The organism is Neobacillus sp. Fa239, assembly GCF_055395235.1.
Genome location: NZ_AP041611.1, coordinates 3,989,045 through 4,219,730, shown reverse-complemented (window position 1 = coordinate 4,219,730; position 230,686 = coordinate 3,989,045). Strand labels below are relative to the sequence as shown.

242 protein-coding genes, 1 other RNA gene, 8 pseudogenes, 1 riboswitch and 2 other annotated features (2 of these 254 cut by a window edge) are annotated in these 230,686 nt (G+C 37.5%); of the genes and pseudogenes, 201 read left to right on the top strand and 50 right to left on the bottom strand.

Annotated features, from left to right (window positions below; genetic code table 11):
• The 10 genes from secDF to ACZ5XR_RS20860 form a co-directional block, all read left to right on the top strand.
• Positions 1–373, top strand: the 3' end of a protein-coding gene (gene secDF, locus ACZ5XR_RS20905) for a protein translocase subunit SecDF (protein ID WP_464498366.1). 1,886 nt of this gene lie to the left of the window's left edge; only the last 373 of its 2,259 coding nucleotides appear in the window; the start codon falls outside the window, past its left edge; the stop codon is at positions 371–373.
• A 92-nt stretch (positions 374–465) separates the two neighbouring features.
• On the top strand, positions 466–2,829 hold the full coding sequence (gene recJ / locus ACZ5XR_RS20900; RefSeq protein WP_464498365.1) for a single-stranded-DNA-specific exonuclease RecJ: 2,364 nt from the start codon (positions 466–468) through the stop codon (positions 2,827–2,829).
• Entirely contained in the window at positions 2,820–3,332 is a 513-nt protein-coding gene (locus ACZ5XR_RS20895; RefSeq protein ID WP_464498364.1) for an adenine phosphoribosyltransferase, read from the top strand. The genes recJ and ACZ5XR_RS20895 overlap by 10 nt, the downstream gene beginning before the upstream one ends.
• A gap of 387 nt (positions 3,333–3,719) precedes the next feature.
• The gene (locus tag ACZ5XR_RS20890) at positions 3,720–5,915 is read left to right on the top strand and encodes a RelA/SpoT family protein (RefSeq protein WP_464498363.1); all 2,196 of its coding nucleotides are present in this window, start codon (positions 3,720–3,722) and stop codon (positions 5,913–5,915) included.
• Positions 5,916–5,926: 11 nt separating this feature from the next.
• Positions 5,927–6,370: a D-aminoacyl-tRNA deacylase gene (dtd, locus tag ACZ5XR_RS20885; RefSeq protein WP_464498362.1), complete on the top strand. Its 444-nt coding sequence runs from the start codon at positions 5,927–5,929 to the stop codon at positions 6,368–6,370.
• 164 nt (positions 6,371–6,534) lie between these two features.
• Entirely contained in the window at positions 6,535–6,711 is a 177-nt protein-coding gene (locus ACZ5XR_RS20880) for a hypothetical protein (protein WP_464498361.1), read from the top strand.
• 62 nt (positions 6,712–6,773) lie between these two features.
• Positions 6,774–7,014, top strand: a binding site (T-box leader).
• Positions 7,015–7,079: 65 nt separating this feature from the next.
• The gene (gene hisS, locus ACZ5XR_RS20875; RefSeq protein ID WP_464498360.1) at positions 7,080–8,351 is read left to right on the top strand and encodes a histidine--tRNA ligase; all 1,272 of its coding nucleotides are present in this window, start codon (positions 7,080–7,082) and stop codon (positions 8,349–8,351) included.
• Between the two features lie 15 nt (positions 8,352–8,366).
• Positions 8,367–10,142: an aspartate--tRNA ligase gene (gene aspS, locus ACZ5XR_RS20870; protein WP_464498359.1), complete on the top strand. Its 1,776-nt coding sequence runs from the start codon at positions 8,367–8,369 to the stop codon at positions 10,140–10,142.
• A 61-nt stretch (positions 10,143–10,203) separates the two neighbouring features.
• Positions 10,204–10,401: non-coding RNA, 6S RNA (gene ssrS, locus ACZ5XR_RS20865), on the top strand.
• Positions 10,402–10,562: 161 nt separating this feature from the next.
• Positions 10,563–11,330 (top strand): tRNA threonylcarbamoyladenosine dehydratase, encoded by a 768-nt coding sequence (locus ACZ5XR_RS20860; protein WP_464498357.1) that lies wholly within the window; start codon positions 10,563–10,565, stop codon positions 11,328–11,330.
• Positions 11,331–12,074: 744 nt separating this feature from the next.
• Here ACZ5XR_RS20860 and ACZ5XR_RS20855 read toward each other — a convergent pair.
• The 3 genes and pseudogenes from ACZ5XR_RS20855 to ACZ5XR_RS20845 all read right to left on the bottom strand — a co-directional run bounded on the left by ACZ5XR_RS20855 (position 12,075) and on the right by ACZ5XR_RS20845 (position 13,616).
• Positions 12,075–12,476: a hypothetical protein gene (locus ACZ5XR_RS20855; RefSeq protein WP_464498356.1), complete on the bottom strand. Its 402-nt coding sequence runs from the start codon at positions 12,474–12,476 to the stop codon at positions 12,075–12,077.
• 132 nt (positions 12,477–12,608) lie between these two features.
• Positions 12,609–12,680: pseudogene (locus tag ACZ5XR_RS20850) on the bottom strand (hypothetical protein); the annotation flags it as partial.
• A gap of 435 nt (positions 12,681–13,115) precedes the next feature.
• Positions 13,116–13,616: a Gmad2 immunoglobulin-like domain-containing protein gene (locus tag ACZ5XR_RS20845; RefSeq protein ID WP_464498355.1), complete on the bottom strand. Its 501-nt coding sequence runs from the start codon at positions 13,614–13,616 to the stop codon at positions 13,116–13,118.
• Positions 13,617–13,792: 176 nt separating this feature from the next.
• On the opposite strand from ACZ5XR_RS20845, the gene ACZ5XR_RS20840 reads away from it, so the two are divergent.
• Positions 13,793–14,716 carry an ABC transporter ATP-binding protein gene (locus ACZ5XR_RS20840; RefSeq protein WP_464498354.1) on the top strand — a complete coding sequence of 308 codons (924 nt, stop codon included), beginning with the start codon at positions 13,793–13,795 and terminating at the stop codon, positions 14,714–14,716.
• Positions 14,713–15,663 (top strand): ABC transporter permease, encoded by a 951-nt coding sequence (locus ACZ5XR_RS20835; RefSeq protein WP_464498353.1) that lies wholly within the window; start codon positions 14,713–14,715, stop codon positions 15,661–15,663. Before ACZ5XR_RS20840 ends, ACZ5XR_RS20835 begins: the two co-directional genes overlap by 4 nt.
• Positions 15,664–15,774: 111 nt before the next feature.
• Here ACZ5XR_RS20835 and ACZ5XR_RS20830 read toward each other — a convergent pair whose 3' ends face one another.
• Positions 15,775–17,049 (bottom strand): replication-associated recombination protein A, encoded by a 1,275-nt coding sequence (locus ACZ5XR_RS20830; RefSeq protein ID WP_464498352.1) that lies wholly within the window; start codon positions 17,047–17,049, stop codon positions 15,775–15,777.
• Positions 17,050–17,195: 146 nt separating this feature from the next.
• On the opposite strand from ACZ5XR_RS20830, the gene cymR reads away from it, so the two are divergent.
• The 29 genes from cymR (at position 17,196) to sigK (ending at position 43,680) form a co-directional block, all read left to right on the top strand.
• The gene (gene cymR, locus ACZ5XR_RS20825) at positions 17,196–17,615 is read left to right on the top strand and encodes a cysteine metabolism transcriptional regulator CymR (RefSeq protein WP_464498351.1); all 420 of its coding nucleotides are present in this window, start codon (positions 17,196–17,198) and stop codon (positions 17,613–17,615) included.
• A gap of 48 nt (positions 17,616–17,663) precedes the next feature.
• On the top strand, positions 17,664–18,806 hold the full coding sequence (locus ACZ5XR_RS20820; RefSeq protein WP_464498350.1) for a cysteine desulfurase family protein: 1,143 nt from the start codon (positions 17,664–17,666) through the stop codon (positions 18,804–18,806).
• Between the two features lie 36 nt (positions 18,807–18,842).
• Positions 18,843–19,961, top strand: a complete 1,119-nt coding sequence (gene mnmA, locus ACZ5XR_RS20815; RefSeq protein ID WP_464498349.1) for a tRNA 2-thiouridine(34) synthase MnmA — start codon at positions 18,843–18,845, stop codon at positions 19,959–19,961.
• A gap of 81 nt (positions 19,962–20,042) precedes the next feature.
• Positions 20,043–20,696, top strand: coding sequence for a tetratricopeptide repeat protein (locus ACZ5XR_RS20810; RefSeq protein WP_464498348.1), 654 nt, complete (start codon positions 20,043–20,045; stop codon positions 20,694–20,696).
• 39 nt (positions 20,697–20,735) lie between these two features.
• Positions 20,736–23,147: an SF1B family DNA helicase RecD2 gene (gene recD2 / locus ACZ5XR_RS20805; protein ID WP_464498347.1), complete on the top strand. Its 2,412-nt coding sequence runs from the start codon at positions 20,736–20,738 to the stop codon at positions 23,145–23,147.
• Between the two features lie 37 nt (positions 23,148–23,184).
• Entirely contained in the window at positions 23,185–23,661 is a 477-nt protein-coding gene (locus ACZ5XR_RS20800) for a PRC-barrel domain-containing protein (RefSeq protein WP_464498346.1), read from the top strand.
• An 11-nt stretch (positions 23,662–23,672) separates the two neighbouring features.
• Positions 23,673–23,864: a hypothetical protein gene (locus ACZ5XR_RS20795; RefSeq protein ID WP_464498345.1), complete on the top strand. Its 192-nt coding sequence runs from the start codon at positions 23,673–23,675 to the stop codon at positions 23,862–23,864.
• 32 nt (positions 23,865–23,896) lie between these two features.
• Positions 23,897–24,022, top strand: a complete 126-nt coding sequence (locus ACZ5XR_RS20790; RefSeq protein ID WP_464502394.1) for a YrzQ family protein — start codon at positions 23,897–23,899, stop codon at positions 24,020–24,022.
• Positions 24,023–24,106: 84 nt separating this feature from the next.
• Positions 24,107–25,186, top strand: a complete 1,080-nt coding sequence (locus ACZ5XR_RS20785) for an AI-2E family transporter (protein WP_464498344.1) — start codon at positions 24,107–24,109, stop codon at positions 25,184–25,186.
• Between the two features lie 341 nt (positions 25,187–25,527).
• Complete coding sequence (gene alaS / locus ACZ5XR_RS20780) at positions 25,528–28,161, top strand: alanine--tRNA ligase (RefSeq protein ID WP_464498343.1); 2,634 nt, start codon at positions 25,528–25,530, stop codon at positions 28,159–28,161.
• Between the two features lie 199 nt (positions 28,162–28,360).
• Entirely contained in the window at positions 28,361–28,621 is a 261-nt protein-coding gene (locus tag ACZ5XR_RS20775; RefSeq protein WP_464498341.1) for an IreB family regulatory phosphoprotein, read from the top strand.
• A gap of 10 nt (positions 28,622–28,631) precedes the next feature.
• Positions 28,632–29,048, top strand: coding sequence for a Holliday junction resolvase RuvX (gene ruvX, locus ACZ5XR_RS20770; RefSeq protein WP_464498340.1), 417 nt, complete (start codon positions 28,632–28,634; stop codon positions 29,046–29,048).
• 12 nt (positions 29,049–29,060) lie between these two features.
• Positions 29,061–29,351 (top strand): DUF1292 domain-containing protein, encoded by a 291-nt coding sequence (locus ACZ5XR_RS20765; RefSeq protein WP_464498339.1) that lies wholly within the window; start codon positions 29,061–29,063, stop codon positions 29,349–29,351.
• A 180-nt stretch (positions 29,352–29,531) separates the two neighbouring features.
• Positions 29,532–30,668, top strand: a complete 1,137-nt coding sequence (mltG, locus tag ACZ5XR_RS20760; RefSeq protein WP_464498338.1) for an endolytic transglycosylase MltG — start codon at positions 29,532–29,534, stop codon at positions 30,666–30,668.
• Positions 30,669–30,891: 223 nt separating this feature from the next.
• Positions 30,892–31,542 (top strand): O-methyltransferase, encoded by a 651-nt coding sequence (locus ACZ5XR_RS20755; protein ID WP_464498337.1) that lies wholly within the window; start codon positions 30,892–30,894, stop codon positions 31,540–31,542.
• Positions 31,539–32,468, top strand: coding sequence for a peptidase U32 family protein (locus ACZ5XR_RS20750; protein ID WP_464498336.1), 930 nt, complete (start codon positions 31,539–31,541; stop codon positions 32,466–32,468). The genes ACZ5XR_RS20755 and ACZ5XR_RS20750 overlap by 4 nt, the downstream gene beginning before the upstream one ends.
• Positions 32,469–32,485: 17 nt before the next feature.
• On the top strand, positions 32,486–33,757 hold the full coding sequence (locus ACZ5XR_RS20745; protein ID WP_464498335.1) for a peptidase U32 family protein: 1,272 nt from the start codon (positions 32,486–32,488) through the stop codon (positions 33,755–33,757).
• Position 33,758: 1 nt separating this feature from the next.
• On the top strand, positions 33,759–34,391 hold the full coding sequence (udk, locus tag ACZ5XR_RS20740) for a uridine kinase (protein ID WP_464498334.1): 633 nt from the start codon (positions 33,759–33,761) through the stop codon (positions 34,389–34,391).
• Between the two features lie 178 nt (positions 34,392–34,569).
• The gene (gene greA, locus ACZ5XR_RS20735; RefSeq protein WP_464498332.1) at positions 34,570–35,046 is read left to right on the top strand and encodes a transcription elongation factor GreA; all 477 of its coding nucleotides are present in this window, start codon (positions 34,570–34,572) and stop codon (positions 35,044–35,046) included.
• Between the two features lie 48 nt (positions 35,047–35,094).
• A complete protein-coding gene (locus tag ACZ5XR_RS20730) occupies positions 35,095–36,855 on the top strand; it encodes a peptidoglycan D,D-transpeptidase FtsI family protein (protein WP_464498331.1) in 1,761 nt (586 codons plus the stop codon).
• Positions 36,856–36,929: 74 nt separating this feature from the next.
• Positions 36,930–37,607 (top strand): YrrS family protein, encoded by a 678-nt coding sequence (locus ACZ5XR_RS20725; RefSeq protein ID WP_464498330.1) that lies wholly within the window; start codon positions 36,930–36,932, stop codon positions 37,605–37,607.
• A 129-nt stretch (positions 37,608–37,736) separates the two neighbouring features.
• Entirely contained in the window at positions 37,737–38,375 is a 639-nt protein-coding gene (locus ACZ5XR_RS20720) for a class I SAM-dependent DNA methyltransferase (protein WP_464498329.1), read from the top strand.
• Positions 38,376–38,431: 56 nt separating this feature from the next.
• Entirely contained in the window at positions 38,432–39,127 is a 696-nt protein-coding gene (gene mtnN / locus ACZ5XR_RS20715; protein WP_464502393.1) for a 5'-methylthioadenosine/S-adenosylhomocysteine nucleosidase, read from the top strand.
• 20 nt (positions 39,128–39,147) lie between these two features.
• Positions 39,148–40,071, top strand: a complete 924-nt coding sequence (locus tag ACZ5XR_RS20710) for a PLP-dependent cysteine synthase family protein (protein ID WP_464498328.1) — start codon at positions 39,148–39,150, stop codon at positions 40,069–40,071.
• A gap of 1 nt (position 40,072) precedes the next feature.
• Complete coding sequence (locus ACZ5XR_RS20705) at positions 40,073–41,206, top strand: bifunctional cystathionine gamma-lyase/homocysteine desulfhydrase (RefSeq protein ID WP_464498326.1); 1,134 nt, start codon at positions 40,073–40,075, stop codon at positions 41,204–41,206.
• Between the two features lie 249 nt (positions 41,207–41,455).
• Positions 41,456–41,707 (top strand): YrhC family protein, encoded by a 252-nt coding sequence (locus ACZ5XR_RS20700; RefSeq protein WP_464498325.1) that lies wholly within the window; start codon positions 41,456–41,458, stop codon positions 41,705–41,707.
• A gap of 398 nt (positions 41,708–42,105) precedes the next feature.
• Positions 42,106–42,249, top strand: a complete 144-nt coding sequence (locus tag ACZ5XR_RS20695; RefSeq protein WP_464498324.1) for a YrzI family small protein — start codon at positions 42,106–42,108, stop codon at positions 42,247–42,249.
• Positions 42,250–42,285: 36 nt separating this feature from the next.
• A complete protein-coding gene (locus ACZ5XR_RS20690) occupies positions 42,286–42,426 on the top strand; it encodes a YrzI family small protein (RefSeq protein ID WP_464498323.1) in 141 nt (46 codons plus the stop codon).
• A gap of 537 nt (positions 42,427–42,963) precedes the next feature.
• A complete protein-coding gene (gene sigK, locus ACZ5XR_RS20685) occupies positions 42,964–43,680 on the top strand; it encodes an RNA polymerase sporulation sigma factor SigK (protein WP_464498322.1) in 717 nt (238 codons plus the stop codon).
• A gap of 18 nt (positions 43,681–43,698) precedes the next feature.
• Here sigK and ACZ5XR_RS20680 read toward each other — a convergent pair whose 3' ends face one another.
• Together ACZ5XR_RS20680 and ACZ5XR_RS20675 are read right to left on the bottom strand one after the other, a co-directional pair.
• A complete protein-coding gene (locus tag ACZ5XR_RS20680) occupies positions 43,699–44,664 on the bottom strand; it encodes a F510_1955 family glycosylhydrolase (protein WP_464498320.1) in 966 nt (321 codons plus the stop codon).
• Between the two features lie 26 nt (positions 44,665–44,690).
• Positions 44,691–45,374 carry a response regulator transcription factor gene (locus tag ACZ5XR_RS20675; RefSeq protein ID WP_464498319.1) on the bottom strand — a complete coding sequence of 228 codons (684 nt, stop codon included), beginning with the start codon at positions 45,372–45,374 and terminating at the stop codon, positions 44,691–44,693.
• A gap of 162 nt (positions 45,375–45,536) precedes the next feature.
• Between ACZ5XR_RS20675 and ACZ5XR_RS20670 the strand changes: the two genes are divergently transcribed.
• Positions 45,537–47,336, top strand: coding sequence for a M3 family oligoendopeptidase (locus ACZ5XR_RS20670; protein WP_464498318.1), 1,800 nt, complete (start codon positions 45,537–45,539; stop codon positions 47,334–47,336).
• A 38-nt stretch (positions 47,337–47,374) separates the two neighbouring features.
• On the opposite strand, the gene pssA is transcribed toward ACZ5XR_RS20670, so the two are convergent.
• Positions 47,375–47,914 carry a CDP-diacylglycerol--serine O-phosphatidyltransferase gene (gene pssA / locus ACZ5XR_RS20665; protein ID WP_464498317.1) on the bottom strand — a complete coding sequence of 180 codons (540 nt, stop codon included), beginning with the start codon at positions 47,912–47,914 and terminating at the stop codon, positions 47,375–47,377.
• Between the two features lie 132 nt (positions 47,915–48,046).
• On the opposite strand from pssA, the gene ACZ5XR_RS20660 reads away from it, so the two are divergent.
• Positions 48,047–48,829 carry a phosphatidylserine decarboxylase gene (locus ACZ5XR_RS20660; protein WP_464498315.1) on the top strand — a complete coding sequence of 261 codons (783 nt, stop codon included), beginning with the start codon at positions 48,047–48,049 and terminating at the stop codon, positions 48,827–48,829.
• A gap of 69 nt (positions 48,830–48,898) precedes the next feature.
• Here ACZ5XR_RS20660 and ACZ5XR_RS20655 read toward each other — a convergent pair whose 3' ends face one another.
• Positions 48,899–49,039, bottom strand: coding sequence for a sporulation histidine kinase inhibitor Sda (locus ACZ5XR_RS20655; protein ID WP_464498314.1), 141 nt, complete (start codon positions 49,037–49,039; stop codon positions 48,899–48,901).
• A 371-nt stretch (positions 49,040–49,410) separates the two neighbouring features.
• Between ACZ5XR_RS20655 and ACZ5XR_RS20650 the strand changes: the two genes are divergently transcribed.
• From ACZ5XR_RS20650 to ACZ5XR_RS20615, 8 genes are read left to right on the top strand one after another with little or no spacing between them, the layout of a single operon-like run.
• Positions 49,411–49,926, top strand: coding sequence for a YqeG family HAD IIIA-type phosphatase (locus ACZ5XR_RS20650; RefSeq protein ID WP_464498312.1), 516 nt, complete (start codon positions 49,411–49,413; stop codon positions 49,924–49,926).
• Between the two features lie 3 nt (positions 49,927–49,929).
• Entirely contained in the window at positions 49,930–51,036 is a 1,107-nt protein-coding gene (gene yqeH, locus ACZ5XR_RS20645) for a ribosome biogenesis GTPase YqeH (protein WP_464498311.1), read from the top strand.
• A 17-nt stretch (positions 51,037–51,053) separates the two neighbouring features.
• Positions 51,054–51,893: a shikimate dehydrogenase gene (gene aroE, locus ACZ5XR_RS20640; RefSeq protein ID WP_464498310.1), complete on the top strand. Its 840-nt coding sequence runs from the start codon at positions 51,054–51,056 to the stop codon at positions 51,891–51,893.
• The gene (gene yhbY / locus ACZ5XR_RS20635) at positions 51,887–52,177 is read left to right on the top strand and encodes a ribosome assembly RNA-binding protein YhbY (RefSeq protein WP_464498309.1); all 291 of its coding nucleotides are present in this window, start codon (positions 51,887–51,889) and stop codon (positions 52,175–52,177) included. The genes aroE and yhbY overlap by 7 nt, the downstream gene beginning before the upstream one ends.
• Before the next feature lie 14 nt (positions 52,178–52,191).
• The gene (locus ACZ5XR_RS20630; protein WP_464498308.1) at positions 52,192–52,761 is read left to right on the top strand and encodes a nicotinate-nucleotide adenylyltransferase; all 570 of its coding nucleotides are present in this window, start codon (positions 52,192–52,194) and stop codon (positions 52,759–52,761) included.
• The gene (gene yqeK, locus ACZ5XR_RS20625) at positions 52,751–53,323 is read left to right on the top strand and encodes a bis(5'-nucleosyl)-tetraphosphatase (symmetrical) YqeK (protein WP_464498306.1); all 573 of its coding nucleotides are present in this window, start codon (positions 52,751–52,753) and stop codon (positions 53,321–53,323) included. Before ACZ5XR_RS20630 ends, yqeK begins: the two co-directional genes overlap by 11 nt.
• Complete coding sequence (gene rsfS / locus ACZ5XR_RS20620; RefSeq protein ID WP_464498305.1) at positions 53,320–53,676, top strand: ribosome silencing factor; 357 nt, start codon at positions 53,320–53,322, stop codon at positions 53,674–53,676. The genes yqeK and rsfS overlap by 4 nt, the downstream gene beginning before the upstream one ends.
• Positions 53,673–54,434 (top strand): class I SAM-dependent DNA methyltransferase, encoded by a 762-nt coding sequence (locus tag ACZ5XR_RS20615; RefSeq protein ID WP_464498304.1) that lies wholly within the window; start codon positions 53,673–53,675, stop codon positions 54,432–54,434. Before rsfS ends, ACZ5XR_RS20615 begins: the two co-directional genes overlap by 4 nt.
• A 43-nt stretch (positions 54,435–54,477) precedes the next feature.
• Here the strand turns inward: ACZ5XR_RS20615 and comER are convergent, their stop codons facing one another.
• Positions 54,478–55,302 carry a late competence protein ComER gene (gene comER / locus ACZ5XR_RS20610; protein WP_464498302.1) on the bottom strand — a complete coding sequence of 275 codons (825 nt, stop codon included), beginning with the start codon at positions 55,300–55,302 and terminating at the stop codon, positions 54,478–54,480.
• Positions 55,303–55,388: 86 nt separating this feature from the next.
• On the opposite strand from comER, the gene ACZ5XR_RS20605 reads away from it, so the two are divergent.
• The 3 genes and pseudogenes from ACZ5XR_RS20605 to ACZ5XR_RS20595 all read left to right on the top strand — a co-directional run bounded on the left by ACZ5XR_RS20605 (position 55,389) and on the right by ACZ5XR_RS20595 (position 58,956).
• Entirely contained in the window at positions 55,389–56,030 is a 642-nt protein-coding gene (locus ACZ5XR_RS20605; protein WP_464498301.1) for a helix-hairpin-helix domain-containing protein, read from the top strand.
• A 77-nt stretch (positions 56,031–56,107) separates the two neighbouring features.
• A pseudogene (locus ACZ5XR_RS20600) lies at positions 56,108–56,554 on the top strand (ComE operon protein 2); the annotation flags it as partial.
• A 74-nt stretch (positions 56,555–56,628) separates the two neighbouring features.
• Positions 56,629–58,956, top strand: a complete 2,328-nt coding sequence (locus tag ACZ5XR_RS20595) for a DNA internalization-related competence protein ComEC/Rec2 (RefSeq protein ID WP_464498300.1) — start codon at positions 56,629–56,631, stop codon at positions 58,954–58,956.
• A gap of 85 nt (positions 58,957–59,041) precedes the next feature.
• Here ACZ5XR_RS20595 and ACZ5XR_RS20590 read toward each other — a convergent pair whose 3' ends face one another.
• Positions 59,042–59,176, bottom strand: coding sequence for a YqzM family protein (locus ACZ5XR_RS20590; protein WP_464498299.1), 135 nt, complete (start codon positions 59,174–59,176; stop codon positions 59,042–59,044).
• 310 nt (positions 59,177–59,486) lie between these two features.
• Here ACZ5XR_RS20590 and holA point away from each other — a divergent pair, with 310 nt between their 5' ends.
• Positions 59,487–60,506: a DNA polymerase III subunit delta gene (gene holA / locus ACZ5XR_RS20585; protein WP_464498297.1), complete on the top strand. Its 1,020-nt coding sequence runs from the start codon at positions 59,487–59,489 to the stop codon at positions 60,504–60,506.
• Between the two features lie 45 nt (positions 60,507–60,551).
• Here the strand turns inward: holA and rpsT are convergent, their stop codons facing one another.
• A complete protein-coding gene (gene rpsT, locus ACZ5XR_RS20580) occupies positions 60,552–60,812 on the bottom strand; it encodes a 30S ribosomal protein S20 (RefSeq protein ID WP_464498296.1) in 261 nt (86 codons plus the stop codon).
• A gap of 201 nt (positions 60,813–61,013) precedes the next feature.
• Between rpsT and gpr the strand changes: the two genes are divergently transcribed.
• The 12 genes from gpr to deoC all read left to right on the top strand — a co-directional run bounded on the left by gpr (position 61,014) and on the right by deoC (position 74,766).
• Positions 61,014–62,129, top strand: coding sequence for a GPR endopeptidase (gene gpr, locus ACZ5XR_RS20575; RefSeq protein ID WP_464498295.1), 1,116 nt, complete (start codon positions 61,014–61,016; stop codon positions 62,127–62,129).
• Between the two features lie 71 nt (positions 62,130–62,200).
• Entirely contained in the window at positions 62,201–62,506 is a 306-nt protein-coding gene (locus ACZ5XR_RS20570; RefSeq protein WP_464498294.1) for a DUF3679 domain-containing protein, read from the top strand.
• A gap of 119 nt (positions 62,507–62,625) precedes the next feature.
• Entirely contained in the window at positions 62,626–64,464 is a 1,839-nt protein-coding gene (gene lepA, locus ACZ5XR_RS20565) for a translation elongation factor 4 (RefSeq protein WP_464498293.1), read from the top strand.
• A 60-nt stretch (positions 64,465–64,524) separates the two neighbouring features.
• Complete coding sequence (gene hemW, locus ACZ5XR_RS20560) at positions 64,525–65,664, top strand: radical SAM family heme chaperone HemW (protein WP_464498292.1); 1,140 nt, start codon at positions 64,525–64,527, stop codon at positions 65,662–65,664.
• A 125-nt stretch (positions 65,665–65,789) separates the two neighbouring features.
• On the top strand, positions 65,790–66,821 hold the full coding sequence (gene hrcA / locus ACZ5XR_RS20555; RefSeq protein WP_464498291.1) for a heat-inducible transcriptional repressor HrcA: 1,032 nt from the start codon (positions 65,790–65,792) through the stop codon (positions 66,819–66,821).
• Positions 66,822–66,918: 97 nt separating this feature from the next.
• Positions 66,919–67,515 (top strand): nucleotide exchange factor GrpE, encoded by a 597-nt coding sequence (grpE, locus tag ACZ5XR_RS20550; protein ID WP_464498290.1) that lies wholly within the window; start codon positions 66,919–66,921, stop codon positions 67,513–67,515.
• Between the two features lie 33 nt (positions 67,516–67,548).
• Positions 67,549–69,381, top strand: coding sequence for a molecular chaperone DnaK (dnaK, locus tag ACZ5XR_RS20545; protein WP_464498289.1), 1,833 nt, complete (start codon positions 67,549–67,551; stop codon positions 69,379–69,381).
• Between the two features lie 286 nt (positions 69,382–69,667).
• Positions 69,668–70,801: a molecular chaperone DnaJ gene (gene dnaJ / locus ACZ5XR_RS20540; protein ID WP_464498288.1), complete on the top strand. Its 1,134-nt coding sequence runs from the start codon at positions 69,668–69,670 to the stop codon at positions 70,799–70,801.
• Positions 70,802–70,819: 18 nt separating this feature from the next.
• The gene (gene prmA, locus ACZ5XR_RS20535) at positions 70,820–71,761 is read left to right on the top strand and encodes a 50S ribosomal protein L11 methyltransferase (RefSeq protein ID WP_464498287.1); all 942 of its coding nucleotides are present in this window, start codon (positions 70,820–70,822) and stop codon (positions 71,759–71,761) included.
• 103 nt (positions 71,762–71,864) lie between these two features.
• Positions 71,865–72,614, top strand: coding sequence for a 16S rRNA (uracil(1498)-N(3))-methyltransferase (locus ACZ5XR_RS20530; RefSeq protein ID WP_464498285.1), 750 nt, complete (start codon positions 71,865–71,867; stop codon positions 72,612–72,614).
• Between the two features lie 5 nt (positions 72,615–72,619).
• A complete protein-coding gene (gene mtaB, locus ACZ5XR_RS20525) occupies positions 72,620–73,993 on the top strand; it encodes a tRNA (N(6)-L-threonylcarbamoyladenosine(37)-C(2))-methylthiotransferase MtaB (protein WP_464498284.1) in 1,374 nt (457 codons plus the stop codon).
• Between the two features lie 104 nt (positions 73,994–74,097).
• Positions 74,098–74,766 carry a deoxyribose-phosphate aldolase gene (gene deoC / locus ACZ5XR_RS20520; protein WP_464502392.1) on the top strand — a complete coding sequence of 223 codons (669 nt, stop codon included), beginning with the start codon at positions 74,098–74,100 and terminating at the stop codon, positions 74,764–74,766.
• 559 nt (positions 74,767–75,325) lie between these two features.
• Here deoC and ACZ5XR_RS20515 read toward each other — a convergent pair.
• Positions 75,326–76,258 (bottom strand): Na/Pi symporter, encoded by a 933-nt coding sequence (locus ACZ5XR_RS20515; RefSeq protein WP_464498282.1) that lies wholly within the window; start codon positions 76,256–76,258, stop codon positions 75,326–75,328.
• A 225-nt stretch (positions 76,259–76,483) separates the two neighbouring features.
• On the opposite strand from ACZ5XR_RS20515, the gene rpsU reads away from it, so the two are divergent.
• The 25 genes from rpsU to ACZ5XR_RS20390 all read left to right on the top strand — a co-directional run bounded on the left by rpsU (position 76,484) and on the right by ACZ5XR_RS20390 (position 98,483).
• Complete coding sequence (rpsU, locus tag ACZ5XR_RS20510; protein WP_007087607.1) at positions 76,484–76,657, top strand: 30S ribosomal protein S21; 174 nt, start codon at positions 76,484–76,486, stop codon at positions 76,655–76,657.
• A gap of 15 nt (positions 76,658–76,672) precedes the next feature.
• Positions 76,673–77,116 (top strand): GatB/YqeY domain-containing protein, encoded by a 444-nt coding sequence (locus ACZ5XR_RS20505; RefSeq protein WP_464498281.1) that lies wholly within the window; start codon positions 76,673–76,675, stop codon positions 77,114–77,116.
• A 134-nt stretch (positions 77,117–77,250) separates the two neighbouring features.
• A complete protein-coding gene (locus ACZ5XR_RS20500; protein ID WP_464498280.1) occupies positions 77,251–77,889 on the top strand; it encodes an NfeD family protein in 639 nt (212 codons plus the stop codon).
• A 21-nt stretch (positions 77,890–77,910) separates the two neighbouring features.
• Positions 77,911–78,900: a flotillin-like protein FloA gene (gene floA, locus ACZ5XR_RS20495; RefSeq protein WP_464498278.1), complete on the top strand. Its 990-nt coding sequence runs from the start codon at positions 77,911–77,913 to the stop codon at positions 78,898–78,900.
• A gap of 30 nt (positions 78,901–78,930) precedes the next feature.
• Complete coding sequence (locus ACZ5XR_RS20490; protein WP_464498277.1) at positions 78,931–79,347, top strand: hypothetical protein; 417 nt, start codon at positions 78,931–78,933, stop codon at positions 79,345–79,347.
• Between the two features lie 84 nt (positions 79,348–79,431).
• Positions 79,432–79,734 (top strand): sporulation protein YqfC, encoded by a 303-nt coding sequence (yqfC, locus tag ACZ5XR_RS20485; protein ID WP_464498276.1) that lies wholly within the window; start codon positions 79,432–79,434, stop codon positions 79,732–79,734.
• Complete coding sequence (gene yqfD / locus ACZ5XR_RS20480; protein ID WP_464498275.1) at positions 79,731–80,924, top strand: sporulation protein YqfD; 1,194 nt, start codon at positions 79,731–79,733, stop codon at positions 80,922–80,924. The genes yqfC and yqfD overlap by 4 nt, the downstream gene beginning before the upstream one ends.
• Complete coding sequence (locus tag ACZ5XR_RS20475) at positions 80,921–81,889, top strand: PhoH family protein (RefSeq protein ID WP_464498274.1); 969 nt, start codon at positions 80,921–80,923, stop codon at positions 81,887–81,889. Before yqfD ends, ACZ5XR_RS20475 begins: the two co-directional genes overlap by 4 nt.
• A gap of 223 nt (positions 81,890–82,112) precedes the next feature.
• Positions 82,113–84,281 (top strand): HD family phosphohydrolase, encoded by a 2,169-nt coding sequence (locus ACZ5XR_RS20470; RefSeq protein ID WP_464498273.1) that lies wholly within the window; start codon positions 82,113–82,115, stop codon positions 84,279–84,281.
• Complete coding sequence (gene ybeY / locus ACZ5XR_RS20465; RefSeq protein WP_464498272.1) at positions 84,278–84,748, top strand: rRNA maturation RNase YbeY; 471 nt, start codon at positions 84,278–84,280, stop codon at positions 84,746–84,748. The genes ACZ5XR_RS20470 and ybeY overlap by 4 nt, the downstream gene beginning before the upstream one ends.
• Positions 84,732–85,112 (top strand): diacylglycerol kinase family protein, encoded by a 381-nt coding sequence (locus ACZ5XR_RS20460; RefSeq protein ID WP_464498271.1) that lies wholly within the window; start codon positions 84,732–84,734, stop codon positions 85,110–85,112. The genes ybeY and ACZ5XR_RS20460 overlap by 17 nt, the downstream gene beginning before the upstream one ends.
• Positions 85,113–85,300: 188 nt before the next feature.
• Positions 85,301–85,702, top strand: a complete 402-nt coding sequence (locus tag ACZ5XR_RS20455; RefSeq protein WP_464498270.1) for a cytidine deaminase — start codon at positions 85,301–85,303, stop codon at positions 85,700–85,702.
• On the top strand, positions 85,692–86,615 hold the full coding sequence (gene era, locus ACZ5XR_RS20450; protein ID WP_464498268.1) for a GTPase Era: 924 nt from the start codon (positions 85,692–85,694) through the stop codon (positions 86,613–86,615). The genes ACZ5XR_RS20455 and era overlap by 11 nt, the downstream gene beginning before the upstream one ends.
• Before the next feature lie 160 nt (positions 86,616–86,775).
• A complete protein-coding gene (locus ACZ5XR_RS20445; protein ID WP_307404032.1) occupies positions 86,776–86,919 on the top strand; it encodes a YqzL family protein in 144 nt (47 codons plus the stop codon).
• Positions 86,920–86,954: 35 nt separating this feature from the next.
• Complete coding sequence (recO, locus tag ACZ5XR_RS20440) at positions 86,955–87,707, top strand: DNA repair protein RecO (RefSeq protein ID WP_464498266.1); 753 nt, start codon at positions 86,955–86,957, stop codon at positions 87,705–87,707.
• 51 nt (positions 87,708–87,758) lie between these two features.
• Positions 87,759–87,929 (top strand) — a binding site (T-box leader).
• Positions 87,930–87,980: 51 nt separating this feature from the next.
• On the top strand, positions 87,981–89,363 hold the full coding sequence (locus ACZ5XR_RS20435; RefSeq protein ID WP_464498265.1) for a glycine--tRNA ligase: 1,383 nt from the start codon (positions 87,981–87,983) through the stop codon (positions 89,361–89,363).
• Between the two features lie 117 nt (positions 89,364–89,480).
• Positions 89,481–90,113 (top strand): helix-turn-helix transcriptional regulator, encoded by a 633-nt coding sequence (locus ACZ5XR_RS20430; RefSeq protein ID WP_464498264.1) that lies wholly within the window; start codon positions 89,481–89,483, stop codon positions 90,111–90,113.
• A gap of 31 nt (positions 90,114–90,144) precedes the next feature.
• Complete coding sequence (locus ACZ5XR_RS20425; protein WP_464498263.1) at positions 90,145–90,954, top strand: pyruvate, water dikinase regulatory protein; 810 nt, start codon at positions 90,145–90,147, stop codon at positions 90,952–90,954.
• A 236-nt stretch (positions 90,955–91,190) separates the two neighbouring features.
• The gene (locus tag ACZ5XR_RS20420) at positions 91,191–91,358 is read left to right on the top strand and encodes a hypothetical protein (protein ID WP_464498262.1); all 168 of its coding nucleotides are present in this window, start codon (positions 91,191–91,193) and stop codon (positions 91,356–91,358) included.
• A gap of 196 nt (positions 91,359–91,554) precedes the next feature.
• Positions 91,555–93,369 carry a DNA primase gene (dnaG, locus tag ACZ5XR_RS20415; protein WP_464498260.1) on the top strand — a complete coding sequence of 605 codons (1,815 nt, stop codon included), beginning with the start codon at positions 91,555–91,557 and terminating at the stop codon, positions 93,367–93,369.
• Between the two features lie 35 nt (positions 93,370–93,404).
• Positions 93,405–94,532: an RNA polymerase sigma factor RpoD gene (rpoD, locus tag ACZ5XR_RS20410; protein WP_464498259.1), complete on the top strand. Its 1,128-nt coding sequence runs from the start codon at positions 93,405–93,407 to the stop codon at positions 94,530–94,532.
• A 340-nt stretch (positions 94,533–94,872) separates the two neighbouring features.
• A complete protein-coding gene (locus ACZ5XR_RS20405; RefSeq protein WP_464498257.1) occupies positions 94,873–96,012 on the top strand; it encodes an acyl-CoA dehydrogenase family protein in 1,140 nt (379 codons plus the stop codon).
• Positions 96,013–96,197: 185 nt separating this feature from the next.
• Entirely contained in the window at positions 96,198–96,569 is a 372-nt protein-coding gene (cccA, locus tag ACZ5XR_RS20400) for a cytochrome c550 (protein ID WP_464498256.1), read from the top strand.
• Between the two features lie 89 nt (positions 96,570–96,658).
• Positions 96,659–97,381 (top strand): tRNA (adenine(22)-N(1))-methyltransferase, encoded by a 723-nt coding sequence (locus tag ACZ5XR_RS20395; RefSeq protein WP_464498254.1) that lies wholly within the window; start codon positions 96,659–96,661, stop codon positions 97,379–97,381.
• Positions 97,368–98,483, top strand: a complete 1,116-nt coding sequence (locus ACZ5XR_RS20390; protein ID WP_464498252.1) for a Nif3-like dinuclear metal center hexameric protein — start codon at positions 97,368–97,370, stop codon at positions 98,481–98,483. Before ACZ5XR_RS20395 ends, ACZ5XR_RS20390 begins: the two co-directional genes overlap by 14 nt.
• A gap of 116 nt (positions 98,484–98,599) precedes the next feature.
• On the opposite strand, the gene ACZ5XR_RS20385 is transcribed toward ACZ5XR_RS20390, so the two are convergent.
• Both ACZ5XR_RS20385 and vrrA read right to left on the bottom strand, forming a co-directional pair.
• Complete coding sequence (locus tag ACZ5XR_RS20385; protein ID WP_464498251.1) at positions 98,600–99,538, bottom strand: 4-hydroxy-3-methylbut-2-enyl diphosphate reductase; 939 nt, start codon at positions 99,536–99,538, stop codon at positions 98,600–98,602.
• A gap of 128 nt (positions 99,539–99,666) precedes the next feature.
• Entirely contained in the window at positions 99,667–100,365 is a 699-nt protein-coding gene (gene vrrA, locus ACZ5XR_RS20380) for a VrrA/YqfQ family protein (RefSeq protein WP_464498249.1), read from the bottom strand.
• Between the two features lie 256 nt (positions 100,366–100,621).
• Here vrrA and ACZ5XR_RS20375 point away from each other — a divergent pair, with 256 nt between their 5' ends.
• Both ACZ5XR_RS20375 and ACZ5XR_RS20370 read left to right on the top strand, forming a co-directional pair.
• Positions 100,622–101,938 (top strand): DEAD/DEAH box helicase, encoded by a 1,317-nt coding sequence (locus ACZ5XR_RS20375; RefSeq protein WP_464498248.1) that lies wholly within the window; start codon positions 100,622–100,624, stop codon positions 101,936–101,938.
• A 23-nt stretch (positions 101,939–101,961) separates the two neighbouring features.
• A complete protein-coding gene (locus ACZ5XR_RS20370) occupies positions 101,962–102,855 on the top strand; it encodes a deoxyribonuclease IV (RefSeq protein WP_464498246.1) in 894 nt (297 codons plus the stop codon).
• Positions 102,856–102,890: 35 nt separating this feature from the next.
• Here ACZ5XR_RS20370 and ACZ5XR_RS20365 read toward each other — a convergent pair whose 3' ends face one another.
• Complete coding sequence (locus tag ACZ5XR_RS20365) at positions 102,891–103,151, bottom strand: DUF2624 domain-containing protein (RefSeq protein WP_464498244.1); 261 nt, start codon at positions 103,149–103,151, stop codon at positions 102,891–102,893.
• Positions 103,152–103,302: 151 nt separating this feature from the next.
• Here ACZ5XR_RS20365 and ACZ5XR_RS20360 point away from each other — a divergent pair, with 151 nt between their 5' ends.
• From ACZ5XR_RS20360 to ACZ5XR_RS20350, 3 genes are read left to right on the top strand one after another with little or no spacing between them, the layout of a single operon-like run.
• A complete protein-coding gene (locus tag ACZ5XR_RS20360) occupies positions 103,303–104,082 on the top strand; it encodes a metal ABC transporter ATP-binding protein (protein ID WP_464498242.1) in 780 nt (259 codons plus the stop codon).
• Positions 104,079–104,939 carry a metal ABC transporter permease gene (locus tag ACZ5XR_RS20355; protein ID WP_464498241.1) on the top strand — a complete coding sequence of 287 codons (861 nt, stop codon included), beginning with the start codon at positions 104,079–104,081 and terminating at the stop codon, positions 104,937–104,939. The genes ACZ5XR_RS20360 and ACZ5XR_RS20355 overlap by 4 nt, the downstream gene beginning before the upstream one ends.
• Positions 104,936–105,349: a Fur family transcriptional regulator gene (locus ACZ5XR_RS20350; protein WP_464498240.1), complete on the top strand. Its 414-nt coding sequence runs from the start codon at positions 104,936–104,938 to the stop codon at positions 105,347–105,349. The genes ACZ5XR_RS20355 and ACZ5XR_RS20350 overlap by 4 nt, the downstream gene beginning before the upstream one ends.
• Before the next feature lie 28 nt (positions 105,350–105,377).
• Here ACZ5XR_RS20350 and ACZ5XR_RS20345 read toward each other — a convergent pair whose 3' ends face one another.
• Positions 105,378–105,983 (bottom strand): hypothetical protein, encoded by a 606-nt coding sequence (locus tag ACZ5XR_RS20345; RefSeq protein ID WP_464498239.1) that lies wholly within the window; start codon positions 105,981–105,983, stop codon positions 105,378–105,380.
• Between the two features lie 192 nt (positions 105,984–106,175).
• On the opposite strand from ACZ5XR_RS20345, the gene ACZ5XR_RS20340 reads away from it, so the two are divergent.
• Positions 106,176–106,547: a hypothetical protein gene (locus tag ACZ5XR_RS20340; RefSeq protein WP_464498238.1), complete on the top strand. Its 372-nt coding sequence runs from the start codon at positions 106,176–106,178 to the stop codon at positions 106,545–106,547.
• A gap of 59 nt (positions 106,548–106,606) precedes the next feature.
• Here ACZ5XR_RS20340 and ispG read toward each other — a convergent pair whose 3' ends face one another.
• The 4 genes from ispG to ACZ5XR_RS20320 all read right to left on the bottom strand — a co-directional run bounded on the left by ispG (position 106,607) and on the right by ACZ5XR_RS20320 (position 109,805).
• Complete coding sequence (gene ispG, locus ACZ5XR_RS20335; RefSeq protein WP_464502391.1) at positions 106,607–107,707, bottom strand: flavodoxin-dependent (E)-4-hydroxy-3-methylbut-2-enyl-diphosphate synthase; 1,101 nt, start codon at positions 107,705–107,707, stop codon at positions 106,607–106,609.
• A gap of 121 nt (positions 107,708–107,828) precedes the next feature.
• On the bottom strand, positions 107,829–108,158 hold the full coding sequence (locus ACZ5XR_RS20330; RefSeq protein ID WP_464498236.1) for a hypothetical protein: 330 nt from the start codon (positions 108,156–108,158) through the stop codon (positions 107,829–107,831).
• Between the two features lie 97 nt (positions 108,159–108,255).
• Positions 108,256–109,029: a DUF1189 domain-containing protein gene (locus tag ACZ5XR_RS20325; protein WP_464498235.1), complete on the bottom strand. Its 774-nt coding sequence runs from the start codon at positions 109,027–109,029 to the stop codon at positions 108,256–108,258.
• 80 nt (positions 109,030–109,109) lie between these two features.
• Positions 109,110–109,805 carry a Crp/Fnr family transcriptional regulator gene (locus ACZ5XR_RS20320; protein ID WP_464498234.1) on the bottom strand — a complete coding sequence of 232 codons (696 nt, stop codon included), beginning with the start codon at positions 109,803–109,805 and terminating at the stop codon, positions 109,110–109,112.
• A 361-nt stretch (positions 109,806–110,166) separates the two neighbouring features.
• On the opposite strand from ACZ5XR_RS20320, the gene ACZ5XR_RS20315 reads away from it, so the two are divergent.
• The 16 genes from ACZ5XR_RS20315 to ACZ5XR_RS20240 all read left to right on the top strand — a co-directional run bounded on the left by ACZ5XR_RS20315 (position 110,167) and on the right by ACZ5XR_RS20240 (position 125,318).
• A complete protein-coding gene (locus ACZ5XR_RS20315; RefSeq protein ID WP_464498233.1) occupies positions 110,167–110,775 on the top strand; it encodes a superoxide dismutase in 609 nt (202 codons plus the stop codon).
• 100 nt (positions 110,776–110,875) lie between these two features.
• On the top strand, positions 110,876–112,093 hold the full coding sequence (locus tag ACZ5XR_RS20310; protein ID WP_464498231.1) for an MFS transporter: 1,218 nt from the start codon (positions 110,876–110,878) through the stop codon (positions 112,091–112,093).
• A 143-nt stretch (positions 112,094–112,236) separates the two neighbouring features.
• Positions 112,237–114,360, top strand: coding sequence for a penicillin-binding transpeptidase domain-containing protein (locus ACZ5XR_RS20305; RefSeq protein WP_464498230.1), 2,124 nt, complete (start codon positions 112,237–112,239; stop codon positions 114,358–114,360).
• Positions 114,361–114,583: 223 nt separating this feature from the next.
• Positions 114,584–115,489: a phosphate ABC transporter substrate-binding protein gene (locus ACZ5XR_RS20300; protein WP_464498229.1), complete on the top strand. Its 906-nt coding sequence runs from the start codon at positions 114,584–114,586 to the stop codon at positions 115,487–115,489.
• An 83-nt stretch (positions 115,490–115,572) separates the two neighbouring features.
• The gene (pstC, locus tag ACZ5XR_RS20295) at positions 115,573–116,493 is read left to right on the top strand and encodes a phosphate ABC transporter permease subunit PstC (protein WP_464498228.1); all 921 of its coding nucleotides are present in this window, start codon (positions 115,573–115,575) and stop codon (positions 116,491–116,493) included.
• Positions 116,493–117,380 carry a phosphate ABC transporter permease PstA gene (gene pstA, locus ACZ5XR_RS20290; RefSeq protein ID WP_464498227.1) on the top strand — a complete coding sequence of 296 codons (888 nt, stop codon included), beginning with the start codon at positions 116,493–116,495 and terminating at the stop codon, positions 117,378–117,380. Before pstC ends, pstA begins: the two co-directional genes overlap by 1 nt.
• Positions 117,381–117,458: 78 nt before the next feature.
• Positions 117,459–118,220 (top strand): phosphate ABC transporter ATP-binding protein PstB, encoded by a 762-nt coding sequence (gene pstB / locus ACZ5XR_RS20285; RefSeq protein ID WP_464502390.1) that lies wholly within the window; start codon positions 117,459–117,461, stop codon positions 118,218–118,220.
• Positions 118,221–118,234: 14 nt separating this feature from the next.
• Positions 118,235–119,008: a phosphate ABC transporter ATP-binding protein PstB gene (pstB, locus tag ACZ5XR_RS20280; RefSeq protein ID WP_464498225.1), complete on the top strand. Its 774-nt coding sequence runs from the start codon at positions 118,235–118,237 to the stop codon at positions 119,006–119,008.
• Positions 119,009–119,017: 9 nt separating this feature from the next.
• Complete coding sequence (gene phoU / locus ACZ5XR_RS20275; protein WP_464498223.1) at positions 119,018–119,677, top strand: phosphate signaling complex protein PhoU; 660 nt, start codon at positions 119,018–119,020, stop codon at positions 119,675–119,677.
• Positions 119,678–120,065: 388 nt separating this feature from the next.
• A complete protein-coding gene (locus ACZ5XR_RS20270) occupies positions 120,066–120,689 on the top strand; it encodes a hypothetical protein (protein WP_464498222.1) in 624 nt (207 codons plus the stop codon).
• Between the two features lie 54 nt (positions 120,690–120,743).
• Positions 120,744–120,893, top strand: a complete 150-nt coding sequence (rpmG, locus tag ACZ5XR_RS20265) for a 50S ribosomal protein L33 (protein ID WP_071395755.1) — start codon at positions 120,744–120,746, stop codon at positions 120,891–120,893.
• A 57-nt stretch (positions 120,894–120,950) separates the two neighbouring features.
• A complete protein-coding gene (locus ACZ5XR_RS20260; RefSeq protein WP_464498220.1) occupies positions 120,951–121,517 on the top strand; it encodes a 5-formyltetrahydrofolate cyclo-ligase in 567 nt (188 codons plus the stop codon).
• Complete coding sequence (locus ACZ5XR_RS20255) at positions 121,514–122,302, top strand: DUF92 domain-containing protein (RefSeq protein ID WP_464498219.1); 789 nt, start codon at positions 121,514–121,516, stop codon at positions 122,300–122,302. Before ACZ5XR_RS20260 ends, ACZ5XR_RS20255 begins: the two co-directional genes overlap by 4 nt.
• 219 nt (positions 122,303–122,521) lie before the next feature.
• On the top strand, positions 122,522–123,475 hold the full coding sequence (locus ACZ5XR_RS20250; RefSeq protein WP_464498217.1) for an L-lactate dehydrogenase: 954 nt from the start codon (positions 122,522–122,524) through the stop codon (positions 123,473–123,475).
• A gap of 62 nt (positions 123,476–123,537) precedes the next feature.
• Positions 123,538–123,732, top strand: coding sequence for a hypothetical protein (locus tag ACZ5XR_RS20245; protein WP_464498216.1), 195 nt, complete (start codon positions 123,538–123,540; stop codon positions 123,730–123,732).
• A 146-nt stretch (positions 123,733–123,878) separates the two neighbouring features.
• A complete protein-coding gene (locus tag ACZ5XR_RS20240; protein ID WP_464498215.1) occupies positions 123,879–125,318 on the top strand; it encodes a rhomboid family intramembrane serine protease in 1,440 nt (479 codons plus the stop codon).
• Here ACZ5XR_RS20240 and ACZ5XR_RS20235 read toward each other — a convergent pair.
• Positions 125,281–126,144: a hypothetical protein gene (locus ACZ5XR_RS20235; RefSeq protein WP_464498214.1), complete on the bottom strand. Its 864-nt coding sequence runs from the start codon at positions 126,142–126,144 to the stop codon at positions 125,281–125,283. The genes ACZ5XR_RS20240 and ACZ5XR_RS20235 overlap by 38 nt on opposite strands.
• Before the next feature lie 167 nt (positions 126,145–126,311).
• Between ACZ5XR_RS20235 and ACZ5XR_RS20230 the strand changes: the two genes are divergently transcribed.
• The 5 genes from ACZ5XR_RS20230 (at position 126,312) to ACZ5XR_RS20210 (ending at position 130,462) form a co-directional block, all read left to right on the top strand.
• Positions 126,312–126,524: a YqgQ family protein gene (locus tag ACZ5XR_RS20230; RefSeq protein ID WP_464498213.1), complete on the top strand. Its 213-nt coding sequence runs from the start codon at positions 126,312–126,314 to the stop codon at positions 126,522–126,524.
• 14 nt (positions 126,525–126,538) lie between these two features.
• Entirely contained in the window at positions 126,539–127,525 is a 987-nt protein-coding gene (locus tag ACZ5XR_RS20225; RefSeq protein WP_464498212.1) for an ROK family glucokinase, read from the top strand.
• Between the two features lie 69 nt (positions 127,526–127,594).
• Positions 127,595–128,782, top strand: a complete 1,188-nt coding sequence (locus tag ACZ5XR_RS20220; RefSeq protein ID WP_464498210.1) for a M14 family metallopeptidase — start codon at positions 127,595–127,597, stop codon at positions 128,780–128,782.
• Positions 128,783–128,919: 137 nt separating this feature from the next.
• Entirely contained in the window at positions 128,920–130,047 is a 1,128-nt protein-coding gene (locus ACZ5XR_RS20215) for a YqgU-like beta propeller domain-containing protein (RefSeq protein ID WP_464502389.1), read from the top strand.
• 88 nt (positions 130,048–130,135) lie between these two features.
• Positions 130,136–130,462 (top strand): MTH1187 family thiamine-binding protein, encoded by a 327-nt coding sequence (locus ACZ5XR_RS20210; RefSeq protein ID WP_464498209.1) that lies wholly within the window; start codon positions 130,136–130,138, stop codon positions 130,460–130,462.
• 45 nt (positions 130,463–130,507) lie between these two features.
• On the opposite strand, the gene ACZ5XR_RS20205 is transcribed toward ACZ5XR_RS20210, so the two are convergent.
• Positions 130,508–130,687 carry a DUF2759 domain-containing protein gene (locus ACZ5XR_RS20205; protein ID WP_464498207.1) on the bottom strand — a complete coding sequence of 60 codons (180 nt, stop codon included), beginning with the start codon at positions 130,685–130,687 and terminating at the stop codon, positions 130,508–130,510.
• A 208-nt stretch (positions 130,688–130,895) separates the two neighbouring features.
• Between ACZ5XR_RS20205 and ACZ5XR_RS20200 the strand changes: the two genes are divergently transcribed.
• Together ACZ5XR_RS20200 and ACZ5XR_RS20195 are read left to right on the top strand one after the other, a co-directional pair.
• Positions 130,896–131,531 (top strand): MBL fold metallo-hydrolase, encoded by a 636-nt coding sequence (locus ACZ5XR_RS20200; protein ID WP_464498206.1) that lies wholly within the window; start codon positions 130,896–130,898, stop codon positions 131,529–131,531.
• A 150-nt stretch (positions 131,532–131,681) separates the two neighbouring features.
• Entirely contained in the window at positions 131,682–132,773 is a 1,092-nt protein-coding gene (locus ACZ5XR_RS20195) for a class I SAM-dependent methyltransferase (RefSeq protein ID WP_464498205.1), read from the top strand.
• 58 nt (positions 132,774–132,831) lie between these two features.
• Here ACZ5XR_RS20195 and ACZ5XR_RS20190 read toward each other — a convergent pair whose 3' ends face one another.
• Both ACZ5XR_RS20190 and ACZ5XR_RS20185 read right to left on the bottom strand, forming a co-directional pair.
• A complete protein-coding gene (locus tag ACZ5XR_RS20190; protein WP_464498204.1) occupies positions 132,832–133,074 on the bottom strand; it encodes a DUF2626 domain-containing protein in 243 nt (80 codons plus the stop codon).
• 84 nt (positions 133,075–133,158) lie between these two features.
• A complete protein-coding gene (locus ACZ5XR_RS20185; RefSeq protein WP_464498203.1) occupies positions 133,159–133,854 on the bottom strand; it encodes a helix-turn-helix transcriptional regulator in 696 nt (231 codons plus the stop codon).
• Between the two features lie 297 nt (positions 133,855–134,151).
• Between ACZ5XR_RS20185 and ACZ5XR_RS20180 the strand changes: the two genes are divergently transcribed.
• Together ACZ5XR_RS20180 and ACZ5XR_RS20175 are read left to right on the top strand one after the other, a co-directional pair.
• Positions 134,152–134,658: an ATPase, T2SS/T4P/T4SS family gene (locus ACZ5XR_RS20180; RefSeq protein WP_464498202.1), complete on the top strand. Its 507-nt coding sequence runs from the start codon at positions 134,152–134,154 to the stop codon at positions 134,656–134,658.
• Between the two features lie 148 nt (positions 134,659–134,806).
• Entirely contained in the window at positions 134,807–135,232 is a 426-nt protein-coding gene (locus ACZ5XR_RS20175) for a DUF7878 domain-containing protein (RefSeq protein ID WP_464498200.1), read from the top strand.
• 366 nt (positions 135,233–135,598) lie between these two features.
• Here the strand turns inward: ACZ5XR_RS20175 and ACZ5XR_RS20170 are convergent, their stop codons facing one another.
• Entirely contained in the window at positions 135,599–135,982 is a 384-nt protein-coding gene (locus ACZ5XR_RS20170) for a CotD family spore coat protein (RefSeq protein WP_464498198.1), read from the bottom strand.
• Between the two features lie 573 nt (positions 135,983–136,555).
• Here ACZ5XR_RS20170 and ACZ5XR_RS20165 point away from each other — a divergent pair.
• From ACZ5XR_RS20165 to ACZ5XR_RS20150, 4 genes and pseudogenes are all read left to right on the top strand, one after another.
• On the top strand, positions 136,556–136,831 hold the full coding sequence (locus tag ACZ5XR_RS20165; protein WP_464498197.1) for a hypothetical protein: 276 nt from the start codon (positions 136,556–136,558) through the stop codon (positions 136,829–136,831).
• An 87-nt stretch (positions 136,832–136,918) separates the two neighbouring features.
• On the top strand, positions 136,919–137,194 hold the full coding sequence (locus tag ACZ5XR_RS20160) for a hypothetical protein (RefSeq protein ID WP_464498195.1): 276 nt from the start codon (positions 136,919–136,921) through the stop codon (positions 137,192–137,194).
• Between the two features lie 432 nt (positions 137,195–137,626).
• Complete coding sequence (locus ACZ5XR_RS20155) at positions 137,627–138,940, top strand: glycosyltransferase family 2 protein (protein WP_464498193.1); 1,314 nt, start codon at positions 137,627–137,629, stop codon at positions 138,938–138,940.
• A gap of 345 nt (positions 138,941–139,285) precedes the next feature.
• A pseudogene (locus tag ACZ5XR_RS20150) lies at positions 139,286–140,154 on the top strand (metallophosphoesterase).
• A 187-nt stretch (positions 140,155–140,341) separates the two neighbouring features.
• Here ACZ5XR_RS20150 and ACZ5XR_RS20145 read toward each other — a convergent pair.
• Entirely contained in the window at positions 140,342–141,346 is a 1,005-nt protein-coding gene (locus ACZ5XR_RS20145; protein ID WP_464498191.1) for a DUF3231 family protein, read from the bottom strand.
• A 599-nt stretch (positions 141,347–141,945) separates the two neighbouring features.
• Here ACZ5XR_RS20145 and ACZ5XR_RS20140 point away from each other — a divergent pair.
• The 9 genes from ACZ5XR_RS20140 to ACZ5XR_RS20100 all read left to right on the top strand — a co-directional run bounded on the left by ACZ5XR_RS20140 (position 141,946) and on the right by ACZ5XR_RS20100 (position 155,832).
• A complete protein-coding gene (locus ACZ5XR_RS20140) occupies positions 141,946–142,641 on the top strand; it encodes a hypothetical protein (RefSeq protein WP_464498189.1) in 696 nt (231 codons plus the stop codon).
• A 764-nt stretch (positions 142,642–143,405) separates the two neighbouring features.
• Complete coding sequence (locus tag ACZ5XR_RS20135) at positions 143,406–144,767, top strand: Ig-like domain-containing protein (RefSeq protein WP_464498188.1); 1,362 nt, start codon at positions 143,406–143,408, stop codon at positions 144,765–144,767.
• A gap of 1,057 nt (positions 144,768–145,824) precedes the next feature.
• Positions 145,825–146,295, top strand: coding sequence for a hypothetical protein (locus ACZ5XR_RS20130; RefSeq protein WP_464498186.1), 471 nt, complete (start codon positions 145,825–145,827; stop codon positions 146,293–146,295).
• A gap of 1,079 nt (positions 146,296–147,374) precedes the next feature.
• Positions 147,375–147,509 carry a BA3454 family stress response protein gene (locus ACZ5XR_RS20125; protein ID WP_464498185.1) on the top strand — a complete coding sequence of 45 codons (135 nt, stop codon included), beginning with the start codon at positions 147,375–147,377 and terminating at the stop codon, positions 147,507–147,509.
• Between the two features lie 104 nt (positions 147,510–147,613).
• Positions 147,614–148,045, top strand: a complete 432-nt coding sequence (locus ACZ5XR_RS20120) for a hypothetical protein (protein ID WP_464498183.1) — start codon at positions 147,614–147,616, stop codon at positions 148,043–148,045.
• A 431-nt stretch (positions 148,046–148,476) separates the two neighbouring features.
• A complete protein-coding gene (locus tag ACZ5XR_RS20115) occupies positions 148,477–149,754 on the top strand; it encodes a LysM peptidoglycan-binding domain-containing protein (RefSeq protein WP_464498182.1) in 1,278 nt (425 codons plus the stop codon).
• Positions 149,755–150,048: 294 nt separating this feature from the next.
• Entirely contained in the window at positions 150,049–151,053 is a 1,005-nt protein-coding gene (locus ACZ5XR_RS20110) for a DUF3231 family protein (protein ID WP_464498181.1), read from the top strand.
• Positions 151,054–152,735: 1,682 nt separating this feature from the next.
• Positions 152,736–154,502, top strand: coding sequence for a group II intron reverse transcriptase/maturase (gene ltrA, locus ACZ5XR_RS20105; protein WP_464498142.1), 1,767 nt, complete (start codon positions 152,736–152,738; stop codon positions 154,500–154,502).
• A gap of 322 nt (positions 154,503–154,824) precedes the next feature.
• Positions 154,825–155,832 (top strand): DUF3231 family protein, encoded by a 1,008-nt coding sequence (locus ACZ5XR_RS20100; RefSeq protein WP_464498179.1) that lies wholly within the window; start codon positions 154,825–154,827, stop codon positions 155,830–155,832.
• A 210-nt stretch (positions 155,833–156,042) separates the two neighbouring features.
• Here the strand turns inward: ACZ5XR_RS20100 and ACZ5XR_RS20095 are convergent, their stop codons facing one another.
• The 3 genes from ACZ5XR_RS20095 to ACZ5XR_RS20085 all read right to left on the bottom strand — a co-directional run bounded on the left by ACZ5XR_RS20095 (position 156,043) and on the right by ACZ5XR_RS20085 (position 158,226).
• Positions 156,043–156,354: a hypothetical protein gene (locus ACZ5XR_RS20095; RefSeq protein WP_464498178.1), complete on the bottom strand. Its 312-nt coding sequence runs from the start codon at positions 156,352–156,354 to the stop codon at positions 156,043–156,045.
• A gap of 1,288 nt (positions 156,355–157,642) precedes the next feature.
• Complete coding sequence (locus tag ACZ5XR_RS20090; protein ID WP_464498176.1) at positions 157,643–157,843, bottom strand: hypothetical protein; 201 nt, start codon at positions 157,841–157,843, stop codon at positions 157,643–157,645.
• 194 nt (positions 157,844–158,037) lie between these two features.
• Complete coding sequence (locus ACZ5XR_RS20085) at positions 158,038–158,226, bottom strand: hypothetical protein (protein ID WP_464498175.1); 189 nt, start codon at positions 158,224–158,226, stop codon at positions 158,038–158,040.
• A gap of 273 nt (positions 158,227–158,499) precedes the next feature.
• Here ACZ5XR_RS20085 and ACZ5XR_RS20080 point away from each other — a divergent pair, with 273 nt between their 5' ends.
• The 3 genes from ACZ5XR_RS20080 to ACZ5XR_RS20070 all read left to right on the top strand — a co-directional run bounded on the left by ACZ5XR_RS20080 (position 158,500) and on the right by ACZ5XR_RS20070 (position 161,456).
• Entirely contained in the window at positions 158,500–160,698 is a 2,199-nt protein-coding gene (locus ACZ5XR_RS20080; RefSeq protein ID WP_464498174.1) for an MMPL family transporter, read from the top strand.
• 215 nt (positions 160,699–160,913) lie between these two features.
• Positions 160,914–161,084, top strand: a complete 171-nt coding sequence (locus ACZ5XR_RS20075) for a sporulation protein Cse60 (RefSeq protein WP_464502388.1) — start codon at positions 160,914–160,916, stop codon at positions 161,082–161,084.
• A gap of 168 nt (positions 161,085–161,252) precedes the next feature.
• Positions 161,253–161,456 (top strand): cold-shock protein, encoded by a 204-nt coding sequence (locus tag ACZ5XR_RS20070; protein ID WP_464498172.1) that lies wholly within the window; start codon positions 161,253–161,255, stop codon positions 161,454–161,456.
• 169 nt (positions 161,457–161,625) lie between these two features.
• On the opposite strand, the gene ACZ5XR_RS20065 is transcribed toward ACZ5XR_RS20070, so the two are convergent.
• Together ACZ5XR_RS20065 and sda are read right to left on the bottom strand one after the other, a co-directional pair.
• Positions 161,626–161,898: an HU family DNA-binding protein gene (locus ACZ5XR_RS20065; protein ID WP_289990047.1), complete on the bottom strand. Its 273-nt coding sequence runs from the start codon at positions 161,896–161,898 to the stop codon at positions 161,626–161,628.
• A gap of 320 nt (positions 161,899–162,218) precedes the next feature.
• Positions 162,219–162,353 carry a sporulation histidine kinase inhibitor Sda gene (gene sda / locus ACZ5XR_RS20060; RefSeq protein ID WP_464498171.1) on the bottom strand — a complete coding sequence of 45 codons (135 nt, stop codon included), beginning with the start codon at positions 162,351–162,353 and terminating at the stop codon, positions 162,219–162,221.
• Between the two features lie 302 nt (positions 162,354–162,655).
• Here sda and ACZ5XR_RS20055 point away from each other — a divergent pair, with 302 nt between their 5' ends.
• The 5 genes from ACZ5XR_RS20055 to ACZ5XR_RS20035 all read left to right on the top strand — a co-directional run bounded on the left by ACZ5XR_RS20055 (position 162,656) and on the right by ACZ5XR_RS20035 (position 165,749).
• Positions 162,656–162,829, top strand: a complete 174-nt coding sequence (locus ACZ5XR_RS20055; RefSeq protein WP_464498169.1) for a hypothetical protein — start codon at positions 162,656–162,658, stop codon at positions 162,827–162,829.
• A gap of 592 nt (positions 162,830–163,421) precedes the next feature.
• The gene (locus ACZ5XR_RS20050; protein WP_464498168.1) at positions 163,422–163,823 is read left to right on the top strand and encodes a hypothetical protein; all 402 of its coding nucleotides are present in this window, start codon (positions 163,422–163,424) and stop codon (positions 163,821–163,823) included.
• A 257-nt stretch (positions 163,824–164,080) separates the two neighbouring features.
• Positions 164,081–164,713 carry a hypothetical protein gene (locus tag ACZ5XR_RS20045; RefSeq protein WP_464498167.1) on the top strand — a complete coding sequence of 211 codons (633 nt, stop codon included), beginning with the start codon at positions 164,081–164,083 and terminating at the stop codon, positions 164,711–164,713.
• 287 nt (positions 164,714–165,000) lie between these two features.
• Positions 165,001–165,231, top strand: a complete 231-nt coding sequence (locus ACZ5XR_RS20040; protein WP_464498166.1) for a hypothetical protein — start codon at positions 165,001–165,003, stop codon at positions 165,229–165,231.
• Between the two features lie 62 nt (positions 165,232–165,293).
• Positions 165,294–165,749: a GNAT family N-acetyltransferase gene (locus ACZ5XR_RS20035; protein ID WP_464498164.1), complete on the top strand. Its 456-nt coding sequence runs from the start codon at positions 165,294–165,296 to the stop codon at positions 165,747–165,749.
• A gap of 146 nt (positions 165,750–165,895) precedes the next feature.
• Here the strand turns inward: ACZ5XR_RS20035 and ACZ5XR_RS20030 are convergent, their stop codons facing one another.
• Positions 165,896–166,900 (bottom strand): DUF3231 family protein, encoded by a 1,005-nt coding sequence (locus ACZ5XR_RS20030; protein ID WP_464502290.1) that lies wholly within the window; start codon positions 166,898–166,900, stop codon positions 165,896–165,898.
• Positions 166,901–167,732: 832 nt separating this feature from the next.
• On the opposite strand from ACZ5XR_RS20030, the gene ACZ5XR_RS20025 reads away from it, so the two are divergent.
• The 21 genes and pseudogenes from ACZ5XR_RS20025 to ACZ5XR_RS19925 all read left to right on the top strand — a co-directional run bounded on the left by ACZ5XR_RS20025 (position 167,733) and on the right by ACZ5XR_RS19925 (position 185,302).
• Positions 167,733–168,221 carry a DinB family protein gene (locus ACZ5XR_RS20025; protein WP_327833070.1) on the top strand — a complete coding sequence of 163 codons (489 nt, stop codon included), beginning with the start codon at positions 167,733–167,735 and terminating at the stop codon, positions 168,219–168,221.
• Between the two features lie 970 nt (positions 168,222–169,191).
• Entirely contained in the window at positions 169,192–169,653 is a 462-nt protein-coding gene (locus ACZ5XR_RS20020) for a hypothetical protein (protein ID WP_464498162.1), read from the top strand.
• Between the two features lie 529 nt (positions 169,654–170,182).
• Positions 170,183–170,710, top strand: coding sequence for an exosporium protein C (locus ACZ5XR_RS20015; protein WP_464498160.1), 528 nt, complete (start codon positions 170,183–170,185; stop codon positions 170,708–170,710).
• A 270-nt stretch (positions 170,711–170,980) separates the two neighbouring features.
• Positions 170,981–171,352, top strand: coding sequence for a DUF2185 domain-containing protein (locus ACZ5XR_RS20010; RefSeq protein ID WP_464498159.1), 372 nt, complete (start codon positions 170,981–170,983; stop codon positions 171,350–171,352).
• A gap of 183 nt (positions 171,353–171,535) precedes the next feature.
• On the top strand, positions 171,536–172,177 hold the full coding sequence (locus ACZ5XR_RS20005) for a hypothetical protein (protein WP_464498158.1): 642 nt from the start codon (positions 171,536–171,538) through the stop codon (positions 172,175–172,177).
• A 138-nt stretch (positions 172,178–172,315) separates the two neighbouring features.
• Positions 172,316–172,549, top strand: coding sequence for a cyclase (locus ACZ5XR_RS20000; protein WP_464498157.1), 234 nt, complete (start codon positions 172,316–172,318; stop codon positions 172,547–172,549).
• A 207-nt stretch (positions 172,550–172,756) separates the two neighbouring features.
• Entirely contained in the window at positions 172,757–173,545 is a 789-nt protein-coding gene (locus ACZ5XR_RS19995) for a hypothetical protein (RefSeq protein ID WP_464498156.1), read from the top strand.
• A 6-nt stretch (positions 173,546–173,551) separates the two neighbouring features.
• On the top strand, positions 173,552–174,010 hold the full coding sequence (locus ACZ5XR_RS19990) for a hypothetical protein (RefSeq protein WP_464498155.1): 459 nt from the start codon (positions 173,552–173,554) through the stop codon (positions 174,008–174,010).
• Between the two features lie 272 nt (positions 174,011–174,282).
• Positions 174,283–174,936, top strand: a pseudogene (locus ACZ5XR_RS19985) (ATPase, T2SS/T4P/T4SS family); the annotation flags it as partial.
• Entirely contained in the window at positions 174,923–175,954 is a 1,032-nt protein-coding gene (comGB, locus tag ACZ5XR_RS19980) for a competence type IV pilus assembly protein ComGB (protein ID WP_464498154.1), read from the top strand. The pseudogene ACZ5XR_RS19985 and the gene comGB, both read left to right, overlap by 14 nt.
• A 34-nt stretch (positions 175,955–175,988) precedes the next feature.
• Positions 175,989–176,141, top strand: a pseudogene (gene comGC / locus ACZ5XR_RS19975) (competence type IV pilus major pilin ComGC); the annotation flags it as partial.
• Positions 176,142–176,397: 256 nt separating this feature from the next.
• A complete protein-coding gene (locus tag ACZ5XR_RS19970; RefSeq protein WP_464498152.1) occupies positions 176,398–176,568 on the top strand; it encodes a hypothetical protein in 171 nt (56 codons plus the stop codon).
• Between the two features lie 447 nt (positions 176,569–177,015).
• Positions 177,016–177,222, top strand: coding sequence for a DUF5659 domain-containing protein (locus ACZ5XR_RS19965; RefSeq protein ID WP_464498151.1), 207 nt, complete (start codon positions 177,016–177,018; stop codon positions 177,220–177,222).
• Positions 177,209–178,714, top strand: coding sequence for a DEAD/DEAH box helicase family protein (locus ACZ5XR_RS19960; protein WP_464498150.1), 1,506 nt, complete (start codon positions 177,209–177,211; stop codon positions 178,712–178,714). The genes ACZ5XR_RS19965 and ACZ5XR_RS19960 overlap by 14 nt, the downstream gene beginning before the upstream one ends.
• A 325-nt stretch (positions 178,715–179,039) precedes the next feature.
• Complete coding sequence (locus tag ACZ5XR_RS19955; RefSeq protein ID WP_464498149.1) at positions 179,040–179,882, top strand: hypothetical protein; 843 nt, start codon at positions 179,040–179,042, stop codon at positions 179,880–179,882.
• A 241-nt stretch (positions 179,883–180,123) separates the two neighbouring features.
• The gene (locus ACZ5XR_RS19950) at positions 180,124–180,501 is read left to right on the top strand and encodes a hypothetical protein (RefSeq protein ID WP_464498148.1); all 378 of its coding nucleotides are present in this window, start codon (positions 180,124–180,126) and stop codon (positions 180,499–180,501) included.
• A gap of 218 nt (positions 180,502–180,719) precedes the next feature.
• The gene (locus ACZ5XR_RS19945) at positions 180,720–181,304 is read left to right on the top strand and encodes a transporter substrate-binding domain-containing protein (RefSeq protein WP_464498147.1); all 585 of its coding nucleotides are present in this window, start codon (positions 180,720–180,722) and stop codon (positions 181,302–181,304) included.
• Between the two features lie 770 nt (positions 181,305–182,074).
• Positions 182,075–182,560 (top strand): MarR family winged helix-turn-helix transcriptional regulator, encoded by a 486-nt coding sequence (locus tag ACZ5XR_RS19940; protein ID WP_464498146.1) that lies wholly within the window; start codon positions 182,075–182,077, stop codon positions 182,558–182,560.
• A 53-nt stretch (positions 182,561–182,613) separates the two neighbouring features.
• The gene (locus ACZ5XR_RS19935) at positions 182,614–183,618 is read left to right on the top strand and encodes a DUF3231 family protein (protein ID WP_464498145.1); all 1,005 of its coding nucleotides are present in this window, start codon (positions 182,614–182,616) and stop codon (positions 183,616–183,618) included.
• Positions 183,619–183,912: 294 nt separating this feature from the next.
• Positions 183,913–184,467: a recombinase family protein gene (locus ACZ5XR_RS19930; RefSeq protein ID WP_464498144.1), complete on the top strand. Its 555-nt coding sequence runs from the start codon at positions 183,913–183,915 to the stop codon at positions 184,465–184,467.
• Between the two features lie 130 nt (positions 184,468–184,597).
• Positions 184,598–185,302 carry a hypothetical protein gene (locus ACZ5XR_RS19925; protein WP_464498143.1) on the top strand — a complete coding sequence of 235 codons (705 nt, stop codon included), beginning with the start codon at positions 184,598–184,600 and terminating at the stop codon, positions 185,300–185,302.
• A gap of 699 nt (positions 185,303–186,001) precedes the next feature.
• On the opposite strand, the gene ltrA (ACZ5XR_RS19920) is transcribed toward ACZ5XR_RS19925, so the two are convergent.
• The 10 genes from ltrA (ACZ5XR_RS19920) to ACZ5XR_RS19875 form a co-directional block, all read right to left on the bottom strand.
• Entirely contained in the window at positions 186,002–187,768 is a 1,767-nt protein-coding gene (gene ltrA / locus ACZ5XR_RS19920; RefSeq protein WP_464498142.1) for a group II intron reverse transcriptase/maturase, read from the bottom strand.
• 1,668 nt (positions 187,769–189,436) lie between these two features.
• A complete protein-coding gene (locus tag ACZ5XR_RS19915) occupies positions 189,437–190,069 on the bottom strand; it encodes a hypothetical protein (RefSeq protein WP_464498141.1) in 633 nt (210 codons plus the stop codon).
• Positions 190,070–190,317: 248 nt separating this feature from the next.
• Entirely contained in the window at positions 190,318–190,623 is a 306-nt protein-coding gene (locus ACZ5XR_RS19910; RefSeq protein WP_464498140.1) for a hypothetical protein, read from the bottom strand.
• A gap of 20 nt (positions 190,624–190,643) precedes the next feature.
• Positions 190,644–190,808 carry a hypothetical protein gene (locus ACZ5XR_RS19905; RefSeq protein WP_464498139.1) on the bottom strand — a complete coding sequence of 55 codons (165 nt, stop codon included), beginning with the start codon at positions 190,806–190,808 and terminating at the stop codon, positions 190,644–190,646.
• A gap of 220 nt (positions 190,809–191,028) precedes the next feature.
• A complete protein-coding gene (locus ACZ5XR_RS19900; protein WP_464498138.1) occupies positions 191,029–191,505 on the bottom strand; it encodes a hypothetical protein in 477 nt (158 codons plus the stop codon).
• A 209-nt stretch (positions 191,506–191,714) separates the two neighbouring features.
• Positions 191,715–192,185 carry a CBO0543 family protein gene (locus ACZ5XR_RS19895; RefSeq protein ID WP_464498137.1) on the bottom strand — a complete coding sequence of 157 codons (471 nt, stop codon included), beginning with the start codon at positions 192,183–192,185 and terminating at the stop codon, positions 191,715–191,717.
• 130 nt (positions 192,186–192,315) lie between these two features.
• On the bottom strand, positions 192,316–192,777 hold the full coding sequence (locus tag ACZ5XR_RS19890) for a CBO0543 family protein (RefSeq protein WP_464498136.1): 462 nt from the start codon (positions 192,775–192,777) through the stop codon (positions 192,316–192,318).
• Positions 192,778–192,913: 136 nt separating this feature from the next.
• The gene (locus ACZ5XR_RS19885) at positions 192,914–193,378 is read right to left on the bottom strand and encodes a hypothetical protein (RefSeq protein ID WP_464498135.1); all 465 of its coding nucleotides are present in this window, start codon (positions 193,376–193,378) and stop codon (positions 192,914–192,916) included.
• 136 nt (positions 193,379–193,514) lie between these two features.
• Positions 193,515–193,661 carry a Spo0E family sporulation regulatory protein-aspartic acid phosphatase gene (locus tag ACZ5XR_RS19880; RefSeq protein ID WP_464498134.1) on the bottom strand — a complete coding sequence of 49 codons (147 nt, stop codon included), beginning with the start codon at positions 193,659–193,661 and terminating at the stop codon, positions 193,515–193,517.
• 327 nt (positions 193,662–193,988) lie between these two features.
• A complete protein-coding gene (locus tag ACZ5XR_RS19875; protein WP_464498133.1) occupies positions 193,989–194,249 on the bottom strand; it encodes a hypothetical protein in 261 nt (86 codons plus the stop codon).
• Between the two features lie 186 nt (positions 194,250–194,435).
• Here ACZ5XR_RS19875 and ACZ5XR_RS19870 point away from each other — a divergent pair, with 186 nt between their 5' ends.
• The gene (locus ACZ5XR_RS19870; protein ID WP_464498131.1) at positions 194,436–195,044 is read left to right on the top strand and encodes a restriction endonuclease; all 609 of its coding nucleotides are present in this window, start codon (positions 194,436–194,438) and stop codon (positions 195,042–195,044) included.
• A gap of 38 nt (positions 195,045–195,082) precedes the next feature.
• Here ACZ5XR_RS19870 and ACZ5XR_RS19865 read toward each other — a convergent pair whose 3' ends face one another.
• The 3 genes from ACZ5XR_RS19865 to ACZ5XR_RS19855 form a co-directional block, all read right to left on the bottom strand.
• Positions 195,083–195,310 carry a hypothetical protein gene (locus ACZ5XR_RS19865; RefSeq protein WP_464498129.1) on the bottom strand — a complete coding sequence of 76 codons (228 nt, stop codon included), beginning with the start codon at positions 195,308–195,310 and terminating at the stop codon, positions 195,083–195,085.
• 21 nt (positions 195,311–195,331) lie between these two features.
• Positions 195,332–195,748 (bottom strand): hypothetical protein, encoded by a 417-nt coding sequence (locus tag ACZ5XR_RS19860; RefSeq protein WP_464498128.1) that lies wholly within the window; start codon positions 195,746–195,748, stop codon positions 195,332–195,334.
• Between the two features lie 178 nt (positions 195,749–195,926).
• The gene (locus tag ACZ5XR_RS19855; RefSeq protein WP_464498127.1) at positions 195,927–196,142 is read right to left on the bottom strand and encodes a helix-turn-helix transcriptional regulator; all 216 of its coding nucleotides are present in this window, start codon (positions 196,140–196,142) and stop codon (positions 195,927–195,929) included.
• Positions 196,143–196,286: 144 nt separating this feature from the next.
• Between ACZ5XR_RS19855 and ACZ5XR_RS19850 the strand changes: the two genes are divergently transcribed.
• The 13 genes from ACZ5XR_RS19850 to ACZ5XR_RS19790 all read left to right on the top strand — a co-directional run bounded on the left by ACZ5XR_RS19850 (position 196,287) and on the right by ACZ5XR_RS19790 (position 205,020).
• Positions 196,287–196,544 carry a hypothetical protein gene (locus tag ACZ5XR_RS19850; protein WP_464498126.1) on the top strand — a complete coding sequence of 86 codons (258 nt, stop codon included), beginning with the start codon at positions 196,287–196,289 and terminating at the stop codon, positions 196,542–196,544.
• Between the two features lie 135 nt (positions 196,545–196,679).
• Positions 196,680–197,051 carry a glycosyltransferase gene (locus ACZ5XR_RS19845; protein WP_464498125.1) on the top strand — a complete coding sequence of 124 codons (372 nt, stop codon included), beginning with the start codon at positions 196,680–196,682 and terminating at the stop codon, positions 197,049–197,051.
• A 13-nt stretch (positions 197,052–197,064) separates the two neighbouring features.
• Positions 197,065–197,196 (top strand): hypothetical protein, encoded by a 132-nt coding sequence (locus tag ACZ5XR_RS19840; protein ID WP_464498124.1) that lies wholly within the window; start codon positions 197,065–197,067, stop codon positions 197,194–197,196.
• 104 nt (positions 197,197–197,300) lie between these two features.
• On the top strand, positions 197,301–197,972 hold the full coding sequence (locus ACZ5XR_RS19835; RefSeq protein WP_464498123.1) for a M23 family metallopeptidase: 672 nt from the start codon (positions 197,301–197,303) through the stop codon (positions 197,970–197,972).
• The gene (locus ACZ5XR_RS19830) at positions 197,951–200,635 is read left to right on the top strand and encodes a type IV secretory system conjugative DNA transfer family protein (RefSeq protein WP_464498122.1); all 2,685 of its coding nucleotides are present in this window, start codon (positions 197,951–197,953) and stop codon (positions 200,633–200,635) included. Before ACZ5XR_RS19835 ends, ACZ5XR_RS19830 begins: the two co-directional genes overlap by 22 nt.
• 107 nt (positions 200,636–200,742) lie before the next feature.
• Positions 200,743–201,159 (top strand): hypothetical protein, encoded by a 417-nt coding sequence (locus ACZ5XR_RS19825; protein ID WP_464498121.1) that lies wholly within the window; start codon positions 200,743–200,745, stop codon positions 201,157–201,159.
• 145 nt (positions 201,160–201,304) lie between these two features.
• A complete protein-coding gene (locus tag ACZ5XR_RS19820; protein ID WP_464498120.1) occupies positions 201,305–202,984 on the top strand; it encodes a recombinase family protein in 1,680 nt (559 codons plus the stop codon).
• 33 nt (positions 202,985–203,017) lie between these two features.
• Positions 203,018–203,203 carry a competence type IV pilus major pilin ComGC gene (locus ACZ5XR_RS19815; protein WP_464498118.1) on the top strand — a complete coding sequence of 62 codons (186 nt, stop codon included), beginning with the start codon at positions 203,018–203,020 and terminating at the stop codon, positions 203,201–203,203.
• Positions 203,193–203,642: a competence type IV pilus minor pilin ComGD gene (comGD, locus tag ACZ5XR_RS19810; protein WP_464498117.1), complete on the top strand. Its 450-nt coding sequence runs from the start codon at positions 203,193–203,195 to the stop codon at positions 203,640–203,642. The genes ACZ5XR_RS19815 and comGD overlap by 11 nt, the downstream gene beginning before the upstream one ends.
• Positions 203,626–203,964, top strand: a complete 339-nt coding sequence (gene comGE / locus ACZ5XR_RS19805; protein ID WP_464498115.1) for a competence type IV pilus minor pilin ComGE — start codon at positions 203,626–203,628, stop codon at positions 203,962–203,964. The genes comGD and comGE overlap by 17 nt, the downstream gene beginning before the upstream one ends.
• A complete protein-coding gene (gene comGF, locus ACZ5XR_RS19800) occupies positions 203,912–204,388 on the top strand; it encodes a competence type IV pilus minor pilin ComGF (RefSeq protein ID WP_464498114.1) in 477 nt (158 codons plus the stop codon). The genes comGE and comGF overlap by 53 nt, the downstream gene beginning before the upstream one ends.
• Positions 204,385–204,768, top strand: a complete 384-nt coding sequence (gene comGG, locus ACZ5XR_RS19795; RefSeq protein ID WP_464498113.1) for a competence type IV pilus minor pilin ComGG — start codon at positions 204,385–204,387, stop codon at positions 204,766–204,768. Before comGF ends, comGG begins: the two co-directional genes overlap by 4 nt.
• 66 nt (positions 204,769–204,834) lie before the next feature.
• The gene (locus tag ACZ5XR_RS19790; protein ID WP_464502387.1) at positions 204,835–205,020 is read left to right on the top strand and encodes a YqzE family protein; all 186 of its coding nucleotides are present in this window, start codon (positions 204,835–204,837) and stop codon (positions 205,018–205,020) included.
• 32 nt (positions 205,021–205,052) lie between these two features.
• On the opposite strand, the gene ACZ5XR_RS19785 is transcribed toward ACZ5XR_RS19790, so the two are convergent.
• Together ACZ5XR_RS19785 and ACZ5XR_RS19780 are read right to left on the bottom strand one after the other, a co-directional pair.
• The gene (locus ACZ5XR_RS19785; protein WP_464498112.1) at positions 205,053–205,844 is read right to left on the bottom strand and encodes a YqhG family protein; all 792 of its coding nucleotides are present in this window, start codon (positions 205,842–205,844) and stop codon (positions 205,053–205,055) included.
• The gene (locus ACZ5XR_RS19780; protein WP_464498111.1) at positions 205,822–207,510 is read right to left on the bottom strand and encodes a DEAD/DEAH box helicase; all 1,689 of its coding nucleotides are present in this window, start codon (positions 207,508–207,510) and stop codon (positions 205,822–205,824) included. The genes ACZ5XR_RS19785 and ACZ5XR_RS19780 overlap by 23 nt, the downstream gene beginning before the upstream one ends.
• A 192-nt stretch (positions 207,511–207,702) precedes the next feature.
• Positions 207,703–207,790, top strand: a riboswitch (glycine riboswitch).
• A 317-nt stretch (positions 207,791–208,107) separates the two neighbouring features.
• On the opposite strand from ACZ5XR_RS19780, the gene gcvT reads away from it, so the two are divergent.
• The 4 genes from gcvT to ACZ5XR_RS19760 are packed head-to-tail and all read left to right on the top strand — an operon-like array spanning position 208,108 to position 212,247.
• Positions 208,108–209,211 (top strand): glycine cleavage system aminomethyltransferase GcvT, encoded by a 1,104-nt coding sequence (gene gcvT, locus ACZ5XR_RS19775; protein WP_464502386.1) that lies wholly within the window; start codon positions 208,108–208,110, stop codon positions 209,209–209,211.
• 18 nt (positions 209,212–209,229) lie between these two features.
• Positions 209,230–210,576, top strand: coding sequence for an aminomethyl-transferring glycine dehydrogenase subunit GcvPA (gene gcvPA / locus ACZ5XR_RS19770; RefSeq protein WP_464498110.1), 1,347 nt, complete (start codon positions 209,230–209,232; stop codon positions 210,574–210,576).
• Positions 210,569–212,029: an aminomethyl-transferring glycine dehydrogenase subunit GcvPB gene (gene gcvPB, locus ACZ5XR_RS19765; protein ID WP_464498108.1), complete on the top strand. Its 1,461-nt coding sequence runs from the start codon at positions 210,569–210,571 to the stop codon at positions 212,027–212,029. Before gcvPA ends, gcvPB begins: the two co-directional genes overlap by 8 nt.
• 23 nt (positions 212,030–212,052) lie before the next feature.
• The gene (locus ACZ5XR_RS19760; RefSeq protein ID WP_464498107.1) at positions 212,053–212,247 is read left to right on the top strand and encodes a hypothetical protein; all 195 of its coding nucleotides are present in this window, start codon (positions 212,053–212,055) and stop codon (positions 212,245–212,247) included.
• Between the two features lie 401 nt (positions 212,248–212,648).
• On the opposite strand, the gene ACZ5XR_RS19755 is transcribed toward ACZ5XR_RS19760, so the two are convergent.
• On the bottom strand, positions 212,649–213,032 hold the full coding sequence (locus ACZ5XR_RS19755) for a rhodanese-like domain-containing protein (protein WP_464498105.1): 384 nt from the start codon (positions 213,030–213,032) through the stop codon (positions 212,649–212,651).
• A gap of 197 nt (positions 213,033–213,229) precedes the next feature.
• On the opposite strand from ACZ5XR_RS19755, the gene ACZ5XR_RS19750 reads away from it, so the two are divergent.
• From ACZ5XR_RS19750 to ACZ5XR_RS19730, 5 genes and pseudogenes are all read left to right on the top strand, one after another.
• Entirely contained in the window at positions 213,230–214,066 is an 837-nt protein-coding gene (locus ACZ5XR_RS19750; RefSeq protein WP_464498104.1) for a lipoate--protein ligase family protein, read from the top strand.
• A 340-nt stretch (positions 214,067–214,406) separates the two neighbouring features.
• A pseudogene (locus ACZ5XR_RS19745) lies at positions 214,407–215,189 on the top strand (ribonucleotide reductase N-terminal alpha domain-containing protein); the annotation flags it as partial.
• A gap of 327 nt (positions 215,190–215,516) precedes the next feature.
• Positions 215,517–217,310 (top strand): annotated as a pseudogene (locus ACZ5XR_RS19740) (vitamin B12-dependent ribonucleotide reductase); the annotation flags it as partial.
• A 313-nt stretch (positions 217,311–217,623) separates the two neighbouring features.
• Positions 217,624–218,073, top strand: coding sequence for a C40 family peptidase (locus ACZ5XR_RS19735; RefSeq protein ID WP_464498103.1), 450 nt, complete (start codon positions 217,624–217,626; stop codon positions 218,071–218,073).
• 136 nt (positions 218,074–218,209) lie between these two features.
• Entirely contained in the window at positions 218,210–219,094 is an 885-nt protein-coding gene (locus tag ACZ5XR_RS19730) for a patatin-like phospholipase family protein (protein ID WP_464502385.1), read from the top strand.
• A gap of 16 nt (positions 219,095–219,110) precedes the next feature.
• Here ACZ5XR_RS19730 and ACZ5XR_RS19725 read toward each other — a convergent pair whose 3' ends face one another.
• A complete protein-coding gene (locus ACZ5XR_RS19725; protein ID WP_464498102.1) occupies positions 219,111–219,500 on the bottom strand; it encodes an SA1362 family protein in 390 nt (129 codons plus the stop codon).
• Between the two features lie 57 nt (positions 219,501–219,557).
• The gene (locus ACZ5XR_RS19720; protein WP_464498101.1) at positions 219,558–220,502 is read right to left on the bottom strand and encodes a DUF1385 domain-containing protein; all 945 of its coding nucleotides are present in this window, start codon (positions 220,500–220,502) and stop codon (positions 219,558–219,560) included.
• Positions 220,503–220,737: 235 nt separating this feature from the next.
• Between ACZ5XR_RS19720 and ACZ5XR_RS19715 the strand changes: the two genes are divergently transcribed.
• The 13 genes and pseudogenes from ACZ5XR_RS19715 to ACZ5XR_RS19655 all read left to right on the top strand — a co-directional run.
• On the top strand, positions 220,738–221,235 hold the full coding sequence (locus ACZ5XR_RS19715; protein ID WP_464498100.1) for a YqhR family membrane protein: 498 nt from the start codon (positions 220,738–220,740) through the stop codon (positions 221,233–221,235).
• 96 nt (positions 221,236–221,331) lie between these two features.
• A pseudogene (locus ACZ5XR_RS19710) lies at positions 221,332–222,392 on the top strand (M24 family metallopeptidase).
• A gap of 22 nt (positions 222,393–222,414) precedes the next feature.
• Positions 222,415–222,972, top strand: a complete 558-nt coding sequence (gene efp, locus ACZ5XR_RS19705) for an elongation factor P (protein WP_464498099.1) — start codon at positions 222,415–222,417, stop codon at positions 222,970–222,972.
• Between the two features lie 181 nt (positions 222,973–223,153).
• Positions 223,154–223,603: a PCYCGC motif-containing (lipo)protein gene (locus ACZ5XR_RS19700; protein ID WP_464498097.1), complete on the top strand. Its 450-nt coding sequence runs from the start codon at positions 223,154–223,156 to the stop codon at positions 223,601–223,603.
• A 10-nt stretch (positions 223,604–223,613) separates the two neighbouring features.
• Complete coding sequence (locus ACZ5XR_RS19695; RefSeq protein ID WP_464498096.1) at positions 223,614–224,006, top strand: c-type cytochrome; 393 nt, start codon at positions 223,614–223,616, stop codon at positions 224,004–224,006.
• Between the two features lie 246 nt (positions 224,007–224,252).
• Positions 224,253–225,299 (top strand): hypothetical protein, encoded by a 1,047-nt coding sequence (locus ACZ5XR_RS19690; protein ID WP_464498094.1) that lies wholly within the window; start codon positions 224,253–224,255, stop codon positions 225,297–225,299.
• Between the two features lie 13 nt (positions 225,300–225,312).
• The gene (locus tag ACZ5XR_RS19685) at positions 225,313–225,777 is read left to right on the top strand and encodes a cytochrome c maturation protein CcmE (protein WP_464498092.1); all 465 of its coding nucleotides are present in this window, start codon (positions 225,313–225,315) and stop codon (positions 225,775–225,777) included.
• 27 nt (positions 225,778–225,804) lie between these two features.
• Complete coding sequence (locus ACZ5XR_RS19680; protein WP_464498091.1) at positions 225,805–227,790, top strand: heme lyase CcmF/NrfE family subunit; 1,986 nt, start codon at positions 225,805–225,807, stop codon at positions 227,788–227,790.
• 1 nt (position 227,791) lies between these two features.
• Positions 227,792–228,295: a cytochrome c-type biogenesis protein gene (locus ACZ5XR_RS19675; protein ID WP_464498089.1), complete on the top strand. Its 504-nt coding sequence runs from the start codon at positions 227,792–227,794 to the stop codon at positions 228,293–228,295.
• A gap of 10 nt (positions 228,296–228,305) precedes the next feature.
• Positions 228,306–228,680: a hypothetical protein gene (locus ACZ5XR_RS19670; RefSeq protein ID WP_464498088.1), complete on the top strand. Its 375-nt coding sequence runs from the start codon at positions 228,306–228,308 to the stop codon at positions 228,678–228,680.
• Complete coding sequence (locus ACZ5XR_RS19665) at positions 228,677–229,672, top strand: hypothetical protein (RefSeq protein ID WP_464498087.1); 996 nt, start codon at positions 228,677–228,679, stop codon at positions 229,670–229,672. The genes ACZ5XR_RS19670 and ACZ5XR_RS19665 overlap by 4 nt, the downstream gene beginning before the upstream one ends.
• 24 nt (positions 229,673–229,696) lie before the next feature.
• Positions 229,697–230,401 carry an ABC transporter ATP-binding protein gene (locus tag ACZ5XR_RS19660; protein ID WP_464498086.1) on the top strand — a complete coding sequence of 235 codons (705 nt, stop codon included), beginning with the start codon at positions 229,697–229,699 and terminating at the stop codon, positions 230,399–230,401.
• Positions 230,398–230,686, top strand: the 5' end (the start) of a protein-coding gene (locus ACZ5XR_RS19655; RefSeq protein WP_464498085.1) for a heme exporter protein CcmB. The gene runs 392 nt beyond the window's last position; 289 of the gene's 681 nt are visible here — the first part of the coding sequence; the start codon lies at positions 230,398–230,400; its stop codon lies off the right edge, out of view. The genes ACZ5XR_RS19660 and ACZ5XR_RS19655 overlap by 4 nt, the downstream gene beginning before the upstream one ends.

Genomic DNA, 230,686 nt, shown 5'->3' with positions numbered 1-230,686 from the left:
TGTTGGTTATTCGATTCATGATACGATTGTTACCTTTGATCGTATGCGTGAAAACATGCATAAGAAAAAACGTCTTAAAACCTTTAAAGATATCGCTGATGTTGTTAATGTAAGTATTCACCAAACATTAACTCGTTCTTTAAACACCGTTTTAATGGTATTGATTACTGTTGTGGCATTATTAGTATTGGGAAGCCCATCGATTCGTAACTTCTCGATTGCCTTGTTTGTTGGGCTTTTAGTGGGTGTATATTCATCCATCTTCATAGCATCCTCTCTATGGGTTGTCTTTAAATCCAGAGAGCTTAAAAAGAAAGGTGTTATTAGAACGGTAAAAGAAAAGAAAAGATACTCCGATCAGCCACAAGTATAAAAAAATCGCAGGCTTGCCCTGCGGTTTTTTCTTTTATTGAAAGCTTGTTACCGCTCCTGTATAATAAGTAGGTCTGAGGGGTGAAAACACCAGTGTTAAAATCAAAAACGAGATGGATTGTCAAGAAATCCAATGACCAATTAATCGAAACATTCGTAAATGAATTGAAAATTACACCTCTTGTTGCAGCATTGCTTGTCAACCGCGGAATAAACACCGTCGATTCGGCACGGTTTTTTTTATTTGGCAAGGAACAATTCCATGACCCCTTTCTTTTAAAAGGGATGGATTCAGCTGTTAACAGAATTCATAAAGCCATTGAAAATCAAGAACCAATTCTGATATTTGGTGATTATGATGCGGATGGGGTCAGCAGCACCTCAGTGTTAATGATGACACTCCGTGACTTAGGAGCCAACGTTCAATTCTATATTCCAAACCGTTTTACTGAAGGGTATGGACCAAATGAAACTGCCTTCCGTCATGCGGCGGATAATGGAATAAAATTAATTATTACTGTAGATACAGGAATTTCTGCGATCCATGAAGCCAACATTGCGAAAGAGCTGGGTCTTGACTTAATCATTACGGATCACCATGAGCCTGGCCCCATTTTGCCGGAGGCGCTTGCCATTATTCATCCCAAGCTTCCTGACAGCATTTATCCTTTCCGGGAGCTTGCGGGTGTTGGTGTAGCTTTTAAACTTTCCCATGCGCTTTATGGTAAAGTTCCGGAGCATCTTTTTGAAATTGCTGTCATTGGAACGATTGCCGACCTCGTGTCATTAAAGGATGAAAATCGCCTTATTGTTAAAAAAGGACTTGAAAAACTGAAGACAACTCAAAATATTGGTCTCAAAGCTATTTTTAAGTTAGCCGGAGTCGAGCCGATGTCAATTAATGAGGAAACTATTGGCTTTTCACTTGCTCCACGGATTAATGCGGTGGGCCGTCTGGAAAATGCCGATCTTGCCGTACAGCTTTTGCTAACGAATGATCAGCATGAAGCTAAAGTTTTAGCTGAAGAAATGGACTCCTTAAATAAAACGAGACAGGCCATCGTAAATTCAATTACGCTTGAAGCAATTGAAGAGGTAGAAAAAAATTTTCCAATCGATTCCAATAAAGTTCTTGTCGTAGGTAAAGAAGGATGGAATGCAGGTGTGATTGGCATCGTTGCATCCAAACTCGTGGAAAAATATTACCGCCCTACGATTGTTCTTAGCTATGACCAAAACAAAGGAATTGCCAAGGGGTCTGCACGCAGCATTACCGGCTTTGACTTATTTAAAAATTTATCAACATGCCGGGATATTTTGCCGCATTTTGGCGGTCATCCAATGGCAGCCGGAATGACTTTGAGCCTTGAGGATGTGGCTGACCTTCGTTCCAGATTGAACACTTTAGCGGAGGAACAGCTTTCGACTGAGGATTTTATTCCAGTTACCCAGCTTGATCATGAGTTAAGCTTAGCTGAGATTAGTTTATCAGCACTTGATGAATTAAACCTGCTGTCCCCCTATGGCATGGACAACCCAAAACCTAAGGTCCTCATTCATGATGTACAGATTGCCACAATGAGGAAAATAGGCAGTGAACAAAATCATTTGAAGGTTTTAGTAACTGAAAACGGGGCCAATCTGGATGGAGTAGGCTTTGGCCTTGGGTTCTTGGCTGATCATATTTCGCCGGCATCAAAACTTTCACTTATTGGGGAATTAGCCATAAATGAATGGAATAATATACGTAAACCACAAATTTTCATCCAAGATATGGCCGTCAACTGTTGGCAATTATTTGACCATCGCGGTTTAAAACGATTGACTAATCTGGCGGAGACCATTCCGCAAGAGAACAGAAAGTTTATTATTTTTAACAAATCGACAATCGAAAAATTAACTCCTGCGCTGCAAAATGAAATATCTCTTATTGAAAATCTGGAAGATGCTAGAGCAATCGATATTTCCATGGGCAATATCGTGTTAGTGGATTTTCCGCCATCAAAGGAAATCATTAGTGCTTTATTAAGAGGTAAACAACCGGCCAGGATTTATAGTTATTTTTATAAAGAATCGAGCGACTTTTTTAGTACGCTCCCAACGAGGGACCATTTCAAATGGTATTATGGATTACTTCTAAAAAAAGGCCCGTTTGACATTGGACGTTATGGTGATGAAATCGCGAAACACCGCGGTTGGTCAAAAGAAACGATTTACTTTATGTCAAAGGTGTTTTCTGAACTGGATTTTGTTACAATAAACAATGGATTTATAACTTTGAACAAACTTGCGCAAAAGCGTGATTTAACTGACTCCGTCACCTATCAGACAAAAGAGAGGCAATATGCTCTTGAGAGGGATTTATTGTTTTCCTCCTTCCCGCAATTAAAAGGATGGTTTGATCAAGTCATTCAAGAGTCAGTTGACATTGAGGAGGCAATAACAGAATGGACTTAAAACAATTTATTACCATCGTACCGGATTACCCAAAACCAGGAATTAAATTTAAAGACATTACTCCATTAATGGATAATGGTGAAGCATACAAGTATGCAACAGATCAAATTGTTGCCTATGCAAAAGAAAGAGAAATCGATTTAATCGTAGGACCTGAAGCTCGCGGCTTCATCATCGGTTGTCCTGTAGCGTATTCACTTGGAATTGGTTTTGCCCCTGTCCGGAAGGAAGGTAAGCTGCCACGGGAAACCGTTAAAGTAAGCTATGGATTGGAATATGGAAAAGATGTCCTTACGATTCATAAAGACGCCATTAAACCGGGACAACGTGTTTTAATTACCGATGATTTGTTAGCGACAGGCGGTACGATTGAAGCTACGATTCAATTAGTAGAGCAGCTTGGCGGTATTGTTGCTGGAATAGCATTTTTGATTGAACTTTCTTATTTAGATGGAAGAAAAAAGCTAAATGGTTATGATGTTTTAACATTAATGGAGTACTAATAGCGCAAGAGGCTGTCTCCAAGGGTCTGACCCCCTCGCTCAACACTTAATATATAGCAGCTTTTTAGAAAAGTTCAGCTATATATTGACGTTGTGGGGTCAGACCCTTATGTTTGAGACAGCCTCTTATTATAGAAAAAAATCCATAAAAAGGATTTGTCGGAAAATATTTCGACATTTTTTACGAATTTTGCAGAAAAATGCGTACAATCCCTTTACATCTAAGCTTTTTTTCTCGATAATAGTAACAATCATTCTAATTTTAGTAACAAGGTAATAAAGAATGACATTTTATAAATGAAGCGGAAGTCTCTAGTTGATAGGTTCTGAAGCTGACAATACAGAGTCCAAAGGGAAAAATTCTTATATAAAAAAAGGTGATTTTTCATGGCGAATGATCAAGTGTTAACCGCCGAACAAGTCATCGACAAGACAAGGGCTTATTTGAATGATGAGAATGTCGACTTAGTAAAAAGGGCGTATGAATTTGCTAAACATGCTCATCGTGACCAATATCGGAAATCAGGTGAACCGTACATTATTCATCCCATTCAGGTTGCAGGAATTTTAGCTGACCTTGAGATGGATCCGGCAACGGTTGCTGCTGGTTTTCTCCACGACGTTGTTGAAGACACCAATGTTTCTTTAAAGGACATTGAGATTGAATTCAATGCTGAAGTGGCCATGCTTGTTGATGGCGTTACGAAGCTGGGGAAAATTAAATATAAATCACACGAAGAGCAGCAGGCGGAAAATCATCGGAAAATGTTCGTTGCAATGGCGCAGGACATAAGGGTTATTCTGATTAAGCTTGCCGACCGTTTGCATAATATGCGAACGCTTAAGCATCTTCCTGTTGAAAAGCAGCGTAGAATCTCTAATGAAACGCTTGAAATTTTTGCACCTTTGGCACATCGTCTTGGAATTTCCAAGATAAAGTGGGAGTTGGAAGATACAGCATTAAGGTACTTAAATCCGCAGCAGTATTACCGGATTGTCAACCTTATGAAAAAGAAGCGTGCGGAGCGGGAGCAGTACTTAGATGATGTGATTGATGAAGTAAAAGGGCGATTGAATGAGGTCTCTATTAAAGCAGATCTGTCAGGACGTCCAAAGCACATATATAGCATCTATCGAAAAATGGCGCTGCAAAATAAGCAATTTAGTGAAATCTATGATTTGTTAGCTGTCAGAATTGTTGTGAACAGCATTAAGGATTGCTATGCCGTGTTGGGGATTATTCATACCTGCTGGAAGCCTATGCCCGGCAGATTCAAGGATTATATTGCAATGCCCAAGACTAACATGTATCAATCCTTGCACACGACTGTTATTGGGCCAAAGGGCGACCCTCTGGAAGTGCAAATTCGAACATCAGAGATGCATCGAATTGCTGAATTCGGGATTGCCGCCCATTGGGCTTATAAAGAAGGAAAAGGATTAAATGATACCTCTTCATTCGAGCAAAAGTTGACCTGGTTCCGAGAAATTCTTGAGTTTCAAAATGATACGCAAAATGCAGAAGAATTCATGGAATCTCTTAAAATTGATTTGTTCTCTGATATGGTGTTCATTTTTACACCAAAAGGTGATGTAATAGAGCTGCCGTCTGGTTCTGTTCCTATTGATTTCGCCTATCGAATCCATTCCGAAATTGGAAATAGGACAATAGGTGCAAAAGTGAACGGCAAAATGGTGACATTGGATTATACCCTAAAGACAGGGGATATTGTCGAAATCCTTACCTCTAAACATTCTTATGGACCAAGTCAGGACTGGTTAAAGCTTGCGCAGACCTCCCAGGCCAAGAACAAAATTCGTGCTTTCTTTAAAAAGCAGCGACGGGATGAGAATGTTATTAAGGGCAGGGAACTTGTTGAAAAAGAAATCCGTGCTATGGAGTTTGATATTAAGGGAATTTTAACGACTGATAATCTTAAAAAAGTCGCTGAAAAATTTAATTTCTCTAATGAAGATGATATGTATGCAGCGGTTGGCTATAATGGCGTAACGGCCCTGCAAGTCGCTAACCGCCTAACTGAAAAATGGCGGAAAAAGCGGGATATTGAACAATCTTCAAGCATTACGAATGCCATTACCGATTTAAAATCGTTCCCATCCTCTAAAAAGCGGGAATCCGGTGTTCGAGTTTCAGGGATTGATAATTTGTTAATTCGTTTATCGAGATGCTGTAACCCGGTACCAGGAGATGAGATTGTCGGCTTTATTACCAAGGGACGAGGTGTTTCGGTCCATCGTGCAGATTGTACAAACATCGACTCTGGAGATGTCAAGTCGCGATTAATTCCGGTTGAGTGGGAATCATCGCTAAATGACCGGAAGGAATACAATGTTGATATCGAAATTAACGGCTATGATCGCAGAGGTCTTCTAAATGAGGTTTTGCAGGCCGTGAATGAAACAAAAACGAATATTTCGGCAGTATCGGGAAGATCTGATCGCAATAAAATGGCAACCATCAGCATGTCCATTGCGATTCATAATGTCAGCCATTTGCGTAAAGTTGTCGATCGAATCAAGCAAATACCTGATATTTATTCTGTACGCCGAATGATGAATTAAGGGGTACAAACATGCGAGTTGTAGTACAGCGCAGTAAACGTGCGAAGGTTACCGTCAGCGGAGAAATCACAGGCCAAATTACAAGTGGCCTTGTTCTCCTTGTAGGCGTGACCCATGATGATAAGGAAGAAGATGCTGCTTTTCTGGCAGACAAGATTGCGAATCTTCGAATTTTTGAGGATGAAGCTGAAAAAATGAATCTCTCACTATTGGATGTCGGCGGCCAAATCCTCTCTGTCTCCCAGTTTACCTTATATGGTGATTGCCGCAAGGGGAGAAGACCGAGCTTCATTGATGCGGCTCGTCCGGAGCAGGCATTACCGATTTATAATGCATTTAACGGATTCTTGCGTGAAAAAGGAATTCATGTGGAAACTGGCCGATTTGGAGCGATGATGGAAGTCGAGTTAATCAATGACGGCCCGGTAACCTTAATTGTAGAAAGTAAAGCATAAAAAATCTTGGCCGCTGCGCCAAGATTTTTTTATTCATCATTTTATCGTAATTAAATGCTAATTTTGCCAAAGTATTTCTATTTATCTCTCCCATTCACTGCAAGTTTTACACCCGAAGTGGAAATAATAAGAACAAAATAGAATGGGACAGAGGTGATTTTTTGATGAGAGCTAGCGATAAGACAATGAACGCACAATCCATGGAAGGAAGACTATTTGGTGCTGATTTTCATGATTTTAGTCAAAATGATCCACAAAATCATTCCTTTGAAATCGCTTCGGAATTTGGTTTATCCGGGAGGGATGTCAGAAAGTTAAAAAAACATTTAGAAAGGTCGTAAATCCTTCTTGACAATCGCTACGATGCTCCGTAATATTATATAAATAAAATGAAATTATTTGGATATAACCATTGATGGAGCATAGTAATTAAGAGGTCCGCATGGAAAGAGAGGAAATGCCCTGGGCTGAAAGCATTTCGAACATGTTTCTTAATGAATGAACACTCCGTAGGTTTCTCTCTGAAATAGCATTGCTTTAGTAGGAGATGAACGTTAACAGGCGTTAACTGTAAAAGCGGGAATGCATTTTTTCGAGCATTCCAACTAGGGTGGCACCACGGGACTACAACTCTCGTCCCTTGTATTTTATATACAAGGGACGGGAGTTTTTTATTTTTATTAAACGTTACATAAAGGAGGATGCCGCTATGTCTATTAATATCCCAAGAGGCACGCAGGATATCTTGCCAGGTGAAGTAGAAAAATGGCAACTGATTGAAAATAAAGCGAGAGAGCTTTGTCAGAAATATCAATATCATGAAATTCGTACACCAATCTTTGAACATACCGATCTCTTCTCAAGAGGTGTTGGCGATTCGACCGATATCGTTCAAAAAGAAATGTACACATTTGAAGACAGGGGCGGCAGAAGTATTACTCTCAGACCAGAGGGAACGGCTGCTGTTGTAAGGTCCTTCGTCGAGAAGAAAATGTTCGGCAATGCCAACCAGCCCGTTAAGCTTTATTATATGGGGCCGATGTTCCGCTATGAACGGCCGCAGGCAGGGCGCTTCCGCCAATTTGTTCAATTTGGTATCGAAGCACTAGGAAGTAATGACCCTGCTATTGATGCAGAGGTAATCTCCCTAGCAATGAACTTATACAAAGAAATGGGCTTGAAAAAACTGAAGTTAATTGTTAACAGCCTTGGAGATAAAGAAAGCAGGAATGCACACCGAAACGCTTTAGTCAATCATTTCCAGCCGCGTATCGGCGAGTTTTGTCGTGACTGTCAAAATCGCCTGGAAAAGAATCCATTAAGAATCCTGGATTGCAAACAAGACCGAGATCACGAATTAATGAAAACTGCTCCATCCATTATCGATTACTTAAATGCGGAATCGAAAGCTTATTTTGAAAAATTACAATCCTATTTAACACAATTGGATATCCCTTTTGAAGTAGATCCCAACCTGGTTAGAGGATTGGATTACTACAATCATACCGCGTTTGAAATCATGAGTGATGCCGAAGGATTTGGCGCCATTACCACTCTTTGTGGAGGCGGCCGCTATAATGGCTTGGCTGAAGAAATTGGCGGACCGGAAACACCTGGAATCGGCTTTGCCTTAAGTATTGAACGATTTATTGCAGCCTTAAATGCTGAAGGAGTCGAACTTGAAATCAATCAAGGAATCGACTGCTATCTGGCAGCTCTCGGGCAGGAAGCAAAGGATTATACGGTTGGACTGCTGCAGCAGCTTAGAATGGCCGGATTTTCAGCTGAAAGAGATTACCTAGACCGAAAAATCAAAGCTCAATTTAAAGCAGCAGACCGTTTAAAGGCCAAATTTGTGGCCATTCTCGGCGATGAGGAATTACAAAATCAAAAGATAAATGTGAAAAACATGCTTACCGGAGAACAGGTAGAAGTAGACCTGAATTCATTTGTTCCATATTTACAAGGATTGAATCAATAAAGGGGGAAAAACAAAATGTTTGGTAGATCTTATTTTTGCGGTGATGTGCCGGAATCAGCAATTGGGGAAAAAGTTACATTAAAAGGCTGGGTGCAAAAACGCCGTGACCTTGGAGGATTAATCTTTTTAGACCTCCGTGACCGTTCGGGAGTTGTTCAAATCGTATTTAATCCTGATTTATCTAAAGAAGCACTTCAAACAGCAGAAAAAATCCGCAACGAATTTGTCCTTGATATTGTTGGTACTGTTGTTGCACGTGAGGCTTCAACTATAAATGAGAACCTGAAAACGGGGACAATTGAAGTACAGGCTGAAAAAGTGACCATTATCAATGAGGCGAAAACACCACCATTTGTTATTGCCGATAAAACAGATGTGTCCGAGGACGTTCGCTTAAAGTATCGTTATTTAGATTTTCGCCGGCCGGTGATTTTTGAAACATTAAAAATGCGCCATCAGGTAACAAAACAAATTAGGGATTTCCTTGATGGAGAAGGCTTTTTAGATATTGAAACACCGATTTTAACCAAAAGCACTCCTGAAGGAGCTCGCGATTACCTAGTTCCAAGCCGCGTACATCCTGGTGAGTTTTATGCCCTGCCACAATCACCGCAGTTATTTAAACAAATGTTAATGGTAGGCGGGGTGGAGCGCTATTATCAAATCGCCCGCTGTTTCCGAGATGAGGACCTGCGTGCGGACCGTCAGCCTGAATTTACGCAAATTGATATTGAAACAAGCTTCCTCAGCCAAGAGGATATCATGAGCTTAATGGAAAATATGATGCAGAAGGTAATGAAAGAGGTAAAAGGACTTACGATTCCAGAAACCTTCCCGCACATGACTTATGATGAAGCGATGAGCCGCTTTGGTTCCGATAAGCCGGATACTCGCTTTGGATTGGAATTGGTCGACTTATCAGAAATTGTTAAGGATTCAGGATTTAAAGTTTTTGCGGCGGCGGTTGCCAACGGCGGTCAGGTTAAAGCCATTAATGTAAAAGGCGCAGCTGAAAACTATTCCCGCAAAGATATTGATGCATTAACAGAGTTTGTTGCCCGTTACGGTGCAAAAGGTCTTGCATGGCTCAAGGTTGATGCAGAAGGCTTGAAAGGCCCAATCGCTAAATTCTTTACTGAGGATGACGCAAATGGACTTAAAGCAACTCTTGGTGCTGCTGAAGGAGATTTACTGCTCTTTGTAGCAGATAAAAAGAGTGTAGTTGCAGACGCCCTTGGCGCACTCCGGATTAAGCTGGGGAAAGAATTAGATTTAATCGACCAAAGCGTATTTAATTTCCTATGGATTACCGATTGGCCATTGCTTGAATACGATGAGGAAGAAGGCCGTTACTATGCCGCTCACCATCCGTTTACAATGCCGTTTAGGGAAGACCTTGAACACCTGGATACAGATCCAGGGAGAGTCCGCGCCCAGGCCTATGATCTAGTTTTGAACGGATATGAGCTTGGCGGCGGTTCTTTGAGAATTTTTGAACGCCCAATTCAGGAAAAAATGTTTAAAGTCCTTGGATTTTCTCTTGAGGAAGCAAAAGAACAATTCGGCTTCCTGTTAAATGCTTTTGAATATGGCACACCGCCACATGGAGGCATTGCGCTAGGTCTGGACCGTCTGGTTATGATTCTCGCTGGCAGCTCCAATTTAAGAGATACGATTGCTTTCCCTAAAACTGCAAGTGCCAGCTGCTTACTAACCGATGCACCAGGTGAAGTTTCCGAGGCCCAATTGAAGGATTTGCATTTGAAATTAGACGTAAATAAAAGTGAATAAAACGCTTTCATGAAACCTTGATAGTGAAATTGTTTTATGCTATTATAATAACAATTAAAGAAGAGTCCTGAAGTGTACGTTGTCCTACCTGAAATTTTGACCGAACATTATTTCTTCGGGAGTCCAGAGTTTTCTCGTTGCGTAAATGCCTCAACCTTTTACGGTTAAGGGGACTTGCAAAACCAGAAACAGGACACCCACCTGCTAAGTGCGGGATCAAAATGAAGGAACCAAAAACGACGGCACGATTGGGACTCTTTCCTTGTTTTTTAAATGTAAAGGCTGGCATTGGTCAGTCTTTTTATTATGGTGGTTTTTGGCACTATTCCTATCAAGATACTTGTTTTTATTACGAGGTATGATATATTTTTATTCGGGAAAAAGATAAGTTAAGGAAATTTACATATTGGAGTGAAAATAATGCTACATCAATTTTCTCGTAATGAATTGGCCATTGGAAAAGAAGGCCTTGAAATCATGAAAAACAGCACTGTGGCAGTGCTTGGAATCGGCGGTGTCGGCTCTTTTGCCGCAGAAGCACTTGCCCGTTCCGGTGTGGGCCGCTTAGTTCTAATTGACAAAGATGATGTCGACATCACCAATGTCAATCGTCAGCTTGTGGCATTGTTATCAACGATAGGCAAACCAAAAGTAGACATTATGGAGGAACGAATTAAAGATATCAATCCCGATTGTGAAGTTATTTCTCTCAAAATGTTTTATACAGAAGAAACATATGAAGAGATTTTCAGCCACAAACTGGATTTTGTTGTGGATGCTTCAGATACGATCATTTATAAAATCCATTTGATGAAGGAATGTTTAAAAAGGGACATTCCGATTATTTCCAGTATGGGTGCAGCAAATAAAATGGACCCAACCCGTTTTAAAATTGCTGATATTTCCAAGACTCATACGGATCCTATTGCTAAAGTGATCCGCACTAAGCTGCGCAAGGAAAGAATTCATAAAGGCATCCCGGTTGTTTTTTCTGACGAAAGTCCAATTGTGATTCGTGAGGATGTACGAAAGGTAGTCGGTAAGGAAAATGCCCCCATCCGGAAGGCACAAATGCCGCCAGCCTCCAATGCGTTCGTACCATCTGCAGCAGGCCTTATCATGGCGAGTTATGTTGTAAGAGAATTACTAAAGGATATAAAAATTTATCGGGTTTCGGATGAAAAATAGAAAAGTTACAAAGCCGGTCATTAAGAGAGGGTCAAGATGACCGGGACCGAGTAACTAGAGCTTGAACGGTCATCAAGAGAGGTCCTAGATGCCCGAAACTGGGTAACTAAAGCTTGAACGGTCATCAAGAGAGGGTCAAGATGCCCTAGACTGAGTAACAAGAGCTTGAGCGGTAATCAAGAGAGGGGCAAGATGCCCGAAACTAAGGAACAAGAGCTTGAACGGTCATCAAGAGATTCTCAAGATGCCCGAAACTAAGGAACAAGAGCCTGAACGGTCATCAAGAGAGTGTCAAAATGCCCGAGACTGAGTAACAAGAGCTTAATCGGTCATCAAGAGAGGGCCAAGATGCCCGAAACTGGGTAACTAAAGCTTGAACGGTCATCAAGAGATGCTCAAGATGCCCGAAACTGGGTAACTAAAGCTTGAACGGTCATCAAGAGAGTGTCAAAATGCCCGAGACTGAGTAACAAGAGCTTGAGCGGTAATCAAGAGAGGGTCAAGATGCCCGAGACTGAGTAACAAGAGCTTGAGCGGTCATCAAGAGATGCTCAAGATGCCCGAAACTGGGTAATAAGAGCTAAACAGGTCATCAAGGGAGCCCCTTGATGACCTAAAACCATTAAAGAACATTACATTGGTCATTAATGTATCTTCAAGGAAGGCTGATACCAAGGTAACGGAAGAAATGATGAATTTCTATTATTATTTAAATTTAAAACCAACCCCATTTTAATTTCCTTTTTATTCAAAATATAACCATCTTCCACCCCCATGACTTTTCAGATTATCCTTTAATACCCTTCTAATAATCTTTTTCGATTCAATCACCGCACACCACTCATGAACAACATTCGTAGTTATTTTCATCTCAGGAAAAAGTAATTTTAATTCGCCCACACTCCTTAATATTGCAGAATCAACCTCCTCAACGTACCCGCATTTACCACACACACATTTATCACCGTTAAAAGTTACTGATAATGAATGGCACGAAACGCAAGATACCCCTTTTCTCTGCTGCTCATATGTATATGGAGGTATTTTTGCATAACGCGATTCATTTTGATGTAAGGAAATTAAAAGGTCTGCTAGCTTTTTGTGCCGCCCATTTAGTTTTGAAGGAATTTGATCTAATTTTTTCATAAAGCGACTTAACTGAGTGGGTAAAACGATTGGTTTGTTTTGTGGGGCTTTATACAATGTAAATTCGGGGTTAACAAAGATTACATTGCTTTCGATAGGGATATGGTATCCATGATTTTGGAGCAGCTTTCGAAGTAGTGTCTTTGTACGATTTATTTGATCCAAAGGATTTAATATTTCATTATTTGCTACAGTTTTAAAGCTTTCCGTTTCGGGATCGTAAACATAATCCCACTCAAAATTTTTTACTTCGCAAAGGAAAAAGGGTTTCTTGAAAAATGATTAAGGTATCAATTTGGAATTCTGAGTTGTTAACTTCGAGGCACAAATTTCTTAAAACATACATGTCGTTTTCGAGCTTATCTGTAAGCTGATCAAACATCACCTCTCCTTGATAGCCCTTTTCAAGCCTTAAATAATGATTCAAATCATTTGGGGATAAATCCATTCGTATGTTTAAACATCTCAAAGTTAATAGTTCTTTTGACTCAGAACGCGGCCTTAAAATTTGCATAAATCGCATCCTCTCTAAAGATATCAAATTAATTTTACAAGAGAAGAGTTCAGTAAACCAATGAACAAAATGTTAACTTTTTCCACGAAAGAAAAGAGAGTGCCGCAAAAATTGGGCACTCACTCTCATTTATTTAACGGTATTGCTAAATTATCAATTTCAGAACCATCTTTGGCTGAATACACAAATAGCTCGAATGTTGCTCCCGTTTTATCTGCCAGCGATTGATTAATGGAGATTTCAAAGTCTCCCCATGCAGGAGCGCCTGCAGTTTGATAACGATCTTGAAGGACGGTTTCATTGCCTGCTTTTAACCTGTATTGAAAAACACCCTCAAATACTCTTGCCTGCCCTTTAACAATAATTTTCCCGGCTTTTTCTGAAACGACCACGTTTCTGAAAGAATTGTTATGATATTTTTTCGGTTCTGTCACTTTCGGAGGATTTTTAGTACCTTGGTCCGTTTCATTTGAGGAAGTTTTAGTTCCTTTTGGAGGTTTATTGGTCCCATGTTCCACGACAGTCGGCTTCTGCTTTACATCCACATGTACCCGAACCCCTAAACTATAAGCGATTAATCCTAAAAGAAGAATTATGCATAGCATTAATAATGTTGATATTTTCATTGACTCACCTCCTTATTACATTATATTCAAATGCATTTTACTCAGCCCCTGGTCTTAGAAGAAACTCATACGGGAGCCGTTTTTTAACAAAATGAGTATAGCCTATAATAAAAAACAGGAAAATTTTCCAAAAATAAGGTAAACTGGTGTAATGAGAGAGAGGGGGATTCGACGATTTGGAAACGATTGTTGAATTAAAAGATGTAACCAAGGTGATAAAAGGGAGAACAATAATCGATAAAATCAGCTTTCAGGTGAACAAAGGAGAGGTTTTTGGGTTCTTAGGACCAAATGGAGCTGGAAAAACGACAACGATTCGAATGATTGTCGGCTTGATGGGAATTACTTCGGGTGATATCACCATTGGCGGATCGAGTATTACTAGTCATTTTGAAGATGCCGTACGCCATGTGGGCGCGATTGTAGAAAATCCGGAAATGTATAAATTCTTAAGTGGGTACCAAAACCTTGTACATTATGCACGGATGACTAAAGTAGTTACAAAAGAAAAAATAGCAGAGGTTGTGGAGCTTGTCGGTTTAACGGCCCGGATAAATGATAAAGTCAAAACTTATTCTTTAGGGATGAGACAAAGGTTGGGATTAGCCCAATGTCTGCTGCATGACCCGGAGGTGCTGATCCTCGATGAGCCGACGAACGGACTGGACCCTGCTGGCATTAGGGAAATTCGCGATTATATCAGGCTCCTGGCAAGAGAAAAAAACATGGCGGTCATCGTTTCAAGCCATTTGCTATCGGAAATGGAAATGATGTGCGACCGAATTGGAATTATTCAAAATGGCCGGTTAGTTGATGTTCAGCTTGTGCAGGATTTTGTTCACGGGCAAGAATTGGCGTTTGAACTGGAGGTAATTCCGAGTGAAAAGGCCCAAGACATCATCAAGACCCAGTTTCCCAATGTTCCGCTTACCAGGTCGCGAAATGGCCTTTCAGCCCAGCTGGCGAAAGAGGAAATTCCGAAATTGGTTAAATTGCTAGTCGAAGCAGACGTTCAAGTTTTTGGCATAAAAGAAGTGTCAAAAACGTTAGAGGATCGCTTCCTTGAAGTGACGGCTGAAAAGGAGGCTGTTCAATCATGATAAACTTAATAAAAAATGAATGGATGAAGATTTTTAAACGACCGGGAACATATGTAATGATTGCTATTTTAATTGTCGCTGCATCCATTGCTGCGGGTATTTTCAAATATCAAGATGTCGGAAAGAATGCAGCCATAGATAAAAATTGGGTGCAAAACTTAAAGCAGGAAAACTCGTCTCTTAAGAAACAGGTTGAAAATAGTGGCACGAAAGTAGAGAAACAGTACTATCAAAAAACCATTGCGATCAACGAATACCGCATTAAACATAATTATCCGCCGCAAAATAGCTATGATGTGTGGACATTTGTTCAGGATGCATCCCAGCTTATTTCTTTGGCCGGATTGTTTACGATCATCGTTTCTGCGGGAATTGTTGCGAGCGAATTTAATTGGGGTACAATCAAGCTGCTATTAATTCGCCCAATTAACAGAAGTAAAATATTACTATCAAAGTATCTTACTTTATTATTGTTTGCGCTATTCCTGCTGGTGATATTATTTGTCTATTCCACAGCTATCGGAGCGATTTTCTTTGGAATGCCGGACAAAGCCGTCCCATACTTAGCATATGATAACGGGGCTGTAACGGAGCAGAATATCGTTGTTCATTTAATGATTTATTATGGATTAAACTCCATTACAATGATCATGCTGGCCACGATGGCATTTATGATCTCATCTGTATTCAGAAACAGCTCGCTTGCAATAGGGTTATCAATCTTTTTAATGTTTACAGGGAGTAGTTTAACCCAGTTACTCGCCTTGAAATTTTCATGGGCAAAGTATATTTTGTTTGCCAATACCGATTTAATGCAATATTTCGACGGAACTCCAATGGTGAATGGGATGACCATTGCTTTTTCTGTGACGATGTTAATCATTTACTTTGTTATTTTCCAACTTCTCGCCTTTTTTATTTTCAAAAAGAGAGACGTTGCCGCTTAGTGTAACAATATCTCAAAAAGGGTCTGACCCCCTCGCTCAACACCTAATATATTGCCGCTTTTAAGCAATATATTAACGTTGTGGGGTCTGACCCTTTTTTTTAAGACAGCCTTATTTTTTGCTGCTATGAAGTTTTTCATAGACACCAGCAAGAGCTTGTTCAAACTTACCGGTCTTTTTCGGCTGATAATATTGTTTGTTTTTCAAACGGTTCGGCAAGTATTGCTGTGGTACCCAGCCTGATTCATAATTGTGCGGATATAAATAGTCAATTCCTCTTCCGAGCTCTTTTGCTCCTTTATAATGGGCGTCCTTTAAATGGTCAGGAACTTCGCCAATATTTCCTTTTTGGATATCATCCAGTGCTGCCTGGATGGCTAAAACAGCCGAATTGGATTTTGGTGAAAGGCACAATTCAATTACGGCGTTAGCGAGGGGAATTCTTGCCTCAGGAAAGCCGATTCGTTCAGCCGTTTCAATGGCGGCAAGTGTCCTAGCTCCAGCTTGGGGACTGGCAAGACCGATATCCTCATAGGCGATAACTAGCAATCTTCTGCTGATACTCGGAAGGTCGCCCGCCTCAATTAACCGCCCAAGATAGTGAAGGGCGGCATCTACATCACTGCCGCGAATTGATTTTTGGAAAGCGGACACCACATCATAATGCCCATCCCCATCTTTATCTGCAGCAAAGCTTTTCTTTTGTAAACATTCTTCTGCTGTTGCTAAATCGATACGGATAGACCCATCTGCTTCGTTATCGCTCGAAAGAACCGCAAGTTCAAGAGCGTTTAAAGCACTTCGTACATCCCCGTTGGAACCACTCGCAAAATGGTTCATGGCATCGCCCGATACCACTATGTCAATATTTCCAAAACCGCGCTCTTCATCCTTCAAAGCACGGTCTAATGCTGTTTTCACCTCATCCGGTTCCGGCGGTTTCAGCTCGAAAATCTGGCACCTGCTCCGTATGGCTGGATTGATGGCATGATAGGGGTTACTGGTCGTGGCCCCTATTAAGGTAATTAATCCGTTTTCTAAGTATGGAAGCAGAAAATCCTGCTTCGCTTTATCAAGTCGATGGACCTCATCCAGCAATAATATGACTTTCCCGGACATCTTGGCCTCTGCGGCCACAATTTCCATATCCTTTTTATTATTGGTTACGGCATTCAGTGTGCGAAAGGCGTATTTTGTACTGCCTGCAATGGCACTGGCAATTGAGGTTTTTCCAATTCCTGGAGGACCATATAAAATCATCGATGTTAACTGTTTGGCTTTGACCATTCTGGCGATAATCTTGCCGTCAGCAACAAGATGCTGCTGACCTACGACCTCTTCAATCGTTCTTGGACGCATTCGAAATGCTAGCGGTTTTTGCTGCATACTACATCTCTCCAATAATTGTTTATCGACAACATTTTCTCATATTAATGGACATTGTGCTATAATATCTAATGCCTATCATATTACTGTGAATTTTAAATTAAAATAAATGAATACTAGCATAAATCAAATAGGAGTGTAAATAAATGAAAATATCAACAAAGGGAAGATACGGTCTCACGATTATGATTGAGCTTGCAAAAAAATACGGTGATGGACCAATATCACTGAAAACCATTGCCCAGGCAAATGAATTATCTGAGCATTATTTGGAGCAATTGATTTCACCATTACGGAATGCCGGATTGGTAAAAAGTATCCGCGGCGCATATGGCGGTTATATTTTAGCGGACGTTCCGACAAACATTACAGCAGGTGATGTTATTCGCGTTCTTGAAGGTCCAATTACACCGGTAGAAGGAATTGAAGACGAGGAGCCAGCGAAACGAGAGCTTTGGATTCGTATTCGTGATGCTATTAAGGATGTACTCGATAATACCACTTTGGAAGATTTAGCGAGCCATAGTGAAGATGGCGAATCAGATGCTTATATGTTTTATATTTAATGTCAAAAGTAACAATGGAGAATTATTTTGATAGAAGGTGTTTAAATAATGGAACGAATTTATCTTGATCATGCCGCAACATCCCCTATGCACCCAAGGGTCATTGAAAAAATGATGAAGGTAATGAATGAATCATTCGGAAATCCTTCGAGCATTCATTCTTATGGCAGAGAGGCCCGGCATCTAATTGATGTTGCACGTGAAACCTTAGCTCGGAGTATCGGCGCAAAAGAGAATGAAATTATTTTTACCAGCGGCGGAACGGAAGCAGATAATTTGGCCTTATTAGGGGTGGCTGAAAGCTATCAGCAGAAGGGAAAGCATATTATCAGCACACAAATTGAACATCATGCTGTCCTTCACACATGTAATAAACTTGAAAGAATGGGCTATGAGGTTACTTATCTGCCTGTTGATGATTCAGGGAGAATTTCAATTGCTGATCTTCAGGAGGCATTGAGAGAAGATACTATTCTAGTTTCCATTATGTACGGTAATAATGAAGTTGGTTCCATTCAGCCGATAATGGAAATTGGCCAGCTTTTAAAAGAACATCAGGCCATTTTTCACACCGATGCGGTTCAGGCCTATGGAATTGAAAAAATAAATGTTAATGAAAGCTTTATCGATTTATTATCGGTTTCAGCCCATAAAATTAATGGTCCAAAAGGAATCGGATTTTTGTATGCACGGGAAAATGTGAAACTAGCTCCGCGCATTTTTGGTGGTGAGCAAGAAAGAAAACGGCGTGCTGGTACCGAAAATGTTGCCTCCATTTGCGGGTTCCGTGAGGCTGTTATCATTGCCAATGAGGAGCGGGCTTTAAAAAGGGAAACGTATAACAGTTTTAAGGGCCTTTTTCTTCAAAGGCTGCAGGAACAAAATGTAGAGTTTACCATAAACGGATTACTTGAACATTCCTTGCCGCATGTATTAAACTTAAGTTTTCCTGGCACAAATGTCGAGTCCATGCTCGTCAATCTTGATTTGGCCGGGATTGCTGTCTCAAGCGGATCAGCCTGTACAGCAGGTTCCATTGAACCATCACATGTGCTTGTCGCCATGTTTGGCAAAGAATCAGAGCGATTAACCAATTCCATCCGCTTTAGCTTCGGCTTAGAAACCACTTCCGAACAGGTTGCCAAAGCCGCTGATGAAACGGCCAGAATCGTTTTACGCTTAAAAAAATAAATCCATCATCGTAAATGTAAAGTGAGGTGAAATTTGATGGAAAAGAAAGACCCTGGCAAAACAAGAGTAGTTGTCGGCATGTCCGGCGGTGTAGACTCTTCTGTTGCTGCTTATATGTTAAAGCAGCAAGGGTATGATGTAATCGGCATATTCATGAAAAACTGGGATGATACGGACGAATTTGGCGTTTGTACCGCGACAGAAGATTATAATGATGTCATCCGTGTCTGTAACCAAATTGGCATTCCTTATTATGCGGTCAATTTTGAAAAACAATATTGGGACAAGGTTTTTACTTATTTTCTTGATGAGTATCGGGCAGGAAGGACGCCGAATCCTGATGTTATGTGCAATAAAGAAATTAAATTTAAGGCATTTTTAGAGCATGCACTAAATTTAGGAGCAGATTATCTGGCTACAGGCCATTATGCTCAGGTAGAATATAGGGACGGCGAATACAAAATGCTTCGCGGTCGCGATGAAAACAAAGATCAGACCTATTTCTTAAACCAATTGACCCAGGAACAGCTTAGCAAAGTTATGTTTCCAATTGGAAATCTTGAGAAATCGAAAGTAAGGGAAATTGCAAAGGAAGCGAATTTAGCAACAGCAACGAAAAAGGACAGTACGGGAATCTGTTTCATTGGCGAACGGAATTTTAAAGAATTTTTAGGTCACTATCTCCCTGCACAGCCAGGCAGAATGGAAACGCTTGAAGGCAAGGTAATGGGAAAACATGACGGGCTCATGTATCATACAATTGGACAGCGCCATGGCTTGGGTATTGGCGGTTCAGGTGAGCCTTGGTTTGCAATTGGCAAAGATTTAAAGCGAAATATTCTTTATGTAGGTCAAGGCTTTCATAATGAAAAATTATATTCGGACTCGATTATTGCTGACGGAATCAGCTGGGTATCCAATAAAGAAAAACCGGAAGCGTTTGAATGCACCGCTAAATTCCGCTATCGTCAAGAAGACCATAAAGTCACGGTTAACCTGCTTGATGGCAATAAGGCGAAAATTATTTTCCATGAACCAATCAGAGCCATCACACCAGGACAAGCGGTTGTTTTTTACAATGGTGACGAATGCCTTGGCGGCGGTACGATTGATGAAGTATATAAAAACGATGAACGTCTGACATATGTTGGATAAAAGGATAAGAGGCTTTCCCAATGGGCAGCCTCTTTTCTGTTTGGATTATGATATACTTTCATTAGATTGGAGCTGAGAATTGTGGACAAAAACCAATTAGGAGTACAATACATGCAAGAAGGCAATTGGGAAGAGGCTGCGAAGGCTTTTAATGAAGCAATCGAAGAGAACCCCAAGGACCCGGTCGCATACATAAATTTTGGAAATGTTCTTTCCGCTATTGGAGACGATGAAAAAGCCTTAAAATTTTATCAAAAGGCCATTGATATAGATGAAAATACCGCAGCTGCCTATTACAGTGCAGGTAATATCTATTTTAGTCAAGAAATTTTCGACGAAGCCAAAAATATGTTTGAAATGGCAATGAAAAAAGGACTTGAAACAAGTGATAATTTTTTCATGCTGGGTATGGCATTGATGCAATTAGAGCAAGGAAAGTATGCTCTACCTTATTTACAAAGAAGCGTTGAATTGAATGCAAATGATTCGGAAGCCCGGTTTCAATATGGACTATGTCTTGCCCAATTGGAATTGCTTGACGAGACAATCGTTCAATTAGAAAAATGTGTCCAGCTGGATCCGACGCATTCCGATGCCTTTTATAACTTAGGGGTTGCCTACGGCTTTAAAGAAGATCCTGCACAAGCAATCAAGATGTTTAACAAAGCGCTGGAAATTCAACCTGATCACGTTCTTGCCGGCTATGGCAAAAAATTAATGGAGAACGAAAATTAAATAACTTTAACTAAATTGCCTTGGGAGGAGGGAGCAAACATGGACAAGCAGGACTCACTGGATTTATTTGCGGAACAAGGGAAGTTTGTCAAAGGCAAGCACCTGGTCACCATTTTTCATAATGAGCAAAATCTTTATACGGTCCTTAGGATTCGGGTGGAAGAAACAAACGATCAATATGATGACAAGGAAGCCGTAATAACCGGTTATTTTCCAAAAATCCACGAACAGGAAACCTATATTTTCTTCGGGGAATTCAAGGACCATCCCAAATTTGGCCTGCAGTTCCAGACCAAACATTTCCGAAAGGACATCCCCCAAACCAAACAGGGGGTCGTCAGTTATTTATCAAGTGAAATGTTTAAAGGGATTGGAAAGAAAACGGCCGAAAAAATTGTTGAAATATTAGGTGAAAATGCGATCTCCAAAATTCTAAACGAGCCTTCATTGCTTGACACCATTCCAAAGCTTCCTCCTGATAAGGCCAAAATGCTTTATGATACGTTAATGGAGCATCAGGGGCTTGAACAGGTAATGGTTGCTTTAAATCAATACGGCTTTGGACCGCAAATATCTATGCGGATTTATCAAGCCTATAAGGACGATACACTCGATATTATTCAAAAGAATCCCTATCAGCTTGTAGAGGACATTGAAGGTATTGGATTTGGACGGGCGGATGAGCTCGGCTATCAACTCGGTATTTCCGGGAATCATCCGGACCGCCTTAAAGCAGCATGCCTGTATACACTTGAAACAGAAAGTGTTCAAACCGGCCATGTCTATTTGCAGGTTAAGGATTTACTGATTAGAGCTAAAAGTCTTCTTGAAGAGAATAAGCGTGATCAAATTGAATTTATCGATATTTCTAATGAAATCATTAAGCTTGAAGAAGAGGGAAAAATAATTGGCGAAGACAAGCGAGTTTATTTGCCGTCGTTATTTTATGCGGAAAAAGGGCTTGTGACGAGCATTAATCGGATATTGGAGCAAACGGAGTATCAGGAGCAATTTCCCGAATCAGAGTTTTTACTTGCATTGGGAAGCTTGGAGGAAAGGCTTCAGGTTCAGTATGCCCCGACCCAAAGGGAAGCCATTCAGACGGCTTTAATGTCACCGATGTTAATCTTAACCGGTGGTCCAGGGACAGGGAAAACCACCGTTATTAAGGGGATTGTTGAGCTATATGGTGAACTGCATGGCTGTTCATTAGACCCAAAGGATTATTATAAAAAAGATGAAGCTTTTCCCTTTTTGTTGGCTGCACCGACAGGAAGGGCGGCTAAACGGATGAGTGAATCGACCGGACTCCCAGCCGTTACGATTCACCGTTTGCTTGGTTTTACCGGTTCAGAAGGGTTTGACCGCGATGAGGCAAGCACGCTTGAGGGAAAAATAATCATCGTGGATGAAACGTCCATGCTTGATATATGGCTTGCCAATCAATTATTTAAGTCTCTTCCGGAAAATATTCAAGTCATTCTTGTCGGTGATGAGGATCAATTGCCATCTGTTGGTCCGGGACAGGTGCTGAAGGATTTATTAAGATCTGAACGAATTCCAACAGTCAGGCTAACGGATATTTATCGGCAGGCAGAAGGATCTTCGATCATTGACCTGGCCCATGATATTAAAAAAGGGTACTTACCTGCAGACATCTCGGTTCAACAGCCTGACCGTTCCTTTATTAAATGTAACTCCGCGCAAGTGGCAAATGTAGTGGAAAAAGTAGCCCTCAATGCGAAGAATAAAGGCTTCGCTGCTAAGGATATTCAAGTATTAGCCCCGATGTACCGGGGGCCGGCAGGAATTGACCGTTTAAATGTATTACTGCAAGAAATCTTTAATCCTAATCCTGATGGGACGAGGAAAGAGATTGCCTTTGGCGATGTAAAATATCGTATAGGCGATAAAGTGCTGCAGCTTGTAAATAAGCCGGAAGATAATGTGTTTAACGGCGATATCGGAGAAATTATTTCCGTTTTTTATGCAAAAGAAAATACGGAAAAACAAGACATGATCCTTATTTCATTTGAAGGCAATGAAGTGTCCTATACTCGTCAAGATTTAAATCAAATTACCCATGCCTACTGCTGCTCTGTTCACAAATCGCAAGGTAGTGAATTTCCAATTGTCATTCTGCCGGTAACAAGAAGCTATTACCGGATGCTGCGGAGAAATTTAATCTATACTGCGATTACACGAAGCAAGCAATTCTTAATCCTTTGCGGGGAAGAGGATGCACTTCGCATGGGGGTAGAAAAAGCGGATGAACAAAATCGCCAAACTACATTATGTCAAAAACTCCAGGAATCGATCCCGGTCAAAACCGGGGATGTGCTGTTAGAGAGCTCTACGGAAAATTTATCTCTCGAAGAAATGCTAATGAGCGTAGATCCGATGATCGGAATGGAAAACGTTTCTCCTTATGATTTTGCTGTAAATGACTGAAACTATAAATGTTCCTAAGGAGGTGGGGGCTACTCTTTTGAGAACATATTCTTTATTGAAAAATCAACCCATTTTTGAAGCGAAAACCGGGACAAAGATAGGTGAGGTTTGTGACCTGTGTATTACAGGTGAAGGATTCGTCTCAGGTCTCTTAATTAAAAAAGGCGTTTTCCTCAAACAAACCTTATTTTTAAGCATTGAGGATGTCACTTCCTTCGGCTATGACGGGGTGATGATTGATGATACCAGTTGCTTGGAAAAGCTTAAGGCAATTCCTGATTATACTCTTTCCCATCAACATTCCCTTGAAGGAAAGCTGCTGCTCTCGAAGAGTGGAGAATCGCTTGGAATGTTAAAAGATGTATATTTTCATGAAGAATTGGGCACAATCGTAGGGTACGAAATTACGGATGGCTTCTTTTCGGATATCACGGAAGGGAAACAAGTCATTCCATCCGGGAGACCCCCAGCGATTGGAAAGGATGCCATCGTCGTAGATGTTGATCAAACGTGAGGTGTCTTTTCATGTTAAAGTGTCCCAATTGTCAAAGCAAGGATATTGGTAAAATCGGCATCAATCAATATTATTGCTGGAATTGTTTTATAGAGCTGTCACTTGCTAAAGGAATCATTAATACCCATCAGGTTGAGGAAGATGGAACACTCAGTTCGTTGGATGATTTGTTTGAAGAAGAACAACGTCGTTACACTCTTTAAAATTGATGAAGAGGTGAAACGTATTGAATAAGATGATGACCACTGTTGTTGCTTTTGGTGCAGGGATGGCAGCGTACAATATTGCTCAACGTAATAACCTGATGTCCTCCCGCAATATGAAACGAATTCAAAAGAAAGTAAAGCGTGCAATCTTTTAATGGAAGAGGATGACACTGTCATCCTCTTTTGTATGAATATTTCCATGTCTCGTCTCTAACACTAACAAAAAGGAGGCAGGTGCATTGGATATTCGGTTGAAATGGTTTTATCGGATTGGTTTTATACTCCTTTTATTAATTGCCATTTATGTTTTCTTGAAAATCCGTTTTGTTTGGCTGCCAATATTAAAGGTTGCATTCTATATTATTTTACCTTTTTTGATTTCCGGCTTTATCACCTATTTACTGCACCCGATTGTGGAGAAAATCCATGAAAAAGGGATGCATCGCGGACTGGCTATTTTTCTCATTTATTTTCTTTTTTTTGGGGGACTTAGTTTTGGCCTCTATAAAGGGATTCCTGCTTTTATTGCCCAATTAAGGGATCTTTCTGAAAGTGCCCCTGTTTTTGCAGAGCAATACCGGAAGTGGATCGAAATGCTTCAATCCCATACCAAGGCATGGCCGGATGGTCTGCAAGGGAAAATGAATGATGGAATTGACGCATTTGAGGCAAAATTAGATTCGCTGCTAACCATTATGGTTGGCATCTTACTAAAGTTTCTCAACTCAGCATTAGTCATTATGATCATTCCATTTCTCGCTTTTTATATGTTGAAGGATTTCCACCTCATCAAACGCTTTGTCTGGTATATGACCCCAAAGAAATGGCGGCAGCAAGGTGCCCGTTTCTTAAAGGATGTGGATGAGTCGCTTGGAAGCTATATTAGAGGGCAGCTTCTTGTATGTGTGGTAATAGGCGGCGCCGCAACCTTGTTTTTTTGGATATTTCATTTAAGATATCCATTGCTTTTGGGGTTTTTAGTAGGGATTACCGATGTGATCCCCTATTTTGGTCCCATTATTGGAGCACTACCAGCAGTTGTTATTGCGGCAACCGTCTCGGTAAAATTAGTCATCATCACCGTCGGAATTATCATCGTCCTCCAATTTCTTGAGGGGAATATATTATCTCCTTATATTTTCGGCAAAAGCCTGCATATGCATCCGCTCTTGATTATGTTAGCCATTACCGCGGGCGGGGAGATTGGCGGAGTGATTGGGCTAATTGTGGCCGTACCTTGCCTGGTTGTCCTTAAAGTGGGTGTCATCCATGCGAAAAATCACTTTATTCACAAAAATTCCGGAGGAACAGCTCCATGATTAATTGACAAACAATTTAACGATAGCTATAATTCGTGTTATAGAATACCAGTTTAAAATGTTGAAGGATCAAGTATGTTATAGTCCATCTATAACGCATATTGCGTAAAAGAGAGGAGCTTCCACAGGCTGAAAGAAGCTCTAGATGAAGGATAACAGAAAGCTAGTCCAGAGTGCAGCTAATCACTGTCGTTATTGCCGCGTTAAGGCAGCTTTGAGAGATGAGTACGGATATAAGTATTCATAATCAGGGTGGTACCGCGAGGATAGCTCTCGTCCCTGTTTTTAGGGATGAGGGCTTTTTTGTATTCTTTTTTAAATATATAAGGAGGTTTAAACAAATGAAGAATTTAAAAGGTTCAGAAATTCGCAAAATGTTCCTCGACTTTTTTAAAGAAAAAGGGCATTCGGTAGAGCCAAGTGCATCACTTGTCCCGCATGAAGACCCATCATTGCTATGGATCAACAGCGGTGTGGCAACATTAAAAAAATACTTTGACGGACGTGTAATACCTGAAAACCCAAGGATTACCAATGCCCAAAAATCAATTCGGACAAATGATATCGAAAATGTCGGAAAAACAGCTCGCCATCATACTTTTTTCGAAATGCTCGGCAACTTTTCCATCGGTGAATATTTTAAAGTGGAAGCGATTGAATGGGCATGGGAGTTTTTAACGGATAAAAACTGGATTGGCTTTGACCCGGAGCTTCTTTCTGTGACCATCCATCCAGAAGATGATGAAGCCTATGAAATTTGGAATAAAAAGATTGGAGTTCCTGAGGAACGTATTATCCGGCTTGAAGGAAACTTCTGGGATATTGGGGAAGGCCCAAGTGGACCAAACTCGGAAATTTTCTACGACCGTGGACCGGAATATGGCGACGATCCAACTGACCCGGAACTCTATCCAGGCGGTGAAAATGAACGTTATCTTGAAGTTTGGAATCTCGTATTTTCACAATTTAATCATAATCCTGACGGAACTTATACACCGCTTCCGAAGAAAAACATTGATACCGGAATGGGTCTCGAACGAATGGCATCTGTTGTTCAAAATGTACCCACCAATTTTGATACGGATTTATTTATGCCGATCATTCGTGCAACAGAGGAAATTTCAGGTGTGAAATATGGTGAGGATAAAGAACGGGATGTTGCCTTTAAGGTAATTGCTGACCATATTCGAACGGTTGCTTTTGCTGTTGGGGATGGTGCCCTGCCATCGAATGAAGGCCGCGGTTATGTTTTACGCCGCTTGCTCCGCCGCGCTGTCCGCTATGCGAAGCAAATCAATATCCATCGTCCATTTATGTATGAACTTGTTCCCGTTGTTGGGGAAATCATGCATGACTTCTATCCGGAAGTAAAAGACAAAACTGATTTTATTCAAAAAGTCATTAAGAATGAAGAAGAACGCTTCCACGAAACTCTTCACGAAGGCTTGGCCATTTTGTCCAGTGTCATTAAAAAAGAGAAGGAAAAAGGCAGTACGACCATTCCAGGTACAGATGTTTTCCGCCTTTATGACACATACGGGTTCCCGGTTGAGTTAACGGAAGAGTATGCCGAAGAGGATGGCATGAAGGTGGACCATGAAGGCTTTGAAGTTGAAATGGAGCAGCAGCGTGAACGGGCAAGAGCAGCTCGTCAGGATGTTGACTCGATGCAGGTTCAAGGAACAGTGCTTGGGGAACTGAAGGTAGAAAGTCAATTTGTCGGATACAACAATCTTGAAACCAACTCTACTGTCTTAGCCATTATCCAAAACGGCCAGTTAGTCGAAGCGGCAGAAAGCGGCGAGGAGGTTCAGTTGATTCTCGATCAAACACCTTTTTATGCTGAAAGCGGCGGCCAAATTGCAGACAGAGGATTATTGTCTGGTGAGGGCGTCATGGTTAAAGTAAGGGATGTCCAAAAAGCACCAAATGGTCAAAACCTTCATAAAGCAATTGTCGAATCTGGAACATTAAAAGTTAATCAAGAAATCAAGGCAACAATTGACAGGGAAAATCGCGTAAAAATCATTAAAAATCACACCGCAACCCATTTACTTCATCAAGCATTGAAGGATGTGTTAGGACCTCATGTTAATCAGGCCGGTTCATTAGTCGAGCCTGATCGTTTACGCTTTGACTTTTCCCATTTTGGACAAGTGAAACCGGAAGAGCTGGAGCAGGTTGAAAAAATTGTCAATGAGCAAATTTGGAAAAATATCGAAGTGGATATCAGCCTAAAGCCTATTGCAGAAGCGAAAGCAATGGGGGCAATGGCACTCTTTGGTGAAAAATATGGCGATATTGTCCGCATGGTCCGTGTTGGAGATTATAGCCTTGAGCTTTGCGGCGGCTGCCATGTTCCAAATACAGCTGTTATTGGTTTATTTAAAATCGTGTCAGAAGGCGGCATTGGCGCTGGTACAAGGAGAATTGAAGCGGTAACAGGAGAAGCAGCCTATCATTTATTAAATGAACAGGTTGGACTGCTTAAAGAAGCCGCTGAAAAGCTTAAAACGAATCCTAAAGATGTGGTCAGCCGCATCGATGGTTTGACAATGGAAATGAAACAGCTCCAACGTGAAAATGAATCATTGGCCGCTAAACTTGGAAATATTGAAGCTGGCAGCCTTGTACAGAATACAAAAGAAATCGATGGGGTCAAGGTATTATCCGCAAAGGTCCAAGCGGCCGATATGAACAACTTAAGAAATATGGCTGATGACTTGAAGCAGAAGCTGGGTTCAGCTGTTATTGTTTTAGGCAGTGTTCATGAAGGAAAAGTCAATTTGATTTCTGCTGTTACGAAGGATTTAATTGAAAAGGGCTATCATGCAGGAAAACTAATCAAGGAAGTTGCAACACGATGCGGCGGAGGCGGTGGCGGCCGTCCGGATATGGCCCAAGCAGGCGGGAAAGACCCTGATAAGTTAGATTCTGCCCTTCAAATCGTCGAGGAATGGGTAAAATCCATTTGATAATGGGACAAAGTAGTGTACAATGAAGGTAAAATATACTTGAAAAGCGGAAGCGCCTTGCCCAGGGGCGACAGGCATAAGACGAGCCGGCGAGAATGTTGCTCTTTAACCTTCTTGACGGATTGGCTTATGACCTGAGCTCCTAGGCGCTGTAGCTGGACTACAATTCTCTCTTTTTTAAAACTGCGAGGTGCATAAAATGAGCTCATTTGATAAAACAATGAGATTCAATTTTCCGGAAGAGCCAATTGAACACGACGTAAATGATGTTCTTTTTCAAGTTTATGAAGCCTTGCAGGAAAAAGGGTACAATCCAATCAATCAAATTGTTGGATACCTTTTATCCGGAGACCCTGCGTATATACCAAGACATCGGGATGCCCGCAACATCATCAGAAAGCTGGAACGGGATGAAATTATTGAGGAATTGGTAAAATCATATCTTAAACAACAACGATAGGGGTTAACGAATGCGCATCTTGGGATTAGATGTAGGCTCTAAAACAGTCGGTGTGGCGATCAGTGATGAACTGGGCTGGACAGCACAAGGGCTTACTACTCTCAAAATCAATGAAGAAAAAGAAGAGTTTGGTTTTGAAGAAATTGGTCAATTAATAAAAGAGTATCAAGTTAGTAAGGTCATAATCGGTTTGCCTAAAAATATGAATGGCACTATTGGCCCACGTGGCGTAGCAAGCCAAAATTATGCGGCTGAAATTGAAGCGAGGTTTTCAGTTCCAACCGTTTTATGGGATGAACGGCTTACGACAATGGCAGCTGAACGAGTGCTGTTAGAAGCGGATGTCAGCCGAAAAAAACGCAAAAAAGTAATCGATAAAATGGCTGCGGTAATGATTTTACAAGGCTTTCTTGATAGTAAAAATTAATGAGGTGAAAACATGGATCATGGTGAGAACCATATTACAGTAGTAGATGAAGACGGCAACGAACAGTTATGTGAAGTATTATTTACTTTTGATTCTGAGGAATTTGGAAAATCATATGTTCTTTATTATCCAGTTGGGACAGATGAAGAAGACGAAGAGGATATTGAAATCCATGCTTCCGCATTTGTACCGACAGAAGATAACGAAGATGGGGAATTAATGCCAATTGAAACCGACGAGGAATGGGATATGATTGAAGAAATGCTTAATACCTTCCTTGACGAACAAGAAGACGAAGAATAGAAGGAAACCGGCCAATTCATTGGCCGGTTTTTTTATGTCTATATTCGTCAAATTAATTGTAAAATTGACATTTTTCGATGTATGTGATGAAATTACTACGAAGTCAATTGTTTATTTATTCTTTTTATTACATAGTATGGACAGCTAAGATGGTTCGTTTGGTTTGGAAGGGAGAGAACTATGGCAACAAAGGATAAAGGCCCTAATAAAGAGGCAATACAGAAAAAATTAATCGAGCACCAAAAGGAAGCAAAGATCATCAGAAAAATAGTCATGATTGTTTCAGTCCTAATTGTTTTATTCATTATCATAATTGGGGGTGGAGGTTATCTTTATATTAAATCCGCTCTTAAACCTGTTGATCCAAACAGTAAAATATTGAAAAAAGTCGACATTCCCATTGGTTCATCCGTTGCAGGAATTGGTGAGGAACTAGAAAAGGATGGTATAATCAAAAGTGCAAGGGTTTTCAAATATTATGTTAAATTAAAAAATGAAGGCGGTTTTATGGCTGGCGTTTATGAACTAAGCCCTTCCATGGATATACCTGAAATTCTCAGCCGTTTAAAAACAGGAAAAGTGTTACAGCAGGCTGCTTTTAAAATAACCATTCCAGAGGGAATGCAGTTAAAGGAAATAGCTCAAATCATTGCTAAATCAGTTAATAAGCCGGAAACGGAAGTATTTAATCAATTAAATGATAAAGCCCTTATTAAAAAAATGATGGCGAAATATCCTGATTTGTTAACAAATGAAATCCTGAATCTCAACATAAAATATCCGCTTGAAGGATATTTATACCCGGCGACCTATTCATTTTACAAGAAAAATCCATCAATAGATGATATTGTCACGGAGATGCTGGATAAAACCCAAAAAGTTTTAGCAGCTTTTACTCAAGAACGAAAAGAGAAAAAGCAGTCGATTCACGAGCTGTTAACGATGGCCTCTTTAATTGAGGAGGAAGCGACCGCAAAAGCCGATCGCGGGAAGATTGCCAGTGTCTTTTATAATCGGATTAATAAGGGGATGCCGCTGCAAACAGATCCAACGGTCCTTTATGCAGAAGGAAGACATAAAGAAAAAGTATATTATCAAGACTTGGAAGTGAGTTCCCCATACAATACGTATAAAAATACGGGGTTACCGCCCGGGCCGATTTCCAATGCCGGAATCATATCGATTGAAGCGGCATTACGTCCTGATAAGACAGACTTTTTATATTTTCTGGCCACACCGGATGGCAGGGTTATTTTTACAAAAACACTTGCCGAGCATAACCAGGAAAAAGCCAAATATATTTCCAATAAAAAATAGCGACAGTATTTGGGGAAAAATTAGCTTTCCCCTTTTTTTTATGGTAAAATAGTTCAAGTGTTTTAATAAGCATTCTATAGCGTGCCTCACAGTTTGTTACTTTCGGCGGACTTTCTGCCAACCTCATCGCTTTATAGGTTTAGTGCGATGTTGGAGTTTTCTGTGAACGCTATTTTTTCATGTCTAAAGAGCATCATGCTTTTAAAGGATTGAGGTGAGTAGCTTGCTCAATGAAAAGCTACATTCTTATATAGAAAATTTAATTCCGAATCGTCTCCCATTGCTAATGGAAATGGAGGATTTTGCGAGAAATCACCAAGTCCCGATCATGGAGCTGGCTGGAATAGAGTCAATGGTTCAGATATTAAGAATACAGGGCTCAAAAAGGATTCTTGAAGTTGGTACAGCAATTGGCTACTCTGCACTGCGAATGTCCTATGCCCTTCCGGAAGCCAGGATTGTCACGATTGAACGCGACGAGGAGCGCTATTCATTGGCGGAAGATTTTATCAGCCGTTCCGGAAGAGCTGAGCAAATCGAACTTATTAAAGGTGATGCACTGGAAGTTGAAACAGAAGTCGCTGGACATGCTCCTTTTGATGCCATTTTTATCGATGCAGCAAAAGGTCAATATAAAAAATTTTTTGAAATCTATTCCAATTATCTTGATAAAAACGGGATTATCATTACTGATAATGTTTTGTTTAAGGGCCTTGTTTGTGATACAGAGATTGAGTCGAAAAGAACGCGAAATCTTGTTAAAAAAATAGATGAGTTTAATCGCTGGTTAATGAATCATCCCGATTATGATACCGTTATTCTTCCTGTGGGTGATGGAGTTGCAATCAGCAAAAGAAGAGGTGAAAGAAAATGAATAAACCCGAATTATTAGTTACTCCTTTGACAGTAGAGGATATATTGCCTTTGGCAAAAGCAGGTGCCGATGCCTTTATCGTAGGGGAACAAAGATATGGCTTGCGCTTAGCCGGGGAATTTAACCGTGATGAGGTAAGAGAAGCAATCGAAATAGCCCATTCACATGGCAAAAAGGTGTATGTGGCCATGAATGCGATTTTTCATAATGAAAAAATTGAAGAGTTGGACGATTATATCCGTTTTGCTGAAGAGGCAAATGCCGATGCCATTATTTTTGGTGACCCGGCTGTTTTAATAGCAGCAAGAGCTGCTGCTCCAAATATGAAATTACATTGGAGCACGGAGACAACAGGGACAAATTGGTATAGCTGCAATTATTGGGGCAGAAAGGGAGCCAAACGGGCTGTCCTCGCACGTGAAATCAATATGGATGCGATTGTTGAAATCAAAGAAAACGCAGAAGTAGAAATTGAAGTGCAAGTACATGGAATGAGCTGCATGTTTCAATCGAAGCGGTCATTGCTGGGTAACTATTACGAGTATCAAGGAAAAGTTATGGAAATTGAAAATCGTAAAATGGAAAAGAATATGTTTTTGCATGATAAAGAACGCGAAAACAAATACCCGATTTTCGAAGATGAAAATGGCACACATATCATGAGTCCGAATGACATGTGCATTATTGATGAGCTGCAGGATATGCTGGAAGCCGGAGTTGACTCCTTTAAAATTGACGGAATTCTAAAAAGTCCCGAATATATTTATGCTGTGACAAAAGCATACCGTGAAGCAATTGATTTATATTTTGAAGATGAAGACCTTTATGAAGATAAAAAAGAAGAATTATTAGCGGCAATGGAGGAAATTCAACCGGCTAATCGTCCTTTAGATACAGGGTTCTTTTTCAAAGAGACAGTATATTAAGAAGGAGGAATTGGATCGTGAGTATTGTTAAAGATAAGATTTCTGAGATGATCAATGGGAAGCGAGTCATTGTCAAGAAGCCTGAGCTCCTTGCCCCAGCGGGCAATCTCGAAAAATTAAAAATAGCTGTGCAATATGGAGCTGACGCTGTTTTTATTGGCGGCCAGGAATACGGTCTGCGCTCCAATGCGGATAATTTCACGTTTGAAGAAATGAAAGAGGGCGTGGAGTTTGCCAAAGGTTATGGCGCCAAAATTTATGTTACAACAAATATTTTCGCCCACAATGAAAATATTGATGGATTAGAAGATTATCTTATTGGTTTAAAAAATGCAGGGGTGGCCGGAATTATTGTCGCCGATCCTCTCATTATCGAAACCTGCAAAAAAGTGGCGCCTGGGATTGAGATTCATTTAAGCACCCAGCAGTCTCTCTCAAACTGGAAAGCTGTCCAATTTTGGAAAGAGGAAGGCTTACAACGGGTCGTATTGGCCCGCGAAACAAGTGCAGAAGAAATAAAAGAAATGAAGGAAAAAGTGGATATCGAGATTGAAACCTTTATCCATGGTGCCATGTGTATTGCTTACTCCGGACGCTGTACATTGAGTAATCATATGACTGCAAGGGATTCTAACCGAGGCGGCTGCTGCCAGTCTTGCCGGTGGGATTATGATCTATATCAGCTCTCGGATAACACAACGGAGGTTCCGCTCTTTGAAGGTGGGGATGCTCCTTTCGCCATGAGCCCAAAGGACCTTAATTTAATTCAGTCGATTCCACAGATGATTGAGCTTGGAATTGATAGTTTAAAAATCGAAGGCCGGATGAAATCCATTCACTATATTGCGACAGTTGTGAGTGTGTACCGTAAAGTGATAGACGCCTACTGTGCCGATCCTGAGAATTTTGTTATTCAAAAAGAATGGCTGGAAGAACTTGATAAATGTGCCAACCGTGAAACGGCACCGGCATTTTTTGAAGGCGTACCAGGGTATAAAGAGCAAATGTTTGGTAATCATAGCAAGAAGACAAGGTTTGAATTTGTTGGTCTTGTATTAGACTATAATGAAGATACCCAAATCGTTACCTTACAGCAGCGAAATCATTTTAAACCAGGTGATGAAGTGGAATTCTTCGGTCCGGAAATTTCCAATTTTACTCATGTTATTGATAAAATTTGGGATGAAAAAGGAAATGAACTTGATGCGGCAAGACATCCACTTCAAATTGTACAATTTAAATTGGACAAACCGGTTTACCCTAACAACATGATGCGAAAGGAGAACTAGAATGCGCAAACCGGTTGTTATTGGTGTAACCGGCGGCTCCGGCTCCGGAAAAACCAGTGTAACAAAAGCGATTATTGACAGTTTTAAAGGTCATTCTATTTTAATGCTTGAACAGGATTACTATTATAAGGATCAAAGTGATTTGCCGTTTGAAGAACGGTTAAAAACGAATTATGACCATCCGCTCGCTTTCGATAATGATTTACTCATTGATCATATCGAAAAGCTTTTGCGCTTTGAACCAATTAATAAGCCTGTTTATGATTATTCAATACACACACGTTCAGAGGAAATTATTCCTGTTGAACCAAAAGATGTTATAATCTTAGAAGGAATATTAGTCCTTGAGGATGAACGTCTTCGTAATTTAATGGATATTAAACTATATGTGGACACCGATGCCGATCTTAGAATTATTCGCCGGATGCAGCGTGACATTAAGGAACGAGGACGAACGCTTGATTCTGTTATTGATCAATACGTGAATGTTGTGCGCCCCATGCATAATCAGTTTATTGAACCGACCAAGCGTTATGCGGATGTAATTATTCCTGAAGGCGGACATAATCATGTGGCAATTGATTTAATGGTCACAAAAATTCAAACAATTCTTGAACAAAAGTCATTTTTATGAAACAATAGCATAGAAAATAAAAAGTGAAGCGTATACATTTTAGATATGTTATGCTTCGGATATTAGACTTTGCGCGCCCTTTCCAAAAGGACGCGCTAAAGTATTATTTATGTAAAACCTACATAACTACATGCACAATCTATTGGGGGATTGTGAGGACTAGAAGGAGTGAGTCGTTTTGGCTGCAGAGAAAGTATTTCCAATGACACAAGCAGGTAAAGAAAAACTAGTGCAAGAAATCGAGTACTTAAAATCCGTTAAACGGAAAGAGGTTGTTGAAAGAATTAAAATTGCCAGAAGCTTTGGTGATTTATCTGAAAACTCTGAGTACGATTCTGCAAAAGAAGAACAAGCCTTTGTAGAAGGCCGGATTACAACATTAGAAAATATGATTCGAAATGCAAAAATTATTGAAGAAGGCGAAACGACCAGTGATTCAGTAGCCTTGGGAAGATCGGTAACGTTTGTTGAACTTCCTGATGGTGAAGAAGAAACGTATACAATTGTTGGGAGCGCTGAAGCAGACCCATTTGAAGGGAAAATCTCAAACGATTCCCCAATTGCCAAGAGCCTGATCGGGAAAAAAGTTGGCGATGAAGTATCCGTTCAAACCCCAGGCGGCGAAATGAGCGTTCGAATCGTTTCTATTAAGTAATGTTTGAAACCCAAACACCTCGTCAAAACTTATGACGAGGTGTTTTTTATGTGGAGACGACGTACGAAAGGTTTGCTGATTCTCGGTACGGCCTGCTTTGTATTTCTACTGTTTCGCTTGATGCAAATTCAGTTAATGGATACAGAAACATTTTCAAAGCACCATATAAATTTAATAGAGGAAAGTGTGAAACAACGAACACAAGAAATGGTGATTGATAATGGGAGAGGGAATTTTCTGGATCGGAATGGAAATTTCCTCAACCAAAAAAGAATTTTTGTTCTTGTCCTATTTCCTTTTTTAAAAAAAATGAATTGGGATATAAATAAGGTTTCATCAATATCCGGAATTTCGGCTGATTCTCTTCATAAGGCAGTTAATAATGCCAAAAAGCCATTTTCTTTTGGTGATCCAAACCCAATCGAATTAACCTCATCACAAGTTGAAAAAATTAATGCATTACAAATCCCCGGCGTCTTTGCAATTGAAAGAAAGATGGATCGTCCAACTATTTCTGCCGAACAGTTGATTGGTCTTACTGGAGAAAATCCTAATATTTTAAAGCAACGCTATCCTCATAAAAAACTTCCTGAGAGAACAATATTAGGGGTTTCCGGCTTAGAGAAAAGCTTTGATGAATTCCTCCTCCCTGATGGGAAGTCAAAACTTGTCTTTCATGTTGATGGGGATGGAGCTCCTTTATTTGGAATGAATGTAAGGTATGTAGATCCTGCCAATCCGTTTTATCCTGTGAATATCAAAACAACTATTGATAAGGATATACAGCAACAGGCTGAACGGTTAGTGAACAAGCACCACATTAAAAATGGCGGAGTCGTTCTGCTCAATATTCAAGATAATAGCATTTTAGCCATGGTTTCACGGCCAAATCTCGATAAAAAGAACCCGTATCATGGTGCCGGTATCACAAACCAAATGATTACCCAGCAAATAATGGGCTCTGTATTTAAAACCGTTGTAGCAGCAGCGGCGATTGAAGATAATTTAGATCTGCCGACCCTTCTCTATGATTGCAGCAAAAAAATCAATGGTACCCCTGAGCAGAAATATAATTATGGAAAATTGAATTTTGCTGAAAGCTTTGCAAGGAGCTGCAATCGTACATTTGGAGAAATTGCAAAAGAGCTGCAAAAAGAGGATTCTCATGCTTTAGAGGACTATGCTTCCAGGCTGTCATTACTGGGACCGGTTGGCTGGCAAGGGGACGTATTTCATATCAGTCATTTTAAACAGCTTAGCGAAGAAGATAATGGCCGGGTTTTCTTATCAGATCGCGCGAGAAAAGATGCCAACTACATCGCGATGTCAGGGATTGGCCAGGATGAAGTTAGAGCTACCCCGTTAGCCGCAGCCAATATGATGGCCACGATAGCAAGAGGCGGTCAAAAGGAAATGGTTAGGGCTGTGTCAAAGATTGAATATAAAAACGGAACTACCATGGTTAATTTTGCAAAAAAAAATCTTCCAGGAAAAATAATATCCCCTTTTACCGCTATGAAGCTGCAAAAATTATTAAGAGGAGTGGTCGTTAATCCAAATGGAACCGGACGATGGTTTCAAAATCTCCCTTATGAAGTTGCTGGAAAATCTGGAACAGCTGAAACTGGGAAATATGAAAATGGAAAGCAGTTACATAATAAGTGGTTTGCTGGTTATTTCCCATTTAAAAGCCCTAAATACGCACTTGTTGCTGTAAATTTGGATGTTTACGATCAGGAAGGCGGTGTTAATTTATTATTTGCTGATATGGTAAAGATGCTATATCAAAAAGACATAGCAGGACATTAAATTAAGGGATTTTTCTTCAAGTTCATTGTAAATCATGATAGAATGTTGAGAGACCTTTTATAGGAGGGATAAACATGAACAATGATTTCCAGTCAAATTCCCGTTCTGGATACCGTTCGAAACGGAAGAAGACAAATGTAATTTTAAATAGTTTAATTATCATTGTCTTAGTACTAATTTTATTTGTTGCCTATACGATTTTTTCTTCAGGAAATAACAATGCATCCTCCAAGAAGGATGTTCCAAATAATGCAGTGAAGCAAACTTCACAAAATAATAATGCTTCGAATGCTGCTTCACAGGGAGCAAACACATCCGACAGCAATTCGAACGCATCCGATAGTTCCAATGGAACGACAGACAGTACTGCTTCAGGAGATCAACAATCTTCGAGTGGAACATCTACGGATGAAAATCAGGCAGTAGCTGCAAATGGTGGAAGTTCGGAAAACAATGATCAAACCTCTGGAAATTCTGATATCTCTCAAACTGGCACACATAATACCGTTTATGATACCAGTTCACAAGATTGGAGTGAAATGCTTAGTGCGATTTCTTCTGCAACAGGTTTGGACCAAAGTAATATGATCGTATGGCATCTTGGAAGGGATAGAAGTACTGAAAATGGTTCAATCGGTACAGTTTCGTCTAAAGATAAACAGCAAAAATACAAAGTCTATCTTAAATGGGTAGAAGGTAAAGGTTGGCAGCCTACAAAGGTTGAACAACTTAGCGATATAAATGGAAACTAAGAGATGGATGCCGTTTGAACGGCTCCATCTTTTTTATTTGAACAAAAATAAGCATTATGATAACATAATGTTTGGTTAATCCATAGTATACTTATAGGAATTATGTGCTTACATCAGGAGCGTGAAATTATGGGTAGAGAGTTTTTAGAAATTTTTGAGCAATGGGCAGATTCATATGATAATACTGTTTTAGGTCATGATATGGAATATAGAGAAGCTTTTTCACATTATGATCAGATTTTAGATTTGGTTGCAGCCCGTTCTTACGGACATGTAGTCGAATTTGGTGTTGGAACAGGGAACCTAACCCAAAAGCTGATGGCAAGAGGTTTATTAGTTACCGGAATTGAACCGTCACCATCAATGAGAAAAATTGCTTTCGAAAAGCTTGGAGATAAAACTACGATTGTCGATGGTGATTTTCTTTCTTTTCCTGACTTAAATCAAATCAATACATTTGTTAGCACCTATGCTTTTCATCATTTAACAGATGAAGAAAAAGCAAATGCTATTGCACTATATAGCAAGCTTCTTTCAAAAGGTGGTAAAATAGTGTTTGCGGATACGATGTATGAAACCGAGGAAGATTATAATTGTGCAATCGTAAAAGCGAAAACGGAAGGCTTTCATAACCTGGCAAATGATTTAGAAACAGAATATTATACAACAATTCCGGTTTTACAACATATTTTTGAAAAGAACGGGTTTAGCGTATCCTTTACAAGATGTAACGAATTTGTCTGGTTAATGGAAGGTGTAAAACAATAAGAAAAGCGGGAGCACCTTTGATGAGTGCTTCGGCAAGACAAGAAAGAGGTCAAGGAATGAAAATTGCCATCATCGGAGCAATGGAAGAAGAAGTGACATACTTGAGAGAGAAAATTGATGGAAGGACACAAGAAACGGTTGCCGGCTGCGAATTTACCTTTGGGCGTATGCAAGGTGCAGAGGTCATTCTCCTGCGTTCCGGCATTGGAAAAGTGAATGCCGCTATGTCCACAACGATTCTGCTCGAAAAATATAAGCCGGATTGCATTATCAATACCGGTTCTGCAGGCGGTTTTAACCCTGAACTTAATGTGGGAGATGCGGTGATTTCTACAGAGGTTCGGCACCATGATGTAGACGTCACAGCGTTTGGCTACGAATATGGTCAGGTGCCGCAGTTACCAGCCGCATTTACGGCGGATGAAAAGCTGATTACTGCAGCAGTAATCGCTGCGAAAGAATTAGATAATTTTCAAATCGTGAAAGGTTTAATTGCAACTGGAGATTCCTTTATGGAAAACCCGGAACGCGTTAATTATATACGGAATAAGTTTGAAAACCTGCAAGCTGTTGAAATGGAAGCAGCCGCGGTTGCCCAAGTGGCACATCAATTTGGCGTACCTTTTGTCATTATACGCTCTCTATCCGATATTGCCGGAAAGCAATCAGAAATATCATTTGATCAATTTATTGATCAAGCAGCCCGTCATTCTTCGGCATTAGTCATGAAAATGATCTCGGCATTAAGTTAGTTTTAGAAAGTGGTGGAAAAATGAATGTTTTTAAAAATGTTCATGATATGATTGGCCATACACCCATTGTGGAAATTACCCAGTTTTCATTGCCGGAAGGGGTTCGCCTTTTTGCAAAACTTGAATTTATGAACCCAGGCGGAAGTGTTAAAGACCGTTTAGGAATCGAGCTCCTTCGAGATGCTTTTGCAAGCGGAAAGCTCCGCGCGGGCGGAACAGTTATTGAACCTACAGCAGGTAATACAGGTATTGGTTTGGCGCTTGCTGCAATCAATAAGGGTGTACAGGTTATTTTGTGTGTTCCGGAAAAATTCAGTATTGAAAAGCAAGATTTAATGAAAGCATTGGGAGCGAAAATCGTTCATACGCCGACAGAAAAGGGGATCAAGGGTGCAATCGCAAAAGCGGAAGAACTATTAAAGGAAATCCCCGGTTCTTTTTGTCCGCAGCAATTTGCGAATCCTGCAAATCCTGAAACGTATTACAAGACACTTGGACCAGAACTGTGGGAGCAGTTGGATGGCCAGATTGATATATTTGTTGCAGGCGCCGGCTCCGGCGGAACCTTTATGGGGACATCCAAATTTTTAAAAGAACGGAAAAAAGATGTGAAAACCGTCATTGTTGAACCGGAGGGCTCCATCTTAAATGGGGGGGAATCAGGTCCCCACAAAACGGAAGGGATTGGAATGGAATTCTTGCCTCCGTTTATGGACACTGCTTATTTTGATACGATTCATACGGTTTCAGATGATGATTCTTTCCAGCTGGTTAAAGAGCTGGCAGCCAAGGAAGGCCTTCTTGTTGGAAGTTCTTCTGGAGCAGCCTTCTTTGCAGCATTACAAGAGGCTCGTGCAGCCAAACCAGGTACTAATATCGCGGTTATTTTTCCAGATGGTAGTGAGCGATATTTAAGTAAAAAGATTTTTGAAGGAGGTATTTAGTTTGAGAAGGAAGACAAAATTAATTCATGGCGGAATAAGTGAGGATCCAGCAACAGGTGCTGTTTCCTTTCCCATATATCAAGTTAGTACGTATAAACAAGAGGGTGTTGGCGGCCATAAGGGCTTTGAATATTCACGAACCGGCAATCCGACAAGACATGCATTAGAAGAGCTGATAAAGGATATTGAAGGCGGGACAGCAGGTTTTGCTTTTGGCTCCGGGATGGCGGCCATTACAGCTGTTATCATGATGTTTAACAGTGGCGATCATGTCCTTTTAACGGATGATGTATATGGCGGAACCTTCCGCGTGATGACAAAGGTTTTAAACCGTATGGGAATTGACTCGACATTTGTTGATACGAGCAATTTGGATAATATTAAAAGTGAAATCAGACCGAACACAAAAGCGATTTATTTGGAAACGCCAACGAATCCGCTTTTAAAGGTTACCGATATTAAAGCTGCGGCAGAGTTAGCAAAACAACATAACCTGCTGACCATCGTAGATAACACCTTCTCTACCCCATATTGGCAAAATCCGCTGGATCTTGGCGCAGACATTGTTCTGCACAGTGCGACTAAGTACATTGGCGGTCACAGCGATGTCGTTGCCGGACTTGTCGTTGTAAATAATGATCAACTGGCTCAAGACCTGCATTTTGTCCAAAACTCCACTGGCGGAGTCTTAGGACCTCAGGATTCCTGGCTGTTAATCAGAGGAATTAAGACATTGGGAATTCGCATGGAAGAAACGGAAGCAAATACAAGGGCTATTGTAGAGTTTTTACAAGGGCATTCTGCCGTTAAAAAGGTTTATTATCCCGGACTTGAATCCCATCCCAATCATGATATTGCTAAAAAACAAGCGCGCGGCTTTGGCGGGATGGTTTCATTTGATGTTGGCAGTGCCGAAAATGCTGACCGGTTATTAAGCAAAATAAAATATTTTACTTTGGCTGAAAGCCTTGGTGCAGTCGAAAGTTTAATATCCGTTCCGGCAAGAATGACACATGCATCCATCCCGGCAGAACGACGGGCTGAGTTAGGAATTGCCGATGGATTAGTACGGATTTCCGTCGGACTGGAAGATGTCGAGGATTTGATTGATGATCTAACTCAGGCATTGCAATAAATTGTAAGGGGACTGAATCGTTTTTGATTCAGTCTCTTTTTTATTTGGAAAGGCAACTTTGTAGATAAATTTGAAATTTTGTAGATAAATTTATTATTTCGTAGATAACCTTTGAATATTTGTAGATAAATTCGAATTTTTGTAGATAACCTATTCACACACCCATTTTTCTAAAATTTACATCCACTGAACACCCGAAATCTGTGCTAAAGTAGGTTAGTAGATTTTAAGAAAAGCAGGTGATAAGAAATGAACCAGCAATCCAAAAATCTTTATGAAAAAATGGTGGATTTTAAACGATTTGCCTTGATCTTATTAGCTGTCGGTGTGTTTTTCTATTTAGGAGCCATTATTCCTACCTCCAAAAGTCCGGAGGATTTAAATATGATGATTTTCACTTCCATATCTTTTCTAACCGCATCCATTTTATTTTTTGTGCGGTTTAAGCAGTGTCAGCGAAAGCTTTTAGACATGGAAGATGATGGTCAAGAGAAAAATTAGGCGTTCCCATTGGGGGCGCCTATTTTTTGTGAGTAATAAAAAATTTTGTAAAAAATGGTTTACAATATGGCTGCGTGTGGATATAATTACCATAGTTAGTTAAAAATTCCCAAGGAGGTCGAAGAAGATGATGAGAACATTTGCAGAAGTGAAAATTTTATATTTGAATATTACGCATTCGACCAAACTGGAATGGATAGCTTAACCAATTTGCTATTGTACATATCCATGCCGCAGGGAGAATGACGCCTTGCGGTATTTTTGTACCTAAATCGATCAAGCCGCAGGGAAGATGTCTTCTTGCGGCCTTTTTGTGCCCTTTTTAATCCCATAATGGATATGTGCTGCATACATTGTAGATGTTGTTAGAAAAAAATTTTCTTAAGGAGGTGGAACCCATGACTCTGAATATATTATTCTTTTCGATCACTATTCACAAACGGAAAATGAATCTTGAGGAAGCAGTTCACCAGGAAGTGGTTGAAAAACTTTATGAGCAAAATAAAGACCGGCATGCTTCGATGAACCATTTATTTTATTAAACTTTGAGTTTCAATTTTTAAAAGGAGGTGGTAAACATGACATTAAATATATTATTCCTTTCCATTACGATAAAAAAACGAAAGATAAATATTAATGAAGCTTTGCACCATGAGATGGTTGAAAAATTGTATGAGCAAAATAAAGACCGTCAAATTTCCCTGCATCATTTGATGTAAGTAATAAAATTCATAAAATGAAAGGTGGTTTTTGAGATGATTTTTCTAATACAAAGACGTGAGGATAGCTTGTGGGTTATGAAAGATACCACCTAGCGGAAAAATGATATAGGAGGTAATCTAAATGCCTTTGCACATTTTATTATTATCACTTTTTTTACGGCCGAAGAAAAAGTAATTATAAATGGATAAGTTTTCCTAAAAAACTTTTATTGTTAACCAATTTTTCACATTTCCTGGAGATTGGTACAGTGAAAATATGGTAAATTCGTATTAGAAATAACTGTATTTTCTAAAGGGGTGGAGAATATGTTGTTTATGGTTGTGATGTCCGTTATTTTGACTGCTGCGATAGGTTGTGTTATTGGAGTAGAGGTTAGCGTTAACGAATAAATGCTCAAGCATTAACCATCATTTTGGTTAATGCTTTTTTCGTTTTTTAACAAATAAAATATTCTGGACAGACACAATCCTCCTGTTTCTTTCATAGGAATGAGTTATAGGCGATAGTCCATATGAAAGAAGGGGTGGATCTGTATGGCCGGAATTTTCACTGCACTTGGTTTTTTAGTGAAGGAATTTTTATTTCTTGTTTCATATGTAAAAAATAATGCTTTTCCTCAACCCCTCTCTGCGGCCGATGAAAGGAAATACCTGCGATTAATGGCAGAAGGGGACTCACATGCACGCAATATGTTAATAGAACATAATCTTCGTCTCGTTGCTCACATCGTAAAAAAATTTGAAAATACAGGTGAGGATTCAGAGGATTTAATTTCGATTGGAACGATTGGATTGATTAAGGCCATTGAAAGTTACTCAGAAGGGAAAGGCACAAAGCTTGCCACCTATGCGGCTCGCTGTATTGAGAATGAAATCCTCATGCATCTTCGCGCATTAAAGAAAACAAAAAAAGATGTGTCGCTTCACGATCCGATTGGTCAGGATAAGGAAGGGAACGAAATTTCGCTAATTGATGTCCTCAAATCTGAATCAGAAGATGTCATTGACACCATTCAATTAAACATGGAGCTTGAGAAAATAAGAAAATATATTGATGTGCTGGATGATCGTGAGAAAGAAGTAATTATCGGAAGATTTGGTCTTGATTTGCAAAAGGAAAAAACACAACGGGAAATTGCAAAGGAACTAGGAATCTCCAGAAGTTATGTATCAAGAATTGAAAAGCGGGCCTTAATGAAAATGTTTCATGAATTTTACCGAGCGGAAAAGGAGCGAAAAAAGGGTCGATAAGAAGAAAAGGAGCAGGATTTAATCCTGCTCCAATTTTCCGTCTTCCATTATAGTGACCCAGTTTTTCCCGCCGTCATGGGATTGATATACATCATTATTATAAGTGGAAAATGCCATTTCCCTGGTGTTTTTAGGATTAACGGCCACATACGTGATCGGATTATCATAATCCAAGAAAGGAATTTCAATATTTGTTAGTTTTCCAGATGTAGGATTCATCATTTTTAAAAGGATATTTTGATTTTCAACACTTGAAAATAATAATTGATCCCTGTCGAAGGTTAGTGCTGTAACCATAATATTTGGGGTAATTAATTTCATCATATTCCCGTTATCTACTGAATAATAAATTCCAGACCTCGTAGCCATTGCCATTATATCACCATTATTGGGGTGTACAGCAATCATACCAAGAGAATCGGCCTTGAAATTTTGAAAGGCACTTTTTTTCCAGGTAGCACCGTTATCCTTGGAATAGTTTACGCCCGTGCTTAATTCTTTGCTTGGCTGTTCACCGATCAAATAAATGCCATTTCCTGAATAACTGGCAGCCATAAAATGAAAATTCTTTTTACCGTAAAAGGCTAAATCATTAAGTGTTTTCCCTTTATTATCACTTAGTACTACTCCAAGCGGATCCTTAAGTCCAAGCCCCTTCTCTGGATGACCACTTGCTAAAAATCCTTTATTTACAGCTTGAAAACCCATAAAGTCATGTTGGTTAGTGGTTGTGCCATACCACTTAGAGTCCTTATAGATTTTCAGTCCATGATTTGCGGCAATATAAAGTCCGTTATCATTGCCCGGGTAGCCGATTCCGTATATTTGGCTAATTTTTATTGTTTTTACCTGGACGATTTTGAATGGAATATTGGCCTTTGTCTGCACACTATTCTGCTGATTCCGGCTTTGGTTTTCACATGCGGACAGACAAACAAACAGACCTATAATAATGGTAAAAATAATTATTTTTTGCGCCTTCATTTTTTTCTCCCGTTCCTCCCAAGCACCTACGAATTCGAATTCTTATCCATCCACTTATACCCCAGGCCCCACACGGTTGTCAAATATTCATCCACAGGAAAACCGGTTTTTCGCAATTTATCTCTTAAATTCCGAACATGTGAATCAATTGTCCTGTCCTCTGTCGAAGCAGCGTAGCCCCATAAAGTAGTAAGTAAGTGCTCACGCGTAAATACTTTATTTTTATTTTGCAGAAAAAGCCCCAATAATGAAAATTCCTTTGGCGTTAAAGGAATGAGTTTTTCCTGATAAGAAGCTTCGAAAGTATTTTCTTTCAGGAATAGTCCGTGAAAGGATCGTGCTGTAGTGCCATTCTTTCTTCTTAAAATGGCATCCATTCTGGCGATAAGCTCTTCTTCATCGAAAGGTTTGGAAATATAATCATCCGCACCTATTTTTAGGCCTTTGACAATATCCATTTTATCACTGCGCGCTGTCAGCATAATAATCGGAATATCCCAATGCTTGCGAATCTCACTGCAGGCATCCCAGCCATCCATTTCAGGCATCATCACATCCAGCAAAATAATGTCCACTTTGTCAGTCTCTAAATAACGGAGGGCTTCAAATGCTGATGTCATTTTAATACAAGTGTATCCTTGTGGTGTTAAGTAGAGGGAAAGCAAATCAAGCATTCTTATTTCATCATCGATTAATAACACCTTTTTCACTAACAATCGCTCCCGACGCACTAATCTAGCTATTAATTATACTATAAATAGGAGAATCAAAGTTTGAAAACTTAGAGGAATGTGGTGGATGAATCCCAAAAATAGAATTTTTAGAAAAATAAACATATAATAAAATGGTATAAATATAAGGGGGGACAAAAAATGGCACTAACTACATATTCAGATGTTTGGAATCTGGAGGTTTTTTTTAATGGAGGCAGTGAATCTCCTGAATTGGCCCAACATTTAGCAAAGACAGCTGATATAATTGAACTATTTCAATCAAAAGTAAATACTTGGATACCGTTAAATACAGGTGAAGATCATGTAATCTTAGGGGAACTGCTTGTCGATTTTGAAGCAGCTGCCAAAAAGCTGCGGCAAGCAGGTGCTTTTGTCGGCTGCTTGCAAGCACAAAATACAGAGGACAAAAAAGCCTATGAACTTGAAGCAAAAGTCATTAGTTTAAGCGCAGCTTTTCAAACGGCCTTATCATCCTTTGATAGTCTTTTAGTAACCATTCATGATGAGGCGTGGAGTCAAGTCCTGGAAAATGACGCGTTATCAGCTCTTTCGTTTGTATTATCAGAACGCCGTGAGCGAGCAAAAGATAAGCTTTCAAAGGAAGAGGAAGCATTGATTAACACGCTGGGAGTCGATGGCTACCATAGCTGGGGGCAGCTGTATGATTTAATCGTTGGAAAAATAAAAATTCCTGTCGAGGAAAACGGCGAAGTGAAGCAGCTATCAGTCGGTCAAGCCTTTAACAAATTCTCCAGTCCAAATCGGGAAGTTCGGAAAACTGTGTTTAAAAAATGGGAGCAGGCATGGGGGGAGCAATCTGACTTTTTGGCGAAAACGTTAAATCACCTGTCAGGTTTCCGGTTGAGTGTTTATCAAAAGAGAGGCTGGGAGGATGTTTTAAAGGAACCCCTCAGCATTAATCGTATGGAGAAAAAAACACTTGAGACCATGTGGGAAGTAATCTCCGAAAGTAAGGATGCACTTGTAAAATATTTAGAACGGAAAGCCCGAATGATCGGGGTTGAAAAACTAAGTTGGTTTGATTTGGACGCGCCTTTTGGAAACATCGAGACGAAAGTATCTTTTCAAGAAGGCGCCGAGTTCATTCAGCAAAATTTTGCCTTGTTTGGTGAAAAATTAGCAGCATTCGCCAAAAAAGCTTTTGAAGAAGCTTGGATTGAAGGTGAAGATCGACCAGGAAAAGCACCGGGCGGCTTTTGCACGTTCTTCCCGGAAAGCAACCAATCCCGAATCTTTATGACATACTCAGGAACACCGTCCAATATCTCCACTCTTGCACATGAGCTTGGTCATGGCTTTCATTCGTATTCTATGGATGGAGTCAAGCATTTAAATCGCAATTATGCAATGAATGTTGCCGAAACGGCTTCAACCTTTGCCGAGATGATTGTCGCAGATGCATCAGTAAGGAAGGCAAAGAATGAGGAAGAAAAACTTGGGCTTTTAGATGATAAAATTCAAAGAACCGTTGCCTTGCTGATGAATATCCATGCACGATTCCTCTTTGAAACAAGTTTTTATGAAGAAAGAAAGAAAGGGACTTTGTCAATAGAACGAATAAACGAATTAATGTTGGCTGCTCAGAAGAAAGCTTATTGTAATGCGCTGGAGGAATATCACCCATTATTCTGGGCATCGAAGCTGCATTTCTTTATCACAAACCAGCCATTTTACAATTTCCCTTATACGTTTGGTTACCTTTTCTCATTGGGAATTTACGCACAAGCGCTTGAAGAAGGAAGCGCCTATGAGGAGAAATATATTGCCTTATTAAGAGATACAGCATCCATGACAGTGGAGGATTTAGCAAAGAAACATTTACAGGTTGATTTAACTGAAAAGGTCTTCTGGGAAAAAGCTGTCAAGCTTTGTGTAGATGATATTGAAGAATTCCTTAAGTTAACGGAAAATATGTAAAAGAAGGAGGCTGTCCGCAAAGGAACAGCCTCTTTCTTTTATATTTTTTTAAGTTTAAAGGAGCCAACCATAAGAAATGATAAAATAATAATAATAAATAAGAACGTTTGTGGGGGGAAGAAGGGGACCATCAAATAGCTGAGAGTGGCCAAACATCCTGCAGCTGTAATTGGGAGTCCTGTAAAGTAACCATTGCTTTCGCTGATGTTAAAACGGGCTAACCTGAATGCGCCGCAGCTTATATAAAAAACAGTGAAAAAAATGCCAGGTCCGCCAAAATCTTGTAAAGCTCCTTGATATAGCAATAGTGCAGGTGCTACTCCGAATGATATAATATCACTCATGGAATCCAATTGCTTTCCTAATTCTGATTCAATATTAAATTTTCTGGCCGCCATTCCGTCAAAGCGGTCGGCTAAAGCTGCGATAAATATCAGCAGCAGGCTTAAGCGTAAATTCCCTTTAAGACCGTAAACAATTGCAAATCCTCCCAATGATAAATTGGTCAATGTGATGACATTGGCTGTCTGAGATTTCAATTTTTTTATTGTTTGATCAAATATGTCTAATAAAAACATTTCTCCTCACCACTCCTTTTTTAAACAAAAACGGAAGGGAATCTTTTCCTCTGTGTTATACTATATTATTTTATTCTAAGGGTTTTATGCCTTATCGTAAAGAGTAAATTTACACTTTTTGGGGGTCCTTTAATGATACAACCTTTTTATCGGCTTTTGATTGAATTAACAAATGGCAAGTGGACATCAGTCCTTTTAAGGAGATTTGCCCGCTCCCGTGTTAGTCGTTTGGTCGTTCCGTCATTCGCAAAAATTTATCACCTAAATCAAGAGGATATCGAAACACCGTTCCATGATTTCCCCACTCTTCATGATTTATTTATCAGAACATTGAAGCAGGGGGTCAGGCCGATCGAGCAGGCAGCTGATTCTGTTGTCAGCCCGGTTGATGCTGTCATCGAGGATATTGGTACAATTAAAGAAAATAGTGAAATTGAGGTTAAAGGTAAAATTTACTCAATTGAAGAAATGCTTGGGGCAACCGATCGATTGGCAAAATATTTAAATGGAATGTACATGATTCTATATTTAAGCCCAAGTCATTATCATCGGATACATAGCCCTATAGCTGGTGAAGTAACAAAGCAATGGACTCTCGGCAGCAAATCCTATCCTGTTAACAAATGGGGTTTAAAATATGGGGTCAGAACCCTTGCCAAAAACTATCGGGTTATAACCGAACTAAAAACGGAATTTGGTTTTGTTTCGATTGTAAAGGTGGGGGCAATGTTTGTTAATTCGATTGAGACCACACATCGGGGTTCAAAGCTTGACAAGGGGGAGGAAATGGCCTACTTCAGCTTTGGTTCCACGGTTGTTCTTTTATTTGAAAAGGGAATTTTTCAGGTGGATTCTACGATAGATACTCCAAAGGAAATTAAAGTCGGAGAAAAAATTGGTTTTATGAAAAAATAAGATCACGGCGCCCGAATAGCGCCGTCTTTATTTTATAAAAAAAAATAGCCCATAATGGGCATTTAAAGATCAAGAGGACTTTTTTAGTTTACTCAATAAGGAGCGTCGGTGAATTTCATTTTCAATAAGGTGAATGAAATCTGGGCTAAGATTTAATTCTCTGGCCTTATAATAGGATTCAATCAACAATTCATCTGATAGTTTCCGCACGGAAGAATTCACCTCCAATTTAAAATATAGGGTACTAATAGAATAAACGCTAACATATAATGGTACGTTCAAATGATGTACCCTAAATCTACCAAATTTACTTAAATGGAACAACCGTTCTAATTATCCACAATTATTAGTGGATAACTTGTGATTATTTTGTTTATAAATAATCAGAATGTGAATGATTCAATGGGTATAATGTTAATAAGGTTATCCACAGATGGAGAATATGGGAGAATTTGTCGAAAAATATTTTTTTATTTTCGTTTATAAATATTAAACTTTGAAACAAAGGGTAAAATTGGGTATGATGGTACAAGAAAATGAAGTGCCTTTTTAAAGGGACAAATTAATGAGGTGTACGCTTAGTGTTAAAGCACTTTTTACCAGATGAACATGTGAAAAGTATTTTGGATATACATCCAGAAAAGTTGAAAGAGCGAGGAATAAAAGGGATTATTACTGATTTGGATAATACGCTGGTCGAATGGGACCGCCCTCTTGCTACTCCTCAATTGATCAAGTGGTTTGATAATATGAAAAAACATAATATTCAAGTTACAATCGTTTCTAATAATAACGAAGTACGGGTTAAGGCATTTTCGGATCCTTTGAAGATTCCTTTTATTTTTCGGGCAAGAAAGCCGATGATTCCCGCCTTTAATAAGGCATTGTCACAAATGGGAATTAAAAAGGAAGAAGCAGTTGTGATAGGAGACCAGCTCCTAACGGATGTTTTAGGTGGAAATCGCAGCGGTTTTTATACAATCTTAGTTGTACCAGTCGCTTCAACCGATGGTTTTTTTACAAGATTTAATCGCTTTGCGGAACGAAGGATATTAAATTGGTTTAGAAAAAAAGGCATGATCCAATGGGAGGATTAAAGAGTGAGTGAACAGCAATTTATTTGTATGGGCTGCGGTGTGCAAGTCCAAACGGAAAGACCAAATGACTTAGGATATGCACCGGCTTCCGCATTGGAAAAGGAAATGATCATCTGTCAAAGATGTTTTCGGCTAAAACACTATAATGAGGTTCAGGACGTTAGTTTAACGGACGATGACTTTTTAAATATATTGAACGGGATAGGGAAAACCGATGCCCTTATTGTCATGATTGTCGATATTTTTGATTTTAACGGCAGCTGGCTGCCAGGTTTGCATCGTTTTGTCGGTCATAATAATGTATTGCTGGTCGGCAATAAAGTTGATTTATTACCTAAATCTGTGAAACACAATAAATTGATTAATTGGATGAAGCAGGAAGCGAAGGAATTAGGTCTTAGACCTGAAGCGGTATACCTTGTCAGTGCAGCAAAAGGCAGCAATATTAGCGATGTGGCTGCGGCCATTGATGAAATGCGTGCAGGCAAAGATGTGTATGTTGTCGGCTGTACAAATGTAGGGAAATCGACTTTTATTAATAGAATCATTAAAGAAGTGACTGGGGAAGAAGATGTGATTACTACCTCGCATTTTCCGGGTACCACATTGGATATGATCCAAATTCCGCTTGATGATGGCAAAGCATTAATCGATACCCCTGGAATTATAAATCATCATCAAATGGCACACTTTGTCGACAAACGGGATTTGAAAGTGATCACTCCCAAAAAAGAAATTAAGCCAAAGGTCTTTCAATTGAATGAAGGCCAAACCTTATTCTTTGGCGGGCTGGCACGATTTGATTATGTAAGCGGCGGTAGAAAATCATTTGTCTGTCACTTTTCCAATGAAATAAATATTCATCGAACAAAGACTGAAAACGCTGATGAGCTTTATCTCAGGCATGTCGGCGAAATGTTGACACCGCCCAGAAAAGACCAATTGGATTCCTTTCCGGAGCTTGTCAAACAGGAATTTTATATTAAGGAACCAAAGACAGACATTGTTTTTTCAGGTCTTGGCTGGATTACGGCAAATGAGGCGGGAGCAAAAGTGATTGCGTATGTTCCAAAGGGAGTGCAAACCCTGTTAAGAAAATCTTTAATATAAAGAGAGTGGGGAAACAGGTGAAGAAATTTTTTGCGGTATTAGGGGATCCCATTGAGCACTCAATGTCGCCCATGATGCATAATGATTTATTTTCCTTTTATAACATTGACGCCCATTATCATCCCTTGCAAGTTAAAAAAGAAGACTTAAAGGATGCGGTGAAGGGATTAAAAGCGATTGGAGCAGCAGGCTTTAATGTAACTATCCCGCATAAGAGTGCCATCATGCCCTTATTGGATTCTATTGATGACTTGGCCCAAGGTATTGGTGCCGTCAATACGGTGGTTAATGAAAATGGCAAACTTGCCGGATACAATACAGACGGTTTAGGTTTTTTGCAAGGCTTGATTCCGTATATCTCCGATTTTCAGAATAAGAAGGTGTTAATCATTGGAGCCGGTGGAGCGGCCAGGGCAATTTATTTTACTTTAGCAAAAGAAAGGCCCATTCGTGCCGATATAACGAATCGAACCATCGAAAAGGCGATAGAGTTGATTGAGAAATGTCCGTTTCCGGTTACCTCTAAAGCCTTGTCTCTAGAGGCAGCGGCTGTCCAATTGGCCGAATATGATATAATCATTCAGACGACTATGATTGGGATGCATCCAAATATATCTGCACAGCCGGTCAGCTTAGACCATCTTCGTAATCAAACAATGGTTTGTGATATTATTTACAATCCGTTTGAAACAAAATTTTTAAGTGTTGCAAGACGTCATGGGGCACGTATCCAAAATGGTTTAGATATGTTCGTTAATCAGGGAGCTCTTGCTTTTGAAAAATGGACAGGAATTTTCCCTGATGTTCAAAGGATGAAAAAAAATGTGGAAAAACAACTGGGAGGCACACAATGTTAACAGGTAAACAAAAAAGATTTTTACGTTCAAAAGCCCATCATTTGGATCCAATTTTCCAAGTTGGCAAAGGTGGCGTAAATGAAAATATGATAAAGCAAATTTCTGATGCACTGGAAGCGAGAGAACTTTTTAAAGTCAGTGTTTTACAAAACTGTGAAGAAGATAAATCGGTTGTTGCTGAGCAGCTTGCAGCTGGTGCAGGCGCGGATATTGTCCAAATTATTGGCAATACGATTGTTCTCTATAAGGAATCTCTTGAAAAAAAGCAAATTAATCTTCCGTAATTGGAGGCATATACATGAAGAAAGTTGGGATTTTAGGGGGAACGTTTGACCCTCCGCATTCCGGTCATCTCTTAATTGCCAATGAAGTGCTTTGCGCTCTCAAGCTTGACGAGATCTGGTTTATGCCAAACCAAGAGCCTCCACATAAGAAAAAAACGGATTCGGTCGATAATGATGAGCGGATTCATATGCTTCATCTTGCCATAGAAGGAAATCCATCCTTTAAAGTTGAAACAATTGAGCTAGAAAGGACAGGACCTTCCTATACCGTAGAAACGATGGAAATTTTAACATCCCGTTATGTTGAAAACCAATTCTTCTTTATTATCGGTGCTGATATGATTGAATATCTGCCTAAGTGGCATGAAATTGATAAGCTTATCAATCTTGTCCAATTTGTTGGTGTGGAGAGACCAAGTTACAGTCAAATAACTGAATATCCGATCCTTTATGTAGATGTTCCATCAATGGAGGTCTCATCCAGTCTGATCCGAGAGAGAGTAAAACAAGGTAAAACCATCCGGTATTTATTACCCGATTCTGTCATTCGGTACATAGAGGAGAATCAATTATATGGAACGTGAGCAGGCCTTAAAAATAGTAAAAGACCAATTAACGGAACATCGGTATCAGCATACGTTAGGGGTAATGGAAACAGCTGTCATGCTAGCGGAACGGTATGGGGCAGATGTTCAAAAGGCTGAATTAGCCGCTATTTTTCATGATTATGCCAAGTTTCGCCCAAAGGATGAAATGAGACAGATTATTTTAACAGAGGGGTTTCCAGCTGATTTAGTTGAATATAATGGTGAATTATGGCATGCACCTGTGGGAGCCTTTTTAGTTGAAAAAGAAGCCGGTGTTTCAGACCCTGATGTACTAAATGCCATCCGTTGGCATACATCCGGCAGGCCGGGCATGACATTGCTTGAAAAAGTAATTTATTTAGCAGATTACATCGAACCTGGAAGGCATTTCCCAGGCGTTGATGAAGTAAGAGAGCTGGCAAAAAAAAATCTGGATCATGGATTGATAAAAGCCATTCAAAACACTATTTTATTTTTAATGAAAAAGAATCAACCTATTTATCCTGATACTTTTCAAACCTATAATGATCTTGTTAAAAACTGGAGGATTGATGAATGAACAATCAAGAATTACTTAAAATAGCCGTAAAAGCAGCGGATGACAAACGGGCAGAGGATATTTTAGCTCTTAATATGATGGGGATTTCACTTATCGCAGATTATTTTATTATCTGCCATGGGAATTCTGATAAGCAGGTACAGGCCATCGCAAGGGAAATGAAAGAAAAAGCTCAAGAAAACGGGTATGAAGTAAAAAGGATGGAAGGCTTTGATGAAGCAAGATGGGTCCTCATAGATTTAGGGGATGTTGTTGCACATGTCTTCCATCGTGATGAACGAAGCTACTACAATTTAGAGCGTTTATGGGGAGATGCACCTTTAGAAGACCTTCGCAGCGAGCTGAATACATGAGCTATGAACATTTTGCCTACCTATATGATCAACTGATGGAAGAAGCCCCTTATGATCAGTGGGTTTCCTTCGTAAGAGAAAAAGTGGAAAAGTATCCTTTGGATGGAAATCAATTGCTTGATTTGGCTTGTGGCACAGGGGAGCTTTCGGTCCGCCTTGCAAAAGCGGGGTTTGATGTCACAGGAATTGATTTATCGGAGGATATGCTTGCGGTTGCACAGGCAAAATCAGAAAATTTTCAGACCTCGATTTCATTTTTTCAACAAAACATGGTGAATTTAGAAGGTCAGGGACAATTTGATATCATTTGTATTTTTTGCGATTCTCTTAATTATTTATCTACTGAAGAGGAAGTCATTCAAACGTTTTCAAGTGTGTTTCAGCATCTGAAACCGGACGGACTCTTTCTTTTTGATGTACACTCTATCTTTAAAATAACACAGGTATTCGCGAATCAAACATATACATTAAATGATGATGACTTAGCCTATATTTGGAACAGCTTTCCTGGTGAATTTGCCAACAGCGTGGAACATGAACTGAGCTTTTTCGTTTTGGATGAAAGGTCAGGTAAATATGACCGTTATGATGAACTTCACTTCCAACGAACATTTCCTACCCAAACCTATCAAAAATGGTTGGCTGAAGCGGGATTTGAATTAGTAGAAGTTTGTGGCGATTTTGAAAATACTCCGCCTGATACCCAATCGGAACGAATTTTCTTTGTTCTTCGCAAAAATAAAAAGCCATCTTTATAAAAAAGATGGCTTTTAAAGCAGGATTCTGTCTGTTCATGCCGAATTACTGATTAGAGAACTGCAGATTTACTTTTTCTAAATCCTCCTCGAACTTTGCGTGTGTCGCCTTAAAAACCTGTTCAAAGACGTCTCCAATTTCTCTTTCCAAAATTTTTATTCCTTCACCGGTTATGCCGCCTTTTACACATACTTTTTCCTGCAGGGATGGCAACGTATAATGCCCTTGTTTAATTAATTCTCCCAGGCCGACAATCATTTCACTTGCCATGGTTGTAGCTGTGTTTTCATCTATATCCGTTTCTTTTACAGCTGCCGTAACAAATCGCTGTAATAAATAGCTAAAGAAAGCCGGACCGCAGCTTACAATATCGGAAGCAATTCTAGTTATTTTTTCATCAATTAAAACCGGAACTGAAATTTTCGTAAATAAATCCATCACTTTTGTTTTCCAATCCTCACAGCATTGATCTCCGTACGTAATTAATGAAACTCCTGATAAAGCACGATTCGTTATGCTTGGAATCACCCTAATTGTGGAACAGGATATATTTTTTTCAATTTGCATGGTACTTACCGGGCTGGTTATTGAAATAAGACACTTGTCTTTCGTTAAATAAGGGTCTAACTCCTTTAAAAGATTATAAATTTCTAAAGGCTTTACACAAATAAATAGCAAATCGGATTGAGATGCAACCTTTACAGCATCGTTCTCAACCCTAATGTCGTTATATTTATCTTTAAGCAACAAGGCTTTAGCTTTTGTTCGATTTGTAATAATCATTGAAGAAGGGGAAATGGCCTTTCCGTCAATTAAAGCCTCCACCAAAATCGTCCCCATATTTCCGGTACCGATGATACCTATATTCATTGTTCCGACCCTCCTTCGCATGCAAGTTTCTCTTATAACAATATGAAAATCAGTAGTGAAATATACCTTTAGAAAGGATGGTTCATTTGAAAGACTGGTTTATTCAGCATAAGTTTTCTTCTTTACTTGCCGTTATTCTTGTTTTAGGAGGGATTTATTATTTTTATTTTAACGACCCTTCACCTCCGGTTAATCCTTCATTAAATGAAGCTGAGCTTTCGAATTCAGCCAATAAGGAGGTGACTCCAGAAAAAACGGCACCTGTTGAGAAAAGTAAGGAACCGATTATGGTGGATGTAAAAGGTGAGATTAAACATCCTGGTGTTTATCAATCGAGCATGGGGGAACGTGTTATCGATCTCATTCATCGTGCAGGAGGATTAACCAATCAAGCAGATGAAAATAAAGTGAATTTTGCTCAGCATGTCCAAGATGAAATGGTCGTTTATATTCCTGCGAAAGGTGAGGTGGACGCCGTTTCAGCTGGTGGATCAAACGGAGCGGCGGCAGCAACATCCGTAAACAGTGAAAATACAAAAATTGATCTTAATCAAGCAGATGCCACAGCGTTGCAAACATTACCGGGAGTGGGTCCGGCAAAAGCCGCAGCCATCATTGATTACAGAGAAAAATCCGGGCCATTTAAAGCCATTGAAGACTTAAAGAACATAAGTGGAATCGGCGATAAAACATTTGAAAAACTAAAGGATTTGATTATTGTTCACTAAAATTCTTTGTTTGACCAAGCGGTGCATTCCCTATTACACTAAAAAAGAAAATAAAAGTTTTCTATAGGAGTGGGAGCATGGAGAGAATTTCATGGAATCAATATTTTATGGCGCAAAGCCATCTGCTTGCCTTAAGAAGTACATGCACCCGCCTTATGGTAGGGGCTACCATTGTTCGAGACAAACGAATCATTGCCGGTGGCTATAACGGTTCGATCGCAGGCGGTGATCACTGTATCGATCATGGCTGCTATGTGATTGACCATCATTGTGTTCGGACTATTCACGCTGAAATGAATGCTCTTCTGCAATGTGCCAAGTTTGGGGTTCCAACGGCCGATGCGGAGATTTATGTGACACATTTTCCCTGCCTTCAATGCTGCAAAGCAATTATTCAGGCTGGCATCAAAAAGGTTTATTATGCGGAGGATTACAAAAATCATCCATATGCTATTGAGCTTTTTAACCAAGCAAATGTTCATACCGAAAAAGTCGAATTAAAAGATCAACTCATTGATTTTCGACAGCTCAATCAGTGAAACTTTAAAGGCTGTCCTTGGACAGCCTCTTTTCTAAACTTTATAAATGGAGAACAATCATGAACGGAAAATACCTTTTTTTAGCCATTTCTTCCTTATTCGGCCTCCTCTGTTCCCTCATCTCATTCTTTCCATTTTTAATATTAACCGGGATTTACTTGTTAGTTTTAGTGAAATATAAACGGTTTTCAACATGGCATTTAGCCGTCGTGGTCGGAATCTTTCTTTTATTTCTTTTATCCGGCTCATTAGCTGCCATGAAAAATAAAACGGCTATTCCATATACAACAACCAAATTCTATATTGAATACAATCAAGATGCAAAAATTGATGGTGATTTGTTTCAGGCCATTGCGACAGAAAAGGAGTATAACGAGAAGCTCCTTATTCGTTATCAAATGAAATCAAAGTCAGAAAAAGAAGCTTTAAAAATAAAAAATTTATATGGGATACAGTGTATCGTAACGGGTGAATTGTCCCAACCTGCATTGGCAAAGAATCCAAATGGATTTGATTACCGAAAATATTTAGCTCTGGAAAATATATATTGGAAGGCAGATATCCAGGTTTCACCTATACAAACATGCATTCCAGTGAAACCTTCGTTTATGACCATGATTAAAGAGCTCCGTTTTAAAGGAATTAAATACCTCGAACATCATTTTCCCTCTGAAATGGCCTCTCTATCAGCAGCTTTAATTTTTGGTGACAGAAGCCTGCTCGACCCTAATTTACAATTGGATTATCAAAAAACAGGGATTGTCCATTTACTGGCCATTTCCGGTCTACATGTTTCACTCTTGATCGGTATGGTTTTTTACATGGGAATTCGAATCGGATTAACAAGGGAATTGATGACCAAATTGCTCTTATTTACCCTTCCTGTTTATACCATTCTTACCGGAGCATCTCCATCGGTAATTAGATCAGCAATCATGATTTTCCTTGTTTTAATCACACAGATGTGGAAAAGCCGTTTGAAGCTTTTACCAATTGACGCAATAAGTCTCGCCTTAATGTTCTATTTATTTTTTGCTCCAAAAGGAATATTTGATATTGGCTTTCAATTGTCCTTTTCTGTAAGTATTGGAATTATTTTATCGGCACCATTTATTTTAAGGAAATACCCAAATAATATTTTAGGCATGTTGACTACATCATTAATTGCCCAATTATCTGCTTTACCATTTCTGCTGTATCATTACTTTGAAACATCCTTTATTAGTATTGTGGCTAACCTGATCTATATACCGCTTTTTTCCTTTGTCTATTTACCGGGATTATACCTTTTGTTTATTGCCCAGCTTTTATTTGATGGGATTCCCCATTTTATCATCATTTTTTTTGTGAAGTTAATTACCTTTTCCAATCGGCTCATCGGAACCTTGTCCACCAATTCCGTTTTACATTTTGTTCCGGGAAGGCCAAACTGGTTTATGATCATCGCCTATTTAGTTGTCATCTTTACGATTTTTTTTGTTTGGGAAACGGTCCCTTATCCTAAAAAGAGACGCCCAATCTTTTTTTTATTTTGCCTGCTACTTGGTTTTCAACCCACATGGAACTGGCTAAATCCATCTGGGGAAGTAACCATGATTGATGTAGGACAAGGGGACAGCATTCTCATTCATCTTCCTTTTGGGAAAGGGAATTATTTAATTGATACAGGAGGTACGCTTAGCTTTGAGGAAGAAAATTGGCGAAAGCATGCTTTGCCCTATGAAGTGGGAAGGGACGTGGTGGTCCCCTTCTTAAAAAGCAAAGGAATCACAAAGCTGGATAAACTTATCCTTACACATGGTGATATGGACCATATTGGCGGAACCTTTTCACTCATGAAGGAAATCAAAATTAAGCAGATCATCATGCCGTCTGTTACCGACCCATCAGAAATGGAATTAAATATTATCAAGGAGGCGGAAAAGCGAGGAATTATCATCACAAAAGTATCGTCAGGAATGCAATGGAGAAACATCAATAGCCTTTTTTTCGTACTTTCACCTGAAAAAAAATATACGGGGGAAAGAAATGGCGGATCCGTTACTATTTTTGCCAAAATTGGTGGTCTCAATTGGTTTTTTGGCGGAGATCTTAACCAGGAGGGAGAGTTAAAAGTGATCAAGAAATATCCGAAGCTCAGGATTGATGTTTTAAAGGCCGGTCATCATGGGAGCAGAACTTCAAGTGCTGAAGGCTTTATTAAGCAGATAAAGCCTAAAGTCGCATTAATCTCCGCCGGGGAAAAAAATCGATTTGGTCATCCGCATAAAGAGGTTTTAGAGATTTTTAAAAAAGAGAAAATCAAAATTTACCGGACGGACCAACAAGGTGCAATTTCTTACAGCTTTTTTCATGGAACAGGAACCTTTACTACCTTTTTACCATAGGATGTAGCATTCAAAAAAATCATATAAAAAAGCAAAGAGACCACAACGGCTGCAGTCCCCAATTTTCTATTATGTAGCTGGGCATTTACGAACCAATTAGCTTGATGACTGTTGCGATAATAAATATAAGAGCAAAAAAACCAAATGAAACCCCAAATCCTACTCCAGAATCGATTGCATCGTTACGTTTACTTTGCACATCTTTTTCAAATTCATTCACAGTTTACCCCTCCTATTTCACATTATAGTATATGATAATTGTTTGAAAAAAATCAAGTGTCCTAATAGCTGCTTTCCTTTACTGACAAGAGTTGTCACAAATAGTTTATCCCTAAAAGGTCAAAATAAAATTACAAAAGGAACTCCGCCGGGCAATAAAAGATCCTAGGGCTGTTGTTGCAGGCGTTCATTATAGATCGGGAATTGGTGTCTACCTACAAGTCGGCCAATTCCCTTTAAGTACTTGTCAAAACGGACAAGCTTCTTTACGATAGGAAAGGAACGTTTTTTGTAAGGGAGCGGTGGCCAATATGGTAGTAGATATTTGGAAAAAAATAAAAAAAGGGGATATTGCTCCCGTTTATTTATTGTACGGAACCGAAGCATTTTTAATTAATGAAACAAAGCAAATGATTCTTACGCATCTATTAACGGAGGAAGAGAAGGACTTTAATTTTTCTGCGTATGATTTAGAGGAAACCCCCGTAGAAATTGCTTTAGAAGACGCAGAAACTTTTCCTTTTTTAGGCGATAGAAAAGTAATTTTTCTACATAATCCTTCATTCTTAACGTCTGAAAAATCGAAAGAAAAAGTTGACCATAATTTAGGACGATTAGAAACCTATTTGAAGGAACCTGCTCCATATTCTGTTTTGGTTATTTCAGCACCATATGAGAAGCTGGACGAACGCAAAAAAATTACGAAAGAATTAAAAAGAACTGCGGCAATCGTTGAGGCAAAAAAATTAAATGAATCGGAGTTAAGGGTGTGGCTGAAAGAGCGGGCCAAAGGATATGGAATTGAAATAGAGCCTGATGCTCTCGATTTAATGTTGGCCATGGCGGGAACTAATATGTTCATGCTGACAAGTGAATTGGACAAGCTTGCTTTATATGCCAATGATGAAAAAAGAATTAATGCGGCATTAGTTGAAAAATTAGTTTCTAAATCTTTGGAGCAAAATATTTTTTCATTAATTGAAAAGGTCGTACAGCGAAAATTAGATGAAGCCCTAAGGATCTATTTTGATTTATTAAAGCAAAATGAAGAACCCATTAAGATTTTAGCGCTGCTGGCTAATCAATTTAGATTAATTTACCAGGTAAAGGAGCTTTCCCGAAAGGGGTATGGACAGCAGCAAATTTCCGGTTTCCTTAAGGCGCACCCTTATCGGGTAAAGCTTGCGGCAGGCCAAGCGGTAAAATTTACCGATGAAGAATTAGCCGGTTTAATGGGACTAATAGCGGAAGCGGATTACCAGATGAAAACGGGCGGGATGAACAAATCATTGCTTATTGAAATGCTTTTATTTAAGTTAAATAATAAATAAAAAAACGATTCCTGTTAAGGGAATCGTTTTTTAATGCTTTTTTAATTATAGCGAATTAGCTTTTTTTGCAAGACGGGATTTTTTACGGGCAGCAGCATTCTTATGGATAAGACCTTTTGCAGCAGCCTTGTCTAATTTACTTGCAGCAGCTGCAAATACTTCTTTAGCAGCAGCACCGTCATTATTTGAAATCGCAGCTTCTACTTTTTTCACAGCTGTACGCATTGCAGATTTCGCAGTTGTATTTTGAGCATTACGAACTTCGCTTGTTTTAACACGCTTAATCGCAGATTTAATGTTAGGCATTACTTTCACCTCCTACAAAGAATCGAGACTATATGAACTCGACTTAACATTCATAAATAATAATTCAGAACAAGAGATATTTTATCAAACGAACGTCCATAATGCAATACTAGAATTATTTGTTGCATGTTTTAATGAAGAACAGGGAAAAATAGGAAATGGTTTCTAATTTGCGGAATGTTGAATGGGAGCGATGTTGATATGAAAGAAGCGGTAGATTTAAGTAAATACTCTGTTCGAACAGATTTAGCAATTGAAGCAAGAGAAATGGTTCTGGCTGGTACTGTCCAGCAGGAGGAAAATCTATCACAAATTGAAGGTGTCATCATTAAAGAAAAAGATGTAGATGACATCAAAATTTCATTAGTTGAAGTGACAAAAGAAGGTGAAAAACAGCTTGGAAAAAAAGCTGGAAGATATTTAACCGTAGAAGTCCAAGGAATACGAGGGCAGGATACTGAGGTGCAGCAGAAAGTTGAAGAAATTTTTGCCAAAGAATTTTCGCATTTTCTTACAGGCTCTGGCATTAAGAAAAGTGATTCCTGTTTGGTTGTGGGACTTGGCAATTGGAATGTGACGCCTGATGCGCTGGGGCCGATGGTATGTGAAAATTTATTAATTACCAGGCATTTATTTCAGCTGCAGCCTGAAAATGTCGAAGAGGGATACCGTTCTGTTAGTGCCCTTTCGCCAGGGGTCATGGGTTTAACAGGTATTGAAACCAGCGATATCATTTTCGGTGTTGTGGAAAAAACAAAGCCGGATTTCGTCATTGCCATTGATGCATTGGCTTCAAGATCAATTGAAAGAGTGAATTCCACGATACAAATTTCGGATACAGGTATCCACCCCGGCTCCGGGGTAGGGAATAAACGAAAAGAATTGAGCAAGGAGACCTTGGGTATTCCGGTAATTGCTATCGGTGTTCCAACGGTTGTCGATGCCGTATCCATTACCAGTGATACGATTGATTTTATTCTGAAGCATTTTGGCAAAGAGCTTAAAGAGGGGAATCGGCCATCAAGATCGCTGGCCCCGGCAGGCATGAGCTTTGGGGAACGCCGGAAGCTGACAGAAGAGGACTTACCGGAAGAAAAGCACCGAAAAACCTTTCTTGGGATGATTGGCACTTTATCTGAAGATGAAAAAAGAAAATTAATATATGAAGTTCTTTCACCGATTGGCCATAACTTAATGGTAACGCCCAAGGAAGTGGATGTTTTTATTGAAGATATGGCTAATTTAATTGCAAATGGGTTAAATGCTTCCCTGCACAGTAATGTCGATCAGGAAAATGCCGGCTTTTACACAAAATAGGTTCTATTAACTCTAGTAGGACAATAGGATTTACTAGAGTAGAACAAAAAACGATATAGAGGGGCATTTATATGAAAATGTTTCTGTTTAAAACCCTTGTTATTGCTGCACTGATGTCCATTTCCGTTTTGGCGGGGATGCAAATGGCGAACGATGGCATTCATAAAATAAAAGGCCAAAATGGCGATTTGAAAACGGTACAAAGTAATGATTCAAGTGCTTCTTTAGGAAATAATCTGACCAGCCATGATATAGAGGCAAAAAAGAAAAAGCTTGAGGATATTAACTCCTTTAATCTTTTTTCTTCTATGGGAAAGAAAATGGCGGATGGAATTTCAAGTGCCACCGAAAAAATGGTCGATAAAATAATAAAATAATAACAAAACAAGCGGTGCCACGTTGTGGAGCCGCTTTTTTAGTTTTAATTGAATCTTGATTACTCTACTGCTATAATCAAAAATAGTGTACATGTGCGAGTATAGTAGGAGTGAACGTCATGAACAGAGAACAAAGACTTAAACGACAATCAAAAATTAGAAATTTTTCAATTATTGCCCATATTGACCATGGGAAATCAACATTAGCTGACCGTATTTTAGAAAAAACCAATGCGTTATCCTCTCGTGAAATGAAGGATCAGCTTTTGGATTCAATGGATTTGGAGCGGGAACGCGGGATTACGATAAAGTTAAATGCCGTCCAATTAAAATATAAAGCAAAAGATGGTGAAGAATATATTTTCCATCTTATTGATACACCCGGACACGTCGATTTTACGTATGAGGTCTCAAGGAGTCTTGCAGCATGTGAAGGGGCTATTTTAGTCGTCGACGCTGCACAGGGAATCGAAGCACAGACACTAGCGAATGTTTATCTTGCCCTGGATAACAACCTTGAAATTTTACCGGTTATCAATAAAATTGACCTGCCAAGCGCAGAACCTGAACGCGTTCGGAGTGAAATTGAAGAGGTTATTGGTTTAGATGCGTCAGAAGCCGTTTTAGCCTCTGCCAAGGCCGGGATTGGGATAGAAGAAATTCTGGAACAAGTGGTAAAAACCGTACCTGCACCAACAGGTGACCCGGAAGCTCCGCTTAAAGCCTTGATTTTTGATTCATTATACGATGCATATCGAGGTGTTGTTGCTTATATTCGGGTTGTCGATGGAACTGTTAAGGTTGGCGACAAGATTAGAATGATGGCAACAGGAAAAGAGTTTGAAGTAAATGAAGTCGGCGTATTTAATCCGAAAGCTGTATTACTGGATGAATTAACAGTTGGAGATGTTGGCTTCTTGACCGCTTCGATTAAAAATGTCGGCGATACACGTGTCGGGGATACCATTACCAGTGCTAAAAAGGGAGCTCAAGAACCCCTTCCTGGTTACCGCAAGCTTAATCCAATGGTGTATTGCGGGCTTTATCCAATCGATACGGCGAGATTTAATGATCTTCGAGAAGCACTTGAAAAGCTGCAATTAAATGATTCTGCTCTTCAATTTGAACCTGAAACCTCTCAGGCACTTGGTTTTGGCTTCCGCTGCGGTTTCCTGGGTCTGCTTCATATGGAAATCATTCAGGAACGAATTGAACGTGAATTCAAAATTGATTTAATTACAACTGCCCCGAGTGTTATCTATCATGTTTACATGACGGATGGGACCCAGTTGAATGTTGATAATCCGTCTAATATGCCGGAACCGCAAAAAATCGACCGCGTCGAAGAGCCTTACGTAAAGGCAACCATGATGGCACCAAATGATTATGTTGGAGCGATTATGGAGCTTTGTCAGTTTAAGCGCGGCATTTTCATTGATATGCAATACCAAGGGGAAAATCGGGTCAGTATCGTTTATGAAATTCCATTGGCAGAGATTGTTTATGATTTCTTTGATCAACTAAAATCAAGCACAAGGGGCTATGCTTCGTTTGATTATGAACTTATCGGTTATAAACCATCCAGCCTAGTAAAAATGGATATCTTGTTAAATGGTGAAAAGGTGGATGCTCTAAGCTTTATTGTCCATAAGGATTTTGCCTATGACCGCGGAAAAATCATTGTTGAGAAATTGAAGGAACTGATTCCAAGACAGCAGTTTGAGGTTCCTATTCAAGCGGCAATTGGACAAAAAATTGTTGCGCGTTCAACCATAAAAGCGATGCGGAAGAACGTTTTAGCGAAATGTTACGGCGGTGACATCTCTCGTAAGCGTAAATTACTAGAGAAGCAAAAAGAAGGGAAAAAGCGGATGAAACAAGTCGGATCCGTTGAAGTACCGCAGGAAGCGTTCATGGCTGTGTTAAAAATGGACGATAACAACAATACCAAAAAATAAACTAGAAGGGGTTAGGACAAAGTCCAGCCTCTTTTTGTTACGAATAATGAAGGTGATTTAATGATTAAAGCGGCCTATCTCCATATTCCCTTTTGTGAACATATTTGTCATTACTGCGACTTTAATAAAGTGTATTTACAAGGGCAGCCTGTGGATGAATATTTAAAGGCGTTGGAACAAGAAATGATTTGTACGCTGAAAGAGTTTCCCACGGACGGACTGGAAACCATTTTTGTAGGTGGCGGAACGCCTACATCTCTAAATGAACAGCAGCTATACAGCTTTTGCGAAAGCATCAATCGGAACCTGCCAAAGGGGAAGAATCTTGAATTCACGTTTGAAGCAAATCCCGGAGATTTATCAAAGGGAAAATTACAAATATTAAAAGATGCGGGTGTCAATCGTATCAGCCTGGGTGTACAGACCTTTAATGATGACTTATTAAAAAAAATTGGACGAGTGCACCGGGCAAAAGATGTATTTTTAACAGTTGAAAATTTAAAAGCGGTAGGCTTTGCGAATATTAGTATTGACTTAATTTTTAGCTTGCCGACCCAGACGATTTCCGATTTTAAAGAATCTTTAACACATGCCTTTTCGTTAGATATTCAGCATTATTCTGCCTATTCCTTGATTATTGAGCCAAAGACGGTATTTTATAATCTGCTGAGGAAAGGAAAGCTTCTAACACCGGGTGAAGATATTGAAGCCGCGATGTATGAACTTCTGATGGAGGAAATGACCCTTAACGGCTTTAGGCAATATGAGATCAGCAATTTTGCCAAACCCGGCTTTGAAAGCAGGCATAATCTGACCTATTGGAATAATGATTATTATTATGGATTTGGGGCTGGAGCGCATAGTTATCTAAATGGGCGAAGAAGGTCTAATATCGGTCCTTTGAAAAAATACATGGAAAAGATTGCTCAAGGTGTCCTTCCTACTTTAGAAGAACATCAGGTTACGAAAGCAGAACAAATGGAAGAAGAAATGTTTTTAGGTTTACGAAAAACCGATGGCGTATCTGTTGCCAATTTTGAAAATAAATTTGGAAAAAATCCTTTGGATCTATTTAATAATGAAATAAAGGAATTAGTTAATAAACAATGGTTAGAAGTGGATAAGGAAAAAATTTATTTAACAAAAAGAGGACGCTTGTTGGGTAATGAAGTATTTCAATCCTTTTTGGGCGTTGTCTAGCTACAGCCCCTGACCAAGGCGCCTCCGCTTTTCTGATTCAAATGATTGACACCATCTACCCTTTTTGATAATTTATTAATAGAATTAGCACTCAGCTGTAATGAGTGCTAACAGAGGTGATGCTTGTGTTAACAGATCGTCAATTATTAATTCTTCAGGTTATTGTTGATGACTTTATTCGATCTGCACAACCTGTCGGCTCCAGAAGTTTGTCAAAAAAAGTGGAAATACCATTCAGTTCTGCAACAATTCGCAATGAAATGGCTGACTTGGAAGAGTTAGGGTTTATTGAGAAGACCCATACGTCCTCAGGGAGGGTTCCATCAGAAAAAGGGTATCGGTATTATGTCGATCATTTACTCTCGCCTCAAGATTTGAATGCGAAGGATATTTCGATCGTCCAATCGATTTTTGCTGAAAGGATTTTTGAGTTTGAAAAAATTATTCAAAAATCCGCAAAAATATTATCTGAATTAACAAATTACACTTCGATTGTCCTTGGCCCGGCTGTCAGCATAAATAAATTAAAAAAAATTCAAATAATCCCTTTAAACAAGGAAACGGCAGTGGCAATCTTTGTGACTGATACAGGTCATGTAGAAAACCGGACATTTTATTTGCCGCCTACTGTGGATGCAAGTGATTTGGAGAAAGCAGTTAATATTCTAAATGAACGTTTAGCCGGGGTTCCCTTAGAGGAATTGAACGGTAAAATTTATAAGGAAGTAGCCTTACTGCTTAGGCAGCATATTCATAACTATGATTTTATGATGCAAACAATCACGGAATCATTGAAAATGCCGGTGAATGATAAACTTTTCTTTGGCGGTAAAACAAACATGTTAAGTCAGCCGGAGTTTCACGACATTTCAAAAATAAAAAGCCTGTTAACGATGATTGACCAGGAAGAGTGGATTTACAATTTTATTCGAAAAAACTCAGCAGGTCTCAATGTCAAAATTGGCAGGGAAAATAATAATAGTGCCATGGAAAATTGCAGTTTAATCACGGCTACTTATGCAGTTGGAGCGGAAAAATACGGCACGATAGCCATACTTGGTCCAACCAGAATGGAATATTCTCGGGTAATAAGCCTGCTTCAATTATTCAGCCGGGATTTAACTGAAGTCCTTTCCAAGCTGTATCAAAATAAATAACAGAGGAAATATTGTTTAAGGTGGGTACAATATACACCGAATTCTGCGAATAGAAAAATGCCTATATATTGAGCAGCCTTTGAGGGAGGTGAGTAAGTTGCCAAATGAAAAAAATAACACCATTAATGAAGAAGTGAATGCACAGGCAAATGAAACGGTAGAACTTACCGAGGAAGAATCTGTTGAAGCTGTATTTGATGAGCAGCCGGATGTTCAAAATGACATCAATCCAACCGATTCCCAAGCTCAGGAAATTGACATGCTAAAAAATAAGCTGGAGGAAGCTGATAATCGTTATTTGCGCCTTCAAGCTGATTTTGATAATTTCCGCCGCCGGTCGAGATTAGAAGTTGAGGCGAGCGAAAAATATAGAGCTCAAAAATTGATTTCTGATTTATTACCTGCTTTAGATAACTTCGAAAGAGCATTAAATATGGAAGCCGATAATGAACAAACCAAATCCTTGCTTCAAGGCATGGAAATGGTTTACCGCAGCATGGTAGAAGCCCTGAAAAAAGAAGGCGTGGAACCAATTGATGCCGTCGAAAAAGAATTTGACCCGCATTTACATCAAGCTGTGATGCAAGATCATGATGAAAATTATGGTTCGAATATTGTCTTAGAGGAATTTCAAAAAGGTTATTTATTGAAGGACCGAGTTATCAGACCATCTATGGTAAAAGTGAATCAATAATGATTACATATTATTTATGAGGAGGAAAAGGTAATGAGTAAAATCATTGGTATTGACCTTGGAACAACTAATTCATGTGTAGCTGTTCTTGAAGGCGGAGAACCAAAAGTAATTCCAAATCCAGAAGGAAACCGTACAACTCCATCTGTTGTATCCTTCAAAAATGGCGAACGTCAAGTCGGAGAGGTAGCAAAGCGCCAAGCTATTACGAATCCAAATACAATCATGTCGATTAAACGCCATATGGGTACAAGTCATAAGGTTGAAATTGAAGGAAAAAATTACACTCCACAAGAAATCTCTGCTATCATTCTTCAATATTTAAAATCTTATGCAGAAGATTATCTTGGTGAACCTGTAACAAAAGCAGTTGTTACTGTTCCTGCTTATTTTAATGATGCAGAGCGCCAGGCGACAAAGGATGCAGGTAAAATTGCCGGTCTTGAAGTGGAACGTATTATTAATGAGCCGACTGCTGCTGCGCTGGCTTATGGATTGGATAAAACAGAACAAGATCAAACCATCCTTGTTTATGACTTGGGCGGTGGTACGTTCGACGTTTCCATCCTTGAACTTGGTGACGGCGTATTTGAAGTAAAAGCAACGGCCGGGGATAATCGTCTTGGTGGGGATGACTTTGACCAAGTGATTATTGATTATCTTGTAGACCAATTTAAAAAAGAAAACGGCATTGATCTTTCAAAAGATAAAATGGCTTTACAGCGTTTAAAGGATGCAGCTGAAAAAGCGAAAAAAGATTTATCGGGTGTTGCTTCAACGCAAATTTCCCTTCCATTTATTACCGCAGGTGCAGCAGGACCACTTCATTTAGAAGTAAACATGACTCGTGCGAAATTTGATGAGATATCCGCACACCTTGTAGAACGGACAATGGGACCTACACGTCAAGCATTATCTGATGCCGGTTTATCGCCAGCCCAAATTGATAAGGTAATCCTTGTTGGTGGTTCTACTCGTATTCCTGCTGTTCAAGAAGCGATTAAAAAAGCCACTGGAAAAGAACCACACCGCGGTGTAAATCCGGATGAAGTCGTTGCAATGGGTGCAGCGATTCAAGGTGGAGTTATCACTGGAGATGTAAAAGATGTAGTATTATTGGACGTTACTCCACTTTCACTTGGTATTGAAACGATGGGCGGAGTATTTACAAAATTAATCGACCGTAATACAACAATCCCAACATCAAAATCACAGGTGTTCTCTACTGCTGCTGACAATCAAACAGCTGTAGACATCCATGTTCTTCAAGGTGAACGCCCAATGGCTGCTAATAACAAAACATTAGGACGTTTCCAGTTATCTGATATTCCGCCGGCACCACGTGGAATTCCGCAAATCGAAGTAAACTTTGACATTGATAAAAACGGAATTGTGAATGTACGTGCGAAAGATCTTGGTACAAATAAAGAACAGCAAATTACCATTAAATCATCAACGGGACTTTCTGATGAGGAAATTCAAAAAATGGTAAGAGAAGCGGAAGAAAATGCTGAAGCTGATAAACAGCGTAAGGAAGAAGTCGAGCTTCGTAATGAAGCAGATCAATTAGTCTTCACGACAGAAAAAACATTAAAGGATCTTGAAGGAAAAGTGGATGCTGCCGAAGTCGCAAAAGCAACAGAAGCAAAAGACGCTTTAAAAGCAGCGATCGAGAAAAACGATTTAGACGAAATCCGTGCGAAAAAGGATTCCTTACAAGAAATCGTTCAGGCCCTAACGGTTAAGCTTTATGAAGAAGCTGCAAAACAAGCACAAGCGGGTCAAGGTCCTGAAGGCGGTTCAACAGCAGGAAATCATGACAATGTTGTTGATGCCGAATTTGAAGAAGTAAAGGACGATAAGTAAAACAGAAAAGCGGAAGCGCCTTGATCAGGGGCGACAAGCATAAGACGAGCCGGCGAGAAGGTTGCCTTTTACCTTCTTGACGGATTGGCTGTAGACCATCGAGCCCCTAGGCGCTGAAGCTAGACAGTTATCCATCTTCAAAGTATTTTCTTGGTATGTTAGCGAAAAAGTCAAAGTCAGAAGGCTTTGACTTTTTCTATGTTAGTATCAAAACTGTTTTTTATTGCATTCTGGTTCTTCCAGATGTTAAAATAATCTTTATGTGAATGATTCGGGAGTGGTAATCATGAGTAAACGGGATTACTATGAGGTGCTGGGGGTAAGTAAAAGCGCTTCTAAGGATGAAATCAAAAAAGCCTACCGTAAGCTCTCTAAACAATATCATCCAGATATTAATAAAGAGCCGGATGCGGCAGATAAATTTAAGGAAATCGCTGAAGCTTATGAGGTTTTAAGCGATGATCAAAAAAAGGCGCATTATGATCAATTTGGTCATACCGATCCAAACCAAGGCTTCGGCGGTTTTAACGGCAGTGATTTTGGCGGCGGTTTTGGCGGTTTTGAAGATATTTTTAATACATTTTTTGGCGGGGGCGGCTCTAGACGACGCGATCCGAACGCACCGAGACAAGGTGCAGATTTACAGTATACGATGACTGTTTCGTTTGAAGAAGCAGCGTTTGGGAAAGAAACAGATATCGAAATTCCACGTGAGGAAACCTGTGGGACCTGCAATGGCTCCGGGGCAAAGCCGGGAACCAATCCAGAGACTTGTCATCATTGTTCTGGAACGGGACAATTAAACGTTGAACAAAATACTCCGTTCGGCAGAATTGTCAACCGCCGTACTTGTCATCACTGTCATGGAACCGGAAAAGAAATTAAACATAAATGCTCAACCTGCGGCGGCACGGGAAAAGTAAAAAAACGCAAGAAGATTCATGTCAAAATTCCTGCTGGTATTGATGATGGTCAACAATTAAGGATGGCTGGACAAGGTGAGGCAGGTATTAATGGCGGACCGGCCGGAGATCTTTATGTGGTATTCCATGTGAGGGCACATGAATTTTTTGAAAGAGATGGCGACGATATTTATTGTGAAATGCCAATTACTTTTGTTCAAGCAACGCTCGGGGATGAAATTGAAGTTCCTACATTGCACGGGAAAGTGAAGCTGAAAGTCCCTGCGGGAACCCAAACAGGGACTAAATTCCGTTTGAAGGGTAAAGGCGTGCCAAATGTCCGCGGGTATGGAGTTGGAGATCAACATATACTTGTGAAAATTATTACCCCAACGAAGTTAACGGATAAGCAGAAGCAGATCCTTCGCGAGTTTGGGGACATAAGCGGTTCTTCACCGCTTGGTGACCATGAAGAAAGCTTTTTCTCAAAAGTAAAACGGGCCTTTAAAGGCGAGTAAGGATTGGAGTTGGTAGATATGAAGTGGTCAGAAATTAGTATCCACACAACAAATGAAGCGATCGAACCTATTTCACATATATTACATGAAGCCGGGGCGAGCGGTGTAGTCATTGAAGATCCATTTGATCTCACGAAAGAAAGAGAAGATCAATTCGGAGAAATCTACCAACTCAATCCAGATGATTATCCTGATGAAGGAGTCATTGTTAAAGCATATTTACCAGTTAACAGCTTTTTGGGTGAAACCGTCGATGCGATTAAAGAATCAATCAATAATTTAATTATTTATAATATCGATATCGGAATAAACAAAGTAACAATCAGCGAAGTGAATGAAGAAGAATGGGCTACAGCATGGAAAAAATATTATAATCCAGTCAAAATTTCTGAGAAATTCACTATCGTCCCAACATGGGAAATATATGAACCTGTCAGTAGTGATGAATTAATTATAGAATTAGATCCAGGAATGGCATTTGGAACAGGAACACATCCGACTACCGTTATGTGTATCCAGGCACTCGAAAGAACGGTTCGGCCTGGTGATCGAGTAATTGATGTCGGAACAGGTTCAGGGGTTTTATCGATAGCTGCAGCCATGCTTGGAGCTGAAGATGTTAGGGCCTATGATCTTGATGAAGTAGCCGTAACGACAGCTAAACTCAATATTAAGCTAAATAAAGTGAGCCAGCATGTCAATATTTCGCAAAATAACCTGCTTGACGGAGTTGAAGAACATTCCGCAGATGTGATAGTGGCCAATATATTAGCAGAAGTGATTTTAAGATTTACTGATGATGTTGCCCGTGTAGTTAAACCAGGAGGGTCATTTATTGCATCAGGTATTATTCAACAAAAAAAAGATTTGGTTAAAGATGCCTTGATTGAAGCTGGCTTTGAAATTGCTGAAACGATATTAATGGAAGACTGGGTTGCAATTATTGCTAAACGGTTATAATGGTGCCATAAAGGGGGAAACAACCCCTTTTTATTTTGGTCTTTTAATCTTGATGTTGTTTTAGTAAAATAAAGAGTAAAATGTTTTAAAGAGGGTGCATTTTGTGCAGCGCTACTTTGTTAAACAACGAGCAATTGATCATCAATTTCATATAGATGAAGACGACTTCCATCACATCGTCAAGGTTATGAGGATGCAAATCGGTGAGCAAATTATTTGTGTTGACCCGGAAGGGAACGCTGCGGTTTGTGAGATTGCAGAAATTACCGCTGAACAAGTCGTTGCTGACGTTGTAAAATGGTTAAATGAGACATCAGAACTTCCGGTAATGATCACCATCGCCAGTGGCCTGCCAAAGGGAGATAAACTGGAATGGATTATTCAAAAGGGCACAGAACTGGGAGCTCATGAATTTATTCCCTATTCGGCAGCTCGTTCTGTGGTCAAATGGGATGAAAAAAAAGCAGTGAAGAAAATAGAGAGATGGCAAAAAATTGCTAAAGAAGCTGCAGAACAATCCCATCGAGCGTATTTGCCTAAAGTGTCAACTACGCTCAGTTTTAAACAATTACTGGATAAATGCAAGGATTTTCATTATAAATTAGTTGCATATGAAGAGGAGAGCAGGAGCGGGGAAACATCAACCTTTGCTGCTACACTTCAAAAAATGCAAAAAGGGGAAACTCTTCTATTGGTTTTTGGCCCTGAAGGGGGATTAACAGAAGAAGAGGTACGGCTTTTAAGGGAAAATGATTTTGATCTGTGCGGGCTAGGTCCGCGTATTTTACGAACGGAAACGGCGCCATTATATTCACTTGCGGCGATTTCCTACCATTTTGAATTATTGAGGTGAGAACAATGGCAACAGTCGCGTTTCATACCCTTGGATGCAAGGTTAACCATTATGAAACTGAAGCCATTTGGCAGTTATTTAAACAAGAAGGCTACGAACGGGTAGATTTTGAAGCTATTTCGGATGTATATATTATCAATACATGTACTGTTACCAATACGGGTGATAAAAAGAGCCGCCAAGTGATTAGAAGAGCGGTAAGAAAAAACCCTGATGCGGTTATCTGTGTAACAGGGTGTTATGCACAAACGTCACCTGCTGAAATTATGGCGATACCTGGTGTCGATATTGTAGTCGGTACACAAGATCGTATAAAAATGCTGGATTACATTGAACAATATAAAAATGAACGTCAGCCGATTAATGGCGTAAGAAATATTATGAAAAATCGCGTTTATGAAGAATTGGATGTTCCTTCATTTACCGATAGAACCCGTGCCTCATTAAAAATTCAGGAGGGCTGCAACAATTTCTGCACCTTCTGTATCATACCTTGGGCTCGTGGATTAATGAGGTCTCGCGATCCGAAAGAGGTTATCCGCCAAGCACAGCAACTGGTTGATGCCGGTTATAAAGAAATTGTTTTAACGGGTATTCATACCGGCGGATACGGAGAGGACATGAAGGATTATAACCTTGCCATGCTTCTCAGTGATTTGGAAGCACAGGTCAAGGGATTAAAACGGCTCCGTATATCTTCTATTGAAGCGAGCCAAATTACCGATGAGGTCATTGAGGTCATTAAACATTCCAATATTATCGTCCGCCACTTGCATATTCCTCTCCAATCCGGATCAAATTCCGTGTTAAAGCGCATGCGCCGAAAATATACAATGGAGTTTTTTGGTGAAAGATTAGAGAGACTGAAGGAAGTTCTTCCAGGACTTGCCGTTACATCTGATGTTATCGTTGGATTCCCTGGGGAAACTGAAGAAGAATTTTTGGAAACCTATAATTTTATTCAGGAGCATAAATTCTCTGAACTGCATGTTTTCCCATATTCAAAACGCACCGGTACACCTGCAGCCCGTATGGAGGACCAAATTGATGAAGAGGTGAAAAACGAGCGGGTCCACCGACTGATTTCACTCTCAGATCAACTAGCGAAAGAATATGCTTCCATGTTTGAAAACGATGTATTGGAAGTTATACCGGAAGAAGAATACAAAGAAGAAGCTAATTCAGGTTTATTTGTTGGTTATACAGATAATTACTTAAAAGTTGTTTTCCAGGCAACTGAAGAGATGATTGGGAAAATTGTTAAGGTTAAAATAACTAAAGCAGGTTACCCATATAATGAAGGTCAATTTGTTCGGGTTGTCGAGGATGATTTTAACAAAGAAGAAGTATTTGCAATAAATGAAGAAGCTGCTATGTAAGGAAGGACCTATATCGGGTCCTTTTTGTTTTTTTGGGCATGCTAAGGTCAGCAGCAAGTAACTTTCTAATTCAATGAAATTTGGAAGGAGCATGGTGAATGACTATGGCAAATATTGCTGCAATGATTGACCACACATTATTAAAAGCAGATGCGACGAAACAACAAATTGAAACGCTATGCCAAGAGGCAAAAGAATATAAATTTTTTTCGGTTTGTGTAAACCCGGCATGGGTAAGTACATGTCGAGATTTATTATCCGGCAGCGGTGTCAAGGTTTGCACTGTCATAGGGTTTCCATTGGGTGCTGCAACTCCAGAGACAAAGGCATTTGAAACAAAAAATGCGATTGATAATGGTGCCGATGAAGTGGACATGGTGATCAATATTGGTGCCTTGAAGGATCATGATGATGAGTTGGTTTTAAGAGATATACGTGCTGTCGTGGATGCTGCAAAGGGCAAAGTATTATCGAAGGTAATTATTGAAACCAGTCTTTTAACAAGAGAAGAGAAAATCCGCGCTTGTAAGCTGTCGGTTCAAGCAGGAGCAGATTATGTAAAAACTTCTACTGGCTTTTCTACAGGGGGAGCCACCGTTGAAGATATTGCATTAATGAGGCAAACGGTAGGACCTGATATAGGGGTAAAGGCATCTGGTGGTGTGCGCAATACAGAGGATGCCGAGAACATGATAAAAGCGGGCGCAACTAGAATTGGCGCAAGCTCGAGTATTGCCATTCTAAAAGGATTAACGGTAACATCCACATATTAAAAAAGACGGCGTTTGTGTAACGGGTTCCGTTTCCTGTCGCAAAACCAGAAAATACAATTGAAAATGTAACCTAATTTGTACTGCCAATGGCTCAGTCCATTAAACTGAGCCATTTTTAATATCCGGTACCTGAATGTTACTCGATAAAAAGATGCTGATTCCCTCATCTGGGTCCGTGAGGGTCCGCTCTTATCGGATGGGGGGCAAGTTAAGCACCTGGTTTGATAAATAAACGGAAAAATTTCTCTTAATTTGGAAATAGCACGGAAAAATAACGAAAATAGACGGAGAGATTCCGCCTATTGACTTGAAAAACATGAAAATGGGGGATTTTCCTTTGCATAACCGGAAATCCTCCCCTTATTTACCACGAAACGAGCTCCATTTTGCAAATAACCGAAAAAACTCCGCTTATTTTAAATATCACTGGTTACTCAATAAAGGATAAGACTACTTATGTTTTTTGTAAGATAAATTGACTATCAAATTGAGGGTGAAATTGTGGGGGTACAACAGCTATTGTACCTCCAGAACCCGTTAGAGTTTGTGCCGTCTTTTTTTACTGCTTAGTTTTCTTTCCATGAAGATACATAATCATTTCCCCAAATCTCGTTGCAAACGGTAAAACGACAATGGATGTTGCCACATTAAAAATAACACTAATATGTGCTAATTGAATGTCCTTATGATCTGCTAATATATTAGCATGTTCAGAAAGGAATGGAATCAAGGGGATAAACAACAAGACACCAAATACATTCAGCCACACATGGGCATAGGCAGCTAATCTTGATTCCTTACCACCCCCAATGGAGGCAATAATGGCTGTAATACAAGTCCCTATATTGGCTCCAAGCATGATGGCAATCCCTGCATCCATCTGCAGTAGACCAGCCGTTAAAAATCCCATCGCAATACCTGTCATAGCCGTACTGGATTGGATAATGGCCGTAATTCCCGCACCAGTAATCAGGCTAAAGAAAATATTATCATTAATGGACAGAATAAATCTTCTGATAAACGGTAAGGCCGTAATAGGGTGTGCCAAAAGTTCAAACCCCTTCATGGCGGTAAACACAGCTGCAATGCCGAACAGAAGCATTCCTATACTGCGCGCTTTGCGATTTTTAAATAAGATTAGAACCGCTCCAGCGATGGCAAGCGGGACGAGAATAGCATCCAGATTAAAAGTAATTAATTCTGTTTTAAAAGTAGTACCGATATTGGTTCCAAGGATAATGCCAATCGATTGTGGAAAGGTCATAATCTTTGAAGAAATCAGTCCGATGGTAATAACCATAACAGCAGTACTGCTCTGTAAAAGCGCTGTAATAAACGTTCCGGTTATCATCCCCTTTAACGGAGTCCTCGTTAGTTTAATGAGCCAGGTCTTCAATTTATTCGCTGACAAATTAAAAAGACCAAACCGAATGATGGTCATCCCAAAAATAAATAATAAAATACAAAGAACAAATAATAGTATGTATAGCATGTCTATTGCCCCCTTATTTCAATATATGGGCAGCGGTGTTAGGACATGCTAGCCTTACTTAAAAAATCATCGGTTCAATATAAAAATTAAGATTTATTGTATAAAAAAGTGAAAAGCATGTTTCATCTTATTAATTAATGTTGACCTTGTATTAAGGTTATATTATAATTGCAAGGTACATGGATTGAATGTAAGTGTGTTGTGTTTCGGAGGGAGGGAAAGAGGATGTCTAAAACCGTCGTTCGTAAAAACGAATCGCTTGAAGATGCTCTTCGTCGCTTCAAACGTACTGTATCAAAAACTGGTACTTTGCAAGAGGCAAGAAAGCGCGAATTCTACGAAAAGCCAAGTGTAAAACGTAAGAAAAAGTCTGAAGCAGCAAGAAAACGTAAGTTTTAAGAGAGGGTGTAATTTATGAGTCTTCTCGAGCGTTTAAATAATGATATGAAACAAGCGATGAGAAACAAGGAAAAAGACAAACTTTCTGTCATTCGGATGATCAAGGCTTCACTGCAAAATGAAGCGATCAAACTCGGTAATGAGCTTTCCGAAGCGGATGAGTTAACCGTCCTTTCTCGTGAATTTAAACAACGCAAAGACTCCCTCCATGAATTTGATAAAGCAGGTCGTGAAGACCTTGTGGATAAATTGCGTACAGAATTAACAATTGTTGAGCTGTACATGCCGAAGCAGCTTTCCGAAGAAGAGTTGACAGAAATTGTGAAAACAACGATTTCTGATGTCGGTGCAAAATCAAAAGCAGATATGGGAAAAGTGATGGCTGCTATTATGCCTAAAGTAAAAGGCAAGGCAGATGGGTCACTTATTAATAAACTTGTACAACAACACCTTTCATAAGTATTCTGACATTGAAGCCACAGGCCAGTTTATGAGCCTGTGGTTTTTATTTTATTTTAAAAATGCTGAAACTTTGTTAAAAAACGAACGTAAATATTATTGTCAGGTAATGTAAGTGGGAAGGGGGGATTCAATTGGTAGAATTTCTAACTTATCCGGTTGTAGTAACCGCTTTATTAACAATTGCTGGTGTTGGGATTGTTGTAGAACTTTTTTCTCCTAGATTTGGAGTGCCGGGATTCATTGGGGTATTGGCCTTACTTTTTTTCTTTTATGGGCATTTTCAAGCAGGCTTTGCCGGTGTTGGGACGATTGTTTTATTCGCAGCGGGGGTCATCCTCATTTTTTTAGAATTCTTCCTGCCAGGGGCCATTGCCGGCACATTAGGTGCAGCTGTCATTATTTTAAGCCTTTTTATGGCTGGCGGTAATGTTGTCCAAATGGGCATTTCGATTTTAATTTCTATATTCATTTCTGTTCTCGTCTTATTTTTGATGATCAAAATTTTTGATAAAAAGCTTGTTCTTTTTAACAGGATGGTGCTATTTGATTCAGCCAAAAAAGAGGATGGATATGTTTCAAATGTAAACCGAACCGATTTGCTTGGAAAGGAAGGGGTGGCATTAACGATTTTACGGCCAGCCGGAACCGCTATTTTTAACAATGAAAGAATTGATGTTGTCAGTGAGGGTGGCTTTATTGAACAAAATGCAAAAATTAAGGTCATTAAAGTGGAAGGAGCCCGCATTGTCGTCAGAGAGCTGAAAGAATAAAATTTTTTGGGGGGTTGCCAGATGGTGACGAGTGGAACACTCTTTATTATTGCGATAGTCGTAGTAGTATTAATTTTCTTAAGTATTTTATTAACCTTTGTGCCGGTCACGCTTTGGATCTCTGCACTAGCAGCCGGTGTGCACGTAAACATCTTTACATTGGTTGGAATGAGGCTTAGAAGGGTTACACCCAGCAGGGTTATTATTCCACTTATTAAGGCGCATAAAGCAGGTCTCAATGTTACGACAAATCAGCTTGAAAGTCATTATTTAGCTGGAGGGAACGTTGATCGTGTTGTCAATGCACTTATTGCTGCACATCGGGCTAATATTGAATTATCATTTGAACGCTGTGCCGCTATTGACCTTGCCGGTCGCGATGTGCTGGAGGCCGTGCAAATGAGTGTAAATCCTAAAGTTATTGAAACCCCATTTATCGCAGGTGTCGCCATGAACGGGATTGAAGTAAAAGCAAAAGCAAGGATTACCGTTCGGGCAAATATTGAACGTCTCGTTGGTGGTGCCGGAGAAGCCACCGTTGTGGCGCGTGTTGGTGAAGGAGTTGTCTCTACTATTGGCTCATCAGAAAGCCATAGTAAAGTACTTGAAAACCCGGACTCCATTTCCCAAACCGTCTTATCAAAAGGTCTTGATGCTGGTACCGCATTCGAGATTCTCTCTATCGATATTGCAGATGTGGATATCGGTAAAAATATCGGTGCTGAACTGCAAATGGAACAGGCGGAAGCAGATAAAAAAATTGCCCAGGCCAAGGCAGAGGAGCGCCGTGCCATGGCTGTGGCGCGAGAACAAGAAATGAAGGCAAAAGTTCAGGAAATGAGAGCGAAGGTTGTCGAGGCAGAAGCAGAGGTTCCTTTGGCGATGGCTGAGGCATTAAAATCCGGAAATATAGGTGTGATGGACTATATGAACATCAAAAATATTTCTGCCGATACAGAAATGAGAGGTTCTATCGGAAAAATTACCGGTGATAAAAAAGATAATGAGTAGTTCTCCGCTATCTATAAAGGAGGTGGGTTCATGGGGGGGATGCTAACATTCATCATCATTTTAGGCATTATATCGTCCATTTTTGGGAAAGTAAGAGCGAATAATCCCACTACCCGCAGAAAACCGTATTCGATAAATAATATGGATGATTTGCGTGGACTTTTTACAAATAAGCCTGGGGAACAACCAATAGAATATCCGCCTGTATTCACCCAGGAAAATATCCAGAAAAGATATCAAAGGAAAAAGAAGGAAAGGGATATCGAACAACCTCTAGTAGTGGTGGAGGAAGTGATAAAGGCTGAGGAAGTTGTTAATCCTGTTAAAGTGACAGTTGAAAAGCCTGCACCTTCATCGGAAAGAAATAAAATCGTTAATGGAATCATCTGGTCAGAAATTCTCGGAGAACCAAGAGCAAGAAAGTCTCATTTTACCAGGAGAAGGTAGATTGAATTTAAATTAAACAATATAAAAATGTGCTAGAAACTCCCTGCATTTCATAAATATGAGATGAAAGGGGGTTCTTTTTTTATGGCAAAAAAATGGGGCCAGCAAATCCGGAATTGGATGTCAAAAAAAATGGATCTTCCTCAAGATGTCATGATGGATTTGCCGCGGATTACGATGATCGGGCAAATTCATATATACATTGAGAATCATAAAGGCTTATTAACATTTACGGATAAAGAACTCCGCTTACTTTTAAAGCAGGGGCAATTACTGATAAAAGGAAAATCTTTTGTGATTAAAACGATTTTACCTGAGGAAATTTTGCTGGAAGGAAAAATTGATCAGGTTGTATATATAAATGATAATCCGGGAGGAGCACAATGAAAAACGGGTGGATAGAATTTCTATTTGGCAGGGTCACAGTGAAAGTTTCAGGTCGTGGAATTGAACGCTTTTTAAATATCTTAACACGAAACGGTCTCCTTGTTTGGAATGTCAGAAGGCATGGGACTGAAACAATTACATTTAAAATGAGATTGAAAGATGCTTTGAGAATTAGAAAATTTGCCAGAAAAAGCAATTGTTCGATTGCTTTTTTACAACGAAGCGGAGTTCCGTTTTTGCTTAAAAGATTGCTGAAAAACAGTGGTTTTCTTGCAGGAATCGTGGTCTTTTTTCTGATTATTTTATTTTTATCCAACGTTATCTGGGGAATTGATATAAAAGGAGCAAAACCGGCAACAGAGCATCAAATTAGAAAAGAACTGGACAAGATGGGTGTTAAAATTGGCAAGCTGCAATTTTTTGTTGACAATGTAGAAGCCATCCAAAGAAAATTAACGAATAATATTGGCGCTCTTACATGGGTTGGTGTGGAATTAAAGGGGACAACCTATCAATTTCAAGTCGTGGAAAAAAATGAGCCTAAAAAGCCTGAAATATTATCACCTAGGAATTTAATTGCCAAAAAGAAGGCCATTATTGTAAAAATGTTCGTAGAAAATGGCCAGCAAGTTGTAAATATTCATGACCATGTTGAGCCTGGACAGCTCCTAGTATCTGGTGCGATCGGAATGGAAGGGAAAACGCAGCAGGTAGCAGCCAAAGGAGAGGTTTGGGGGGAAACATGGTATAAAGGGCATGTGGAACTTCCGTTAAACACAAACTTTAAGGTGTTTAACGGAAATGTCGAGAAAAAACACTATATAAAAATAGGAAACCTGGAAATTCCAGTTTGGGGTTTTGGACAGCCGAAATTCAAGTCTTATGAAACAGAAACCAGTGTGCACCAAATTCATTTTCTAAAATGGAGTCTGCCAATTTCATTTGAAAATAAAACTCTTCGTGAACGAGAAGATATAACTAGATCTTATACTGAGAAGCAGGCAGAACAAATTGCCCTTGATTTGGCCAAAAATAAAATAAAAAAACAATTGGATGACGATGCTATCATTAAAGATGAAAAAATTTTACAGAGGACGATTAAGAATGGTAAAGTTATACTAGATATCCATTTTAAAATATACGAAAATATTGCAATCGGACAACCGATATCCAAGGAGATACATGAATGACAATTAAGTTAAAAACAATAAATGTGCAGCTAGAAAATCCTGCAGAGGCAATTGCTCTGCTAGGTAATGCAGATGCTAATTTAAAAATTATTGAACAAGAATTGAACGTTTCGGTCGTAACACGTGGCGAGGCAGTCAGCTTATCAGGTGATGAAGAGAAGGTAATGCTTGCCGGGAATATTCTTGATAAATTGATGCGCGTTATTCGTATGGGAGTTAAAATTAGCGGGCGCGATGTTTTATACGCCATCCAAATGGCAGAAAAGGGCACGCTGGAGTATTTTGAGAATTTGTATGAGGAAGAACTGGCCAAAAACGTCAAAGGTAAATCGATTCGAATTAAAACGCTTGGACAAAGACAGTACGTTACATCAATCAAAAAATTCGACCTTGTTTTCGGGATAGGGCCGGCAGGAACGGGTAAAACCTATTTGGCTGTGGTAATGGCCGTAAATGCTCTTAAAAATGGCCAAGTTAATAAAATTATCTTAACAAGGCCGGCCGTTGAAGCTGGTGAGAGTCTTGGTTTCTTACCGGGAGACCTAAAAGAAAAAGTTGATCCCTATTTAAGACCGCTTTATGATGCCCTCAATGATGTTCTTGGAGCGGAGCACACCCAAAGGTTAATTGAACGGGGGACGATTGAGATTGCTCCGCTTGCTTATATGAGAGGCCGTACATTGGACGATGCATTTGTGATTTTAGATGAAGCGCAAAATACCACACATGCGCAAATGAAGATGTTTTTAACCCGTCTTGGTTTTGGATCAAAAATGGTAATTACTGGCGACCAAACGCAGGTGGATTTGCCTAAAGGTGTAAAATCCGGTTTAATTGAGGCGGAAAGATTACTGATCAACGTAAAGGGAATATCATTTGTTTTCTTGGAACAGAGTGACGTTGTCCGTCATCCGCTGGTGGGCAAAATAATTGAAGCGTATGAAAAGCAAAATCTTTCAAAATAAGCTAAAACGTGAAAAAGGGAGGCGTACGTCTTCCCTTTTTCTGTTTTGACGTGAAAGTTATCTTAAAAACTGTTATCATTTTACATAAAGCCAACTTTTAAGGGGATCCAATGCTTCGGGCAAATCTTATTTTGAATTGTTCACCTTACCCATAATGTTGCACTTAAGTGATTTTAATGGTAAAACTAATAACCATTATGGGGTCTGATTTAGGAGGATTTTGATGGATAAGCTGCAGCACTATTTCGTTCAGATCAGAAACCTGCTTGATTACACTTTTTTCCGTGTTTTATTTTTTCTTGTTTTGGGTTTAGTATTATTTCTTTCAATGTACAGCAACGTGAAGCCTGAAAAAATGAATTTAAGCTTATTTTCTGTTGCGGATAAAACCATCCGTTCACCCGGGACAGTAGAGGATAAAAATAGCACTGAAAAAAAGCGGCAGGACGCCATTGATCAAGTACAGGATGTCTATACTTTAAAAAAGGAATATACACAAAATCGAGTGGACTTAATCTCTTCTATTTTTGATGCAGCAGCAGAAATTAATGATGAAGTGAATACGGAATTAAAGAATAAGGACACCAGTGAAGTAAAGCCTTCTCAAGAGATGCAGCAACTTGATGATGAAAAAATCTCCAAGCTAAAAGGAAAGTTAACTGAAAATGTCACGAAGGATTTATCTGATTCCGTTTTTTTAGGACTTGTTCAAGCGAGCAAGGACGAGCTTTCCATTGCAAAAGACTTGACGGTTACGGCAATCAATAAGGTCATGGCTAAGAGGATATCTACAGATGAAGTGGAAAATGCCAAAAAGAAAGTAGAAGAGGAATTAAAATATTCCGCCTTAAATAGCACCTTGAAAAGTGCCACGATTGAACTGGGAAGATATGCGATTATCCAAAATGAATTCTATGATCCTGTGGCAACGGAAGATTTAAGAAAGCAAGCTGCAGAAAGTATTGAACCTGTAAAAATACTTCAGGGGCAAATTATTGTGGAAGAAGGAGAATTAATTAATCCTGAAATTTATCGACAGCTGAAGCTTGTGGGTTTATTAGATAATGAAAAATCATATAAGCCGTTCATTGGTCTCAGTTTCATGATTATCATTATCCTTTCTGCCATCTATTACTATTTTTATCAAATAAAAGTACAGACAGAAAAAAGGCAAACCAATTTGCTATTGTTTGGTATTATTTTTATCCTGTCTATCTTTATTTTGAAATTAATAAGTACTCTGCAGATCCTTAATTATTCGGGTATTGGCTATCTCTTTCCTGCCGCAATGGCGGGAATGCTCATTAAAATTTTAATTGATGAAAAACTGGCTATTTTCATGTCCATTATTTTGGCGGTTTGTGGCAGCATCGTCTTCAACGAAGGGATTACCGGGACGATGAATTTCTCAGAAGGTATTTACATCCTTTTCAGCGGACTTGCCGGGATCTTATTTTTAAGCAGCCATAATCAACGATCTAAAATATTACAAGCCGGCTCTTTTTCTGCAGCGGTTAATCTTATTACGATTTGGGCGTTGATGTTTATTCCGAATGGGCAATTTTCAGGATTGGAATATGGTTATTATTTTCTAACAGCTCTCGTGTCAGGAATTGCTTCAGCTGTTTTGACCATTGGTTTATTACCGTTCTTTGAAGCAAGTTTTGGAATCCTGTCCACGATGAGATTGATCGAACTTTCGAATCCCAATCATCCGCTTCTTAGAAAAATTTTAATGGAAGCACCTGGAACCTATCATCATAGCGTAATGGTTGCCAATTTGGCTGAATCGGCTTGTGAGGCTATTGGAGCAAATGGCCTTCTTGCGAGAGTTGGCAGTTATTATCATGATATTGGCAAAACAAATAGACCCAATTTCTTTATTGAAAATCAAATGCATCTTGAGAATCCTCATGACCGGCTTTCTCCTGAGAAAAGTGCCAGTATCATTATTGCCCATGTCACGGATGGTTCCAATGTTTTAAGGAAATATCATATGCCGAAGGAAATTGTTGATATTGCTGAACAGCATCATGGTACATCATTATTAAAATTCTTTTATCATAAGGCTCTTCAAAATGACGAGGAAATAAAGGAAGATGCTTTTCGTTATCCGGGACCTAAGGCGCAGTCGAAGGAATCGGCCGTTGTCGGTATAGCAGATAGTGTGGAAGCAGCGGTTCGCTCTTTATCACAACCCACTCCTGTTCTTATTGAGACCCTTGTTAAAAAGATTGTCTCAGACCGCTTACAGGATGGGCAATTAAACGAATGTGATTTAACCTTAAAGGAACTTGATACGGTTGCTCACACTCTATGTGAAACATTAAAAGGAATTTTTCACTCACGGATTGAATATCCAGAAATGACTAAGAAGGTGAACCAAGCATGAAGTTAATCATTGATTTTTTAGATGAAACAAGTCAATTGTCAGAAGATCAAATTCATGAAATTGATCAACTGCTAAATTTTGCGGCCAATAAACTTGAAATTGAGGATGAAAGTGAAGTCTCAGTCACGTTTGTTTCAAATGCAAGAATTCAAGAAATAAACCGAGAATACCGTGATAAAGATACCCCAACTGATGTGATTTCATTTGCAATGGAAGAGCTTGGTGAAGGGGAAGTGGAGTTAATTGGCGCGGAATTACCCCGCGTTTTAGGAGACATCATTATATCAATCCCAAAAGCGATAGAACAAGCTGAAGAATACGGACATTCTTTTATTCGTGAGCTTGGTTTCCTTTCCGTTCATGGATTCTTACATCTTTTAGGTTATGATCATATGACAGATGAAGAAGAGAAAGAAATGTTCACATTGCAAAGGGAAATTTTAGACAATTATGGGCTCACACGGTAGTCGAAAATCCAATTCCTTGTTTCGTTCTTTTTCATTTGCCATGAATGGAATACGATCAGCTATTCGAACAGAAAGAAACATGAAAATACATGTTACCTTTTCTGTACTGGTTATAGGCAGTGGTTTATTCTTTGGGATTTCGAAGACTGAATGGTTGATTGTTCTCATTGCAATCGGCGGAATGCTTTCTTTAGAGCTGGTTAATACGGCTATAGAGAGAGTTGTCGACCTTGTCACTGAGGAATTTCATCCTCTTGCAAAACAGGCTAAGGATATGGCTGCCAGTGCGGTATTTATATTTGCTTTCATTTCAGTCGTAATTGGCATTCTGATTTTTGTGCCTTACTTACAAAAATTACTTTAAATTGTAGGGCATTTGAATTAGGGAATAAAGTTAGATAAAATATTTTCAGTCCCCATTTTTAAAAGAAATTTAACAATTTAGAAAATTTAAAATTTTTTATTACATTTTCACTACAAGTAATGTTTTTGAAAGGATTTTGAGGTAAAATAAGAGTGAGCAGGATTCCTGCTTGAAAGGAAGAAAATTTTGTGAACATTGAGCAGTTGATTGTAGAAGCAAAATCAGCCAGAGAAAAAGCCTATATACCCTATTCAAAGTTTGGCGTTGGTGCAGCTTTGCTGACGAAGGATGGCAAAGTATATCACGGCTGTAATATTGAAAACGCTGCCTATAGTATGTGTAATTGTGCAGAACGTACAGCATTGTTTAAAGCTTATTCCGAAGGAGACCGCGATTTCGTGCTGCTTGCAGTTGTGGCCGATACTGACCGTCCGTGTTCGCCGTGCGGTGCTTGCCGCCAAGTGATTTCTGAACTATGCCCAAAGGATATGAAAGTAGTTCTAACGAACCTTAAAGGGGATATTTTAGAGACAAATGTAGAGGAATTGTTACCAGGAGCTTTTACACCGGAGGACCTAAATGTTGAATAATGGGAATGTAAAAAACGGCTTTAAATCAGGGTTTATTTCGATCATAGGTCGGCCAAATGTAGGGAAATCAACCTTTCTAAATCGGGTTATCGGGCAAAAGATTGCCATTATGAGCGATAAACCACAGACCACACGCAATAAAATTCAAGGGGTGTTAACATTAGCTGATACCCAAATGATTTTTATTGATACGCCAGGTATTCATAAACCAAAACACAGATTAGGCGACTTTATGATGAAGGTAGCCCAAAATACACTGAAAGAAGTGGATTTAGTTTTATTTATGGTAAATGCAGAAGAAGGATTTGGACGTGGTGAAGAATTCATCCTTGAAAGATTCCAAACTGTCAAGACACCAATCTTTCTGGTAATAAATAAAATTGACCAAATCCACCCTGATGACCTATTACCAATTATTGAATCATATAAAGAAAGATATCCATTTAAAGAAATTGTCCCGATTTCTGCGTTAGAAGGAAATAATGTAGAGCGTCTTTTGGAGCAGCTTAAAACTTATTTGCCAGAAGGGCCTCAATATTATCCTGCAGACCAGGTAACGGATCATCCTGAGAGATTCATAATAACTGAATTAATCAGGGAGAAAGCGCTGCATTTAACCAGGGAAGAAATTCCCCACTCTATAGCTGTTGTTCTTGATAAAATTGAACGGCAAGCAGGCAAGGATGTCATTCATGTAATGGCTACCGTAATTGTGGAGAGGGATTCGCAAAAGGGTATTATCATCGGCAAACAAGGCAGTATGCTTAAGGAAATTGGAAAAAGAGCTCGAGTAGATATTGAAAATTTACTCGGGTCAAAAGTTTTTTTAGAGCTTTGGGTGAAAGTTCAAAAGGATTGGCGAAATAAAATGTCCCAGCTTCGCGATTTTGGCTTTAATGAAGATGAATATTGAGTAATAACCCTATCTAAAATATTAGTTCAGTTTTAAGAATATGTATGGACAACATTAACAATTTTTTCGTCTTATGATTTTTGCGGCGGCAGGCTATGATAATTGTAAGGTTGGGGATTAAAAATTTAGCTAGTCTAAAAATTGAAAGGTGGGGTTTTCGATGATGGATTTTACGTGGAAAGTATTTACCCAGACAGGTAATATTGACACATATCTTCTCTTTAAGGAACTTGAGAAGGAAAACCAAGAAATACCCGGAAATCTGAATGAAGAGCTAGCACAAATAGATTTTCCCATTTCATAAGCAAGTCTTCTCGCCCACATTGGATGGTGATCATTTTGCTCCAGAAATGTGAAGGCATCGTTATAAGAACCACTGATTATAGTGAAACCAATAAGATAGTTACCTTATACACAAGGGAATGGGGAAAGATTGGTGTCATGGCTAGAGGAGCAAAAAAGCCAAACAGCCGTCTTTCTTCCATTACCCAGCTTTTTACTTATGGCTATTTTCTTATTCAAAAAGGAACAGGTCTCGGAAGTTTACAGCAGGGTGAAATTATCACTTCACTGCGTTCGATTGGCGAGGACATTTTTTTGACTGCTTACGCCAGTTATATCGTTGAATTGACCGATAAATGTACTGAAGAAAAAAAGCCGAACCCTTTTCATTTTGAGCTGTTGTATCAAACCCTGAATTATATGAATGAAGGATTTGATCCGGATGTTTTAATGAACATCTATGAAATGAAAATGTTGAATGTTATGGGGCTGTATCCCGTTTTAAATCAATGCACCATTTGCGCCAGAACGGACGGGAATTTTTCTTTTTCGATTAGAGAAGGCGGCTTTATATGTCATCGGTGTTTGGGAAGCGACCCATACAATATCAAAATATCACCGGCAACAGTGAAATTATTACGTTTATTTTATTTTTTTGATCTGTCTCGACTGGGGAATATATCACTTAAAGACGAAACAAAGGCAGAATTAAAGAAAGTGATTTCTCTTTATTATGATGAATATTCCGGCCTTCATTTAAAATCAAAAAAATTTTTAAATTCCATGGATCAATTTCGTAATCTTTTATAATTGCTTTGTTGACAATTTTAAAGGAATTAGGTAATATTTTCTTTAAAATAAATAATTGCTGTGATGGAAAAGAGTACTTGGAAATATCTATAAAAGCGAACCTAGGATGGTGGAAGCTAGGGTATAGGAAGCCAAGGAAGGCACTCCGGAGCAATCATGATGTAAAGTGGCTGATTAATGTCAGCAAATAGGGTGGAACCGCGGGTAACTCTCGTCCCTATGCCTAAGGCATAGAGGCGGGAGTTTTTTAATTTGTCAAAAGGAGAGAAAAAAATGAGTGTAACAATGGAACAAATCGTTTCCCACGCTAAGCATAGAGGTTTTATTTTTCCTGGATCCGAAATTTACGGAGGACTTGCGAATACTTGGGATTACGGTCCTTTAGGTGTGGAGTTTAAAAACAATATTAAACAAGCATGGTGGAAGAAGTTCATTCAAGAGTCGCCCTATAATGTGGGCTTGGATGCAAGTATTCTGATGAACCCAAGAACTTGGGAGGCAAGCGGTCATATCGGTAATTTTAATGACCCAATGATTGATTGTAAGAATTGCAAAGCACGTCATCGAGCTGACAAATTAATTGAAAATGCTCTTGATGAAAAGGGAATTGAATTGGTGGTGGACGGCCTCCCATTTGATAAGATGGAAGAGCTTATTAGAGAGCATAATATCGCATGCCCTGATTGTGGGAGTCATGACTTTACTGGTATCCGTCAGTTTAATTTAATGTTTAAAACCTTCCAGGGTGTAACAGAATCAAGTACCAATGAAATTTTCCTGCGTCCGGAAACGGCCCAAGGTATTTTTGTGAATTTTAAAAATGTGCAGCGGACAATGAGAAAGAAACTTCCTTTTGGTATCGCCCAAATCGGAAAAAGTTTCCGAAATGAAATAACACCAGGTAATTTCACCTTCCGAACCAGAGAGTTTGAACAAATGGAGCTGGAGTTTTTCTGTAAACCAGGAGAAGAGCTGAAATGGTTTGATTATTGGAAGGGATATGCTGAGAATTGGCTGTTATCTTTAGGAATTAATAAGGAGAATTTAAGACTTCGTGATCACTCAGAGGATGAACTTTCACATTACAGTAATGCGACAACTGATTTTGAATATAAATTTCCGTTTGGCTGGGGTGAGTTATGGGGCGTTGCTTCACGGACTGACTATGATTTGAAGCAGCATATGCAGTTTTCTGGTGAAGATTTTAATTATATTGATCCGGAGACCAATGAACGATATATTCCATTCTGTATTGAGCCATCTTTGGGAGCCGACCGCGTCACATTGGCCTTCTTGATTGATGCCTATGATGAAGAACAGCTTGAAGACGGCACGGCCCGAACAGTAATGCATTTTCATCCTGCGCTTGCACCAATAAAAGCTGCCGTGCTTCCATTATCAAAAAAACTGTCTGAAGAAGCAAAAGAAGTATTTGGTACATTGGCGAAACATTTTACGGTTGATTATGATGAAGCCGGTTCAATTGGTAAACGTTATCGTCGTCATGATGAAATTGGAACACCGTTCTGCATAACTTATGATTTTGATTCAAAGGAAGATCAAATGGTTACAGTCCGCGACAGGGACACCATGGAACAAACCCGACTTCCAATCAATGAACTTGTAAGCTTTTTGCAAAGCAAGATGGTATTTTAAAAAAGGTGCGGATTTTCCGCACCTTTTTATCTAGCATTAGTGCGGTAAATTCTTTTCAAATGAAAAATAATTGGGATATAATATTTCTATAAAAAATACATGAAATGCTACATTTAGGTGGTGAGAACAATCGAACTGACTAAGAGGCAAGAACAAATATTGCAAATTGTACAAGAAAATGGACCAATAACAGGGGAGCATATTGCAGACCAATTAAACCTGACCAGAGCAACGCTTAGGCCGGACCTTGCCATATTAACCATGGCTGGCTATTTAGATGCCAGGCCGCGTGTTGGTTATTTTTATACCGGTAAATCAGGAACACAGCTGTTAACTGAAAATTTACAGAAAATACACGTGAAAAATTATCAATCAATTCCCGTCGTCGTAAATGAAAATGTTTCAGTCTATGATGCTATTTGTACAATGTTCCTTGAAGATGTGGGTACATTATTCGTAGTGGACCAAAATTCCATTTTAGTTGGAGTTTTATCGCGGAAGGATTTATTGCGAGCAAGCCTTGGAAAGCAGGAGCTTTCGACTTTTCCTGTCAATATTATTATGACAAGGATGCCGAATATTACCATGTGTGAACGGGAAGATCTTTTAATAGATGTTGCTAAAAAATTAATTGATAAACAAATTGACGCCCTTCCTGTTGTTAAAAAAACAGAAAAAGGCTTCGAGGTTATTGGCCGTGTAACAAAAACGAATATTGCAAGAGCCTTTGTTGCACTCGGCGATGAATAAGAAAGTAATTAAAAGAGGAGATGTTAAGGGGATGAGTATGCCTATTATATATGTTGTATCTGACTCAGTTGGGGAAACAGCTGAATTAGTAACCAAAGCAGCCATTAGCCAATTTAATGGCTCAGGTATGACATTGAAAAGATATCCATATGTAGAGGACAAGGAACATATTGATGAAGTTATTTCACTGGTTGCATTGGATAAAGCTATGATCGCTTTTACACTTGTAAAGCCTGGAATGCGAACCTATATGAATCAAAAAGCGTCTGAAGCTGGAATCTATACGGTCGATTTAATGGGACCGCTGATGGACCAAATTGAGATATTCAGCGGAAAGACTCCATTGTGTGAGCCGGGACTTGTGAGAAAGCTTGATGAGGATTATTTTAAAAAGGTAGAAGCAATCGAGTTTGCTGTAAAATATGATGATGGTCGTGACCCGAGAGGAATATTAAAGGCAGATATTGTCTTAATTGGCGTATCGCGTACTTCAAAAACTCCTTTGTCGCAATATCTAGCCCATAAACGTTTAAAAGTGGCAAATGTTCCGCTTGTTCCAGAAGTAGACCCGCCGGAAGAACTTTATAAGGTTCCAAAGGAAAAGTGTATTGGCTTGAAAATAAGCCCTGAAAAACTGAATAATATCAGAAGGGAACGTTTAATTTCCTTAGGATTAAATGACCAGGCAAGCTATGCAAATATAGAACGCATTAAAGAGGAACTAACATTCTTCGATCAAGTCGTTTCAAAAATTAAATGCCCGGTAGTCGATGTAACAAATAAAGCAGTTGAGGAAACGGCCAATGTAATAGTTAATTTCATTCAAAAAAATAAAAAATAGCACATGATCGTATGATTATGTGTTTTTTTATGAAATCCAAATTTTCTTTGTTAAAAAACTATAGAAAAATTATATTGAATGTACTATAATAAAAAATTGTGATAAAAATGTATCTTTTAGGTTTAGACTTGCATATGAACGAATAAACTATTTATTGTTAGATGTCAAGGAAACTGCCGTAAAAAAATTCGACATAAATCCTTTTTAATAAAGTTTAACAGAGAAAGAAGGAATATGTGGAGGGATGTAGAATTAATACTACTATTAAAGGCATTCCAACCATTTTTGTCGATGCAGATTCATGCCCGGTTAAAGAGGGGATTGTCGAAATTGCTTCCAAATTTCCCATTAAGGTGCTTTTTGTCGCTTCCTTTATTCATTATGGAATGATTAACACTACATAGGCGGATTGGAAGTATGTTGATTCAGGGAAAGATTTACAGGCTACAGCAAGAAAGAGATTTATGGGAGAGGATCAAAACCTTTTAATTTGGGTAATCGCACAAAATTTATAAAGAGCTTAACATTATTTTTGTCGAAATTTGCAGGAATTTAACTGTTCCATGCAGAATATTTGTTTGTAAAACTGGAGTTGTTTTCATGGCAGACCGTATTGCCGAAGATAAAATAGACCAAATTCGTCAGGCTGTTGACATTGTTGAAGTGATCAGCGATTATGTTCAACTGAAAAAGCAGGGGCGAAACTACTTCGGATTATGTCCATTCCATGGAGAAAATACCCCATCTTTTTCCGTGTCGTCTGATAAGCAAATTTTCCATTGTTTTGGCTGTGGTGTGGGCGGAAATGTGTTTTCCTTTTTAATGGAGCTTGAAGGCATCACTTTTCAAGAAGCCGCCAGCAAGTTAGCCGAAAGGGCAAATATCGAACTTCATTTGAGTTTAACAAGGGATGGGAATGAAAAAAGAATTTCCAAAGAGCACCAGGCGATAAAAGAAGCACATGAGCTCTTATGTAAATTTTACCACCATCTGCTGGTAAATACAAAGGAAGGTCAACATGCTTTAGAATATTTGCTGGAAAGAGGCTTTACCAGGGAGTCTATTGATAAGTTTCAAATAGGATATGCCTTAAACTCTTGGGACTTTGTTTATAAATTTCTTTCCAAAAGAAATTTTTTGCCTGAATGGATGGAAAAAGCCGGTTTGATTATCAAAAGTGAAAAAACCGGAACCTATTTTGATCGATTTAGAGACCGAATTATGTTTCCGATTTTCGATCGTCATGGAAGTCCGATTGCTTTTTCAGGGAGGACGCTTGGTGGAGATGAGCCAAAATATTTGAACAGTCCTGAAACAGCAATCTTTAATAAAAGTAAGATTTTATACAATTTTCATTTAGCTAGACCCAATATGAAAAAAATGCAGCAGGCTGTTTTATTTGAGGGTTTTGCGGATTGTATAGCTGCCGATCGCTCTGGAGTTGAAAATGGGATTGCAACGATGGGCACAGCATTAACAGAGGAGCATATTTCTCTGCTCAGACAAAATGTCCAGTCTGTCGTCATTTGCTACGACTCTGATAAGGCGGGAATCGAAGCAGCATTTCGAGCAGGTAACCTACTTGATGGGGCAGGATTTCATCTTAAAGTCGCTACAATGCCTGATGGATTTGACCCGGATGAATATATTAAAGCATTTGGATCTGAAAAATTCCGCAATGAGGTTATCGGTGCAAGCTCGACCTGGATGGCTTTTAAATTTCTTTATTTCCGGCGGGGGAAGAACCTTCAGCTTGAAGGAGATCGGCTCGCCTATATCGAACAGATAATTAAAGAAATCAGCAAATTAACAAAAGCTGTCGAGAAGGATCATTATTTAAGACAGTTAGCATCTGAGTTTTCTCTTTCCTTGGATGCATTGCAACAGCAGCAAAAACAGATTTTTTTCGCAGAAAAAAGGAAATCAACAGCTGAACATCCACCTAAGAATAAACTGGTTTTAAAGCCTGTACCAGAAAATAAATTAAAACCCGCTCATTATACAGCGGAGAGGCGTTTGATTGCCCATATGCTAAAAAATAGGGATGCTGCATACAAAGTGCAGGATCTTATGCAGGGAAACGTGTTTAATATCGATGAACATCAAGCAATTATAACCTATCTGTTTGGATTTTATGAAGAGCATCTCAATCCCGATTCAAGTGCTTTTTTAACCTATATCCAGGATGAAAACCTTAGAAGAATGGTTGCTAACATTGAAATGATGCCAATTAATGATGAATTAACCACTCAAGAATTAACTGATTATATCAAACAGGTGTTGAATTATCCAAAATTGTTAAAGATAAAAGAAAAAGAGCTTGAAGAAAAAGCGGCTGAGCGTGAAAACGACATCAAAAAAGCTGCGGCTATTGCAATGGAAATCATTCAACTGCGAAAATCGCTAAAATTTTAATTATATTGTCTTTGATTCTGGAAGGAGGGGGACATATGGCTGAAAAATCCGCCCGTTCAAAAGAGGTTGAAAATGAATTAACCTTTGAACAAGTAAAAGACCAGTTGACAGAACTGGGTAAAAAAATTGGTGTCCTTGCCTATGATGATATTGCTGAGAAACTTGCTAATTTTGATGTGGAATCTGAGCAAATGGATGAGTTTCTTGAGTTTTTAGGTGACCAAGGAATTGAGTTAGTCGGAGATAGTGACGAGGAAGATCCAAATATTAAGCAATTGTCCAAAGAGGACGATGATGAGTTTGATCTAAATGATCTTAGTGTTCCTCCTGGAGTGAAGATTAACGATCCGGTTCGTATGTACCTGAAAGAAATAGGCCGAGTGGACCTACTCTCTGCTGAGGAAGAAATTAAGCTTGCTAACCGCATTGAAGAGGGGGATGAAGAAGCAAAGCGCAGGCTTGCGGAAGCTAACCTAAGACTTGTTGTCAGCATTGCAAAACGCTATGTGGGTCGCGGTATGCTGTTTTTAGACCTTATTCAAGAAGGAAATATGGGTCTTATTAAAGCGGTTGAGAAATTTGATTATCGCAAAGGGTTTAAATTTAGTACCTATGCCACTTGGTGGATTCGTCAGGCGATTACACGGGCGATTGCAGACCAAGCAAGAACCATTCGAATTCCTGTTCATATGGTTGAAACCATTAACAAATTAATACGTGTTCAACGGCAATTACTTCAGGACCTTGGGCGTGAACCAACACCGGAAGAAATTGGCGAAGATATGGATTTAACACCTGATAAGGTCAGAGAAATACTAAAGATTGCTCAAGAGCCGGTATCACTCGAAACCCCTATTGGTGAAGAAGATGATTCACATCTTGGAGATTTCATTGAGGACCAGGATGCAACATCCCCTTCCGAACATGCTGCTTATGAATTGTTAAAAGAACAGCTTGAGGATGTCCTTGATACCTTGACCGATCGAGAAGAAAACGTTCTTCGCTTGCGATTTGGACTTGACGATGGACGTACTCGTACACTCGAAGAGGTAGGCAAAGTATTTGGAGTCACGCGTGAACGGATCCGTCAAATTGAAGCAAAAGCATTGCGTAAATTGCGCCATCCAAGCCGCAGCAAGCGCCTTAAAGATTTCTTAGAATAAAATGAATAATTAGGAATAGTTTACTTCTTTAATGGAGTAAACTATTTTTTTTGCCAAAATTCACGGGATTGAGTTCCGAAAAATGACAATTACTTTTCTTATTGTCATTTATTTTACTGAATTGTCTTTCATTTTGCAAATAGACCTCTAAATTATATATTGCTTTAAAATATGAATTTTGTTTTCCAGATAAACTATTTTTATTGAAATTTATAGGATGCATCAGGATAAAATTCTATATTTGTATAATATTTTATTTTTAAAAATTTTTAAATGTTGTGAAAACAATTATTTTCCTCTTATAATAAAAGAAAGCGCATACAAAATAAGGGGGATAACTATGAATTTTGATTTAACATCCGAACAAGAAATGATCAAACGAATGATACGCGAATTTTCAGACGAGGAAGTTGCACCAGGTGCGATTGATCGGGATCGAAATAAACAATTTCCTCTTCCAGTTTTTAAAAAATTAGCTGAAATGGGAGTCATGGGGCTGCCGTTTCCTGAGGAATATGGCGGTGGAGGAGCAGATACTGTCAGTTTTGCAATTGTAACCGAAGAATTAAGCAGGGCCTGCGGGTCGACTGGAATCACTTATTCTGCCCATATTTCTTTAGGCGGGGCACCGATCAATTTGTTTGGAACAGAAGAGCAAAAACAAAAGTACCTAACGCCGATTTGTACCGGTGAATCCTTTGGTGCTTTTGGTCTCACAGAGCCGAATGCAGGGTCTGACGCTGGCGGGACCAGGACGACGGCAAAGGAGGAAAACGGGGAATTTGTCATTAACGGTAATAAATGTTTTATTACAAATGCAAGTTATGCGAACCATTTAGCTCTGACTGCGATAACCGGCGAAAAGGATGGGAAGAAAGAAATCAGTGCCATTATTGTGCCAACTAAGATCGATGGTTTCAAAGTAATTGATAACTATGAAAAAATGGGTTTGCATGCATCCAATACGACTGAGCTTGTGTTAGAAGATGTAAGAGTTCCTGTTGAAAATCTTTTAGGTAAACTTGGTGAGGGTTTTAGACAGTTTTTAATCACTCTGGATGGCGGCCGTATCGGGATTGGTGCAATGGGAGTTGGGATTGCTCAAGGGGCCTATGAGAAGGCTCTTGCCTATGCAAAAGAAAGGAAGCAGTTTGGCAAATCGATTTCTTCCTTTCAAGCTATTCAGTTTAAGCTTGCAGATATGGCAATGAAGATTGAATTGGCACGGAATATGGTTTACAAGGCTGCATGGTTAAAAGACCAGGGGAGGCCATTTTCAAAAGAAGCTGCAATGTGTAAATTGTTTGCTTCTGAAATGTGCAGAGACGTAACCAACCAAGCCGTTCAAATACTTGGTGGATATGGATATATGAAGGAGTACCATGTCGAAAGAATGATGCGGGATGCAAAATTGCTCGAAATTGGAGAAGGTACTTCCGAGGTACAACGGATGGTTATTTCGAGAAGCATTGGCTGTTAAAAAAATAATAATAGCGGAAATTAAAATGAGGCTGAACACATTTTTCGCCTCTTTTAATTTTTTTAAAAGAATAATGGACAAAGTAAGATTAGGACTTTTCCTTCTGTCAATTTTCAAGTAAAATAGTAGTTGTTTGTAATCGTTCTATTATTTAACAGTTTTACTTACATAAGGGAGGTTATAGTATGAATCGAAATCCGGTGATTCCTTACATCCTGATCTTTGTCTTTGGAATTGTGCTAATATTCATATTGTCCTTTAAGGGACTTTATGATGGAAAAGATTTAGCCAAAGATAAAGGGAAGAGTACTACTTCTCAAACAGAGACTGTTGCTTCAGCTAAGCCAGAAGACATTTATAAATCAACTTGTATTGGCTGTCATGGCGATCAGTATCAAGGGGGAGTGGGCCCTTCATTGCATGGAGTAGGTAAAAAGTTTACGAAACAGCAAATTATGGGCTTTATCACAAAAGGTAAAGGCGGTATCATGCCTCCAGGTTTAGTTCCCGAAAGCGAAGCGGCTGCTATGGCGGACTGGGTATCTAAAATTAAATAGTAAGGAAAGTCCTTTGCTAATGTGAAGGACTTTTTTTATACTTAATGACGTAAGCCGCTAAGAAATGGATTAAGGTGTGGTGGATAATATTGAATACAGATAAGTTATCAGACCGTTTGGAAACGGTCGCAAAATATGTTCCCAAAGGGGCAAGACTGGCGGATATTGGCTCTGATCATGCCTATTTACCTTGCTTTTTAGCAAAAAATGAAGCAATTTCTTTTGCTGTTGCCGGCGAAGTGGCAATGGGACCATTCCAATCTGCTGAAAGGAAAGTGTCATCAGAAGGTTTTTCCAATATTATTTCTGTTCGAATGGGCGATGGTTTAGCTGTTCTTCAGCCAAATGAAGTTGATACCATAACAATTGCCGGGATGGGCGGCACGCTGATTACCAGTATATTGGAAAATGGAAAAGATAAGCTTTCTTCGGTAAAACGGCTGATCCTGCAGCCCAATATCAATGCGGTCGCCATCAGAAAATGGTTTTTGGAAAATGCCTGGGAATTAGTTGAAGAAGAAATCATTGAAGAAGATGGGAAAATTTATGAAGTGTTAATAGCTGAAAAAGGAGAGCCTCTTAAACCGTACGAAGCTGCCCAATTGGAAAAAGAACTCTTGTTAGGCCCCATCCTTCTTAAAAGAAAAACTGAAGCCTTTAAGAAAAAGTGGAGCCTTGAAATGAGAAGCTGGCAACGAATATTTGAACAGCTTGAAAGTGCAGCACCAACTGAAGAAACCGGTCAAAAAAAGTTGGAACTTCAAGATAAAATGAACTGGGTAAGGAGGGAATTAGACGATGAAGACTGCTAACGGCCATGAAATTATTCAGTTATTTGAGCAATTTTCTCCAAAGGGACTAGCGATGGAAGGAGACAAAATTGGTTTGCAAATTGGGCGGCTGAACAAGAAAATTAACCGCATCATGATTGCCCTCGATGTTCTGGAGGAAGTGATTGATGAGGCAATTGAAAAAAATGTTCAGTTGATTATAGCTCATCACCCCCCCATTTTTCGACCGTTAAAAAACTTGCATACAGACACGACACCTGGCAGAATGATTGAAAAGTTGATAAAGAATGATATTGCTGTTTATGCTGCACATACAAACCTTGATGTGGCAACTGGCGGGGTCAATGACTTACTTGCCAGTGCGCTTGGATTAGAAAAAACGGAAATTTTAGTACCTACATATGAAACTTGTCTTAAAAAATTGGTCGTATATGTCCCTGCCAGTCATGAAGAGGCAGTTAGAAGCGCGCTTGGAGATATAGGAGCAGGCTTTATTGGAAATTATAGTCATTGTTCGTTTTCTACTAACGGTACAGGCCGGTTTTTACCAGGTGACAACACGGAGCCATTTATCGGAAAACCGGGCGTGATCGAAGAAGTAGAGGAAGTAAGGATTGAAACCATTGTCCCTGATCTGTTGTTGAAAAAAGTGATAACTGCCATGCTAAAAGCTCATCCATATGAAGAGGTTGCTTATGATATTTATCCAGTTGACAATAAGGGTGAGGTTCTTGGCCTGGGACGAATTGGTTCAATCCCTGAAATGACTTTGGCTGAATTTGCAGAAAAAGTTAAAAATGCCCTTGAAGTGGACCGTGTTCGAGTAGTTGGTGATTTGAACGCTAAAGTAAAAAAAGTGGCTGTTTTGGGTGGGGATGGAAATAAATATTTCACACATGCCAAGTTTAAAGGGGCGGACGTTTATGTCACCGGGGATATTTATTATCATACAGCACATGATGCCATGATGCAGGGCTTGAACATGATTGATCCTGGTCACAATGTTGAAAAAGTTATGAAAAAAGGAGTTGCTGAAGTCCTGAAAAAGATGTGTCAGGATTCCGGGTATCAAGTGGAGATATTTCCATCCGAACTGAATACCAATCCTTTTCAATTCATTTAAAAAGAGTTTCATAAAAAAGGGTCAGACCCCCTCGTCCAACATTCTATATAAAGCTGCTTTTAAGATAAGTTCAGCTACATATAGAGGTTGTGGGGTCTGACCCTTTTGAAATAGCCTTAATTTTTTACTTTTGGAAGGATTTTGTTTAATGGAACGTTTTTCTTTCGTTCCCATGTAGCTTCATTATTTGGATCAAATTGTTCAAGGAATGTAATAACTTCCTTGGTAATCGGTGTTGGAGTGGAGGCACCGGAAGTTACGGCAACCGTTTTTGCATCCTTAATCCAATCAATTTCTAATTCTTCAATATTCGCTATACGATATGCTTTTGTTCCAGCAATCTCCTCTGAAACCTGTGCAAGCCGGTTAGAGTTATTACTCTTTGGATCACCGACAACAATCGTCACATCAGCATCAGTTGCTTGTCCAGCCACGGCTTCTTGACGTATTTGGGTCGCATGACAAATTTCATTGTAGACTTCTACATGTGGATATTTTTCCTGTACCTTTTTCATGGTATCTGCTACATCCCATTGGCTCATCGTTGTTTGGTTCGTCACAATAAGCTTATCACAATCAAGGTTAAGTGCTTCAACATCCTCAGGTGTTTGCACAAGATGAACAAAACCTGGAGCTACTCCGACAGCTCCTTCAGGCTCTGGATGCCCTTTTTTGCCAATATAGATTGTCTGATAGCCCAGCTTTGCTTTTTCCTGAATGAGATCATGAGTTCTTGTAACATCAGGACAGGTAGCATCAATCGTCACAAGACCTTTCTCTTTTGCAAGCTGGCGTACCTCAGGAGAAATACCGTGAGCTGTAAATATAACTGTTCCCGATTCGACTTTATTAAGGATATCTATACGATTTTCACCATCGAGAGTGATAATACCCTCTTCGGCGAATGCATCGGTGACATGTTTATTATGAACAAGCATTCCTAAAATGTAGATAGGACGTGGTAATGTTTTATCTAAAGCTGCATTTCTGGCGATAACCATCGCATCAACCACACCATAGCAATAACCGCGTGGCGATATTTTAATGATTTGCATATATAAAGTCCTCCTAAAAAGAACGTAATTAATAGAATACCTATTCATTATATAAAACTAATAAAAATAATACAAAGATACATTATACCATCAAATTAAAAAAGAATGCTGATCACAGCATTCTTCATTTATATATATAGTTTAGGAACGGAAGATCCTTTTTTGTTTGAAATCGAACTATTGCCAGTTGTTTTTTGTTGCGATGTTCTTTTTTGAGTTTTCTTTTTGCTGCTTGTTACAACTTGTTTATTTGATGATTCTACGTTTGATTCGACCGCATTCTTGGTACTATCATCTTTCTCCTTTGTTTCGTCAGTATCCGGTGCATTTTTAAGGCCCCTGTAAAGCTTCCACATGGCAGGGAGATTCTTGATAATTGGTCCGTATTGTTGAATCATTGGCCCAAACGATTGAGCTGTTTTTAACACTTGTTGAGTATTATTAAGAAATCCAGTGATCCCGCCAGGATTGCTTAATGATTGCAGTAAACCTCCGCCTCCGCCTCTGGAAGCTGCCCCTGCGGCACCCTGCATACCTCTCAAACCGCCTAAACCGCCTGCCTGATTTCCTCTTCCAAGAATTCTTGAAAGAAAACCGCCTCCGCCCCGGTTCATTTGTTGTGGCATGCCCATCATTTGACCCATCATCTGATTTCTTCCGCCGAATGGATTTCCTCCGCCGAACGGATTCCCGCCAGCTCCCATCATTGGATTTCTTCCTGCAAATGGGCCAGCTCCCATCATTGGTCTTCCTCCACCAAATGGTCCTTGCCCCATCATTTGCTGTCCAAATCCGCCCTGCATTGGATTCCTTGGTATTGGCTGCATAATAACGCCTCCTCTCCTTTCTTCATCCATGTTTTAACTTATGCATAGAACCTATTTTGGTTTAGGTATAATGCACAGGACTACCTTGAAAATTTGTTGTTTAAAAGAAACAGAAAAGAAAAAAGCTTAAGATAACTGGTGTTTTACGTAAATCTTATATATAATTGCAGGATGAAAAGAAATGTGGAAACACTTGCAAATCCGTGAAATCAATGCCAAACTCATGAGATTAATTTTTTAAATAAGGAGCAATTATATGAAGGAAAATCATTTTGATCGATTTAAGTTTCAATCGTTTATTATAGAGGCGTTAAATGAACAGACTTTTTATGAACCCACTGCCATACAGGAGCAGATGATCCCGATTATTTTAAAGAAAGAAAGTGCCATAGGTCAATCCCAAACCGGGACAGGAAAAACCCTTGCTTTTGTATTGCCTATTCTTGAGAGGATAAATCCGGATCGCCAGGAAGTACAAGCAGTTATTACAGCACCTACAAGGGAATTGGCATCACAAATCTATCACCAAATTTTAAAAATAACGGCTCATTGCAGTCCAGAAAAAGAAATAATGACTAGGTGTTATATTGGGGGAACAGATAAACAGCGGACAATTGAGAAATTGAAGGTACAACCGCATATTGTTGTCGGAACACCTGGAAGAATTAAAGATCTGATGGTGGAACAAGCCCTTTTTGTTCATACAGCAGAAATCCTAGTAGTCGACGAAGCGGACATGATGCTGGACATGGGATTTATCGAGGATTTAGATCAGGTCGCGGCAAAAATGCCTGAAAAATTGCAAATGCTGGTATTTTCAGCGACTATTCCGGAAAAATTAAAGCCTTTCCTGAAAAAATATATGGAAAATCCTAAAACGATTCAAATCGAAGCAAAAAGAAGGACTGCCCCAAATTTACAACACTTTCTTTTACCGTCGAGACACCGCAACAAAAAACAGCTTGTCCATGATGCCCTTGTAAACTACAATCCATATTTAGCAATTGTTTTTACGAACACAAAAAAAATGGCAGAAGAAGTGGCAAACTTTTTAATTGAAAAAGGTTTAAAAGTAGGAAGGGTTCATGGAGATTTAAATCCAAGAGAACGAAAAAAAATGATGAAGCAGATCCAAGACTTGGATTATCAATATATTGTGGCAACCGACCTCGCTTCAAGGGGAATTGACATTGAAGGCGTTAGCCATGTCATTAATTACGAGCTGCCTTCTGATTTAGACTTTTATGTTCACCGGGTAGGCAGGACAGCGAGGGCTGGTAATTCCGGAATTGCCCTCACAATTTATGATTTATCCGATGAAGATGCCCTGATTCGTTTAGAAAAAATGGGCATCGGGTTCAACTATGTTGACCTTAAAAATGGGGAATTTGTAGAATTAGATGATAGGAATAAAAGAAAAACCCGCGTAAGAAAAGAAGACGAGGCCGATAAAAAAGCTAAATCAATGATTAAAAAGCCACAGAAAGTAAAACCTGGCTATAAAAAGAAAATGCAATGGGAAATGGATAAAATCAAAAAAAGGCAAAGAAAAATAACTCAGAGAAAGAAATAAAATTGCGAACGGAGAGGTATCGAATGTTAAAAATAGGATCACATGTTTCGATGAGCGGCAAGAAAATGCTGCTTGCTGCAAGTGAAGAAGCGGTCTCCTACGGAGCAAATACATTTATGATCTATACAGGAGCACCGCAAAATACCAGAAGGAAAAAAATTGAAGACCTAAATATTGAAGCAGGAAGACGTCATATGGAGGAAAATGGAATCACGGAAATTGTTGTCCATGCTCCTTATATTATTAATATTGGCAATACAATAAATCCAGATACATTTGAATTAGGTGTCCGATTTCTTCGTACTGAAATTGAACGTACAGAGGCCATAGGTGCCCAGCAGATCGTTCTTCATCCAGGAGCACATGTAGGGGAAGGAACAGAAGCAGGAATTAAGAAAATTATCGAAGGTTTAAATGAAGTTTTAACAGGCAAGGAAAATGTTCAAATCGCTTTAGAGACAATGGCTGGGAAGGGCTCCGAATGTGGCAAATCATTTGAAGAGCTTGCCATGATTATCGATGGAGTAAATTTTAGCGATAAGCTTTCAATTTGTTTTGATACATGCCATACCCATGATGCTGGTTATAATATCGTTGAAGATTTTGATGGTGTCCTAAATGAGTTTGATAAAATTATCGGGATAGACAGATTAAAAGTCCTTCATATTAATGATAGTAAAAATGCAGTTGGAATGAGAAAGGACCGCCATGAAAATATAGGTTTTGGCCATATCGGGTTTAAAGCACTGAACTATATTATTCATCACCCGCAGCTTTCAAACATTCCCAAAATATTAGAAACTCCATTTGTCGGAGAGGACAAAGACAACAAGAAAGCTCCATATAAATTTGAAATTAACATGCTTCGCGAACAAAGGTTTAATGATAATTTGCTTGATATCATCATGCAGGGATAATAAAAAAGCTGTGCATTTTCGCACAGCTTTTTTTATTATCCGCTTTTTGTAAGTTGCATAAATAGTTTATTCACTTCACGAGCCGTTTCAGTGCCCGCAGTTTTTGCAATTTCTTTTACTAATGCGGCTCTCTGGACATCATCAAAAATATTAATGTTTTTGCCTTTTAAGTATTCAGCAATTTTTTTTGCCTGCACCCGATTTACATTGATATTAAATTGTTTTGCATACTTTAACAATTCTTCAGCCGTAATCGTGTTAATTTTATGATTAATGATGTTTTCAAATATCTTCACCCTCATCACTCCTCCTTCCTAATGTATGAAAAAGAAGAAAGAATGTGACTAAATCATTTGTTTCAACTTAGAAACTTTACAGAAAGTGAGTCCTGTTGTATACTACTTGAAGTTAAATCGGAATGATTCTTAAAATTAAAGGTGAGAATGCATGACAACAGAAGCTGTTATTGAAATAAATAATCTTTACTATCGTTATGAAAAGGATTTAGTGCTTGAGAATATCAACCTTTCCGTTCCAGAAGGTTCATTTCTGGCGATTGTCGGCCAAAATGGATCCGGGAAATCAACGCTTTTAAAGCTAATCCTTGGCTTGTTAAAGCCGCAAACAGGGGATATTCATTTATTTGGCCAGGAATTGGCTAAATTTAAAGAATGGCAGCAAATTGGCTATGTTTCTCAAAAGGCAAATTCTTTTAACACAGGTTTTCCGGCGACTGTTTTTGAAGTAGTCGCAAGCGGTTTAACAAAAAGGCTGGGAATGTTTCATTTTTTCAAGAAGGAACATTCAAAAATGGTGTATGATGCATTAGAAGCTGTTGGAATGGAGAAATTTCGCCATCGAAATATTGGTGAACTCTCAGGGGGACAGCAGCAGCGAGTTTTTATTGCCCGTGCGCTTGTAAGTGAACCAAAAATGCTTATTCTGGATGAACCTACTGTCGGGGTCGATGTCCAGAATGTTAATTCCTTTTATGAAATGCTTGGTGATTTAAATCAAAAGAATGGGATCACTCTTTTGTTGGTTACCCACGATATTGGGACTGTTTCGGATAAGGTTACCCATGTTGCCTGCCTGAATAAACATTTACATTTCCATGGAGATACCGAGGAATTTGAACAGCTTAGAGCAGATGGATTATCTGATTTTTATGGGCATGGCGTCCATTTGTTATCACATCATCATGATCATGGAGGCGTAGTAAAATGATCGCAGGAATTTTTCATTACGAATTTTTACAAAATGCCTTCATATCGGGAATCATGATTGGCGTTCTTGCCCCGCTTTTAGGTGTATTTATCGTTGTAAGACGATTGTCCTTAATTGCTGATGCCCTCAGCCATGTAACGCTTGCGGGGATTGCTGCAAGCTTGCTGCTTGAAAAGAATTTTGCGTTTTTTACCGGGTTAAATCCTCTTTATTTAGGGATGGTTTTCTCTGTAGGCGGCTCGTTATTTATTGAGAAGTTAAGAGGAGTATATAAACATTACCAGGAACTAGCTATTCCGATTATTCTTTCAAGTGGAATCGGATTGGGCGTTATCTTTATATCGCTTGCAAATGGTTTTAATACGGATTTATTCAGTTACTTATTTGGCAGTGTCTCTGCTGTCAGCCGAATGGATCTATGGATTATTTTTATGATCAGTATTGTGGTCATCCTGGTAATCGTTTTACTTTATAAAGAACTATTTTTATTATCGTTTGATGAAGAACACGCAAAAGCCTCCGGGATTGCTGCCAAAAGTATTCATTTTATTTTCATTGTAATGGTTGCCCTTGTCATTGCAGCTTCAATGAGAATAGTTGGAATCTTGTTGGTCTCCTCTTTAATGACGCTTCCGGTTGCAGCAAGCATTCGGATAGCAAAGGGATTTAAACAAACGATTTTTTTCTCGATTCTTTTTGGTGAAATATCAGTGCTCGGCGGATTATTTACCGCTTATTATTTAAATCTTGCTCCCGGCGGGACGATTGTGATGATTGCTGTTCTTATTCTAGTATTAGTGATTATGATTAAAAAAATAATGGTAAATAAAAAAACAGATAAGGAGGGTTCTGTGTGAATGTAAATGAGGCACTCCGGTATTTAAAAGAAAAGGGATTTAAACATACAGGCAAAAGAGAAGAGATCCTCCAGCTGTTTGCTGAAAATGATAAATACCTTACTGCAAAAGATGTTTTGGATCAATTAAAGGACGGCTATCCTGGTTTAAGCTTTGATACGATTTATCGGAACCTTTCCCTGTTCGTTAGTATGGGAATTTTGGAAATGACGGAATTATCGGGAGAGAAGCATTTCCGGTTTACCTGTTCGCGTCATAATCATCACCATCATTTTATTTGTCTTGATTGCGGCAAAACAAAAGAAATAGATACATGCCCGATGGCAGATCTTAATGAGGATTTGATGGGATATGATATTTCTGGACATAAATTTGAAATTTACGGACGCTGTCCGGAATGCTCCATATAAAAGAGGATGACATCACGTCATCCTCTTTTTAGATCCACCCGGAAAGGGCCGGGGCCTTTTGTTCAGATTCGTTGTTCAACCATTTTTCTACCCAGGCGTAGGCTTCATACCAGTTATTTACCCGAATAACCCCTTTTGGCAGTGGATCTTGATTATAAGGAGTGTCAAATAAAACAACGGGGATGCCACATTCTTCGTGGATGATAACGGCATTGTCATGCTTATCCTCGAAAAAGAGCTCAACTTTATGCTTTTTCGCCGTTGCCACTTTATCATGCGAGCCGATTAACTCAATTAAATGATAGGATAATCCATTATCAGAGAACCATTTTTTTGTACCTTCAAGGAGGTGTGAACCACGTGCACTTATGAAAAATAAATCATGTTCATGCTTCCAGGTATTTAAGACATCCTCCGCCCCAAGCGCAAGCGGGGAACCCTCATAAATAACCGGCTCATTTTCAGTAAACCATTTTGAGAATTCCTGTTCCGAAACATTTACATAAGGCGTTAATGAATATTGTTTTATATCTTCCAGGATTAGGTTTAAACCAAATGCTTTATTTATAAATGGCAGCAGTGCAGAAGGGCACGTAACTGTTCCATCGATGTCAATTCCAAATCTCTTTCTCATTTTTTGCATTCACCTTCAACATGGTTAAATATAACGTCTGTTCTTATTTTACCAAAGAAGGTATCCTCACTAAAGAAAAATATTTTTGGATGTTTTGAAACAAAGCGCTATTTAAGACAAACATTAACATATTAAAAGTGCCATAAACGCAAACAATAATAGTGCTCCTATAACTGAAAGTGAGGGATTACAATGGCAGACCTTGAGAGAGACAATGAAGTGCGTGAATATACCAAGAGTGCATACATTGGCGAAGATATCCCAAATGACCCTTCAGACTATAGAGAAGAAACGGCTGCAGAAATTGCAGCACCTGTACCGCTGGTCCGAAGAAGGGACTATGACGATATTAGTGGTAGAGCAGAGGGTGGAACGGGCGTCGGCTATGCTGCTTTAGCACTTTCGATTTTATCTCTATTTGTATTGCCAATTCTTTTTGGTGCAGCAGGGATTGTGTTAGGATTTATTGCACGAGCTAGAGGAGCCGCTGGGCTTGGAGCATGGGCAATCGGTATTGGCGTCGTTTCCATTGTGATTGGCATCTTTATTTTACCGTTCTTTTAACCAATTTCCGGCATAGGGGCAAAAAAGAAGAGGATGGCTCCCATCCTCTTCTTAATTTATTATTTTGTTACCTTTTCTTCCTCAGCTTTTTTCTTGAAATATTCCTCAGCAACTAGGTCGATTTCTTTTTTCAATTCCTCGACCATTTCAGCCTCAGGTACCTTTCGAACGATTTCACCTTTCCGGAATAACAGGCCTTCACCGCGGGCACCAGCGATTCCAATATCTGCTTCGCGTGCTTCGCCAGGACCATTGACGGCGCAGCCAAGTACCGATACCTTAATTGGAGCTTTAATATTTTGAATATATTCCTCGACTTCATTCGCAATGCTTATGAGGTCAATTTCAATTCGTCCGCAGGTTGGGCAGGATATTAATGTCGCTGCATTGGAGGAAAGTCCAAATACTTTAAGGAGCTCTCTGGCCACTTTAACTTCTTCTACCGGGTCTGCACTTAATGAAATTCTAAGTGTGTTTCCAATCCCTTTGTTGATTATTGCCCCCAAACCTGCAGCACTTTTAACCGTACCGGAGAAAAGGGTACCTGATTCTGTAATTCCCAAATGCAGCGGATAATCAAAAGCACGTGCCGCTTTTTCATACGCTTCAATCGCAAGATTTACATCAGATGCCTTCATGGAGACAATAATGTCGTGAAAATCCAAATCTTCCAGAATTTTTATGTGATGGAGAGCACTTTCGACCATTCCATCTGCAGTAGGATAACCGTATTTTTCAATAATTCGTTTTTCGAGTGAACCAGCGTTTACACCGATGCGAATAGGTATTCCCCGCTCTTTGGCTGCCTTTACAACAGCTTCGACTTTTTCACGTTTACCGATATTACCGGGATTGATGCGGATTTTATCGGCACCGCCTTCAATCGCCTTAAGTGCTAATTTATAATCAAAATGAATATCCACGACCAAAGGAATATTGATTCTCTTTTTAATTTCCGGTATGGCATTGGCTGCCCGCTCATCAGGACATGCGACGCGGACAATTTGACAGCCAGCCTCCTCAAGCCTTTTAATTTCAGCCACTGTAGCTTCAACATCATGAGTCTTAGTGGTTGTCATACTTTGAATAATCAATTCATTATTGCCGCCAATAGTTAAATTTCCCACTTTAATTGGACGGGTTTTCGTGCGATGTATTATTTCACTCACGTGGAATTCGCTCCTTTAAATTGGAATTCGAATAAAAGTAATTACTAAGTCAATATCAATTTATTTTATCAGTCTACTACTAATCTTGACAAGATAAACGGTTTTATCCTGATTACTTAGAGTAATCAGGAAATTGATAGGTAGAGCCGATTTGGATTTTTTCCGGAGTTTTGCCAGGATTAAGCTTACGAAAATCTTTTATTAAATCGGTTATCGAAACCGGTAATGGCTTTTTAATATGGTGCTCTACGATCGAAATGACGGTTTCACCCGGTGCCACTTTAGCCTGGAAGGAGGGTAATCCTGTGATGGCCTTTTGGGCAGTTTCCACTTGTGCATCAACCTTTTGAGTAGAAACTTTTGGCAAAGTACCGATCGTTAAATCAATATAAATAACGTACATGACAAGAACTGTGAGCACTAGTCCGAATAATTTTTTCATATGTACAAGCCTCCAAAAAAGCAATGTTTGTACATTCGTATGCTTGTCCAATTTCAAATAGAACCAAGAATAAAAAAACACACCAGAGAGGTGCGTTTTAGTTGATTTTTTTCGGCTTTGGCGTTTCGTTTATAGCAAGGTAAAGGACGATAATGATGACAAACCAATTAATGATAAAACTGTTAGGAACATAGGTCTTAATCGCTGACATAACCGTAAAAAAAACAGTTGGCAATGTTTCGCTGTAGGCAGCCATTCGCCATAATTGGCCATATTTTAATTTTCTGCCCGAGAGGTTATTAATCGTTAAACCAATCAGTGCTAAAACGGTCACTTCGATAAAACTGGAGGCACTTGAAAATAAATAAATAAGAAAAGAAGCTGTCGGAATAATAATGGCTTTCACGCTATCAATGGAGTTTATGAAGTCCAGCAAATTACTTTTGGTGATCTTCATCCCTTGGAGCATCGAATAGGGATAGGTCTGTGTTTTACCTCCCGTTGCTAAGACAAATTCATTTTTTAACAGTGCAAATGCATTATCTTGTGCTTCCACATCCTTTTCGGAAATGGCTCCGGTTGGATCAAGCAAGATGGTAAAGTTATTTTTTTCAATTGTCTTTGGAACTTTTGTTTCAGCTTCGAGCTTTCCATTGCTAATTGTAAAGGATGGTATTTCATCTTTTATGACAGATCTAGCCGTATCAATCCCATTGGAAAGTGAGGTACTTAAATAATATATGGATGGAAGGATGGAAATTAATGTTAGAAAAAAAACATATAAAATGGTTTTTCCAATCCCTTGAAAACGAAAAAGCGCTATATCCTTTGGAGAATAAATGCTTTTAATAAACTGCTTAAAAATATTCATATTGACCACCTTCACCCGAGATTCATCACTTTATTGTAGCTTGACAAATCATTATATACAAGGATGATCCATGACATTCTTTAATTTATTCCACAAATTTCATGAGAGCAATTCTGACAGTCAACTTCCTCTCGTAAATAGCTCAATTTTTTAATGGTGAATTTTTGTTGATCATATGAGATGATGCCTGATTCACGTAGGTCTTTTAAAGATCGTTGAATGACTTCCCTTGTTCCATAGGTGAGATTGGCCAATTCCTGATGGGTTAATGGGAGATCAATCAGAATTCCATCCTCTGTTAATACGCCATATGAATTGCAAAGACGGATAAGAATCGAATATAAACCGCCCTTTTTACCATTCATAATAAGGTCCATACATTTCATTTGCGCTTTCAAATAGCTGGTGCTGAGGGAAACGGCAAGAGCATTCAAAACCTCAGGGTCATTTAACACAAATTCCTCGAATTGTTCTTTTTTTATCGCAAGCAGCTCACAGTCAGTTAATGTTTTTGCATAAAAGTGATAATGGGGATTTTGTTGGAGGAACTGATACTCAACTAGAATTTCTCGATTATTTAATATTTTTAAAATAATTTCTTTTCCTTTTAAATGAATTCTTCCTAGTGCAATACTCCCTTTTAGTAACAAGTAGACATACTGAACAGGGTCCTTTTCTTGAAAAAGTACCGTTTCTGATTTTATTTTTTGAACTGGTTCCTTTTGCTGAAAAAATTGCCATAGTAATTGATAGATGGAAGAGTTATTAGTCTTCATGGTTCGCCACTCCTTTTATACCCATTCAGCTTGATTTAAATGAATTATTAACATCATGTCAATACAGATTTTCCATGAAAAGTACCCAGATAGACGTTAATATGACAAAAATCGTTGACAGAATGCCATGTGGGTGAATTCTGACAATTTTTTGAAACTTTGTACCTAATTTTTTTGACAAAGGTTATTGTATTTTCTTTGTCATTTTGGGCATTGTATCATTTGTTGGAATCAAGCATTTTATTTGAAACGTGAGACCAACTTTGGTAATCTTAAGCTACAAAGCTTTAGAAATATTCTAAAAATCTTTTATGAATATCTAGAGCCCAAAATTATATGAATACATAGGAGGATGTTAAAAATGGCTTTTGAACTACCGCAATTACCATATGCAGAAGATGCATTAGAACCACACTTTGATAAAGAAACAATGAATATTCACCACACAAGACATCACAACACATATGTAACAAATTTAAATAACGCATTAGCTGGTAACGAAGAATTATTATCTAAATCAGTTGAAGAAGTTATTTCAAATTTAGATGAAGTTCCAGAAGCAGCTCGTACGGCTGTGCGCAATAACGGCGGCGGACATGCAAACCATTCATTATTCTGGCAAATTCTATCTCCAAATGGCGGTGGTGCCCCAACTGGTGAGCTAGCAGATGCTATTACAAATAAATTTGGCAGCTTTGAAGCATTTAAAGAAGAATTTGCAAAAGCTGCAACTACTCGCTTTGGCTCCGGTTGGGCTTGGTTATCTGTAAACAACGGTGAATTGGAAGTGTCAAGCACACCAAACCAAGATTCTCCATTAATGGAAGGTAAAACTCCAATTCTTGGCCTTGATGTTTGGGAGCATGCTTACTATTTAAAATTTCAAAACAAACGCCCTGACTACATTAACTCTTTCTGGAATGTAGTAAATTGGGACGAAGTTTCAAAACGCTTCAGCGCAGCGAAGTAATATAAGATATGAAGGCAGCTTTTTTAGCTGCCTTCTGTTTTTGTGAATAAGAAAAACTAGCTTGTTAAAGACTACCCTTATGAAAAAGGGGAGTTTTTTTATGGCAAAAAAAATGAAAATTTTAGGTGAAGTGGAACTTACGAAGGATTTAACGTTATTGCTGCTAATTGGCGGTTTATATTCTTTAAGCATCGCCCTTTCAAACACCTTCGTGAATATCTATTTATGGAAGCAAACAGGACAATATGCCGATTTAGCACTGTACAACCTCTCAATCGTTGTTTTGCAGCCGTTAACCTTTATTTTAGCTGGTAAATGGGCAAAAAAAATCGATCGCGTCATCGTGCTTCGTATCGGTGTCATCTTTTTGGCTTTTTTTTATTTAACAGTATTAATAACGGGAAAAAATGCAGCAACGTTTCTTCTTTTATTAGGCAGCCTCTTAGGGATTGGCTATGGCTTTTATTGGCTGGCCTTTAATGTATTAACGTTTGAAATAACCGAACCGGAAACGAGAGATTTTTTTAACGGCTTTTTAGGAATTTTATCATCAGCCGGAGGAATGATTGGCCCTTTTGCAGCGGGGATTATTATTACACGTTTTGAAAAGTTTACGGGTTATTCCATTGTTTTTGGATTATCGCTTGGATTATTTGCGTTGGCTGTTTTCTTAAGCTTCTCCTTGAAACGGAGACCAGCACATGGAAGGTATTGTTTTACCCGGATCTTTGCCGAAAGGAAACATAATGAAAACTGGCGTCTCATAACAAATGCCCATTTTTTTCAGGGTTTGCGAGAAGGGACTTTTTTATTTGTTATCTCTGTTTTCGTATACATATCCACTGGCAGTGAGATGGCTTTAGGCACCTATGGTCTCCTCAATTCCGGGATTTCTTTTATCGCCTATTACCTGGCATCACGATTAATTAAAAAACGGGCTCGTAAAAAAGCAATTCTCATAGGCGGTATCCTGCTTTATTTAGCAATCCTGTTAATTGTCTGGAAGGTGAATTTTGTAAAGCTGCTAATATATGCTTCCACGATTGCGATTGCCTACCCGCTCCTGCTTGTTCCATACATATCGACGACCTACGATGTGATTGGAACAGGTTGGAAGGCAGCTGAAATGAGGATAGAGTATATTGTGGTCCGAGAAATATTTTTAAACTTGGGAAGAGTTGTCTCGATTTTACTTTTCCTTGCGGCCATCACGTGGTTTAATGAAAAAAATAGCATTCCAATCTTACTTTTGATTTTGGGTGCTGGCCACACATGTATTTATTGGTTTATTAAAAGAGTCCATTTGCCAGCAGCCTAAAGCGATGAGAAGAAAGAACCTCATCGCTTTTTCCATTTTCTTGATTGTTGTAAATTGGCAAGGTTTCATGATAGTAAAAAACAACATTTTCTTATAAAATAGAAAATGTTATGTCGTGCTCAAAAAGGAAGTGTTAATTTACATTGAACAAAAAGAAAAAGAAGAAAACACATGTGCCATTTCGATTAAATTTGCTTTTCTTTATTGTGTTTTTGCTCTTTTCCATTTTAATTTTACGTCTTGGTGTCGTTCAAATCGTTTATGGTGATGATTATACCCGCGAAATTCAACGAACAAACGATATTACGGTAGATACTCCTGTTCCCCGTGGGAAAATGTTTGACCGTAATGGAAAGGTTATTGTTGATAATACTCCATTAAATGCCATCACCTATACTAAATATCAAAACACAACACCGCAGGAAATGTTAAATACAGCTGGAAAGCTTGCAAAACTAATTCATGTAGATACCTCAAAACTACGTGATCGTGACAAAAAGGATTTTTGGATTATGAAAAATCCTGAAAAAGCAAAAGCGTTAATCACTAAAAACGAATGGGCTTTATTCGCTCAGAAGAAATTAGCTGATTCGGATCTTTACAAATTGCAGCTGCAAAGGGTTACGAATGCTGATATCCATTTTTCCTCAGCTGACCTTCAAACATTAGCAATCTATAGTAAATTTACCAGTGGATTTGCATTAACACCGCAAATTGTTAAAAATAAGGGCGTTACCCCTGAGGAATTTGCAGTTGTGAGTGAAAATCTTGAAAATCTGCCTGGTGTAGATACAACTACAGACTGGGATCGCTCCTATCCATTTGGGAAGACATTAAATACGGTATTAGGAAAAGTAACATCCTCTGATGAAGGTATTCCTAGCGAGGAGCTGGATAAATATCTTGCTCAAGGCTACAGCCGAAATGATCGTGTTGGAAAAAGTTATATTGAAGCGGAATATGAAGATGTATTGCATGGCCAAAAAGCGAAGGTAAAAAACCAAACGGATAAATCCGGTAATGTTTTATCGACCGAAGTGGTCTCAGAAGGAGCACGTGGTAAGGACCTTGAGTTAACCATTGATATGGATCTTCAACTTAAGGTTGAGAAAATTATCGAACAAGAGTTGTGGAAAGCGAAGCAAAATCCAGGCTCTGGCCTTTTAGATCGAGCTTTTGTTGTGTTAATGGACCCACACACCGGGGATATTTTAACAATGGCCGGAAAAGAAATTGCTAAAGACCCTAAGACCGGAAATCCTACAATGCAGGACTTTGCCCTAGGAAATATTACAACCTCCTATAACGTAGGATCTGCTGTAAAAGGGGCAACGGTTTTAACCGGTTATCAAACAGGTGCAATTAAACCTGGAGAAATGCAGTTAGACGAACCTTTACACATTGCCAGCACACCTGTTAAATCTTCATGGAAGACATTTGGCTGGCTGAACGATTTAAAAGCACTTCAAGTTTCTTCGAACGTTTATATGTGGAAAACGGTTATTGCGATGGCAGGGGGGCATTATGTTGCCGGTCAGCCGCTGCCATTAGACCTATCAAAGGCCAACACCATTCGACAATCTTTTAAACAGTTTGGCCTCGGAGCGTTAACGGGTATTGATCTTCCGAATGAATCGGCTGGATTTGCCGGGGTTGTACAACAGCCAGGTAACTTGCTTGACTTAGGGATCGGTCAGTTTGATACGTATACCCCAATGCAGCTTGCTCAGTATATTTCTACAATTGCTAATGGAGGCTACCGGATTCAGCCGCATATTGTTAAGGAAATACGCGATCCGATTATGGAAAAAAATCAAATGGGGCCGATTGTACAAGAAATTCAGCCTACCATTTTAAACCGAATTGATGAACCAGAATCATGGATTAATCGAGTAAAGGAAGGATTTAAAATGGTTATGCAGACGCCGGGAGGTACGGCTTTCAGCTATTTTAAAGGCGCTGATTACAGTCCGGCTGGTAAAACCGGAACAGCGCAAGCATTTTATGATGGACCAGATCGTAAGAAATTTGGAAAAATACCTCCTGAAGTAATGAACTTAAGTCTTGTCAGTTATGCGCCAAGTGATAATCCTGAAGTGGCTATGGCAGTATTAGTTCCATGGGCTTATTCGGGAAACAGCGGACCGAGTGTAAATGAAATAATCGGCCGTGAAGTATTGGACGCCTATTTTGACTTGAAAAAACAACGGGCAAAAGCACTTAACAACACCACCAATACCGGAAGCAGCCAGCAAACTGGCCAATAAGACTTTCACACCTGTCTCTTTTTTGGGGCAGGTGTTTTTTTTCGAAAATATTGAGCAATCTAACCTTAGGTCTTCTGAAAATATTTTTACCCATTTACAAAACTCTAACACACATTTACAAAACCTTTACATTCCATTAAAACCAGCTTAACAGTTAGGCGATATTCTTAAGCATGTAAGGAAGACAAGTAACAAAACAAAATCCTTAGGGGGAATTAAGTCTATGAAACGCTTTAAAAAATTAAGCCTTGTTACAATACTTGCTGCTTTAATGGTAGTTATGGCGGCATGTGGAGGCGGAACATCAACGAATAAATCAAATCAAACTGCAAATACAACACAAGGTCTTTCTGGTTCATTGGTAATTTCCGGTTCAACTGCATTGCAGCCATTAGCGTCCGCTGCTGCAGAAGAATTTATGAATAAGAATTCAAAAGTAAGCATTCAAGTTAATGGCGGTGGATCTGGTACGGGTCTATCACAGGTTGCACAAGGCGCGGTTCAAATTGGTAACTCTGACCTTTTTGCTGAAGAAAAAGGTGTAGATGCAAGCCAGTTAGTTGACCATAAAGTGGCAGTAGTTGGCATTACCGCAGCAGTTAACCCTAAAGTGGGAATTAAAGATATTAAAAAAGCGGACCTTATCAAGGTTTTCACTGGAAAAATTACCAACTGGAAAGAGCTTGGCGGTCCAGATCAAAAAATCACTCTTGTAAACCGTCCTGATTCTTCAGGTACACGTGCAGTATTCAATAAATTAGCTTTAGATGGTGCAACGCCGGCAGAAGGAATTACAGAAGATTCTTCCAACACAGTGAAAAAGATTATTAATCAAACACCAGGCGCAATCGGCTACCTTGCCTTCTCCTATTTAACAGATAACACGGTGACACCACTTTCAATTGATGGCGTGCAGCCAACCGCTGAAAATGTAACAACTGGTAAATTCCCAGTTTGGGCTTATGAGCACGCATATACAAAAGGTCAACCAAATGCAATTGCGAAAGCATTCCTTGACTATATGATGAGTAATGAAGTTCAAACGAATATCGTAACTAAACAAGGCTATATTCCTGTCACACAAATGAAAGTGCAACGTGATGCGACAGGTAAGGTAACAAATAAATAATCAAAATTGGTTTAAAACTATATAGGGTAAATGCTAATTGCATTTACCCTATTAGGACGTAAATTTAGGGGTGTAAATTTCTTATGGAAAAATTGGCGCCAGCAAAAGAAAGATTGCTGAAATCTGAAAAGAATTGGCTGAACGGGGAAGTAAGAGGAAAAATTATAGTATTCTTTTGTGCAATTATCATGATATCAGCAACAATTGCTATCACTATTTTCCTTGGGACAAAAGGGTTGCAATCATTTATTAAAGACGGTGTAAGTCTTATTGAATTCTTAACCAGTAAGCATTGGGATCCTACAAATCAAGCGAAACCTCTTTACGGGGCATTACCGTTTATTTTTGGTTCTTTTGCTGTAACTTTTCTTGCAGCAATAATTGCCGCTCCACTTGGTATTGGCGGAGCTATTTTTATGACAGAAATCGCTCCTTCATGGGGCAGGAAAATTTTGCAGCCCGTAATTGAACTATTAGTAGGAATTCCTTCAGTTGTTTATGGGTTCATCGGACTTACAGTGCTAGTTCCCTTTATTCGTACGCATTTTGGAGGACTAGGTTTTAGTTTGTTATCAGGGATGATCGTGTTGTCAATCATGATTTTGCCAACCATTACGACCATTGCGACAGATGCTATGAGCTCCATTCCGAAAAATCTTCGCGAAGGTTCATTTGCATTAGGTGCAACCCGCTGGCAAACGATTCGGAAAGTATTAATTCCCGCTGCATTACCTAACCTATTGACGGCCATTGTCCTTGGAATGGCAAGAGCATTTGGTGAAGCATTGGCTGTTCAAATGGTCATTGGAAATGTTAAAACCATGCCGCACAGTATCACAGATGCTTCTGCTACGTTAACGACGATTATTACGCTTAATATGGGCAATACAACATTTGGAAGTCCAGAAAATAATATTTTATGGTCTTTAGGATTAATTCTCCTCATTATGTCATTCGCCTTTATTCTTTTAATTCGGTATCTTTCAGCTAGGAGGAAGATTTAATGAATTCGAGAACAGCCGATCGAATTGCAACGGGGGTATTTATCCTTATTGCTTTAGTTATAATTGCTATTTTAGTTGGTCTATTTTCTTTTATATTAGTTCATGGTGTATCACAGATCTCCCTTAAATTTTTAACGACTCCATCAAGCAATATGATGGCTGGGGGCGGAATACGCGATCAATTATTTAATTCGTTTTATGTTCTTATTATAACCATGATTATTGCCGTTCCACTTGGTATCGGCGGCGGTATTTATATGGCCGAATACGCCAAATCAGGTAAAGTGACGAATACCATTCGTTCCTGTATTGAAGTTTTAGCATCGCTTCCTTCTATTGTTATTGGTATGTTCGGTCTCTTAATGTTTGTTACGTTAACAGGCTGGGGATACACCATATTGGGAGGTGCTCTTGCCCTAACAGTATTTAATCTTCCCGTCTTAGTAAGGGTAAGCGAGGATGCCATTCGGAATGTACCTCGGGATCAAAAGGAAGCCAGTCTTGCTCTGGGTATAACCCATTGGCACACCATTAAAACAGTGTTATTACCTAGTGCCTTTCCGTCCATTCTCACTGGAGCCATTCTAGCTTCCGGCCGTGTGTTCGGGGAAGCGGCAGCTCTTCTATTTACTGCGGGACTTTCAACGCCGAGACTAGATTATACGGATTGGAATCCATTTTCAGGCACTTCGCCATTAAATATTTTTCGTCCAGCCGAAACACTTGCCGTTCATATTTGGTCTGTTAACACGCAAAGTTTAATTCCGGATGCAGATGCAGTTGCAGCTGGATCGGCAGCTGTTTTAGTGATTTCGGTTTTAATATTTAATCTTTTGGCAAGGTGGATTGGAAGTTTAATTCACAAAAAAGTAACGGCGACTAAATAAAGGATCGGGTGAGTTTATATGCTTACAGCAGTGATGGAAAATGATACTGCAAAACAATCTGTTAATGAAAATAGCCAAATGAAAAAAGAAAATATATTAAAGGTAAATAATTTAGAAATTTTCTACGGAGAAAAACGTGCGGTAAATGGCATTTCCATGGAGATTGAAAAAAATTCCGTTACAGCTCTAATCGGCCCTTCGGGATGCGGGAAATCTACCTTTTTACGAAGTATTAACCGAATGAACGATTTGATTCCCGGTGCAAGAGCTGAAGGTGAAATTATATATGAGGATTTAAATATTCTGTCTGAGAAAATAAACGTGGTGGCATTAAGAAAAGAAATTGGCATGGTTTTTCAAAAGCCCAATCCATTTCCAAAATCCATTTATGGAAATATCACCCATGCATTAAAGTTTAATGGCTTAAGAAAGAAAAGCCAGCTTGATCAGATTGTTGAAGAAAGTCTGCGAAAAGCAGCCTTATGGGATGAAGTGAAGGACAGGCTGCACAAATCGGCCCTATCTCTTTCAGGCGGACAACAGCAGCGTTTATGTATTGCAAGAACGATTGCCATGAAACCGACCGTCATGCTGCTGGATGAACCATCTTCTGCATTGGATCCAATCTCTAATGCTAAAGTGGAGGACTTGATTGTTGATTTGAAAAAGGATTATTCCATCATTATTGTCACCCATAATATGCAGCAGGCATCACGTATATCAGATAAAACAGCCTTCTTTTTCAGTGGTGATTTGATTGAATATGATTTAACAGAAACCATTTTTACCAATCCTTCTGTGAAAAAGACGGAAGAATACATCTCGGGGCGGTTTGGATAAGGGGAGGCAATTTTATGTCCACGATAGCGGTACACAAACAAGCTTTTCAAATAAATGATTTAAATCTTTGGTATGGTGAGCATCATGCTCTAAAAGGCATAAATTTTCCTATTAATAAAAGAGAGGTCACAGCAATAATTGGACCATCTGGATGTGGTAAGTCCACATTCATTAAAACTTTAAATTTAATGATTGATTATGTTCCTAATGTAAGAATGACCGGTGAGATTAATTATAACGGCAAAAATATATTAAACGAAAAACATGATCTGGTGGAGCTACGGAAAAATGTTGGTATGGTGTTTCAAAAGGGTAATCCCTTTCCCCAATCCATCTTTGATAATGTGGCTTATGGACCAAGGGTTCATGGGATAAAAAGAAAGGTCCATCTTGAAGAGATTGTAACAAAATCATTAATGGATGTGGCGCTTTGGGATGAGGTTAAGGATCGCTTGCATGCACCTGCTATGGGGTTATCCGGCGGGCAGCAGCAAAGGCTGTGTATCGCCAGAGCACTCGCTACAAAGCCGGATGTCCTATTAATGGATGAACCAACATCAGCACTTGACCCGATTTCTACCTTGAAAATCGAGGAATTAATATTAGAACTGAAAGAAAAATATACAATAGTGATTGTTACTCACAATATGCAGCAAGCATCCAGGGTATCGGATAAAACAGCTTTCTTTTTGATGGGGGAATTAATTGAGTTGGATTCAACCTCTAAAATTTTTTCCCGTCCTAAAGATGAGCGTACTGAAGGCTATATTACTGGAAGATTCGGATGAGGTGATGAAATGAGTACTAGAGCAAATTTTGATCATGAATTATCACAATTAAAAGAAATGCTTTTACAAATGTCACGAAAATCAGAAAATGCAATTAAAGAGGCCATGAATGCTTTAATTAACCAAGACCTTGAAAAAGCAGAAGAAATCATTAATGCCGATGACAGGATTGATGAATTGGAGCATGAGATTAATACAAAGGCAATCGTGCTAATTGCAAAAGAATCACCGGTGGCAACAGATCTTAGAAGAATTATTGTTGCATTAAAGGTGTCATCAGAAGTTGAGCGAATTGGTGATTTAGCTGTAAATATTGCGAAATCTACAATCCATATAGGAAATGAAAAGCATATTAAAGAAATTATTGATATTCCTAATATGTTGGAAATGGCTTTAGGTATGCTTTCTGAATCCTTAACAGCTTTTATATCTGAAGATATCGATCTGGCACGTCAAACTGCTGCAAAAGATGACCAAGTAGATCAAATGTATGGGAAATTAATTCGGGAATTAATGGGCTATATTCAAATGTATCCATCCAGCATCAATCAAATTACTCAATTAGCGTTTGTTGCCAGATATATTGAAAGACTAGCTGACCATACCACAAATATTGCTGAAAATGTTATTTTCCTTGTTACCGGAAAACGATATGATTTGAATGCTTAAGAAATTGAATAACGCAAAAAAGATATGGCTCATAAAAATGCATGCCATATCTTTTTTATTTTTAGCTGTGTTAAAGGCGAATATTGATTTTTAACAACCGTTGATTGGAGCGGAGGGCGCTCGACTCCTGCGGGAGCAGCGGGACAGGTGAGACCCCACAGGTGCTTTAGCGCCGAGGAGGCTCACCGCACGCCCAGCGGAAAGCGAGCGCCAGGAGCGGAAATCAACATCCAAGTTTATCAGAGCCTTATTTTTACATAAGGAATCAGATATCGACAATTTGCGTTTATTGTGCGGCATCCTATCTGGTGTTACGATTAAATTATAAAAATTAGAACTATTTGTAAATTTTAAGCATATAATATTAATTTGCAGATTGGAGGAAGACATGATTGAAGAAATTATCAAAATGAAAGAAACTGGACGTTCGCCATTGGAACTGATTGAATCTATTCCAGGAATTTGGTCTAATGGGAAGGTTTATTGGATGCAGCACAGCAATGAAAAGATTATTAATGAGGAAAAGTTGGTCGTTAAAGTAAAGCATGAACATATTCATTCCAAAATAAATTTATCCAGCGTTTATATCAGCAATCACAGTAATCAAAAAAAAGAAATTAAATTCTTGGCTCAACACCACTATACAAATGTCAGCCAAGAGCAGTTTACATTTGTGACACCAAAAGAAAATCGAATATTCCATATTGCAGGTAAACATATATTCTTAGTAAACGGCGGGATAGAGGGTATGGGGATTCCAGAAAGTACCATCCAACCGTATTGGAGAATTTATATTGATCAGATATGGAGTTCTCTTCAAAAAGGAAACCTTCTCTATCAGCCAATGGCAAAAGGCCCGGCAGTTAGTATTTTTGCAATGAAAACGATACTCGAGCCTCGGGAGACAAAAAAAATAATCACTTGGACAATCAGTGGAACAAGTAAAAACGAAGTAATTTCCCTGGAACAGGCACTTTTAAAAAACACACTAGCATTTCCTTCAGAAAAATGATATTATAGAAAAGTCGTATGAACGAACTAGCTTAATGGTTTGGAGGGAAATAACATGCGTGTAAATATTACATTAGCTTGCACTGAGTGTGGAGATCGTAATTATATTTCTAAAAAAAATAAACGTAATAACCCAGATCGTCTTGAGCTTAAGAAATATTGCCCAAGAGAAAAGCGTACAACAGCACACCGTGAAACAAAATAAGCAGTAGGGGCTCCCTGCTGCTTTTTTTGTTGCAAAAAGTTGGAGGAGGAATCTGGAATGAATGGGAAAAAATCCCTTAGGAAACAAATGATTGAAAGGCTCTCGCAGCTGCCCAAAACCATCTATGAGAATGATTCGGTTGAAATTGCCAATCGGCTTTTTGAAGATCAGGATTGGAAGCATGCGAAGGTTATTGGGGTGACCATCTCAAAGTTTCCGGAAGTGGATACATATCGGATTATCAGAAAAGCCTGGGAATTAGGGAAACAGATCGTTGTTCCAAAATGTTTTCCAAAAGATAAGGCCATGTCATTTCGAACACTAACAGACTTTTCTCAGCTGGAGTCCGTGTATTATGGATTATTAGAGCCTATAGTGGAATCAACAATCGAAATGAGTCATGATCAAATTGACCTGTTAATTGTCCCTGGGCTGATTTATTCACGGGAAGGGTATCGAATTGGCTTTGGCGGCGGATATTACGACCGTTATTTATCACGCTTTTTAGGTAAAACCCTTTCTCTTGCTTTTACTTGTCAAGTAGTCGACCAATTTCAAATGGAAGAACATGATAGGAAGGTAGCTAAAATTATTACTAACGAAGAGGTCATCACAATCACATGACCGAGACCATCATCATTCTTGCAGTAATCATTTTGACATGCTTTTTGGGATACAAACTAAAAGCTCTATCAGCAAATGGTGCTTTTGCCGCGTTAATTGTGGGCTTGGCTGTAAATATCGGCATTGGCGTAAATGGGCTTTTTCTGCTAGGGGTATTCTTTGTTTCCTCTAGCTTATGTTCCAAATTCAAAAACATTGAAAAAAACATGGTTGAAGAAAAATTAGCCAAGGGGTCTACAAGAGATTGGCGGCAGGTAGCTGCTAATGGCGGTACAGCTGCCATTTTTGGCCTTATTCATTTTTTTCATGATAACCTCTATTGGCAGATTGCTTTTGCTGTCAGCATTGCCAGTGCAAATTCTGATACATGGGCATCGGAAATTGGTACATTAAGTAAACGGAAACCCATTTCCATCCGGACATTGCGTCCAATGGAAAAAGGGACTTCCGGAGCCGTTAGTTTACTAGGCACCGGCGCTGCTATTTTAGGCTCTTTCCTTATTTCATTACTCTGTTATTGGCTTTTTCAAATAACAATATTTGATTGTTTCATTATTTTTTTGTTTGGCTTTCTGGGTAATATGATTGACACACTTTTCGGTGCTTTTTATCAACAGGTATATATTTGTAAAAAATGTGGTATTGAAACTGAGAAAAGGTTTCACTGTCAAATGCCTACGCACAGAATAAAAGGCTATCGTTTTGTTGATAATGATATGGTTAATTTTCTATCCGGACTCTTGGCTGCATTGGCCGCGCTGGTTATGGTTTATTTAATAAAATAGCGCTGTTAAAATTGGTTGTTGATTTCCGCTCCGGGTGCTTGCTTTCCGCGGGGAGGTCCGGGAGCCTCCTCGGCGCATAAGCGCCTGCGGGGTCTCCCGTGACCTCTTCATCCCGCAGGAGTCGAGCACCCTCTACTCCAATCAACAGTTGAAAAAATCAACAATCACCTTTAACACAGTCAATAAAATAAATCTTTAATAGACCTGGGAGGTTTTAGGATGCAAAACCGTGTAAATCGAGTGGCGCTTATTGGCGCTGGTTTTGTTGGTTCCAGTTATGCCTTTGCCCTATTGAATCAAGGAATTACCGAAGAACTTGTCATCATTGATTTAAATAAGGATAAGGCAGAAGGGGATGCCATGGATTTAAATCATGGGCTGCCGTTTGCCCCATCCCATACGAAAATTTGGTTTGGAAGCTATGAGGATTGTGGAAAGGCTGACGTTGTAGTAATCACGGCAGGAGCCAATCAAAAGCCTGGTGAAACCAGGCTTGATCTTGTTGAAAAAAACACGAGGATCTTTAAAGGTATTGTCGATGAAGTCATGGCAAGTGGATTTGATGGGATTATAATTGTAGCAACAAACCCTGTTGACATTCTAACCTATGCGGTATGGAAATTTTCCGGATTGCCTAAAGAAAGAGTCATCGGCTCCGGAACGATCTTGGATACCGCGAGATTCCGGTATTTGCTTGGGGATTATTTTAATGTGGATGCTCGTAATGTTCATGCCTATATAATTGGTGAGCATGGCGATACGGAACTGCCTGTTTGGAGCCATGCTGATATTGCCGGGACATCCATTTCAGAATGGACAAAAAATAAAAAGGGATTTAATCAAGATGACCTCAATAACCTTTTTTTAAATGTCCGGGATGCTGCCTACCATATCATCGAGAAAAAAGGAGCAACCTATTATGGAATCGCGATGGGGCTTGTCAGATTAACGACTGCCATTTTAAGAAATGAAAATTCCGTTCTGACCGTTTCTTCCTACCTAAATGGCGAATATGGACAATATGACGTTTATATTGGGGTGCCGGCTGTGGTAAATCGAAATGGAATAAGAGAAATAGTAGAATTTGAATTAAGTGAAGATGAAAGAGAGAAATTCTCGCATTCTGTTTCTGTATTAAAGAAAACAATGGAACCAGTCTTTAAAAATAATTAACTTTTTGTTTATGGGATAAAAATAATCCTTTCTTCGCAAAATATCGATAGGAGGGATATCTTATGTCTCGTATATTGTCATCGATTTTTGTAATTGGTTCAATTGGATATTTTGGGTTCCGCTATCGATACAAGATTATTAACCTTATGCTCGGTTCAAGCTGGCTGAGGCGTATCGCAGTGGGCTCAATCATGAGCTTTCCAGGTGTAAAAAGAAAAATGATGCAATCTGTTTTTGGAAGACCATCTGAATGGTGAAAACCACAGATGGTTTTTTTATTTGCAGAGACCAATAGTCAATTAGTTAAAGTATTGAATTCTTTCGTTTATAATAGAAGGAATCAGGACAAATGAAAAACGTTTCTAAGTGAATATAATAATACGGATAGAAAGCAGGGGGGAAATTGACTAATAGAGAGGATTATATCTTTTGGAGGCTGGCTTCATTTTTTATTACGGTACAGCGATACCGGATTATTCAATTATTTGAAAATCAAAAGGAACTCTGGCTTGAAAAGCTGGAAAATAAACATGCCCCCATTGTTCGATTATTCATGCAGGATTTAAATTGGAGCAATGCCATGCAAAGGGATATTGAATTTACATCGGCAAATGGAGAAAATGTTCGCAAACAAGTCAACCGTAATGATTTAAACGTTTTAAACATTTATATAAGCCAGTACCCTCCGGTAGATGAATATGATGACCGGCTTGCCAAACCCTATCTAAATCCTGATGGGAATAAGACCTCCGTCCATTCAGTATTATTCGCTAATGGGGAATATGAATCCTCTTTTGAAAAACTATCAAAGATCTTGGGGCAAAATATTTCGATAGATGTAGAGGAACCACATTCAGACGAGGATGTTGAACTCCTGAAAAAATCAACATTGGAATTTGCCCTGAATGCTAAAAAAAAGGAAAGAGAAGCTTTCGGGAATGGAAGGCCGTTATTTACTTACCTTTTCATAGCGGTTCAAGTAGTGGTTTTTATCTGGCTTGAATTGCATGGCGGGAGTACGAATAATGCTACTTTAATTAAATATGGTGCCAAATCTAACCTGCTAATATATGAAGGGGAATGGTGGCGGTTGATTACGCCAATTTTCCTTCACATTGGTTTTCTGCATCTCGCTATGAATACCTTGGCATTATATTTTCTCGGCACTGCTGTAGAACGAATATATGGCAATGCCCGGTTTGCTTTTATTTATTTGCTCGCTGGGGTTGCTGGTTTTATTGCCAGTTTTATCTTCAGTGCTAATATCTCGGCAGGAGCAAGCGGTGCCATTTATGGATGTTTTGGAGCATTGCTTTTATTTAGTACGATTTATCCAAGGCTCTTTTTCAGAACAATGGGGACAAATGTCATCATCGTGCTAATAATAAATCTTGTTTTTAGTTTTTCAGCAACAGGCATTGATACAGCTGGCCATTTAGGTGGCTTATTAGGCGGTTTTCTTGCTGCCGGGATAGTCCAAGTGCCAAATAAGAAAAAGTTGGCCCTGCAGGCTGTTTATTTGCTTCTCACCATCGGATTAATTTGGGGAAGCCTCACATATGGCTTTCATTCGCCAGAAGCCTATTTCACTCTTTCTTATTCTGAACTTCAAAAAGGCAAGATTGATGAGGCAAAAATAAATTTGCAAAAGGCGGTACAATTAAATCCAAATTTCCATGAAGCCTATTATAATCTGGCCATCATCAGTTTAAAAGAAAACAATCTCAAACAAGCAAAACAATTTGCAGAAAAAGCAGCTGATCTAAATCCAAATGATCAGCAATATTCTGATCTTGTCAAACAAATTAATCAACATTTGCAATCCTCTGGCGGAGGAAAATAGGTTCACCTTTGGCAGATTCCAGTAAGACTAATAAATGAGTTTTATCTTTAGCTAATAATATAAGGGGGATGGTACTGCCAATCGGATTTTCAATCGTACCATCTTCTTTTTTAATGCCTAGAAAATAGTTCTTATATAAGCCTTCCCACAAAGACCCGATAATCCTTTCTGTTTCTTTTTTGCTATAGCCGGAAAAAACTTCTGATTGTATTAAGTCGATCTCAGTTAAAGGAAATGCCTGATAATTATTCAGAGGAATGGAAAAGTGCCGTAACCCTTTGTTCCAGCTAATTTGAAGCATTCTTTTTGTATTATCATCTAACACTTGCTTCCATTGCTGCTCTTTTGCAGTAGTGGGTGTTCGAAAAACATCCTGGTTGGGAGATAGAGACGGAACGGTGTATAAATAATTGTTTGACATGGCTTGTGAACTGAAAATTTGGTTTCCTTTTTCATGAAGCTCTGCATGGTGGAAACTTATGGCTTGCAATAATGAATTATTTTGAACGTCTACACTTTTTTCTTGTCTTAAATTGTCTGTGTTAAGCTTCCATTCACCCAGCCTTTCAATTAATCGGCCATTTGAAAATAATAAGCTGATATCCTGGCGTAAATAAGCTTTTCGATCCAGTTTAGATTCAACGCCCCATTTTATATTACGTTTATCCAGCTTGGTTAAAGAAGTCTCCGCTTTATTAAACGTAACTTTTGGGTCGATTGGAAAAAAAGTAATGCTTTCTTGAACCTTTGGAAAAGCAGTTTCATAAATAACAGCCGCAATAATTACCATAATGGAAATAGCAAGCAAAAAGTGTATTTTTTTCAATATTTTCATCTCTCCCCAGCCATCTGGACATGCCAATGTTTTTGTCATATATATATGGGAAAACCATGTTTTACATGACTAGATTAATATCTCTTGAGGAGTGTTGTAGGCTTAGGGTATACTTTTTTTATAACGATTTCTCCAATTTTGATTTTAAGGGGATAGAAATGAAAACAATTTATGAAATTCAACAATTTTTAAAACAGTATGGAACGATCATTTACCTGGGAGATCGCGCTGCTGACTTGGAGTTAATGGAAATGGAATTAAAGGAGCTCTATCAGTCACAGTTAATTGAACCAAGAGAATATCAATCGGCTTTATTAATATTAAGGCATGAAATTCAATTTCAAAAAGAAAAAGATAAAAATAAAATATAAATGGGTGAGTAAAATTGGCAGAGAAATGGATTGTGGGCGTTGACCTTGGGGGTACAACGACAAAGCTTGCATTTATAAGCATGAATGGGGAAATCATTCAAAAATGGGAAATTCACACAGATAATTCTAATGAGGGACAAAATATTACAAAAAACATCGCCAGGGCAATAGATGAAAAACTTTTGGCACTGGGTGAAACGAAAGATAAATTAATTGGGATTGGGATGGGGGCACCGGGACCGGTTAATTATGAAACTGGAGAAATCATAAATGTCGTGAACTTGGGATGGAAGGATCATTACCCTTTGAAAAGCAGCCTGGAAAAGGAGACCTTGCTGCCTGCTGTAATTGAAAATGATGCAAACTGTGCCGCATTAGGTGAAATGTGGATGGGGGCAGGAGAAGGAGCAGAGAATCTTATCTGTGTTACGCTTGGTACTGGTGTGGGCGGTGGTGTCATTGTTGCCGGAAATATTGTACCGGGTGTTAACGGAGCAGGAGGCGAAATTGGCCACATTACCTCTAATGCAAAGGGAGGAGCCCCGTGTAATTGCGGTAAATCCGGCTGTCTTGAGACAGTTGCTTCAGCTACGGGAATTGTTCGTTTAGCTAAAGAGGAGCTAAAAAAAGGCCAAAGTGCAGGTGAACTCTTCGAAAGGTTTACGGAAAGCGGCAGTATTACGGCTAAAGATGTCTTTGATTCAGCTAGAAATGGTGACCCCTTAGCAAGTAATGTAATGAAGGAAGTCTCTTTTCATTTAGGGCTTGCTTTGGCGAACATTGCCAATACTTTAAATCCGAAAAAGATAGTCCTTGGGGGCGGGGTGTCTAAAGCTGGTGATATTTTACTCACCTCTGTTAAAGAACAATTTACTCAATATGCTTTTTCTGCAGTAAAAGAATCCACTGAACTAACTTTAGCCACCTTAGGCAATGATGCTGGTGTAATTGGCGCTGCATGGTTAATCAAAAATAAAGTTGTATCTGAAAAGAACCTGTGATAAACAGGTTTTTTTCTTTTCTAAACTCTCTTTTTTCTCATATGATTTTATTGATGGGAGGAGATTGTAATGGAGGTCACAGTTCGTTCCGAAGATACATTATGGTACTATAGTCAATTATATAAGGTTCCGCTCCAGCTTATTATTGAATCAAATCCACAGGCTTCATCGGAAAATTTGCAAGTATTAGAGAAAATTTCTATTCCGGGTTTCCAATCAGTTAAATATACAATAAGGTCCGGAGAAACATTATCGAGCCTCGCCACTTCGAGAAATCTTCCAATCGATGCGATAAAGCTGTTAAATCCATCCATAAACTTTGAACAATTAATTGGCAATGAAACCATTCTCTTGCCGGAAAGAATCATGATTCCCTATTTGCCGACCACTATTCCATGTGGATATAAATCTTTTTTAGAAGCGATCAGCTATTTAAAACAAATCTATCCCTTTATCACTGTTTCATCGATAGGGAGCAGTGTGTTAGAAAACCCAATACTGGAAATAAAAGTGGGCAGGGGGGCAAAAAAAATTCATATGAATGCGTCCTTCCATGCAAATGAATGGATTACAACACTTGTCCTCCTTCATTTGTTGAATAATTATTTGTTAGCCCTTACGAATGGTACTCCTCTAAGAGGAGTTGATAGTATGAAAATGTATCAGAATGTTGAGTTATCCTTAGTCCCAATGGTCAACCCGGATGGGGTCAATCTTGTGTTATACGGCCCGCCTCCAGAACAAAAAGAGATGACGATCAAAATAAATGAGAATCAGGAGGATTTTATTCATTGGAAAGCAAATATAAGGGGAGTCGATTTGAATAATCAGTTCCCGGCAAAATGGGAAATTGAAAAACAGCGCAAGCTGCCAAAATCACCAGCTCCGAGAGATTATCCTGGAGATGAGCCATTAACGGAGCCTGAGGCTATCGCAATGGCAGAGTTAATGAAACAACACCCATTTGATTGTATTGTCGCCTTCCATACCCAAGGGGAGGAATTCTATTGGGGATATGAAGGATATGAACCACCTGAAGCAGAAGTCATTGCAAAAGAATTTGAACGGGTCAGCGGTTATCAAGCTATTCGCTACGTTGATAGTCATGCCGGGTTCAAGGACTGGTTTATTCAGGAGTTTAAACGTCCTGGTTTTACGATTGAGCTTGGTAGGGGGATCAATCCGCTACCACTTTCAATGTTCAATGATATTTATAAAAGAACAGAAGGAATTTTTGTCGCTGCCATGCAACTATAGATTTATAAATTACAGAAGGTGTGCATGAAAAGCCGGTTACCCGGCTTTTTTCCATTTAACTATTTTGCTGAAACATTTCGCGGTCATTCACGGTCTAATTAACATAAGCAAAAAGAAGGGGGTTAAAGTTGATTGAAATGGAAAAACGGAAATTACTTAGATTTTTTTGCCTAGGATTGATCATTTTGCCCCTCATTCTATGTGCCTGTACAGGTCATAATCCTGCAAAGACAAAATCTTCTTCAAAAAGTGAGAAAAAAAAGCCTCCTGAAGCCATTTCAACAAATGATTGGAAAGTACCCATTTCAATTCCAAAAGGAGAATTTTTCAAATCGGCGGGATGGCTTAGTGAGGACGAGGTTCTTTACATCACCAATATGAAACAATCCTCAAATGTCTATATTTATCATTTATTAACCGGTAAAAGTGAATTAATAGAAAAAAGCGCTTCACCGATTGTTAATGTTACTATCAGCCCATCTAAAAAATATATTTTGATCCAATCAGCCCCTACGTCCGATAATGGTTTCATTCAGATTATTGATAGAAAGGGGACTAAAATTTGGCAGCAATCTATCAAAGCGCATGAGTTGGAATTTGAATGGAATCCGTATGATGAGTCAAAAATTCTTGTCACTAATTTTAATGAAGATTGGTCCTTTAAGAATTTATTAATAGACCTTAACAAAACAAAAATTACCGAGATTTCTATCCCTCAGCCTTTTCTTAAGTGGGTGGATAAAGGATCTGTTGCCTATCTAAAATGGAAACAGCAAAATCTATCACCATTTGCCCCATTAATTTTTATGACGGTAGATCATAAACAAGAAAAAACGGTCGCTAAGGCGGTTTTTCATTTTTCAGCTTTTCAAAATGGGCTCATGACTATTAAGACAGATAAGCAAGAAAAGACAAAATCCACCTATACCTTTTTTGATCAATCATTAAAGCCCTTTTATTCTTTTTCCATACCCCAGTTGACAAATTATTCAGATTTGGTAGTCCCTTTTAATGATTTTATTGAAAGCAACTATCAGTTCCTTACCTTCATACCGCTTGAAAGTACGGAGGAGGATTCTTATACGGAAGGTTTTGACCTCCTAACCATTGATATTCAAAAGGGAAAAAAGGACTTAATCCTAAAGGGAATGGAAAATCAACCGCTGCTATGTTCGCCTCAAGGAGAAGCCTGCTTGTATGGAAACAGTCTCGAAAAATTGATCGATTTAAAAAAGAAAAAAATATTCAAACTAGTGAAAGAATGACCTTGCAAATGTCATTCTTTTTTCATGTTTGGCTTTGTATGGTAAAATCGCAGGTGTGGTGCAATAACAGGAGAAAGGTGAATGATAAATGGCTATAGTGGATGTAACGGTTATACCAATTGGAACGGAAACACCAAGTGTGAGTAAATATGTTGCAGGTGTTCAAAAAATACTGCAGAAATTTGCTGAGGATGGAAAAATACATTATCAATTAACGCCGATGAATACGATTATCGAAGGAGAATTGCCCGTTTTATTCGATGTTATTCAAGCAATGCATGAGGCTCCATTTTCAGAAGGCATTCACAGAGTCGCCACTTCGATTCGAATAGATGACCGCAGGGATGTTAAAAGGAGCATGGAGTATAAAGTAGAAAGAGTAACAAACCTTTTAAAGGACGGGGAGATTCAATAAAAAAGACTGCCGTTGGGCAGTCTTTTTTGAGGAGCTATCTTGCGATTAGTGTGCTTCACCGACTGGCACTCCATTGTGAATAACGGTCATGATGACAAACCAGCCAAAAACGCAGAATGCAGCCACGCCCCAAAATGCACCTAAGAAATTTTTATCCTTAAGTGCTCTAAATCCACCGATACCAGCGAGAATGGTTACTAAGAAAAAAATAATTTCTAATCCCATTTATTAAGCCCCCTTTTTAAAGTTAAATATCAGGCAAATGCCTATTATGAAAAGTATTATGTAGAAATATTATATACATTTGTTACCTATTTTATATTTTTTTCAATTATTTGTCGAGGGCGAAAAAACGTCAATATTGTTTCATTTTCCCTATATTTTATTATAATGTACAATAATAGTATTGTTATTTTTAAATGGAGGTACTCTAATGAAATGGTCACAAATTCCGTTAGGTGTTTTACAAACGAATTGTTACATAGTAGAAAGTTCTGATCAGTCTTGTATCATTTTTGACCCGGGCAGTGAAGGAAAAAAACTAATCAACTGGCTTACTAAAAGAAGCCTAAAGCCAATTGCCATTTTCTTGACACATGCGCATTTCGACCATATTGGCGCAGTTGATGAAATTAGGGATCAATATCAAATTCCTGTTTATGTTCATGAAGAGGAAGAAGATTGGCTAACAAATCCAAAACTAAATGGTTCTCAATTTTTTCAGGTGAAAAATGCCGTTTGTGTGAAAAAAGCGGAGCATCTATTAAAAAAGGAAGAAACAATAAAAATTGGCGATTTTGAATTTTACGTGTATGAAACACCAGGTCATTCACCGGGGAGTGTTTCTTATTATTTTCAGAAGGATCACTTTGTGGTATCAGGAGATGCATTATTTCAAAGCAGTATTGGACGGACAGACCTTCCAAGAGGAAATCAATCCCAGCTGCTAAAAAGCATTCATGAAAAATTGTTATTCTTGCCAGAAGAGACAGAAGTATTGCCGGGACATGGCCCAATTACAACTATTGGAGAAGAAATGGACAGCAATCCATTTTTAAATGGATTTTAATCAAAAAAAGAAAAACCTCTCTCTATTTGAGAGGGGTTTTTCTTGGGGATGTTCTATTCTTATAATGGGAGGGGATATAGTTAAGCTACTAATCTAACAATATTATAAAGTATACACTATGTCAATAGTGAAAAACGGGAAGGAGCCCGAATGATTACCTACTTAAAAAACATCATTTTAGAATCACCAAATAAGCTCATTTCATATGCGGAATTTATCGGTGCTGCTCTCTATCACCCCGAATACGGCTACTATATGAAGGATCAAGTAAAAATTGGCCGTGAAGGAGATTTTATTACGACAAGTAATATCTCGGATATTTACGGAAGAATAATCGCTAAATGGTTTTCAAAAATCAGTAGGAAATTTGAATTACCAGCTGTCTTTTGTGAAATTGGTGCAGGAAATGGCCGGTTTGCTCATGCATTTTTGCAAGAATGGCATGAATCGATACAATCCCCCTTACAATATTATATTGTCGAAAGCAGCCCATTTCATCGGAAATTGCAGAGGGAATTGCTTAGTCAGGATTATTCAGTCACACAAGTGGACACGCTCAATGATTTAAAGGGTTTTGAAGGGATGGTCTTTTCGAACGAACTATTTGATGCTTTCCCGGTTCATGTTATTCAAAAAGAGGAAAACCAGATTTTTGAAATCATGATAGGCATAAAAAATGATCAGTTATTCGAAGAGAAGATGCCATTGGTAAATCCGGAGATTCTTCGATTTTTACAAGAAAGTAAATTAACATTGAAGGATAAGCAGAGGATTGAAGTCCCTCTGGCAATGGAAAAAATGCTGGAGACAATCGCCCGGACATTATCTAAAGGCTTGGTTGTCACGGCAGATTATGGGTACAGCAATGAGGAATGGCAGGAATCCAACAAAGCACAAGGCAGTTTGAGAGGTTATTATCACCATCAAATGGTTCATGATGTTTTGCAGAATCCAGGAGAAATGGATATCACCACCCATATCCATTTTGATTCTCTTATTCAAAAGGGCGAACAGGTGGGATTGAACTGTGTAAGCAAGCTAAGACAAGATGATTTCTTGGTGAAGACCGGCATTCTAGAAGAGTTGGCAAATCATTATGACCCTAACCCATTTTCTGAAATAAGTAAACGCAATCGAGCGATACGAAGCTTAATTATGCCTTCTGGAATCAGTGCATATTTCCATATCCTTATTCAACGAAAAGGATTGAATCTCAATCATCATCAGTTGTTTAATTTATAAAACAAGAGGAAGTCCCACAGGGATCAAACCCGCGTGGGACTTCCTCTTTTTTAAAATCCTACAGTGCGCCGTGCAGAGGCATCATAAAAGTAGACCAATACGTGAAACCTGCAAAGAAAATTGTTAAGTAGGCCCCGAAAATATACAAATACATACGCTCGGATAGTTTTAGATAGCTAAGCAGAACAAAGAATCCAGTCTGGGCTAAAAATAACAGGGATGTTTTATGCATATCACCAAGGTAAAACATTACTGTAAAAATGCCCGTCCAAAAACCCAATACTCTGAACATGCGATCCATATGTAACCCTCCTTTTACCCAACGAATACCATCATTACATAATTATAAAGTAAAAGTCAGGGTAATGTAAATAATGGTTTCAGATTAATTGGTAACAATTGCATGATAGGAACAGGTATCACAGCCGTCAAACATATTTTCTTTTTCAATTAGTTCGACGGATTCGAAAAGTGCTTCAAACATGCCTTTTAAAAATTCCTGGTGCATGTTGCAAACTGTTTCATGTTCCTCAGCCACTTCTTTAAATGGACAATTGAAGATTTGGAAATAGATTTTCGTTTGATCACCACTAGCTTCAAATTCCGGATAAAAGCCGGCTAGTGTTGCTGCACTTTTTAATATGGTTAGTTTTTGCTCGAAATTTAATTCATCACCAAGTGATCTTTTCGCCATTTCTTGCTCAATTACTTCTGCTCCAAATTGCTTACCTGTAAGATAAAGAGCTTTTTTTCCTGCTTCTCCAAGTGTCAGCATGGTTTGGATGGCTACTTTAGATAGGAGCATATAATCACGGAATGGAAAATGAAGCTGAATGACATCATCTGATAAACGATATAATCGGCTTGGTCTTCCGCCTTTGCCTGTCTTCTTTGTTTCAGATGCCAACATATTTACATCTTCAAGTTTAGATAAATGCAGCCGCGCTACATTTGGATGAATATTAAAGTTTTCAGCAACCTCCTGGACTGTCACTTCTTGATGCCGTTTTGTAATGTATTGATAAATATAATAACGCGTTGGATCTGATAAAACATTTGTTATTTTTAATGTTTGTTCCATTTTGGCTCACCTCGGCCCCCCATAATTTATTCCATTATAATACAGCCGTTATTGCATGGGAATGAGGTTAACAATGTTAACACTATATGTTTAGAAAATGTTCACAATTACGGTTTGCATGCTAGTTTTATACTTGACAAATATTATACGAAATTTATACATAATGTATAGATCAAGTGGTGAATATAGGTAAATCCGCAAATAATGGTTTTTGTCGGATTATATTAAAAATATTTTAAAAAAATTTTAGTTTTTAGAAGGAATACAAAGAAATCTGTCGAAATAATTTAGTGAAAAATGAAGGAGGTGCTACCCATTGTAAGTGCGATTGAAATTTTAGCAAATAGGATCATCAAAGATGCTACAAGAAACAGAGCGACGGATATTCACATTATGCCTCGCAAGAATGACACCCTTGTCCAAATCCGTTTAACCAACAAATTAATCCCCCGAATATCTCTTCCAAAAGATGAATGTGACAAATTAATCTCTCACTTTAAATTTACAGCCAATATGGATATCGGGGAAAGAAGACGTCCGCAAAATGGAGCCATTGTTTGTGAAGTTGACGGACAATTGATGGGGCTCAGACTGTCAACACTTCCATCAAACAACAGAGAAAGCCTTGTGATTAGGCTATTGCCTCAGCAGGAACAAATTCCCTTTCATCAACTCTCATTATTCCCTTCCATGACCAGAAAATTGCTAGCACTCTTAAAACATGCCCATGGATTAATAATCTTTACGGGACCAACTGACAATGAAAAAACAATAGATAAAAAGAATAAGAGGAAAAGAGAATAATAAGGATAGCGGAAGCGCATGCTTTATGGCGCTCAAAAGGACAATAGAGGGGGATCTTTACATTCCTTATTGAACTAAAGCGGCAGTTTACTTGAAGAAGAGGGAATCGTTGACCAAGTGTAGAATATTTCCCTTGGAGAGTGATTTTATGAATGTTAGATTCTCGTTTGATTTAGATAAAACTGTTCCTAATGGACCAGAATACTTTGCTTACGAAAATGGTTTTATCGAAGGTGCTTTAAACATTTATGTAAATGAAAAATTGTTTTTTGATGATCCATATATCAATCTTGCAGAGTTAGGAATCCAACTGGGTGAATGGTTACAAAAGATTCGCAGAGGTCTTAGAGAAAATATGGACTACGACACAATTGACCACGATGAGGAAATACTCAATTTCTTTTATGTAGGTAATGACTATTGGAGAATTTATTCAATTTGGCAGGAGTTTGAAACAAACAAATATATTACCACAACAGTATTAGTTGAAGCGGTAACACAATACATACAGGAGTTAAATAAGGAACTTCACGAAATTGATTACGTTGTTAAACTTGATGATTTCCTTCAATAACCCACCCCTTATCTAAATCAAGAGGACAAATCTTATTTCACTAACGGGTGCTTGAGTGAAAGAACAATGATAGCTGCTGTGGTTATATTTTCTTGTTGAGCTACCATGGAAGAACGGGTTAAAATTCCATCCTCTGTGGTGAAGCTGTGCTTCATGGATGGCTAACGGGGCAGTTTAGTTGAAGAAGAAAATAATTATTATCACATTTGACTGATATTGTGAAGTCAGAACGACTCATTCATGTCCAATTAAAAATGGTACCCAAAAGGTACCTTGGAGAAGTTGTATCTCAGAACGATTTTAGTATATGTCACTTATTAGTTTTTGCTAACAAAAATACCACCCGTTTTAGGTGGTATTAAGAAACTAGAATCCAAATGGTCCTGGTGGACAGCAAGGATTAACCGGACAACCGCACATTGTATGTGTTTCACAGCATTCATTTACACATGATTCGGTATGCGGGAAAAAGTGTTGATGGTTAACATGAAGCTTATTGACCGTTGTCGTATGAGAAGGATGGACATGAGAAACTACCTTATTAAATAGGTTTGTTTTTACATATTGTTGTGCAGGGTCAAATGTTCCTGGATCATATTGTGTAGGAAACACTTGTGGTGGGCAGTATTGCGGCGGACATGGTGGTGGCGGACAGAATTGAGCTGGTAACGCTTGTGGCATTACATTCGGCATTACATTTGGCATCATATTTGTTCGAAAACCGCCAAATCCATTATTTATATTCATCATTAAATGACCTCCAGTTGTATTTGTCTTGTTACAACATCAGTCTATGTAATTTTTTAAGATGTGGACTAGTATAGTCACCTATTTTATGAAACTAAAAAATAATACCCACACGAAGATAATTTGCAAAAAAAGAGATGGTGCTTGTTTAACTAAAGGATGCTTATGTTAAAGATGGGATTACTGCTGAGATCCCGTCTTTTTATTGTGCCCCCATGTAAATAAAAATGAAAAAAAGACAATATGAAAGTGGACCTAATCTATAAGTTTTAAAATTCACCGAGGTCGACTGAGTCAGATAAACGGTTGGGCTCTAAGGCACCATAGTGTATCGACCCTCTTATTCAGTCAATCATCATTAGACACTGATCCATTTTCATAATCCGTAGTGTATCACAGATGTAAGGTTGGATTACGAGTTGTTTTGCAAATAAGATGAGTTTACATTTGTTAAAACAATTTTTTCCTATTTTTATATAATAAATCATTTAATTGGACAAGTCCCCCATTCATTTGGAATCATTCTGAATATCATATTTGTGTAACATAAAATTTAATAGAAAAGGAGTTGATTAAATGGGTTGGTATGGTAAACAGAACAATGAAGAGAAGGAAGCAAACAATAATAACAGAAACAAAAATTATAACAATAACGATAATGATAATCAAAATGAAAATGAAAATGATCTAAAAAATAGTAATAATGCTAAAATTCTCAACAGCGGAAACTCTTATGTCGATGTTAAGGTTAATATTTCGTCCAAAAATGAATCTAAAGCTGAATCTGAACAAGAGCAGGAACAAGAACAAAGTATTAGTGTAAATGGGAAAAAAAAACATAAGTATTGTTAGTATAAAGATTACTATTTAACTGGGAAAATATTATCTCAGTTAAGTAGTAATCTAATTTTTAGCATGATTATGAAAGGAGGTCATAAAATGGCATTTATGGGGCGAACAAACAATGCTAACGAACATACAAAGTATAGAAGCAAATTCGATAATGATAATCAAAATGAGCTGGTGAATGGTACACTAGCTAAAGTAAGTAATAGTGGTAATTCTGATGTTGATGTTAATACAAAAATTGATGTGCATATTGATGTAATGCCGATTGCATTAGCGATTCTATATTCATCTTTAGCCAATAAACAACTTTCACAAAAAAAATTTCGATATGCCATGAAGCAATTATATGAGTATAAATCGAACTAAGAAATCCATTTCCCAAAACTCTCATTTAATTTTCCATTAAATAAGCCCTTCTCAATCGAGAAGAGCTTTTTCTAATTCCATTATTAGGGTTTTAAATTGTCTTATAATAGTTGAAGCTTACATGCATATTATTATTAGGTACTATAAAGCTTATGGTTGCTTTTTACTAATTATGGAGCTAACTTGGAAGCATTAGTCAGTAAGCTGTGGTGAATTGTACCATTTAAAAGAGGAAAAATTGGTTTTTATAATGATTTTTCTTCAACTAAAGGGTGCTTTTGCTGAATAAGGAGTTGCATCGGCAATCCATTTTTTTGTTGTGCTAACGGGTGAGTTTACTTCAATAAGGGCAGGATAATGATTTTTATTTTTAGTCATTCAATTATTTTATTAATGATTAAAAAATGGGGAAATTATTAATAGGTGATTGAGATGAAAACTAAAAAACAATCCTATATTCCAGTTATTTGGAAGTTCTGGTTTTGTCACGCATTCGCATTTTTATGGTTCCTTTTTTCTGTATATTTTTCTATTCCTTGGATTAAAGATTTAGAACATATCATTGGAATAGTTCCTTCGATTTTAATAATAGCTGCGATTGCCTATTTTCCTGGATATTTAAACGCATTTATGGTGATTAGTCTTTTCTTTGATAAGCAACCAGAATTTAAGGTACACAATCCAACAGATCCCCTTTCCATTTTTATTTCCTGTAAAAATGAGGAAAAGGGCATCGCCGATACTATTCGTTATATTGCCCAGCAAGATTATACAGGTAAAATGAACATTATTGTAATCGATAATGCATCGACGGATGAAACTGGCAGCATGGAACTGAAAGCAGGTCAGGAATATCATTTAGACTTAAAGGTCATTCATGAAGAAAAGCCTGGTAAAAATTTTGCTCTTAATCGGGCATTAGCCATGGCTGATACCCCCTTGATTATTACTCTTGATGCCGATACGCTTTTAACGAAATCAGCAGTTCGGTTCCTAGTGTGTAGATTATTATCGGCACCAAAAGATCTTTGTGCTGTTGCAGGCTCTGTACTTGTTAGAAATAGTCGCAAAAATTTTTGGACTAAGATTCAGGAATGGGATTATTTTTTAGGTATTGCTTCAATTAAAAGACTTCAAGGATTTTATCAAGGAACATTAGTTGCTCAAGGAGCATTCAGTTTATATAAAAGGGAAGCACTTGAAGAACTCGGGGGATGGGATGATGCTATTGTGGAAGATATAGTGCTAACCTGGAAAATGTTACAAACGAATTGTAAAGTATATTTCGAGCCTCTTGCAGTTGCATTTACCGATGTTCCTGAAACGTTAGTCCATTTCGCAAGACAAAGAAGTAGATGGGCAAGAGGAATGATTGAAGCGTTGAAAAAAGTAAAACCTTGGAATCAACCAGCCATTTTCACAAAGTATCTTACAGGAACAAATCTTATTTTTCCTTACTTAGATTTTGTATACAGCTTTGTTTGGATTCCTGGGTTGATACTGGCTTTCTTTGGCTATTATTATATCGTTGGGGCGACGATTCTTTTTGTTTTACCATTAGCATTATTAACGAATTATGCAATGTACCATTTTCAGCGAAAAGTATTTCAAAGGTTAGATCTTAAGATCAGAAAAAATATATTTGGCTTTTTTGCATACGTATTGACTTATCAATTGTTTATGTCCCCCATATCGGTTTGGGGATATGCTCAGGAATTTCTACAGTTAAAAAGAGTTTGGAAATAGGTCAATTTATTACCACAGGAAGTTTCAAACATGTTTTATCGGCTACCATACAAGTCGTATTGGTTCATATTTGATTGGTACTAGTGGAGATTTAAATTTTTGCCTTACTTTAAGAAGGGGATACCTATGGCGATTGCTTTTTCTTATTCGGTATAGATCCAACTAGTTTCACTCTTTAGGATGATTATTGTTTATTTCTCACTGTAAAGAAAGTTTGTGAAGAAATATACTTAAACTAATGGGTGCGATTGTTCAGTAAGAGCAGTCGCTTTTCTTGTTCCACTAACGGTAGCAGGTTAGCATAATAAGGGCATAACCAAAAGGGAAGAATAATTCAGAGGTGATATGAAACGGTTATGTTTTTTATTAATATTTATTTCATTTTTTTCTTTGAAAATAGTTAAAGTACAGGCAGAATCGAAATATCTGTATAACGAAAACAACTCACTTGACATTACTATAATGGAATATAGTTCAAAAAAATACCATCGAAATTTAATGGATTTAGGATAGTTCATTTGTCAGATTTGCATAGTAAGGCATTTGGAGAAAATCAAAAGGTTATATGCCAAAAAATAAAATTGTTAAAACCAGATTTAATCGTATTTACGGGGGATTTAGTTGATCAAAAGAATTATGACGAAGGAACAAGTCTATCGTTAATGAGGGAGATAAATAAAATTGCACCAGTTTATTTTGTGACTGGAAATCACGAATGGTGTTCAAGAAAGTTTAATTCACTTGAAAAAAAATTAACCACTCTTGGCGTTAAGGTGTTACGAAATAGCCAGGAAAAGGTTCATATTGATAATGATAATATTTATATAATTGGCATAGATGACCCAGCTATAAATAACGGTGATGAGAGTAAACTCGTTAGATCTGAATTAAAAGAGGCATTAAACAGTATTGAAAATCAAGGAGACTTTAAAATACTTTTATCTCATCGACCTGAACTGTTTCCGATATATACAAAATTCAATCTTGATTTAATTTTTTCTGGTCACGCCCACGGAGGACAAATTAGGTTACCCTTAATTGGAGGTTTAATCGCCCCTAATCAGGGATATTTTCCTGAGTATTCTTCAGGTAAGTACAAAAATCGAAATTCAACAATGGTGGTTAACAGAGGGTTAGGAAATAGCATATTTCCTCAGAGGCTATTCAATCATCCAGAGATTATTGTTTTAGAACTATCCCATAGGGATAAATAAATGAAAGACATCTTATTTTAAAACTTGTTCATTATTTCAGATGGGATTGCAGCAGCGATTCCATCTTAGTTGTTCTTCAACTAAAGTGCAGATTAGCTTAAGAAGGAAATAACTACTTTATGTTGAAATTATCCCTTAAATTAAAAAGTTTATTAAAAATATACCCCTCACTAATGAGGGGTATATCTTATTTATCTTGTGCAAGTTCTTTTCTATTGGGAGCAAGTGGTGGCTGTTCTAACCATTTGTTTTCCACCATAATATCGAACCAATTTTTTGTCAATGCTAATGTTTTTAGAATTGTCTTTTCATAAACGACAGCTAGGTCTGTTCGCATGGCTCCTGCTAGACCTGTACCGTAATATACTTGTGCAGTTTGACCCAAGAAACCCATATGATACAACATTAATTTATCTGAAAAAGGAGAGTCCTGTGACGTTGTAACCTCTGATTCCCACGACATTGGAACGGGCAAATTATCCTTGTGCAAAATACTTGCAAGGGCTTGTATGTTTTCATCTGCCTTTTTTCCTATTTCCTCAAAAAACGTTCTTATTTCTTCCGATTCAGCGACTTGACTGAACCCGATTGAAAGAGTTTTTGCCATAATGCTTTTTTTAATGTTAAGAGAAATACTGATTATTTCTGTAGCAGATAAAAGTCTCCGTTTTCCGAAGAATCCATCAGAAAAATCTTTGGTGGAAATATATTCAGGGTTCTCTTTAGGATAGAAATAGGGATCTCGTTGGAATTTTCCTTTTTTAAGCAATAACTCAATGGTTAAATCGTACATCCTTTTTGCATCATTATCACATGAATTGTAAAATTCCCGTAGGTCCTTTCTGACAGAAACACTTAAAGCAGTGGTATGACCCAACAAACCATGTATCGTCATTATATGTAAATAATTTAAGCAGAATGTGTCAGAAAACAATCTATCTGCACTCTTATTAAGATCGGACTCAGTAAATCCATTCGGAACTGGAAAACCATCTTTCTCAATGAAGGAAACAAGCTGCTTCTTTTGCTTTTCCCATGTCTCAATGGCAATTTCAAAAACATTTTTCACCTCTTCGTCTTCCAAAATAGAAATCATATATTTATTTACTATCTCGGTCATCGTTCCGTTTATATACTCCCCCCATAGTGTTCCAATTTCGGAAGACGTAAGTTTTAAATTATCATTTTCCATTTGTTCTCACCTCTTTCGTATTTTTTACTGACTCAGAAATAGTTATGCGTTTCCTTGGACTTAAACCTCTTAGTTGATAATAGTTGAGCAGTTTCTTGTTGAACTAACGGGGTGCTATACTACAAGAAGGATTTTCACAAACATTAGCCGGCTCATAAATAAAACAGGGAATGAGGATCACCTCATTCCCTGTTTTGTGGTTCCATTAATTACTTTTACATTGCTTGTAATATAATTGTATAATTTGGTATTTAAAATAATTAGTATGAGTGCTAATAACTAGTGGATATCTACTTTATCTATAATTAGTTTAGTTATATTTATATTACTCGCTCTACTGCTAATAGAAAAACAACAGATTAAAAGAATAAGAGGAAAAGAGAATATGAGGAATTGAGGAAGCGCATGTCTACTGATCAGAAAGTGCAGGATTTAAGACGCTCAAAATTATTGTCAAACTAAAAAGGGGAACCACTTTCTTGTTTAACCGTTCACCATTAAAGGAAGGCTTGATTTTTTTAAAAATATTCCTCTTTATAAAATATTTTTTAATGGTAATATAAACTTGTAAATATATTACAATTGAGGAGTAGATTACAGTGGGTAAGAGATTGGTTGGACTAGGAGTTGCTGTTGCGGTTGTGGGTGGGCTAAATGTAATTCCTATGAACAATTTAGCATATGCCAAAGGTGACCAAAGCAATAACGGTAACCAATATGGATGGACTGAAAGTAATGGCAATCATTATGGATTAATAAAACAGGGGAAAATTCTTCAAGAGCAAACAGTTACTTACACAGCGGCTGATGTTATGACTGGCAAGATAACTATACAGGAAAATCAAACAGTTATTTTTGAAAACTACGTAATTAAATTAAATGCAGATACTTATTTAGTCACAAAGAATGGCGTGGAAATTGCTAGTGGATCAGCTTCTGATTCAACATTTACATTGACTTATGATCCGGCTGGTTCTTGGATTGTCCTAGCAATCGTTAATAATACCACCGGTAGTTGGACTCCCATTCCCCTACTATTAGCTACAGCAGTAAATGATTTTACAAGCGGAAATGGCTTACTCCTAGGTGTTACATCATATGGAGATTTATGTTACTTTAATGGGTTTTATATACATTCCGATAAATCTCAAAATATAGTAACGATAACGAAAGATGGTACTGTTATCGAAGAAGATCAATATCCATCTATAGACAACGTAATGTTATTAAATAGTTGGCAAACAGGCAAAGTTGGACTATATATCAATGATAACTTAGTATATTCATTTAATTGACATAATTGCAGACGGCATAAAAAATGCTGTCTGTTTTGTTATATTTTCCTAGCTGAGATTGCGATCCCCTATACATAAAATAATTTAACCAACAATTCCAATCACTTAAAAGTGATTTCAATGTTTGTAGCTAATGAACTAGAAATGAATCTCAAACAGACAAACGATATGTCTAACCTTAAAACAGCGGTTTTTCGACTCCAGCAAGATCATCATGACCTTTATAATGTTCCTCTAGAAAGTTAGTGGATCATCCACTCTTTCTTTGAATCGTATCGCTTGGCGATATAGCTTGCAAATAACTCCTCAGAAATTTATTTAAGAGTCACAGAACTACTCTTAAAACACAGACAGCCAAATCAAAATCATCCAAAAGTAATTTGTTCTTACTATTCGGATTCCCGGGAAATATCAACAAATCCCGAGTAAATATCGAAATAAATGTCGAAGAGTGGGTACTAGATGTTAATTCAGCGAATCAGCCGGGAAATGCCGGACGGGGCGGAGCTGGAGAGAGTGATTGCGGACGGCGAAGGGACTACGGAATCGGTGCGGGAACTGGACCAATAATCCACAAAAAAACGAAGGTCCGACCTTCGTTTTTTTAGCTCTATATATATTATCTGCGTTAAATTTGGAAAGAACATTTTGACGGAATTACTTGGAAAATTAATGCAATTAACTATCTTATCATTATAGAAAAACAGGTATCTATCATGCTAAAATCTATAAATATAGAATCATAAATAAGGGAGAATGAGAGAATGAAATCAGTCATACTAAAAGCAGGAATCGTGACTTCGATCCTATTGCTGGGTTGGTCGCATGAACCCGCTTCGGCGGAGACGAACTTGACGACGATGTGCGGCAAACTAACCCCCCATCAAAATCCAACGCATCAGCAGATGGACTGTTTGCTGACCAACGCTGCCCTGGAAGAAAATATCCCGCCTGAAGTCGTAAAAGGGGTTGCGACACAAGAAAATGGCAATTGGGAACAATTTAAAGCGGATGGGTCGGCGAATATTTCCGGTGACGGAGGAATAGGCGTCATGCAAATTACCGATACCACAGGTTATGACGAAACGAAATTAGGAAATGATGTGGTCTACAATATCCAAGCCGGTGTGCAAATGTTGAGCGAGAAGTACAATCAGATCTACAGCACGGGTACGGATCAGCTTCCGAGAATAAACGGCGTTGGTCGAAACGTTATAGAAAATTGGTATTTCCCCGTGATGGCGTATAACGGCACCAAATCGGTCAACAGCCCTCTCTATCAGAAGACTGGCAAAATCAATACGGGCGCATATCAAGAAAGTGTTTTTCGTTACATTGACATGTTCAGCTATTCCAATGACACGACATTCGCGCACTTTCCTTTCAAAACAACTGATTTTATTTATGATACAAACAACGACATTCAATTCAAAAAGATGAACTATACCGTTACCGACCAGATGCATGCTTCTACCTATTATTTTAAAAAGGGAGATCAAGTGGTTGTCACCCAGGATGGTGTCCATGTGCATAATGATCCTTCTACCCACTCCCCTTCTGTGAAAGTCAACAAACATGTCGCACTGTTCATTGACGGGCATTTTCAATATGATAAGTCGAACAACCTTTACAACCATTTTGTATGGTACCATGTTACATCGGCAGACCACAAAGTGAAGGGCTATCTTTCTACCGCATATATGATGAAAAAAGTCGTTGCGCCGAAAGTGAACCCGGTGAATGACCAGGATGGTTATGTATCCGGCAGCGCTCCTGCGGGTGTGATGGTCAACATTATGAACGGAACGAAACTCCTCGGCAGCGCAACGGCTGGACCAAACGGAGTTTTCAAGGCGAAGATATCCCGTCAAAAAACAGGCACGATCGTAACGGTCACCTATACGGACAATTTGAATGAGGTGAGTGACCCGGCGAACCTCACTGTTCATCCGTACAATGGATGGTTCACGCAAAATGGCAAGCGATACCATTATACCAACGGAAGATATAATACTGGCTGGCAAAAAATCAGTGGGAAGTGGTATTACTTTTATTCGAGTGGCGTCATGGCACATGATACCAAGATCGGTAAATACAGACTTGGTCATAGTGGTGCAAGGCTATAATAAGATTTTCGTTTAAAAAGAGTGGCTAAAAATTGTCTAAAAAAATAAGGGACCCTCTCGAATGAGAAAGTCCCTTATGTATTAGGCAACAATATTTTTGTGAACTAAAAGAAAACAAAAAACCATGGTTTACATATGAAATAGAACCTAAATAAACAATGAGGTAAGGTGTGGGGGAAGCCAAAATGATTAACTGGTTTGAATGGGCTTGGGAACAGTTAGTTAGTTTTATCCAATTAGTAATGGCAGGTGCAATATCGTTTTTTTTCATGACGGTTGTTCATATATTCGCTTTCATAAAGATGGTTATAGGGTGGTTTTAACGCCGATCGCTTTTTTGAAGCGGCTTTTTTATTTGGTCAAAAGGACAATCGGTGTTTTTTCTCAAAGGGAAAACCGGTGACTGTGGAATAAATTTACTAATTTTCTCTAAAATGGTACATTTTATACAAATAAATCGGACACTTCTACATTTATAAATCGGCTGCACTACACTTGTTCAAGTAAAGGGGCAGGTTAGTTTAAAAATGAGTAAACCCAAATAGGTGAGGGAAATGTAATTGAAATAACACTTTTATACATCGAGGGTGACTTGATAATGTTTTGGTTAAAAATAGTTTGTGCTACAATTTCAATTTGTATTTTTTTGTATTTAATGTTGCAAGGTTCAAGGTTAAAGAAAGAATTTAAAGGGTCAATCCACGATGATAGGAGTATTTCAAAGAGATTTATACATAGATTGGAAAAAAAATTAAGAATCGAGATTATTTTAGTTATTATAGCAACTATTTTCGCTATAATAACTTTTATAATAAATGACCTCTTCTTAAACTAATGGGTGCTTATGTTAAAGATGGGATGGCTGCGGCGATCCCGTTTTCTTATTGTGCTAACGAGTGCAGTTTAGTTTAATAAAGCATCATGTTAAAAAAAGTGTTTTGTATTGCGTAAAATAAGGTGCATGAAATTAGGACCATTTATATAAAAGTGATTTTTTGTTATTCCATGGGGGAAAATACCTTTTAAAAAGGGGATTGGTTTTTAGGAGGTTGAGGTATTGTCACTAGCGATTTGCGTGCTCATTACATGGTTTGTGATTATTGTACTTACACATATTCCGAAAAAATTATCCGAACTTGATATGCTATTCCTTTATTTTGTTAACACCATTTTTGACCTCAGTATATTTACGGTGCTTCATGTCAATCTTAAATGGATTGTGGTGAATCGTTCCTTTGAGGACGGAATAGCTGATTTAATAAGCCGTTTATTTATGATTCCGCTTGTATTTGTGATTACATCCAATATTCTTTTATATAATTGGAAATTTTTGAAATGGGTGATTGTCGCCCTCATTATTTTAAGTTTTATCCCGTTGCAGCTATTGCTAAAGAAGTTGGGAATGATCGCGACTCCTCATATGAATATGGCATATAGTTTGTTAATGTTTAGCAGTTATGCTGTTTTTTCGAGATTTATGGCATGGGTGATAGTCCGTGCGGGTCGAAAAGAAGGGAAGAATATATGAATATTTATGATAACCATTTCAACTCAAATGAATGGTTTATTATTATTGGACTGTGCATTGGAACGAGCGTAACGTTTCTTTTGCCAAAAAGATTCCCTAGAAAAACGGCGATTGTATTTTTTACTTGTGGCATATACAGCGGATTCTTCTTTGACCATTCTCTCAGTGTGGAACCTGTTAATTTATATGATGTAAATGACAATTCTTCTTATCAATTTATGGATTTCCTCTCTTACGTTTCGTATGGTCCGTTCAGTTACTTGTTTTTTTATTTCTATGACCGCTTTAGACCTAAATCGAATCCTATTTACATTCTTATTTGTTCTTTAATAAGCCTTGGAATGGAATGGTTGGCTACTTATGTTGGTGTCTTTCATTACAGGGAAGGATACAACCTGTCTTATTCATTACTTATATACTTGTTAGTTCAAAGCTGTTGGCTTCTAATATATCGTCGATACCATGGATCTATTTACAATTAAAATCCAATTCCGAATTAATTAGGTATTCCAGTATTGTGTATTCGAGATGATTTTTTTTAACTATTAACAAAATAAACACAATCAGTCTATAACGGGTTCAAAAGTTGAATTACTAACTGCGATTTTCGATACTTTTCTTATTGAAGTAACGGGTGCGTTAGTTTAATAAATAAGTAAGAAATCCATCTTATCTAAGGTGGTTTTTTTACTTTGTGGTTATTTAATTTGAAGGATTACAACAATAAGATAATTTAAGATCGGTATCAGGAGCCAGTCTTTTTTAGTTTTTATATTTCGACATATTTCTGCATTCTAAGAAGTGTAACAAAATACATAAGAGATTAGAATTATAAAAAGTTTGTTGATTTTATTGACTTTGCCAGTCATTACCGTTGCTAGTGAGTATATTAATTTTTGTTAAGTTGAGAATTTGTCAAATCTTGACCTTTTTTTTAGCTTTAATAACTTTCATATTATTTGTAAAATATAAAAAAGTTGAAAAACATTTGTAGGAACTAAATGAAATTGGATTTATTAGTGAAGTGGAATGAATAAAAAGTTAGAATTATTAGAATTATATAAAGGAGATAGAACAAAATGTACAAGTATACAATCTATGTAACACATAAAGATAAAGTTTATCAAACCAACGTAATAGCTACCAAAAACCAAACAGAAGAAGAAGTTTATCGTATAGCAACAGAACAAGTTCTTAAACAATGGGGAAATTAAAAACTGGATCCTGGGATTAAAAGGATTGAATGGAACTTCCACTTGAAGAATAGATTTTGGATAGCTTCCTTTATTTGAAATCCAGCTGCCAATGGCGGCTTTTTTTGCTTGTTCCACTAACGGACAGGTTACTACAATTAGATGCAGGAATAAAAGGGCTTATTATTGAATACCCAAGTATCATCTTATTAGGGGGAAAAGGTATGTATGATTACATAAGTATTCATTCAGATAAATTTGCTTCATTTATAAAAACTGATGTAATCGAAAATTTCTTAATATTAAATATGAATTTCACTAAACTAAGTACGTTGGTATTTACTAAGGAATTAAGTGGCTACAGCATCATAATTAGAGGAATTCAAGCCGATTCACAAGGTAATTATGCTTATGATTCACCAGATGAATTTTCGGAGATAAATTTAATTGAGATTGATATTCCAGAAAAATCTGATGATGTTTTGGAGGCTGAAATATTGAAAATTGCACAGAAAATTTCAAATGAGGTTTTATGGAAAATTGATTTACTTGAGTAAATTAATAAGCTTTTACTTCTTCAAGTAACGGGTGCGTTAGCACAAGATGAGCGTCACTGCGGCGCTTTCTTAACTAAACGATCCCATAGAAGTTGAGAACTGACTACGAATACATAGTAACTTGATCCTGTTACTGACAAGCTGAAGAAGTGATAGTAAGAGTTCATTGGGCGATCGGTCAAAAGCATCCCCGCAACTGAATAGGGGCTTCAGCAGTCCCAATGGATAATACCGTGGCACCATAGAGCAGTTTAAGGATTTTCCTGTTTTACTTTTTTAGTTTTACTAGATTGGGAATGAGGGTGGCGCTATTGCTACGAATATGTGTCATTTTAATTCCTCCCTGTCTTGAATCGCCTAAGTACTGTTTGGACTGCGCTAAGGTATATTACAGATGGCTGCTCATATATGTATATAAAGGGGGGAAGTGGATGACGGTTCATGTCGTAAATAAAGGTGATAATCTTTCATCAGTTTCTAAGCAGTACGGAGTATCAATAAATACGATTGTTAATGTAAATGGCTTATCCTCTGCAGAGGTACTTGTACCTGGGCTTGCTCTTTTTATACCGGATACTCCGCTCCCGATACGTACCTATCTGGTAAAAACGGGGGATACCATTTCAAAATTATCGGCACAATTTAACTCGAAAGTATCATTAATACTGGCAGCTAACCCTCGAATTGATATAAATAACCTTCAAAGCGGTCAAACCATTAACATTCCTTCAACAATTAAACTACCAATGACCACTCTCGGTTTTTTCGTTCCTTCAACTCAGACCTCATCCCTATCTTTAATAGAATCATTATCTGGAGAACTTACATATTTAGCCGTAGTCGCTTACTCATTTACAAATCAAGGTTTTGCATATAATCAAATAGAAGATACTACTATTGTTAAGAAGTGTAAACAGCTAAACATAATACCCTTATTGATGATTCGAAACTATACAGTCACGGGATACGATGCTGGGCTGGCGGGTATAGTTCTACAAGATTCAACCTATCGTGGAAATTTGATTCAAAGCATTGTCGCACTCACGAAACAAAAAGGGTTTGGAGGTGTCAGTCTTGATTTTGAATTTATTCCCCCGGCAAGACGCATTGATTTTACCTCGTTCTTAATTCAATTGAAAAAAGCATTAGGCAACCTGCTATTACAGGTGAATGTTCATGCTAAAGCTGCCGATTTACCGACAAATCGGATTGTAGGAGCTTATGATTATGCGGCAATTGGAAATGCTTCTGACCTTATGGCAGTGATGACAATCGATTATGGGTATCCAGGGGGTCCGCCTGCTCCTATCGCACCAATCGGATGGGTAGAGCAGGTAATCAGGTATGCCCTAACCAAAGTTAATCGGAAAAAACTGTTACTCGCCATGTCTTTGTATGGATATGATAAAGTAGCTATAACGAACAAAACACAAGGATTATCAGTGTTAGCTGCACAAAATAAGGCAATTTCAACAGGAGCAAATGTAGTATTTGACAATACGACCAAATCCCCGTGGTTCCGTTATTGGAGCGGCAGTATGGAGCATGTTGTTTGGTTCGAAGACATTCGAAGCTATATTGAAAAGTATAAACTATTGGATTTATATCAATTAGCTGGAACAACTTTCTGGCAAATCGCTTTGCCGGCACCTCAAAATTGGGCATATATAAACAAGTACATAGCGATTGTAAAGCCCAGAACACTATAGGTATTACTTTTTTAAAAGATAAAAACGGTAAAAAATTCTATCTCACCACAGTCCATGATACTGTGGTATTTTTTTATGTATGGAGACAAATATTTTGAATCGCATTTTTTTTTGACCGGTAAGAACACAACGAGGTGCTGATGTTCAATAATGGGATGGCGGCGGCGGTCCCCTTTCTAATTGTACTAAAGGGCAGGTTTGTTCAAGAAGAAGAAATAAACCTTATTAGCCAAACTGGAATAGATAGCCTTTTCTAGGGAATCATAAAACGTATGAAATTGAAAGGGTGTCACGATGAAGCAACAAGTAAATCTAACCTCTTCAGAAATAGGCACATTATGGTTTTCCTATATGGAAACCACCATGCAAATTGGTTTATTCAGGCACATATCCGCACATATAGAGGATGAAACAATTAGCCAATTGGTTAAAGAAGAGCTCCTATTTATGGAAGATTTCGTTCAGCAGATTTCCTCAATCATGAAAATGGAAGGAATGAAAGAACCAGTCGGTTTCACGGAAAATGATGTGAATGTACAGGCACCGAAACTCCTGACCGACGGGCTTGTCTTATATTATCTGCAAATAGCATCGAAAGCTGCCATGACTAAAGATGTATCTTTGTTGGCACTATCATCTCGGAAGGATGTAAAGAACCTGCATATTGGACACCTGGATCAAGCAAAACAATCGTACTTAAAGGTGGAAGATTTATTAATGGAGCGAGGGGAGTATATCCGACCGCCCATCATTCCCGTCCCTGAACGTAATGAATTCGTGACGACCAACCACTATTTAGGGGGAATGCCGATTTTTGGCGAAAAACGCCCGTTGAATGTCATGGAGGTATCCCATCTGTTTTTCAATATCAAGGTTAATACAGTTGGGATGATGCTTTGCACCGATTTTACCCAAGTGGCGAACGATAAAGAAGTGAAAAAGCATTTTGAAAAGGGAAGCCAATTATCTAAGGAAATCATAGAGGACTTGACCAATTCCCTTTTGGAATCAGATGTTGTGGTGCCGGAAGCCTGGGATGTATTCGTAACGGATTCGACGGAAGCGCCCTATTCTGATAAGCTGATGCTTACCTTTATCGATCAGCTTGCCGCCTTTGGTTTCGGGCTGTACGCCTTATCTGCAACAGCAAGCCTCCGGACCGATTTACAAGTGAAATATGCGAACATTACGAAAAAAGTCGGGAATTATATGAAGGACGGAGCAGAATTAATGATTAAAAATAGATGGCTCGAACAGCCTCCAACCTATCCAGACCGAAAAAAATTAGCCGAAAAATGACCTCTTGTGGTAAAACTCCGGAATCTGCGCAGTAGGTCTTTCATGTTCCATAGATGGTCCGAAACATCCCATCTTAGTAGATGAATAACCACAAAATTAAATATTTGAATGGGTGCTGGCGATGCCTTTAAGGGGGCATCGCCTTTTCCTTATTAATAGGGAGAGAGATTGTGAAAAATTACATTTAAAGTAACCGGTGCAAGAGTTGTGCGAAATGTTTCTAGTTTAAATTGAGGATGGTTACATCTCTCTGGTAAAGGCTAGACAGTTCCTTACGGAACTGAAGGATTATATCGAAGAATCAAATGACGGGGTAACGCCCTGAAGGGTTCTCTCTTAGTCGATTAGCATTAGATTTAGTAAGAATGATAGTGTTATAAGCTCGGCGAAAAGGCGTGAGAAATTACCGTAGCAGTTCGGCTGCCGAAAGCCTACTCGAAGGAGTGGTGTAGTTCATAATGCTTGAGTTGAATGAATATGGTGAGAATGCAAACAAACCTACAAGAAAAGGTTAAGCTGACGAACTTCTGAATGTACGGGTCTACAAGCACAATACATAGAAATGTGTATATCACCACAGCGTGAGGTTAGCAGTGGATGAGTAAAAATAACTCATATGAAAGTCCATGATATGTTACAGGCATATGAATGGCTAACAGGCTTAAAGGAAGCACCTACGTTCATCCTATAATAGATATAATTCAACATTGTAAGCTGATAACGTGGAGGGCTTACTCCCGTCGAAGCGTTGAAAAGGAAAGCGATAATGAAAATAGTTGCCGTATAACTTTTCTTTATATCAGTGAAAGTAGTGGCACAGTACCGATGAAATGTCTAATCAACATGGAGGGATAGCCACAAGACTATTAAAGATTCAGTTAATCATGCAAGGCAATTCTTTATCGGTTAATAAGGTTCTCGTATGACTAAAAGAGGTTAACCTCCCACGGGAGGCACCGACTTATTGAAACGGAAGAAATGAAACACATTGAGTATCACAATACTGAACAGTGTTATGGTTAAAGTGGATTGGTATAGTTGGAACGCCGTATGCGGTGAAAGCCGCTTGTACGGTGTGGACGGGGGGGTGCGACAAGAAGCAACTTCTTCCGCACAAAGTCAGTGTCTTTTCGAGACTATCTAGTTGCATAAGATATTCCCTTCCGAAACTGCATTATGAGTAATCGTAATGTGGGTTGCATAAGGTGATGCCAAACCAAATGCCAGTGTCTTAGCAGATGGAGGCTAGGGGAAAGAGTAGTACGGTTAACGATAAGTGAATCTTTATAAGCATCGTCAACACAGTCGTTAGGTAGGACACAGCTATACTAGCGTTTTTATAGGTAGGGAAAGTATTTTCCCCTTTAATACTTTCAATGCAACCCACAGACCTATCGGTGTATTGGAGGAACCTAACCTACTCGCATCTGACAGAAGTTGAACTTGGTAAGTCCATTTGGGGTCCTAAACATAAAGGTAAGCTTAGCGTAAGTGAAGCCCAATTCCCCAAGGGGATATAGGAGGTTGGAAAAAGCAAACGCCACCATGTCGAAAGGCAACAGAAATCGGAAATAACTGGGTGGATAATGTCTACTGACAAACCCGAAAGGGTGCTGAATTCCAATTGGTGTGCAACATGGGATAAAGCGTTGAAGAATAATTCCAAAGGATGGTAACAGACGATGTATACTTCTATAAAGAAGTCCGCATTACCAGACATTACTGATTGGGATCGTATTAACTGGTTAAAGATTAGTCAGTATGTAGAGATATTCCAACAACGAATATACCATGCCGAACGTTTTGGAAAAATCCGCAAAGTAAGGGACTTACAAAGGCTACTTATGAAAAGCCAAGCTGCATTACTGCTCTCAATTCGTAGAGTTACCCAAATCAACAAAGGGAAACGTACAGCAGGAGTCGATGGATATAAAGCCTTGACTCCATATGAGAGGGTAGAACTCTACAATAAAATGAAAAATCTAAACATCAATCGCCATAGACCGAAACCAACTTATCGGACATATATCGAAAAAAAGAACGGTAAACTTAGACCACTGGGGATACCAACCATTAAAGATAGAGTCTATCAAAATATTGCTAAATTAGCTCTTGAACCACAGTGGGAAGCCAAATTTGAACCAACCTCATATGGGTTCAGACCAAAAAGGAATTGTCACGATGCTATCGAAAGAATCTTCAATACTATTGGGAACAAAAAGCAATGGATTTTTGAAGGTGATTTCAAGGGCTGTTTCGACAACCTCAATCATGACTATATCCTTGAACAAATAAAGGGATTCCCAGCCTTTAATGTGGTAGAAAAATGGCTAAAAGCAGGCTTTGTCGACAACAAGGTTTTTCATGTATCAGAAAATGGCACCCCGCAAGGGGGTATTATCTCACCTCTTCTAGCTAATATTGCATTACATGGTTTAGAAAGTCTGCTCAATATTAGTTATAGAGAAGAAAAGAGAAAAACTAAGGTATCTTTTGTAAATCAGACTAAGTATGCAGTGGCAAAGTATGCAGATGACTTCGTCATCATGTGTGAATCTGAGGAAGAGGCTAACAATTTATTTAACAAACTAAAACCCTATCTAACAACTAGAGGTTTAGAGTTAGCATTTGAAAAGACAAAAGTAACTCATATCGAAAAAGGGTTTGATTTCTTAGGTTTTAATATAAGAAAATATAAAACTCACAATGGGAGCAAAGTTCTTATCAAACCGTCTAAGGATAGCATCAAAGTTGCTAAAAAGAAGATTACCGATAAAACAAGACAATTCTATGGAAAAAACGTACAAGTGCTTGTCAGTACACTTAATCCTATAATTATAGGTACGGCAAATTATTGGAGTCCAAGTGTCGCCAAAGAAGTCTTTTCCGAAATGGATTCTCATATTTGGACAACCCAATATAAGTTTCTAAGAAGGCTGCACCCAAAAAAGAGTGGGCGATGGATTAGTCAAAGGTATTACAAACCAGACAAAACTGGTCAAAGTAAGAGTAAGTGGATACTAACTGACCCTATAACCAATAACCAACTCAAAAGGATGTCATGGACACCGATTGTACGGCACGTACAAATCAAATACAATTACAGTCCTTTTAACAAATACCTAAAAGGATACTTTGAAAAACGTGATATTAAAGAGTTCGATAAAAATAATGTAGCGTATAGGCAAAAGTTAGCCAAAAAGCAAAAATACAAATGTCCTTTATGCACCCACTCAATAACAGATGGTTCTGAAGGGTTAGAAACACATCACAAAATCCCTAGAGTAAAAGGCGGAAGTAATGAATATAAAAATCTAGAATTAGTTCACATTTCTTGTCACCTTGAATACCACAAGGTATTCCCAGCTATGGGAGAAACTCCAAATGACATTCAACTTAGAAGCGTAAAGAGATATATCAAGGGTAAGAAACTATCAGGACTAATCTAGCCAAAGCTTGGACAAAGGCATGCTTGAGCCGTATGTTGGGAAACTAACACGTACGGTTCTTAGGGGGGACGGTGACTGAGAGGTTGCCCTTCTACCCGACAAAAGGGAGCGATAACTTCAAACCCTTACCTATCTGTATTAAGATGGGGTTGCTGCGGCGGTCCCATTTTTATTGTGTTAATTGGGCAGAAATGGATAGGAAGTAATTATAAATTGTTTTAGCTTACTGTATAAAGCAGAAGGCTTTTTTAATCACATATTGTTAGAAAAGTTAGGGAATATTGTACAAGAAAGGATTGTTTGGTTAGATGGAGGTTTATTTATGGAGGAAGGCAATCATGTACAGCTTACATCAGCAGAGATAACAGCCCTTTGGACATCTTATATTAATGATACTGCCATTGCTTGTCAGTTTAAATACTTTTTAACCATAGTTGAGGATGAAGAGATTAAAGCATTAGTCAAACATGCTTTTGAAATTGCTCAAGGAAATCTTAAAACACTAACTGAGATTTTCAACAAAGAAAAGTACCCAATACCTTATGGATTTAAACTTATTGAGGATGTAAATGTAAATGCTCCTAGGTTGTATTCAGACACATATTTTTTGAATTACCTCCATCAAGCATCACAAATTGCTCTGCAAGGATACAGTATCCATCTGTCAGTATCAGTTAGGGCAGATGTTTACAGTCATTTTAGTGAGTGTATTTCACAATTAATAAATTTTCTTAGGGATGTAAAAGAGCTTTTATTATCTAAAGGTCTTTATATCAGGTCTCCTTATTTACCTATACCAGATGATATTGATTTTGTTAAAAAACAAAGTTTCCTTAAAGGCTTTTTTGGGGAAAAGAGACCATTAATAGGAACAGAAATATCAAACCTCTATGTTAATTTTCAAAGAAATGCTTTTGGAGTTGCAACCTTAATAGGATTTAGTCAAGTTGCACAGTCAAAAGAGGTAGCTAAGTTTTTATTTAGAGGTGTAGAAATTGCAAAAAAGCATTGTGATGTTTTTGGAACTATACTGAGAAAGGATTACCTTCCAGTACCTATGTCATGGGATTCAGATGTAACAGAGTCTACAGCTTATACTTTTTCAGATAAACTTATGATGTTCTATACTACATCCCTTATTGCCCTAAGTATTGGATTTTATGGTACAAGTATGGCGGTGAGTCCTAGAAGGGATTTAGGTCTGCATTATATAGGGCTTACTGCTGAAATAGCTTTGTATGCTGATGATGGGGCTAATATAATGATTAAAAATGGATGGCTAGAACAGCCTCCTATGGCTCCTGATAGGGATGAATTAATAAAAAAATAGAAACAATTATAATCCATATTCAAGTCCTTCTGCATAAAAACAGAAAGGGCTTATTTTATTACATTAGGACTTAAGCAACTTTCTTCCAGATATTTTGTGAATAATTTCACTTAAACTAATGGGGGCTTGAGTTCAAAAGTGTGTTATATGTAGGAGAGTGTACAATATAGGGAAAGAAAAATTTAAAGGTAAGCACAATAAAGTGCTTACCTAATAAACCTCATCTAAAAAAATGATTCTATGCTTTAACTCTTTATTCGAATCTAAAAGACCTATTACAATTTGATTATCTTCTGTTATTGTAGTGTATCTGAAATTTTCAACCCCATTAATTAGGAGAGGTGTTTCTTGTTTTGCTTCCATCTTAGCAAAGACATCTACTGTGTATTCAAGTGGAAGATAATCATCCAATCCTTCTTCTGGTCGACCGACCAATTTAAATAGGAAATCTTTGATCGTATATTGCTCAATCATCGATAAATTTTTCTTGAATTTTAGCTTATTTACGAAGACAGTTTCCACTTAATCACTCCTCAAATAGTAATTAAAGTTTATACTATAAAACACCTAACTTCAACGGGATTACTATGACATAATATTTACAATTTGGTTTGGTGCTAATTTTTAATTATGTATTCACTGCGTCACTCATTTTTCCTTATTTGGCAAACGTGCTGGAAAGGACACACATCAAATTATTAATTCTATTTTTAGAGCTGGGTGACTTTATCCTTGTTCTGCTAACAGTTGCTTTACTACAAGAAGGTTTTTCGCTAAATCTTAGCCTGCTCTCAAAAATAAAACAGTGAATGAGGATTATCCTCATCACTGTTTTGTGTTTCCATTAATTGATTTTACTTTGCTAGTACTATAATGGTTTAATTTGGTATTTAAAATAAATAGTATGAGTGCTACTGACTAGTGTATATCTACATTTTACTATAAAAAGTCCTAATATGGTTTGGTTATATTTATATGACAGTACCAACTGACAATGAAAAAACAATAGATATAAAGAATAAGAGGAAAAGAGAATAATAGGGATAGCGGAAGCGCATGCTTTATGGCGCTCAAAAGGACAATAGAGGGGACCTATTTAAAATAAAATGTACCCTATAAAGTTGACCTTTTTCAAAGTGTCTACTTTATAGGGTACATTTTAATATCTGGCTGACCTTATAATACGAACGGGTGCTTTAGTAAAACATTAGGACTGCTGTTACGGCAGTCCTATTTTCATTACCGTTATTTAACTAAAGGGTCAGAATAGTTAAAAAAGCCATTGGATAAAATAGACTTTATAGTCTATTTTATAGGAGCGATTGAATTGAACAAAGTTATTTTACGTAAAATTATGAAAATAATAGGGATTATAGCAGGTGGATTGATTCTCCTCTATATTTTACTGTTAGTCCTTGGTTTTATTTCTGGTTATTTTAGAGTTTTTACTTACAACAGTGACAGAATTACATTCAATTTGGTTGGATTTATTGTATTAATAGTTTCAGTCCTTTTAATTAGATATATAATGAAAAAATTTAGCAGAAAATAAGGACTGTTCACCTAACAGGTGTTTTTTTGAAGATCTAGCTGCCAATTTCGGGGGCTTTTCTTATTGAAGAAACTGATAGGTTAGAATAAATTTAAATCTTATTGAAGAGGGAGTGTTTTATATTGAGGATTTTATATTGGCTGGTAAAGTTGATATGGTACCTTATAATAACCGTTATTGCAACAAATTATTGGAAAGGCTTTGGCTGGTGGTTCCTAGTTATATGTGCAATCATTTTGATGTTAGGCGATTCATTGATTAGAAAGTCTCTAAAAAAGTGACACGTTCTTCAAGAAGGATAGCTAAGCTAAGGTCTGTGGTGACCGCTTCAAGTTCAACATCTTTAAAATATCGTCTTAGTAAAATGGATTGTAGTTTGTATGCTTTTAATGTTTGCGGTGAAAAGCCTTCAATTCGTTTGTTAGGTTCATACATTTCCCATGCTTTAGATATTAACAACTTCATCTCTCCCGATTTCTTTTTTACAGGAATTATTGACGGGATAGACGAATATGAAACTACGTTCTTATAATCGATAAGTTTTAGTCTAGCTCTAATGATAGTTTAATAAAATTAAAACCGCAGGTACGTACCAGCGGTTATTTGTATCAATTGGGCGCTGAAGTGATGATTTTACTTTGGTGAAGAGATGCTTAGTCCCAATCAACATACTCCATTATTTTCGACAAAGCTTCTTCATAACTGTCAGATGTTTTAACCCTTTTCCACATTTCATGTGCCTGGTCATTGAGACCAACCTCCTTTAGTGCCATCGCCGTTCTCCCGACTATTGAAAAAATGTTGCCATCTTCGCCTGTTAATTGAACAAAAGGCTTTTCCATGATTATATCCCCCTTAAAAGAACCAATTTTTGTTTCTATTTAAATTCGATTCAGTATAAACAATTTGCTTTTTCTTTTTCAATACATGTTTTTGATGTTACAGAAAAAATTTTAGAAGGAAAAATTTAATAAACCAAAGGACGGCTGTATTGGGGATCGATTACGACAACCCCTTTTTTGACTAACGTGGCAGTATAGTCCAATAAGATTATGGACAATTTAGACTTGACAGTCTGTTTTATAGTCGTGAAGGAATCAAAGAGGGTGGAACGTATGCGAGAATTTGAGAAAGAGGGATTGTTCTGGAATTTGGGTTTGAAAATGTATCAATACCGCTGGGCTGTAACCATTTTTTGGGTAACCTTATTTTTTATTTCCACCATTTTTGCTCAAAAGCTCCCAGATCAGTTAAAGGATAGTGGTTTAAATCCCAGGGGAAGTGAATCGGACCAAGGGTTTACTATAATGCAAAAATTTATAAGAACTGCCCCTTCATCAATCAATATTGTGTATACAAGTAACAGTTTAGATTTAACGGGCAAAAATGAAGAGCAGGCGATTTTACGGTCATTAGATCCTTTAAAAAAGAAAGGCTATGTGGAAAGTATTCAAATTAACAATACACAACGATTAAATCAGGAAAAAGGGATTCAATCCGTCATAGTAAATTTAAATCTGAAAAAACAAGAGGCGTTAACTTATTTCCCTGAAATCAGAAGTCTGATTGTCAATCCGGCAAAAATGAAAACATTTGTGGACGGGGATATTGCAACACTTTATGATACTCAGAAGGCAACTAAACAAGATATGCATCATTCGGAAATGATAGGGCTTCCGGTGGCTTTGTTCGTTTTATTGTTTATCTTTGGTACGGTTGGAGCGGCACTTTTACCCCTTATTATTGGAATAATGAGTGTATCACTGACACTTGGTATGACCTATTATCTAAGCGGATATTACACTTTATCAAATTTTTTACCCAATATAGTTATGATGCTTGGGCTTGCAATTGGTGTTGATTATGCACTTTTTCTGGTAAGTCGTTTTCGTGAAGAATTAAAGAGGGGAAGTTCGATCAAAAGTGCAGTTGCCATGGTTACACAAACCGCAGGCAAGTCTATTTTTTTTTCGGGCTTTGCTGTGTTAATCGGGATGTTGGGGATGTTGTTTATCAAATTACCCATTATTTATTCGCTTTGTCTCGGTGGAGTACTTGTAGTCTTTACAGCAGTCATCCTTTCTATTACACTCTTACCAGCCTTATTAGGAATCATGGGAACTCATATCAATTCGTTTAGAGTTTTTGCAGCTTTCCAAAAACGAATCGAAACCTCTATTGTTTGGGAACGGATTGCAAATTCAGTGATGAAACGACCGGCTTTTTTGGCTATTTTGATTAGCAGCTTGCTCATTACTCTTATGATTCCAATTTCCCGTATGAAATTAGGTGTTCCGACTGCTGAAGTTCTTCCTCCATCGTTTGAATCGCGGATGGGGGCTGACATCCTTAAAAACAATTATGATAAACGCCAATTAAACCCGATTCTAATTGTGGTAAAGGCAACCGATAAGGTTACCGAAAAATCTGGGATTAGGAGTATTCAGTTATTTGAAAATAAACTCCGCAGTCTACCTGGTGTATTGGATGTGAGCAGCTATCTGGATTATTTAGGGAAGCGGACTCCTGAAGAAACAGCAACATTTTTAAAGTCAACGGTGACCCAAAGGAAAGTTGAGGAATTAAAACTGGCACGTGGTAATTATGCGTTTTTAAAGGTAGTTCCTCGGTTTGACCCCAATTCAGGAGCCGCATCAGATGTCGTACATCGTATAAGGAAAATTAAGAGTCCAGATCTCAGAGTGTACGTTACCGGGCAAGCTGCCTTGAGAGTGGATATTCTTGATCGGATTTATTCAGGTCTGCCATTTTTGATGGGTTTTATTATCATGGTGACATATCTTGTATTGATGTTTGCCTTCAAGTCGGTTCTTTTACCTCTTAAGGCTGTGATGATGAATGTGCTAAGTCTTGGAGCAAGTCTTGGTATTGTTGTGATCATTTTTCAATACGGCTTGCTGGCAGATGATTTGCGGATTACTTCGACCGGTTATGTTAGTATCATCATGCCTGTGACTATTTTTTGTATAGTGTTTGGAATTTCAATGGATTATGAGGTGTTTTTACTTTCTAGAATAAAGGAAGAATATGAAAAATCCGGTGACAACACAAGAAGCACGGCGGCAGGACTCCAAAAAACCGGAAGTCTCATCACCAGCGCCGCGTTGATTCTTATGGTGGTCGTTGGGTCGTTTATTTTTACAAATATTGAAATAACGAAATCACTTGGGGTAGGGCTATTCTGTGCCATTTTTATTGATGCGACATTTATCCGAATTATCGTTGTTCCAGCATTGATGAAACTGCTCGGTCCGGCAAATTGGTGGTCTCCTAAATGGATGCCGGGGCGATAACATAAAAAAATTAGTCTCAAACTTATGCCTGGACTAACCTAAAAAATAAGACATTATAAAACACATCCTAAATGGTACACTTCAATGAGCATCATTTGAATAGCAGTAAATTCAGACTAGGAAAGTGTTGGGATAACGTAGTAATAGAATCATTTAGTTGAAAAACAAAAGTACATGAATATTACAAACAAATAAGACGGGTGAAAGGATTTTAAATAATAGGAGTTCTTATAATCCGGGTAGTTAATGATTTTCTTGGCTCATTAAAGGAAGGAAAGCTTATAGATGTTAAATACAATGCTGTTCCTCTTGCTGTAAACATGGACACAGAATATGGAGTGAATCCTGATACAAAATATACGGCAATGATTATCATAAAGAATTAGGAAGCTCAATGGATTTTTCTGTCTCTTGCTAATTTTTGCAAAAAATGGTATGATTAAAAAGAATTATTTTTGTTCGGTGTAAAGGATTTGCAACTTTTCGTCTTGATGATCACTGAGAGCAAGGATAGTATTACATTGTGTGTGTTTACACACTAGGAGGCAATACAAATGGAAAAAGGTAAAGTAAAATGGTTTAATGGCGAAAAAGGTTTCGGATTCATCGAACGTGAAGGTGGAGACGATGTATTCGTTCATTTCTCAGCGATTCAAGGCGAAGGTTACAAAACTTTAGAAGAAGGTCAAGCAGTGACTTTTGATATTGAGCAAGGTCAACGTGGACCTCAAGCTTCAAACGTACGTAAAGCTGCTTAATTATACAAAACAGGGAAGGCAGACTCTTATTTTGGAGTCTGCCTTTTATTTTTTATAAACAGGAACCCCACTTATAAATAAGTAAGGTACATGGAAAACAGTAAATCAAATGGTAAACCAAGTGTAGCATACAATTAGGGAATGTCCTAATTTGTCTTTAACTCTTTAATTATTTAACTGCATCTTTTAACGCCTTGCCAGGCTTGAAGGCAGGAACTTTTCCAGCTGCTATCTGAATTTCTTCTCCAGTTTGTGGATTTCTTCCTGTACGAGCTGCACGTTCACGGACCTCAAAGCTACCAAATCCAATCAATTGAACGTTATCACCATTTTTTAATGCTTCTAAAACAGTGTCAAAAACGGCATCTACTGCTTTGGATGCTTCTTTCTGTGTAAGTTCTGCAGATGTAGCTACTTGATTAACTAATTCTGTTTTATTCATTTTTATAAACACTCCTTTATACAATCCCTATGGGACGTACCTTAGTTGTAACATAGCGTACATAAGTTCTCAACTCTTAGCCTTATTTTCTTTATTTAATGCACTTGGATATTAACGTATGTATGTAATACGGGGCGATATTTACTGATTTGAAATAAAATTTTAATTTATTGACTTTATAAATATGCAGTGAAGAGCTTCGGACCATCCGCTATATTTTTTTACTCATTTACTAACATTTCACTTGGAAGCAAATACAAGGGATATTAACAAATCACACAAAATGTAAAAAGCTATGGGTCACACCACTCTTTTCACCTTTAAGGTTTTTCTATTTCAATCCCTCTCTTACTTATTTCTAACTCCAGCAAACTTATAAAATCTTTATCTAAATCAAATTTTAGTGAACTAAGATAGATATCCACTAATTGTTCGTTACTTACATTTAAAAACACATATCATGCCCCTTTATAACGAATGGATTCTATCCCTTCACCTAGTTCAATTATAGTTTAATCTTAGGCATACGAACATTCAAATTTTTCCATATTGGGTTTGATGTGTAACAACACTTCTTTTCCTAACCATCTCTTCTTGGATGGTTTCGTATGAATACTAAATACTGAATAATCTTTTATTAATTCTTTTATGTTAAAATTGCTTAAACATATGTGCGACTTGCAACTATATTTACAGTTTACATGTGTTAGCCAAAGGGAAAGATAATAATGAAGATTTGGAAAAGGAGGAATGAAGAATGGATGTTTTATTAACATCAAAGGAAGTCATTACTCAGATCCAGAATTTACACAACGAAGGTAAATCTCTAAAGAAAAAAGAGATAAAACAACTTTATCCTGATTTAATGCGGAGTGCTTTGTATTATTACCCAAGTTGGCAACATGCCCTAGAAGAAAGTAAAGTAGGTTAGAGTATCTAATTTACATCAAGACCTTTAAATACCATGAAGTCTGGTAACAAAAGAGCCATCCATCTGGATGGTTTTTATTTTATATGTATCACTCATTTTAGGAATGGCACAAAAGCACAAGAGTTGCAATCGAATCAATAACGAGCATCGCATTTACAATGTTCAGGTAACTATTCAGATTTGTGAAATGTTACACTTAAAGTAACGGGTGCGATACTTCAAGAAGAAGATCGCCTTTTTTCTTTTTTCCACAAGAAAGATTGTGAAATGTTGTACTTAAACTATTTGGCAGAATAGTTGAACAAGATTCTTGTTTAAATTACACCTAAATTGTGTTAATTAGATGCTTTACAAAGTTCTTACTTAGAGTGACCTTTAAAAACTGTAAGAAACAGACTATAATGCACCATTTTTATACTTTTCAAATTAAACTAAATAGATTAAAATTGATATTAAATAAACTGTTTGGTCAGTTTTTTTAATAAAACCTAATTATTATCTATCGAAAATTCAATTTAATCTTAATGAAAGGAGAAAAAAACTTATTTTTCGGAAATTGTTTATCTTGCCTTAATATACGGGAGGAAATATTATGAAAAAATTTTTCTTAGTAAACCTAATAGTAATTTTCAGTATCTTTTTATTTGCCTGTAGTGAAAATACTACAAATCAAGCGAAAAAAGAGCCGTCAACAGAAAAAAGCTCAAAACATATATCTACAACTCACGATGAAAAAGTTAATTCTTCATGTCAAAACGCCCCAATGACATTTGAATTTTATGGTAAAAAGTACCGTTTAATTCAAAAAAACACTACTTTGGAGCCAGGAATGAAATTTGGTTATTTGAAATGTGAAAACGGGAATTTAAAACCTGGAGATGCACAGGATTCAATAATTATTTATAGTGAAGGAGCAAAGATTATTAATGAAGTAATTGTTATTGGTAAATGGGGAAGAATGTTATATTCCTCCACTAATGAGGGTCATAAATAGTTATTATAATTACACTCTGAGGGGGGACCTGAAAGTAAAAGAGATAGCGTAAGCTATCCCAATGAAATCAGTTTTCTCCTCTACTAACGGATGCAGGTTAGTATAATAAAACTTGATAATATTTAGGTTTACATACATAGAAATTCTATGTATAATCAGAATACAGATTTAGGAAATCATTTGTTTGATGGTGCAACAATAAGTGCAATCGTTTTCGACCCATTCGAATACTTTCATTAAGAATAGAGGTTATCAACTTGAATTTACACACTCAATTAGCTTTGGGGAACTTTGGAGATACCCTTGGCAGTATTTTGGCTTTACTTATTTTAATATTGACAATTCCTCTTCTAATTTGGTTAATTATTTCATTGGGCTTTTTGGTCTCTTATAAGAAGAAAAAAGCTATAAAATGGTGGGGAATTATTGTTGGGATATGTTGTGTTTATGGAGTTATTGTATTAGGATATTCGAAATTATTTAACGGGGCACCATTCACTATTGCACAGAGAATAAATGTATACATACCAATGTCGGTTTATGTTCTAGAGGACTACCAAGAAAGTACGATAGATTCAGAGACAGAGTATGAAGTTATTCGGTTTAGTCATTCTCAAATGGATCAATTCATCCAAACAATCAGAGATAAAGGCTGGAAATATGGAACTGTTGTTCCAAACTCATTGCGACATCCAAATCCTAATGACTCCCAAGATCTAATGTTAAGCAAAAAATATCCGTTGCCTAAAGAAAAAAAGGAAGGGTATTATTATTCCTACATCAAAAAAACGGTTGGAAATGGAGATTGGTATACAAAACGCAAAGCATACTTTTTAGATGTTAAGACAAGGACATTGTATATTTTTTATGATAACTCACAGTGGAGTTAAAGATAGTTGAACAAAAAATATTCATTTCCACAGCGTGATAAAATGCATTTCAATTCAGGCAACATATTTTAAGAATCATAGTCGATGGTAATTAAGAATGTGAGGGATTGTTCTTAAACAAACGGGTGCTTAAGTGAAAGAGCGTTGTCCGGCAATAATGATGCTGCGGCGGTCTTTTTTCTTGTTGAGCTAAAGTGCAGTATAGTTGAAAAAGATTTTCCTTATTTTTGTAAGAAATATAATATAAAATTGATTTAAAGAAGCAGTGTATTAGGGGGATTCACTAAGTGGGGATAATGATTTTAAAATCTGTTAGTTTATTATTACTTATTATTTTTGGAGTTTTGGCTCTTTATGAAGGCATAAAAACTTATATACACTTCAATAAATATTTTAAAGAAAAAAAGGTTAATAAAGTACCTCAAGCGGATTATTATAAGAAAGCTAAAAAAATGTATTTGTTTTATACGATTACATTAATATTCGGATTTATCTATGGAATGTTAAAGAAATATTAGATTTCTATTCAACTAACTGGCAGAATAGTTTAACAAGAATTTTGCAATAGGAGTAGAAGAATATGAGGAAATATGAGGTAAAGTATATAAATAATCTGTTGGATTTTGATTTGAATAGTTTAGTAAAGCAAAGCAAAGAAGAGGGTTTTCGTTTTGTAGAAAGATTAGTAAATGATTATAAAAATGGCTGTAATACCTTCAACCATTTTGGAGAAGGTTTATTTGGCGTGTTTAATGAAGAATGTGTACTTGTTGCTATTGGTGGATTAAATAAAGACCCGTTTTCAAATGACCAATATATTGGTAGGCTGAGAAGGGTTTATGTCAGTAAAGAGTATAGGAGAAAAGGTATAGGAAGCATTTTGGTAAAAAAGATAATTGACGAAGCAAAAAGTTATTATAAAATTTTGGTGCTTCATACAGATACCGAACAGGCTGATAAATTTTATACTTCTATTGGATTTTCAAAGAAAAATCTTTATCCAAATTCAAGTCATTTTATTGAGTTTAAAACCTAAAGTGTTATTAAACAAACGGGTAGCTTATGCTAAAGATGGGATGGGTGCGGCGATCCCGTTTTCTTATTGTGCTAACGAGCAGTTTAGTGGAAGAATGCTTTTTTTAAAAATTAAAATGCCCGACCGATTGGGAAGGGCATTTTTAGTTATTTTTCTTTTGCTATTTCTTTTCTATTAGGTGCGAGTGGAGGTTGTTCTAACCATTTATTTTGCACCATAAGATTAAACCACTTTTTAGTAAGCATAAGATTTTGTAGAATGGTGCCTTCGTAAGTAGATACTAGGTCTGTTCGCATTGCAGATGCTAAACCTGTCCCGTGATACGCTTGTGCAGCTTGGAATAAGAAACCGGTATGATACAACATTAACTTATCGGAAAAAGGAGAGGCTGTTGAAGTTGTAACTTCAGTTTCCCACGACTTAGGAACTGGTAAATTATCCGTCTGCATAATTTTTGAAAAATCTTTTATTTGTTGATTAGCTATTTTTTCAGCATGCTCTAAAAATTTTCTAACTTCTTTTGTTTGAGTGACTTGACTGAATGCAATTGCAAGAGTTTTTGCCATTATACTTTTTTTTAGATTCAAAGAAATACTTATGATTTCTGTCCCGGTTAACGTTCTACCCTCTCCGAAAAATCCATCTGCGAAATCTTTGCTAGAAATGTATTCAGGGTTTTCAGCAGGATAAAATAAAGGGTCTCTCTGAAAACTTCCTTTTTCAAGCAATAAATCAATTGTTTGATGATACATCCTTTTCCCATCGTTATCGCACGAGTCGTAAAAAAACCTTAAGTCCTCTCTGACAGAAACAGCTAATGAAGTGGAGTGTCCTAGCAAACCGTGTAAAGTCATAATATGTAAATAATTTAAGCAAAAGATGTCAGTGAACAATCTTTCTGTACCTTTATTAAGATCAGATTCAGTAAATCCAATCGGAACTGGAAATCCCTCATTCTCCATAAAAGTTATGATTTGATTCTTTTGTTTTTCAAACGTCTTGATAGCATCCTCAAAAATGGCTTTTATTGACTCGTCTTCAATAATAGAAATCATATATCTATTTACAATATCAACTGCTGTTCCATTTACATACTCTCCCCACAAAGTTCCTATTTCGGAAGATGTGAGTTTTAATTTATCCTTTTCCATCATGTCACCTCTTGGTTATTATTTACCAATTCACCAAGAGATATGAATTTCTGATTTATAAAAAGATGACCAGTTTTAGGATTAGATATAAAGCTTAATTTGGAATAATTAACCGATTTTTCACTTGCGATTTTTCCAAGAAGAATTTTACTTTACGTTAAAATTAATTTAAAGATTGTGAAGAATTACACTTAAACAAATGGGTAGCGTTAGTAAAATAGAGTCAATTGTACAAGCGGCTGAAAATGAAATTAATGCTAAGAATACAAAAGTTTGAATATATTTATAGGGATTTTTACTGGGGAGGAATCTTAATGGATAAGGTCTTTCACCTAAATGTATTAATGAATATCTGTACTAGTTTTTTTTAAAATGGTTTTTGGGTAGTTGGTTTCTTTTTTCTCTTAAATAGACTAATTCCTGAAAGCAGCTTAATCAGGAAAGGTACAATTTGGATAATGAGTATAGTTTTGGTCATTTTTTTTATTGATTCACTTTATGTAAGTCTTTAAATCTTCTTTAGCTAACGAGGGCTTGTGTTGAAGAACGGGATCGCTACGGCAATCCCTTTTTTTATTGGACTAACGGTAGCAGGTTAGTTGAAAAAGAAATTAAATGAAAATTTTGGTTTTCGACAAATAAATCGAGCATTTTAAGGGGAAATATGGTATTTCTTATTTGACTGATAATTCTTAAAATTTGTGTAAGTGGATGGGATTCAACTTTAAAATATTGGTTGAGGGGAGGTAAGTTTGAATAGAAAATCCAACTCAAATGAACCTTGACTAATATGATTATCTATTAAAGGGATTAAAATTGGAGGGAATAGAAAATGGATGTAAGGACACTTTTGTTACAGCAATGGGCAAGCTGCTTAGATCAAGAAGACTGGTTTCCACCACTTGAAAAAGTGCTAGAGGATATCACTTTTGAACAGGCAATTTGGAAACCAGTTGAGGGGGCACATTCCATTTGGGAATTAGTTTGTCATTTGCTTTTCTTTGAAAAAAGAATTCTGTTACGATTTCTTGGTGAAACAACAAATGAACCACAGGCAGAAAATAATGACGCTACATATCGATTACCAACTGAGACGTCTCAAAATTGGCAGAAAACAAAACAAGAATACTTTTATGTTCATCGTGAACTAGAAAAAATACTAGCAACATCAGAACTAGAAGATTTGTATAGAGAAATCCCTGAAGACAATCCATTAATGATTGAACTAAAGAGTTTAGCAATGCACGACGCCTATCATATTGGGCAAATTGTATTCCTTAGTAAAATGCAAGGAGCTTGGGCAGCGAAACGCAGCTTTTAAAAAATCTTCATTAGCTTTACAGTTATTCCATTATAGGGGGCTTTAATGGGATAAGAACTGGAACGTCCAAATCGGACGTTCCCATATTTTATACCTGAAAAACAACAATACTATTTAACAAAGCCAAAATTTAAAAATTACTTTTTCAAAAATAAGTTTGTGAAACATTGTACTTATGCTAACGGGTGCTTTACTACAAGAAGGATTTTCACAAACATTAGCTGACTCATAAATAAAACAGGGAATGAGGATTACCTCATTCCCTGTTTTATATTTCCATTAATTACTTTTAGATTGTTTGTACTATAATTGTATAATTTGGTATTTAAAATAATTAGTATGAGTGCTAATGACTTGTAAATATCTACTATTACTAAAGTTGGTTTAGTTATATTTATATTACCTGCCCAACCGACAGTGGGAAAACGATAGAATAAGAGAAAATGAGAACAGGAGAAAAAGAGAAAACTAGAAAAGCATGCTACTTCATCTAAAACCATGATAAGCAATCAGGGCTGCGACTGAAGCTTTTTTTGTAGCTCAATTTTAGCTCACTTGGTAAAATTGAAGATAATAGAAAATGCAAGCGACATACCTCATGTGGTTAGAGCCTAATTTTATAATTTCAGCAAGAACCCGCAGGAAAGGACCTGCGGGTTTTTGTGTTTCAATAACTTATCAAATGTGAATTTTTACCTAAAATACATCAAGGAAATGACTGAAAGCCTGAAAACGGACGATAAGGTTTTCTTCTAAAAATAGCCCCACTGGAAATTTTGAACAGGCAGTCACCGTTCTCGATCCTGAATGGATTTTGTTCTTACCATCGAATTACGGCTTCAGTATGTATTGGGCGTATACGGCTGTGGTCGAACACAACAAACTATTCGATAAACAACAATCGAACTTTTTGAAAGCCCTGTACCAATCCCCCATATTCCCTTTGCATTTGAAAGAGGAGGAAAACCAAATGCGTATTGTCTCAACGTTTGACCATAACGTATATTTGGAAAAAGCAATTGTGATTATAGAGAAATTAGGTATCCCAAAAGATCAGATATTTGCTGTACCAATCAATAAAGACAAGGAGAGTGCTTTTGTTTCGTTAGATTCGATGCATCACGCTGATGGAAGATCCTTTCTTGACATACCCTCGCTAGTGGCAGCATTTTTCTGTGCTTTAGGAACCATTTACGGGTTCGTGTTATACTGTGGACCTGTATTATGGGGACTCATTGGATTTTTCGGGGGATTGATTCTGGGAATCGTGATAAAGATTATTTCCATAAAGCGTTCTTCACAAAAGATAAAAAAACATTCAAAGACAGAAGTTGTGCTGATGATTGATAGCGAAAAAGAACTGGCGAACAAAATAGAGCAGATTCTTTGGCAAAATCAAGCGTTTGGAGTATCAAAAGTGGAATCTAATTAAAGCATTACAGGTAATTTGTCAAGGTCGATAGGACATTGGATGAAGATTACAATAATTGAAGCCTAAAAAGACTGACTCATTAAAAGTGGTTCTTTTCTGCTAATGTAATATGTTTAGGGAGTTTTTTTAACATAACTTCAAGATTGTGAGGCATTGTAATTAAAGAAACGGGTGCGTTACTGAAACAAGGAATAAACTAGAAAGAGCCTAAATTATGCATGTTTTTATGCACTACATGTATATTTAGGCTCATTTTATATTCATAAAACATACTGCCTTTTTATTTGCCAAAAACAGTTTGACTTCGTTTATAAAGGAATCATGTTCGTAGAGGCTCCATGTCAAAGGACATTAGTTTTAATCTAATTTCCATTTAAGTGTGTCACTTAAATGAGCAAAAACTGTGTCATTTAACTAGACGGTCACAATTGTCCAAGCACTCTTTTAAATCCTGAATATATTATGGTACATGCTTTGAAAGTGAGGTGATTAAATGCTAGATAGTAGAAATAATCCCGGTTGGGCGGATATGAGTGGAGCAACTCAACCGAATGATGAAGGAGTTGGCTCAGGCTCTCACTCAAAAGACCGAAATTTTGAAATTGTAGATTACCAAGCTACACAACCACGGGATAACACGAATGATGCCGAACCCCAACCTATCCCCCACAGTCCAAATCTTCTAACACTTGCAACACTCATTGTAACTATTCCGAACAGCTTTCATAAAAGAAACAATAGAGTTGAATTGATTGCCACCGTAGGTGTAGAAGGTATAACAGAAACATCGCAATTAAAATTTCGTATTTTCCGCGATGGTTCACAAATTTTTGAAGCACAGGCGGGAGTTGAATCAGATCCTGCATCAGAATTATTTTATATAGAAACATTCCAAGCAATCGATACAAATGTAAGATCTGGATCTCATACGTACGTGCTGACAGTTGAAAATGCGACATCATGTGCGGAAGCAGCTGTAGTTGGACCTATCTCGTTTAGTGCGTTAGCAATTGAAGGGAAATCTAATAAATCCAACGACTTCTGGTTCTCCTATTAAACCAGTAAAATTTGTTGGACAGGCAGCCATTAAATTATTGATTGGTTTTTATTTTTCTTAAATGTTGCGACGATACTGAAATAAACAAGAAATATAAAAAGTAGAGTCAATAATTCGTTCACAATTAAACAGAGGATGCCTTGCCCCTTCTTGAAGACTGGCTGCCACAAAAGGCAGCCTTTTGTTATTGAGCCAACGTGGAGGTTACTTGAAGAAGGAAAATGTTTTCTCAATGTCGAATTTACGATGAAATGGAACAGGAGTGAGGAAATGTTTAGCTTTAAAAAGAAAGCAAAAAAATTCTACATACCAGGTGACAAGATTAAACGATTAATTCACTCTGAGGAGGGTTGCATTGCTTCTGATAGAATAACGGTTGATGGCTGCAAAGTTGGATTTATGTATAGAGAAGAACCATACCAAAACGGAAATCCTGATAGTGGTTGGAGATTTCTTGCTGGTGATGAGAGTGAAGAATATATGGATAACTCTAAGAACCATTCCGTTTATCAAGTTAATACAATATGTAATTACGATAACGAAATAATTCGGTTTCTTAGTTCCCCTCCAGGTACGGCATATATTCGAGATGAAGAGGGTAAATTCGTCCTTGATGAAGAGTGGGAACAACCAGAAGATTAAAATGCAGTTCTTCAACGGATGCAATAGTTGAAGAATATCAATAAAAAAATTCTATAAAATTTTTAGAATGAGTGGCTAAAATGTCACTCTTTTTTTTATAAGAATTTGTCGATAATTTTCTAAATAATTCCATTTGTAATACAGTAAAATTTACCTATAAAGGTAAAAAGGGGGGGAGATTATATGTCCGATGAACTACAATTAGAAGCACCAAAGAAAAAGAAAAAAGGGTTATTTATTTCTATTGGAGTTATTCTGGTTTTAGTAATTGGTGGTTCAGCCTATGGGTATCATTATTATAATGTCCAAGTTGAAAAACAAGCAGAAATTCATGCTGCAAAAGTAAAAGCCGAAAAGGAAAAACAAGCTGAAATACAATATTTAAAAAAATTAAAAGACGTTGTATTGGATATAACGTATGCAAATGCGAAAGCCAAAGATTTGATTGATAAATATCAGCAGGTTTGGCATGACGCAATTTGGGATCATACATACACTTCAGATGATGGTCAAATTCAAATTGTAAGTGACTTTAATCAAGCTATCAGTCTCCAACAAAATGCATTTGATCAAGCAGGAACAGTTTCTGAATTACAAAAAGAAATGTCAACTATAGATAATCTTATGAATCAGTTAAAAGAACCTCCATCTAAATATAAGGAACTTTATAGTGAAACAGTTGATTTATATTCTACTCTAACTAATTATGAAAAGATGTCTGAAAGTCCGTCTGGTTCTCTAAATTCCTATAGCAACGATACAGATAACATGGGAAATGAATTTTCCAAGAAACTAAGTTCAATTAATATTCAATTGCCAAATTAAATTCTTTCCTAGGGGTGTCTAATTGAGGTCACTCTTTTTTCTTTTCTTATTCAACTAACGGGGCAGGTTAGTGGAAGAGGTATTTGTATTTTTAAGCCGAATATATATGCTTTAAAACTAAGTTAGGGTGGATTCGAAATGGATAAAAGAGTTCTTTTTGATTTTGAAATCGATTTTACAAATGGTGGTGGAATACAAGGTCAGGAATTTCGTCTTGATATTGACGGAGATGACATTTCTGACGAAGAGTTAGGTAAGTATATTGTCGAAGATATGAGGTTGCTAATGGTTGGTGAAGTAAGGATTCTTAACAAGAAAATCATTAATGAAAAACATAAACGAAGACCTGCTGGTGAAAACTTTGGAAAATAGAAAAATTTTTTCAAGGTACTTCAAATTTTAACTACCAAACCAGGCGGCTTTTCTTTGGTGCTACCGGGTGCAAGAATTGATCAGGCTTTCATTATTGGCAGCTTTTTTCTTATTGTGCTAACGGTAGCAGGTTAGCTTAAGATGGTCTGGATAAATAAAACTCACTTTTGGAAACATATAATGTAATAATTCCTAAAGGTGGATTAAATGGAAAACTACACAAATGATAATACAGCAAGACGATATAAAGCCCATGTTAGTATTTTAGGTACAACACAACTACATTTACGAAATCCTTATATTATTGCTTGGTGGTCTGCAGCATTTCCTGGATTCGGGCATTTGCTTTTATCTAAATATCTTCGAGGGTATGCCTTATTTATTTGGGAAGTTATCGTTAATGTTGAAGCACATATTAATTCTTCAATGATTTATTCCTTTCAAGGGAATATAGACATGGCAAAAGAGGTATTAGATAAAAGGTGGCTTCTTATGTATATCCCCGTTTACCTTTTCGGTATTTGGGATAGTTATAGGACAACCGTTGATATGAATAGAAACTACCTTTTAGCGGACAGAGAGGATCATCGATTTAATTCGTATTCAATTGGGGCATTAGAAATTAACTACCTAGATAAACGAAATCCAGTTGTTGCCCTTATGTGGTCATTGTTTATCCCTGGTTTGGGGCAGCTCTATATTCATAGGATTTTAACGGCTGTTTTTCTCATCATATGGTTAGTTGTATTTCATTATCAATCTCATTTTGCGGAAGGTATTCTATTTTTGATATTAGGTAAAGTAAAAGAAGCTACCTCTGTTTTAAAACCAGAATGGCTCCTTTTTATGCCTTCACTCTTTGGGTTTGCTGCTTATGATTCTTATGCTAATACGGTTGAGAATAACAAGCTTTTCGAAAAAGACTTAAGGAGTCATTTAACCAAGAATTATCAATCGGTGGGTTTTAAAATACTAAAAGGACAAAAAGTGAAGTGAGCCCAATTGCAGCTTTTTTCAACATTTGAAACCACTGGATTTTTAGAAATGGCAATTTCAACGTTAGAAAAGAAAGGGATTAAAAAAGAAAGTATATTTGCCGTACCTCTTGATAATAGAAAAGAAGATCGTAAATTTTTTGATTCCCTCCATCGCTCAGATGGTACATCCCTTATTGATATAGGTATGGGGATTGGTACTGCTTTCTCAGTTATTGGAGCAAGTATTGGATTTAAATTAGCTTGGGGTCCCATTTATTGGGGACTGATCGGTGCATTTGTTGGATTTGTTCTTGGCTTTGCTATTCGGCTTTTTATGGAATTGGTTGTAAAGAAAAATAAAAGAGTTTTAAAAGGCAAACACTCAGAAATAATCTTAATTATTGATTGTGAAGAATCTCAAGCTGAATTAATTGAGAATATACTTTGGAGTCATTTTGCGTTGGGAGTCGCAAAAGTAAAATGATGGAATCATTCTGATGAACATGTATTAAACTAAAGATTGTGAAGGATTGTACTTAAACTATCGGGTGCTTTACTACAAGAAGAATTTTCGCAAAATCTTAGTCGGCTCATAATTAAAACAGGGAATGAGAATCACCTCATTCCCTGTTTTGTGTTTCAATTAATTGCTTTTACATTGCTTGTACTAAAATTGTATAATTTGGTATTTAAAATAAATTGTATGAGTGCTAATGACTATTGAATACCTACTTTTTCTATAATTGGTTTAGTTATATTTATATTACTTGCTCAACCGGCAGCGGGAAAACGACAACCCTCTACTCCCTTTTAAATGAAACAGCCCACCTTTTTCATCGCAATGTTATCACTCTCGAAGACCCCATTGAGAAGAACTATGATTCCGTATTACAGGTACAAGTAAATGAAAAAGCAGGGGTTACATACGCTGCCGGTCTAAAGGCCATTTTGCGTCATGATCCCGATATTATCATGGTTGGGGAAATCAGGGATAGTGAAACGGCAAAGATTGCGGTTCGCGCTGCGCTTACCGGCCATCTGGTCCTAAGTACAATGCATACAAGGGACGCGAAGGGGGCCGTTTACCGGCTTCATGAATTTGGCGCGAATTGGTTAGAGGTCGAACAGACGTTAATTGCTGTTACCGCACAACGGCTGGTTGAGTTAACTTGCCCATTTTGCCAAGGTGAGTGTTCCCCGTTTTGTTACACTTACGGCAGATGGAAACGGGCAAGCGTTTTTGAATTATTATCAGGAAGAAATTTAAATAACGTCATGAAGGCAGCAAAGGGAGAAAATGTGATAACCAGGTACCGGACAATCAGAGAGGTCATTAATAAAGGAATTGCTCTTGGTTATATTAAAGAATCTGAATTTGACCGGTTGGTATATAATCATGAAACATCGTAAATGGACTGTAAACGAACAGGCGAGTTTCTTGAGAAGGATCGGTGAACTGCTGGCAAGGGGGTATCCGATTGCGGATGCAATCGAGTCCATTTCGCTTCACCTGCCCATAAATCGAAAGGGGGAGTTGCATGAGTGTTTAAATGCACTAAAAACGGGCTTATCTTTTCATGAAGTATTAGATAAGCTGGGCTTTCACAAGGATTTAATTGGTTATGTCTATTTCGCAGAACAGCATGGCAGCTTTGCAGAGGCACTATTAGAAGGAAGTAAACTTGCTCTAGTAAAAGATAAAGATGTCAGGAAGCTTCTTAAAATGTTACAATACCCGCTATTGCTTATCTTTATTACTGGCATCCTGTTTGTTTTTGTGGAAAATACCTTGCTTCCCAGATTTACAACACTCTTCAAATCAATGGGGCTTGAGGCGAATTTTTTTACGAAAGTGATCTATGCATTTAGCCAATATTTCCCCATCATTATTTCTTGTTTATTGATTTTCCTTCTATCTTTAACAGGCTATTATTTTTTGATTTTTAAAAAGGCGTCTATTCTTAGCCAAAGGGCTCAGCTAGTCAGGATACCGGTAGCAGGGAAAATTCTCAGATTGTTGTTTACCCATTATTTTTCCATTCAATTAAGTTTCCTTTTATCTGGTGGAATATCGTTTTCCGAAGCACTGCTGCTTTTTGAAAAAAATCATAGGCAGCCCTTTTACAGTCAGCTTGGGAAAGCCATTAAAACAAAGCTCGTAACCGGTGAAACACTGGATTCTATCTTGGTGTCCTACCCTTTTTTCGAAAAGGAGTTTTCGATGATTGTGAAACATGGGCAAGAAAATGGGAAATTGGAGCAGGAACTCCTGTTTTTCAGCCACCACTGTATCACTACCATGGAGGAAATAATTGAAAAAAGCTTTAAATCCATACAGCCAATTTTGTATCTTTTCATTGGATTCCTTGTTGTGTCAATGTATTTAGCTATTCTATTACCAATGTTTCATCTAATGGATGGAATTTAAAAAATGGAGGTCAAATAATATGAACGTGAAAAAAATGAAAAATGAAAAGGGTTTTACGTTGATCGAAATGATGATCGTTATGCTGATCATTTCTGTTTTACTAATCATCACCATTCCAAATATCACGAAACATAATGCAAATATTAACGATAAAGGCTGCCAAGCGTTTGTCAATATAATTGATTCTATAGGCAGGTCTTGTTTTGCTTCTAATTTAGGTCAAACTACTTAACTTAGTAAAGGAGATTTATTATGCAACAAGAACGCTTAGAAAGGGCACTGGATAGATTTATTGAATATTGTGAGCATTTTTATAAAGCTTGAAAATAGACCGTCTGATGACGGAATAGAGGCGAGTGAGTAGATATTAGAGAAGTTAAGTAAGTAAGCAAAAACAAAAAACGACAGGTTTTGAAGGGCTTACATAAGGGAGGTAAAGCGAAATGAAAAAAGATGTAACACCTCGTATTGCTTATTATGTAAGGAAAGTAGCTGAAAAAAGAAATATTCATCCTGCTAAGAAGCAACCTAGAGCCTACACATACAGAAATAAACGTTTGATGACATACAAAAGAATTTTGCATCAACAAATTGAGGCTGCTAAGTTGTCTTAGCATTTTTTCTTTTTTAAATGAAAAGAACTCCCGATAAGGAGTCCGTTTCATGTAGTATTTTTCCATTTATAGTAATAGGGGTACTTTGATTATATTTATATCCATGGTTGTAAAAAAGAGGAAATCGAACTAAGATTTTCTAGTCAAATTCATCTAAATATTTTTTCAAATTTAGTTGACTGAGATAAAATAGTAGGGTATGATAAGGAGTGGAGACATATATTTATAAAACAAAAATTACAGATTACCATTTTGGTATCTGTACATTTTCTTTGCTTATTTCATTGTTTACTGTCCTTTGACAATCGAATATTACTAAACTACTTAATTAGTATTATACTCGAAATCTTGTACATGTCAATCCAATTCTTCATTTTTAAATTATTGGAATGAAAACAACATGATAAAAGCAAATTTTTAACAGAACTTGAAGGGAGGTGATAAGATATGGAAAAGGATTATGTTATATTCAGCCAACGTGTGGCAGGGTATCTTATGATGAATGGCTGCAAGTTGAAAAAGGTTAGTAAATCCAAAAAGGATGAATCGTTATTTGTTTACTTCTTCATCGCCAATGAGAAAGTAAGAAGTTTAATCAATGTATATAATCAGCAAATTAAAATCAACGGAGGAAATAAAAATGAGAGTGAGTGAATTAATAACAACTGATAAAGTTAAAAGTTGGAAAAACGGAGACGTAATTACAATTAAAGCCGGAACAGGGGATGGAAAGAGTTATTTTATTAAGACTCATCTTTACGCATTAGCAAAATTGAATAATAAGAAAATATTAATGTTAGTACATAGATCAGACTGTAACAAACAATTTAAAGCCGAAATGATTGAGGCTAAAAGAACTGATTCGATTGAAATAAAAACATATCAGTACCTTGAAGCGATATACAAAAACAGAGGTGAGTTTAACTTTGGGGATTATCAATATATTGTTTGTGACGAGTTCCATTATTTCATATCCGATGCAGTTTTCAATAAAACAACTGATATTTCACTTAATGCAATTTTAGACCAGAAAGATAAAGTTAGAATCTTTATGTCCGCAACTGGCGATTACATGACCAAGTACATAAAAAATCAAAAGAAACTAGATACAATTGATTATGAATTACCCATTACTTTTGACTATATAAAAGAATTAACTTTCTTTAATAAGGATGATACGATGGAAAGTTTTATTGAAGAAGCGATTTCCAAGAAACAAAAAGGAATGTTTTTTATAGAATCAGCAACGAAAGCATATGACCTGTACATGAAATATAAAGAACACTGCCTCTTTAATTGCAGCAAGCACAACAAGAAATATTTTAAATATGTTGATGAAGAAAAGATTAATCACATGTTGAAGCAGGAAAAGTTTGATGAACTGATATTAATCACAACAACTTGTATGGATGCTGGAGTTAATATTAAAGACCCGGAATTGAAACATATTGTATGTGATGTTGAAGATATCGGAACATTAATTCAGTGCATAGGTCGAAAGCGTAGAGAAAAAGAGGATAAGGAAATTAACCTATACATAAAAGCAATCACTAACCAGCAGTTAGGCGGAAAGAAAACTCAATTAAAGAGGAAGCTTGAAATGGCTCGTTTCCTAAGAACTCACAGTGTAGAAGAATACATAGAAAAATACCCGAGAGAATATGATAAATGGTCAATCGTTTATACAGATACTGTTGCAAATGAATCTGATAAAGCAACCATGAAAATTAATGATTTGATCTATTTTAAATGTTTAGTTGATGGTGCTGAAATTGACATAATGAAGTCTCATGGGAATTTTGGATACTGTAGAACATTAGCAAGGAAATTTGGATTCTACAATGATAATGATGGATATACATACAGATTAATCGAGGAAGAGAATAAAAGAAATGAATTAGAAAAGTACTTACAAAATAACGTTGGAAAAGTAATGCTAACAAGTTCAGACAGAAAAGAAATCATTGAAAAGTTAAATGTAAAACAGGATGGAAAATTGTTGAAGAGTTTAGACAGCTTGAATTCTGCGTTACGTGAACGTGATTTTAACTATTACATAAAACAGTTTGAAACAAGTCGAATAGTGAACGGTAAAAAGAAAAATTTCAAGTCTGCTTGGAAAGTTTTAAGATTAGCAGAAAAATAGTTTTACCCCCCTAAATGAGCGTAAAGCATTATATAGAGGTTTACTCCCAAATAAGGGGGTAATGAAAGAAAATACATAAATCAAAAATGAAATTCCAAGTGGCTAAATGGAATGACCGAATGGGAATGGAATTTAGACGCTTGAACCAAACATATAAGACTCGGAATGGAATGTAGGGGCTTATATGTGCGGTAGTGGATTAATTATAAACTATTGGTCAAATTTGGTCAAAGTCAAACACTTAAAAACAATCCTTAGTAGGACGAAATTACCAAACACTGACACCTCTTTCCATCTAAAACAATATTGAAAGGATGAAGAATGAATGAAGGATAAATTGAAGGTTTGTAAAAACGAAGATTGCAGTAGAAAAGATGAGTTATTGCCATTAACAGAATTTTATCAGTATCCCAAAGGAGAGTATTATGCAGAATGCAAAGAATGTCATTCCCATCAAGTACAATCTAACAAAGAAATAAGAGCAATGAAAGCAATTGAAACATTACTTAAATTAGGTATCATTAAACATGATGAGATTTCAGCTGCTAGAACATTGTTTTTGTCTTGTGAAAGTAGGATTAAAGCTTGTAAATATAATGAAGGAATTTACAAAGATATTGAATGCGATTGGGAATCCCCTCTTGCATTCATTATTGATATTATTCAAAAATTGCCCAAAGTTTTTCAGTGTTGGAAAGTTCAAAATGCAATTTATGAAGAAACTAAACAAACTTCGGATTTACCAACTATCGACAGAGTGGATGAATTTGGAAATTATACGCTTACCAATATTCAGATGCTTTCTAAACATGATAACACCAAAAAAGCGACCTCAAAGCCTTGTAAAGTACTTATCATAAAGAATCTGCAAATATTAGATGTTATTGAATTTAAAAGTAAAAGGGAAATGACCGAAAAATTGATTGAAATGGGCATCCCAATCAATGCAATTAAAATAAAAATGGATACAGGAGTAATTCAAGAAGTTAGCAATGGATATTCAATATTATTACAGTCAAAAAATGGTGTAATTAAACGGCTTGATGAACCACTTTATAAATTTATCATCGACCGAAAACGGGAAAAAATAGACGTGGAAACAGGTGAAGTAGTTGAGGTATTAAATCATTGGCAATATCAGTTTAATGTGGGAGCAATAAGATTTTAATCCCTGTTAGATTAGTAAATTTCCATTAACATAGCAACAAGTCCTTACATAACCCTAGTCTTATTGACCTTATTACAAACATAACCTATTCAGATGCAAAGAAACAGCATACAGCTCATTGCAGCAAGCAATATAACATAATAAATATAGCTAGTTTTATTAATACATATCGAGGGATCGGTGAATGGAATAGCCGTGTCCCTCACAGCTTAAAAACTTAAATCTAAAGGAGAATGATGAAATGGCTCATTTAAACATTAATAAAGTAAAAGAAGAAAACAATAAATACAACGAAAAGAAGCAAGTGGAGTTTAATGACGGGTATTATTTATACATTAAGAAGTATTTTTCGAATAAAACAATTCAAGAGATTTTTGAAAAATACCCCAAAATGGTTGAAGAAGCAAAAGAAGAAAATCTTCAAGATAAATTAAATAATTTTCCTTTGATTAATTTACTTACATGTTTGGTTATCGAAGGGTTTACAGATTTAAAATTCTATAAATCCCTTAAAAAGAAGATAAAAGAATTTAAGTGTCTAATGGAATCTCACTATTACAAAGAGATCGTGCAGGCATTGATGTTGAAGTTTCAAAAAGTAATGATATTGAATACGTAAAATTAAATACCTTCTTTACCCTAGATAGGAACTTGGTTTTGGATAGTTCATTGGATATTAATAAAGACAACGTTGGAACAATGAGTGAAAAAATCAAAAACATATATAGAATTGTTAAACATTCGTTGAAATGGGTGTTTTTTTTTTGAGAGTCGATTATTTGCAGGTTTTAAATGTTACAATTATTGTAAAACAAGGTTAAAAAAGGGGAGGGTATTTTGAATAAGAAATATTTGTTTTTAATTATGCTTTCTTTGATTTTTAGCTTAACAGGATGTAACACTCAGACAACAAAAGACAACATTAAAACAAGTAGTACAAAAACTGAATCTAAACAAACAATACAAAAAAAGGTTGAGGAAAAAACAAAGTACAGCATAGATAAAATTATTATCGCAACTGAAGGAGACCTACTGCCAGATGTACAAGTATATCAAGACTTTAATTTTGCAGTCATAAAAGAAATGGCAAAGGAATATAACATACCAGTTGAAACAAAAGAATTGCCTACGTTTAATGATTTAACAATTGCTTTGCAACGTGGAGATATTAACGTAATTCCGGGCATTGTACAAACTTACAGAAACCCAGATTTTAGCCTTACCTATACCTACTTTACTGGAGCGATATACCGTACTAATGGTGAACAATTAGATTCAAAAAAGAGTTATTCAATGTTAGTCAGAAAAACAGATAAGGAACTCTTCAACTTTTTTAATGATATGATTTCAAAATTTAATGACACAGGTAAATTGAAACAACTTGAAAAACAGTTTCTAGGAGAACGCAATAAATTAAACTAATTTATCAATAATGAGAGAGAGCGGTTAAAAGCCGGTCTTTTTCCTTTTTATATGTGTTAGGGTGCGAATAGTGGTTTTTCGTTCGGAAACTGAATTAGTTTTTAAAATCCCCTTAACCCCTATTAACCTTTTATCCTCTTCAAAATTGTAATTTTTCAATTTAATTAATTAACGATTTAACGAGATAAAGTGTTAAACTTTTACAATCTTGTTGTGATCGATAGACCGTGCAAATTATGACTAAAAACCGCATAACAAAGCCTTTTCTATCGTGCATATCGCACGGTAGCGACACACTAAATATTTTAGTGAAAAGCTAGTGTTTTCAGGGGGTTGACTGTTTTTTAGTATCGGTAGCGACACATTTACGATAACGAATATTTTTAAGTAATATAGTTCAAGCTGTGGCTACAGTGAAATCGTAGAAGAAGGAAAATCTTTATACTATGCCAAATTTGTGCTCTTTCCGATATAAAAATTAAAGAAGCATGATCGTCATGAGAGGGTCTTTTTTTATGAAAAAAAATAATCTCCAAAATGGGTTACTCGTCTACAAGTTTGTGAAAAAGTGTACTTAAATTAACGATTGCAGTTTAGTTGAACAACAAAGATGTGCTTTTTAATATTTTTTGTTTGTTGAATAGATGTTGTGGAATGCCTTAAAACCATAAACAGTACACTTTCACATTAAGGGCATATGAATATTGATTCCAAAATCTGAACAAAATAATTTTACTTGTAAATACAATTGAAAATGAGGCTTTATCAATATGGAAATTGAGTTAAAAAAACAAGCGGTTTTAACTATTCGTGCTTTGCATTTTTGTATTGTGGAACAGTGGTCAGGTATTAATATAGATCATGGTATTTCTTCAGCACAGCAACATCTCTTATTCATTTTATCATCTCATGAAAAACCACTAACAATTAGTGAGATAAGCAATTTAGGTTGTTGGCACCTATCCACGGTAAGTCGACTGTTACAACCTTTGATTAGAGAGAATTATGTTACGGTACAAAAAAGTAAAACGAAATACAAATATGTATCGATTACTAATCAAGGTTTCGAGAAGTTAATTGAAATTGCTAAGCAAGTTTTTCCTCTAAAGGAATTTCCATTTGATTTTTCAGATATTGAACAAGAAGAAGTTCAAATATTTATTGAAAAAGGGTTGAAAATATTAAAAAATTTTAAGGGTGAGGAATTTTTGGAATGGGTCAAAAAGCCCCACTCAAAAAAGTATCAGTCATCTTAGAAGATAAATGGTATTTCTATTGTTGTTTAAGTACTTATAGGAGGGTAAAGCAATTGGAAACAAATCACAGTTTTAGACTTACAGCTGGCGAAATTGCTAGTTTATGGACGACATACATAAGTGATAGCATGGCGATATGCGTTATTAAACATGCCTTAGATAAGGTAGAAGATACAGAAATTCGTGCTGTTTTGGAATTAGCTTTAAATTTATCCCAAAGCCATGTAGATAAAATTAAACAAATATTTATGGATGAAGGCTTCCCTGTTCCACATGGTTTTACAGGTGAAGATGTAAACCTAAAAGCACCTCGTTTGTTTTCAGACTCTTTTTGGTTAATGTACATTAATAAAATGTCTATAAACGGATTGACTGGATATGCTGTGGCTTTAACTACTGTAACACGTGCTGACATTCGTGATTTTTATACTCAGGTTAATGATTCCACTATGGAACTTTATAACAAGTCACTTAATGTTAAACTATCCAAAGGACTTTTTGTAAGACCACCTTACATTTCAACACCAGAAAAAATTGATTTTGTTAAGAAGCAAAGTTTTTTGACAGGGTGGTTTGGAGAACGTAGACCAATTAACGCTGTGGAAATTAGTCATATTGACTTTAACATAAAAAAAAGTATTTTAAAGGAAGCATTAATGCTTGGATTTGCTCAAGTAAGCCAGTCAAAGGAAGTACGTGATTTTGTATCGAGAGCAAAAGAGGTTTCTTCAAAACACATTGAAATTTTCCGTACAATATTAACCGAAAACAATCTACCGTCTCCCCCATCTTGGGAATCTGAGGTAACAAATTCTACTATTGCTCCTTTTTCGGATAAGTTAATGTTGTTTCATACACAATTATTAGTAAATTATGCCATAGGTTATTATGGTGCTAGTTTGGCTGGGTCTTTTCGGAGAGATTTATCAGCTAAGGTAATTAAAGTAATCGGAGAAGACTTGTTACTTGTTGAAGATGGAGTAAATATCATGATTGATAATGGATGGCTGGAACAAATACCACAAGCAGATGATAGGGACGAATTAGTAAAGAAATAGAGTTGCAAAATGGTCTATACTTTGTAAAAAACTAATTCATAATTAAGTAACGGGTGCTTGAATTGAATAAGAAAATGGCTTCCACCTCTTTTTTAGTGGGAGTTTTTATTTTTTGTATCAAAAACGAAGGTTAAAGATACAATCTTAGATACCCTCATTTTTGACCGTTTTACCTTGTTTTTTATTATACATTTTGTATCAAAACTTATATCAAAAACTGTATATCAATACTTTACGTTTATAACCGTTTTTGATACAATAAGAGTAGGAAAACGAGGAAGGGAACTGATCCTTATGATTTTTGGATATGCAAGGGTAAGTACACAAGACCAAAACTTAGAAATGCAATTAGACGCTTTTTCAAAATATGGAGTTGATGAAATATTTCAAGAAAAAATGAGCGGTGCTAAAAAGGATAGACCGCAATTGGAAAAAATGATTGATAAATTAAGAAAAGGTGACAAAGTTGTCGTTTATAAGTTAGATCGTATAAGCAGGAGTACAAAACATTTAATTGAACTATCAGAACTATTTGCAGAAAAGGAAGTTGATTTTGTTTCTATCCAAGATCAGATTGATACAAGTACACCAATGGGCAGGTTCTTTTTTCGTACAATGGCAAGCATTGCAGAACTTGAAAGGGACATTATCAGAGATAGAACTAAAGCAGGACTTGAATCGGCAAGAGCAAGAGGTCGTGTGGGGGGAAGACCAAAAGCAGATAAAAAAGAGGTTGAAAAAGCATTAAAGTTATATGATAGCCAAACAATGACAGTTGATGAAATATCAGAAATGACGGGAGTTTCTAGAGCAACAATTTATAGAGCAGTAAAAGCACGGAAACAATAAGTGTAAAGGGTAATCATTGATTGCTCTTTTTTGTTTGTGTTGTTAAAAATTTTAAAAATTCCCACTAGTTAGTTTGTTTACTTATTTGGTAAGATAAGGTAAAGGAAGTAGTCGATTAGGAGGGGTTCTTATGATTAAAAACATTTCTATTAGTGTAATGCTCTTATCTTTCTTACTTACTAGTTGTTCCTCTAATACGAATACGGTACAAAAAACACAGCACCCTAAAAAATCAGTTCAAAAAGCACAACAGAAAAGACAACCTCAAGAAAGTACAACCCAAAAGAACACTTTAACAAGACTAAAGGGGTTATACTCGGTACAATCGTATGAAACCTTGATTATGTCTTATAATCAATTAAAGATGTACGATTCTAAAGAGATAAATGAACTATATAACCAAGCAATACAAAGACTATTAGATAAGAAGCAATATAACACCATTAAAAAGCTAATTGACGATGACATTTATCCAATTTATTTAGGTTCTCTTTCTGGTAAGGTTTTAAATGAAATTAGTGCAAATGTCGAATCTCTATCAAGTGGTGACCATACTAAAAATTTTAGAAAACTAACGATAGAACAAGCCGAAACAGCAAAAAGTAGTTCTTCAAATTCAACCGATACAACTGCAAAAGATCAAGAAACTAATCCACAAATAGGAATGACAGCAGACGAAGTGAGAGCAACAAGTTGGGGAAATCCAGCGGAAATTAATAAAACTACTACTGCTGGAGATGTAAGTGAACAATGGGTTTATTATGATATTGGTATACCTGACAGATATGTTTATTTAGATAATGGTATTGTCACAGCAGTTCAAGAAAGTAATTAATTAACGATAAAAGAAACGGAAATTTTTTCAACCTCTACAAATTGGGATAAGAGGAGGAATTACACACGGACTTTATTATTGAACTTAGTGTAACAGACAATTGGCATTTTGTTAGGAATTTTGCTGATATGATAAAAGAATATCGAAAGGCTAATAAAAAAAGAAAAGGAGACCGTCAATGACGGTTTTTTTATGTCCATTTATACATGCCATCCAACCGTATATAAGCCCGAATAAGTAGAGATAACTCCTTTCTAATACTTTATAACAATTTTTTTGTGGCGATAAGAACAAAGCATTAGACAACTTAGAATTGATTATTGGATGGATAAAAGAAATGTTTTATTAATTAAATAGGTAGTCCGGGGGTGATTTACATTAAAACACTTTAGTTGGCTAAAGGGAATGCCCATAGCACATGTAAGTCCATGGACTGATAACCTATGAAGCGACTCACTCATTTTCGATGGAAATTTTCCATTAAAAAACATAGCCCCTCATACTTGAGAGGGGCTGGGTCTAATTTATTAATCAGATGATTAATGTCAAAATTCTTCTTCAAACAGATAGGTAAGGGTTTGAAGTTATCGCTCCCTTTTGTCGGGTAGAAGGGCAACCTCTCAGTCACCGTCCCCCCTAAGAACCGTACGTGTTAGTTTCCCAACATACGGCTCAAGCATGCCTTTGTCCAAGCTTTGGCTAGATTAGTCCTGATAGTTTCTTACCCTTGATATATCTCTTTACGCTTCTAAGTTGAATGTCATTTGGAGTTTCTCCCATAGCTGGGAATACCTTGTGGTATTCAAGGTGACAAGAAATGTGAACTAATTCTAGATTTTTATATTCATTACTTCCGCCTTTTACTCTAGGGATTTTGTGATGTGTTTCTAACCCTTCAGAACCATCTGTTATTGAGTGGGTGCATAAAGGACATTTGTATTTTTGCTTTTTGGCTAACTTTTGCCTATACGCTACATTATTTTTATCGAACTCTTTAATATCACGTTTTTCAAAGTATCCTTTTAGGTATTTGTTAAAAGGACTGTAATTGTATTTGATTTGTACGTGCCGTACAATCGGTGTCCATGACATCCTTTTGAGTTGGTTATTGGTTATAGGGTCAGTTAGTATCCACTTACTCTTACTTTGACCAGTTTTGTCTGGTTTGTAATACCTTTGACTAATCCATCGCCCACTCTTTTTTGGGTGCAGCCTTCTTAGAAACTTATATTGGGTTGTCCAAATATGAGAATCCATTTCGGAAAAGACTTCTTTGGCGACACTTGGACTCCAATAATTTGCCGTACCTATAATTATAGGATTAAGTGTACTGACAAGCACTTGTACGTTTTTTCCATAGAATTGTCTTGTTTTATCGGTAATCTTCTTTTTAGCAACTTTGATGCTATCCTTAGACGGTTTGATAAGAACTTTGCTCCCATTGTGAGTTTTATATTTTCTTATATTAAAACCTAAGAAATCAAACCCTTTTTCGATATGAGTTACTTTTGTCTTTTCAAATGCTAACTCTAAACCTCTAGTTGTTAGATAGGGTTTTAGTTTGTTAAATAAATTGTTAGCCTCTTCCTCAGATTCACACATGATGACGAAGTCATCTGCATACTTTGCCACTGCATACTTAGTCTGATTTACAAAAGATACCTTAGTTTTTCTCTTTTCTTCTCTATAACTAATATTGAGCAGACTTTCTAAACCATGTAATGCAATATTAGCTAGAAGAGGTGAGATAATACCCCCTTGCGGGGTGCCATTTTCTGATACATGAAAAACCTTGTTGTCGACAAAGCCTGCTTTTAGCCATTTTTCTACCACATTAAAGGCTGGGAATCCCTTTATTTGTTCAAGGATATAGTCATGATTGAGGTTGTCGAAACAGCCCTTGAAATCACCTTCAAAAATCCATTGCTTTTTGTTCCCAATAGTATTGAAGATTCTTTCGATAGCATCGTGACAATTCCTTTTTGGTCTGAACCCATATGAGGTTGGTTCAAATTTGGCTTCCCACTGTGGTTCAAGAGCTAATTTAGCAATATTTTGATAGACTCTATCTTTAATGGTTGGTATCCCCAGTGGTCTAAGTTTACCGTTCTTTTTTTCGATATATGTCCGATAAGTTGGTTTCGGTCTATGGCGATTGATGTTTAGATTTTTCATTTTATTGTAGAGTTCTACCCTCTCATATGGAGTCAAGGCTTTATATCCATCGACTCCTGCTGTACGTTTCCCTTTGTTGATTTGGGTAACTCTACGAATTGAGAGCAGTAATGCAGCTTGGCTTTTCATAAGTAGCCTTTGTAAGTCCCTTACTTTGCGGATTTTTCCAAAACGTTCGGCATGGTATATTCGTTGTTGGAATATCTCTACATACTGACTAATCTTTAACCAGTTAATACGATCCCAATCAGTAATGTCTGGTAATGCGGACTTCTTTATAGAAGTATACATCGTCTGTTACCATCCTTTGGAATTATTCTTCAACGCTTTATCCCATGTTGCACACCAATTGGAATTCAGCACCCTTTCGGGTTTGTCAGTAGACATTATCCACCCAGTTATTTCCGATTTCTGTTGCCTTTCGACATGGTGGCGTTTGCTTTTTCCAACCTCCTATATCCCCTTGGGGAATTGGGCTTCACTTACGCTAAGCTTACCTTTATGTTTAGGACCCCAAATGGACTTACCAAGTTCAACTTCTGTCAGATGCGAGTAGGTTAGGTTCCTCCAATACACCGATAGGTCTGTGGGTTGCATTGAAAGTATTAAAGGGGAAAATACTTTCCCTACCTATAAAAACGCTAGTATAGCTGTGTCCTACCTAACGACTGTGTTGACGATGCTTATAAAGATTCACTTATCGTTAACCGTACTACTCTTTCCCCTAGCCTCCATCTGCTAAGACACTGGCATTTGGTTTGGCATCACCTTATGCAACCCACATTACGATTACTCATAATGCAGTTTCGGAAGGGAATATCTTATGCAACTAGATAGTCTCGAAAAGACACTGACTTTGTGCGGAAGAAGTTGCTTCTTGTCGCACCCCCCCGTCCACACCGTACAAGCGACTTTCACCGCATACGGCGTTCCAACTATTCCAATCCACTTTAACCATAACACTGTTCAGTATTATGATACTTAATGTGTTTCATTTCTTCCGTTTCAATAAGTCGGTGCCTCCCGTGGGAGGTGAACCTCTTTTAGTCATACGAGAACCTTATTAACCGATAAAGAATTGCCTTGCACGATTAAAGGAATCTTTAATAGTCTTGTGGCTATCCCTCCATGTTGATTAGACACTTCAACGGTACTGTACCACTACTTTCACTGATATAAAGAACAGTTATACGGCAACTATTATCATTATCGCTTTCCTTTTCAACGCTTCTTCGGAAGTAAGCCCTCCACGTTATCAGCTTACAATGTTGAATTATATCTATTATAGAATGAACTTAGGTGCTTCCTGTAAGCCTGTTAGCTGTTCATATGCCTGTAACATATCATGGACTTTCATATAAGTTATTTTTACTCATCCACTGCTAACCTCACTCTAAGGCGATATACACATTTCTATGTATCGTGCTTGTAGACCCGTACATTCAGAAGTTCGTCAGCTTACCCTTTTCTTGTAGGTTTATTTACATTCTCACCATATTCATTCAACTCAAGCATCATGAATTACACCACTCCATCGAGTAGGCTTTCGGCAGCCAAACTGCTACGGTAATTTCTCACGCCTTTTTGCCGAGCTTATAACACTATCATTCTTACTAGATCCAGTGCTATTCGACTAAGAGAGAACCCTTCAGGGCGTTACCCCATCATTTGATTCTTCGATATAACCCTTCAGTTCCGACAGGAACTGCCTGACCTTTACCTGAGCATTGTATGACCAATCTCAATTTAAGCCAGGAACATTTCGCACAACTAAAGCACCCGTTTGTTTAAGTACAATCCTTTACAATCTTAATTACCATCGACTATGATTCTTAAATTATGTTGCCTGTATTGAAATGCATTTTATCGCACTGGTTGCAAAATAGTCATATTGTTTAGATTTCTTTGCGAGGTGCTTTTATTACGCTATGGAAATGAATAGTTTTTGTTCAACTATCTTTAACTCCACTGTGAGTTATCATAAAAAATATACAAAGTCCTTGTCTTAACATCTAAAAAGTAAGCTTTGCGTTTTGTATACCAATCGCCATCTCCAACCGATTTTTTAATGTAGGAATAATAATACCCTTCCTTTTTTTCTTTAGGTAATGGATATTTTTTGTCTAACATTAGATCTTGGAAGTCATTAGGTTTTGGATGTCGCATTGAGTTTGGAACAACAGATCCATATTTCCAACCTTTATCTCTGATTGCCTCGATGAATTGATTCATTTGAGGGTGACTAAACCGAATCACTTCATACTCTGTCTCTGAATCTATCGTACTTTCTTGATAGTCCTCTAAAACATGAACCGACATGGGTATGTATACATGTATTCTCTGTGCAATAGTGAATGGTGCCCCGTTAAATATTTTCGAATATCCTAGTACAATAATTCCATAAACACAACATATCCCAACAATAATTCCCCACCATTTTATAGCTTTTTTCTTCTTATAAGAGACCAAAAAAAACAATGAAATAATTAACCAAATTAAGAGAGGAATTATCAATATTGAAATTAGTAAAGCCAAAAAACTGCCAAGTGTATCTCCAAAGTTCCCCAAAGCTAATTGAGTGTGTAAATTCAAGCTGATAACCTCTTTTGTCAAAATTGAAATATTAGGAATAGGCTAGAAACAATTACACCAACTGTTGCACCGTCAAACAATTGATCTCCTAAATCCGTATTTTGATTATGCATAGAATATCTATGTATGTAAATCTAAATTTTATCAAGTTTTATTAAACTAACCTTACCGTTAGTCGAACAAGAAAAAGGCGATGCCTTCTTAAAGCATCACACTCTGTTTGTTTGTTAATAGCAAAAATAATAATCTTACAAATTTGTGTACTTGTATTGTGGTTCATCATTCCTATTAATACATATCTCATTTTCATCTAAACCGTTACATACTGCAAAATAACCTTCTTCAAGGTGAAAACCTATTCCAGTTAATAGTGTTATCCATTCAATAATTTCAACTTTAACTATTCGTTTTTTAATACATTTATTTAGTTCCTTAAACTTATTATTTTCCCATCTAAGTATATAATCGGTACCATAATAATCAATCTCTTCAGATAAATCAATTTGGTCAAATGTAATAGCGTATTCATCAGTTTTATAAGCACATAATTCCAATTGGCAATCTTCAAACCTTATTATAACGGGTAAATCATTAAACCACTCATCTCATTTTGTTCCCAGGCAACCCAAATTTCCTCTATTTGCTTCCCTTTAAGACCCTGTAACCTTGTTTTATGGTCATTTATTATTTGAGAAATATCAGTATAAAATTTAGGATTGTAATTTTTTATTCCTAGCATATATATCACCTCTTTTTCGAGTTGCATTTATAAAGATTTTACCATTTTTTGTTCAACTAAACTGCTTTCGTTAGTGGAACAACAGAAAAAAGGGCTCTAATTCTTATTGAAGTAGAGTACCCCGTTTGCTTAAGTGAATTTCTTCATAATGTGCTATATAAGCACTAGGAACAGTGTTTTATTTTAGAAAACCTCATCATTTTTAACAAATTTAATTTGTTTACTTGTTAGAATGTATTTTTGTATTATAACTAAAATTATTTATATATTGAAAACCATAAAAAATTAAACACCTTAAAATGTGGATTATTAAGTATTGAAATTTTGTTAATTTTTCTAAGGAAGCAATTTTATAATGTTTTAAAAATTTTAATCCTCCTAGATAAATAAAACAAATGTGAAGAATTAGATTTGAAATTAAATACAATGGGAATTTACCAAAAGTAAATTTTAACATCCAAAGACTAGAAACAAGAAATGGACCAAAATTAAAAAAGTTCACACTTTTCAAAGGTAATATACCTTTATAAATTCGCCACCATTTTTTCTTTTCTCCAAATAAATCTAAAGATTTTGTGAATGTACAAATAAATATCGCAGCTGGAAGGTATTTATTAAATGCATTTCGACCTAAGAATGGTACTGTTAGCCAAGGTAAAATTAGCAAAGCTATATAAAATGATTTTGAGTTTTTCATTTTACCACCTCTGAAGTTTATAATATGTACCTCTTTACCTATTTATCCAGCTACTTTCACATAATTGTTATTTCACAAATCTGCTTCGATAGCTGAATAACGATAATGAAAAAGGACTGCCGAAACAGTCCTTTTGTTGTTGTGAAACTTAAGCACCCCGTTTATTTAATTACAATTCTTCACTATCTTGTGGCCAAACCTGTACGCGTTTATTTAGAAATACGCTCGTATTGACTGTAAATCAGCTTTCGAACCAACTTCAAAACAGCTAACAGTATCAGGAATAAGAACGGATAAACAATTGCAGAGTGCCAAGGTTTCCATTGGTTATAATAAAAGTACCCAGATTTATCCGCTAACCACTCGTAAACTACGGCAAAAACCGAGCACCCGATGATGTACCAAAATTTCCTTGCAACATTCTTCATGTATTGATGGTAATTCAGAAAAATGGCGTTCGCAGCAGGATAAATGCCGAATATGACAATCAAAGATCCCCATTGTGCACCTTTCTTAAAGTAACCGTACCAATCCAATTTTAAGTCCAAATAGATGTTTACAATTAGCTCAAAAACCAATGCAAACATACAGGTTGAGAATATCTCGATTTTAGTCAGCCGTTTTGGCATGTACAAAAACACGGCATTAAACACAATAACAGTCAGTATTAAGAACCACACTTCACCTCACGCCCTTAACTATATTTTCCAACAGACCCGAATAATTCTTACGCCATATAGCCGTTACACAATACGTTTTTTGTGCTTATTCAAGTAACTTGCACTTGTTAGTTAATGAAGAAAAGAAAGCTCATTCGAGAGGGGCTTTTAGAAGTTTTCTAACAATTTTTAAATTAATGATTAGTGTAAGGAATATGAAAGGATAAGTGATTGCAGAATACCAAAGTTTCCACCCGTTGTAATAGAAAAATTTAGTATATAAACAAAACCATTCAAATCCAAGTGAGCAAACTGTCCAACATAAAATATAAAATATCTTTTTGATGATCCTGCTTTTTGAAGGATAAAGATTTAGAAACAAAATACTTATGGATGGAAAATATAGAAATAAAGCGAAAAATCCTAACCATTGAAACCCTTTAGTAAAATATCCATACAAATCATAATGTAAATCTAATACCATATCTACTGTGACACCGTATGAGTAGGCAAAGAAGGAAGTAGCATAAATTTCAATTTTGCTTAATTTTTTAGGAATAAAATAAGCAATAATGTTAAAAAGAATGAAAGCAATGTAAATGTAGACCCACATACGATTCCCCTTGCTAGATATTTTGGTATATTACAAAACGCATAGATTTCATTATAAATCAATAGGTACATTTTTCCAAGACCCTTCCTTTAATCCAAGAAAAAAAGCTACCATCAAAGGTAGCCGTTCAACTTGTTTAGTATGTCTTTTTTTCGATTCGACAAATCCATTTATAATAGCCCAGTAATATCAATAAAAGAAATGGGTCTAGAACTGCAGAATAACCCAAATTCCACCATCCATTATGAAAATATCCCCATGGTTCAGGAAGTAATGCTATTGCCTCATAAATTAAAATCCCTATTAAAAACACGATAAAAAAAATCCCTTTTTTTATTTTACTTTGTTCAAAGGGAAAGAAATTCAGAAATATCATATTAACAGGAGGAACTAGCATGATGTTTGTAGGAAGTTCTCTCCAGTTTGCTTTTTGAGTGAAATACCAATAACCGTGATACTCCATGTCAACATAGAAATCAAAGTTCATTTGAAGTGCTATTGTAAATGTCCAAATGTGAACAATTTGGTTTGGTGTTAACCTTCTATTAGTTGAAAAAGCAATAAAATTAGCAACTACGATGGCTATAATAAGTCCAATCATTCAACCACTCCTCATCTAAATAATTTCCATTTTGTTGGAAAAGGATACTTTGATTGGACTTTAAGACAAAATATTAATGAAAAACGCTCTTCTTATTCGAGTGGGCCTTTATGTATTTTCTGCATGGATTTTCAATTCAATTAATCATAAGTAGATTTAACAATTTATCAAGCATTTCGCTTAATTGAATAGTTTCAGGTGAAGTAAAACCCTTGGTCATTCCCATTAAAATCATTTTTTCTCTTAATGTTTCAATATTCATGATTAACTCATCGTAACTCATCTACAGTACTCCTTTTTTTGAAAGACAAAATTATTTTACTGCTTTAATACGACTCAGTAAAACAATATCAATAGACAAATACCGACAATTCTCATGATGATAAATATTAATCGTGAACAACCGCAGCAAGGGCAGAAAAAGTGGGTGTAGTAAGAATAATTCTTAATTTATCGAAAAAAATAATCATAGACTCCTAAGGCCCAGCTTTTTAACAAAAATCCCCTTACTCGATTGAGTAGGGGGCTTTCTTTATCAATATCCTCTTAGCTTTTTCAGTGGCTTCATACGGCATTCGTTATATACAAAAGGTCAAAAAAGAATAAAGCGTTATTTATCCCGATAAATGGCAAACCCATCACCTTTCGTCACTAATTCTTTTTCTTTAGGTTCTCGATAAAGAGCATTTTTTAACCTAAACAAAGCCATCTCTTTTGCCTGTTCTGGAGTACTACCAAAACATTGATACACAGTAGCTTTTCCATTACTTGCTGAAGCATTATATGTATCCCCATGATTCCAGACCCAATATTTAACTCTCCCTCGCCGATAATACAATAACCAATCCCAAAATTCACGGATCCTCCACATTATACGCCCTCCTTTCTTTATGGAATATTTTACCTCACATTTCTATTGTGAATTTTTAATATTTTGTTACAATATTAAAAGCCCTCCATATTGGAGAGCTCCCACAAAAATAACCAATTTTATTTCCACTAATCTAATTCACAACCAGTTTATTATTTGAAATAACTGGAAAGAAATTATAAAGAGGTGAAGACATTGATTCCATTGGTTATAATTTTAATCTTGATAAACGGAGTTTTGTTGCTTTATTTTAAAAAGCGTGATGCCAAAGAGGCAGCTCTAATAGCTCAGAAAATTGATTCGAGTATTGAACTTAAGAAAACCTTAGCTATGGGCCTTTATTTACGTTTTAACTATCCAAAAACTAAAAATGAGAATGGAGAAACAATTTTTGAAACAAGTACAGATTTATTTTTAAAGCAAGTTCCTTATGATTTTGAGGCGTTTAGTGCTAATGTTTTCCAAAAACTTTTCGGAGGGGAAAAGTATGTAACAAACCGCTCTGGTGATTTTGGAATAGATTTTGAATTAGTAAGGGATGACGGACTTTACTTAGGGCAGGCTAAGGCCTGGAAAGATGATGTAGGATATGAGCCGATAGCGATTCTTCATTCAAATATGGTGAAACAAAATGCAACAGGTGGATATTTAATTACTACTGCACATTTTACTAAAGCAGCAAAACAATATGCTCAAGAGCTTAATATTCAACTGGTGGATGGTGTAGACTTTGTAGAATACTGGCTCGATTCTTTAGATAGCAAAGTCTATTCTTTGAATAACGAATTAGCTTAAAGAATTTTGCTAAAAAAACTTAAATCAAAAAGCCCTTCTCAATCTTCGAGAGGGGCTTTATCTAATTCCATCACCAGCTGCGTTAGATCTTCTCCCTCCACAATCACTTTCTCCAAGTCAGCTCCAAAAGGCATTTCCCTTTTAATTAGTTTCCACCACTCAAAAGCGACTTCCTCAAACTTCTTCTTTCCTCTCAATGGAAAAGAACCATTTCGCATTACCTTGTTATTATTCGTTATGTAATGAATTTGAATTACTACGTTCATTTTCTTCTTCCTCATTAAAAATTATAAATACTTTGAAATAGCATTTACCAGATTCAACCCACCGTTTAAAATACTCTGCACTTTATCCATTTTATCTAAAAAGCCTTGTTTTTCTTCTGGTGTTTTTGCATTTAATGCATTATTTAATAATTCAACAGCTTCTTTTAAATCATCAAGTTGTTGCTGAATCTCTTGTCTATTTAAAACTTTGTTTCCTTCATAAAAAAATTCTACGCCTCTTTCATTAATTGTTACCCTTTTAATTTGACCTCTTGGAGTCCTTTCAATTTCAACCATTCCATTATGATTCAAAAGGTCAACCTCAGCAATTATAGCAGTCTCGTTTTTAGTGTTAATTTTTTGAGCAATCGAAGAAATGGACATCGTTTTCTGGCTTTCTTTTAAAACAGACAAAATTCGTTTTTGCATAACATTCATAAATTTATGTCCCCTTTTATTACATTTTATTTACAGAATATATAGAATAGGCATTATTTTATAAATGTCTGCATATGCTTATAGCGAAAGCAAAGACTCGCTAGAAGCTACCTAGCCAATCTACATCCATTTTTAAATAATCAAATTTTAAGCCTTTCAGCTAAGCTGGAGGGCTTTTTTATTTATCCTCAACTAATACCCAAATATCCTCTAAAGGAATTCCCAAGATTTTAGAAATCTTTAAACCATTCTTTAGTGAAGGTAAAGATTCCCCTCTACACAAACTACTCATTGATTTATTCGAAATATTAGTTTGTTTACATAAAAAATCCTGTTTCATTCCTCTTTCATCTAACACCTGTCTTAACCTTATTTCAACCCCGTCTTTTATCATGATGCAATTCACTCCCAAAAAAATTAACGTGTACGTGCAATTTTTTATACCTACATAAATATCATTTATAAACAGTTAATAAATAATTCGCAACATATTATTAAAATCCTTCAATTAATAACTAGTTATGAAGGGGGTGTTAACTTGCAACGAATAGCTTTATGTCTAAATCCTGATGATCCATATCAAAAAGAATTGTTAGAATTCGTTTCATTTTTACCAAATGGGAAGAAAAGAAATGCAAGTGCTTTTTTGAAAATGTTAGTTGACCGAGAATATCAAAAGAAAAAAGAAGAATATCTAGCGGAAAAGAAAAGATTTGAACATGAAAAAGAGACGCTAGAAGCGCCTCCTGTGGAAGGGTTTAAACCTGGTATCAAATATATTCCAAAATCAACTTAATACGTTGACCAATACACCAACTAACGCACCAATTCCAGCCCCAATAATAAACATCATTTTAGAAACACCTCTTTATAAAGGATTTAATTTTATCTTTCCCATGCTTTTTGAAAATATTCAAAGGGAGTGCTCAACATGAAAACACAGACAATTGAATTTAAGCAATTTGTAAGGAATGAGAAGTTTTCCACTGATGAGCTTTTGAAATTGCTTGAAGATAAAAAATTAATGAAAGTGGTTAGTGTAGGTGGAGGATTAATGCTTTTATTAGTACCGAAATCAACATGGGCAGCAACAAAAGCTTCTGCAGATCAAACTTTCGGTAATTTGTGGCAAGCGATTATGAACATAGTTGACTGGATTGTTGTTGGAGTGTTTGTATTCGGGGGAGTTGCTTGGATGTTTGGTCATCGTCCAAAAGCCCTTGAATTAATCATTGGTGGAAGTGCAGGATACATTTTAGCCCGCCATGCAATTGATATTAGAGACTTTCTAAAGAAGTTGTAGGAGGCTGGTAAAAGTGAATAAAACCGTTGAATTTTTAGAGTGCGTTTTAAGTGTGGCACTTGTTTTTAATAAGCCAGAAGAAGTTGAGTGGGTAGTTGGACAATTATTTGAGGCAAGTAAAGCTGGTGATGAAAATGGGGATTAAAACAATTATTTTACTCTGTATTTTTGGCTTAAGGATTTATCGGAAAAACAGACCAGTTAAATCAGTTAACTTCAATTCATTCCTTCAAAAGGGAGGAAGGGTAAATGAAATTCAGATTATCAAGTGAATATGGTGAATTGTCTGAAGTAAGAAACAACATTCCTCATCATGGTATTGATTTGGCAATGTCTTCGGGAACTAAACTAAGAAGTGTAATTGATGGAGTTGTGGAAAGGGTAGTTGATTTTGGAAACAACAACTTGGGAAAAGGAGTCTTTATTCGTAATGAAGACGGTACACTTTCTATTTATGGACACATGAGTAATATAAAAGTTAAAGTTGGTGAACATCTACATTCAGGTGATTTTATTGGATTATCTGGAAATACAGGAAATTCAACAGGTGCACACTTACACTATGGTATGAAAGCAGCAAATGGACAGTGGATTGACCCTACTCCAATGGCTGAGAAAGTATCAGATATGCAAGGAAGAGATATACATTTTGGTCAGTTTTTATTAGATAAATACAATAATTTTGCAGATAAAGTTATTGGTACAGAAAAAGGAATACTTTTTGATCCTACTCAACATTGGTTAAAAGACTCGTTAATTTCACTTGGTCATACACTTACAGACTTAATGCCAGAAATAGGAACAGCGATAACAATTGCTGTAGGAATAGCCATAATGTTTACTGGTAATTTTCCTAAATATTTTGTTCGATGGGGATTTGCTATGATGGGGGTGATTTCATGGTTAATTTTAGGAAAATAAAATCAATTAAATTATCTGAATATTTCACTTTCCAAAACAATAAAATGATCACTTATCGAATTATCCCTCATGTTTCAGTCACAAATAACAGTAACTCTAAAATGTGGAGAATTCTCCATAAAATGTATGAGATATATAATAATATACCTTCACGAATTAACAGAAATGGATTTACTTTTACCTATCGTGAGAAGGATTTAATTTGGTTTGATGTGATTTTTAGACAAGAGATAGAAGAAAAGAAGATTGAATTTTATGTTAGTACCAGTGAAATTTGGGCAAAGAAATTCCGTGAAATCCTTGAAAACTACATGAAAGTAACTGTTGAACAAATTGAAACAGATGTACTTACCATCCCCGACAATAAAAATACTGTCCTTCAAGAAATCAGACTTTCAAAACACGATATATTCTCTCTAGGAATTAAAGCCTCAGAACAAACAACTCCCATAGCCTCAATATTAACTACTTTAGATGACATATCTGAAAATGGAGACTTTGCACGACTTTCTGTTTGTACTGAAACATTTGGACGTAAACAATGGGCACAGAATGGGCATTGGGCTTATGAAAAAATACAGAAGGGGATAGTTCCTGTTCGAGCAAGAATAACCCCTAGTAAGGTCAATAAAGCTTTAAAAAATGGCATAGGTACAGTAACAAATGAGGTTTACGATGTCTTAAATGACATTATGAATGCAATTGGAAATACTTTTTTCAAAAGTGAAAAAGGATTTGAAAAGAAAAAAATAGTAAAACGTAAACACGCATTAATTGAAGAATTAAATTCTAGTCAAGTTAGTACAAAATCTACAGAGAAATTAAATCAGCCTGTTTGGAAGACACGTATTAGGGTTGCAGCAGTAACAGAGAACAAACTCCGAGCCGATCTGATTGCTAATACAATAAGTAGTGCGTTCTCTGAAATTGCCGGAGACAATGAATTATTACCCTTTAAAATACGTTTGAAAAGTAGAAAGCGTGAATTAATCAATGAATTAAATACTATTCATTTATCTAAAGGAACAAAAGCCGATGGTGATGTATCTTTATTGTCTTGTGATGAATTGTCTAAGGTTGCTATTCAAATGCCTACCTCAACTATTCAACAACGGTATGAAAATGAATTATCAGTTAATAAAAAAGTGGAAACGGATATTTCTTCAATATTTATCCATAAAGAAAATAAATCAGGTGTGAAAATAGACGATATTGTAATAAACATTGGCAGTAACAACATTAAAGTTAGCAATGAACAATTAAAAGTAAATGAAGGGAAATCCAACAGTATTTTAATTGGTCACGCAGAGCTAAAGGGAAAAGAATATCAAATAGGAATACCTTTAAAGAATCCTGAAGAGACATATAAAGGCTATGTTGCTATGGGTGGAATGGGAAGTGGTAAAGATACCTATATTCAAAATTTCGTAACTGAAGGCTCTTTAAATCACAATATAAGTTTTATCGTAATTGATCAAGTAAATAAAGAAGGTCTTCAAGGCATGGCAAATGGTATTAGAGACAGTTTACCTCCAGAAAGAATAATTGATATTGACTTGTCAGACGAAAATTTTCTTCCTCCTTTGGATTTAACTGAAGTTATGGAGAAAATTGGACGTAAAGGTGCAGATCGATTTGCAAATGAACTTATAGACTTTTTTGGTGATGTTGAGTCAATGGGACAAAGTAGAAAAATATTAAGAGCTTTTGCTCAAGCTTCAAATGGTAGTTTGTACAATATCAAAAGATTACTTGAAGATGAATCATTCAGAGCAGAAACAGTAAAAAGACTTAGAAGTGAAAATAAAAAACGTGTCGCTGAAGAAATTGAAAAGTATTTAAGTACCTATGAGTTAGTTGAAAAGAAAAATACAAAAGGTGAAATTACATCGTCAGAAATGAAATGCACAAGAGATGGTCAAAAGTCTTTGGATGGGAAAGCAGGAGCTATTCTAAACCGTTTAGATGAGTTTATGGGCGATTCAACACTATTTGAGATATTTGCTCAACCACCTAAAAAAGAAATGAATTTAGAGCAATGGATGAGGGAAGGAAAGGTTATTATTTTTAGGGTTCCTGATAGGATTTTATCCACGGTTGCAGTAAGAACTTTGGTTCATTGGATTACTTTGAAAGTATTAATGACACGTATGTTAATGACAGTAGAGGATCAAGGAAATGGAGCATTTATTATCTACAACGAACCACAAACATATCTTTCTGAAAATGTTGGTCTTGCTAAATTACTTTCAAGAATAGCAACACAAGGACGTAAAGAACGTTTAGGAAGTATATTCGCATGTCATCATTTGGGGCAGTTAAAAGAGATATCAGAGGATTTAATCAGTGGTGGAGTAAATTGGTTATTATTCAAAAATGACAATGAGAATACGTTCAAAAAGCTTGAAACGCAGCTTCAACCCATATCTATTGAGGAAGCATTGAATATTCCTAATACAAAAACCACTAGACACGCTATTTGTATTTTAAATTTCGGTGGAGAACGTAAGCCTGCATTCATGGTTAGAATGCTAAAACCTTCTTATGAACGATATAAACCTTATGATAATGCATTTTTAACTATGAGACATTCAAGAATGTTTGGAAGGCATTATGATGAAATTGAAGCGATATTAGATAAACAAGATGTAAAGAGTGGCTGAAAAGTCACTCTTTTTTATTTTATATAGTAATTTGTCGATAAATTTCAAAATAATTCCAAATTAACCGCAGTAAAATATACCTACAAATGTAAAAGGGGGAATTACATATGAAGAGAACATTTTTATTAATATTACTTACAATTTTAACTGTTGCTTTAATGGGATGTGGGAGAGATACATCAAAAGTTGAGAATGCTATTCTAGGACATTGGGTTGAAGTGGGTAAGAGTAATTCTGAAATGTACTTTGATAAGAATAAGATTATTACTGTCTTTAAAGGAACTAAAGAGCAATTTAAGTATACTGTAGTTGAGTCCAATGATAAGACAGGTGTAATTGATATATATAGAACAAGAATTGGTGGTCAAACTGTAAGTGAATATAGGATAAATATGAATTTCGTAAATAAAGATAGGACTAAGTTTATAGAAGATGACCAAGTTGTGAAGCAATTGGAAGATGCTTTAGGAATGAAACAGACTAAACCAACATGGAAATATGTAGATAGCAAAACCCAGCCTTAATTTTTATCTAATTGTGGAGATACCCAGTTGAATAAACAATATTGGGATAGAGTGACAAAAAATGTCGCTCTTTTTTTATTTTTGTCGAATATTATCATTTCGTTTGATACAATAGTTGTATCACAAGTCAAATGAGGTGAATCAATTGAATGTTGCTGTCTATACTAGGGTAAGTACCAAGCATGAAGAACAAATATCATCACTACACAATCAACAACAGCACTATTTGGAATATTGCGACAAACACAATTATAATTTGGTCAAATTGTATTCAGATGAGGGATTATCTGCAACAAGCCCAAACAGAAGGCAATTCTTGGAAATGATGTATGATGCAGGAATAGACTTTGAAAAAGCGAAAAATTCCAATAAGGTTCTTTACTTTGATTTATCAGACCGTAAACCAAAATTCGATTTAATTATAACTAAAGACGTTTCACGTTTTGCAAGAAATGTTGATGCAATTGTTTTAGCAAGAAAGTTGAAAGAAAAAGGTGTTCATGTACTTTTTGAAAATGCTGGATTCAGTACAGACGATAATGATTGGGAATTGAGATTAAGTTTACTCTTAACTTTTTCACAACAGGAAAGTATTGACCGTTCTAAAAAAGTATCATTTGCCTATAAACAGCGTTCAAAGAATGGTGTTTACCATATGACCAAAAATCTTTATGGATATAGATATGACCCTGAATCTAAATCAGTATCCATTGTGGAAGATGAAGCTAAAAATGTAAGGAAAATGTTTGAATTATTCATCAATGGATATGGTGTGCAGAGTATTTCCAATTACCTAAATGAAAACAAAATCAAGACTCAGAATGGATATGAATGGGTAGGTGGGAATGTTCGCAGGTTATTGAGAAACGAGAAATACATTGGAAAAGTGATTCTAAATAAATACACAAACAACGGTATTACTTCAGGTAAGAAGAGGACTAAACGTCCTGAGAGTGAATGGACAGTTCTTGAGGACGCTATTAAACCAATCATTGATATTGACACATGGAATAAAGCACAAGAAGTGATAATGACTAGAGTGGATCAGACCAATGAAGGAAGCTTGTCGGGTTCTAGAAAAGTTAAGAATATCTTCTACAATAAAATGTATTGTGGAAAATGCGGAAAATCCTTTGCTCGTCATACTTCAAAAAAGCAAAGAAAAGAAGGCATTGTGACAGAATATAATTATACATGCACCAACAGGAGACACAGGAAAAGTTGCGATAACAAGATGATAAGTCATAATGTATTGGTTAGTAAAATTACTAATTTTGCTAAAAATGAACTACCAATAAAATTACAAGAAAAAAGAGAAATGTTCATGGCAATCATCAACTCACAGAAACAATTATTAAATTTGAAACTAAAATTGTCTGAAAGAACAGTAAACAATTTAAAAAATCAAATTGTAGATATTGATAATGAAGTTGATAAATTACTTACATCGTTTTCTAAAAGTAATTCAACAGTTGTGTCAGTCATAGAAAGAAGAATCGAACAGTTAGAATTATCTAAAAATGAATTAAATCAAAAATTACTTGAAAGTAATCCGATTTCTTTAAAAAGTGAAATAAGTCGTTTAGAAGAAGCTTTAAAATTACTATCAGGTAAGATAAGAAGTGAATATTCATTTGATGAAGCACTTAAATATCTTGGTAAAATAACTGTTAATGACGGAGCACTTACTTTTAATGTTGTAGCAGATGATAAGTTAGAGCCCTTATTGAACATTGATGTCAGTAGAATTGATAATTCTAAAATCGATTCACTAGTCGATCAATTAAAAGAAGAATTGCAAAAATTAAAATCCATAGGTAAGTAATTTTTCGACTTGCCTATGGGGTTAATTAGTAAAATGGTTCAGGCACAGGTCCAAGCATATCAAATGGAAAAAAAGAAGCTGCCAACCAGTGTTCAAGACTTAGTTGACGCAGGTTATTTAAAGTCTGACGCTACCGGCTGCCCGAATGGAACTACTGAAATCAAAATAGATTCCGATGGTACAGTGACAGCAGTAGCCGGCAATTCCAGTGCCTCTTAAAGATGAGCAATCAAAAGGGTTTACCTTAATTGAATCCTTGCTTGTTCTCTCCATCTTTCTAATCATTTCCTCCATAACTGCATTTATCCTTCAGCCACATTACAATTCTGTGGAAGATGAGGCTTTCCTTTCGCAATTAAAAGCAGATTTATTTTACGCCCAACAATATGCGATTTCACATCAGCATGAAATAACAGTAAATTTTATGGCGAATGAATATAACTATTATGTTTATGAGCGAACTGATCTTCCAAGGCTGGTTGAAAGGTATTATTCAAACAATATTCACGTGTACCCCGAGACACTTCCATTAGTGTTTAAATTCCTTGTGGACGGAAATGTAAACAAGTTTGGTTCATTTTATATTGAAACAAAAACGGGGCATTATCATGTAACCTTTTTGATTGGAAAGGGACGTTTTTATGTTACCGAAGAATAAAGGCTTTTTTCTGCTTGAACTGCTTTTATCGATATCTGCCTGGCTGATGATGTGCCTATTTTTCATTCCAATTTTAATTGATTTAACAAATCAGTCAAGAAAGGAAGAGGTGGAAAAAAAGGCGCAACAGCTCTTGTATGAAGAACTGGAAGCAAAACTCGGCAGTGATCAAACATATACAAATTATTCAGTCTTTAGTAATTCTATCGAGTACAAAATTAATTGGAAGGATTCACAGGCTCCAAATCAGAAGGAGGTGTGTGTCGCTGTTGATAATAATACCTTCCTATCTGAAATGGAAATTTGCGGACTCCAAGAATGAACAGGCTTTTACCCTTATTGAAGCCCTTTTCGCATTGTCCATTTTTTCAACAATTGTCTTTTTTGCGGCACCATTGTTGCAAATAATCTTAAATAACAAAGCTTTTATGGCAGAAAATCAAGAAATGGAATGGGAGGTTTTTTGCAGTCAAATCAAAAAAGAAATCCGGATGGATTCCAGTGCTGAAGTCTTCGCCGGGAGATTGATCTTAACAAAGGATACTGACACGATCCAGTATGAGAAATATGGAAGTAATTTACGAAGACGTGTAAATAATTTAGGTCACGAAATTCTTTTGCAAAATGTATCCGATGTCAGTTTTTCCCTTCAAAATAATGCCGTTAAGGTTTGGGTGAAAGATATTTGGGGGAAGGAATACTCGGTCATGGTTTATTCTTATATTGATTGGAATAAAGGAGGATGAGGAAGAAGGAACAGGGTTTTACCTATCCGCTCACATTATGTATGCTAATGGTGTTCCTGCTATTTTTTTCGATTCGGGTCAACCTTCTCTTGGGAGAAAGACGATTATCAGGGCAAACGGAGATTATCCTCCAAGAGGAATATTATTTCTTCAGCTCCGTAAAAAAACTTGAAAATACACTGAAATCAAAGGGGACCAATTCGACAAAAGGGACGATTAAATACATAAATGGCGATATGGATTATCAGACCGCATCACAGACAGGGACCCTTCAAACGATTGATTTTACGCTGCGTTTAAAATCAGGTATTACAGTGATTGGAAGAGGATACTTTGATACGAAATTAAAAAAAATGACGAAATGGATCGAGAAGAATTAAATAGAATTCGTTTGAAATCACCTTACATGGACATACTTGTAGTGAAGAATGGAGGGAAGTATGTCCATGAAAACAAATGACTATGTAAAATATATGACACAAACACTTGTGAAATATGCCGACCAGCCAAAAGAGGAAAGGAAAAGACTGCGCAGTGAAAGGCAGCAAACGAAAGCTTCTTTTTGGTACAGGTGGTTCGGAATCCTTCCGTATATTTTTTATACAGAAGTGAAGAGAAGGAGAAAAGCTTAGAGAAGCAGACTAAATGGTCTGCTTCTCTATGTTTATACAGCCCTTTCAGTAAGATAAAACAAGCCGCCGTTTATAAATGAAATATTGATTTTTGGTTCGTATTGCTCCTGCAAGGCTTTTTTTTCCGTCTCATAGCTTTCGTTTTCTTCTTCGACATCCTCATAAAAATGATTTAATAGCTTCAAATCCTGATCCCATCGTTTCCTGGCTTCCTCTGCCCAAGAATGATCATCGAGATCGATTGCCGATTTTAAGTAGTTTTCAATTCTCGACATTCCGCTTTTTGGTTTAACTAATGGTGATAATGTATAAGAATAGTCAGGAATTTTGGGTGTCAAAGGAATTTGCTGTAATCTGTCATGAAAATTTTCTACCATTTGTCCATTAATCAACTGGAGACCGATGGATTTATAAATATCTCGCTTTCGGTCACATTGATAAGAGATTTTTACATTCATACAAAGCCAAGGAAATAATGGAATTTGTCTATTATCCTGACTGCGTTTTTCATAAAGACGGATAAAACCTGCTAATTTTTTCGTTGATTGGAAAATTTGATGAAGTCTTGGCGAGCCAAAATGAATCGTTTCCCCCTTTAAGTTTTCCGGAGCATTCTGTTGATTCGTCACAAAGGTTAACACCATTGGATTGGGTATCCCCCCTGTTTTTTCGAGATAATGCCAGTAAAAAGGCCGATTCATTAATTCCTTATCCAATTCAATCGTTAATTTTACAGTTAAATAGGCTGGGTGGTTTTCAACTATTTCACAGTCATTCGCTTGAAAATATTTCATTAAAAAACTATGAATTTCCTGCTGCTGCATGTTTATTCCCTTCCTTCATGTCCTTCGCTAACTCAATCATCGATGTTAGGTTTTCCATTTTTATTCTCATTTCACCTTCTGAACAGGATTGACCAAATATATCAATTAAGTGGTCTTCTATATTGCCGAAATCAAGCTTTGTTAAAATATCATCTAACTCGCCAATTACATGCTCAAACAGTTCAATTTTTTCATACAATAGTTTAAGGATGTGCTCTTCCACCGTATTTTTGATGGCAAAGTTGTAAATCATCACATCCTTTTCCTGTCCCAGTCGATGAATCCGGCCAATACGCTGCTCGAGTTTCATTGGGTTCCAAGGCAAATCAAAATTGATAATATGGTTGCAGAATTGGAGATTGATTCCCTCCCCACCAGCTTCTGTAGCGATCAAAACCTGTGCATGTTTTTGAAACAGCTCACGCATCCAATCCTTTTTGCCCCGTTTAAATCCTCCTCTAAACGGGACAGATGAGATACCATGTTGTTTCAAGAACCATTGGAGGTACAGCTGTGTGGCCCGATATTCTGTAAAAATAATGACTTTGTCATTTACTTTCTGAATCAATTCTAATGCTTTTTCTGCTTTTGAATTCTGTGTAACAGCTTCTACTTTCTTGATTAAATACTGAATTTGCTCCTCAAAAGCTTGAGAGGGATTTTCCTTCTTTTGCAGCATATTTTTCAACGTGTAAAAAACGGCTTCCCTGCTTGAACATGCTTCTCTTTGCAAGGTCATGACCGAAAAAGCACTCGCTTGAACCCAATCTCCATCACTTTTAAGCTCCATGATGCTCTCATAAAGTTCTTTTTCTGTGGATGAAAACTCAATAGGTATCGTTTCAACATGCCTTTTTGTCCATTCTATTCCCGTATCAGCCCGCCGATTTCGGATCATGACTTTATTTACTAATTCTTTTAAGTGCTCATCATCATTTAATGATCGTGAATCTCGTTTATATTTTTCGAAAAAGGCAGTTTCGCTTCCTAAATGTCCTGGCTTTAAGAGGGACACAAGATTAAAAATTTCCTCGATACGGTTTTGAATCGGAGTGGCTGTTAGCAATAAACAAAATTTCTTTTTCAGATTTTGAACAAATTCGTAATTTTTTGTTTTATTGTTTTTTAACTTATGGGCTTCATCGATGATGATAAGGTCATAGTTTTGATTGTAAATAATTTCACGGTGCGGATTCCTCTTTGCTGTATCGATGGAAGATACTACAACATCGCATTGTTCCCAAACATAACTTTTTCTCTGTGCAATAGCGGGTATAAAGAATTTACTATTCAATTCGATTGACCATTGTGTAACAAGAGAAGCGGGAACTAGAATCAAAACTTTTTTCACAAGTCCGCGAATCATATATTCTTTTAAAATTAATCCTGCTTCAATTGTCTTTCCAAGACCGACTTCATCCGCAAGAATGGCTTTTCCATGCATATTTTCAATTACTTGTTTGGCGGTTTCGAGCTGGTGAGGTAGAGGGGTTAGGTTTGGCAGGTGTTTGGGTGCCTGCAGTCCTTCAAATTCAGGAATCACAAGATGTTTCTCAATATTAACGGCAAGTTTAAATAACTCCCAATTTCCCCACGGTCCGTCGTTTTCAATTCGATGTAAAAAATCATCCTGCCAAGACTGATCAAATACAGTTTGAACCGACATATTTTCAGCTCCTTTTTTCTATATGACTGGTCCGAATTCCAAATCATCGTACTTACAATTTTCGAAATAAAGTTATTGCTCAAAATAGTATTTTAGGTTAGGATGAGATTAGCTTTAGAAAGTTAAAAATTTTTAAATAAACTTTAGTAGTATAATTTAGTATGACCTTATTGGAAAATAATATGAATGCGAATGATGACAAGGGGAGAGACTACTCGAGTAGCGCCGAAGGAGCAAACAGAAATGTGAATCTCTCAGGCAAAAGAACTCTTGTTTGACGCAACTCTGGAGAGAGCTCACCGAGTGTGGGCCACCAAAGGGGACAGCCTAACCAGGTAAACTTTCAGGTGCAAGGACAGAGACCGTCTTTTATTTAAAGGGGGGTTTCTGTCCTTTTTTGCTGTAAGGGAAGTTTTCCCGACAATGAAAAATTTATGGCTTAACTATTTAGAGGTGCAAGCTTGGTTGAGAAAAAGTAAACGCTTTCATTGAGTAAAAGACGGCATTTCCTAAGCGACATTCCGCTTTCAAATTTAGTCCGATTTTACCTATTGCTTGCGCTTTTCTAATAAAATTTTCTAAAGAGGAGAATGAATGATGGCAGAATTAAAACGAACTCCGCTTTTCGATGTATACAAGGAATTCGGAGGCAAAACGATTGATTTTGGAGGATGGGAGCTTCCTGTCCAATTTTCAAGTATTAAAGAAGAGCACGAAGCAGTTCGTACAAAAGCTGGTCTATTTGATGTCTCACACATGGGTGAAGTGGAAGTAAAGGGCCCTGATAGTTTAAATTATTTACAAAAAATGGTTACAAATGATGTTTCAAAATTAAAAAATGGCGGCGCACAGTACACTGCGATGTGTTATGAAAACGGTGGTACGGTGGATGACCTGCTTGTTTACAAAATCGAAGACAACCATTACCTCCTTGTAGTAAATGCGTCTAATATTGAAAAAGATTATAAATGGCTTGAAGAGCATCTTGAAGGGGATGTAGTACTTACAAACTTATCAGAAAGTACTGCGCAATTAGCCATCCAAGGTCCGCTTGCTGAAAAAGTTTTGCAAAAGCTTTCTAAAACGGATTTAAGTGAAATTGGCTTCTTTAAATTTCAGCAGGAAGTTCAATTGGGCGAGAAAAAGGCGCTAGTTTCAAGAACAGGCTATACCGGTGAAGATGGTTTTGAAATCTATTGTGATTCTAATGATGCTGTTTATCTTTGGCATGCCATTTTAGAGGCAGGCAAAGAAGAAGGTGTGATTCCATGTGGATTAGGAGCACGGGATACATTACGCTTTGAGGCCATTCTACCTCTTTACGGTCAAGAGCTATCACCTGAAATTTCACCGCTTGAAGCAGGAATCGGCTTTGCTGTTAAGTTAAATAAAGAAGCAGATTTTATCGGCAAAGATGTACTAAAAAATCAAAAAGAAAATGGCCTTCCAAGAAAGTCAGTCGGAATCGAAATGATTGACCGCGGTATCCCTCGTCACGGATATCCTGTATATAAAGGTGAAGAATTAATCGGGGAAGTTACGACTGGTACACAGTCCCCTACATTAAAGAAAAATATCGGTCTTGCCCTCATTCCAACACAATTTGCTGAAATGGGTGCTGAGGTTGAGGTTGAAATTCGCGGCAAACGTCTAAAAGCTGTTGTTGTTCCAACACCTTTTTATAAAAGAGAAAAGAAATAACAGAAGGGAGTTAGGTTTATGAAACATCGCTATTTACCTATGACTGAAGAAGATAAGAGAGCAATGCTTGATACCATTGGCATTGATTCCGTTGATGAATTGTTTAGCGATATCCCGGAACAAGTAAGATTTAAGGGTGAGTACAATATAAAAGCGGCAAAATCTGAGACCGCTCTAATGAAAGAACTATCTGTTATGGCACAACGAAATGCCGACCTAAAAAGTCATGTCTCATTCTTAGGTGCTGGTGTCTATGACCATTACATGCCTGTGATTGTCGATCACGTCATCTCTCGATCAGAATTTTATACGGCTTATACACCATATCAGCCAGAAATTTCTCAAGGTGAGCTGCAGGCTATTTTTGAATTCCAAACCATGATTTGTGAATTAACAGGAATGGATGTAGCCAACTCTTCTATGTATGATGGCGGAACGGCCCTTGCTGAAGCTGCCATGCTGAGTGCAGGTCATACAAAAAGAAAAACAATCCTTGTATCAAGTGCTGTACATCCTGAATATCGCGATGTCCTTAAGACTTATGCAAAAGGTCAAAACCTTAACGTTATTGAGGTTCCGGTTACTGATGGATTAACAGATTTAGCGGCATTAAAGGAATTGACAAATGGAGATGTTGGTGCGGTAATTGTCCAATATCCAAACTTCTTTGGCCGAATCGAACCATTGAAGGAACTAGAAGAAATTATCCATGCTAATAAATCAATGTTTGTTGTATCCAGCAACCCAGTATCACTTGGCTTGTTAACTCCTCCAGGGAAATTTGGAGCTGATGTTGTCATTGGTGATGCACAACCTTTCGGGATTCCAACAGGATTTGGCGGACCGCATTGCGGATTCTTTGCGGTAACTGACAAATTACTAAGAAAGGTTCCAGGACGTCTTGTTGGTCAAACAACCGATGAAGAAGGACGCCGTGGTTTCGTATTAACATTACAAGCTCGTGAACAGCATATTCGTCGTGACAAAGCGACATCTAATATTTGTTCAAACCAGGCATTAAATGCGCTTGCAGCATCTGTTGCAATGACCGCTCTTGGTAAAAAGGGAGTCCGCGAAATGGCGGCAGCGAATATTCAAAAAGCACAATATGCAAAAAATGCATTCAAGAATGCTGGTTTCGAAGTCATTTATGATGGACATTCTTTCAATGAATTCATTGTGAAATTAAATAAACCAGTTGGTGAAATAAATAAACAATTGTTGCAAAAAGGGATTATTGGCGGCTATGATTTAGGCCAAGATTATTCCGATTTAGCAAACCACATGCTTATTGCAGTTACAGAACAAAGAACGAAGGAAGAAATCGATACTTTTGTGAAAGAATTGGGGGATTTGCATGCATAATCAAGATCAGGCGCTCATTTTTGAAGTTAGTACACCTGGGCGAATCGGATACAGCCTCCCAGAGATGGATATTCCAGAATTGGATTTAAATGACCTTCTTCCGGAAGGGTACTTACGCACGGAAGAGCCTGAACTTCCTGAAGTTTCTGAGCTTGATATTATGCGTCATTATACGGCCCTTTCAAAAAGAAATCATGGTCTTGATTCCGGATTTTATCCACTTGGATCTTGTACAATGAAATACAATCCAAAAATCAATGAAAATGTTGCACGCTTTGCCGGCTTCGCTCATTTGCATCCACTTCAGGATGTCAGCTCTGTTCAAGGTGCACTTGAACTAATGTATGACTTGCAGCAGCATTTAATTGAAATCACTGGAATGGATGAAGTAACACTTCAATCCGCTGCAGGTGCTCATGGAGAGTGGACTGGATTAATGTTGATCCGTGCTTATCATGAAGCAAACGGTGATTTTAAACGGACAAAGGTAATTGTTCCGGACTCTGCACATGGTACCAACCCTGCTTCCGCTACCATTGCCGGTTTTGAAACCGTAACTGTAAAATCCAATGATAAAGGTCTTGTTGACCTTGAGGATTTAAAGCGTGTTGTTGGGGAAGATACAGCTGCGTTAATGCTAACCAACCCAAATACACTTGGTTTATTTGAAGAAAATATTGTGGAATTAGCAGAAATCGTTCACGCTGCCGGCGGTAAGCTTTATTATGACGGAGCGAACTTAAATGCTGTTCTTTCGAAGGCAAGACCTGGTGACATGGGCTTTGACGTTGTTCACTTAAACCTTCATAAAACATTTACTGGCCCACATGGCGGCGGCGGACCAGGTTCCGGCCCTGTTGGGGTAAAATCAGACTTAGTTCAATATTTACCGAAGCCAATCATTGCTAAACGCGGTGATGAATATATACTTGATTATGACCGTCCACAATCGATTGGCCGTGTGAAGCCGTTCTATGGCAACTTTGGAATTAATGTCCGTGCTTACACTTATATTCGTTCAATGGGTCCAGACGGCTTGAAAGCTGTAACCGAAAATGCAGTACTAAATGCAAACTATATGATGAGAAGACTAGCTGAACACTATGATCTTCCGTTTGATAAGCACTGTAAGCATGAATTTGTCTTAAGCGGTAAACGCCAGAAAAAACTTGGCGTCCGTACGCTGGATATTGCGAAACGCCTGCTTGATTTTGGCTATCACCCACCAACCATTTACTTCCCATTGATTGTGGAAGAATGTATCATGATTGAGCCAACAGAAACTGAAGCAAAAGAAACGCTTGACGGATTCTGTGACATCATGATTCAAATTGCCAAAGAGGCGGAAGAGAATCCAGAAATCGTTCAAGAAGCACCACATACAACTGTAGTTACCCGTATGGATGAAACAAAAGCAGCACGTAAACCAGTATTAAGATATAAAAAGGCTTAATATTTTTGAGGGCAGATTCTGTAATGGAATCTGCCCTCATTTTGTTAATTGAAGAGTGCTTCTACGATCTTAGGAGATCCGCTGCATTGCCCGTGAAGAGTAAAAACGGCGTGAATGGTCCAAGCAGAGCGGCTGGATTGCCCGAGAAGAGGAAAAAAGGGCGTGAGCGGGTAAAGGAGAGTGGCTGGATTGCCCTTGAAGAGGGAAAAAGAGCGTGAGCGGGTAAAGGAGAGCGGCTGGATTGCCCGAGAAGAGGAAAAAAGAGCATGAGCGGGTAAAGGAGAGTGGCTGGATTGCCCTTGAAGAGGGAAAAAGAGCGTGAGCGGGTAAAGGAGAGCGGCTGGACTGCCCGTGAAGAAGGAAAAAGAGCATGAGCGGGTAAAGGAGAGTGGCTGGATTGCCCTTGAAGAGGGAAAAAGAGCGTGAGCGGGTAAAGGAGAGCGGCTGGACTGCCCGTGAAGAAGGAAAAAGAGCATGAGCGGGTAAAGGAGAGCGGCTGGATTGCCCGAGAAGAGGAAAAAAGAGCATGAGCGATCAAAGCAAATCAGCCACTTTGCCTGAAAAGGCCTCCAAGGCAATGAAAAAGACCTCTGTCCAAAACAGAAGTCCTTCAAGTAAATTATTTTTTCGTTTTAATTTTTCCAGTCCAGCCTTTGAAGCCGCCTTTTAAATGTGAAAGGTCTTTATAGCCTTTTCGATAGAGGAACTGTGCTGCACGGCCGCTCCGCATTCCGCTTTGGCAATATAAATAAACAGGCAAATCTGAACGAATTTCCTTCGAACGCATTCTCATTTGAGACATTGGAATATTCCGTGCTCCCAGGATATGACCAGCTTCAAATTCATTTGGCTCACGCACATCAATAAGCTGTGCTTTTCTGTAACCGGCACGGAACTCATCTTCAGATAGGGTTGTAACAATCCTCTTCTGATAAAAATGGGTGATGACTGAATAGATAACAAATGCTGCGATAACGATTAATAGAGAAATAAGTGAACTCAACTTCTTTTGCCCCTTTCAAGCTTTATTGCACTAACTTTTATTATATAAGTGAACCCTTTAATGAGTAAAGATACATTGAAATATTTCTTTTCCTGCCTAAATAATATTATACCAGAAATATTTTGTTTTGAATTCATATCAGAATTTGGTAGACTTATTTCGCATGCACTAATCTACATAAGAATGAGGTCTTGATTATGAAAAAAGAAGTTTGGCGTTTTATTGATTCAGGAAACGGATCCCCGTCCTTTAATATGGCCTTAGATGAAGCCTTACTCGATTGGCACAGTGAAGGAAAAATACCTCCAGTGATTAGGTTTTACGGATGGAATCCAGCAACATTGTCCATTGGCTACTTTCAAAAGGTTGATAAAGAAATAGACATGGACGCTGTTAAAGAACATCATCTTGGCTTTGTGCGGAGACCCACAGGGGGCCGAGGTGTTCTCCATGAACATGAACTTACCTACAGTGTTATCGTATCTGAAGAACACCCTGAAATGCCTCAAACCGTGACGGAAGCATATCGAGTCATTTCGGAAGGGATTTTAAAAGGTTTTCACCATTTAGGTTTAGATGCTTATTTTGCTGTACCGAAAACAGCAGAAGAAAGAGACGCGTTAAAAAGCCCGCGGTCAGCTGTTTGTTTTGATGCCCCGAGCTGGTATGAGCTAGTTGTCGAAGGACGAAAAGTGGCCGGCAGTGCCCAAACTAGACAAAAAGGCGTAATTTTACAGCACGGATCGATTCTCTTGGATCTGGAAGAGGACAAACTGTTCAGTTTATTCAAATATCCAAATGAAAGAGTAAAAGAACGGATGCAAAAAGCGTTTAAAAATAAAGCAGTAGCCATCAATGAGATTAGTCCAAGAAGAATCACGCTTGAGGAAGCAAAAGAGGCTTTCCATAAAGGTTTTGAAGAGGGATTAAATATCGAACTTGAACCATATGTGTTAACGGAAGAAGAAATGGCATATGTTCAAAAACTGGCCAAAGAGCGATATGAAAGTGTTGAGTGGAATTTTAAACGATAAATAGCGGCTGTCAGCCGCTTTTTTTTTGTGGCAATAAGCATATGTCAAATGACCTATTTTAAAAAAGAGCAACCTGTGAAATTTGTAGAAATTACTCGTTTTAACGCAAAAAACAAATAAAATCTTTAATTCTCTCGAAAATCTAGTTTCTTTTATGTTTGACAAATTTTTTGTTTTTTGCCTAAATTACAATATGTAGTAGTGTCGAAAATATTTTCGGTACTATATATTGATTTTTTTTCGAGATATGATACCCTTTGTATATTAAGACAACTAGATATAGCGTAACAATCTAGAATCTAGCAAAAGATAGAGCTTTAATTATGAAGGAGTTGTTCTCATGTCTATTGTGTTTAGACAAAAAATGAATATTGATTTCGAGAGGTTGAATGAGGAGATCCGCTTATTTCCCCAGGTACACCCAGTTACCCCTGATATGAAAATAACTCACAAGGGTGTTTCACGTTTGGTCATGCTAGACCGTTACACCTTTAAAGACACTGAAAAAATTACCCTCAAAAATGGCGACTTTGTTGTTCTAACAATTAAAGAGGATCCAAAATTTCCAGCTCGCGGACTCGGATACATCAAGGAAATCGACTGGGAGAATAAAAAGGCGAAGGTTTTAGTAGAAGAGGAATTTCGAGGAGTTCTTGATGGTGTAGAAGCAAATACAGGAATTATCAACCGCTCACTGGATGTAATCGAAAAACCGTTAGAAATTTTTTATGAACAGATTGCAAAACGAAATGCAACAGGATTGGCATCAGTGGAAACAACAGAGGAAAAACGGAAAGAGTGGTTTGAAAAGTTTTATAGCGAGCTTGTGAACATGAACTTTATTCCGGCAGGCAGGGTGCTTTATGGTGCAGGAGCAAACACCGATGTGACCTTTTTTAATTGTTACGTGATGCCTTTTGTGGCAGATTCTCGTGAAGGAATTTCCGATCACCGGAAGCAGGTAATGGAGATCATGAGCCGGGGCGGCGGTGTTGGAACGAATGGTTCAACATTAAGACCGAGAAACACCTTGGCAAGAGGCGTAAATGGTAAATCATCTGGGTCAGTATCATGGCTGGATGATATTGCGAAATTGACGCATTTGGTAGAGCAAGGTGGGTCCCGTTAACTAACTCCAACGGCGGGATTAAAATCTCGTGAATTGCTGGAACACCCTTAGAGCTTTATCAACCACAACGTGACCGGCAACGGTGAGCGTGAAGGTTTGAAAATGATAAGGATTGGGCAATCAGCAGCGAAGCTTCTCTGGAAACGGAGATGAACGTTCAACGACTATTGAAATTTCCTAAAGTTTTAAAAACTAAGGAAAAAGTAAACCATTATTCTGGTAACGGAATAATCGGGGCACGAGACAAAGATTTTATCTTTGATGATATAGTTCTGATCTCATGTGAAAGCATGAGAGCTAGGCAGAAATGACCTAGCCACTCGAATAATTGAGTGTAACAAAAAGCGTGGAGCTCAGATGATCATGCTGGCTGACTGGCATCCAGACATCATAGAATTCATTATTTCAAAAATGCAAAATCCAAGAATTTTACGATTCTTAATTGAAAATACAAAAGATGAAACCATCAAAAAGCAAGCGAAAGATAAGTTGAAATTTACACCATTAAATATGCTAGAAACGGCCATGTACCAGGGGATTGTGAATTATAAAAACATTCCAGGGTTTGGCGGTTTCAGCCAAGGAATTATCGCTGATGCAGAAGAAAAACTGGAGGTCGGAGGAACATTTACCGTCCATAATCCAGAATTTTTAACAGGTGCGAATATTTCAGTATGTTTAACAAAGGAATTTATGGAAGCAGTTGAATCAGATAGTGAATATGAACTTCGTTTTCCTTATGTTGAACACTATGATGAAGAAGAAATGAAAGTCTATAATGAAGAATGGCATAAAGTTGGAGATGTTCGTGAGTGGGAAAAACTCGGTCACAAAGTACGAGTTTACAAAAAAATTAAGGCCAAAGAACTTTGGAACTTGATTAACATTTGTGCCACATACTCTGCTGAACCAGGAATTTTCTTCATTGATAACGCCAATGACATGACAAATGCTAAAGCCTATGGTCAAAAAGTTGTAGCAACAAACCCATGTGGAGAACAACCCCTTGCACCATTTTCAGTCTGTAACCTTGCAGCTGTAAATCTTGCAGAAATGGCTGACAAGAATACGAAACAAGTTGATTTTGAAAAACTAAAGAAAACAGTTTCAGTTGGTGTCAGAATGCAAGACAACGTCATCAATGCCACTCCATACTTCCTGGAAGAAAACAAAAAGCAAGCCTTAGGTGAGAGACGTGTTGGCTTAGGAGTAATGGGATTACATGATTTACTAATTTACTGTGAAACCGAGTATGGGTCCGAAAAAGGTAACCAGCTTGTCGATCAGGTTTTTGAAACAATAGCAATAACTGCTTATCAAACATCTGTAGAACTGGCAAAAGAAAAGGGAAGCTTCCCATTCTTAACTGGTGAAACAACTGAAGAAACCAATCGTTTGAGACAGGCATTTATTGATACTGGATATATGAAAAAAATGCCTGAAAATATCCGCCAATCTATTTTAGAAAACGGAATTAGAAATTCACACTTACTAACTGTTGCTCCTACGGGATCCACTGGTACGATGGTTGGCGTCTCTACAGGGCTTGAACCTTATTTCTCATTTTCCTATTTCAGAAGTGGACGCCTCGGTAAATTTATCGAAGTAAATGCGGACATCGTTCAAGAGTATTTAGAACAACATCCAGAAGCAGACTCTAATAATCTTCCAAGCTGGTTTATTACTGCCATGGAGCTTGCCCCTGAGGCTCATGCTGATGTGCAATGTGTCATCCAGCGCTGGATTGACAGCTCAATTAGTAAGACAGTTAACGCACCAAAAGGGTATAGTGTAGAACAAGTTGAAAAGGTCTATGAGCGTTTATACCGTGGTGGGGCCAAAGGTGGTACCGTTTATGTAGATGGATCACGTGATTCTCAAGTTCTAACCCTTAAAGCAGAAGATAACACAAATGAACAATTATCAATGTTTGATGATAAACAGAAGCAGCATGTTGTCCTCGTCGATACAATCAGTGACCTTCGATCCACGGATGTAACAATCGGATCGGAAGTAGGCAATACTTGTCCGGTGTGCCGCCAAGGAAAAGTAAAAGAAATCGGCGGCTGCAATACATGCACTGATTGTGGTGCTCAATTAAAATGCGGACTATAAAAATGTCTAAAGAGGTTGCCTAAGGGCAGCTTCTTTTCTTTTATTTAGGCCTAAGAGGTTGATAATTAGCAATGCAAAATAAATATCTCTAAATTTACAAAGGATCATATTACATACCCAACGTTCATACAGTCGAAAAATCCTATGCAATAAAAATAAAATGACAAAAGGACTACAAATAAGACATGAATAGATAGTAATTTAGCACTTTAAGTCGAAATTTGTAATACAACTGTAATATCCCTGTGATTTGTCTGTTAAGCATATTTTGTATAGTAAAGATAACAAAACAGGCACTCCAGGAGGAAAACAAATGTTTAAAAAACTTATCGCAATCTTAGCTTTAGCAATTACCTTAAGTTCAATGTTTACCTCTATGGGTGATAAGGCGGAAGCAGCATACTATCATACGAAAGCGATTGCAGTAGCAAAAGCAAATCTTGGCGTACCATATGTATGGGGCGGAATGACACCAAGAGGTTTTGACTGTTCAGGACTTGTAAGTTACTCATTTGGTAGAGCAGGTAAATCGCTACCACATTCAGCGGCACAAATGTTTTATACCAAGGGTTATCGTGTAAGTTCCTTGCAGGTAGGAGATCTAATGTTTTTTGGACCAAATAAAGCAAGCAGACCAACACATGTTGCCATTTACATTGGAAGCGGTAAAATGATTCAGGCTTCAACTTCACAAGGCGTATCGATTACCTATACAAGCAACAGCTATTGGAAACCAAGATACATTGGAGCAAAACGTATATAGACAAACTCAAAGAGCATCGATAACAATTCGATGTTCTTTTTATTTACCTTAAAAATTTTCTTTTTGTCCGCCGTACTATTTTTACAAGGATCTGCTTAAAGATGTAAAAATGAGTACATCATTGGGAGTGGCTGCCATGAAAATAGACGGCGTTTTTTCTGGGGGAGGATTAAAAGGATACGCGTTAATTGGGGCCTATGAAGAAATTGAAAAGCGAGGATTTCAATTTGAAAGATTGGCGGGAACAAGTGCTGGGGCGATTGTTGCTGCATTGATTGCAGCAGGATATACAAGTCAAGAAATACATCAAATGATTGATGAATTGGATGTTAAACAAATGCTTGATGAACGAAAAAGCTTTATTCCATTTTCGTTAGCAAAGTGGATATATGTTTATTGGAGGCTTGGTTTATATAAAGGGGATGCATTTGAAAATTGGATGAAAGAAAAATTAGCGGCTAAAGGGCTAAAAACATTCTCAGACCTGCCGCAGAATAAGCTAAGAGTAGTTGCCTCAGATCTTTCAAACGGACAGCTGGTCGTGCTGCCGGATGACTTGGAGAAATACGGGATTTCTTCCAGGACTTTTTCTATTTCGAAGGCAATCCGAATGAGCTGCAGTATTCCCTATTTTTATGAGCCAGTAAAAATGCGGTCAATCGATGGAATTAATATTATCGTTGATGGGGGCGTTTTAAGCAATTTCCCCATTTGGCTTTTTGAAAATGAGGAGAGCCAAAAAATTAGACCAGTTTTAGGAATCAAGTTAAATGTGAGTGAGCATGAACATGAAAAGCATCGGATACAGAATGGAATTCAATTATTTGGTGCCCTATTCGAAACGATGAAGGATGCGCATGACGCCAGATACATTTCTAAAAAACATGCTAAAAATATTATTTTTATTCCCGCAGATTGGGTGCCAACAATCGAATTTTCGATAACAGAAGAAAAGAAGAGGAATATGTATCTAACCGGTAAGGTTTATACTGAAAGGTTTTTAAAAACATGGACTTATTAAAAAGAAAAATCGAGCGTCAAAATGACGCTCGATTTTTCTTTTTTCCCTTTTTCCCGTCGATAACGGTTAAATGAGCGGGAGCTTTCTTTTTTGATCTGTTTTTCTTTAAGGTGGTTAGGGTGCCGAGAGAAGAGCTCTTTCCTAGTGGCTCTCCACTTTTTTGCTGCAATCGTTTTTTTGATCTTTTTGCTGCTTTAAGAAATGCTCGCTGCTCTTTTTTATTAGGGCTCGTATTTGAAAACCATCGAACAACAAGGTATAGGGCTATGCAAATCATAGCAATGATAGCAATACTCTTGAGAGAACCTAGAAAATCTGTTGTTATGGAACTGACAATACCAACTAAAGCAAGGATGATAAGTATACCAACAATCAGCGCGGATGTCCGATTTTTCAAGAAAGCCACCTCCCTAGAAGCAATATAAGCATTTTTTTATTCTTTTAAACCCGACAAACAAAAGATTTAAACGATTTCTTCTGTTAATGTCTTGTCTTCAGTCGCCTTTTCCATTTTTAACAATTCAGTAAAGGAAAGAATGGCTACCTCTACTTGTTCATTATTCGGTTCTTTGGTTGTTAACAACTGAAGCCATAAGCCCGGGAGTCCTAAATATTTCAATACTGGAATGTCCCTTACTTTGTTCGTAATCTGCAAGACCTCAAAAGCAATCCCCAGAACTACCGGAATTAAAGCAAGACGGTCGACAACCCGTAACCATAATGGCGTTGTAGGAACTGCCATGTAAACAAATACACCCACAATGACGGTAAATATGATAAAACTGCTTCCACAGCGATAATGAAGGCGTGAATGAGCCTGAACATTTTCAACTGTCAATTCTACTCCGTTTTCAAAGGTATTTATTACTTTATGCTCTGCACCATGATATTGAAACACTCTTTTTACTAATGGAGTAAGCGATACAAAGTATATATAGCAAAGCAGTAAGATAAGCTTAAAAAAGCCTTCCACTAACACTTGAGCCATATCCGATGGAAAAATCGGTTTTGTGAGGACCGCCAAAAAAACGGGAATCAAAGTAAAAGCGAATTTCCCAAATAAAAATGAGATAACACCGATGACGGCAACTCCCAGATACATGGATAGTTTAGAAACTTCCTTTTCTTTCAGTGTATGATCATCTTTTGGATCAACATCATATCTTTCGCTGGAAAAATTTAAATGCTTTGAACCATTAGCACTTGCTTCAATAATGGATATAATTCCACGAAGAAAAGGGATTTTCTTTAGCATAGTTAATTTTGGATTTGTTTTGCGAGGTAAACGATAATATTCAACAGAATGATCCTTTCTGCGAATCGCGGTAACATAATGATGTTTACCGCCAAACATAACACCTTCGACAACCGCTTGGCCGCCGTAAACTGGTTTTTGAGAATTGGACATGTACATTACACCAACCTATACGATAGTTGCACACAAGCAGAAAAGATAAATCTGTATGTACATAATTTATTCTACTAGAAAAGCGAAAAAACCTCTAGGAATGTAATAATAATTCCAATTAAATTTACAAAAAATTTTTTGCATGCAATGGATTGAAGTCCTAAGGGCATAATAGACGGTAGTACATCAAAAAGGCTCTTAATTCCAATGGATTAAAGAAAAGGAGGTTCATTCCATGGTAAACGAGCAAAAAGAAATGAATGATCCCAAAACAATGTCATTTTCGGCAATGGTTTTTTGGACAGGCTTATTTGGAGGGATTTTTTGGAGTTCATTAGGCTGGTTGGCATACTATTTTAATTTCACAGAAATTCGCCCTAATGTAATCCTCGAACCATGGGCACTTGGTTATTGGAAAAATGAATGGCTGGGTACAATCATTTCCATTATTATAATGGGGATTTTTTCAGTGGGAGCAGCATTTATTTATTATCTTGTTTTAAAAAGATTTAATGGTATTTGGGTTGGCCTTGGGTACGGAATTGTCTTATTTTTGCTAGTTTTTTTGGTTTTAAATCCGTTGTTTCCTGGAATAAAGCCATTTTTAAATCTGGGTAGAGATACTGTCATTACATCTATTTGTTTATATATCGTATATGGAATTTTCATTGGTTATTCCATTAATTACGAGTATCAGTTGAATTTTCATAAGAATAAAGAAGCAGCAACCTAGAAACAGGATTAGTCGTAATCGAAGCGATATGATAAAATAATTTTGGTTGCTAAAGTTCAATACATAAGACCGCCTTTTAAAGGAGAGGAAAGACTGATGGGAAAATTAGAAAAATTAAGAGCAAGCTTTTCAGCCAATGGTATTGATGGAATTTTAATTACAAGTCCATATAATCGCCGTTATATTTCAAATTTTACCGGAACAGCCGGAGTTGTTTTAATTAGTGCTGATAAGGCTCTATTTATTACTGATTTCCGTTATATGGAGCAGGCTTCAAAACAGTGCGAAGGATTTGAAATCATTAAGTTCTCGAGCACCATTCCTGAAGAAGTAGCAAACCAGGCAAAATTACTTGGCATTCAAAAGCTTGGATTTGAAGAAGATTATGTAACATATTCTTCAGTTAAAACCTTTCAAAAGGAAATTCAGTCAGAGCTTGTTCCGGTAGCAGGTTTAATTGAAAAATTACGCTTGATTAAGACGGAGTCAGAGATTAAGATAATAAAGGAAGCTGCGGATATTGCTGATGCGGCATTTAAACATATTATCGAATTCATTCGTCCCGGAAAGACTGAACTTGAGGTATCGAATGAATTAGAGTTTTTTATGAGAAGAGCTGGAGCAACATCTTCTTCTTTTGATACCATTGTTGCTTCCGGATATCGTTCTGCACTGCCACATGGGGTTGCAAGTGACAAAGTTATTGAAACAGGAGATTTTGTTACTCTTGATTTTGGAGCTTATTACAAGGGCTATGTCTCTGACATCACAAGAACTGTAGCCGTTGGTGAACCTGATGCCAAACTGAAAGAAATATATCAAATTGTTCTTGAAGCACAGTTGCTGGGCATGGCAGGTTTTAAACCGGGAATAACTGGTATTGAAGCTGATGCAATAACAAGGGATTACATCACTGAAAAAGGGTATGGGGAATTCTTTGGTCATTCAACCGGCCATGGAATCGGTTTGGAAATTCATGAAGGTCCTGCTCTTTCTTCCCGTTCGAAAATTGTATTAGAACCAGGGATGGTTGTTACATGTGAACCGGGGATTTATATCGCTGGTCTTGGCGGAGTTCGGATTGAAGATGATACCGTAATAACCAGGATGGAAATAAAGCACTTACTCAATCACCAAAAGAACTTATTATTTTGTAATAGACATTGGAGGATTTAATGCATGATTTCTGTTAATGATTTTAAAACAGGCTTAACAATTGAAGTTGATGGCGGCCTTTGGCGCGTTATGGATTTCCAGCACGTAAAACCAGGTAAAGGTGCTGCATTTGTTCGTTCGAAGCTTCGTAATCTTCGTACAGGTGCTGTACAGGAAAAAACATTCCGTGCAGGTGAAAAAGTGGAAAAGGCACAAATTGACAATAACAAAATGCAATATTTATATGCTAGCGGTGACCAGCACGTATTTATGGATATGGAATCATATGAGCAGGTTGAACTGCCAGCGAACAGTATTGAATACGAATTAAAGTTTCTAAAAGAAAATATGGAAGTATTCATAATGATGTTCCAAGGTGAAACACTTGGAGTTGAACTTCCAAACACAGTTGTTCTTGAAGTAACAGAAACAGAGCCAGGGATTAAAGGAGATACTGCTTCCGGCGGTACAAAGCCTGCTACACTTGAGACAGGATTAACCGTTCAAGTTCCTTTCTTTGTAAACCAAGGGGACAAGTTAATTATCAATACAACAGAAGCATCCTACGTATCACGTGCATAAAGAAAAAAAGCCTTTAACCAATTCTCGGTTAAAGGCTTTTTTGTATAGTTTGTGAAATTCCAGCCATATAGCTTTGAACAATTAGTAAACTTCACCAAATAGTAAGAATTATAAGCTATATGATTAAATGATTTTGCTAAAATAAACTTGAAAAATATTAACTGAAAGGGGGAATAGAAAGATGAAAAAAATCCTTTCTTTTTTCATTTTCTGCATGGCCATGTCCCTAATTTTAGCAGGTTGCGGTTCCAAAATAAGCCAGGAAAAATGGACGCTTGATAAAAAAAACCAACCTTTTCCTGATTATGTGTTAAATTCCTCTGAAAAAGTGCAAGAAACTTATATGATGGCAGCAAAATATCCAGAGGTGGTCGCCAATGTGCCATGTTATTGTGGATGCGTGGTGGAGGGGCATAAGAGCAATCTTGATTGCTTCGTAAAGAAAATGGGTGCTAACAATTCGGTTGAAGAATGGGATTCCCATGGAATTGGATGTGATACTTGTATCGATATCGCCAGGGATTCAGTGGAAATGCATCTTGAAGGGAAAAGTCCAAAGGAGATTTATCAATTAATCACCGAAAAGTATCAGGACGTTGGTGACGGAACTCCAACGTCCGAACCTAAGTAAGAGAATACCCATGAAGAAAATATTATTTGGAATTTTTATATTGGCGTTATTTGGGATTAGTGTGGTTATGTATAATGAATATTTCCATAATAAAAACAAATTGGATGTTCCCAAAACGATCAGTGGTAATGCATATAATGGCAAGAGGCTATATACATTGTACTGTCTTACCTGTCATGGTGAAAATGGGGCAGGAATAAAGAAAATGGGACCGGCTCTTTCTACTCCACATTACTTGAAGACTACATCCGATCGGCAAATTTGGACTACCACTGCTTTTGGGAGGAAAGGTACTAGAATGGGTCCTTCCTTAAAAGGTTTGGATGGGGCGAGGCAATTAAAAAAAGAAGATATTACCGATATTGTTTCATATATCCGTTCCTTACAATCTCATAAGGAGTAATAAAGGAAAAAACCTTTGTCTTTTATCGGCGAGGTTTTTTTTATGTCGATTATTTTCCTACAAAATCATTTGTGAACAATTTGTTGTGGTTTTTTGACAAAAACATAACGATTTTAGGCGTTTAACAAAATGTTCAAGAGTGGGCCGACAATAAAGGTCGTATTACGATTATATTTATTTCAAAGAGGACTATAGTGAAAAATAGTAGATTCTGGTGATGGGTTTTTCACTTCAAGGAGGATTTATATGCGTATCAAAAAGTTGATGACGTTTTTCTTAATCGCATTATTTTTATCCAGTTTTGTCATTACTAAGGCAAGTGCTGAGACACGATTTCAGCCGGAAAAATTTCCATTTAAGGAAATGCAGATTCAGGTTATGCCGGAATTTGACTATCCTCTGGATTGGCCAAAAAATACTCCATCATTACTAGTCGGCCAGTACGGGACCATTACAAATAAAAGCGGTCAAGACTATAATGGGAAAATTGAAATACCGATTCCGGCAAAGGATAAGGGGTTTGAAACGAATTTAGTAGCAGAGTTCCCTGATCCCAATAAGCCGGAGGTGGAGCGTTCATATGTAGTAGATAAAGAAAAGGGAATTGTCTCATGGACACCGGCGAAGCCGATTAAAAAAAACCAGACTTATAAATTTGTCATCGAGTACTATACCAATACCATTGCAGTTCAGGATAAAAAGAGTTTTACATATGAACTTGCCAACAAAGCAACAATTGATGAGCTAAATGTCATTTTTTATGCTCCAATGAATGCTAAAAATATCCAGTTGGAGCCTAAATCACAAAATGCAACCAAGAGTGAATATGGGGAGGACCTCTATTATTACCAATATAAAAACGTAAAAATTGGTGAATCCCTAAAATATTCCTTCTCCTATAAAAAGGATGGAACAGAATCAACCATGGCAGTGATTAATAAACAGCAGCCGCCAAATGATAGTACGCATAAAAGTGTCCAAAATGGAACGGCAACAAATCAAGTTTCAACAAGCGGTAACGATACAAACCAACCAATTATTGGTATTGGGGGATCGTTGATTATCGGAATCGCGATTATTATTGCAGGTGTTTTTGTTTACTTCGGCATAAAAGGAAAGAAGCCATCCAGTCCAAAAGGAACTAAGCTAAACAAACAGCAGAATGTAAAACAGCCTGCCAAAAAGGATAATAAATCACTTCATGCAGATGAGAAAAAGGAATTACGGAAAAAGCTTTTAACGGGGAAAATTGACCAAGAAACGTATGAGGAAGAAATGAAAAAATTGGTTTAACGGGGTGAATAGAATGAAAAAAAACACGATGGTTATTATCGGGGGATTCATTATTGCTGGAGCTATTGTCTTCCTCCTCATGGCCGCCACGCCTAGCTCCAGTGGTGTTGAACTAACATTGAAACAGTTAATAGCAACACAAGACCAGCACAAACATGATTATGTAACCGTTCAAGGTAATATTATCGAGAAATCAATAAAATGGAATCCTGAAAAAATTGAATTGCAATTTGATATTAAGGACGATCAAGGTGACTTATTACACGTCCTTTATAACGGGCCAAAGCCTGATAATTTCTCAGAAGGTGTTATCGCAATCCTGCAAGGGTCTCCAACAACCAAAGACCACTTTAAGGCAGAAACAGTAAAAACAAGATGTCCTTCCAAATATGAAGGCAAGAATGTTAAAGATATGCCAAAGAATTATGATCCTAAAACACATAAAGAAAAGACAAATGTGCCTCCTAAAGGAAACTAACAGGCAGACTATAAGAAGGTGAACGAAATGTATTTATTTGCAAACGCAACAATTTATCTCGGATTAGCGGTTGCTATATACGCACTCCTCATAACAACTCTGGGGATAAGTACAAAGAATCAAAAGTTTGTAAACAGTGGCAAAGGAGCAATGATTGCTTTATTTGTTTGTGCAGCATTCGCAATGCTTTCCTTGTTTTATCTTTTAGCAACGTCCCAATTTCAATATGAATATATAACGGATTATACGAGCCGTGATCTGCCCATTATCTATAAGTTAACGGCATTATGGGCAGGAAATGCAGGATCCTTGTTATTATGGACATTTTTCTTAACGCTTTACGCTGTGATGATTATTTTTTCAAGAAAAATGAAAGGAAACCCAATGGTTCCTTACATTTCTGCGATTCTTCTTGCAAATGCGGTTTTCTTCTTTTTCATTCTTGGTTTTGTGGCAAAACCATTTGCCCTTTTAACTAGTGTACCTGCGGATGGCAGGGGCTTGAATCCAATGCTGCAAAACCCGGGGATGATCATACACCCGGTTACACTTTACCTTGGCTATGTTGGTCTCTCCGTACCTTTTGCCTTTGCAATGGCTGCACTCATTATGAAAAATGTTGATGATTTCTGGATTAAAATGACAAGACGCTGGACGATTATTGCCTGGTTGTTCTTAAGTCTTGGAAATATTTTTGGCGCTCAGTGGGCTTATGTAGAACTTGGCTGGGGCGGATACTGGGCATGGGATCCAGTTGAAAATGCTTCCTTTATGCCATGGTTAACAGCGACAGCGTTTCTGCACTCCGTGATGATTCAAGAAAGAAAAAATATGTTGAAGGTTTGGAATATCAGTTTAATTATCGTTTCATATGCGCTTACGTTGTTTGGTACCTTCCTGGTTCGCAGTGGAGTACTAACCTCAGTCCACGCATTTGCTAATTCAAATCTAGGATTATATTTCCTTATTTTCATGGGAGTAGCGGTAATTGGAGCACTTTATGTACTAATGAGCAGATACAACCTTCTTAAAAGAAGCGCAGGGGAATTTACATCATTTGTATCAAAAGAAAGCAGCTTCTTAATTAACAATCTCTTACTTGTCGGAGCGGCGTTTGCTATATTCTGGGGCACGATTTTCCCGCTTGTTTCTGAAGCAGTTCGCGGCACAAAAGTAACGGTCGGGATTCCATTCTTTAATACAGTGGAAGCACCTATTCTATTATCGATGATGTTTGTAATGGCTGTCTGTCCATTGCTTGCCTGGCAGCGGTCAACCGTCAAAAATCTAAGAAAAAACTTCATGATTCCTGCTATTCTTGCAGTTATAGGCATGATTCTAATGGTGGTGCTTGGTATTCAAAAAGCATGGGCCGTCATTGGTTATGGAGTTATTATTCTATTATTTATTACACACTTTTTAGAGTTTTACAAAGGGGTAAAGGCACGAAGAAAGATGACGAAGGAAAGCCCGTTTGTCGCCTTGTACAGACTGATGATTAAAAACCGCCGCCGCTATGGAGGGTACCTTGTTCACTTAGGAATTGCTTTTATCACAATGGGGATTATCGGGTCGCAAAACTATGACCTGCAAACGATGAAAACTGTCCCTTTAGGCGGTTCAATTGATATTGGGGCCTACCGGATTAATTATGATCGTCTTGACCAGAAGAAAGAAAACAGCAACGACATTGTTTATGCAGATGTCACAGTATTTAAAAATGGTGAAAGACTTGGATCGTATGAACCTCAAAAAATATTTTATAATAACGCAGATTCAGAGCCATCATCACAAGTAGCGATTATTTCCTCTTTAAAAGAAGATTTATACATTGTATTAAGCGCCTGGGAAAACGATGGAAAGGCAACTTTTGTTGTAAAAGTAAATCCAATGATGGATTGGTTATGGATCGGTTCGTTCATGATTGTCATCGGTGCTCTGTTTGCCGTTTGGAATGGAAAATATCAAAATATCACTCCAAGATATACAGGAGTGCGTAAAGAGGTAGCTTAATATGAAAAATAAAACTTTTATTGGTCTCCTCATTATGGTCTTTATCTTACTGGCATCAAACACCATGGCAGAAGCAAAGCAAATTGATTATAAATCCGCGGCATTCAAAGCAGTTGCTTCACAATTTAACTGCACGTGCGGTTGTGGTCAGGATCATTATGAATGTGACCCCAATACATGCAGCCTGACGAAACAATTTAAAAAGGACCTTGTTGGTATGATGAATAAGGGCTGGGATAAGGATAAAATTCGTGCCTATTATGTCAATATCTATGGGGAAGAGGTTTTGACTGCTCCGGAGAAAAGCGGCTTCAGCTTAACAGTTTGGGTTCTCCCATTTGTGGTATTGGGCTTGGCTGCCGTGTCATTGTTTTTTATCATTCGTAAATGGGTGAAGAAAAAAGCCATTGATGAACCAATCATTGATCATGACTCTGACAAGGATGAAGTAGAAGGGGAAATCCTTTCCTCGATGATTGATGAGGAACGTAAAAAGTATCTTTAGGATGTGAAACATGATGCACGATATCTCAATCGTTTCAATGATTTTTACCATGGCTCTTTTGTTGGTTTGTCTATATTTAAGCATTTCACCGTTATTTAAGTGGGATTCCTTCTTGAATGGCAGTAGGAAAGCGGATCAGATTAGTGCAAAAGAGACTCTCTTGACAACGTTAAATGAACTGGAATTTGAATATAAAATGGAAAAAATCTCATATGCCGATTATCAAAACTTAAAGAAACAATATGAGGCACAAGTGGCTGCGATTATGAAAGAAGAAGAACAAGTAATAGTCAATAAAATTGATAAAGATTTAATGTCAGAAGTGGAAAAAGAAATCGAAGAAACAATGAAAACCTATAAAAAGAAAAAGGGGGAAGGAAAGTGATCAGGAAAATCACAGTCCTCTTCCTTGGACTAATGCTGCTTATTCCAATTTCCGGATTAGCAGCAGCAAACTCAAAAGTTTCTCTGGATTTAAATTATATTGTGGTCAGTCCTGCAGAAGATGGTTCTACTAATATTTCGAACATGTCTGATTATACGAATACATCTTCAAGTGTTTTTAATGGCGATGGAAAAGGGGAAGGAGTCATTAAGGTTACCCTGCCAGATGGGGCAACAAACCTAAAGCTTTTGGATAGCAAAGTTGCGTATAAAAAAGTTGCAACAGGTTTTGTTACAACGGACCCTATTCCTGCAAATCAAAGTGTTGGTTTGCAATACAGCTATCAAATACCAAAAGGGAAAAATATCAATATCAAATTTGATTATCCCGTTGAAATTATGCAGATCCTCGTTCCAGAAGGGATGGGAAGTGTAGAGTTTAAAGGAGTGAAATCCTCCAATCAAGGACTCTATAATTTTGATAATAAAAACTACTGGGAATATAGTGTGGAAGGCATAAAAGTGAATCAGACTTTTACCATGGTCTATAACAAAGACAAACAGCCTTCTTCAGATGGAGCACAGGAATCAACAGCGAATAGTAATACAGAAAAAACAAGTACAGTTACACAAACTGCACCTCCGTTTCATAACCCGGGACATATTCGCATGTGGGAGCAATCAGCATTGCATAACTTTAATCCACACGTCGTTCTGGTAGTGTTTATAGCGATCATCATTGCTGGTATTACCTATTTTGTCCACTTTAAAAGAAAAGCGCGGTTGGAGGAGGAAAGATTAGGAGCGGATAAGGAAGAAAAGGCTTTTCAGATGTTAATGGCAAAGCAAAAAACTATTATGGATAAAATTCTGGAATTAGAGGAGAACTTTGGCGAAGGGAATTTGTCGGAAAAGGAATATCATGCAAAGCTTGATGACTATAAACAGCATTTAATCCAAGTTAAATTAAACTTACGTCAATTTGTTGAGTAAGGCATGGATGGGAGGTACCTTCAAATGATTGAAATCAAGAAGCTCACGAAGCAGGCTGACAATAAGCTGATATTAAGGGGGATAGACCTCTCCATAAAAAAAGGAGAAACTGTTGCCATCCTCGGGCCAAACGGGGCAGGTAAAAGCACCCTTTTAAAGGTCCTGGCAAACTTAATTAAACCTACATCAGGAAATGTGAAAATAAATGGATTGGACTTAAAAAAGGAACATATTCAAATAAAAAAGATTTTGGGTTACTTACCCCATTCCAGTTTGCTTTACGATCATTATTCCCCATTAGATAATTTAGTTTTCTATGGTAAGTTGTACGGTATTAATAATGTTGAAAAAAGGGCTGTTGAGCTCGTGAAAGAAGTGGGCTTATCCTTCTTCTTAAATGAGCCAGTCAAGAACTTTTCCCGCGGAATGATTCAAAGAATCGCGATTGCCCGTGCTATCATCCATGATCCGGAAATTTTATTATTGGACGAACCACATACAGGATTGGATCAAGGTGCCATTTCGATCCTTAATAATGTAATCCTTTCTATGAAGGAAAAGGGAACCACAACCTTGATGGTTACACATGATTTTAAGCAGGCTGCTGAAATTTGCGACAGAATCATTATCATTAAAAACGGAAAAATGGTGGATGACTTCAAAATTGAAGATCATTCTTTAAGCAGAGTTTCCCAAAAATACGAACTGCAAGTGGAGGGAGTTTCATGAATCTATTTCGGACCGCCCTCGAACTTGCAAAAAAAGATTTACTATCCGAATTAAAAACAAAACAAGTATTAGTTACAATGATTATTTTCGCAGGGCTTGTCATCTTAGTATTCAGCTTTGCGTTTGACCCAGCCAATAATACGACCAAAGCTGTTATACCCGGAGTAGTTTGGGTCATCATCGTCTTTTCCGGGATACTCGGACTGAATCGGTCGTTCATATCAGAGCAGCGGAACGATACGATGCAAGGGCTGCTGGTCGCTCCAATGGAGGCGCAAAGTATCT

Coding starts and splice junctions, on each gene's coding strand:
- ACZ5XR_RS20180 (WP_464498202.1), top strand. CDS start 134,152: ATGAAGGAGGTGCTACCCATTGTAAGTGCGATTGAAATTTTAGCAAAT.
- ACZ5XR_RS20355 (WP_464498241.1), top strand. CDS start 104,079: ATGATCGCAGGAATTTTTCATTACGAATTTTTACAAAATGCCTTCATA.
- rpoD (WP_464498259.1), top strand. CDS start 93,405: ATGGCTGAAAAATCCGCCCGTTCAAAAGAGGTTGAAAATGAATTAACC.
- ACZ5XR_RS19830 (WP_464498122.1), top strand. CDS start 197,951: ATGGTTAATTTTAGGAAAATAAAATCAATTAAATTATCTGAATATTTC.
- ACZ5XR_RS20845 (WP_464498355.1), bottom strand. CDS start 13,616: ATGAAAATATCAACATTATTAATGCTATGCATAATTCTTCTTTTAGGA.
- pstA (WP_464498227.1), top strand. CDS start 116,493: ATGAATTCGAGAACAGCCGATCGAATTGCAACGGGGGTATTTATCCTT.
- ACZ5XR_RS20445 (WP_307404032.1), top strand. CDS start 86,776: ATGATGGATTTTACGTGGAAAGTATTTACCCAGACAGGTAATATTGAC.
- ACZ5XR_RS20880 (WP_464498361.1), top strand. CDS start 6,535: ATGAGAGCTAGCGATAAGACAATGAACGCACAATCCATGGAAGGAAGA.
- ACZ5XR_RS20890 (WP_464498363.1), top strand. CDS start 3,720: ATGGCGAATGATCAAGTGTTAACCGCCGAACAAGTCATCGACAAGACA.
- ACZ5XR_RS20505 (WP_464498281.1), top strand. CDS start 76,673: ATGAGTCTTCTCGAGCGTTTAAATAATGATATGAAACAAGCGATGAGA.
- ACZ5XR_RS20250 (WP_464498217.1), top strand. CDS start 122,522: ATGCAAAACCGTGTAAATCGAGTGGCGCTTATTGGCGCTGGTTTTGTT.
- efp (WP_464498099.1), top strand. CDS start 222,415: ATGATTTCTGTTAATGATTTTAAAACAGGCTTAACAATTGAAGTTGAT.
- ACZ5XR_RS20330 (WP_464498236.1), bottom strand. CDS start 108,158: ATGAAAAAATTATTCGGACTAGTGCTCACAGTTCTTGTCATGTACGTT.
- ACZ5XR_RS19880 (WP_464498134.1), bottom strand. CDS start 193,661: ATGAGTTACGATGAGTTAATCATGAATATTGAAACATTAAGAGAAAAA.
- ACZ5XR_RS20125 (WP_464498185.1), top strand. CDS start 147,375: ATGTACAAGTATACAATCTATGTAACACATAAAGATAAAGTTTATCAA.
- ACZ5XR_RS19965 (WP_464498151.1), top strand. CDS start 177,016: ATGGAAAAGGATTATGTTATATTCAGCCAACGTGTGGCAGGGTATCTT.
- ACZ5XR_RS20515 (WP_464498282.1), bottom strand. CDS start 76,258: ATGCTATACATACTATTATTTGTTCTTTGTATTTTATTATTTATTTTT.
- mltG (WP_464498338.1), top strand. CDS start 29,532: ATGGCAACAAAGGATAAAGGCCCTAATAAAGAGGCAATACAGAAAAAA.
- prmA (WP_464498287.1), top strand. CDS start 70,820: ATGAAGTGGTCAGAAATTAGTATCCACACAACAAATGAAGCGATCGAA.
- ACZ5XR_RS20680 (WP_464498320.1), bottom strand. CDS start 44,664: ATGAAGGCGCAAAAAATAATTATTTTTACCATTATTATAGGTCTGTTT.
- ACZ5XR_RS19785 (WP_464498112.1), bottom strand. CDS start 205,844: ATGCAGCAGCAGGAAATTCATAGTTTTTTAATGAAATATTTTCAAGCG.
- phoU (WP_464498223.1), top strand. CDS start 119,018: ATGAGTACTAGAGCAAATTTTGATCATGAATTATCACAATTAAAAGAA.
- ACZ5XR_RS20070 (WP_464498172.1), top strand. CDS start 161,253: ATGGAAAAAGGTAAAGTAAAATGGTTTAATGGCGAAAAAGGTTTCGGA.
- ACZ5XR_RS19855 (WP_464498127.1), bottom strand. CDS start 196,142: ATGATAAAAGACGGGGTTGAAATAAGGTTAAGACAGGTGTTAGATGAA.
- rpmG (WP_071395755.1), top strand. CDS start 120,744: ATGCGTGTAAATATTACATTAGCTTGCACTGAGTGTGGAGATCGTAAT.
- ACZ5XR_RS20340 (WP_464498238.1), top strand. CDS start 106,176: ATGGCAGACCTTGAGAGAGACAATGAAGTGCGTGAATATACCAAGAGT.
- dnaK (WP_464498289.1), top strand. CDS start 67,549: ATGAGTAAAATCATTGGTATTGACCTTGGAACAACTAATTCATGTGTA.
- ACZ5XR_RS19790 (WP_464502387.1), top strand. CDS start 204,835: ATGAAAACAAATGACTATGTAAAATATATGACACAAACACTTGTGAAA.
- pstC (WP_464498228.1), top strand. CDS start 115,573: ATGGAAAAATTGGCGCCAGCAAAAGAAAGATTGCTGAAATCTGAAAAG.
- ACZ5XR_RS20835 (WP_464498353.1), top strand. CDS start 14,713: ATGATAAACTTAATAAAAAATGAATGGATGAAGATTTTTAAACGACCG.
- ACZ5XR_RS20370 (WP_464498246.1), top strand. CDS start 101,962: ATGTTAAAAATAGGATCACATGTTTCGATGAGCGGCAAGAAAATGCTG.
- ltrA (WP_464498142.1), bottom strand. CDS start 187,768: ATGTATACTTCTATAAAGAAGTCCGCATTACCAGACATTACTGATTGG.
- ACZ5XR_RS20080 (WP_464498174.1), top strand. CDS start 158,500: ATGCGAGAATTTGAGAAAGAGGGATTGTTCTGGAATTTGGGTTTGAAA.
- ACZ5XR_RS20085 (WP_464498175.1), bottom strand. CDS start 158,226: ATGGAAAAGCCTTTTGTTCAATTAACAGGCGAAGATGGCAACATTTTT.
- ACZ5XR_RS20005 (WP_464498158.1), top strand. CDS start 171,536: ATGTCCGATGAACTACAATTAGAAGCACCAAAGAAAAAGAAAAAAGGG.
- ACZ5XR_RS20490 (WP_464498277.1), top strand. CDS start 78,931: ATGGGGGGGATGCTAACATTCATCATCATTTTAGGCATTATATCGTCC.
- ACZ5XR_RS19995 (WP_464498156.1), top strand. CDS start 172,757: ATGGAAAACTACACAAATGATAATACAGCAAGACGATATAAAGCCCAT.
- ACZ5XR_RS19890 (WP_464498136.1), bottom strand. CDS start 192,777: ATGTGGGTCTACATTTACATTGCTTTCATTCTTTTTAACATTATTGCT.
- ACZ5XR_RS20475 (WP_464498274.1), top strand. CDS start 80,921: ATGACAATTAAGTTAAAAACAATAAATGTGCAGCTAGAAAATCCTGCA.
- ACZ5XR_RS19930 (WP_464498144.1), top strand. CDS start 183,913: ATGATTTTTGGATATGCAAGGGTAAGTACACAAGACCAAAACTTAGAA.
- ACZ5XR_RS20170 (WP_464498198.1), bottom strand. CDS start 135,982: ATGATGAATATAAATAATGGATTTGGCGGTTTTCGAACAAATATGATG.
- ybeY (WP_464498272.1), top strand. CDS start 84,278: ATGAAGTTAATCATTGATTTTTTAGATGAAACAAGTCAATTGTCAGAA.
- ACZ5XR_RS19760 (WP_464498107.1), top strand. CDS start 212,053: ATGGAATCTGCCCTCATTTTGTTAATTGAAGAGTGCTTCTACGATCTT.
- ACZ5XR_RS20390 (WP_464498252.1), top strand. CDS start 97,368: ATGAAGACTGCTAACGGCCATGAAATTATTCAGTTATTTGAGCAATTT.
- floA (WP_464498278.1), top strand. CDS start 77,911: ATGGTGACGAGTGGAACACTCTTTATTATTGCGATAGTCGTAGTAGTA.
- ACZ5XR_RS19815 (WP_464498118.1), top strand. CDS start 203,018: ATGGTTCAGGCACAGGTCCAAGCATATCAAATGGAAAAAAAGAAGCTG.
- ACZ5XR_RS20110 (WP_464498181.1), top strand. CDS start 150,049: ATGAAGCAACAAGTAAATCTAACCTCTTCAGAAATAGGCACATTATGG.
- ACZ5XR_RS20145 (WP_464498191.1), bottom strand. CDS start 141,346: ATGGAAAATGATAATTTAAAACTTACGTCTTCCGAAATTGGAACACTA.
- ACZ5XR_RS19970 (WP_464498152.1), top strand. CDS start 176,398: ATGAAAAAAGATGTAACACCTCGTATTGCTTATTATGTAAGGAAAGTA.
- ACZ5XR_RS20260 (WP_464498220.1), top strand. CDS start 120,951: ATGAATGGGAAAAAATCCCTTAGGAAACAAATGATTGAAAGGCTCTCG.
- comER (WP_464498302.1), bottom strand. CDS start 55,302: ATGAATATAGGTATCATCGGTACCGGAAATATGGGGACGATTTTGGTG.
- holA (WP_464498297.1), top strand. CDS start 59,487: ATGGTAGTAGATATTTGGAAAAAAATAAAAAAAGGGGATATTGCTCCC.
- ACZ5XR_RS20270 (WP_464498222.1), top strand. CDS start 120,066: ATGATTGAAGAAATTATCAAAATGAAAGAAACTGGACGTTCGCCATTG.
- ACZ5XR_RS20830 (WP_464498352.1), bottom strand. CDS start 17,049: ATGCAGCAAAAACCGCTAGCATTTCGAATGCGTCCAAGAACGATTGAA.
- ACZ5XR_RS20700 (WP_464498325.1), top strand. CDS start 41,456: ATGAACCAGCAATCCAAAAATCTTTATGAAAAAATGGTGGATTTTAAA.
- ACZ5XR_RS20345 (WP_464498239.1), bottom strand. CDS start 105,983: ATGAGAAAGAGATTTGGAATTGACATCGATGGAACAGTTACGTGCCCT.
- ACZ5XR_RS20460 (WP_464498271.1), top strand. CDS start 84,732: ATGGGCTCACACGGTAGTCGAAAATCCAATTCCTTGTTTCGTTCTTTT.
- ACZ5XR_RS19730 (WP_464502385.1), top strand. CDS start 218,210: ATGAAAATAGACGGCGTTTTTTCTGGGGGAGGATTAAAAGGATACGCG.
- cccA (WP_464498256.1), top strand. CDS start 96,198: ATGAATCGAAATCCGGTGATTCCTTACATCCTGATCTTTGTCTTTGGA.
- dnaJ (WP_464498288.1), top strand. CDS start 69,668: ATGAGTAAACGGGATTACTATGAGGTGCTGGGGGTAAGTAAAAGCGCT.
- recD2 (WP_464498347.1), top strand. CDS start 20,736: ATGGACAAGCAGGACTCACTGGATTTATTTGCGGAACAAGGGAAGTTT.
- yqfD (WP_464498275.1), top strand. CDS start 79,731: ATGAAAAACGGGTGGATAGAATTTCTATTTGGCAGGGTCACAGTGAAA.
- vrrA (WP_464498249.1), bottom strand. CDS start 100,365: ATGCAGCCAATACCAAGGAATCCAATGCAGGGCGGATTTGGACAGCAA.
- ACZ5XR_RS20855 (WP_464498356.1), bottom strand. CDS start 12,476: ATGAAAAAATTAGATCAAATTCCTTCAAAACTAAATGGGCGGCACAAA.
- era (WP_464498268.1), top strand. CDS start 85,692: ATGTTGAATAATGGGAATGTAAAAAACGGCTTTAAATCAGGGTTTATT.
- ACZ5XR_RS20315 (WP_464498233.1), top strand. CDS start 110,167: ATGGCTTTTGAACTACCGCAATTACCATATGCAGAAGATGCATTAGAA.
- ACZ5XR_RS19960 (WP_464498150.1), top strand. CDS start 177,209: ATGAGAGTGAGTGAATTAATAACAACTGATAAAGTTAAAAGTTGGAAA.
- mtaB (WP_464498284.1), top strand. CDS start 72,620: ATGGCAACAGTCGCGTTTCATACCCTTGGATGCAAGGTTAACCATTAT.
- ACZ5XR_RS19875 (WP_464498133.1), bottom strand. CDS start 194,249: ATGTGGAGGATCCGTGAATTTTGGGATTGGTTATTGTATTATCGGCGA.
- ACZ5XR_RS20765 (WP_464498339.1), top strand. CDS start 29,061: ATGGATCATGGTGAGAACCATATTACAGTAGTAGATGAAGACGGCAAC.
- ACZ5XR_RS20160 (WP_464498195.1), top strand. CDS start 136,919: ATGGCATTTATGGGGCGAACAAACAATGCTAACGAACATACAAAGTAT.
- ACZ5XR_RS20200 (WP_464498206.1), top strand. CDS start 130,896: ATGAAATGGTCACAAATTCCGTTAGGTGTTTTACAAACGAATTGTTAC.
- ACZ5XR_RS19700 (WP_464498097.1), top strand. CDS start 223,154: ATGAAAAAAATCCTTTCTTTTTTCATTTTCTGCATGGCCATGTCCCTA.
- yqfC (WP_464498276.1), top strand. CDS start 79,432: ATGGCAAAAAAATGGGGCCAGCAAATCCGGAATTGGATGTCAAAAAAA.
- ACZ5XR_RS20020 (WP_464498162.1), top strand. CDS start 169,192: ATGCGTATTGTCTCAACGTTTGACCATAACGTATATTTGGAAAAAGCA.
- ACZ5XR_RS19675 (WP_464498089.1), top strand. CDS start 227,792: ATGAAAAATAAAACTTTTATTGGTCTCCTCATTATGGTCTTTATCTTA.
- ACZ5XR_RS20435 (WP_464498265.1), top strand. CDS start 87,981: ATGAGTGTAACAATGGAACAAATCGTTTCCCACGCTAAGCATAGAGGT.
- ACZ5XR_RS19685 (WP_464498092.1), top strand. CDS start 225,313: ATGAAAAAAAACACGATGGTTATTATCGGGGGATTCATTATTGCTGGA.
- ACZ5XR_RS20385 (WP_464498251.1), bottom strand. CDS start 99,538: ATGCAAATCATTAAAATATCGCCACGCGGTTATTGCTATGGTGTGGTT.
- ACZ5XR_RS19905 (WP_464498139.1), bottom strand. CDS start 190,808: ATGCTAGGAATAAAAAATTACAATCCTAAATTTTATACTGATATTTCT.
- ACZ5XR_RS19720 (WP_464498101.1), bottom strand. CDS start 220,502: ATGTCCAATTCTCAAAAACCAGTTTACGGCGGCCAAGCGGTTGTCGAA.
- ACZ5XR_RS20630 (WP_464498308.1), top strand. CDS start 52,192: ATGAAGAAAGTTGGGATTTTAGGGGGAACGTTTGACCCTCCGCATTCC.
- ACZ5XR_RS20470 (WP_464498273.1), top strand. CDS start 82,113: ATGGATAAGCTGCAGCACTATTTCGTTCAGATCAGAAACCTGCTTGAT.
- ACZ5XR_RS19695 (WP_464498096.1), top strand. CDS start 223,614: ATGAAGAAAATATTATTTGGAATTTTTATATTGGCGTTATTTGGGATT.
- mtnN (WP_464502393.1), top strand. CDS start 38,432: ATGAAAATTGCCATCATCGGAGCAATGGAAGAAGAAGTGACATACTTG.
- ACZ5XR_RS20210 (WP_464498209.1), top strand. CDS start 130,136: ATGGCTATAGTGGATGTAACGGTTATACCAATTGGAACGGAAACACCA.
- ACZ5XR_RS20660 (WP_464498315.1), top strand. CDS start 48,047: ATGATACAACCTTTTTATCGGCTTTTGATTGAATTAACAAATGGCAAG.
- comGE (WP_464498115.1), top strand. CDS start 203,626: ATGTTACCGAAGAATAAAGGCTTTTTTCTGCTTGAACTGCTTTTATCG.
- pssA (WP_464498317.1), bottom strand. CDS start 47,914: ATGTTTTTATTAGACATATTTGATCAAACAATAAAAAAATTGAAATCT.
- ACZ5XR_RS20820 (WP_464498350.1), top strand. CDS start 17,664: ATGGAACGAATTTATCTTGATCATGCCGCAACATCCCCTATGCACCCA.
- ACZ5XR_RS20135 (WP_464498188.1), top strand. CDS start 143,406: ATGAAATCAGTCATACTAAAAGCAGGAATCGTGACTTCGATCCTATTG.
- cymR (WP_464498351.1), top strand. CDS start 17,196: ATGAAAATATCAACAAAGGGAAGATACGGTCTCACGATTATGATTGAG.
- ACZ5XR_RS19845 (WP_464498125.1), top strand. CDS start 196,680: ATGAAAACACAGACAATTGAATTTAAGCAATTTGTAAGGAATGAGAAG.
- ACZ5XR_RS20375 (WP_464498248.1), top strand. CDS start 100,622: ATGAAGGAAAATCATTTTGATCGATTTAAGTTTCAATCGTTTATTATA.
- ACZ5XR_RS20155 (WP_464498193.1), top strand. CDS start 137,627: ATGAAAACTAAAAAACAATCCTATATTCCAGTTATTTGGAAGTTCTGG.
- ACZ5XR_RS20750 (WP_464498336.1), top strand. CDS start 31,539: ATGAATAAACCCGAATTATTAGTTACTCCTTTGACAGTAGAGGATATA.
- deoC (WP_464502392.1), top strand. CDS start 74,098: ATGGCAAATATTGCTGCAATGATTGACCACACATTATTAAAAGCAGAT.
- sigK (WP_464498322.1), top strand. CDS start 42,964: ATGGCCGGAATTTTCACTGCACTTGGTTTTTTAGTGAAGGAATTTTTA.
- ACZ5XR_RS19925 (WP_464498143.1), top strand. CDS start 184,598: ATGATTAAAAACATTTCTATTAGTGTAATGCTCTTATCTTTCTTACTT.
- ACZ5XR_RS20015 (WP_464498160.1), top strand. CDS start 170,183: ATGAGTGGAGCAACTCAACCGAATGATGAAGGAGTTGGCTCAGGCTCT.
- gpr (WP_464498295.1), top strand. CDS start 61,014: ATGAAAGAAGCGGTAGATTTAAGTAAATACTCTGTTCGAACAGATTTA.
- ACZ5XR_RS20615 (WP_464498304.1), top strand. CDS start 53,673: ATGAGCTATGAACATTTTGCCTACCTATATGATCAACTGATGGAAGAA.
- ACZ5XR_RS19715 (WP_464498100.1), top strand. CDS start 220,738: ATGGTAAACGAGCAAAAAGAAATGAATGATCCCAAAACAATGTCATTT.
- ACZ5XR_RS19885 (WP_464498135.1), bottom strand. CDS start 193,378: ATGATTGGACTTATTATAGCCATCGTAGTTGCTAATTTTATTGCTTTT.
- ACZ5XR_RS20695 (WP_464498324.1), top strand. CDS start 42,106: ATGACTCTGAATATATTATTCTTTTCGATCACTATTCACAAACGGAAA.
- ACZ5XR_RS20325 (WP_464498235.1), bottom strand. CDS start 109,029: ATGAATATTTTTAAGCAGTTTATTAAAAGCATTTATTCTCCAAAGGAT.
- gcvPB (WP_464498108.1), top strand. CDS start 210,569: ATGCATAATCAAGATCAGGCGCTCATTTTTGAAGTTAGTACACCTGGG.
- mnmA (WP_464498349.1), top strand. CDS start 18,843: ATGGAAAAGAAAGACCCTGGCAAAACAAGAGTAGTTGTCGGCATGTCC.
- ACZ5XR_RS20710 (WP_464498328.1), top strand. CDS start 39,148: ATGAATGTTTTTAAAAATGTTCATGATATGATTGGCCATACACCCATT.
- ACZ5XR_RS20230 (WP_464498213.1), top strand. CDS start 126,312: ATGAAAACAATTTATGAAATTCAACAATTTTTAAAACAGTATGGAACG.
- ACZ5XR_RS19735 (WP_464498103.1), top strand. CDS start 217,624: ATGTTTAAAAAACTTATCGCAATCTTAGCTTTAGCAATTACCTTAAGT.
- ACZ5XR_RS20775 (WP_464498341.1), top strand. CDS start 28,361: ATGAGCTCATTTGATAAAACAATGAGATTCAATTTTCCGGAAGAGCCA.
- ACZ5XR_RS20895 (WP_464498364.1), top strand. CDS start 2,820: ATGGACTTAAAACAATTTATTACCATCGTACCGGATTACCCAAAACCA.
- comGB (WP_464498154.1), top strand. CDS start 174,923: ATGAAACATCGTAAATGGACTGTAAACGAACAGGCGAGTTTCTTGAGA.
- ACZ5XR_RS20670 (WP_464498318.1), top strand. CDS start 45,537: ATGGCACTAACTACATATTCAGATGTTTGGAATCTGGAGGTTTTTTTT.
- dtd (WP_464498362.1), top strand. CDS start 5,927: ATGCGAGTTGTAGTACAGCGCAGTAAACGTGCGAAGGTTACCGTCAGC.
- ACZ5XR_RS20795 (WP_464498345.1), top strand. CDS start 23,673: ATGTTAAAGTGTCCCAATTGTCAAAGCAAGGATATTGGTAAAATCGGC.
- ACZ5XR_RS20190 (WP_464498204.1), bottom strand. CDS start 133,074: ATGGATCGCATGTTCAGAGTATTGGGTTTTTGGACGGGCATTTTTACA.
- ACZ5XR_RS20595 (WP_464498300.1), top strand. CDS start 56,629: ATGAACGGAAAATACCTTTTTTTAGCCATTTCTTCCTTATTCGGCCTC.
- ACZ5XR_RS20245 (WP_464498216.1), top strand. CDS start 123,538: ATGTCTCGTATATTGTCATCGATTTTTGTAATTGGTTCAATTGGATAT.
- ruvX (WP_464498340.1), top strand. CDS start 28,632: ATGCGCATCTTGGGATTAGATGTAGGCTCTAAAACAGTCGGTGTGGCG.
- ACZ5XR_RS20730 (WP_464498331.1), top strand. CDS start 35,095: ATGTGGAGACGACGTACGAAAGGTTTGCTGATTCTCGGTACGGCCTGC.
- gcvPA (WP_464498110.1), top strand. CDS start 209,230: ATGAAACATCGCTATTTACCTATGACTGAAGAAGATAAGAGAGCAATG.
- ACZ5XR_RS19825 (WP_464498121.1), top strand. CDS start 200,743: ATGAAGAGAACATTTTTATTAATATTACTTACAATTTTAACTGTTGCT.
- ACZ5XR_RS20030 (WP_464502290.1), bottom strand. CDS start 166,900: ATGGAAAAGGATAAATTAAAACTCACATCTTCCGAAATAGGAACTTTG.
- ACZ5XR_RS19940 (WP_464498146.1), top strand. CDS start 182,075: ATGGAAATTGAGTTAAAAAAACAAGCGGTTTTAACTATTCGTGCTTTG.
- ACZ5XR_RS20100 (WP_464498179.1), top strand. CDS start 154,825: ATGGAGGAAGGCAATCATGTACAGCTTACATCAGCAGAGATAACAGCC.
- ACZ5XR_RS20195 (WP_464498205.1), top strand. CDS start 131,682: ATGATTACCTACTTAAAAAACATCATTTTAGAATCACCAAATAAGCTC.
- ACZ5XR_RS19660 (WP_464498086.1), top strand. CDS start 229,697: ATGATTGAAATCAAGAAGCTCACGAAGCAGGCTGACAATAAGCTGATA.
- ACZ5XR_RS20205 (WP_464498207.1), bottom strand. CDS start 130,687: ATGGGATTAGAAATTATTTTTTTCTTAGTAACCATTCTCGCTGGTATC.
- comGG (WP_464498113.1), top strand. CDS start 204,385: ATGAGGAAGAAGGAACAGGGTTTTACCTATCCGCTCACATTATGTATG.
- ACZ5XR_RS20175 (WP_464498200.1), top strand. CDS start 134,807: ATGAATGTTAGATTCTCGTTTGATTTAGATAAAACTGTTCCTAATGGA.
- ACZ5XR_RS20215 (WP_464502389.1), top strand. CDS start 128,920: ATGGAAAAACGGAAATTACTTAGATTTTTTTGCCTAGGATTGATCATT.
- ACZ5XR_RS20035 (WP_464498164.1), top strand. CDS start 165,294: ATGAGGAAATATGAGGTAAAGTATATAAATAATCTGTTGGATTTTGAT.
- yhbY (WP_464498309.1), top strand. CDS start 51,887: ATGTTAACAGGTAAACAAAAAAGATTTTTACGTTCAAAAGCCCATCAT.
- ACZ5XR_RS19835 (WP_464498123.1), top strand. CDS start 197,301: ATGAAATTCAGATTATCAAGTGAATATGGTGAATTGTCTGAAGTAAGA.
- hemW (WP_464498292.1), top strand. CDS start 64,525: ATGATTAAAGCGGCCTATCTCCATATTCCCTTTTGTGAACATATTTGT.
- ACZ5XR_RS20055 (WP_464498169.1), top strand. CDS start 162,656: ATGGATGTTTTATTAACATCAAAGGAAGTCATTACTCAGATCCAGAAT.
- ACZ5XR_RS20165 (WP_464498197.1), top strand. CDS start 136,556: ATGGGTTGGTATGGTAAACAGAACAATGAAGAGAAGGAAGCAAACAAT.
- ACZ5XR_RS20000 (WP_464498157.1), top strand. CDS start 172,316: ATGGATAAAAGAGTTCTTTTTGATTTTGAAATCGATTTTACAAATGGT.
- ACZ5XR_RS20115 (WP_464498182.1), top strand. CDS start 148,477: ATGACGGTTCATGTCGTAAATAAAGGTGATAATCTTTCATCAGTTTCT.
- ACZ5XR_RS19865 (WP_464498129.1), bottom strand. CDS start 195,310: ATGAACGTAGTAATTCAAATTCATTACATAACGAATAATAACAAGGTA.
- ACZ5XR_RS20220 (WP_464498210.1), top strand. CDS start 127,595: ATGGAGGTCACAGTTCGTTCCGAAGATACATTATGGTACTATAGTCAA.
- aspS (WP_464498359.1), top strand. CDS start 8,367: ATGTTTGGTAGATCTTATTTTTGCGGTGATGTGCCGGAATCAGCAATT.
- ACZ5XR_RS20725 (WP_464498330.1), top strand. CDS start 36,930: ATGAACAATGATTTCCAGTCAAATTCCCGTTCTGGATACCGTTCGAAA.
- alaS (WP_464498343.1), top strand. CDS start 25,528: ATGAAGAATTTAAAAGGTTCAGAAATTCGCAAAATGTTCCTCGACTTT.
- rpsU (WP_007087607.1), top strand. CDS start 76,484: ATGTCTAAAACCGTCGTTCGTAAAAACGAATCGCTTGAAGATGCTCTT.
- hisS (WP_464498360.1), top strand. CDS start 7,080: ATGTCTATTAATATCCCAAGAGGCACGCAGGATATCTTGCCAGGTGAA.
- ACZ5XR_RS20790 (WP_464502394.1), top strand. CDS start 23,897: ATGATGACCACTGTTGTTGCTTTTGGTGCAGGGATGGCAGCGTACAAT.
- ACZ5XR_RS19780 (WP_464498111.1), bottom strand. CDS start 207,510: ATGTCGGTTCAAACTGTATTTGATCAGTCTTGGCAGGATGATTTTTTA.
- ACZ5XR_RS19750 (WP_464498104.1), top strand. CDS start 213,230: ATGAAAAAAGAAGTTTGGCGTTTTATTGATTCAGGAAACGGATCCCCG.
- ACZ5XR_RS20010 (WP_464498159.1), top strand. CDS start 170,981: ATGTTTAGCTTTAAAAAGAAAGCAAAAAAATTCTACATACCAGGTGAC.
- pstB (WP_464502390.1), top strand. CDS start 117,459: ATGAAAAAAGAAAATATATTAAAGGTAAATAATTTAGAAATTTTCTAC.
- ACZ5XR_RS19860 (WP_464498128.1), bottom strand. CDS start 195,748: ATGAATGTTATGCAAAAACGAATTTTGTCTGTTTTAAAAGAAAGCCAG.
- ACZ5XR_RS20720 (WP_464498329.1), top strand. CDS start 37,737: ATGGGTAGAGAGTTTTTAGAAATTTTTGAGCAATGGGCAGATTCATAT.
- dnaG (WP_464498260.1), top strand. CDS start 91,555: ATGGCAGACCGTATTGCCGAAGATAAAATAGACCAAATTCGTCAGGCT.
- ACZ5XR_RS20360 (WP_464498242.1), top strand. CDS start 103,303: ATGACAACAGAAGCTGTTATTGAAATAAATAATCTTTACTATCGTTAT.
- ACZ5XR_RS20300 (WP_464498229.1), top strand. CDS start 114,584: ATGAAACGCTTTAAAAAATTAAGCCTTGTTACAATACTTGCTGCTTTA.
- ACZ5XR_RS20255 (WP_464498219.1), top strand. CDS start 121,514: ATGACCGAGACCATCATCATTCTTGCAGTAATCATTTTGACATGCTTT.
- ACZ5XR_RS20860 (WP_464498357.1), top strand. CDS start 10,563: ATGCTACATCAATTTTCTCGTAATGAATTGGCCATTGGAAAAGAAGGC.
- ACZ5XR_RS19690 (WP_464498094.1), top strand. CDS start 224,253: ATGCGTATCAAAAAGTTGATGACGTTTTTCTTAATCGCATTATTTTTA.
- ACZ5XR_RS20425 (WP_464498263.1), top strand. CDS start 90,145: ATGAGTATGCCTATTATATATGTTGTATCTGACTCAGTTGGGGAAACA.
- ACZ5XR_RS19670 (WP_464498088.1), top strand. CDS start 228,306: ATGATGCACGATATCTCAATCGTTTCAATGATTTTTACCATGGCTCTT.
- rpsT (WP_464498296.1), bottom strand. CDS start 60,812: ATGCCTAACATTAAATCTGCGATTAAGCGTGTTAAAACAAGCGAAGTT.
- lepA (WP_464498293.1), top strand. CDS start 62,626: ATGAACAGAGAACAAAGACTTAAACGACAATCAAAAATTAGAAATTTT.
- ACZ5XR_RS20025 (WP_327833070.1), top strand. CDS start 167,733: ATGGATGTAAGGACACTTTTGTTACAGCAATGGGCAAGCTGCTTAGAT.
- yqeK (WP_464498306.1), top strand. CDS start 52,751: ATGGAACGTGAGCAGGCCTTAAAAATAGTAAAAGACCAATTAACGGAA.
- ACZ5XR_RS19950 (WP_464498148.1), top strand. CDS start 180,124: ATGGCTCATTTAAACATTAATAAAGTAAAAGAAGAAAACAATAAATAC.
- ACZ5XR_RS19955 (WP_464498149.1), top strand. CDS start 179,040: ATGAAGGATAAATTGAAGGTTTGTAAAAACGAAGATTGCAGTAGAAAA.
- ACZ5XR_RS20065 (WP_289990047.1), bottom strand. CDS start 161,898: ATGAATAAAACAGAATTAGTTAATCAAGTAGCTACATCTGCAGAACTT.
- ACZ5XR_RS20405 (WP_464498257.1), top strand. CDS start 94,873: ATGAATTTTGATTTAACATCCGAACAAGAAATGATCAAACGAATGATA.
- ACZ5XR_RS19900 (WP_464498138.1), bottom strand. CDS start 191,505: ATGAAAAACTCAAAATCATTTTATATAGCTTTGCTAATTTTACCTTGG.
- udk (WP_464498334.1), top strand. CDS start 33,759: ATGCGCAAACCGGTTGTTATTGGTGTAACCGGCGGCTCCGGCTCCGGA.
- ltrA (WP_464498142.1), top strand. CDS start 152,736: ATGTATACTTCTATAAAGAAGTCCGCATTACCAGACATTACTGATTGG.
- gcvT (WP_464502386.1), top strand. CDS start 208,108: ATGGCAGAATTAAAACGAACTCCGCTTTTCGATGTATACAAGGAATTC.
- ACZ5XR_RS20310 (WP_464498231.1), top strand. CDS start 110,876: ATGGCAAAAAAAATGAAAATTTTAGGTGAAGTGGAACTTACGAAGGAT.
- ACZ5XR_RS20185 (WP_464498203.1), bottom strand. CDS start 133,854: ATGGAACAAACATTAAAAATAACAAATGTTTTATCAGATCCAACGCGT.
- ACZ5XR_RS20320 (WP_464498234.1), bottom strand. CDS start 109,805: ATGAAGACTAATAACTCTTCCATCTATCAATTACTATGGCAATTTTTT.
- ACZ5XR_RS20570 (WP_464498294.1), top strand. CDS start 62,201: ATGAAAATGTTTCTGTTTAAAACCCTTGTTATTGCTGCACTGATGTCC.
- ACZ5XR_RS20050 (WP_464498168.1), top strand. CDS start 163,422: ATGAAAAAATTTTTCTTAGTAAACCTAATAGTAATTTTCAGTATCTTT.
- ACZ5XR_RS20690 (WP_464498323.1), top strand. CDS start 42,286: ATGACATTAAATATATTATTCCTTTCCATTACGATAAAAAAACGAAAG.
- rsfS (WP_464498305.1), top strand. CDS start 53,320: ATGAACAATCAAGAATTACTTAAAATAGCCGTAAAAGCAGCGGATGAC.
- pstB (WP_464498225.1), top strand. CDS start 118,235: ATGTCCACGATAGCGGTACACAAACAAGCTTTTCAAATAAATGATTTA.
- ACZ5XR_RS19680 (WP_464498091.1), top strand. CDS start 225,805: ATGTATTTATTTGCAAACGCAACAATTTATCTCGGATTAGCGGTTGCT.